The sequence below is a fragment of the Streptomyces sp. NEAU-YJ-81 genome (assembly GCF_017592595.1).
GTDB classification, from domain to species: domain Bacteria; phylum Actinomycetota; class Actinomycetes; order Streptomycetales; family Streptomycetaceae; genus Streptomyces; species Streptomyces hygroscopicus_B.
The window spans coordinates 681,280-909,233 of record NZ_JAGFNO010000001.1; the positions used below are offsets into that span (position 1 = coordinate 681,280).

Genomic DNA, 227,954 nt, shown 5'->3' on the forward strand with positions numbered 1-227,954 from the left:
TCGCGACGCTGCGCCAGCTCGCGGCCCACGGCTCGGTCGCCGACGTACTGGCCGCGGCGGCGGACCGGGATCTGACGCCGGTCCTGGCCCAGGCGCGGGTGGAAAACGGGGAACTGGTGTTGAGCTGGCCGGGTCATGATGAGTTCACCAAGCACATCCCGGGAGCCACGGGGGGACCCTCCGCATGACGTACGCATCCGCTCTGCCCGGCCAGCCGCGTGGCGGCACCATCGGCGGCCCGGCCACCGACCGGGCCTTCTGCGTCCTGGCGCCGAACGCCTCGCCCATGACGCTGGACGGCACCAACACCTGGATCGTCGCCGAGCCCGACTCCGACCTCGCCGTCGTCATCGACCCCGGGCCGCTCGACGACGCGCACCTCAAGGACGTCATCGCGACCGCCGAGCGGGCGGGCAGACGGGTCGCACTGACCCTGCTCACCCATGGCCACCCGGACCACGCGGAGGGCGCGGCGCGCTTCGCCGAGCTGACGCGGACGTCCGTAAGGGCCCTGGATCCGGCGCTGCGGCTGGGGGACGAGGGGCTGGGGCTGGGGGACGTCATAACCACCGGCGGTCTGGAGCTACGGGTGGTGCCCACGCCCGGCCACACCGCCGACTCGCTGTCCTTCCACCTTCCGGCCGATGGCGCGGTCCTTACGGGCGACACGGTGCTCGGGCGGGGCACGACCGTCGTCGCGCATCCGGACGGGCGGCTCGGCGACTATCTGGACTCGCTGCGGCGGCTGCGCTCGCTGACGGTGGACGACGGGGTGGACACCGTCCTGCCGGGCCACGGGCCGGTGCTGAACGACGCCCGGGGCGTCGTGGAGTACTACCTCGCGCATCGCGCCAACCGGCTCGCGCAGGTGGAGACGGCCGTCGAGGACGGCCACCGGACGCCCTCGGAGGTCGTGGCGCATGTGTACGCGGACGTGGACCGGTCCCTGTGGCCGGCGGCGGAGCTGTCGGTACGGGCCCAGCTGGACTATCTGCGCGAGCACGGGCTGATCTGAGGCCGGTCTTCCTGGAGCTTGGGGGGCTGCGTCCGGTGGGTCCGCGGCCGCTGGCTCCACAGCCTGTGGTCCGCCCGCTCAGGAGTCCGCCCGCTCAGGAGCGTCGTAAGGGCCCCGCCGGAATCCCGGCGGGGCCCTTACGTTCCGTTTTCGCGTATCCGTTCCGTCCGGCGGTTCCGTCCGGCGTCAGCGGGAGCGCTTGGCCAGCCGCTCGACGTCCAGCAGGATCACCGCGCGCGCCTCCAGCCGCAGCCAGCCGCGGCCCGCGAAGTCGGCGAGCGCCTTGTTGACGGTCTCGCGGGAGGCGCCGACCAGCTGGGCCAGCTCCTCCTGGGTCAGGTCGTGTACGACGTGGATGCCCTCCTCCGACTGCACGCCGAAGCGGCGCGACAGGTCCAGCAGGGCCCTGGCGACCCGACCGGGGACGTCGGAGAAGACCAGGTCGGACATCTGGTCGTTGGTCTTGCGCAGGCGCCGGGCGACCGCGCGCAGCAGCGCGGAGGCGACCTCGGGCCGGGCGTTCAGCCACGGCTGCAGATCGCCGTGGCCGAGGCCGAGCAGCTTGACCTCGGTAAGGGCGGTGGCGGTGGCGGTACGCGGGCCGGGGTCGAAAAGCGACAGTTCGCCGATCAGCTCGCCGGGACCGAGCACGGCGAGCATGTTCTCGCGGCCGTCGGGAGAGGTGCGGTGGAGCTTCACCTTGCCCTCGGTGACCACGTACAGGCGATCGCCGGGGTCCCCTTCGTGGAAGAGCGCGTCACCCCGCGCGAGGGTGACCTCTCCCATGGAGGCGCGCAGCTCAGCGGCCTGCTCGTCATCGAGCGCCGCGAAGAGCGGGGCGCGCCGCAGAACGTCGTCCACGAGTCTCTCCTTGTCGACATGCACAGGGGACCGACGTCCCCATGATGCCGGACGGTAAAACAGTGCGATCAATCACAAGTTTGACGCACTGGCCTGCCGAGCTGTGCGGCAGGGGTCCGATTGGGGACCTCTTCGCGGTGGCCGGGGCGGATGTCAGTGGGTGGGCTTAGGCTGGCCGGGTGTCCAATACGCCGGTGAGAGCACAGGGCAAGGGGGCCGGACGGGTGACCGCACCTCGTAATTCCGCTGTGGGCGAACAAGAGTCCGCCGAGTCGGCAGAAGCCGCGAAGCCGCATAAATCGGTCAAGGGCTCGAAGGGCGCCCGCCCCGAGTCCCGGCTCGCCCTCGTCCGCCGTGCCCGGCGCATCAATCGCGAGCTCGCCGACGTGTATCCGTACGCCCATCCCGAGCTGGACTTCGAGAGCCCCTTCCAGCTGCTGGTGGCCACGGTCCTGTCCGCCCAGACCACCGATCTGCGGGTCAACCAGACCACCCCCGCGCTCTTCGCCGCCTATCCGGCGCCCGAGGACATGGCGGCGGCCGACCCGGAGGCCCTGGAGCAGCTGATCCGGCCGACCGGCTTCTTCCGCGCCAAGGCCAAATCGCTGCTGGGCCTGTCCGCCGCCCTCCGCGACCGCTTCGGCGGCGAGGTCCCGGGCCGGCTCGAGGATCTGGTCACCCTGCCCGGTGTCGGCCGTAAGACGGCCAATGTGGTGCTCGGCAATGCCTTCGGGGTGCCGGGCCTGACCGTGGACACCCACTTCGGGCGGCTGGTGCGGCGCTGGAAGTGGACCTCCCAGGAGGACCCCGAGAAGGTCGAGGCGGAGATCGCCGCGCTCTTCCCCAAGAGCGAGTGGACGATGCTCTCGCACCGCATCATCTTCCACGGCCGCCGCGTCTGCCACGCCCGCAAGCCCGCGTGCGGCGCCTGTCCGATCGCCCCGCTCTGCCCGGCGTACGGGGAGGGTGAAACCGACCCGGACAAGGCGAAGAAGCTGCTGAAGTACGAGATGGGCGGCCAGCCGGGCCAGCGTCTGCGCCCGCCGTCCGACTACCCCGGCCGTCCCGCCGCCCCCCTGGGAGCCGCCGAGTGACGAGCACGTACGGCGGGGACGTGGAGGTCAGCGCCCATGGGTTGCCCGAGTGGCTGCTGCCGGTGGCGCGGCTGGCCGAGACGATCGAGCCACGTCAGCTGAGCCGCTTCCTGCCGCCCCCGCAGGGCGGCGGTCGCCCCTCCGCCGTGCTGGTGCTCTTCGGCGAGGGCGCCGACGGCCCGGAGCTGCTCCTCATGGAGCGCTCCGGCTCGCTGCGCTCGCACGCCGGCCAGCCCTCCTTCCCCGGCGGCGCCCTCGACCCGGAGGACGGGGATCCGGACGAGGAGGGCCCGCTGCGCGCGGCGCTGCGCGAGGCTGAGGAGGAGACGGGGCTCGACCCCTCGGGGGTGCAGGTCTTCGCGGTGCTGCCGCGGCTCTACATCCCGGTGAGCGGTTTCGTCGTCACGCCGGTGCTCGGCTGGTGGCGCCGGCCCAGCCCGGTCGGGGCCGTGGACCCGGCCGAGACCGCCCGGGTGTTCACGGTTCCCGTGGCGGATCTCACGGACCCGGCGAACCGGGCCACGACCGTCCACCCCAGCGGCCACCGGGGGCCCGCTTTCCTGGTGGGATCCGCTCTGGTCTGGGGCTTCACCGCCGGAGTGATCGATCGCATCCTGCATTTCGCGGGGTGGGAGCGACCGTGGGACCGCGCCAAGCACGTCTCACTCGACTGGCGCGCGTGAGACGGTGTTCCGGTGAATGTGCTGGACATCCTGCTGCTGCTCGCCGCCGTATGGTTCGCGGTCGTCGGTTACCGCCAGGGCTTCGTCGTCGGTGTGCTGTCGGTGACGGGGTTCATCGGGGGTGGGCTGATCGCGGTCTATCTGCTGCCGCTCATATGGGACGGCACGACCGACAAGACATCCCCCGGCACCGTCGGTGCCGTGGTGGCGATCGTCCTGGTGATCGTGTGTGCCTCGGTCGGCCAGGCCGCCACCACTCACCTGGGGAACAAGCTGCGGCGGTACATCACCTGGTCACCGGCGCGCGCCCTGGACGCGACCGGCGGCGCGCTGGTGAACGTCCTGGCCATGCTGCTGGTGGCCTGGCTGATCGGCTCCCTGGTGGCCCAGACCTCGCTCCCCACCCTGGGCAGGGAGGTCCGTGATTCCAAGGTGCTGCTCGGGGTCTCCCGCGTCGTTCCGGACGAGGCGAACACGTGGTTCACCGACTTCTCGTCCGTGCTCGCGCAGAACGGCTTCCCGCAGGTCTTCTCGCCCTTCGCCAACGAGCCGATCACCTCGGTGCCGCAGCCCGATCCTGCGCTCGCCCAGTCCCCGGTGGCCACGCGGGCGCAGGAGAGCATCGTCAAGGTCGTCGGCACCGCCGCCAGCTGCGGCAAGGTCCTCGAGGGCAGCGGCTTCGTCTTCGCACCGAACCGGGTCATGACCAACGCCCATGTCGTCGGCGGCGTCAGCGACCCGACCGTACAGATAGGCGGCGAGGGCCGGCTGTACGACGCCAAGGTCGTGCTCTACGACTGGAAGCGCGATATCGCGGTCCTCGATGTGCCCTCGCTGCAGGCCCCGGCGCTCCAGTTCGCCCAGGACGACGCGCGCTCCGGAGATGGCGCGATCGTCGCCGGCTTCCCGGAGAACGGCGCCTTCGATGTGCGCGCCGCCCGGGTCCGCGGCCGTATCGAGGCCAACGGCCCCGACATCTACCGCCGCTCCACCGTGCAGCGCGATGTGTACTCGCTGTACGCGACGGTGCGGCAGGGCAACTCCGGCGGTCCGCTGCTCACCCCGCAGGGGCGGGTGTACGGCGTGGTCTTCGCCAAGTCCCTCGACGATGCGAACACCGGGTACGCGCTGACGGCGGACGAGGTGAGCCAGGACATCGAGAAGGGGCGTACGGCCGACCAACCGGTGGACAGCCAGGGGTGTGCCCTCTAGCGCGGTGTCCGAGGGATATGCCCTCCGGAGCGGACGCGCCCGGCGGAGTGTGGCCCTCCAGAGCGGAGAGGCCCTCCAAAGCGGATCCGGTGGTGCCGAGCGTGCTACCAGGGGTTTCCGGTGTCGCCGGGGTCCCGGGCCGCGCCGGAGGTACTGCTAGCGGCTGCGTGGATGGCGCAACCGCGCCGAGACCCACCGGGCCCGGCGGCGGATGATGCGGGGAATCCCGAGGTTCGGGTCATGGCCTTGGGTAGGCCCGGAGCCGCCCCGCTCGGAAACACTCAGCGCGGCATTGGCAGTAGCGGCGGCCTGGGGGCCGCGGCTGTTTGGTGCGTCACGGTAGTCGTGAGTCCAGCCCATACCTCGGTGTCTGCCCCTGACCCAAGGTCCGTAATCGCCGGTGGCTGCGGCAATTGGCCTATGCTCCAGGCAATTGGCTGTTCGAGAAACAGATGTTCGCTCGCCCGTCGTGACGCGGTCGGAATGCGCACGGCCGACGCCGCTCAGCGGTCGGGTTCGGGGTCCTTCAGCCAGTTGATCAGCTCGGAGGTGAAGGCCCCGGGGTCCTCCTCGTGCGGGAAGTGGCCGAGCCCGTCGAAGAGCCGCCAGCGGTAGGGGGCCTCGACATACTCCCCGGAGCCCGCCGCGCTGCGGGTCCGCATCACCGGGTCGAGTGACCCGTGCAGATGCAGGGTCGGGACCTGTACCGGCCGCTTCATTCGCCGGTTGAACTGGAAACCGTCCGGCCGTGCCAGCGACCGCACCATCCAGCGGTACGGCTCGATCGAGCAGTGCGCGGTCGAGGGGATGCGCATCGCCCGCCGGTAGACCTCCACGGCCTCGTCCTCGGGCAGTCGCGGCCCGGACCACTCCCGGATCAGCCGCCCCACGGCCGCCGCGTCGTCCGCGACCAGCTGGCGCTCGGGCAGCCAGGGCCGCTGGAAGCCCCACACATGGGCGCTGGCCGCGCTCTGCTTGACGTCCGCCAGCATCGCCGAGCGCCAGCGGCGGGGATGCGGCATCGAGGCCACCGCGAGCCGCCGCACCAGCTTCGGCCGCATCACCGCGGCCGTCCACGCCAGGTATCCGCCCAGGTCATGGCCGACGAGCGCGGCGTCCGGCTCACCCAGCGAGCGGATCACACCGGTGATGTCGAGGGCGAGGTTGGCCGGGTCGTACCCCCGGGGCGTACGGTCGCTGCCGCCCACCCCGCGCAGATCCATCGCGACCGCGCGGTAGCCGGCGTCGGCGAGCGCGGGCAGCTGGTGCCGCCAGGTCCACCAGAACTGCGGAAAGCCGTGCAGCAGCAGCACCAGCGGGCCGTCACCCAGCTCGGCGATGTGGAAGCGCGCGCCGTTGGCCGCGACATCCCGGTGGGTCCAGGGGCCGTCGAGCCGTACGACCGACGCGGAGGTATCAGGGACGGTCATGCCGACGAGCGTGTCATATCCCGCACGGAGCGACCGCCATTGCTCTCGGCACGCGGATGCGGCTTGACGCTCCCCAGCACGGCGGCGCTCTCCTTGGACGAGGCGATCGACCGCTTCGGCGCCTTGACCTTCTTGAACTTCAACAGCGCCAGCAGCCCCAGGATCCCGGCGAACAGCCAGTAGATACCGCCCACGATCAGAAAGCACCAGGCGAGGCCGAGGCCGGTCCAGGCACGCATGCCATAGGCGAGGGCGAAGCTCAGCACCGGCAGCGAGAACAGCAGCAGCACCCCGGCCGCCATCCCCGCGCCGCTGCCGACCGCGGCTTTCTTGGCCCCGACCCGGAGCTCGGCCTTGGCCAGCGCGATCTCGTCGTGCATCAGCGCCGACAGCTCGGTGGTCGCCGTCGCCACCAGCTGGCCGAGGCTGCGGTTGCCGCCGTCGTCGGCTGCGCTCATCGCCATCTCCCTCTGCTCTTGTGCGTCTTCGCTCGTGCTGCGCCGTCCGCGCTTGGTACGTCGTCGCTTGGTACGTCGTCTGTGCTTGCTACGTCTTCTGCGCATTTCTGCGGGCGTCAAGCCTCTCAGATCATGCCGGACCATCGTCGCCGGAGTCGTTCGCGGCGGCCACTTCGGCAAGCCGCCGGTGCTCGGCGGCCTTTGCCTCGTGAATGGCGGCCATCCGCAGGTGGTATTGGGGGGTGTCCAGCTCATAGACGTCCGGAATGCCGTCCATGTCCTCGTCCCGCTCCTCCTCCTGACACAGCCGCTGGTAGGTGGTGTTGCGCAGCTTGAGGAGGATGCCGGCGAACAGGGCGGCGCTCAGCGAGCCGATGAGGACCGCCGCCTTGATTTCCCCGGCGAGCGTGGGGTCGGCGGGGAAGGCGAGTTCGCCGATGAGGAGGGAGACGGTGAAGCCGATTCCGGCGAGGGCGGCCACGGCGAAGACATCGGCCCAGGCCAGATCCTCGTTCAGCTCGGCCCTGGTGAAGCGGGCGGCGCACCAGGAGCCGCCGAAGACGCCGACGGCCTTGCCCACGACGAGGCCGAGGACGACGCCGAGGGTCTCCGGGCGGGTGAAGACATCCGCCACGGCGCCGCCGGAGAGCGGCACCCCGGCCGCGAACAGGGCGAACAGCGGGACCGCCACGCCCGCCGACACAGGGCGCAGCCGGTGCTCGACGCGCTCGGCGGGGGAGCGCTCCTCGCCCTCCCGTACGGTGCAGCGCAGCATCAGGCCCATCGCGACGCCGGCGATGGTGGCATGCACACCGCTGGCATGCATCAGCGCCCAGACCACCACGGCGAGCGGGAGATGGATCCAGGCCGTCCGGACGCCCTTGCGGTGCAGCAGCCAGACGAGGACGAGCGCGGCGACGGACAGGCCCAGGGCGATGAAGTTGATGTGCTGGGTGAAGAAGATCGCGATGATCAGGATGGCGCCGAGGTCGTCGACGACCGCGAGGGTGAGCAGGAAGGCGCGCAGCGCGGCGGGCAGGGCGGTGCCGAGCACGGCGAGGACGGCGAGCGCGAAGGCGATATCGGTGGCGGTCGGCACGGCCCAGCCCTTGAGGCCGCCGTCGCCGCTCGCGCTGACGGCGACATAGACGAGCGCGGGTACAGCCATGCCGCAGACGGCGGCGATCACGGGCAGCGCGGCCGCCTTGGGGTCGCGCAGCTCGCCCGCGACCAGCTCGCGCTTGAGCTCGATACCGGCGACGAAGAAGAAGATCGTGAGCAGGCCGTCGGTGGCCCAGGAGGCGACCGAGAGGTGCAGATGCAGCCCCCGGGGGCCGAAGGAGAAGTCCTTGATGTCGCCGTAGACGCCGCTGAGCGGGGTGTTGGCGAGGATCAGCGCCACGATGGCGGCCACGAGGAGGATCACACCGCCGACGGTCTCGGTGCGCAGCGCGTCGGTGACGAACGTCCGCTCGGGCAGCGACAGGCGTCCGAGGAACTTGCGGTTGGTGGGCGCGGCCACAGGCGGGCCTCCTGGGTGGGTCGGTGGTGCGGATACACGTGTGGCGTATGCCGACCAGACTTCCCGGCGCTCCCGCCCCTCATCTTGTCGTAATTTTTATGCGACAGCCACCTGCGGCAATCACGGCGAGGGGCGCCCCCGCCTGGCGGGAGCGCCCCTCGCTCATGTGGTGCTCATGCTGCGCTTGTGTTGCCGATGTGGTGCCTGTGGTGCCTGTGGCGCTTTTGGTGTGCCGACCTTGGGGCGGGTCGGATCAGTCCTCGCTGGGTGCCGAGGGCAGCTTGCTCTGGATCAGCTCCATGACGGAGGAGTCGGTGAGCGTGGTGACATCGCCCAGCGCGCGGTTCTCGGCGACATCGCGCAGCAGACGGCGCATGATCTTGCCGGAGCGGGTCTTGGGCAGCTCGGCCACCGGCAGGATCCGCTTGGGCTTGGCGATCGGGCCGAGCTGCTTGGCGACATGCGCCCGCAACTCCTCGACCAGGCCATCATCCTCGGCCGCGCCGCCGCGCAGGATGACGAACGCGCAGATGGCCTGGGTGGTCTGCGGGTCGGTGGCGCCGACGACCGCTGCCTCGGCGACCTTGGGGTGCGAGACGAGCGCCGATTCGACCTCGGTCGTCGAGATGTTGTGGCCGGACACCAGCATCACATCGTCGACCCGGCCGAGCAGCCAGATGTCGCCGTCGTCGTCCTTCTTGGCGCCGTCGCCCGCGAAGTAGCGCTTGTCGAAGCGGGACCAGTAGGTGTCCAGGTAGCGCTGGTCATCGCCCCAGATGGTGCGGAGCATGGACGGCCAGGGCTCGGTGAGCACCAGATAGCCGCCATGGCCGTTCGACACCTCATTGGCCTCGTCGTCCACGACGGTGGCGGCGATGCCCGGGAGCGGGACCTGGGCCGAACCGGGCTTGGTCGCGGTGACGCCCGGCAGCGGGCTGATCATGATTCCGCCGGTCTCGGTCTGCCACCAGGTGTCGACGACGGGCGTGGTGTCCGCGCCGATGTGCTTGCGGTACCAGATCCACGCCTCGGGGTTGATGGGCTCGCCGACGGAGCCGAGGATGCGCAGCGAGGAGAGGTCGAACTTGGCCGGGATGTCGTCGCCCCACTTCATGCAGGCGCGGATCGCGGTCGGGGCGGTGTACAGGAGGGTGACCCCGTACTTCTGGACGATCTCCCACCAGCGGCCCTGGTGCGGGGTGTCCGGGGTGCCCTCGTAGAGCACCTCGGTGGCGCCGTTGGAGAGCGGGCCGTAGACGATGTAGGAGTGGCCGGTGACCCAGCCGACGTCCGCGGTGCACCAGAAGACGTCGGTCTCCGGCTTGAGGTCGAAGACGGCGTGGTGGGTGTAGGAGACCTGGGTGAGGTAGCCGCCGGAGGTGTGCAGGATGCCCTTGGGCTTTCCGGTCGTGCCCGAGGTGTAGAGGATGAACAGCGGGTGCTCGGCGTCGAATGCCTCGGGGGTGTGCTGCTCCGGCTGGCGCGCCACGATCTCGTGCCACCAGACGTCGCGGCCCTCGTGCCAGTCCACCTCCTGGCCGGTGCGGCGGACGACCAGCACACTGCGCACGTTCTCGGTGCCGGGCCGGGTGAGCGCCTCGTCGACGGCGGGCTTGAGCGCGGAAGCCTTGCCGCGTCGGTAGCCGCCGTCCGAGGTGATGATGACGCGGGCGTCGGCGTCCTGGATACGGGTGGCGAGAGCGTCGGCCGAGAAGCCGCCGAAGACCACCGAATGCGGAGCGCCGATACGGGCGCAGGCCAGCATCGCGACCACGGTCTCCGGGATCATCGGCAGGTAGATGGCGACCCGGTCGCCCGTCTGGACCCCCAACTCGGTCAGTGCGTGGGCCGCTTGCGAGACCTCCCGCTGCAGCTCGGCATAGGTGAGAGAGCGGGTGTCGCCGGGCTCGCCCTCGAAGTGGAGCGCCACCCGGTCGCCCAGACCGTTCTCGACATGCCGGTCGACGCAGTTGTACGCCACATTGAGCTTGCCGTCGGCGAACCACTTCGCGAACGGCGGGTTCGACCAGTCGAGTGTCTCGGTCGGCGCGGTCGCCCATGACAGCCGACGGGCCTGCTCGGCCCAGAAGCCCAGGCGGTCCGCCTTCGCCCGCTCGTACGCCTCGGCCGTGACATTGGCGTTCGCGGTCAGCTCGGCGGGCGGCGCGAAGCGACGCTCCTCCCGAAGAAGGTTGGCCAGGCTCTCGTTACTCACGACATCTCCCATTCCCAGGGTGTCCGTTGTGTCCCAGGCCATAGCTCATCAGCCAACGGCACACCCTGACAAGGGCTGTCGCCGAAAATTGGTTTAGACCTGTCATGGTCTATGTCACCGCCCCAGCTCCAGGGCCCCCTGGACGGGGTCCCCTCCCCGCTCCGCGACGCCGGAACGACCGCTTCCGGCCTGGGCGGGGGCCGCCGTTGCGAGACAGGCGGGCATCGGTACGCCATGGTCCGGACGGACGGGCAGGAATCTCCCCGAGCCTGTGTCCAGGACATACGCCTGCGCCTCTGCCACGTGGAAATACATTCCATGCAGCGCCAGCCCGCCCTCCGCCACCCGCCGTGCCACACAGGCGTGCTCCATCAGATGGTCGAGCTGCTGCCTCACATTGACCAGCGCCAGCCGCTCCACATCGTCGGCGATCGGCCGGCTCGACAGGGCGACCTCGCCGCGCCCCAGTCGACCGATCCGCTCCATCCGCGCCAGCGCCGGTCTCCCGTGGCGCAGCCAGCGCTCCAGCGGCGTCGTGTCCCCGCCGGCGGACGCCCCGGCCCCGGGCTGGGACGGCGCTCGGGTCGGCGCCGATGAGCCGAGCAGCGCATGCATCGCACCGCATCCGGAGTGCCCGCACACCGTGATGCTCCTGACCTTCAGCACCTCCACCGCATAATCGATCGCCGCGCCCACCGAGTCACAGGAGCCATCGGCGCCCGATGGTGGCACCAGATTGCCGACATTGCGCACGGTGAACAGGTCGCCGGGGCCACTGGAGGTGATCATGCTGGTGACCAGGCGGGAGTCGGCGCAGGTGAGGAACAGCTGGCTGGGCCGCTGGCCCTCCCGCGCCAGCCGGGCCAGCTCGTCGCGGACCAGCGGTGCCGTATGGCGCTGGAACGCGCTCACCCCGCCGAGCAACTGACCGCCTGCGTGCCCGTCGACGCCCGCGGCCGCCGGGGCGGGACGGGTGCAGTGGTGATCACGCCAAGGTGTCCACGGCCGGCAGGCCCGGGCGCCGCCCGCCTCCGCGATCCGCCGAGTCGGCCGTCCATCGGCCGCCGCCCGGCCGGAGCCCGAGGGCCGGCGGAGCACCGTGAGCAGAGCGACCGTGAGGAGGGTGACCGCGAGGACCGCGGCGGCGACCGTGAGCCCGGTTCTGAGCGAGGCGCCGCAGGCCAATGCGATGCCCAGTGAGGCCGGGGCGACGACCAGGGAGAGAGGGGCGGTGAACGGGAAGAGGATGGCCGAGGTGGAGAGATCTCCGCGTCTGTGGCGGGAGACCCGGTGGATCCGGTCCAAGAGCTTCAACATTCCCGTCTCCTCCGGGGCTTCGGTCGCGGATAGGGGCGCGGCCGTGGGTCACGGTGTACTGCAGTATGAATCCCAAGCGTTAGTAAATGAATCGTAATGCTGAGTAAAGTCACTGGGAAGTCTTTTGGGAGGAAGTGGGCTGTTATTCCATCTATAGGGTGAATAGTCATTTAAAACGCCTTGTCATCCTCTGTCTTTTCCTCGGTCCGTGCGAGGTTGGCTCCCATCCGGCCGGATCTCCTGGACACGGCACGACGCGAGGGACGAGGTGGCGGAATGAGGGCCAGAAGAAACGTCACTGCACTGCTGGCCACGGTGGTGGCGCTCTCCATGCCGGTCGGCTGCTCAGGAGACTCCGCCCAGACCCATGGACCGGGCGGCACCGCGGGCCCGCGGCACGACAGGGACGGCCCTCAGAAGGGCCCTGGGGCGCCGAACCACCCTGACAAGGCCCCGAAGGCGGTACGGCTCATCGGCGACGGATCGACCTCCGACACCGGCCCGCAGCCCCATCAGCCGAAGGCCGAGCGGCTTGAACCGGGCGAGAGACCACCGCAGTTCGTCGTCTTCTCCTGGGACGGTGCCGGGCAGGACAAACAGAAGCTGTTCTCCCACTTCCGTGCGGTCGGCAGGAAGTACGGCGCGACGATGACGTACTTCCTCAGCGGTGTGTACCTGCTGCCCGCGGAGAAGCGGTACCTCTACGATCCGCCCAGGCATCGGCGCGGCGCCTCGTCCATCGGCTTCAACGACGTCAAGGGCATCAAGGCCACGGTGGAGCAGCTCCGCGGCGCCTGGCTGGACGGCAATGAGATCGGCACCCACTTCAACGGTCACTTCTGCGGACGCAAGCGCGGAGTCGGCACCTGGTCGGCACGGCAGTGGACCAGCGAGATCCAGCAGGCCGAGTCGTTCGTCGAGAACTGGAAGACCAATTCCGGTCTGGAGCATGAGAAACCGCTCCCCTTCGACTACGGCAAGGAACTCATCGGCGGCCGTGCGCCCTGTCTGGAAGGGCAGAAGAAGCTGATCCGGGCAGCCGCGAAGCTGGGATGGCGCTATGACGCGAGCTCGCCCGGCGGGCTGCAGATCTGGCCCCGCAAGATCCACAGGATCTGGGACTTCCCGCTGCAGCAGATCCCCGTACCGGGCCGTTCGTTCGAGACGCTCTCCATTGACTACAACTTCCTCGCCAACAAGCCGCGTAAGAAGGAGGGCAAGCGACCCAAGCGTTCCACCTGGGGCCGTCCGATGCGCGACGGCCTGCTCGCCGCCTTCGACCGGGCGTACGAGGGCAACCGGGCGCCACTGTTCATCGGCAACCACTTCGAGTCCTGGAACGGCGGAACGTATATGCGCGCCGTGGAGGACGTCATCAAGGAGGTCTGTCCGCGCAAGGGAGTGCGCTGCGTCTCCTTCAAGCAGCTGGCCGACTGGCTGGACGCGCAGAACCCCCGCGTCCTCGAGAAGCTGCGGGTGCTGGACGTCGGGAGGCGGCCGCCGGGCGGCTGGAAGAGCTACCTGGCCGCCGAGCCGGGCGTGCCTGGGAAATACGCCTCGGAGGGGAAGCACGCCTCGGAGGGGAAGCACATGGATCAGCACGCGGGCGAGCGCAGGCGGACGTCCGACCGCGAACCTGCGCATGAACGGACGTCCGAGCGACACACGCATACGGCTAAGCGGGAGCGGGAGTAGCCGCCGAACCCTCCTCCGGCGCGAACTCCCGCAGCGCGAAGGCGGGGTCGACCTGGGCGGCCAGATCGGCACCCGTCTTCGCGTTCCCCCAGCTCTGCGCGTTCTTCAGGTGGAAGTGCACCATCTGACGGGTGTACCGCTGCCAGTCGCGCCGCTCGTACGTGGCGTCCACCGCGTCCCGCAGAGTCCGCAGCGCGTCGCGGTTCGTCTCCTCAAGCTCCTCGAACCGGGACGCACGACCCTTCTCCATCGCCCTGACCCAGTCGGAGTGGCCGAACGCGACCAGGAGGTCATCGCCCACCTCCGCGCGGAGGAAGTCCAGGTCGTCCGGGCCCTGCACCTTGTTGCCGACCACCCGGAGCGCCACATCGAAGTCGCGGGCGTACTCCTTGTACTGGCGGTAGACGGAGACGCCCTTACGCGTGGGCTCGGCCACCAGGAACGTCATGTCGAAGCGGGTGAAGAGGCCCGAGGCGAAGGAGTCGCTGCCCGCCGTCATGTCGACGACGATGAACTCGCCGGGCCCGTCGACGAGATGGTTCAGGCACAGCTCGATCGCGCCGACCTTGGAGTGGTAGCAGGCGACGCCGAGATCGGATTCGGTGAAGGGGCCGGTCGCCATCAGCCGCACCGCCCCGTCGTCGAGCCGCAGGGTGTGGGCGCATGCCTGGTAGACGGGGTTGTCCTCGCCGATCCGCAGCAGCCGTGACCCCTCGCCCGGCGGAGTGGTTTTGATCATGGTCTCGGTGGAGGCGATGCGGGGGTTCGTGCCGCGCAAGTAGTCCTTGATCAGCGGGAGATGGGCGCCCATGGCGGGCAGTGCGGCGGCCTCCGCCTCGTCGAGTCCGAGCGCCACGCCCAGATGCTGGTTGATATCGGCGTCGACGGCGACGACAGGGGCGTGGGCGGCGGCGAGATGGCGGATGAACAGCGACGACAGCGTGGTCTTGCCGCTTCCACCCTTGCCTACGAAAGCGATCTTCATGTTCACCTAGCGTAGGTGAGTGATCGCGGACCATGCGGGATTTACGTGAAGAACACCACTCCAACGAGGGGTGCCCGGTGTGGGGTGCGTAGTGTCGTACTCATGAGTACGTCAGCTGATCCGCTCGCCGCCCTGGCCGCGCTGCCCGGTGTGGTCGAGTCCGTGAACGCCGTACGGAAGGCGGTGGACCGGGTCTACGGACACCGGGTGATGCGCCGCCGCAGCAATGAGGTCACCTCCGAGGCGGCGTTGCGCGGGGCGCGCGGCTCCGCCGCGCTGGCCGGTGCGGACTGGGCGCTGGAAGAGGTGCGTCGGCGCACCGACTTCGGGGCCGAAGGGGAGCCGCGCACGGTGGGGGCGGCGCTGCGGCTGACCGCCGAGGCGGGGCAGTTGCTGAGCATCTGGCGTCAGTCGCCGCTGCGCGTTCTGGCCCGGCTGCATCTGGTCGCGGCGGGCGGGGCGGAGGGCGACGAGGGGGTCGGACGCCCCCGGCAGTCGGGTGAGCCGGTGGACGAGCCGCTGATCGGGTCGGATCTGCCGCTGCCGGACGCGGACGAGGTGGCGGGGCGCCTCGATGGGTTGGCTCGGCTGCTGCTCACGGGCAGCGAGGCTCCGGCGCTGGTGACGGCGGCGGTGGTGCATGGCGAACTGCTCGCCCTGCGGCCTTTTGTCTCCCGCAATGGTCTGGTGGCGCGCGCGGCCGAACGGATCGTGCTGGTCGGCAGCGGCCTCGATCCGAAGTCGATCTGCCCGGCCGAGGTGGGGTACGCGGAGCTGGGCGCGGCGCCGTACATGGCGGCGTTGGAGGGCTATGCGTCCGGGACGCCGGAGGGCATGGCGGTGTGGATCGCACACTGCGGACGGGCGGTTGAGCTCGGGGTGCGGGAGTCCACGGCGGTCTGCGAGGCCCTGCAGCGCGGGGCGGCCTGACGCCGGAAGAGCGGGCCGATGCCGGAAGGGCGGTCTGAGGCCGGAACGGCGGTCTGGGGCTGGACAAGAGTGGAGGCTGGGCGAAAGCGGCCTGACGCCTGACAAGAGTTGCGGCGGTACCCGTGGGCACCGCCGCTGGCACAGCTACCGGGTTACCATGCGTGCAATCTCATTCGCCCATCAGGTCGGGAACTTATGCCCGTCACCTGGTGCGGCTGGCCCGTAATCGACGGGTCGACGTCGCGTGGGTGCTCAGCATCTGTGCTCGGTCCGTGGGGCCTTGGCGTCTGAGGGTTTCCTCTCGGATACCCCTGGTCTCGCGGGCCGTCGATTCCTTTGTACTCCTGCGAGAGGTCAAGCGGAACCCCTCACCGCAGATCTTTGCTATTACTCCTAAACGCGGGCATAAAGGGCGCGGCGCCGATTGGTGTACCACACCAGCCCGGCGGTGGCTGCGGCCGCGCCGATGGCCGCCGCCACGGCGAGCACCGGGCGGGGCGGCATGGAGAGCGAGGGCCTGCGCTGCTTCAGTCGGACCGGGCGGTTGAAGGAGAGCACCGGCCAGCCGCGGGCCGCCGCCTCGCGCCGCAGCGCCCGGTCCGGGTTGACCGCATGAGGGTGGCCGACCGACTCCAGCATCGGGAGATCGGTCGCCGAATCGCTGTAGGCGTAACAGCGTGACAAGTCGTAGCCCTCCGACTCCGCCAACTCGGCGATCGCCTCCGCCTTCGTCGGGCCGTAGGCGTAGTACTCCACCTCTCCGGTGAAGACTCCGTCCTCGACGACCATGCGGGTGGCCACCACACGGTCCGCGCCCAGAAGCTCGCCGATCGGCTCGACCACCTCCGCCCCGGAGGTGCTCACGATCACTACATCGCGGCCGGCGATGTGGTGCTCCTCGATGAGCGAGGCGGCCTCGTCGTAGATGATGGGGTCGATCAGATCGTGCAAGGTCTCGGCGACGATCTCCTTCACCTGCTGGACATTCCATCCGCGGCACAGCGCCGAGAGGTATGCGCGCATCCGTTCCATCTGGTCGTGATCGGCGCCGCCGGCGAGGAAGACGAACTGCGCATAGGCAGTACGCAGTACAGCGCGGCGGTTGATCAGACCACCCTGGTAGAAGGACTTGCTGAAGGTGAACGCGCTTGACTTCGCAATGACCGTCTTGTCCAGGTCAAAGAAGGCGGCTGTCCGGGGCAAGGAGTGGTTTTCCACGACGCCGAGCATAGGGCCCACCATTCGGCGTAAGCTCAGGCGCGTGGGTTTGCCTGAGAAGGCTCTCGGGTACACCATGGAAGTCACGGATCGTTCGCGACCGTGCTAACCCGGCCCGACTCCTCCCCCCCCGAGTCGGCCGTGGGGACGACCCCCGCTCTCCCCCCCGGCGGGGGTCGTCGCATGTCCGGACGCATTTTCGGCGTTCTCACGAGATCTTGATCCCCTCCCTCGGGCCCGTGTGGCCCCGCCTCTCCACAGCTTGAGCGGTAACCGTACGTAATCGCTAGGCTGCTCTCCGGAAGTCACTGCTTTAGGTGACTGGGATATTCACAAGTGATGAGTTGTCCACAGTTTTGGACCAAGATCCCCAAGATTTTCTGGATCGCAGCACGGTGATTCTCCGCGGTGCTCGCACTCGCTGTTCGCGGGAGTGAGAGCGCGTAACGGATATGGGAGGGGATCGTGACTGCATCCATCACACCGGAACGCCCTTCGGCGGCCGAAGGACAACGGGGCAGACCGCTCATCGTCACCGAGGACGAGGGACTTCTCGACGATCTGCTGCGGCTGTGCGCGGCGGCCGGAGCCGAACCGGAAGTGGCACATGGCGCGCTCACTCGCCGGGGCAGTTGGGAGGCCGCACCGCTGATTCTGGTCGGCGACGATTCGGCCGCCCGGCTGTGCGACCGGGCCCGCAGAGAAGGGGTGTTGCTCATCGGGCGCGATCTGGACGACCACGGCATCTGGCGGCGGGCGGTGGCGCTCGGCGCGGACAACGTGGCGTTCCTGCCCGATGCCGAGACCTGGCTGGTGGACCGGATCGCCGATGTCGCCGAGGGCGTGGGCCGGCAGGCCCTGACCATCGGGGTCATCGGCGGCCGCGGCGGTGCGGGCGCCTCCACCCTCGCGTGCGCCCTGGCGGTCACCGCGGCCCGCTCCGGCCGGCGCACCATGCTGATCGACGGCGATCCGCTGGGCGGCGGGCTCGATGTGCTGCTCGGCGGCGAGGGCGCGCAGGGCCTGAGATGGCCTGCCTTCGCCGAGTCGCGGGGGCGGGTCGCCGGAAGCGCTCTGGAGGAGTCGCTGCCCGAGCTGCACTCGCTGCGGGTGCTCAGCTGGGACCGCGGCGATTCGGTCGTCATCCCGCCGTCCGCGATGCGGGCGGTGCTGGCCGCGGCCAGGCGGCGCGGCGGGGTCGTGGTGGTGGATCTGCCGCGCCGCGTCGACGACGCGGCGGCCGAGGCCCTGGCCCAGATCGACCTCGGGCTGCTGGTCGTCCCGGCGGAGCTGCGAGCGGTCGCGGCCGCCCACCGGGTGGCGTCCACGGTGGGCATGGTGCTGCGGGACCTGCGCGCGGTGGTGCGGGGCCCGTGCGGGCCGGAGCTCGGCGACGAGGAGATCGCGGGGCTGCTCGGGCTGCCGCTGGCCGGTCAGCTGCCACCGGAGCCCGGTCTGACGGACGCGTTCGAGGGCGGGGAGCCCCCGGGTGGCAGCCCCCGCGGACCGCTCGGCCGGTTCTGCGCCGAGTTCTGGGCGCGTGCCCTCGCCGACGAGGGAGGTGTCACCGCATGAGCGTCGTATCGCCGGATCTGCTGGACGCGGTGCGGCTGCGGCTCGCCGGGAGCGGCGCGGAGCCCACGCCCGCCCGGGTGGCGGCGGCCCTGCGTGAGGAGGGGCGGCTGCTCGGCGACACCGAGGTGCTCGGTGTGGTGGAGGCGCTGCGCTCGGAGCTGGTCGGCACCGGGCCCCTGGAGCCGTTGCTGGCCGCCCCCGATGTCACGGACGTCCTGGTCACCGCCCCCGATGAGGTGTGGGTGGACCGGGGTTCGGGGCTGGAGCGCACGGCCGTCACCTTCGTGGACGCGGCCGCCGTGCGCAGGCTCGCGCAGCGGCTCGCCGCGGTGGCCGGGCGGCGGCTGGATGACGCCCGGCCGTGGGTGGACGCCCGGCTGCCGGATGGGACCCGGCTGCATGCGGTGCTCCCTCCGGTCGCGGTCGGCGCGACCTGTTTGTCGCTGCGAGTCGTGCGCTCCCGGGCGTTCTCCCTCGCGGAGCTGGAGGCGGCCGGGACGGTGCCGCCGGGCGGCGCGCATCTGCTGCGGGCCATGCTGGACGCCCGGCTGTCCTACCTGATCAGCGGCGGCACCGGATCGGGCAAGACAACGCTGCTGAGCACCCTGCTGGGGCTGGTCGGCCCGCAGGAGCGAATCGTCCTCGCCGAGGACTCGGCTGAGCTCCGGCCCGACCACCCGCATGTGGTCCGGCTGGAGACCCGCCCTGCCAACCAGGAGGGCCGAGGCCAGGTCACCCTGCGGGATCTGGTGCGGCAGGCGCTGCGGATGCGCCCCGACCGGCTGGTGGTCGGGGAGGTGAGAGGCGCCGAGGTCACCGATCTGCTGGGGGCCTTGAACACCGGCCATGAGGGCGGCTGTGGCACCGTCCACGCCAATACGGCGGCCGACGTTCCCGCGCGGCTGGAGGCGCTCGGCTCGACCGCGGGTCTGGACCGGGCCGCGCTGCACAGCCAGTTGGCGGCGGCGCTGTCGGTCCTGGTCCATCTGGTGCGGGACCGCGGCGGGCGGCGCAGGATCGCCGAGCTGCATGTGCTGGACCGGGACCGGGCGGGCTTCGTCACGACCGTCCCAGCGGCCGTCTGGGGCCCGGAGGGCTTCGAACGGGCGGCGGGCTGGCAGCGGCTCCAGCGGCTGTGCGCACGGGGCGGAGGAGCGGCATGACGGGCGCGGGAGCGGACCAGGGTGCGCTGACGCTGTGCGCCGCGATGCTGTGCGCGGGGGCGGCCGTATGGCTGCTCGCCGGGCGGGACCGGGAGCTGCGCCGGGTGAGGCTGTTGTTCGCGGGCGGCGGACCCGTCGAGCCGGCGGGGCCCGATCCGGTGCGGCGGCTGTCCGAGACGGCCGCCTGGCTGCGGGAGCGCTGGCGGGTCGGGTACGGCGGGCGGATGGGGCGTGAGTTGCTGTGTCTGCCGGTCGGATGTGTGATCGCGCTGCTGGGCGCGTCGGTTCTGCCGCTGCTCGGGGCGGTGGTGGCCACGCCGGTCGTCGGCCGGTGGCTGCGGTCCCGGCGGCGCGAGCGGGACCGTGTGCGGCGCGCCGCCGGGGTGATCGACCTCTGTGCCACCGTGGCGGGCGAGCTGCGGGCCGGGCGGCATCCCGGCGAGGCGTTGCTGGCGGTGGACCCGGGGCACCTGAGGGAGCGTTGGGGGCTGGTGACGGCCGCGGCGCGGTTCGGCGGTGAAGTGCCGGACGCGCTGCGGAGGGTGGCCCGGCTGCCGGGTGCCGAGGGGCTGAGTGGGGTCGCGGCCTGCTGGCAGGTGGCGGTCGACGAGGGAGCGGGGCTGGCGGCGGGGCTCGACCGGGTGGCGGCGGCGCTGCGCGCCGAGCGGGACCAGCGGGACAGCCTGGACGCCAAGCTGGCGGGGGCCAAGGCCACCGCCGTCGCACTGGCGGTGCTGCCCGTCGTCGGGCTGGTGCTGGGCGGGCTGCTGGGCTCCAACCCACTGCATGAGCTGCTGCACACCCCGGCCGGGCTGAGCTGCCTGCTGGTGGGCGGCCTGCTGGAGTGGGCGGGCCTGGTGTGGACCGGCCGGATGGTGCGGGCGGCGCGTGAGCCGGGGCGGCCGGTGGCCGATGAGCGCTGAGGTTGTCCACAGCCTGGGGATTTCGCTGTCCGTCTTGGCGGCGGTCCTGTGCACGGTGATGGCGATGGTCGAGGCCCATCGGGAGCGGGGCGCCCGACGACGGCTGGCGGTGCTGCTTCGGGGCACGAGGGTCCGGCGGCGGAGACGGGCCCGGCCGTGGCGGCGCCGGCGCGCCGGGGCCACTGAGGGCGCGTTGCCCCTCTGGGCCGCGCCGTGCGGCGCTGTGACGATCGCCGTCGTCCTCGTCGGGGGGCCGCCGGGGTGGGTGCTGGGGCTCACCGCGGCCTGCGGCCTCTGGTGGTGGCAGCGGTACCGCCGGGCCACCGCTGGGCGCTCCGGTCGTGACCGGCACATCGAGGCCCTCGCCGCGCGCCAAATTCCGCTGGCCGCCGATCTGCTGACCGCCTGCCTGGCGGCCGGAGCGGGCCCGCGGAAGGCGGCGGAGGCGGTGGGAGGTTCGCTGGGCGGCCCGGTCGGCGAGCGGCTTGTCCAGACCGCGGCGGAGCTGCGGCTGGGAGGTGAACCGGCCCACGCCTGGGGGCGCATCGGGGCTCTGCCCGGAGCGCAGGGGCTGGCACGCGCCTTGGAACGCGCCGGTACAACGGGCGCTCCGGCGGTGGAGCCGGTGTCCCGGCTGGCGGCCGAATGCCGGGCCGAGCAGGGGCGGGCGGCGATGAAACGGGCCGACCGCACCGGTGTGCTGGTCAACGCACCGCTCGCGGGCTGCTTCCTCCCCGCGTTCCTGCTGGTCGGCCTGGCCCCGGTGATGATCGGGCTGGCCCGCGGCCTGATGGGCGACGGCCCCTGAACACCGACGAGACCACCAATCACACCAGCACCAATCAGACCAGCGAACGACAGCGGCACGACAACAGCACGACGAACGATGAACCGCGGTCAGTGACACCGCGGACAGGGCAAGGGGGGCCGACATGGTGAAGCAGTGGTGGGCACGGCGGTACGCGGCGGCACGTGCGAAGTCCGAGGCAGGCATGGCCACCGCCGAGTACGCGATGGGAACGATCGCGGCATGCGGTTTCGCCGCGGTGCTCTACAAGGTGGTGACCAGCGGGACCGTCAGCGGTGCGCTGCAGTCGGTCATCGGACGGGCGCTCGATGCGCAGTTCTGAGGCGCCGGGGATGGTCGAGCGGACGCGCCCGCGCGCCAGGAGCGGTGTGCGGGGCGTCCCAAGGGCCCGGGGCTTGGCAAGGCTCCGGGGCGCCCCGAGGGCCCAGGGCGTCCCAAGGACCCCGAGACTCCCAAGGACCCACGGCGTCCCGAGGGCCCGAGGCGTCCTAGGACCCCGGAGTGCCCTAAGGACCCAGCGCACTGGGCGGGACAGCGGCTTCGTCACGGCGGAGACGGCCGTCGCGCTGCCGGTGCTGGCGCTGTTCGCCCTGATGTTGATCTGGGGGCTGATGGCTGCGGCCGCGCAGCTTCAGTGCGTGGACGCGGCGAGGGCCGGGGCGAGGGCGGCGGCGCGTTCGGAGCCGAGGGCGGACGCGATGGCCGCCGCCCGCTCGGCCGCACCCGATGGAGCGCGGGTCGAGCTGTGGCAGGAGGGAGACCTGGTGCGGGTGCGGGTCCGGACCCATGCCGCCGGTCCCGGTCCGCTGGCGGTGAATCTGCGCGGCGAGGCGGCCGCGCTCGCCGAGGACACGGTGGGCGAGGTGGACGCGGGTGGTGCGGCCCGGGAGGCGGTCCCGTGAGCAGGGCGGACGACCGGGGGTCGGCCACCGTCTGGACCGCGCTGGCCGCGGCGGCCCTGTGCGCGGTGTTCGCGGCCGTACTGGCGGCCGGGCAGGCCATGGTGGCGCGCCATCGGGCGGGCGGAGCCGCCGATCTGGCGGCGCTCGCGGCGGCGGACCACGGCCTGGAGGGGGCTCGTACGGCTTGCGGTCTCGCCCGGCGGGTGGCCTCCGCTCAGGGGGCGCGCGTGGTGCGATGCGCCCTGAGCGGTGAGATCGCGGATCTCACGGCGGAGGTGCGCACCGGCCCGTTCACTCTCCGGGCCAGGGCACGGGCGGGGCCCGCGGGCACTCCTGTCACCGCACTGCCGTCGACACCAGGCGGCGGGGAGTGCTCACTCGGCGGCCGGCGGCTGCTCCGGGGCCCCGGCGAGCAGGGTCGTCAGCAGGCGGATGGCGGCCTTCTTGTCCAGCGGGTCGTTGCCGTTGCCGCACTTGGGCGACTGGATGCAGGACGGGCATCCCGCCTCGCACTCGCAGGCGGCGATCGCCTCGCGGGTGGCCGCCAGCCAGCGGGCGGCCGTGTGGAAGGCGCGCTCGGCGAAGCCCGCGCCACCCGGATGCCCGTCGTACACGAAGACGGTCGGCAGCAGCGTGTCGGGGTGCAGCGGGACGGACACCCCGCCGATGTCCCAGCGGTCACAGGTGGCGAAGAGCGGCAGGATGCCGATCGAGGCGTGCTCCGCGGCGTGCAGGGCGCCGCCGAGGGCCTGGGGGTGCACCCGGGCCTCCTCGAGCTGGTCGTCGGTGACCGTCCACCACACGGCCCGGGTGCGCAGGGTGCGCGGCGGAAGGTCGAGCTTGGACTCGCCGAGGACCTCACCGGTGATCAGCTTGCGGCGCAGAAAGGAGACGACCTGGTTGGTGACCTCGACCGAGCCGAAGCACAGCCGCGCGTCCCCCCAGGGGATCTCGGTGGTGGTCTCCAGGATGGAGATCGCCGTGGTGTCGCGGGCCGTGGTCGAGTAGGGCGGAGCGGCCTCCTCCACCAAGGCGACCGAGTCGTCGAGGTCGAGCTGCCTGACGAGATAGCTCCGGCCCTGATGCAGGTGGACGGCGCCCTCGTGGACGGTGGTGTGGGCCGCCGCGGCGTCCACGGTGCCCAGCAGCCGCCCGGTCGCCGCCTCCACGACCTGGACCGGGCTGCCGCCCGCCCCGCGGATGTCGGTGAGGTCGGCGGCGCGCTCACGGCGGGTCCAGTGCCAGGCGGTCGCCCGGCGCCGCAGCAGCTTGCGCTGCTCCAACTGCGGCATCAGCTCCTCGGTGGCGGGGCCGAAGAGCTCCAGGTCCGGCTCGGTGAGCGGAAGCTCCGCCGCGGCCGCGCACAGGTGCGGCGCGAGGACGTAGGGGTTGTCCGGGTCCAGGACGGTGGACTCCACCGGCTGCCGGAAGAGAGCGTCCGGATGGTGGACGAGATAGGTGTCCAGCGGGTCGTCCCTGGCGACCAGGATCGCCAGGGCCCCTTCGCCGGTGCGCCCGGCCCGCCCCGCCTGCTGCCACAGGGAGGCGCGGGTGCCGGGGTAGCCCGCCACGACCACGGCGTCCAGCCCGGCGATGTCCATCCCCAGCTCCAGGGCGGTGGTGGCGGCGAGCCCCAGCAGCTCACCGGAGTGCAGGGCCCTCTCCAGGGCGCGGCGCTCCTCGGGGAGATAGCCGCCGCGATAGGCGGCGATCCGGTCCGGCAGCGAGCGGTCCACCTCGGCGAGCCGCTCCTGGGCGATGAGCGCGATGAGCTCCGCGCCCCGCCGGGAGCGCACGAAGGTGACCGTACGGACGCCCTGGACGGCCAGGTCGGTGAGCAGGTCCGCGGACTCGGCCGTGGCCGTGCGGCGCACCGGGGCGCCCTGCTCGCCGTGGAGCTCGGTCAGCGGCGGCTCCCAGAGGGCGAAGACGACCTCGCCGCGCGGCGAGCCGTCCTCGGTGATCTCCACGACGGGCACGCCGGTCAGCCGGTTAGCAGCGACCGCCGGATCGGAGGCGGTGGCCGACGCGAGCAGGAACACGGGAGAGGAGCCGTAGCGGGCGCAGACGCGGCGCAGCCTGCGCAGCACCTGGGCCACATGGGAGCCGAAGACACCCCGGTAGGTGTGGCATTCGTCGATCACCACATAGCGCAGTGCGCGCAGGAAGGAGGACCATCTGGGGTGGCCGGGCAGGATGCCGCGGTGGAGCATGTCGGGGTTGGTGAGCACATAGTTCGCGTACTGACGCACCCACTCGCGCTCCTCCACGGGCGTGTCGCCGTCGTAGACCGCCGCCCGGACGCCGGTGCCCAGCGGGGCGGTGAAGCCGGCCACCGCGCGGCGCTGGTCGGCGGCCAGCGCCTTGGTGGGGGAGAGGTACAGGGCGGTCGTCCCCCGGCCGTTGGGCTCCTCCGAGCCATCCAGCAGGGTGCTGAGGACGGGGGCCAGATAGGCGAGGGACTTGCCGGAGGCGGTTCCGGTGGCCACGACCACGGATTCCCCGCGCAGCGCGTGTTCGGCCGTACGCGCCTGGTGGGCCCACGGGCGCTCGATGCCGGCCGCGCGAATGGCGTTGATCACCTCCGGCCGGATCGCCGAGGGCCAGTCGGCATGGGTTCCCGGGCGCGGGGGCAAGTGCTCCGTATGAGTGATGCGCGCGCCCCGGCCCGCCCCGGTGCTCAGCCGACCGAGGACGGCCCGGGGTGAGGGGCGTATGCCCGCCTGCCGCGGGATTTGGTCGTGGGCCATCGACACCGAGTGTGTCACTGGTCTGACGGACAATGGTCTCAAGGCGTCGTGCACGCCTGCTGGTAAGTGATTGAATGCCATCGCGGCTGCCGATCCATGGGGGGCGACCGCTCGATGCAAGGTGCTGGAGGATCCGTGGACCTGTCCCTGTCGACTCGGACCGTCGACGACCGCACGGTCGTCGAGGTCGGTGGCGAGATTGATGTATACACCGCGCCCAAGCTGCGCGAGCAGCTGGTTGAGCTTGTCAACGACGGCAACTACCACCTGGTCGTCGACATGGAGGGCGTCGACTTTCTCGACTCCACCGGACTCGGCGTGCTCGTCGGCGGGCTCAAGCGAGTGCGGGCCCACGAGGGCTCGCTGCGCCTGGTTTGCAACCAGGAGCGCATTCTGAAGATCTTCCGCATCACCGGCCTGACCAAGGTGTTCCCGATTCACACCTCGGTCGAGGACGCTGTCGCGGCGACCGACTGACAAGATCGCCGAAGGAAGACACAGAAGGGGGTTCCGGGCGGTGCACGCCCGGCCCTCCCGATAAGCACGCCCATACGCCCGAGGGGGATGGCATGGCCACCGTCGAACTCCGCTTCAGCGCGCTGCCTGAGCACGTCAGGACCGCTCGTCTTGTCGCGGCCGCCGTGGCGCGTCGGGCGGGGGTGGATGAGGCCGTGCTCGACGAGGTGCGGCTCGCGGTCGGCGAGGCTTGCACGCGTGCGGTCGGGCTCCACCTGAGCAATGGGGTGGAGGCACCGGTGCGGGTGACGCTGACCGAGGAGGAGAAGAAGTTCTCCATCGAGGTCGGTGACGAATCCCCGACCTCGGCGGCCCTGGCGTCCGGCTCCCATCCGGAGATGGACGACGAGGCCGAGGGCGAGGACGAGATGGGTCTCGCCGTCATCAGCGGGCTCGTCGACGATGTCGAGGTGACGAGCAGCGAGTCCGGTGGAGTGATCCGGATGAGCTGGCCGACGTCACCCCAGCCTCTGGTGTCCTAGCCCCCACCGCGCCGGGTCCTGCCCCACTGGGGCTGCTGGGTCCTGCTCGCAGTGGGCTGTGTCCCTGCTCCCGTTGGTGGGGTCCTGCTCGCAGTGGGCTGACTCCTGCTCCCGTTGGCTCGGGTCCTGCCCCATGCGGCTGCGTCCTGCTCTCGTCGGTTCGGGCGCTGCTCGCGCCGGGCTGAGTCCTGTTCGCACACAGCAGGCCCTCTCCCGGGGCGGGGAGCGGGCCTTGCTCGTCCTGATCGCCGAAGCTGGGTCCCTCGTGAGGGTCATCTGTCCGTCATCCCTCACCCGACTCGCAGGACCCGCTGGAACCCACCGGACCGGCCGTTTCATGATCGTCGGTCCGGCTGTTGGCATGCCCGCGCCCGGTCGGCCGCATGGTCCCGGCGCACCTCTCGGCGCGCGCTATTTCGATCTCTGGCTTAGGCTCTGAACAGCGCTTTTCTCGGCGATGCGCGACTGCCGCTAGATCATCTATATAGATCATTTGTAGAGATCATTTTACATCCGTCAGTGAATTGTCGACCTTCCTTCTTCCGAAGGAATTCATACCGCCAAACCAATTGATCTTCGCTGGTGCGGGCGAATTCCCATTCCGGCGCCCTGTTTTGATCGTGTGACGCTCCCTACAATCCGTCCACATCTCGAGCTCAGGACGCCTGAGCGCGGCGGCTCTTCTGCAGTCGCAGAACTGCTGCGCGCCCATGTGCCAAACGTCAAGGAGGACGAATGGCGGGGCCTCTCACCCCTCATCAGCTGGACCTCACCCCAACCCTGGCCGCCGCGGAGCTGACCGACGACAACCGTGTGATCGTGCTGGTGATCGCCGCCGTCGCGATCGCGGCGCTCGCGGTCGCGGTGGTGCTGGTACGACAAGTCCTCGCGGCGGGCGAGGGCACGGACAGTATGAAGAAGATCGCCGAGGCCGTTCAGGAAGGCGCCAATGCCTATCTGGCCCGGCAACTGCGCACCCTCGGCGGATTCGCCGTGGTGGTGTTCTTCCTGCTCATGCTGTTGCCGGCGGACGACTGGCGGCAGCGCATCGGGCGTTCGGTGTTCTTTCTGATCGGTGCGGCATTCTCGGCGGCCACCGGCTATATCGGGATGTGGCTCGCGGTGCGCAGCAATGTGCGTGTCGCCGCCGCCGCCCGTGAGGCCACCCCCGAGCCCCCCACCACACCCGTCAATGGCGATTCGGCCGCTTCCGCACCCGGTAAGCCGAGCGTGGATCTCACGGCCGTCTCGCACAAGGCGATGAAGATCGCTTTCCGTACCGGCGGTGTGGTGGGCATGTTCACCGTGGGCCTCGGACTGCTGGGCGCCTCCTGCGTGGTGCTGGTCTACGCGGCCGACGCGCCCAAGGTGCTGGAGGGCTTCGGACTCGGCGCCGCGCTGATCGCGATGTTCATGAGGGTCGGCGGTGGCATCTTCACCAAGGCCGCCGACGTCGGCGCCGACCTAGTCGGCAAGGTCGAGAAGGGCATCCCCGAGGACGACCCGCGCAACGCCGCCACCATCGCGGACAACGTTGGCGACAACGTCGGTGACTGCGCCGGTATGGCCGCCGACCTCTTCGAGTCGTACGCCGTCACCCTGGTCGCCGCGCTGATCCTCGGCAAGGCGGCCTTCGGCGACGCCGGGCTGGCCTTCCCGCTGCTCGTCCCGGCCATCGGCGTGGTCACCGCCATGATCGGGATCTTCGCCGTGGCTCCGCGCCGCGCCGACCGCAGCGGAATGAGCGCCATCAACCGCGGCTTCTTCATCTCGGCCGTGATCTCGATGGCGCTGGTGGCGGTCGCGGTCTTCACCTATCTGCCGTCCAGCTACGCGGATCTCGACGGCGTCACCAGCCGCGAGATCCTCGGCCACAGCGGTGACCCGCGGGTCCTCGCGCTCATCGCCGTCGCCATCGGCATCGTGCTGGCCGCGCTCATCCAGCAGCTCACGGGCTACTTCACCGAGACCACCCGGCGTCCCGTGCGGGACGTCGGCAAGACCTCGCTGACCGGCCCGGCCACGGTGGTGCTCTCCGGTATCTCGCTCGGTCTGGAGTCGGCCGTCTACTCGGCGGTGCTGATCGGGCTGAGCGTCTACGGCGCCTTCCTGCTCGGCGGCACCTCGATCATGCTGGCGCTGTTCGCCGTCGCGCTCGCCGGCACCGGCCTGCTCACCACGGTCGGTGTGATCGTCGCCATGGACACCTTCGGTCCGGTCTCCGACAACGCCCAGGGCATCGCCGAGATGTCCGGCGATGTCGAGGGCGCGGGCGCGCAGGTGCTCACCGACCTCGACGCGGTCGGCAACACCACCAAGGCGATCACCAAGGGCATCGCGATCGCGACGGCGGTGCTCGCCGCGGCCGCGCTCTTCGGCTCGTATCGCGACGCCATCGCGGAGGCCGTGAACGATGTGCACACCTCCGTGGCCGGGGAGATGAATCTGAGCCTGGACATCTCGCAGCCCAACAACCTCGTGGGACTCGTCCTCGGCGCCGCCGTCGTCTTCCTCTTCTCCGGGCTGGCGATCAACGCGGTGTCGCGGTCGGCCGGAGCGGTGGTCTTCGAGGTGCGGCGGCAGTTCCGCGAGAAGCCCGGGATCATGAACTACAGCGAGCAGCCCGAGTACGGCCGGGTCGTCGACATCTGCACCAAGGACGCGCTGCGCGAGCTGGCCACACCGGGTCTGCTCGCCGTCCTGGCGCCGATCGCCGTCGGCTTCACCTTCGGGGTCGGCGCGCTCGGCTCGTTCCTGGCGGGCGCGATCGGCACCGGCACGCTGATGGCCGTGTTCCTCGCCAACTCCGGCGGCGCCTGGGACAACGCCAAGAAGCTGGTCGAGGACGGTCATCACGGCGGTAAGGGGAGCGAGGCGCATGCCGCGACGGTGATCGGCGACACGGTCGGCGATCCCTTCAAGGACACCGCGGGCCCCGCGATCAACCCGCTGCTGAAGGTGATGAACCTGGTGGCGCTGCTGATCGCGCCCGCGGTGGTGAAGTTCTCCTACGGGGACAACGCCAGCCCTGGGCTGCGTGCGGTCGTCGCCGGGCTCGCCGTCGTGATCATCGTGGCGTCGGTCTACATCTCCAAGCGGCGCGGAATCGTCGTAGGTGACGAAGACAACTCCGAGCGCGTGGCGAAGTCGGCCGACGCGGCGGTGGTGTCCTAGCCCCGGGAGGGGCCAGGGGGCCGGGAAAGCCCCTGCGACATGCGGGCGGGCGATGTGCGACAGCACATCGTCCGCCCGTGTCCCTGTCCGGGGTGTCCCGTCCGCTCGATGAGGCCATGTCCACAACGAGCGGGGTGCAAATGGCTGCAAAAGGATCCATACGGGGCGCTCGCCGGGTGGGTCTCGCCGGATGGACGTGTATGTTCCGGGGCCGAGAGCCATGGAAGGGACCAATCCGGTGAACAAGAAGCTTGTGGCTGCACTGTCCGGCGGTGCGGCACTCGTACTGGCGCTGACCGGCTGCGGGGGCGGCGATGACGACAAGAAGGTCAACGACTGGGCCAAGTCGGTCTGTGACGAGGTGCAGCCTCAGCTGAAGAAGATTCAGGGCGCCAACACCGCGATCCAGGGTGCGGCCGACGAGCAGGACTCCAAGAAGCTGCAGCAGACGGACTCCAAGGCGTTCCAGGAGATCTCCGAGTCCTACGGGGCACTCGCCAAGGCCGTGAACAAGGCGGGCCCCCCGCCCGTCGACGGCGGCGACAAGACCCAGCAGCAGGCGGTCAAGGAGCTCAACGCCACCTCAGGGGCGTACACGAAGCTGAAGACGTCCGTCGACAAGCTGGACACCTCGGACAAGTCCAAGTTCGCCCAGGGGCTCAAGGGCGTCGCCGACGAGCTCGACAAGCTCAGCAAGTCGGGAGACCAGGCCCTGCAGAAGCTGCAGGAGGGAAAGGTCGGCTCGGCGATGGCCAAGCAGTCCGGCTGCCAGAAGCCGAAGACGACCGGCGGCGCCACGACGCAGTCCTGACGGGATGCCCAGGGCTGTCCAGGACGGCCCCGGTTCTGCCCCCAGGGGGCAACGCCGTCGCCTCGCGCCCCCTTTGTCGGCTCGTCAGCCTGGCCGACGCGGGCGATGTCGTTCCGATGCCGACCGGCGTCGCCCGCTGTCGGTCATTGCCCCGACAATGGGGGCGTGAGTACGCACCAGCCTCCGTTCCGCCTTCCCGTCGCCGACCCTGAGCGCACCGCCCGCCTTCGTGAGGCGCTGTCGGCCGCCTCATTCACCGCCGATGGTCTGCTGGATCTGCTCGGCTCGTCCGCCTACGCGGCCCTGGCGCGCGGCGAGACCGTCCCGGCGCTGCGCGCCACCCGGGGCGAGAGCAGCCCGCTGGAGACCCTGGTGCGGCTCTTTCTGCTGCAGCGGCCCGTGGCGTACGGGCGGGCGGCCGCGGCCCTGCCGGCCGAGGACTGCCTCGCCGACGGCTGGCTGGTGCGCGAGGGCGACGAGGTGCGCGCGAGTGTGGATGTGCGGCCTTACGGCGGCCCCGAGGGCCAGGACTGGTGGATCGTCTCCGACCTGGGCTGCGCGGTCGGCGGCGCCGGAGGGATCGGTGGCCCGGGCGGCGCGCGCGGCCGTGAGGACCGCTCCCGGCTCGTCCTCGGGGTCGGCGGCGCGTCCACGACGCTCGCCGGTCTCACCGTGCCCGCGCCCGTGGGCCGGGTCCTCGACCTCGGCACCGGCTCCGGTATCCAGGCGCTGCACGCGGGCCGCCACGCCACCCGCGTCACTGCCACGGACCGCAATCCGCGCGCCCTGGCGATCGCCCGGCTGACCCTCGCCCTGTCCGGGGCGCCGGAGCCGGATCTGCGGGAGGGATCGCTGTTCGAGCCGGTCCGGGACGAGACGTACGACCTGATCGTCTCCAACCCGCCCTTTGTGATCTCCCCCCGCTCCCCGGAGGGCAGCGAGCTGGTCTACCGGGAGGGCGGGATGTCCGGGGACGACCTGTGCCGCACCCTCGTCCAGGAGTCCGCCGGGCACCTCGCCGACGGCGGCTGGTGTCAGCTGCTGGCGAACTGGCAGCACGTCGAGGGGGAGGACTGGCGCGAGCGGGTGGCCTCCTGGATCCCGTCCGGCTGTGACGCGTGGATCGTGCAGCGCGAGGTGCAGGACGTCAGCCAGTACACCGAGCTGTGGCTGCGCGACGCCGGTGAGCATCTGGCCGGCCCCGAGGCGTACGCGGCGCGCTACGACGCGTGGCTGGACGAATTCGAGGCGCGGAAGACCAAGGCCGTCGGCTTCGGCTGGATCACCCTGCGCAAGTCCGGAGCCGACCGGCCCTCGGTGACCGTGGAGCAGTGGCCCCATCCGGTCGAGCAGCCGCTGGGGGGCGAGGCCATGGCCCACTTCGACCGGCAGGACTTCCTGCGCACGCATGACGACGCGGCGCTGCTGACCGCCCGCTTCCGGCTGGCGGACGAGGTCGTCCAGGAGCAGGTGGGCCCGCCCGGGGCCGAGGACCCCGAGCATGTGGTGCTCAGGCAGTACCGGGGCATGCGGCGCGCGACGACGGTGGACACGGTCGGGGCGGGCTTCGCGGGTGTGTGCGACGGCACACTGAGCGCGGGCCGGATCCTGGACGCCATCGCCCAGCTGCTCGGGGAGGACCAAGTGGTGCTGCGCGACAGCACCCCGCAGTCCATCCGGCTCCTGATCGAGCAGGGTTTTCTGCGGCCGGTCGATGACGACGGCATAGAGGCGCGATAGAGCGCGCCGGGCGGGTGCTGGGGGCGTACGCCGGTGGTACAGCGCCCTCCCGCGCGCCCCGTATGGCAGAAAGCTGCCGCCGGAGCGCGGAAGAGGCCACTCGGGGCAGGCGCGGACGGACGCAGATAGGCGCAGACGGGCGGTTCGCGGCGGATACGCGGGCATCGGGCCGGGATGGGCGCCGACGGCGTACGGACGGGCCGCACGAGGCGACCCGCGCTGTTCACCCGGGGTTCGCGCTCACGCCTCCCGTGCGTGCCACGCTCCCGTCATGGAGAGCGGACCTGCGATCTTCGCCGGAACGGCATTCGTGTTGTTCGGCGCCGCGCTGCTGCTGTGGACGGCGGCGCGCCTGAGGCTGCGCGCACCGGTGGCACATGGTGTGAGTCCTGTCGCTTCCGCGGCGCTCTCCCTTTTCTTCGGCGTCGCCGCCCTTGGCGGCGGAATCTGGTGCCTCGGTTACGCCTGACAGGGCCTTCCGCGCTGCCTCGTGCCGGTCCGGGCGGCAGACAGGTCGGTTGTCGGGTTACCGTTCGAGTGGCGTTGCGGGCTTTTTCCGTTTGACACGGGGGCGGGATGTACCGTCACACTCCGCAGCGTCACCGTAGAGGGAGGCCGTGTGAGCGTTACCCACACGGCACTGCCCGTTCACCGAGCGTCGACCGGAGAGAAGAGCCAAGTTGTCCCCGACCACCAGCGAGACCGCACAGGGCGGCCGCCGACTCGTCATCGTCGAGTCGCCTGCCAAGGCGAAGACGATTAAGGGCTACCTCGGCCCGGGCTACGTGGTCGAGGCCAGCGTCGGGCACATCCGGGACCTGCCGAACGGTGCGGCCGAGGTCCCCGACAAGTACACCGGCGAGGTCCGGCGGCTCGGCGTGGACGTCGAGCACGACTTCCAGCCCGTCTATGTTGTGAACTCCGACAAGAAGAGCCAGGTCAAGAAGCTCAAGGAGCTGCTCGCCGACTCCGACGAGCTCTTCCTGGCCACCGATGAGGACCGCGAGGGCGAGGCCATCGCCTGGCACCTCCAGGAGGTCCTCAAGCCCAAGGTCCCGGTGCGCCGGATGGTCTTCCACGAGATCACCAAGGACGCCATCCGGGCCGCCGTGGCCAACCCGCGCGAGCTGAACCAGCGCCTGGTCGATGCCCAGGAGACCCGCCGCATCCTCGACCGCCTCTACGGCTACGAGGTCTCGCCGGTCCTGTGGAAGAAGGTCATGCGCGGTCTGTCCGCGGGCCGGGTCCAGTCCGTCGCCACCCGTCTCGTCGTCGAGCGCGAGCGCGAGCGCATCGCCTTCCGCTCCGCCGAGTACTGGGACCTCACCGGCACCTTCGCCACCGGCCGGGCCGGTGACGTCAGCGACCCCGGCACCCTTGGTGCCCGCCTTACGGCCGTCGACGGCCTCCGGGTCGCCCAGGGGCGCGATTTCACCTCGCTCGGGCAGCTCAAGGACGGCGTCAACGTCCTGCAGCTGGACGAGGCCGGCGCCCGCTCCCTGGCCACGGCTCTCGCCGACACCGCCTTCACGGTGCGCTCGGTCGAGTCCAAGCCGTACCGCCGCTCGCCGTACGCGCCGTTCCGTACGACGACCCTGCAGCAGGAGGCCAGCCGCAAGCTGGGCTTCGGGGCCAAGGCCACCATGCAGGTCGCGCAGAAGCTGTATGAGAACGGCTACATCACCTATATGCGTACGGACTCCACCGTCCTGTCGGACACGGCGGTCACGGCGGCCCGGGCGCAGGTCACGCAGCTGTACGGCGCCGACTATCTGCCCGACAAGCCGCGCACCTATGCGGGCAAGGTCAAGAACGCCCAGGAGGCGCACGAGGCCATCCGCCCCTCGGGAGACCGCTTCCGCACCCCGGCGGAGACCGGCCTTACGGGCGACCAGTTCCGGCTCTACGAGCTGATCTGGAAGCGGACCGTCGCCTCCCAGATGAAGGACGCGATCGGCAACTCGGTCACCGTCAAGATCGCCGGGCAGGCGAGCGACGGCCGGGACGCCGAGTTCTCCGCCTCCGGTAAGACGATCACCTTCCACGGCTTCATGAAGGCCTACGTGGAGGGCGCCGACGACCCGAACGCCGAGCTCGACGACCGCGAGCGCCGGCTGCCGCAGGTCACCGAGGGCGACCGGCTCACCGCCGAGGAGATCACCGCCGACGGCCACGCGACCAAGCCCCCGGCCCGCTACACCGAGGCGTCGCTGGTCAAGGAGCTCGAAGAGCGCGAGATCGGCCGCCCCTCGACCTACGCCACGATCCTGGGCACCATCCTCGACCGCGGCTATGTCTTCAAGAAGGGCACCGCGCTCGTGCCCTCCTTCCTGAGCTTCGCCGTGGTCAACCTGCTGGAGAAGCACTTCGGCCGGCTGGTCGACTACGACTTCACCGCCAAGATGGAGGACGATCTCGACCGCATCGCGCGCGGCGAGGCCGAGGCCGTGCCGTGGCTGAAGCGCTTCTACTTCGGCGAGGGCGCGCAGGCCGGCGCAGCCGAGGCCGGGAACGGCGACGGCGACCACCTCGGCGGCCTCAAGGAGCTGGTCACCGACCTGGGCGCGATCGATGCCCGGGAGATCTCGTCCTTCCCCGTGGGCGACGGCATCGTGCTGCGCGTCGGCCGCTACGGGCCGTACGTCGAGCGCCCGACGGAGATCGAGGGCGGCACCGGCCGGCGCGCCGACGTCCCCGACGACATGCCGCCGGACGAGCTGACCGTGGCGTACGCGGAGGAGCTGTTCGCCAAGCCGAGCGGTGAGTTCGAGCTGGGCCCCGACCCCGAGACCGGTCGCCTGATCGTGGCCAAGGACGGCCGCTACGGCCCGTACGTCACCGAGGTGCTCCCCGAGGACACTCCCAAGAGCGGTAAGAACGCCGTCAAGCCGCGCACCGCGTCCCTCCTCAAGTCGATGTCCCTGGACACGGTGACCCTGGAGGACGCGCTCAAGCTGATGTCGCTGCCGCGTGTGGTCGGCGCCGACCCCGAGGGTGTGGAGATCACCGCGCAGAACGGCCGCTACGGCCCGTACCTGAAGAAGGGCACGGACTCGCGGTCGCTGGAGAGCGAGGAGCAGCTCTTCACCATCACGCTCGAGCAGGCGCTGGCGATCTACGCCCAGCCCAAGCAGCGTGGCCGGGCAGCGGCCAAGCCGCCGCTGAAGGAGCTGGGCACCGACCCGGTCAGCGAGCGGCCCGTGGTGGTGAAGGACGGCCGCTTCGGCCCGTACGTCACGGACGGCGAGACCAACGCGACGCTGCGCCGCGACGACGACGTGGAGACCATCACGCCCGAGCGCGGCTTCGAGCTGCTCGCCGAGAAGCGCGCCAAGGGCCCGGCCAAGAAGACCGCCAAGAAGACGGCGGCGAAGAAGACCGCGGCCAAGAAGACGACGGCGACCAAGACGGCCGCCAAGAAGACCGCGGCGAAGAAGACGACTGCCAAGAAGACGACCGCGAAGACCGCCGCCAAGAAGACGGCAGCGGCCAAGAAGTCGTCGGCCAACGCCGAGTAGGAAAGCGGAGCAAGGCGGAGCAATCCCCGCGCCATCCACGGCTCACCGCCCGTTTGTTCGGCCGGGGGGCCGTGGATTCATGTGATCCGGATAGGCTGGCGGGATGACGCGAGAGCAGCCAACGGACGTGACCGCCACTTCCGGTGCCCTTGCCGCGGACTCCCGCGAGCGGGCCGTACGAGCCCTGCTGCGCTATCAGCCGCTGCGACGGCTCTGGAGCGCCCAACTCGTCGGCGGCGCGGGGGACGCGCTCGCCGTGCTGGTGCTGGTGCTGCTGACGCTGCAGGCGTCCGTGGCCGCCGACTCCTTCGGCGGCGGGTATCGCGGCGCGGCCTTCGCGGTCGCGGTGGTGCTGGGCGTACGGCTCCTGGCGACCGTGCTGTTCGGCGCGGTGCTCCTCGGGCCGCTCGCCGCGCTCATCGGCCCCTCCGGTCCGCTGGACCGCCGCTGGACCATGGTCGGCGCGGACGGTCTGCGGCTGGTGCTGCTCCTCATCGCGCCGCTGTGGATCGACTGGGCCCCGGCCGACGCCGTCGCCTGGCTGCTCATCACCACCTTCGTCCTCGGCGTCGCCGAGCGCTTCTGGACCGTCGCCAAGGACGGCGCCGCGCCCTCGCTGCTCCCGGCACCGCCCGCCGAGGGCGCGGCCGTGCGCCCGCTGCCCGACCACCTGGACGCGCTGCGCCGGCTCTCGCTCCGTACGAACTTCCTGACGCTGCCTATCGCCGCCGCCGGGCTGCTCGTCGTCACCCTCATCGGCAGGCTGCTGGGCACCGGCGTGGAGTGGTTCCACACCCACCAGGCCGCCCTCGGCTCGTACGTCGGCGCCGGACTCTTCGCCGCGTCGATCTCGATCCTCACCTTCCTCGAACTGCCCGGCGGGCAGACCAGCCGCACCCGCTCCCCCCTGGAGGGGCTGCGCCGGCCCCGCGCCGCCTCCGGGACCGGCGCCGACAAGGGCCGCACCGGTGCCGTTCCGCTGCTGGTGCTCGCCTGCGCCGGGGTGGCGGGCGCGATCGCCGCGGCCGTGGGCGTCGCCCCGCTGCAGGCCATGGACCTCGGCGGCGGGCCGGTCGCCTTCGCGCTGCTCGCCCTCGTTCTGGCCGGCGGTCCGGCCCTGGGCATCCGCTGGGCCCCGAAGGTTCTCCCCGGTCTGTCGCGGCGCAGGCTGCTGGCGCTGTCGGTCGCGCTGACCGGGCTCGCGCTGCTCACGGTGGGCCTGGTGCACGACACGACCACCGTCGTGTTGATCGCCCTGGTCGCGGGTGTGCTGGCCGGTATCGCCGCCCACACCGGCCACGCCCTCCTGGACCAGGAGTCCGAGGAGGCCCGCCGGTCCCGGATGACCGCGCATCTGCAGGCCGTCGTCCGTGTCAGCGTCGGGTTCGGCGCGGTCGTCGCGCCGCTGCTCGCCGCCGTCATCGGACCGCACCGGCTCGGCAGCGGTGATTTCGTCTTCGCCCACGGCGGCGCGGCGTTCACCCTGATGCTGGTGGGCGCGCTGCTGCTGCCCGTCGCCGCGCTGGTCCTCGGCCGGACCGACGACCGGCAGGGAGTGCCGCTGCGGCGCGATCTGCGCGAGGCGCTGCTCGGCGGCGGGGGCGCGGACGAGGGCCCGACCGCCACCGGTTTCTTCATCGCCATCGAGGGCGGCGACGGCTCGGGCAAGTCCACGCAGGTGGAGGCGCTGGCCGAGTGGATAAGGGCCAAGGGCCACGAGGTCGTGGTGACCCGTGAGCCGGGCGCGACCGCGATCGGCAAGCGGCTCCGCTCGATCCTGCTCGACGTCTCGTCCGCCGGGATCTCGCACCGCGCCGAGGCGCTGCTGTACGCGGCGGACCGCGCCGAGCACGTCGACACAGTGGTCCGCCCGGCGCTGGAGCGCGGCGCGGTCGTCATCTCCGACCGCTACATCGACTCGTCCGTGGCCTACCAGGGCGCGGGGCGCGACCTCGCCGCGACCGAGATCGCCCGTATCTCGCGCTGGGCGACGAACGGCCTGGTGCCGCATCTGACGGTGCTGCTGGACGTCTCGCCGGAGACCGCGCGCGAGCGCTTCACCGAGGCCCCGGACCGGCTCGAGTCCGAGCCCGCCGAGTTCCACCAGCGCGTACGGTCCGGATTCCTGGCCCTCGCCGCAGCCGACCCGGCCCGCTACCTCGTCGTCGACGCCGGGCAGCTCCCGGAGGCGGTCACCTCCGTGGTGCGCCACCGCCTGGACCAGATGCTGCCGCTGTCCGAGGCGGAGGTGAAGGCCCAGGCGGAGGCCCGTAAGGCCGCCGAGGAGGAGGCCCGTCGCCGGGCCGAGGAAGAGGCCGCCCGTAAGGCCGAGGAGGAGCGGCTGGAGCGCGAGCGCCAGGAGGTGCTCGCCAAGGCGCGCGCCGAGGAGGAGGAGCGCAAGCGCCGCGAGCTGGAGGAGGCCCGCCAGCGCGAGGCCGAGCGGCAGGCGGAGGCGGCCCGTCAGCGGGCCGAGGACGCGCGCCGCAGGGCCGAGGAGGACCGCAAACGCATCGAGGCCGAGGACCGCGCCCGCGCCGCCGACGAGGAGCGGCGCCGCCTGGAGGCGGAGGCGGAGGCCCTGCGGCGGGCCGAGGCCGACGCGCGCCGCCAGGAGGAGCAGCGCAAGGCCGAGGAGGCGCTGCTGCGGGCGGAGCAGGCGCGGCTGGCGGCGGACGCGGCGGATGCGGCGGCCTCCTCCGGGGCCGAGGCGCCGACCGTGGAGACCCAGACCCCGGCGCCGCCGCCCCACGACGCGGACGGCTCGCGGGGCGCGGGCGGTTCCCAGGACACCGGCGGCGCCCGGGACGCGGCGGGCCGCGCCTCCGACGACCCGGACTCGACGAAGACGGTCCAGACGCCGCGGTTCGACCCGTGGGCGGAGTACGTCGGAGAGGGCGGCTCCGGCCGTCCCGCCGCCGGGCCGGACGCGGACGAGACCACGGTGCTGCCGCCCGTGCCTCCCCAGAACGGCCCGGACGCCGGGGACACCGCCGTGCTGCCGCCCGTACGGCCCCAGGACGGCCCGGAGCGCCGGGGCGGCCCTGACGCCGAGGAGACGGCCGTCCTGCCCCAGCCGCCCGCCGAGCCGCCCACGAACGCGGCCGACGAGACGGCCGTGCTGCCGCCCGTACGGGACGAGCGATCCGCCGACCCGGCGGACCGGGTCCCGCCGTGGCTGTTCCGGCCGGACGAGGGCCAGGAGCAGGCGCAGGGCCAGGGCGAGGGGAACGAGCGCACGCGCGAGATGCCCCAGTACGGCCAGGGCCAGGGCCAGACCGGTGCGGAGTCGCCGCGTCCGCGCCGCCGCCGTCCCGAGTGGGCGGAGGAGACCCCGCTGGACGACCTCCCGTCGCTGGCCGACGAGCTGCTCGGCCCGCGCGACGACGAGGACGGCCGGCGCCGCTGACGGCAGGGCGGTGCGGTAGGGCGCTGGCGGGTGGTCGCTGACGGCAGGCGCTGAGGAGGCCTGCTGGCGGGTAGCCGCTGACGGCAGGGCACCGACGGTAGGGCGCTGGCGGGTAGCCGCTGACGGCGGGGCACCGACGGAGGCCCGCTGGCGGGGCCCCGCTGACGGTCCGCCCCGCCGGGCGCCCTCGTCGACGGTCGTGCTCGGCTGTCGGTGGGGTGGCCCACAATGGGTTGCCGTAAGCACGAACGGCGGAGGCAGCCATGGCGGTGTGGGACGACCTGGTCGGGCAGGACCGAGTAGCGGCCCAGCTCACGGCTGCCGCGGGGGATGCGGACGCCCTGGTCACGGCGGCGGGCGAGGCGACCCCGGCCCAGGAGCCCATGGCGTCGTCCAAGATGACCCACGCCTGGCTGTTCACCGGCCCGCCCGGCTCCGGCCGGGCCACCGCGGCCCGCGCCTTCGCCGCCGCGCTGCAGTGCGTCAGCCCGGACCGGGCGCTCGGCGGCGCCCCCGGCTGCGGCTTCTGCGACGGCTGTCACACCGCCCTCGTCGGCACCCACGCCGATGTGGAGGTGGTCCGTACGGACATGCTCACCATCGGCGTCAAGGAGACCCGGGAACTCGTGCGCCGTGCTCAGCTCTCGCCCGCCGGCGGCCGGTGGCAGGTGATCGTCATGGAGGACGCCGACCGCCTTACCGAGGGCGCGGGCAATGTTCTCCTCAAGGCCGTCGAGGAGCCCGCGCCGCGCACCGTATGGCTGCTGTGCACGCCCTCGCTGGAGGATGTGCTGCCCACGATCCGCTCCCGCTGCCGTCTCCTCACCCTCCGCACGCCCCCGGTGGAGGCCGTAGCGGACATCCTCGTCCGGCGTGACGGCATCGAGCCCGAGCTCGCCGCCTCCGCCGCCCGCGCCACCCAGGGCCATATCGACCGCGCCCGCCGACTGGCCACCGACGAGCGGGCCCGCGCCCGCCGCGCCGCCGTCCTGAAGCTCCCGCTGCGCGTCGACGACGTGGGCGGCTGCCTCAAGGCGGCCCAGGAGCTGATCGACGCGGCGGCCGAGGACGCCAAGCAGGTGGCGGAGGAGGTCGATGTCAAGGAGACCGAGGAGCTGCGCGCCGCCCTGGGCGCCGCCGCCGGTACGGGCGGGCGGCTGCCGCGCGGCACGGCCGGGGCCATGAAGGATCTCCAGGACCGTCAGAAGCGCCGTGCCACCCGCACCCAGCGCGACACCCTCGACCTCGCGCTCACCGATCTGATCGCCTTCTACCGCGATGTGCTGGCCCTCCAGCTCGGCTCCCAGGTCGCGCTCGCCAACACCGACGTACGGGACGCGCTGGACCGGATCGCCTCGGGCTCGAAGCCCGAGCGGACGCTGCGCCGGATCGAGGCGATCACGGCGTGCCGTCAGGCGCTGGACAGCAATGTGGCGCCGCTGCTGGCGGTCGAGGCGATGACCATGGCGCTGCGGGCCGGCTGAGTCACCCGTACGGGTTCGCTCCCGGGCGCATGAAGCGTGTTCGGGTGGATACCCTCCGTAAGGGGGCAAACCGGCCGCATCTCCAGGACGCGATCTCCAGGGCCCGCTCCAGGGCCCGCTCCAGGGCCCGATCTCCAGGATCCGAGCGATCAGGGCGATCACCCTGGCGACCCTGACCACCCGGATCACCTTGTTCGACGTGATCCGGATGATCCGACCGGTGCGATCCCGCGACTCGACCGCGCGAACCGAGGGATCAGCCCATGAACACCCCGCACAGCAGCCGCCCGCTCCGGACCCTCGGCGCCGCCCTCGCCTCCGCCGCCCTGCTGTCCTCCGGCTGCTCCGCCGACGCCTCCTCGCCGCCCGCCGCGTCGATGTCGAAGAAGGCCGTCCCCGCCGCCCTCAGGCCGTACTACGAGCAGTCGCTGAGCTGGCGCCCCTGCGGCGGCGCGGACTTCGAATGCGCCACACTCAAGGCCCCGCTCGACTACGCGAGACCCGGCACCGGCCCGGACCTGAGACTCGCCGTCTCCCGTAAGAAGGCGACCGGCCCCGGCCGCCCCCTCGGCTCGCTCCTGGTGAACCCCGGTGGCCCCGGCGGCTCCGCGGTCGGCTATCTGCAGAGCTTCGCGGCCGTGGGCTACCCGACCCGGGTGCGCGCCCGCTACGACATGGTGGCGATGGACCCGCGCGGCGTGGCCGACAGCGAGCCCGTCACCTGTCTGAGCAACAAGCAGATGGACGCCTTCACCCAGACCGACCAGACGCCCGACGGCCGTGGCGAGACCACTCGTCTCGTCGCCGCCTACAAGAAGTTCGCCCATGGCTGCTCGGCCCGCTCCGGCCGGATCCTCCGCCATGTCTCGACGGTCGAGGCGGCCCGCGACATGGATGTGCTGCGGGCCGCGCTGGGCGACCGGAAGCTCCATTACGTCGGCGCCTCCTACGGCACCTTCCTCGGCGCGACCTACGCCGACCTCTACCCCCACCGCGTCGGCCGTCTCGTCCTCGACGGCGCCCTCGACCCGACGCTGTCCTCCCGGCGCATCAACCGCGACCAGACCGCCGGTTTCGAAACCGCCTTCACCGCCTTCGCCGAGGACTGCGTACGCCGCACCGGCTGCCCCCTCGGCACCGGCTCCGTGGCCGCCGCCCGCGACCGGCTCAGCGCCTTCTTCACCCGCCTCGACTCCCACCCGGTCCCCACCGGCGAGTCCCGCGCCCTGGGCGAGCCCCTCGCGACCATGGGCGTGATCTCCGCCATGTACGACGAGACCGCCTGGCCCCAGCTGCGCACCGCCCTCCGCTCCGCGATGCGCGGCCACGGCGCCGGTCTGCTCAGCCTGGCCGACCTCTACTACGAGCGCGACACCGACGGCTCGTACGCCAACCTCATGTATGCCAACCCCGCCGTCAACTGCCTCGACCTCCCACCCGCCTTCCGCACCCCCGCCGAGGTCAAGAAGTCCCTCCCCGCCTTCCGGAAGGCATCCCCCGTCTTCGGCGGTGCCCTCGCCTGGGCGGCCCTGAACTGCGCCTACTGGCCCGTCCGCCCGACCGGCACCCCCCACGCCCTGCACGCCAAGGGCGCCGCCCCCATCGTCGTCGTCGGCACCACCCGAGACCCCGCCACCCCCTACCCCTGGGCCCGTGCCCTGGCCGCCCAGCTCTCCTCCGCAACCCTCCTCACCTACGACGGTGACGGCCATACGGCCTACGGCCGCGGCAGCAGCTGCGTCGACGGCGCGATCAACACCTACCTCCTCACCGGCCGCCCACCCGCCCCCCACACCCGCTGCCGCTGACCAGCCCCGGCCCCGCCTGGGCCCCACCCGGCCCCGTACGGAGCACCCCTCGAAACTGTGTAGACTTGGCGACGCTGCTGCTGCCAATCTGGCACCGCAGCATGCCGCCTTAGCTCAGTCGGCCAGAGCGACGCACTCGTAATGCGTAGGTCAAGGGTTCGATTCCCTTAGGCGGCTCCGGCAAAGGCCAGGTCACATAATCCGTGACCTGGCCTTTTGTGTTGCTCAGGGCATGACGCGTCACACGACCGGGCTGCCGTGGGGGGATTGCGTGAGCGGTGCGGTGCGGTGCCCTACTTCTTGGGGCTCTTCCGCTTGCCCTTCCTCTCGGCCCTGGCCTCGGATTTCGCCGTGTCCTTGGCCATTTTGGCGGTTTACGCACCTCCTCCGCCTCGGACTTCCGCTGCAGCGGAACCAGCTTGGCGGTGGCCTCGGCCGCGTTCTTGCTGACCTGCGGCAGGACGCTCTGGTAAATATCCCGCGTGATCCGGGTGCCGCTGTGCCCGAGCGTGTCCAACACGACCTTCACGTCTATGCCGGCGGCGAGCATAAGCGTGGCCGCCCCCGTGCCGGAGGTCGTGCAGCCGGACCGGCGGGAGCCCGGAGGTGCCGACAAGCCAACGCCCTTTCGGTGTAGTCGGCTTGGGCAAGTACGGCTTCCTCGCGTTCGGCCTGGTTGGGCGCCGTCTCGGCTTTCCAGCGCTCGTGCTTCGCGCCCTTCAGGGCGGCCAGGGCGGCGCGCTGGTGGTGGACGTGGGCGCGGAAGTTGGGGAGCTTGTCGTCTTCCATGCCGAAGTCCTCTCTGTCGCCGGTGAACCAGAGCATGGCGTCCCAGGTCGGTTCGGAGTCCTGCGAGGCCCTGACCCATCTCATGGAGGGCATGACCTCCGACCGCACCCGCAAGGCGATCACTTCCCTCCGATCGCGCGGCGGGCTCGCCTTCTGGCTGCGCTGAAGGAGGACGACGCGGTTGGTGGCCGTGTCGTGGACGATGACGGCGGCGACCGGCAGGGTCATGGATTCGATTGCGGCGGGAGGGCTTTGGGCTGGTCATCGGTCTAGCGGAACAGTGTGCCGGTTGTGTTGCCAAAAGGATCCGGGGCATGCAGGACGACGATGCCGGAGGGGCCCTCGTGGCTTCCTTACAGCCGTTCCCGCGCGTTCCCCACCGTGTACCTCAGTGTCGGTAGGTCACATGGATCTTTCGGTGAGAGCAGCGCTAAACCTTCGGTTGCCCCATGCTCACCATCGGTGATCCTGCGTCAGGCTGTGAGGGCGGTCCGTGTCGGCATCAGACAAGAGTGACTCTGCTGTTGGCTCGGTGCCCGTCCCGCAAGAGATTACGATCGCGGTCGATTCAGCCGTTCAAACGGCACTGGCTAATTGGCTCACCGACTCGGGGACGATCCTGCACTTCGACCGGTGGATCACTCCGGGACTGAGGGGTGCCGGCGCGGGTCGCGGACTGGGCGGTACGGAGGGCGGTGCGCCGGTCCGGGTCGGCAGCGAGCTGTTTCTAGAGCGTGCCGAAGAATCTGGTGGCCACGTCGGGGGCGACCAGCCAGAGGCAGCCGACGATGGCGGTGGCACCGGCCGAGAACACATCTCCTGCCCAACACGCCTTGTCTACGCGACTGCCGAGACGGTACTGCCGAGTTGTCTGCTCGACCGCCATCGGACGTCAGCAAGCCTCATGCAAGATCGAGGCTAGACACGGACAGCGACCTCGCCAGATAGACGCCCAAGGTTCTGCGCTACCGGTTCCCGCGCCTACCGGCCGTACTCGCATGAGGCCAGCGCATATGCCGCGTGAAGATCCCCTGCACCTCTGGGCTTGGGCAAACGGAAGCGGCCGCGCCTTCGCTTGAATACTCTCCTTGCCCCACCCGACTGGGCCCACGACGCGCAGTCCCGCCAAGCCCCGAGGGGAGGTGCAGCCCAGCAGTCCACCGGATCTGTGGAACCCGGCGCGACAGTCGGCATGTGAACCTGACCTGCTCACCTCACGGACAGGAATGTACGCGATATCGCCGGCGCACGGTCACCCGTTCAGAGTGTTGAAACAACGAGGCTGGTGGCGTGGATGCATCGAGCAGCCCAAGGTGGGGGCACCGCAAAGGGCAAAAAACTTAATACAAACATTCTTCACACGATTGGGTGACTCGGTTAGGGGCGGGGTCTTTGGATCTTTCTGGATCGCCATAATCGTTCGCGCATGAGCGGTGAAGATTGGAGCGCGAATCATGTCGGATATCTTCGATCACATCGAATGGGAAGTTCGCAAGATTTTCGGGGGAGTGCCGGTTTGCGTGCATGTTGGGGATGTCAAGGAGTGCGAGATCAAGCGGCATCCCCCTTATCCGAAGTTCCGTGCCGAGGCGATCTCGGCGGGAGTCCGGTCAGCTCCGAGCTCCCGTCTGTGGGAGTCCATGATTGCGATGGGTAGGCTGTGTGACATGGATGGTGACGACACGTGGCGGTTGGTTATCCTCGACTGCATCGTTCCATGTTTCCGTTCACTTTCCTCGCGAATCTCCCGTGATTTCCGAGTCGAACGTGAAGAAATTCGGTCGGCCATGGTGGCAACCGCATTGGAGGTATGGGCAGACACTGCCATGGGCGTTCCGCCGCGCCATGTCAGGGATCGAATGGTGAAGGCAGCCTTCGAGGTGGCCTTCCGGCGTGGGAATGCTACCTCGTCGGAGTATTCGATGGACGACATCGAAATATTCGTCCAGTCGGAAATGGCCACCCAGGGCTCCGCGCTGAGGGCATCTTCGATCATCGATTTCAACAGCATCCGTGACACAGATGTCGCAGAACAGATCAGGGGTGAACGACTCGGGGCGCTGCTTCAGAGGCTGGGCTACTTCGACGCCGTGCGGGGCTTTCATGATGAACTTCGCGCTGGTCGTCGTTCGGGATCGGTCGGGCAGACGGTGCGGACCTCAAGGCTGGCCCGATCCCGGATTTCCAACCCGAACCTGTACTACTATGCTTCAGACCTCTACCCCTCGTTCATCGGGCTCCGAAAAGCCGCAGACGTGATGGGGATCGCTGAGTCTGCCGCACATCGACTTATCAGGGCAGGGCAGTTCCCTTTCCCTGTGGCGAGGGCGGGACGGAGCTACAAAGTATCCGTCAAGGCTCTCATGCACTTCAAGGATATTCCGGATGCCATCGTACATGTCGATGACATTGAGAGTGGTGCCCTCCATGCGAGCGGCGGCGTACGGTGAGCCAGACTGTCGTCAGCGACGGCTTTGCCCCTCCTGAGCTGCGGAGAGTCTGGTAATCCAAGTCTCTGTGGTCGGTCGAGGGGCGCGAGGTCATCGGTACTCAAAGGCTGAGTAGAACCACCTGGCGAGTGTTCTGGTTGAACGAGCTCTGTAGGCCGTGTCTTTCGGGGTGAGGCGGGCGCGCCGCCTGTAGCAGCACATTGTTGTGGTCAAGCCGAGAGAGGTCAGGCAGTTGTGGGGTTTCGTTCGAGCTCCTCGGCAGTCAGGCAACTCTCCCAAGAGGGGGGCTCCGGGATAGCGCCAAGTCCGGAGGTGGCGTCCGGGGCGATCGGGTGTTCCTGGAGGCGCTGGGGCAGCCGGGTGTGGTCTCCGCGGAGCTGTGAGGACCACGCTCGGTGTGTCTGCTTGGGGGCCCAGGTCACACAGAGTGTGACCTGGGCCTTCTCTCGTTTGGTACGCATGCCTTGACCTGGCTCGTGCCGGACATCGTCGGGGTTGTCGTGTCGTCGTCGGTGCCGTGCCGGGCCTTGTGGGGCTGTCCCCCGTGCGAGCTACGTGTAGGTGTCCACCGTGTGGTGACGATTCCGGGGGGCCGGATCCGTAGCGTTCCTGATCGCCGCGGCGCTTCGGCTGCGGATGTGGCGGCGTATTGCATTGACCGCCACTAAAAGCAGCCTTTTCGGCGTCAATTCTCTTACTGGGGAGCAAACATGGTCCGCAATGGTCGGCTGTCCGCTGTGCTCGCGCTGTCGTGTGCCGTGGCAGGTGTGGGGCTTGTCGGCTGTGAGGACTCCACGAAGGCGGATGCGGACGCATCCGCGGGTGGGAGGTCCGCTGCTGCTCCGGGGAAGGCGGCTGATGAGGGCTTGCTCACCGGTACCAAGAAGATCGAGGTCGGCGGCCGGTTGGTGAACGTGTCCTGTTCGGGGACTTCGGCGGACGGCAGGCCGGTCATCATGCTGCTGGCCGGGGGTGGCGACGGGCTGGAGAAGGTGGCCGGGATCCAGAAGACCCTGAGCAAGAAGAACCGGGTCTGTTCCTACGACCGGCTCGGCGAAGGCGCCAGCGATCAGCCCGATGGGCCTCAGACGCTCGACAGCACGGGGAAGGTTCTGACCGCGGTGCTCGATCGTGTCGCCGGTGACGGTCCGGTCGTGCTGGCGGGGCATTCGCTGGGCGGGCTGATCGCCGCCCGGTATGCCCCCGGCCATCAGGACAGGGTCAGGGGGCTGGTCTTGATGGACGCCACCTCACCGACCCAGACCGCCGATCTCAACAAGGGAATTCCTGAATCCGCCACTGGCCCGGCGGTCGCATTGCGTGATCAGACCCTCGCGATCCTTCACGGAGGGGAGCCGGAGATGCTCACGGTGCCGGACGGGAAGGTCCGTTCCGCCGGGGACATCCCGGTGGAGGTGATCCACCACGGGAAGCAATACCTCGCGGCGGTGCCCGAATACGGGCCTGGCCTGGAGCGGGCGTGGTCCAACGGTCAGCGCAAGTGGCTCTCGGTCTCCAGCCACAGCAGGCTGAGCACCGCCAAGAACAGCGAGCACTACATCTACGTCGACCAGCCTGACGTTGCCGTCCAGGCGATCGAGCGCGTCACCTCACAGGCCGCGGACCGCGCGTAGGACGCGCGTTGGAGATCTCCCTGCGTAGCGTTCCCTTCGGCCGCGGTGATTTGGCTGTGGAGGGACGGAGGAGCCGATGATGAGACCGGTGCCGGTGCCGGTGATCGCTGTTCGGCGGGTGCCGGAGCTGTGGCGCCGGTTCGATGTCACGGTCCGGGATCTGCCGCTCGGGCTGCTGATCCTCGCCGCGGCGCTCGTACCGGCGTTCCACAACCACGGGACGCAGCTCGGCGGCCTGCCGGGCCGTCCCTTCGACGCACTGGCCGTCGTGGCGGTCGCCCTCCAGTGCCTTCCGCTCGCCGTGCGGCGGCGGTGGCCGGTCGTCTGTCTCGCCCTGGTGTCGGTCGGCTTCGCCGTCGACCAGCTCCGCGGCTACCACTCGTTCGCGGGTACCGCGGTGCCCGTCGCGCTGCTGAGCGTGGCGTCCCATCTGGAACGGCACCGGCGCGCCACCGCGCTGCTCTTCTCCGCGGCGTATGTGCCGCTGGCGGTCGCGCTCTACCGGCTCGGTTCGGGCGCCGAATCGCCGGGTGAGTTCGTGCTGTACTACCTGGCGCTGGCCCTCCCGTGGGGCATGGGGTCGTGGCTGCGCTCCACCCGGGCCGCGGAGGCCGAACGCCGCCGCCTCGTCGCCGAGCACACCCGCACCGCCGAACGTGCCCGCATCGCCCGTGAGCTCCACGACGTCGTGACACATCACGTGACCGCGATGGTCGTGCAGGCCGAGGCGGCACGCTATCTGACCGCCGCGCCCGACCGGCTCGACCAGGCCCTGACCGCCGTCACCGACACCGGCCGACGGGCCATCACCGACCTGCGGCACCTGCTCGATCTGCTCAACCCCGACTACGGCACCGAGGGCAGGACGCCGGCCGTCGGCAGGCTTCTGACGCTCGTGGAGCAGACCCGCCGGGCCGGGCAGCCGGTGGAGTTCACCGAGGAGGGCACGCCGGCGGAGTCGACCGGCAGCGCCGACCTCGTGGCCTACCGGATCGTGCAGGAGGCCCTGACGAACGCCCTCAAGTACGCTCACGGCAGCCGCACCTCGGTCCAGGTGCACCACGGCGCAAGGGAGATCACCGTGGAGGTCAGCACGGACGGTTCCGGCTCACGGGCCGGGTCCCCCGCCGGGTCCCCCGCCGGGTCCCCCGCCGGGTCCCCCGCCGGGTCCCCCGCCGGGTCTCCCGGCGGGAGCGGGCGGGGCCTGGCCGGGCTGCGCGAACGGGTCGACGTCCTGGGCGGCGACTTCAACGCGGGCGTGCGGACGGGCGGCGGCTTCGTCGTACGGGCACGGATACCCGCGGGGAGCCCGTCGTGACCGAGCCGATCCGGGTCCTGGTCTGTGACGACCAGGTGCTGGTCCGCACCGGGCTGGTGACGATCATCGACGCTCAGCCCGACCTCGAAGTGGTGGGTGAGTGCGGGGACGGGCAGGCCGCGGTCGAGCTCGCCGGCCGGCTGCGCCCGGAGGTCGTGGTGATGGACGTACGCATGCCGGTGCTCGACGGCATCGAGGCCACCCGCCTGCTGGCCGGTGCCGGGGTGCCGCATCCCGTCAAGGTGCTCGTGGTGACCACGTTCAACCTGGACGAGTACGTCTACGAGGCGTTGCGCGCGGGAGCGAGCGGGTTTCTGCTCAAGGACGCGCCGCCGTCCCAACTGCTCCACGGCATCCGGACCGTGGCCAGCGGGGCGGCACTGCTGGACCCCGAGGTGACGCGGCAGCTCGTGGGCACGTACGCCGCCCGCATCCGGCCCGCCGAGGGTCCCCCGCGCGACATCCCGCTGACCCCTCGCGAACTGGAAGTCCTCCGCCTCATCGCGAACGGCCTCTCCAACAGCGAAATCGCCGTGACCCTCGTGATAAGCCAGGAGACCGTCAAGACCTTCGTGTCACGCATCCTCGCCAAGCTCGGACTCCGCGACCGCGTCCAGGCGGTCGTCTACGCCTACCGCCAGGGTCTGGTGACCTGAGGCGCCGCGCGGGTGGCCGGGGCGCGCGGAACCCCAGCTCGGACCGGGTCCGAGCTGGGGTTCTTTATGCCGTCAGCCGTGTTGTCAGCTGTTGATGGGGGGCTTGGAGGACCAGGCCGTCAGCGACAGGGTGCCGTTGTCGAGGTCCTCGCCGAAGGCGACGGTGCTGTGGGAGTTGCTGCCCGTCGGGGAGATCTGCAGGTACTTCGCGTGGGCGGTCGAGGCGCCGGTGGTGGTCCACACCAGGTCGGCCCAGGCGCTCTTGCCCGGTCCGAGGGTGATCGGGTGGGAGCCCGGGTCGGTGGCGAAGTAGGTGCTGCCGTGGCGGGCGGTGGTCTCGATGGCGGTGTGTCCGGCGCCCTCCAGGGCCAGCCCGGCATAGCCGCTGATCACGCAGGTCTCGTCGCCGGTGTTCTTCACCCGCAGGAACGTGCCCCGGTGGTTCATCCCCGCCTGGGAGGTACCGGCCGAGTCCAGGGTCGCCCGCAGCGTCCCCGGCTGGCATTCGGCGGTCGCCTGCGCCTTGTCGGACCCCGAGCCCAGGGCCGTTGCCTGCTTGCCGGTCTGGCCCGCCTGGTTGTGGACCGAGGCGTCCGACTGCGACGACTTCGCGGAGGACGACGCGTGGGAGGAGGAGTTCCCCTTGGCGTCGGACGACGAGTCGTTGCTCCCGCAGGCGGTGAGGGCGACGGCCGAGGCGGCGGCGATCAGCGCGGCCACACCGGCCTTGCGGACTCGGCGGTTGAGAATGTGGTGCGACATGACGACCCCCATGGGCTTCCGGTTTGTGCGGTTCCTGCTCACGCACCATCCATGGTGTCGGCCGCCGCTGGCGTTCTCTTAACGACCGCTGCCGATTCGCTAACGTCCGGCTAACGCCCGCCGTCACCCCTCGGCCGGGGTCCAGTCGGCCACGAGGTCCAGGAGACCGGGGAAGCGGGCGTTGAGGTCGGCGATCCGGACGTGGCTGCGGCGCTCCAGGCCGTATTGGCGCTGGCGGGTGATGCCTGCCTCGCGGAGGGCCTTGAAGTGGTGGGTGAGCGAGGACTTGGGGCGGTCCAGACCGAACCAGCCGCAGGTGTGATCGAACCGCTCCGATTCGAGGAGCAGTTTGCGCACGATGCGGAGGCGGAGGGGGTCGCTCAGGGCACCCAGGACCGTCTCCAGGCGGATCTCCTCCACGGCCGGCTCCGGGAGCGGGGGCGGCAGGTCGGGGGGTTCGGGGAGCGCCTTGATGGCGGGGCGGGCGCTTTGGGGCGATGGTGCCGTGTGGGCTGTCCGGGTGGTCATCGGCGGGGTCCTCGTCGCGCGGCTCACTGTACGAGTCCGATCGTACTGCATGCTAAGTTCGACTCAAGTCGTACTGAGGTCGTCGGGAGGAGCTGTCGTGACGGGGAGTCGGACCGTGGCGGTGTCGGGTGCGCGGGAGGCGCATGAGGAGAGGGAGGACGGAGCGGCCCCGACCCGCTGGGTGTGGACGGCCGCATGGCCGGTCACCGCCGTGTTCGTCCTCTCGAACGCGGCGACGCCGCTGTATGTGCGGTGGCAGCGCGAAATCGGGTTCTCCAAGGGCACTCTGACGGTGATCTTCGCCTGCTACATCGTCGGGCTGCTCGGTTCGCTGCTGGTCTCGGGCGTGGTGTCGGACCGGGTGGGACGGAAGCCCGTGCTGCTGCCCGCGCTCGGGCTCGCGATGGCGGCATGCGCGATCTTCGCGAGCGCGTCGGCCGTGGCGGCGCTGATCGTGGCGCGGCTGTTCAGCGGGATCGCGGTGGGCGCCGTCGTCTCCGCCGGGATGGCGGCGGTGACCGATGTGGCCGGGCCGGGGCGACGGCGGCTGGCGGCGCTGCTGGCCTCGTGCGCGATGGTGTTCGGGGCCGGGCTGGGGCCCTTGCTCGCCGGGGTGCTGGGCAAGGGGGTGTTCGTCCTGGAGGCGGTGCTGCTGGCGGCGGCCGTCCTGGTCGTGGCACGGATGCCGGTGCGGCGTCCCGTCACGCCCGCGAAGGGGGCGTGGGTGCGGATACCCGGGGTGCCGCGGGGGAGCGGCGGGCAACTCCTCATGGGCATCGCCGTCTTCGCGCCCGGCATCACCGCCACCTCCTTCGTGCTGTCCCTCGGGCCGTCGCTGCTCTCGGGGTTGCTGGACACCACCAGCCCGGTGGCCGCGGGGGCCATGGCCTTCGTGATGTTCCTCACCGCGACCGGTGCGCAGTTCGCGGTCCAGCGGCTGGACCGGCGGACGATCCTCATCGCCGGTGCCATCAGTACGACGATCGGCATGGGCGCGCTCGTCGCCGCCGTCCGCGCCTCGTCCGTACCGCTGCTCGTCGCCGCCGCGCTGCTGGCCGGGGCGGGGCAGGGGATGGGGCAGCTCGGTGGGTTGTCGCTGCTCAACTCCAGTGTTCCGGCGAGCCGTCTGGCGGAGGCCAACGCGGCGCTCAACGTCGGGGGCTATGTGCCCGCGGGCGTGCTGCCGGTAATGGCGGGTTACCTCAGCGATGCGGCGGGGCTGACGACGGGGGCGACCGTCTTCGGAGCCGTGCTCATGGCGTTGGCCCTCGTCGGGGGGCTGGTGGTCCTCGCCGGTCCGCCATCCGCCCGCAGGAAGTAGGCATGGGGGCATCGAGGGTGGGTAGGCGGGTCCCCAATCAGCCTATGCATGCAGCCGATACAGGGAGTGCGACGGTGAACGACACGGCACCCGTGACAATGTCGACACTGACGGCAGCCGAAGCTGAGCAAGCACATGGTGTTCAGGTACGTGACATTGCACTGGATGGAATGGAGAACGCCGGACTGTCCGATCTGCCCACGGTGGACGATCCGGCAAAGGTGGCGCCCAAGGACGCGCGGGCGCTGACCAAGACGTTCCTGGACCGGCTGACGGAGCTGGAGGAGGGGACGCACGAGTACCAGTACGTGCGGAACACCCTCATCGAGCTCAACCTGTCGCTGGTCCGGTACGCCGCCCGGCGGTTCCACAACCGCTCGGTGGAGATGGAGGACATCGTCCAGGTCGGCACCATCGGGCTGATCAAGGCGATCGACCGGTTCGACCTGAGCCGCGAGGTCGAGTTCACCACCTTCGCCGTTCCGTACATCGTCGGCGAGATCAAGCGGTTCTTCCGCGACACCAGTTGGGCGGTGCATGTTCCCCGCCGTCTGCAGGAGTTGCGGATCGACCTCGCCAAGGCGAACGAGGAGCTGTTCCAGCGGCTGGACCGGTCGCCCACCACGGCCGAGCTCGCGGAGCATCTGCAGCTCAGCGAGGACGAGGTCGTCGACGGACTGGTGGCCAGCAACGGCTATCTCACCACCTCGCTGGACGCGCCCGCCGAGCAGGAGAGCGGGGCCACGCGGGTGACCACGTACGCGGACCGGTTCGGCGACGTCGACCCGGCCATGGAGGCCGTGGAGAATCTGCACGCGCTCAAGCCGCTGGTGGAAGAGCTCGGTGAGCGGGACCGCCGCATCTTGCAGCTACGGTTCGGCGAGGAGCTGACCCAGTCGGAGATCGGCGCCGAACTCGGCGTCTCCCAGATGCATGTCTCCCGGCTGCTCAGCCGCGCGCTGGGCCGGTTGCGGCGCGGAATGCTCGCCGACTAGGCACGCGAGACCCTCGCCGACCAGGCACGCGAGACCGAAGGGGCCCGGCCGGAGATTTCTCCGGCCGGGCCCCTTCGGTCTGCGCTGTGTCGGGTCTATCCGCACGGTCTTCGGGCTACCAGCGGTACCACCGTCCACGTCGCCCGCCGACCGTCGGCCGGGCGACGAAGCCGATCAGCCAGACGGCGAGCACGATGACCGCGATCCACCACAGAGCCTTCAAGGCGAATCCGGCGCCGAAGAGAAGCAGTGCGAGAAGAAGAACGACAAGCAGGGGAACCATGATTACCAACCTCCTCGACGCCGCGAGTACCCCATCGGGAATTTGGCACACCTGATCAATTCATGCTGTTTCGAACACTCCCGTTACCCCTGGTGGATGGATGGCGTGGCGTCTCACGGTCTGTGGAGGCAGGCTGGAGGGGCAGAGGTCAGAGGGTGATACGTCATGATCCAGTCAGCCGATATCCGTGAGTGGCGCGACCAGGATGTCGTCGATGAGCAGGGCCGCAAGATCGGGGTGCTCGAGGCGATCTACGTGGCCACCGCCACCGATGAACCCGCCATGGCCACGGTCCGCACCGGACTGCCCACCCGCCACCGGCTGGTGTTCGTCCCGGTGGACGACGCGGTGGTCGGGCCGGGCTATGTGAAGGTCTCCTACACACGGTCGCTGGTGAAGAAGGCCCCCTGGGTCGGCATCGACGATGTGCTGCCCGCGGAGCAGGAGGGGGCGATCTTCCAGCACTACGGGAAGACGTACCAGTCGGGTCCGGGCGGCGGGCGGCAGCTCGCACGCCGCTGATGGTCGAGGACGCTTGGCGATCGAGGGGAGGTGTCGGCCGTGGCGCTCTTCCTGTTCCTGGTGATCGTGGCCATCGTGCTCGGCCTCATCGGCTGGGTGGTGCACGGGCTGGGCTATCTGCTGGTCATCGGTGTGGTGGTGCTGGTGATCGACATCGTCCTCGGGCTGGTGCGGCTGGCGCGGAGGTCCCGGCGGCACCGGATCCGATGACGGGACGCGAAGCGGCCGGCGTCCCGTTCGGGGCGCACTCCGTCCCGTACGTCCCCGGCACACTCCGGCCCTCCGGCGACCCGGCGGCGGCCGACCGGCAGGTCCTGGAGCACTACCGGCGGTGGAAGGCGTTCTTCCTCCGGTCGGGCGATGAGGTGGGCGGCCGGGGCCGGTGCGCGGTGTTCACCCCCGACGCGGCGCACCCCTTCGTCGCCGAGGCCCAGGGCTACGGACTGGTGATCACCGCGCTGATGGCGGGCGCCGACCCCGACGCCCACGCCCTCTTCGACGGCATCCTCCGGCATGTCCTGGCCCACCCCTCCGTCAACCACCCCGATCTGCACGCCGCCCAGCAGGACGCCGGTGGCCGGGACGTCGGGGGTCGGGACTCCGCGACCGACGGCGACCTCGACATCGCGTACGGACTGCTGCTCGCGGACCGGCAGTGGGGCGGCGGCCACGGCGACTACAAGGCGCTCGCACTGCGGCGGATCGACGCCGTCATGGAGCGCGAGGTGCACCCCGGCACCCGGCTGACCAAGCTCGGCGACTGGTCCTCGGGCCGCTTCGACGAGGTCTCCCGTACGTCGGACTGGATGCCGGACCACTTCCGGGCGTTCCGCGCGGCGACCGGCGATCCGCGGTGGGACGAGGCGCTGGCCGCGCATCTGTCGCTGGCCGGTGCGCTGCGCACCCGCCATGCCCCGGCCACCGGGCTGCTCCCCGACTTCGTCGTGGACACCACATCCGGCGATCCGAGGCCCGCGCCGGGGAAGGTGCTGGAGAGCCCGCATGACGGCGACTACCACTGGAACGCCTGCCGCGTCCCCTGGCGGCTCGGCGCCGACGCGGTGACCAGCGGCGACGCACGGACCCGGGCCGCCGCGCGCGAGCTCAGCCGCTGGGCGAGGACGGCGACGGGCGGTGACCCCGGGGGCATCCGGAGCGGATACCGGCTCGACGGCACGGCCTATGGGGATGCCGGCTCGCCCGCCTTCTTCGCGCCCTTCGCGGTCGCCGCGATGACGGGGGGCGAGAAGGTTGATGACGGGGGCGAAGGGGAGGGCGAGGGGGCGCAGAGTTGGCTGGACGCGCTGTGGGCGCGGATGTGCGGCTCCCCGCCCGATCCGGCCCGCGCCTACGCGGCCGGGGTGCAACTCCAGTCGATGCTGGTGGTCAGCCAGAACTACTGGGTGCCGTAGGGGCGCCCGGCTCGGCCGGCGGAACGGCGTCGGCCCGTCGCACCACCGCCTCGCAGAGCGATTCCAGGGCGGCCCTCGCCGGGCAGTCGGGCAGCGTCGACAGGGCCGCGCGGGCGGCGTCGGCCTGACGGGCGGTCTCCTCGCGGGCCCGGTCCAGGGCGGGGTGGGTGCGCAGCCGCGCCACCGCCTCCGCGTACCCCGGCCGATCGGCGGGCCCGGTGAGCAGCTCGTACAGCTCCCGGTCCGCGAGATCCGCACGATCCATACGCACCCCCGCCCCCGCCTCCACCCGCTCCGCCAGCAGCAGCACAGGCAGGGTGGGGCGGCGGGCGGTCGGGGTCGCCACCTCGTCGGCGAGATGGCTCGCCACGCCCAGCCGTTCGCCGTATCGCGCGAGGGCGTCGACGGCGCTCGGGTCCGCACCCGAGACCAGCGCGCCCAGCCGTCCGGAGACGGCGGTCAGCGAGCCGGTCCGGCTCGCCAGCACCTCCAGATGGTGCTCGACGGGGTCGCGGCCGTCGCGCGGTCCGGCCGTCTCCAGGATCTGGCCGGTGACCTGCCGCCGGAACGCCTCGGCCTGGAGCCGTACGGCGTGTGGCCCCAGGTCGGCGAGGATGTGCGAGGCGCGGGCGAAGAGGAAGTCACCGATGAGCACCGCCACCGTGTTGTCCCAGTTGGCGTCCGGGCGCGGGGCGCCGCGCCGTACGGCCGCCTGGTCCCGTACGCCGTCGTGGTAGTACGTGGCCAGATGGGTCAGTTCGACGACGACGGCGGTGGGCACCACGCCCGGTGCGCCGGGGTCGCCGAACCGCGCCGCCAGCAGTACCAGCAGCGGCCGGAGCCGCCGCCCGGCCGTGCGGGTCAGCTCCCGCGCGGCCTCGTTGATGAACGGCACATCGCTCTTGGTGGCCTTCAACAGGCCCTCGTCGACCGCCGCTTGGCCGGCCCGGAGGCCGTCCGCCAGCGCGCGGTCCCGCACGGTCGACTGCATGGACAGAAATGTCTCATATGTCGTCGGTGACCGGTCTCAGGACGGCGGCTCAGGAATCCGGCGTGGCCGGAACCCTGGCCCGGATGCGGCTTCCCTGTCCGGGACGGCTGTCCACGTTCAGCGTGCCGCCCACCTCACGGGCCCGCTCCCGCATGGAGAGCAGCCCGAGATGGCCGGGGAAGGAGCCCTTGCAGTCGAAGCCCACGCCGTCGTCGGCGACCGTCAAGGTGACGGCGCCCGGTTCGTTGAGCAGATGGAGCCGTACGTTCCGGGCCTGCGAATGCTTGGCGATGTTGTGCAGCGACTCCTGGGCGATCCGGTACAGGGCGTGCTTGGCCTCCGGTGTGGTCTCCGGTTCGGCGTCCAGCTTCGCCTCGGTGGTGATCCCGTACCGGGCCCGGAGCGCCTCGACATGCTGGGTGAGCGCGGCGACCAGGCCCTCGGTCTCCAGGGATTCGGGCCGCAGTCGGCACAGCAGCGTCCGGGTCTCGGCGATCGCGGCGTCCGCGAGCCGCCGTATGTACTCGATGGGCTCGGCGAGTTCGGTCAGCTCGGCGAGGTCCACCACCTCCCCGACGGCCTCGTGGCCGCCCGCCGGATCGACCCATACCGCCCCTTCCACTGGGCTCGGCGTCTCGACCCGTCCCACCGGCTCCGCGCTGTCGATGTCGCGTTCCAGCATCTCGCGGGCGGTACGGGCACCCAGCGCGATGCCGTAGAGCGCCTGCGAGACCGAGTCGTGCAGCTCGCGCGAGATGCGCTGCCGCTCCTCCCGGACGGACCTCTCCTGGGTGGCCCCCTGCTGCCGGTCGTTCTCCACCGCGCAGGACGCATGCCCGGCGATCACCTCCAGGAGGGTGATGTCCGCCTCGCCGGGGTCGCGGCCGGGCGGGAAGTGGCAGCACATCGCGCCGATCGCGGTGGATTCGCGCAGCAGCGGCCAGGCGGCCACCGCGCCCCGCGCCGGGCCCTCGCCGTCCGCGCCGGTACGGCCGCCGCCGTGGATGACGGGCGCGGCCCCGGCGATCGCCTCCAGCGCCGGTTTCCGGGACGGCGGGGTGTGGCCGTGGCCGCCGCCGACCAGGCGCAGGTTCGCCGACGGTCCGGGCTCCAGCAGATAGACCGTGCAGCTCGCGGCGCCGGTACGGGCCACCGCGCCCGCGGCCAGGGAGTCCAGGGTCCGCCGTACGCAGGGGCCGGAGGAAGGGGTGAACCCCGAGGAACCAGACGAACCGGACGAGCCCCAAGGGGAACCCGAAGGTCCCGACGCTCCCGCGAGCCCCGACGCTCCCGCGAGCCCCGAAGCTCCCGCGAATCCCGAAGCTCCCGCGAAGCCGGAAGGCCCCGAAGGCCCCGAGGACCCGGAAGCGAACCCCGAAGGGTCCGGCAGGCCCGATGACCCCGAAGAGCCCGCGGAACCGCCGGAGCCCGGTCCGGCGGCCGCGGACGCCAGCCGCCGCAGATGTTCCCGGTGCCGGATCTGGGCGACCGCATGGGCCGCGGGGGCCGCGAAGCGTCCCACGGTGCTCACATCGGCATGGCTGAGCCGCCGCCCGCCGCCGCGGTTCGCCACCTCGATCACCCCCACGGGGTGGCCGCGCACCAGCAGCGGCGCGTCCAGCACCGAGGCCGGGACCGCGTGCCGGGGGTCCCGGCCGAGCCGGCGCGGCCGCCGGTCGTGGCTGGAGACCGTGGGCCGTCCGGCGCGGATCGCCTGGCGGGCGGGGGAGGAGCCGCCGGGCGTCAGGGGGCCGCTCGGCGCGGTCCATGGGGCGCCGTCGGTGGCTCGTATCGTCAGGACGTCGCCCGGCTCCAGCACCATCACCCGGGCCATATCGGCGCCCAGGAGCTCACGCACCCGGCGGGCGATCAGCCGGAGCGTGTCGTCGGCGGTCTCGCCCACCAGGATGTGTTGGGTGACCTCGGCGAGCGCGGTGGCGCTCCGTCGTCGCCGGATCGGGGTCCATCGTGTATTGATCACGCCGACCACCACTGCTCCCTCGTCGTCGACTCCGGTGCTTCCGGAGGGGTGAGTTCACCCGCCGGTACCAGGCCGGACTGCACCGCGTACACCGCCGCCTGGGTCCGGCTGTGCATCCCCAGCTTGGTCAGGATGTGGCTGACATACGTCTTCACCGTCTGCTGGCCGATCCGCAGATCGTGGGCGATCTCCTTGTTGGCCTTGCCGCGCGCGAGCATGGTGAGGACCTCGGTCTCCCGCTCGGTGAGCTGCTCCGGGCCGCTCGGCTCCCTGACCTGGCCCATCAGTCGGGAGATCGCGGCCGGGGAGACATGGATCTGGCCCACGGCCGCGGCCTTCACCGCGTTACGGAGGTCGTCGGCCTCGGCGTTCTTCAGCAGGAAGCCGATGGCCCCCGCCCGGACCGCGCCCATGACCATGGCGTCGTCGAGGGAGCTGGTCAGCGCCACCACCTCGACCTCGGGGAGGTCCTGGCGGATCTCCGCCGTGGCGGATACGCCGTCCATCACCGGCATCAGCAGATCCATCAGGACGACATCGGGGCACAGCTCCCGGGCCAGCCGTACGGCTTCCCGGCCGTTGGTCGTCTCGCCCACCACCTTGATTTCGTTGTCGAGCCCAAGGATCATGCGTAGGCCCTGCCGGACCACCGCATGGTCGTCTGCGATCAGCACGCGAAGCGCCACTTGGTTCACCTGCCCATGGAGTACATCGCCGCACGAGCGGAGACGGACGCGGAAACGGTCGCGATCAGCGGTTCGAAGAGGGGGAGGACCAGCAGGACGAGGACGCCCGCCACCCACCCGCTCAGGACGTCACTCACCCAGTGGGTGCCCAGATAGACGGTGGTCAGACCGATGCCGAGCGCCATCACACAGGCGACCAGCGCGCCCGTCCGCCGGTGGCGGCCGGCGAGATAGGCGACGGTGCCCCAGACGACGACGGCGTTGGCGGTGTGACCGGAGGGGAAGACCATTCCGCCGTGGAAGAGCTCGGCGGACCCGGGGGTCTGGGCGTAGTGGGGGCCCACCCGCCCGGTGAGGATCTTGACGGCGCCGACGCTCACATTGAGCAGCAGCAGCGCCACGCCCAGGACCAGCGGCGGACGAGGGCTTCTGGTCCGCCCACCGCGCCAGCAGGCCCAGGCCAGGGCGGCCAGGGCGGTGGGGCCGCGCTGGCCCGTGATGACGAAGGCGTCCAGGACCGGCCGGAGCTGCGGCCACTGTTTGTACGGCTTGAACAGGGCCACCTGCCAGTCGAGCCGGACGAGCTGCGAGCTGGTGAGGACGGCCGCGAGGACCGCCGCGTAACAGGCGGCGGCCACCAGGAAGGCGATCGTGTGTCCGCGACTGAGCGGGCGTCGGATCCGTCCATGGACTCGCATGGGGAGGGAACCCGTCTCGGTATGCCCGTGATTCCATCCTAAGGGGGACTTTCTACCCCATTCGGCCTTCGGTGGCCCCGCCCCGGGTGGTCCCGCCCCATTCGTACGGGCCCATACGGGGGAGAGCCCGTAGGACCCCGTAGACCCCGTAGACCCCGTACGGCCAAAGCGAACGGCCCCCGCGCCGGAGGGGGCCATGGTCATACCCGAACCCGAACCCGAAGCCGAGGCCGAACCCGAAGCCGAGGCCGAAGGCGGGCTCCGGGGTCAGCCCGTCACTCCTCCGGCCCCTCCGGCTGCGCGGGCTTGAAGCCGAATTCGGCGGCCCTCGCGACCGCCTCCAGCTGTGAGCGCGCGTCCAGCTTCTCCAGGATCCTGCGCACATGCGTGCGCACGGTGGCGTAGCTGATGCTCAGCCGCTCCGCGACGGCCCGGTTGTCCAGGCCCTGGCTCATCAGCGTGAGGATCTCCTGCTCACGCGGGGTCATGCTGTCCAGGCGCTCGGTCTGCTCGGCGGTCGACCGCGCGTCCTCGCGGTGTCGTGCCAGCACCTCCACCAGGGTGCTGGCCGGGATGAGGGTCTCGCCCTCGGCGGCCGAGCGGATGGCGGACGCGATCTCGTCGCCGCTCGCCGACTTCAGCAGATAGCCGCAGGCGCCCGCCTCCACCGCGGCCAGCAGCGCCGAGTCGCTGGCGTCGGCGCTGAGGATCACGATGGCGACGGAGGGGTCATGGGCCCGCATGCCGGCCGCCGCGTCGGCCCCGGTGCCGTCGGGCAGCCGGAAGTCGACCAGGGCCACATCGGGCTTCAGCTCCTTGGCCATGGGCACGGTCTCGGCGACCGAGTCGGCCCAGCCGACCACCGTCAGATCCGCGTACTCGGCCAGCAGGGCCCACAGCCCCTCGGCCACCACCCGGTGGTCCTCGACGATCAGCACCTTCGTCAGTTCGGGAGGTGCTGTCACGGCTGTGGGTCCCCTTCGGGGGAGTCGGCGGGGTCGAGCGACGCGCCCGGGGGAGCGCCGAGCGGCACCCAGAACTCCACGGTGGTGCCGGAGCCGGGTTCGCTCTCGATGCGGCACCAGCCGCCCGCGATCTGGGCCCGCTCCTGGATCAGGGAGAGCCCGAGATGGCCGGGGCGGGACTCCACCTCGAGCGGGTTGTAGCCCTCGCCGTCGTCGACGATCCGCACCAGGCAGCCGTCGTCGAGCCCGAGGAGCTGCACATGGACCGTCTTGGCGTGGGCGTGCTTGCGCACGTTCACCAGCGCTTCCTGGGCGGTCCGGTAGATCAGCGCCATCGTCTCGGCCGGGGGATGGGCCGTGAGCCGGTCCTCCAGCCGGTAGGTGATATCGGTCTCGGTGCGTATCTGCTCCAGCAGTCCGCGCAGCGCCCCGGCCAGGCAGCCGTGTTCCAGGCTGGACGGCCGCAGGTCGAAGATCAGCTGCCGCAGCCGGCTGAGCGAGAGCTTCAGGGTCTCGTCCAGCTTGTCCATCACCCGCTGCTCGTCCGGGTCCCGCAGCCGCCGGCGCAGCTGCTGGAGGCGGAGGCTGGCCGCGGTGATCACCTGGATGGTGTCGTCGTGGATGTCGGCGGCGATCCGCCCGCGCTCGGCCTCCTGGGCGTGGACCAGATGGCTGAGCAGTGCCTGGCGGTCGCGGTCGGTGACCTCCAGCAGCTCCAGGCTGCGCTCCAGGACGAACTGGGCGCGCTGCACCTCGGTGATGTCCCGGATGGTCAGGACGGTGAGCAGGCCCTCCTCCGTACGCAGCGGGCTGATGCTGACGTCGGCGGGGAACTGCTTGGCGTCGCTGCGCCGGCCGACCAGCTCCACGCTGTGGCCCACCGGCTCCTCCAGACTGTCGTCCCATTCGCGCAGCGAGACGGTGAGCGGCTGGTCGGGCAGGAGGGCCTCCACGGCCCGGCCGATCAGATGATCGCGGTCGTAGCCGAAGAGCGCCTCGGTGCGGTTGTTGGCCGCCTGGATCCGGCCGCTGGTGTCCACGATCAGCATCGCGTCCGGGGAGGACTCGATGAGCTGGCGGAACCGGCTCTCGGCCGCCCGAAGCTGGCTCAGGTCGGCGATGAAGACCACTCCGCGGGGCTGCCGGCCCTGCAGATGGCCGCCGCTGAACTGGGCGGGGAACTCGGTGCCGTCGCGGCGGCGCCCGCTCATCGCCGACGGCGCGGTGAAGACCTGGCCGATCAGCTGCTCGGAGGCGGTGCGGTAGCGCTCGGGGACGAGGTCCCGCAGCCGCTTGTCGCGCAGCTCCGCCGAGCTGTAGCCGAACATGTGCCGGCTGTGGGCGTTGGCGTACTCGATCCGGCCGCGGGGGCCGACGATCAGGACGCCGCACGGTGCGTGGCCGAGCAGCTCCAGGAACGAGTCCTCCAGGCGGTTGCCGACCAGGTCCTCGAACCGCCAGGAGGCGCGCTCGGCGCGGCGCAGCGGCTCGGCGCAGTCCGCGAGGAGCTCCGCGGACATGCTGAACTGATCGCGCGCGGCCCGGATGATCGCCTCGAGGATCTCCTCGGCGGGGGTGCCCTTGACCAGATAGCCGCTGGCCCCGACGGCGAGCATGTTCAGCACGGTCTCGCGTTCGCCGTGGGCGGACAGCGCCACCACCCGGGCGTCGGGAACCTGGTCGCGGATGGCCCGGACGCTGCCGGGGGCGTCGCCCCGGGGCATGTGCACGTCCATGATCACGACCCGGGGGCGGTGGTCGACCGCCGCGCGCACGGCCTGCTCATGGTTGATGGCCAGGCCCACCAGTTCCAGGTCGGGGTGGGAGTCGATGAGGTCGGCGAGCGCCTCCCGGACGGCCGGGTCGTCATCGGCCACCACAACATCGATCCGGTTGTCGCCCATCACTACCCACCTCCCTTGAGGACGGCACCCTGCAGTTCGCGGATGCTGAATTCATCACGCCGGCAGTGCGCCAGCGAGGGCATGACCGCGGCCAGTGGCGCGACCAGCACGTTGTAGTGGCTTCCGATGCGGTCGCATACGGCGACCGCCGTCGCGGCGTCCCACACCGCGGCCCAGAAGGCCCAGTCATGTCTCTGGTGGTTCCGCGCGGCGTCCAGGGCGGCCCGGCGCGCCACCGAGGCGGCGACCAGGATCCGGTACCGCTCTTCGGGCGTGGTGGTGCGATGGACCACTGCCCAGCCCTCGGCGCGGGTCTGGCTGGACGTCTGCTTCCACAGATCGGCCACCCGGTCGATTTCCTCTGGGGTGAGGTCCTCGATATGGGTGAGGAATTGTAGGACTCTTCGTGAGTTAGGGCCGAAAACTACGCTCATAGGACACTCCAGGACGCATGGTACATCTACGGAACTGGTGAGCCGCCCTACGGCCGCCGGTGGCCGGCCGCTCCCTGGAACGTGGGCCTGCCTTTCGGCCGTAGTCGCCGTCCGGCACGGTCCGGCCCACGTTCTTCCTCGGTGCCGTTCTCCGGCCCTAATCTCCGCGTCCCTGGGACATGTTGATGCTCGCCTTCGCGATGCCACCGCTCTTCTGGCCGATGAGCTGGAAGGCCACACCGCTCTCGTCCGCCGTGGTGATCTTGTACGAGCCCACAGCCGACGCCTTGCCCCGGCTGTCCACCTGGAAGGTCCCGATCTTGCGCTGGCCCGTCGAGCCCGACCCGGCGTACGCGGTCACCGTCTCGCCCGGGGCGAACCCCGCGACGTAGAAGCTCAGCGTGGTGCCCGCCCTGCCGCCGAAGGCGCTGGGCTCGGCGGACGGGGAGTACGGCAGCACGGTGAAGCCCGAGCGGACCACGGCCCGGCTCTGGTCGCCGATCGCCATCAGCGTCTGCCGCCCCTTGAGGCCGAACGGCACGTTGAACGCCACGTCGCGGATCTGGCCCATGCCGTTCGCCTGGGCGGTGAAGGCCGGCAGACCGCCGGTGGAGTTGATGTAGACCAGCACCCGCTCGCCGGGCGCGAACTTGTTGGCGGACAGCGTGATCCGCTGGCCGGCCTTGAGCGCGTACGGCTTGGACTTCATCGAGGGGTACATGGCCAGCATCTGGAAGGGCGCGGTGGCCGTGGTCTTGCTGCGCTTGCCCACCAGGACCAGGGTGCTGGAGCCGGTCGGGGCCACGCCCACCTTGATCGCCGCCTGGCCGACGCCGCCGCTGCTGTCGGTGTGCAGCGTGGTGACCGGGATACCGGTGGTCCGGCCCCAGAAGACGTCGATCGTCTCACCCGGGCGGAAGCCGCGGGCGGTGACCGTCACCACGTCGCCGGGGCGGCCGACCAGCTTGTTGATCTTCGCGGTGCCGACGGCGCCACCGGTGATCACCTTGGCCTCCGCCGCCTTGGTGCTGCCGCGCTGCTGGGCGACCAGGGTCGCGGGCCGGTTGCCCGCGCTCTCGGGCATGGTGAACCGGGCGTAAATCGACCCGAACTTGTCCGAGCGCACGCTGCCGATGGCGCGGCCCTTGGTGTCCGACTTCCGGACCTTGAGCAGGATGTCCACCGTGGCCTTCTTGTCGAAGCCACCGCCCTCGACCGCGGCGCTGCCGCCGGGGTTCACCAGACCGGGGTTGATCACGATGATCGGGCCCGATGCCTGGGGGACCCGCTGGTTGCCCAGCTTGATGGTCTTGGGCTGCTTGGGCGGGCGTATCTCCTGCTCCTGCCGGGAGTGCTCCTTCTTCGGAGCGCTCCCGCCCCCGCCGCCGGTGGTGTTCAGGGCGCCTCCGAAGCCGCCGCGCGCGACCACCTGGACGAGCGATCCGACGATCGCGAAGACCACGAGAGCCAGCAGGACGGTCTTCCAGGTGAGCTTTTTCCTCTTGTCACCGTCGGGGGTGTCCTCCTCGCCGAGGGTGTCCTCCTCGTCGGGGATTTCCTCCTCCTCGAGGATGTCCTCCTCGTCGGGGACGTCCTCGTCCTCGAGGATATCCTCCTCGTTCTCGGGATCATCCCTGTCCTCCGGAACATCCCAGTCGTCGTCGTACTCAGGCATGGCCTTCACCTCCTCTTCCCATGGCTACTGCACACGGTAGATTTCCAGCTTGATATTGCCCCGGGTCTCCGACCAGACGCGGGTGGAATTTTGCAGCGCCTTGAGAATCCAGTTCTCTCGGCCGTCGCCATTGTTGAGCATCATGGATCTGCGCATCTTGTTCGACATGATGATGTAGTCCACGTACTGCCATTTCTTCTTGAACAGTTTGTCGCGGACATCCGGGTCGGACGAGGCGTTCCAGTGGGAATGCGCGTACGGGTAGAACGGGCGCACATCGTGCAGTTCACCCCACAGGTCGTCGTCCATGATGATGCGCGAATTCGGTGGTACGTGCTTGCGCACCCAGGCGATCTGGGCATGCTGCATTCCGGTGAGATTGATCTTCGGCTGGTACTGGTCGGCGATCTGCGTATGGCCCTCGGTATTGGTGTGGACGAGATATCCGGAGGCCGGTGACGCCAGCAGCAGAATGGCCGCGAACGACGGCACGGCGACCCGGGTCACAGAATGCGCGCCGCGCATGAACCGATTGGCGAATGTGCCCTTGAGTAGCCGGTCCGTCACCATGCCGAGGTTCAGTGCGAGCATGGGGATCAGCGGGGTGACATAGAAGTCCAGCACCACGCTGCCGCGCACCAGATAGAAGGCGTATCCGAGGGCCAGTGTCCCGGCGATCAGAAAGCCCAGATTGCGCCTGCGGTCCCGCATGCCGATCCACAGGCAGATCGCCATCGCGCACACCCCGGCGATCAGCAGGAACTTGTCCCGGACCAGCCAGCTCGTCTGCAACAGCCCGGAGTGGCTGAAGAGGGTGCCCTGGTTGCGGTTGAGCTGCCACCACAGGGTGTAGAGCAGCGAGACGTGGTCCGCGGGTGGATTGTTGAGGTCGAAGTCGAAACCGCTCGGCAGCAGCTCGTTCTTGAGCAGGGCGTAGGTCACATAGGCGCCGATCGGGGCCGCGGCGGCGAATGGCCACAGGGTGCTGGTGAACCGGCTGCTGGCCGACCCCTTGACCCTCCGGTAGAGCAGGTACATGAAGCTGGGCAAGAAGAAGATCGCGTTCTCCTTGGTGATCAAGGCGATCCCCAGCGCCATCCCGCCGCCGAACACCGATCTGATCGTGACCTCTCGCCTGAGCAGCATGAACAGGCTCAGCAGCAGCCAGAGCATCATCAGGTTGTCCAGCAGGACCTGCCGCTGGAAGTAGACCGCGATCGGCGAGACGTTGAAGAGGAACGCGGTGACGGTGGCGGCCAGCACACTGCCGGACAGCCGCCGGGCGATCTCGAACAGCAGATAGATGCTGACGACGTGCACCAGCAGCATCAGGAACCGTCCGGTGTTGATCGCGTTCCCGAAGGTCTCGAACTGCTTCGGCAGTGGGAGGACCCATCCGGCCAGGGTGATCCACCCCAGCGGGGCGTGGTCGTAGTCGTAGGTGTACGGGGACAGGCTGGTCTCCCGCACCACCGACCACGCCCGCTGCATGTAGATGCCCTCGTCGGTGAGGTAGAGGGGGTAGCGGAACAGGTGGTAGCCGTGGGTGAGCAGCCCGGTCAGCAGGGAGGCGACCAGGGCGATTCTGCCCTTGGTCCCAAGCGGCGGGAACCAGCCGCGCTCCACGGAGAACCGCGGGCGGCGGCGCGGACCTCGCGCGGGGGCCTCGGTGGTCTTGGCTGTTGTGGTGTTCTTCCTCGTCGCGGCGTTTTTGTTCGCTGCGGTCTTCTTGCTTGTGGCGGTGGTCTTGGCTGTCGTGGTGCTCTTCCTTGTCGCGGCGTTCTTGTTCGCCGTGGTCTTCCTGCCCGGCGCGGTGCTCTTCCTCGCCGCGGTCTTCCGGCCTTCCGCGTCGGCCGCCGTCGGCCGCGAGGGCGTGGGGTTATCCGACACGCGACTCCGCCTCCTCGGTGGTGGCCCGGTGGGCGCCTACGTGCTGTGTCTTCTCCCAGTCGTGGCGGCCGAGCATCTCGCGCCGCATGGCCCGCAGCGCGGCGTACGCGAGGACCATCTGGAAGGGGAACCAGGCGATGGCCATGCGCAGGACGGCCTTTGGTGAGGCTTCGAGGCCGTGGGCGTTGGTGAACTCGTACAGACCGACCGCCTGGACCAGAAAGTGCGCGGCCAGCAGCAGGACGGGCAGATAGGAGACGAGCGCGATCAGCACCGGCACCTTGAGGATCAGAATCATGCCGAGCGAGATCGGCAGATAGAGGCCGAGCAGCGCCTGTCCGCGCGGGAACGCCAGGACGTAGACGGCGAGCCAGCGCTGTTTGCGCGTCGGCATCTTCTTCCAGGTGCCCTTCTTCAGGGTCTGCATGAAGCCCTGGCTCCAGCGGGTGCGCTGCCGGATGAAGTGGCCGAGGGTCGGCGGGGTTTCCTCCTTGGTCACATACCGGTCGTCGTAGACGACGCGCACCCGCTCGCCCATGGCGGATATCCGCAGGCCCATATCGGCGTCCTCGGTGAGGTTGCGGTCGTCCCAGCCGCCGAGCCGCAGCAGCAGCTCACGGGCGAAGAAGACGGTGTTGCCGCCGAGCGGGATCGAGCCGTAGTGGGCGTGGTAGTGCAGCCGGCTCTTGAACCAGAAGAAGTACTCCAGGACGTTGAGCGTCGAGTACCAGTTGGACTCGTAGTTCATCAGCTGGACACCGGCCTGGACCACCCTGACCTTCTCCTGCACCATCACGGTGTTCACCAGGCTGAAGATCTCCGGGTGGATGTCGTCTTCCGCGTCGAAGATCGTCACCACCTCGTTGGCGGTGTGCGGAAGGGCCGTGTTGAGGCCGTGCGGCTTGTTGATCGGCTTGTCGTCGAACACCACGACCCGCACGTTGCGCAGCCCTTTCCGCTTCAGCTCGTCGATCTTCTCCTCGGCCTTTTTGATCGTGCCGTCGTCGTCCTGTGAGCAGATCACGAAGACCTCCAGCAGTTCGGCCGGATAGTTGGCCCGCACCACGCGCTCGATGGTGCTCTGGATGACGTCTTCCTCATGCCGGGCGGGCAGTAGGACACTGAAGGAGATCTGGGGCGGCAGGAATTCGTCCGGCGCCCTGGCCTTCCGTTCGGCATCCGCCCGGTCCCAGGTGTAGAGCATGAGGTAGAGGACGTGGGCCGACTGCACGGTGAGCAGAATCGAGACCACGATCAGCACCAGGTAGATGATGGCGACAATCATCGGCTCCGCCTCCCCCAGACCCAGCCGGTACTCGTCGCGAAGTTGACCGCGAAAGCCGCCGCGATGCCGAGGCAATTCGCCAGCAGCAGATGCGTTCCGCCGCGCACCAGTGACCAGACGATGAGCACATTGACCCCGAGTCCGCCCAGGACCGAGACATTGAACTTGATGAATCGCCGCAGGGACGGAGTGTCGACCGCGAAGGTCCACCGGTCGTTCAGCAGATAGTTGTGAACCACGGCGAGTTCCACCGCTATCGCCGACGCCGCCAGGAGCGGAAGTCCGGCCCAGTGATAAAGAACGAAGAGGACCACCGTGTTCACGAGCACACCGCCCCCGCCGACGACCGCGAACCGAAGGGCCAGCCCGGGCATGCCGGCCATCGGGTTCCGGACCGGGAGGGCTCGCCAGAGCATTCCGGTCCGCTTACGGGCGTTGCCGGCGGAGGTATCCGCCTCTTCGTCCGGCTCTCCGGTGCGCTCGCTGAACGTTCGGAAACGCTGCATCGCGACTCCCTCTACAGGAGGCTCTTATCGCCGTTGACCCAAGAGTGCGTCACCCGAAAAGGAGGTAGTACCCGCGACTGGGGGAGCGGGTGGTACACCTTCGGCGGACCCCTCCGCTCCCCCGTATTGGGGAGAGGAGGGGGCGGGGTATCCCGACCGGTCCCCCAAAGAAGGGACGGGTCGCTCACCCTCTCGCGGGTGTCAGTACCTGCGGGGGATGCCCAAGATGAAATGGGCCCGACGGCCTTGCGTCCCGTGCGAAGAGAGTAGGTGACGTAATGTCAGGTCACGTGATGTCACGCCATCCATTCGCCGGCCGGGCCGGAGCGGTCATCGCAGCGATGATGCTCGCACTGGCCACGCCGGCTGCGGCAAGTGATTCCCATTCCGGTGGGCTGCACGATTCCGAATGGGCGCTGACCGCGCTCAAAGCGGAACGCGCCTGGAAAATCAGCAAAGGTGCCGGGGTGACCGTGGCGGTCATCGGCACCGGGGTCGACGCGACCCATCCGGATCTGCGCGGGCGCGTGGTCCGCGGAAAGGATTTCGCGGGCGGCACCGGCGGCTTCGGCACCCGGGACGGCGGCAAGGCGGCCGAGCAGTCCACCCATGCCGCCGGAATCATCGCCGGCACCGGCCGCAATTACCGCGGCGACGGGGTGTACGGCCTCGCGCCCCAGGCCAAGGTGATGCCGCTCGGCGTCTACCGCGACGGAAAGGCCCTCGCCGACCCCACCGCGAAGGCCATACGCCACGCGGTCGGCCAGGGCGCCCGCGTCATCGATCTGGCCGTCTCCTTCAAGCGCCCGACCCCCGCGCTGCGGTCCGCGGTGAAGTACGCCGTCGCCAAGGACGCCGTGATCGTGGCCGGCGCCGGCGACAACGGCAAGGAAGGCAACAAGCCCACCTACCCGGCCGCCCTCCCCGGAGTGGTCGCCGTGGTGGCCACCGACAAGAAGGGCGCCGTCTGGACCTCCTCCCACCACGGTGGGAAGACCCTCCTGGCCGCCCCCGGCGTCTCCATCCTCACCACCTCCGGCAACAACGACTACTGGACCGGCGACGGCACCGGCTTCGCGGCGCCCTGGGTCGCGGCGGGCGCCGCGCTGCTGCGCTCGGAGCACCCCCGCTGGAACGCCAACCAGGTCGTCCAGAAGCTGATCGACACCGCCGACCGCAAGGGCTCCGCGGGCCACGACCCGCGCTATGGATACGGGGTGATCGCCCCGGCCAAGGCGCTGGCGGACCGGGCCGCGCCATCGGCCTCCGCCAAGCTCTCCGCTCCCCGCCGCCATGCGGCCGCCACCCCGGCCGCCTCCGCCGCCAAAACCGACGGGGATGAATCCGCCCTGGTCACGATAGGGGTGGTGGCCGGAGCCCTGGTGGTGCTCGCGGTCGTGGCGGTGGTGCTCATCAGCCGGCGCAGGCCCCCGCCCGACAACTCCCACAACGGCTGAGGCCGGGCTGGACTCGCCATGATCACGAAACTGTGCGGACGCGTCCGCCGCCTCCGCCCGCCGGCCGGCGGACGTAAGCCCAGGTGGGCGGGGCGGGGCATCGCCCAGCTGATCGTGATGGTGCTGGTGGTCGAGGTGGTGATGGCGGCGACCACCGTGCAGGCCCTGTTCGTGGGCCCGGTACGGCAGCCGAACGGCAAGCCGTCACTCCCCGTGTCCAAGCCGTTCTTCCCGGCGACGACCCGCTTCTACACCGACCCCCACAACCCGGCCGCGACCTGGGTGCGGGACCATCCGCACGACCGGCGGGCGGCGGCCATCGGCGAGCGGATCGCCGCCGAGCCCCAGGCCGCCTGGCTCACCGAGACCAATGAGTCCCTGGTCGAGGAGCGGACCCGCTCCCTGGTCCGCACCGCCGCCGCCCAGCGACGGCTGCCGGTGCTGGTCCCGTACACCATCCCGCAGCGCGACTGCCAGCAGCTGAGCTCCGGCGGGGCCGGAGACACGGCCGCCTACGGGCGCTGGAGCGAGGCCCTCACCCGGGGGATAGGGGACGGGCGCGCCATCGTCATCCTCGAACCGGACGCGCTCGCCCATATGAGCTGTCTCAAGCGGCGGCAGCAGGCGGAGCGGTTCGCGGCGCTGTCGTACGCGGCGCGGGCGCTCCAGCGGGGGGCGCCACGGGCCCGGGTCTACTACGACGCCGGGAACTCCGGATGGCAGCCCGCGCGCACCATGGCCGATCGGCTGCGGCGCGCCGGAATAGAGCGGTACGGGGACGGGATAGCGGTCAACGTCTCCAACTTCAACGCCACCGCCGACGAGGTGCGCTACGGACTCTCCGTGATCAGGGAGCTGCGCCGGCCCCGGCTGGGGGTCGTGGTCGACACCAGCCGCAATGGGGCGGGGCCCACGCGGAAGCACAGCTTCTGTGATCCGCCGGGCCGCAAGCTGGGCCGGCCCCCCACCGCCGCCACGGGCATCCCCGGCATCGACGCCTTCCTGTGGGTCAAGCAGCCGGGGCAGGCGGACGGCTGTGCCGCCGGTGCGGGCATGTTCCTGCCCGGCTACGCGTACCGGCTGACGCGCTGAACCCCTGACCCTCTGCCCCCTCTCCCCCTGCCCCTCTGACCTCCTCCAAGGCGCCGGTCACCCCGTGACCGGCGCCTTTCGCATGCCCTGAGCGCCTCGGAGCGGCACCCCATATCGGACATAACCCCCATAAAACGGCCGAATTCTTCTACCTCAATTGAGGTAGGCGGAATTCGGTCGTTTGGCGTGCCCGGAATTCCTGCAATTGAGGTACGCAGATTTCAGCCAGCCGTACGGCGATTCGGGCCGCGGTCAGTCCCTAATGTCGGTGAGCGAAAGGACAAGCCACGAAGGAGCTCCGATCGATGCACAGAGTTCTCGTCGTGGAGCACCACCCACTGGTGTTGAGTGCTCTCGCCGATCTCGTAGTCGAGGAGCCCGGACTGGAGCTATCCGGAATTGCAGGGTCGGCCCGAGAAGCGATTTCTCTGGCCAACCACATGCAGCCGGATGTGGTGCTGATCGACGTGGATGAGCCCAGCTGGCAAACGCAGCGGCTGGTCCGCCTGATCGGCGAACTCCTACCGTCCGCGCGGATTGTCCGGCTGACCGCAGTCTCCGACCCGCAGATGGAATGTCTGGAATCTCCGACGAACAACCCCAGCATCCTCAAGACCGCAGTACCCGAATTCCTCAGGAGTATCACCGAATGAATTCCCCCATGGACCAGAACAACGCCCCGACCACCGAGACCAAGCGCACGCCGCGCTCGCAGCGTCTCCGCTTCGGTATCGCCGCGGCCGTCGTCGCTGCTGCTGCCGTGGGTGGCACTGTCACCGCTTTCGCTGTGAACAACACCGATGGCCAGTCGGCCACCACCACCTCCGCCGCCGGGGCCAAGGCCACGGGTGCGGGCGCCGAGGGCCCCCTGTCCACGAAGAAGAGCGAGATCGTGGACGCCAACGGCAAGAAGGTCGTCCTGACCGGTGTGAACTGGTTCGGTTTCGAGACCGGCACCTACGCGCCGCACGGCCTGTGGACCCGTAACTGGGAGTCCATGCTGGACCAGATGGCCAAGCAGGGCTTCAACACCATGCGCCTGCCGTACGCGAACGACATGTTCAAGTCGTCGGCCAAGCCCAACGGCATCGACTGGCACAAGAACCCCGATCTGAAGGGCCTCACCCCCCAGCAGATCATGGACAAGATCGTGAAGGGTGCCACCGACCGGGGCATCCGCGTGATCCTGGACCAGCACCGTCCTGACCAGTACGGCCAGAGTGAGCTGTGGTACTCCCAGAGCCTCACCGAGAAGCAGTGGCTGGACGACTGGGTCAAGCTGGCCAAGCGCTACAAGAACAACGACCGGGTGATCGGCGCCGACCTCCACAATGAGCCGCGTGGCCAGGCCACGTGGGGCGACGGCAACCCGAAGACCGACTGGCAGCTCGCGGCCACCAAGGCCGGTAACGCCATCCACAAGGTCAACAAGGACTGGCTGATCTTCGTCGAGGGTACGGACCGCCACAAGAACGAGCAGTTCTGGTGGGGCGGTGACCTCCAGGGTGTGAAGAAGCACCCGGTGAAGCTCAAGGAGTCGAACAAGGTCGTCTACTCGGCCCACGACTACGGTCCGGGCGTCTACAACCAGAACTGGTTCATGGCGAAGGACTTCCCGAAGAACATGCCGGCCATCTGGGACAAGCACTGGGCGTACATCAAGAAGCAGAACATCGCCCCGCTGCTGATGGGTGAGTTCGGTGGTAAGAAGACGGCTGGTAAGAGCTCCGAGGCCGTGTGGCAGAACGCCCTCATGGACTACCTCAAGAAGCACCAGATCAGCTACACCTACTGGACCTGGAACCCGGACTCGGGTGACACCGGCGGTGTGCTGAAGAACGACTGGAAGACCATCGACCAGAACAAGATGAAGATGCTGGCCAAGTACCAGACGCCGCTTCTGGAGGCGAAGAAGGGGAAGTAACGTCGGAGTGACCCCTTCGGTACACCGCCGATGACCACCTGGAGGTCATAGGCAGTGGGCAGCAGCGAGGGCCCGCAGGCAGCCGCCTGCGGGCCCTCGTCTTTTTCCCCGGCCGGAAGGGAAGCGGGGCGGACCCCCGGCGGGTTTCCCTCCCGGGCCGCGGACCGCGCCCGCGGACCGGCCCCCCACCCCCCAGGGAGGCCGATGATGAAGCCCCATCCGGCGACCGGCCGGCTCTTCTTCCCCCTGGTCGCGCTCGTCGTGATCGTGGCCGATCAGCTCAGCAAGGCCATGGCGCTGGCCGCCTGGAGCGGCACGGTGGGGCCACAGGCCCGGTTCGGGCCGTTCTGCGCGCTGCTGGTACGCAACACCGGGGTGGCCTTCGGCCTGGGCCACAGCAGGCCCGCGCTGATCGTCGTGATCACGCTCGCGGGCGCGGTGGCCACGCTGGGTGCGGCCGGTGCGGGGCTGCGGGTCCGCGGCCGGGGCGCGGCGCTGGGCCTGGGGCTGATCGCCGGGGGAGCGATGGGGAACGGCGCCGACCGGATGATCCGGTCGCCGGGCCCGCTGCGCGGGGCCGTCATCGACTGGATCACGCTGGACGCCCGCGGGCCGGTGTTCAACCTCGCCGATGTGGCCCTGATCACCGGGACCCTGCTCACCGCGGCCCTGCTGCTGCGCAGAACCTCGCGTGAACGGGCGATCGCGCTGCCCGGCGGGGGCGTGGGGCCCGACCCGATCGTCAGCCTCCGGCCTTGTGCACCGCGCCCTGATCCGCGTCCCGATCCGACCCCGGCACCCTCCCTGGGACCGGCTCCGGCTCCGGCTCCGCCTCCGTCGGCACCGCCCCGGGCACCGTCTCCGTCCCCGGGACCGGCTCGGTCGGCGCCGCCTCCGTCCCCGACGCATGACCCTCCCGATCCGCGAGGACTGCCGCGAAGTCCCTGAGCCGGTCCAGCACGATCTCGTCGGTCGTCCCGCGGGCGGCCAGCGCCTCGCTGATGCGCTGGTAGACGGCGAGCTCCCGGGCGCAGCGGTGGCACTCGGCCACATGGGTCCGCACCCGGGCCGCGGCCGGCGCCTCCAGCTCCCCGTCCAGATACGACTGGAGCATCGGCGCGCCCAGGGGACACCGTGCGCTCCGGAGATCTCCGGTGGTCTGCCTGGTTCGAGTGGTGCGTGTGGTCCGCCACCATGTCCATCTGCTCATGCGCCACCTCGCTCCGATTCCACTCCCGCGGCCAGCAGCTGGTTCCGGATCCGCTTACGCGCCCGGTGCAGCCTGCTCATCACCGTCCCCTTGGGGACGTCCAGCACCTGTGCGGCCTCCGCGTACGACAGCCCGTCCACATGCACCAGCCGCACCACTTGCTGGTCCCGCAGCGGAAGCGCCGTGAACGCGGCGTCCACGGCCTCGTCGAACGTCGTGTCGACCACCAGTTCCTCCGGTGTCGCGTCCCGGGCGGGGACCAGCCGCTCCAGCTCCGTATCCGGATCGTCGAGCAGCCGGGGCCGGCGCTGGCGGCGTCGGCTGACCTCCGCATGCCGCATGATCGTCAGCAGCCAGGCCCGTGGATGTCTCCCGTCAAAACGGCCGACTGCCCGGTACGCCCGTAGTAACGTGTCCTGCACGAGATCCTCGGCGTCGGCCCGCTGGGTGGTCAGTGACATGGCCACGCGCAGCAGCACCTCGACCTCGGGCAGCACATACTCAGCGAACATGCGCTGCTGATGGGCGTCCCGGTCAGCCACGGAGTGCCTCCTCGGATCCGGACCCCCCGGGGACGCGAAGCACGACATATCACACTCTGTGTAACATCTCGCTCACCGCGCCGCACGGGATGATCGGCGATCCGAGTGGCAGATCGGACGTTGAGGCAGACCGGACGTTCAAGCAGGATCAGGCGTCGACGTCGCTCAGACGTTCAGGGAGACCAGGCGCTTTCCCTCGGCCGTACGGATCTCGAAGCGTTCGATGTCGGCACGCTTCATGCCCGCGCCGCCATGCGCCCACAGCGGATCTCTCGCCTCCGCCTTGGGGCTGTCCTCGATCCCGTATCCCCACTCGGGCACGGACCAGGTCATCATCGTCTGCTCGTGGCCGTCCTTGGAGATCGCGATCAGGCTGCAGTCCAGGGGACCCTTGAGGTTCTTCAGCCGCAGGACGGCGTCGGTGCCCCACATCTTGTCCTCCAGCGCGACCGCCGCGTTCACCTTGGTGTCCGGGTCGGTGCCCTGCACCTTGTCGGGCATCCCGGAGAAGAGGGCGCTCTCGTTGGGGGCGGCCGTCACGGAGCTGTCCGAGCCGCCGGAGGTGACCGCGATGGTGCCGACCGGACCACCGACGATCAGCACGGCCGCCGCCGCGACCAGGTACAGCCCGCGCCGCCGCCGCTTGGCGCGGAAGGTGGCGACCTCGCCGACCATGCGCTGGAGCAGCGCCGGACCGGGGCGCGCGGTGAGGGTCTCGATGGCGTTGGGAGTGGCGCTGAAGGCATGCGGCGTGTGGCCCGTGAGCTGGGTCCGCCCGGGGCTGCCGTGGATCCCGGGGATGTCGGTCGCCAGATCGGCCAGCAGGGGTTCCAGTCCGGTCAGCTCGTCGAGCTGCCGTCCGCACTGGTCGCAGCCGGCCAGATGCTCCTCGAAGTAGCTGGCCTCCGCCTCGTCGAGCACGCCGAGCACATACGCGCCAACGGCGTCGTGTCCCGAGTGGTGCGTCTGCGCTGTCATGCCGTTACTCCTCTCTCCTCGAGCGCGAGCTTCATGGAGCGCAGCGCGTAGAAGACCCGGGACCGTACCGTCCCGCTGGGTATGCCGAGGGTCTGGGCCGCCTCGTTGACGGTCCGGCCCTTGAAGTAGGTCTCGACCAGCACCTCGCGATGGGCGTCGCTGAGGTCCTGCATCGCGTCGGTCAGGGTCATGAGCCGCAGTGCACGGTCGATCTCGTCCTCCGCGGGCATGAGTTCCAACGGGGAGGGGTCGACCTCCTGCGGCCGGGCCTGCCGGCTGCGGTGTCCGTCGATCACGATCCGGCGGGCGACCGTGACCAGCCAGGGCCGGATGGAGCCGGTGGCCCGGGAGAGCTGGTCGGCGTTCCGCCAGGCGCGCACCAGGGTTTCCTGGACGACGTCCTCGGCGCGGTGACGGTCGCCCGCGACCAGCCGCAGGACGAACGCGAGCAACGGCCCGGCGTGCTCCTGGTAGAGCGCGCGCATGAGGTGTTCGTCCGGCGTACCACGCTGGGATCTTGACGGACGCTCATCGGCCACGGCGGCGTCGTCGTGCACCTGAACCTCCAGGACCTGACCTGAGTTGGACATCTACGGACGCTCCCGGTCTGAGCCCCGGGGGGGATCGGCGGCCATGTCGGCCTCTTCCCCCTTCACTACGCACGGGGGGAGGCAGCCGCTCAACGCGTCGCGAAGAAATTCCGATCAGGTGTCAGGGGGCCCGGCGGGCCAGGGGGCGGGTCCGGATGCGGTCGGGGCGGTCAGGAGACCATCGCGTCCAGCAGCAGGGGCTGCACCTTGCCGTCGAGCATCGCGCCGAGCCCCTCGACCGCGCAGACGTCGGGGTGGTCGGCGATGTTCAGCGGCATACCGGTGGCCTCCCGCAGCATCGTGTCGAACCCGGGCAGCACCGCGCTTCCGCCGGCCAGCATGATGCCGCGGTCGGCGAGGTCGGCCACCAGATCGGGCGGACAGCGGCGCAGCACCGTGCCGATGGCGTCCAGCACTCCGGTGAGGGGGGTGCGGATGGCGCTCCGGACGCTCCCGACGTCGATCCGTACGGTCCGGGCGAGCCCCGTGGCCACGTCCCGGCCGTGCACCTCGGTGCTGGGCGGCGCCGGTGCGCCGTCCGCGCTGTTCTTGAGCAGCAACTGCAGCGGGCGGACGGCCTGGCTGGGCAGCATCAGAGCGTGCTCATTGCGCAGATACTGGACGACCGCGTGGTCCACGGTCTCCCCGCCCACCGGCACCCGCTCGGCGGCCACGATCGAGCCCAGCGACAGGACCGCGACGTGGGTGGTGGCCGCGCCGCACACCACGATCATCGTCGCCTCGGGCCGTTCCACCGGCAGACCGCAGCCCACGGCGGCGGCGATCAGGGTGTCCACCAGCTCGACCCGCTTGGCTCCGATACCGGTGAGCGTCTCCACGGCGGCGCGCTGGGCGAGCGGGTCGGCGTCGTGCTGCACGCAGACGGCGGCGCTCACCAGCGGGCGGCGCCGCCAGGCGCGCCGCAGCTTGTTGCCCAGCAGCAGCCGCAGCATCCGCTGGGCCATGTCGATGTCGACGACGGTGCCGTTGGAGACCGGCCGTACGACGCGGATGTGCTCGGGCGTCCGCCCGGTCATCCGCTCCGCCAGCGCGCCGACCGCGATGAGCCCGCCGGTGTGGGTGTTCACGGCGGCGACGGTCGGCTCGTCGACGATGAGCCCGGTACGCCTGAGGTAGACACGCGTTCTGGCCGCGCCGAGGTCGACGGCGATGGAGCAGCGGCGCAGTGCCTCGAGGCTGATGGTCATGGCAGGTCTCCCCTGTGGGCGGCGTGGCGGGCCGCCGCCCGGCGGCCCTCCGCTCTCATCGTGTGGGGACGATCAGGGCCGCTGCCTGCGGGGCTGAGCCGGTCGGGGGAGCGACTGCCCCCTGGGCTCTGCGCGGTGGATCTTTGCGGGCCCGCGACGCCTCGCACGGCGCGCACCCCGGTTACGGCTGGACCACTGGGGCTGCACCCTGCATCGGATGCCGGATGCCGGATGCCGGATGCCGGATGCCGGATGCCGCATGCCGGCTGCCGGATGCCCCGGGGCGTCAGCCGCTGATGCCGCAGGCGCGAGGATTCACCGGACAGGACCTGGGCCGCCTACTTCGCGTCCGCGTAGCACTCCACCGCCGCCATCGTGAGGGGGAACCGCACCGGTGTCGGTCCGAAGGCGATCCGCCCGGCCGTCTCGCCCGCCTCGGCGATGGCCTCCCGGACCGTGTCGGCCTCCTCCTTGGGGCAGTGCACGATCACCTCGTCGTGCTGGAAGAAGGCGATCTCCGCGCGCAGCCCCGCCCCGGTCAGCGACCGCCGCAGCGCGGCGAGCATCAGCAGGGCCCAGTCGGCGGCGCTGCCCTGCACCACGAAGTTCCGGGTGAACCGGCCCCGCGCGCGGGCGCTCGCCGTGCTGCCGTACGACGGCTCCTCCTGCTCCCGGGGCAGCCCCGCCTCGTCCGGCTCCCCGGCGGCGCCGCCCACGGGCGGGCAGGTGCGGCCGAGCCAGGTGCGCACCAGCCGGCCCTCCTCGCCCGCGCGGGCCGCCTCGTCCACATACGCCACCGCCGCCGGGAAGCGCCGCCGCAGGGCGGCGAGATGCTTCAGGCCGTCGCCGGAGGTCTGGCCGTACACCGCGCCCAGCAGCGCCAGCTTGGCCAGCTCGCGGCGGCCGGAGAAGGCGCGGTCGGACAGCGTCGCGTACAGATCCCGGCCGCTGCCCGCGACCTCCATCAGCCCGGGGTCGCGGGAGATCGCGGCGAGCACCCGGGGCTCCATCTGGTCGGCGTCGGCCACCACCAGCCGCCACCCCGGATCGGCCACCACCGCGCGCCGCACCACCTTGGGGATCTGCAGCGCCCCGCCGCCATTGGTGGTCCAGCGGCCGGAGACGGTGCCGCCGGGCAGGTACTCCGGGCGGAAGCGGCCGTCGCGCACCCACGACTGGAGCCAGGCCCAGCCGTGGGCGGTATGCAGCCGGTACAGCTTCTTGTAGCGCAGCAGCGGCTCGACGGCGGGGTGGTCGATCCGCTCGAGCTCCCAGGCGCGGGTCGAGCCGAGTACGATGCCCGCGCGGGCGAACGCCTTGACGACCTCGGCGGGCAGATCGGGCCGGACCCGGGTGCCGAAGGCGCGCGAGACCTCGTCGGCCAGCTCGACCAGGCGCTGCGGCTCCAGACCGCCCGGATAGCGCTCGCCGAGCAGCTCGTCCAGCAGCCCCCGGTGGCGGTCGGCGCTCCAGGGCACCCCGGCGCGCCGCATCTCGGCGGCGATCAGCATCCCCGCCGACTCGGCGGTGGTCAGCAGCCGCATCCGGTCCGGGTGCTCGGCCGCCTCCGTACGGACGAGCTGCTCCGCGTACACCGCGAGCAGCGCTTCCAGCGGGTCGGCGCCCGGCGGCAGCGGCGGCGGACCGGGCTCGAACAGCGACGGCTGGCCTCCGGCCGCCCGGGGCGGCGGATCCTCGGGGACGGGCAGCCCGCGCAGCCGCGCCCAGGCGGCGACGAGCGAACGCGGTGCGCCCGAGCGCCCCTCATGGCCGAGGAGCAGCGCCTCGGCCGCCTCGATGTCATAGGCCCGCTCGACCCGGACCCCGGCGGCCAGCAGCCGCGGATAGACCTCGGCGGTGGACCGCCACACCCACCGGTCGGCCTCGGGGCGGGATCGCACGGCCTCCGCGATCCCGCCCTGGGCCGCCGTGACCTCGACTACCGGCCCGGCGGCCTTTCCCTGGGGGTCGAGCGGGCAGAGACGAACACCCCCGTCGTCCGTCTCCGCCGCCGCCCACCTCATGCCCGTGAGTCTCGCAGGGGGGTCTGACAACGCTCCGGCACGAGGCCCGCTCAACCCGGAGGGGGACCCGGACGTCATACATGACGACTGCTCTTCTTCACTCCGGGCAGGAGATGCCGGGTGTCGGGTGATCATGCAGATACGCATGGTGCACGTGCATCTGCCTGTGCATCTACCTGCGCATACGCAGATGCATTTGCCCATGCGTTTGCAAAGGAACGCAGCTATGATCCGAGACAGTTGACAGCTGCACGCATGCACGAACAGTGGAGAAGCCCTGTGCGCGACCACCCCTACAACGGCATGGCGGCCGCGGACCTCCAGGGGGTCGTCTGGCAGAAGAGCAGACACAGCAACTCCCAGGGTTCCTGTGTCGAGTTCGCCAAACTGCCCGGTGGGAACGTGGCTGTCCGCAACTCCCGGTTCCCCGACGGACCGGCGCTGATCTACACCCCGGCCGAGGTCGAGGCGATGCTGCTCGGCGCCAAGGACGGCGAGTTCGACCATCTTGCGCACGATTCGGCCGGTATGGGCTGATCGCCGCGGACGCGCGACACTGGTAGTGGCGAGCGGGGGCACCCGACTGATGTGAGACGGCGATGAGCGGCTCGGTCCGGGTCGGACACGTACTCGGGGTTCCACTGCGGATGCACTGGAGCGTCCCGGTGCTGATCGTCCTGCTCGCTTACGGGCTGGGCCGCGAGACGCTGCCCGCGTGGACCCCCGGCCGCACCGGCACCGTCTACGCCCTCGCGAGCGTCGTCGGCGCCGTGCTGCTGATGGGCAGCCTGCTGCTGCACGAGGCCGCGCACGCGGTCGCCGCCCGCCGTAAGGGCGTCTCGGTGGAGGACGTGACGCTGTGGGCGCTTGGCGGCATGACCAAGATGGGACGGCCCCGCACCGCCGGGGTCGCGTTCTGGGTGGCCGTCATCGGGCCGCTCACCAGCCTGGTCATCGGCGGTGTCACCCTCGGCGCGGGGATCGGGTTGCACACGCTCACCGGATGGGGGGTGCCGACCGCCGTTCTGATCTGGCTGGGCTGGGCCAATCTGCTGCTGGGCGTCTTCAATCTGCTGCCGGCCGCGCCGCTGGACGGCGGCCGGGTGGTGCAGGCGGCGATCTGGTGGCGCACCGGGGACCGGGAGCGTGCCGACCGGGCGGCGGGGCGCAGCGGCCAGATCCTCGGCGTGGCGCTCATCGCCATCGGCTGGATCTCCTTCCTGCGCGGAAACACCGGCGGGCTGTGGCTCTCGCTCATCGGCCTCTTCATGGTGATCATCGCCAACGCGGAGCGGCAGCGGGCCGGAGTCAATACGGCGCTGCGCGGGGTGCGGGTGGCGGACGCGATGTCGGCGCCGGTCGCCGCCGGGGCCGACTGGCTGACCGTGGGACGGTTCATCGACGACGTGGCGGCCCACTCCCGGCATTCGGTGATGCCGCTGCTGGACTTCGAGGGACAGCTCAGCGGGGCCGTCCGGCTGCGCGCGCTCGCGGCGGTGCCGGCCGGGGCCCGGGAGACCCAGCGGGTGCGCGATGTGGCGACGCCGCTGTCGCGGTGCACCGTGGCCGAGCCCGGTGAGCTGCTGAGCGAGGTGCTGGAGCGGGCGCGGCCGGGTGGCGGCGGTATGCCGGTGCTGGTGGTGGACCACGGGCAGCTGGAGGGGATCATCACGATGCACGATGTGAACCGGCTCTTCCAGCTGCACGGCCTGGGCATCACCACGGCCCCGCCGGAGTCCACCCGCCCCTGACCGCCTCTGCGGAGGAGGGGGCGCGTGCGCTAAGGCGTGGGGAGGCTTACGCCGGGGGGAGATGGAAGACGGCCCAGACGATCTTGCCGCGCGGGGTGCCCGGCAGCGGCTGCCAGCCCCAGCCGTCCGTGAAGGACTCCACGAGATGGAGCCCGCGCCCGGATTCCGCGCCGCAGCCCGCCTCGCCGGCCACCGGGCCCACCTCGCTGGGGTCGCGTACGACGCACACCAGCCGTGAGGGGCCGCGCATCAGATGGAGCCGCACCGGCCGCTCCGGCTCACCGGCCGTCGCCGCCGGGCCGGGCAGGGCATGCCGCAGCGCGTTGGTGACCAGTTCGGAGACGACGAGCGCCACTTCGTCGAGGAGTTCGGGGATGTTCCACTGCCGCAAGGTGGAGCCGGTGAACTGCCGGGCCCCCTTGACCGCCTCGAAGCGGGCGGGAAGCGCGCAGGAGACGGATCCGGAGACGGCGGAGGGATCGATCGCGGTAAGCCCTTGCCACAAGGGTTCCAGCAGGGCCGGACCTTCGCTCCCCATGCGAGCACTCCTGCATCCGTGGCCGTGACGAACTCTGGCCAGATTTCGTACCAGCTAGCACGTGCGCACAGCCTATGGTTCCGAATGCGCACGTCAGATGCAAGGGCAAATGCACGTGCACGCACATCAGTTGGTCCGAAACGATCGGTTTTAGTCGGATATCTGACTCCGTACACTGGCGTACAACCTCGGGCTGAGTAACGACACGCCTACGGCGCGGAGCCCGAACAGTGGCAGACTTCACCCTCAGAGGCTGCGGGGGCGCCGTTCGCAAGGATGCTTTCCGTACAGGGAGGATCGCGGAAATGGCCGCAGGCGAGTCGAGTGGATCGGTCGTGCGCCGTATCCTCCTGGGCTCTCAGCTCAGACGGTTGCGCGAGGCTCGCGGCATCACCCGCGAGGCGGCGGGCTATTCGATCCGTGCCTCCGAATCCAAGATCAGCCGCATGGAGTTGGGCCGGGTGAGCTTCAAGGCGCGGGACATCGAGGATCTGCTCACGCTGTACGGAGTCACCGACGACGCGGAGCGCGCGGCACTGCTCGGGCTCGTCCGCGAGGCCAATGTCGCCGGGTGGTGGCACAGTTACGGCGATGTGCTGCCCGGCTGGTTCCAGACCTATGTCGGCCTGGAGGGCGCCGCTTCCCATATCGGCTGCTACGAGGTCCAGTTCGTGCACGGTCTGCTGCAGACCGAGGGCTACGCCCACGCCGTGGTCACCCGCGGCCAGCCCCAGGCGTGCACCGAGGAGGTCGAGCGGCGGGTGGCGCTGCGCCTCGAGCGGCAGAAACTGCTGGTCTCCGAGCGCGCCCCGGCGTTCCATGTGGTGCTGGACGAGGCCGCGCTGCACCGCCCCTACGGCGGGCGCGGCGTGATGTCCGCCCAGCTGCGCCATCTGATCACGGTCTCCGAGTATCGACATGTGACGCTCCAGGTGATGCCGTTCGCCTTCGGCGGGCACGCGGGGGAGAGCGGGGCGTTCACCCGGCTGCGCTTCCCGGAGTCCGACCTCCCCGACATCGTCTATCTGGAACAGCTCACCAGCGCGCTCTATCTGGACAAGCGCGACGAGGTCTCCCAGTACGAGCGGGTGCTGGAGCGGCTCAGCGCGGACGGCCTCTCTCCGGAGAAGAGCCGGGATTTGCTCCGAGGGCTCCTTCACGACGCCTGACTCGTCAGTAGGATGACGTTCTGTCAGGAATACCCCCCACCCGTGCGCGGCTGTCGGAGCGCGGCACCGCGTCCTGCAGATAGGGATGGCATGTCCTACTTCTCCGAGTTGGCCCTTCAGTTCATCGACGGTGAGTGGCGCGGCGGAAGCGGTTCCTGGGACATCGTCGACTTCAACCCCTACAACGGGGAGAAGCTGGCCTCCATCACCGTGGCGACCGTCGAGGAGGTGGACCTGGCCTACCGGGCGGCCGAGCGGGCACAGCCGGAGTGGGGCGGCACCAACCCCTATGCCCGGCGGGCGGTCTTCGAGCGGGCGCTGCGGATCATCGAGGACCGCGAGAAGGAGCTCACCGAGACGATCATCGCGGAGTGCGGCGGCACCCATGTGAAGGCGGGCTTCGAGCTGCATCTCGCCAAGGAGTTCCTGCGGGAGGCGGTCCATTTGGCGCTGCGGCCCGAGGGTCGCATCCTGCCGTCGCCGGTCGACGGCAAGGAGAACCGCCTCTACCGGCTGCCGGTGGGTGTGGTCGGCGTCATCAGCCCGTTCAACTTCCCCTTCCTGCTGTCGCTGAAGTCGGTCGCCCCCGCGCTGGCGCTCGGCAACGCCGTCGTCCTCAAGCCGCACCAGAACACCCCGGTCTGCGGCGGTGGTCTGGTCGCCAAGATCTTCGAGGAGGCCGGGCTGCCCGCCGGGCTGCTCAATGTCGTGGTCACCGACATAGCGGAGATCCGCGACGCCCTGATCGAGCACCCCGTACCGAAGGTGATCTCCTTCACCGGCTCCGACAAGGTCGGCCGGCATGTCGCCACCGTGGCCGCCTCCCACTTCAAGCGCACGGTCCTGGAGCTGGGCGGCAACAGCGCGCTGGTCGTGCTCGACGACGCCGACCTGGACTACGCGGTCGACGCGGCCGTCTTCAGCCGCTTCGTCCACCAGGGGCAGGTCTGCATGGCGGCCAACCGGGTGCTGGTGGACCGGGCGGTGGAGCGGGAGTTCACCGAGAAGTTCGTGGCCAAGGTGGAGACGCTGAAGGTGGGCGACCCGGGCGATCCCACCACCCACATCGGCCCGCTGATCAACGAGGGCCAGGCCGAGGCGATCGCCTCGCTCGTCGAGCAGACGATCGCCGATGGCGCCACCGCGCTGGTGCGGGGGCGCACCGAGGGCACCCTGATGGGGCCGACCGTGCTCAGCGGGGTCCCGGAGGGCGCGGCGATCCTCGGGCAGGAGATCTTCGGCCCGGTGGTGACGCTGATTCCGTTCGACGGCGACGAGGAGGCCGTCCGGATCGCCAACGACACGGACTACGGGCTCAGCGGGGCCGTACACACCGGGGACATCGAGCGCGGGGTGCGGTTCGCCCAGCAGGTCCACACCGGCATGATCCATGTGAACGACAGCACGGTCCACGACGAGCCGATCGTGCCGTTCGGCGGGGAGAAGCACTCCGGTCTCGGACGGCTCAACGGGGAATCGATGATCGAGGACTTCACCACCACCAAGTGGATCTCCATCCAGCACGGCCGGAGCCAGTTCCCGTTCTGAGCCGGGGATGAAGACGCGCGCCGACACGCGGACAGAAGCTGACCGCAAGCCTTCCTAGCGTGGGGTTCATCGAAGGGCGCCGGACCCGGGCGCCCTCCAGATGAGAGGCGGCAGCCATGCCCGTGATCGTGAACCCCGAGGCATGTAACGACGAGCGCGGTGCGCTGCTCGCGTACCTGGACGCGCAGCGCGGCGGCATCCGGCGCTCGGTGCACGGCCTGACCGAGGAGCAGGCCCGCAGCGCTCCCAGCGCGAGCGCGCTCTCGCTGGCCGGGGTGCTCAAGCACGTGGCCACGGGCGAGCGCGGCTGGCTGCGCGTCCTCCAGGGCAAGGTGGGGGACCCCAAGGACATGATGGCCGAGTGGGAGCACACCTTCGAGCCCACCGAGGACGAGACGGTGGAGGCGATGCTCGCCCTGTACGAGGAGGTGGCGCGCGAGACCGACGAGGCGGTGCGGGCCCTGCCGTCGCTGGACGCGACCTTCGAGGCTCTCCGGCTCCCCTGGGACGAGGGGGGCACCCGCACCTGGCGCTGGGCCATCCTCCATCTGATCGAGGAGCTCGCCCGGCACGCCGGTCACGCCGACATCATCCGCGAGACGATCGACGGCAAGGGCGCCTTCGACCTGGTCTTCGAGACCGGGGCGATGCCGGAGCCGGACTGGTCGATCCTGGAGCGGTGATCCGCCGGGCCCGGCGACGGCCTAGCCTGGTCACGGCGGGGCCGGGACCAGGATGGAGAAGAGCGGGCGATGTCAGCGATCCGGTTGCTGGTGCTGGGGGCCGTGCGCCAGCACGGGCGGGCGCACGGCTATCAGGTCCGTAACGACCTGGAGTTCTGGGGTGCGCATGAGTGGTCCAACGCCAAACCCGGCTCGATTTACCACGCCCTCAAACAGATGGCCAAACAGGGCCTGATGCGCGCGCACGACGTCGCGCCGAGCACGGTCGGCGGGCCGCCGCGGACCGAGTACGAGCTGACCGAGGTGGGCGAGGAGGAGTACTTCCGGCTGCTGCGGGATGCGTTGCTGCGCCATGACCAGAAGATCGACGAGCTGACGGCCGGGGTGGGTTTCATCGTCGACCTGCCCCGTGCCGAGGCGATCGCCCTGCTGAAGCAGCGGGTGGCGGCGCTGGAGGAGTGGCGGGCCGAGGTGACCCGGCACTGGACGCCACCGGATGGCACCCCCGAGGAGTGGGGCCATATCGGCGAGATCATGAAGTTCTGGGTGCACTCCGCGGACAGCGGCGCGGAGTGGACCCGTGGGCTGATCGAGCGGCTCGAGGGCGGGGCGTATGTGATGGCGGGCGAGGGGGAGCGCTCGGTGGAGGTGCTGCCGGACGGCGTCCCCAACCCGTTCGCCGTGCCCGACGCGGACTGAGGAAGGCCATGCCGAGGGAGGACGGCTGGCGGTCCTCGCTATTAATCAAGTTTGACTAGCGGCAGTCGCGGGCAGTACGTTCCGGTCCCCGTAGTCAAACTTGACTACGGGACCCGGGGAAGCGCAGAAGGCCCCGGAGAAGCACAGAAGGAGAGGGGAAGGCCTTGGCCGACAGCGATCCCGCGATCGTCGTCGAGGGACTACGGAAGACCTACCGGGACAAACAAGCCCTCGCCGGGCTCGACCTGACCGTCCCGCAGGGCAGCGTGCACGCCGTGCTCGGCCCCAACGGCGCGGGCAAGACCACCTGCGTACGGATCCTGGCCACCCTGCTGCGGCACGACGGCGGCCGGGCCGAGGTCGCCGGGTACGACGTGCTGCGCGACCCCGACCAGGTCCGCTACCGCATCGGCCTGGTCGGGCAGCACGCCGCGGTGGACGAGGAGCTGAGCGGACGGCAGAACCTGGAGATGTTCGGCCGCCTCTACCACCTGGGCGGTCGGCAGGCGGCAGCCCGGGCGGACGAGCTGCTGGAGCGGTTCGGCCTGGCCGGCACCGGCACCAAGGCCGTCAGCCAGTACAGCGGCGGGATGCGGCGCAGGCTGGACCTCGCGGCGAGCCTCGTCATGCGGCCGCGGATCCTCTTCCTGGACGAGCCGACCACCGGGCTCGACCCCCGGGGCCGTACGGAGGTGTGGAACGCGGTCCGTTCGCTGGTGGACGGCGGTACGACCGTGCTGCTCACCACCCAGTACCTGGAGGAGGCGGATCAACTCGCCGACCGCGTCTGCGTGATCGACGGCGGGCGGGCCATCGCCGACGGGACCGCCGACGAGCTCAAGGCCCGGCTCGGCGGGGACCGTATCGAGGTGGTGCTGCGCGACGCGGGCCAACTGCCCGCCGCCGCCTCGGTCGTGGGCAGGGCGACCCGCGCCGGTGAGGTCGAGACCGACCCCGACCGCCGGCGGCTCGGCGCGCGGGTCACCGACCGGGTCGCCGCGCTCACCGAGACCGTACGGGCGCTGGCGGCGGCCGGGATCGAGGCGGAGGACATCGTGCTGCGCCGCCCCACCCTCGACGAGGTCTTTCTGCATCTCACCGGGGAACCGGCCACGGCGGAGAGGTCCAAGGCGGACACGGACAAGAAGGAGGAGACCCCCGTATGACGACCGCGACCCTCATCGACTCCTGGACCATGACCCGCCGCGGACTCGCCCACTGGGCCCGGCAGCCCGTCCAGGTGGTCGTTCAGCTGGTCTTCCCGGTGATGATGCTGCTGATGTTCGCCTACTTCCTCGGCGGCGGGATGACCGTCCCGGGCGGCGGTGACTACAAGGACTTCCTGGTGCCGGGCACGCTCGCGCTCACCATGGTGTTCGGCCTCGAAGGGACGATGCTCGCCATCACCCAGGACCTCAACAAGGGCGTCATCGACCGCTTCCGCTCGATGCCGATGGCCCGCTCGGCGGTCCTGGCCGGGCGCAGCGTGCTGGACATGCTCCAGTCGGCGCTCGGTCTGTTCGTCCTGCTCGGGGTCGGTCTGGCGATGGGCTGGCGCTGGCACGGCGGACTCGGCGACGGGCTTCTCGCCGTCGGGCTGCTGCTGTGGCTGCGCTTCGCGATGCTGTGGCTCGGGATCTTCCTGGGCATGGCCGCCGGACGCCCGGAGATGGTGCAGGCGGTACAGATCCTGGTCTGGCCGGTGGGCTTCCTCTCCAATGTCTTCGCCTCGCCCGAGACCATGCCCGGCTGGCTCGGCGCCCTCGCGGTCTGGAATCCGATGTCGGCGACGGCCACCGCGATCCGCGATCTGTTCGGCGGCCCCGGTGGCGGCGGCGAGGGCTGGGCCGCGGACCATGCCCATCTCCTCGCCGTCTGCTGGCCACTGGGGCTGATCGCGGTCTTCGCGCCGCTGGCCGTGCGGCGTTACGGGCGGCTCAGCCGCTGACGACGGCCCGGGCCCGGACCGCCGGCCCCGGCCGGACCGCTCAGCCGCTGACGACGGCCCGGGCCCGGCTCTCTGACCCCGGCCGGACCCGGAGCCGGCCACACCACTGCCGGGCGCCCGGCGGGTCACACCCCCACCGGTCGTCGCCGGTTGCGGATACGGTGCATATATGGGGAACGACAGGTCGGGCACGGGGGCGGAGACGGTGAGCGGGCCCGGATACGCCCTGCTGCTCGCCGCCGGCCCGGCCGGCAAACAGCGACTGATGGACGCGGCCGCCGCGCTGCCTCAGCTCGCCGCCGTACCGCCGGCGGCGCTGCTGGGCACGCCCGGCGGCGCCAGCATCGTCCAACTCGTGGACCCGGCCGATCCGCAGACCGTGCTGACGCATCTGCGCACCGCCGCCGCGCATCCCGGTCCGGTGCTGGTCCATCTCGCGGGCCAGCTCACCCTCGACGCCAAACAGCGGCTGCCGCACCTGGCGTTGGCCCGTACGACGCCGAGGACCGCCCGCTATACGGCGCTGCCCTGGCACTGGCTGGCGGCCGAGCTCGGCCGGAGGCCGCCGGGCAGCACCGTCGTGGTCGCCGATCTGGTGGCCGACGAGACGGCGTGGCCGCCGCTGAGGGCCGCCGGGCCGTCCGGACTCGCGGCCGGGCTGACGCTGTACGGCACGGTGGCGCCCGCCCCGCCCAAGCGGGGAGCCCCGCCCAAGCGGGGGATGGCGACGCCGGACTACAGCCGGGCGTTCGCCGGGCTGCTGCGGGGCGCCGCAGAGCGCCCGCCGCTCGCGCTGCTGCACCAGCGGGCCGCGATGGAGGCCGGGTTGGGCAGCGGCCCCGAACTGCTGCTGGACGGCGCTGGGCCGGGTGAGGCGTATCCGGCCCCGGACGCCGCTTCTGGCCCGGAGGCCGCCGGATGGGCCGGGCAGACCGGCCCGGCTGGGGCAGCCGGGCCGGTGGCGGTCATGCCGCCGCGCATGCCGCCGGGCCCGCCCGAATCGTTCCTCTCCGCCGATCCCCGACCGGCTCCACCATCACTGCGCCCGCCCCAGCCGACGCACGCCCCCCTGCCCCCGCCGCCCAGGCGGGCGCCCGTGGCCGATCCGCTCGCCGCCACGCACGCGGCGATATTCGAGGCGGCCAACTCGGGGCGGCACAGCGAGGCCGCCTCGATGGCGGCCGCCTGGGAGCAGGAGGCCCTCCGGACCGCCGGTCCCCGGTCCGACGAGGCGATCCACTGGCTGGAGGTCCGGGCCGATCTCTCCCGTATCGCCGGGGACCCGGCCCGCGCCTGTGAGCTGTGGCTCGCGGTGGCGGAGGCGCGGCTGGGCAACGGGGAGCCGGTCGGCCACCCCGAGGTCGAGGGGGCCGTGGACCGGGCGCACCACCAGTGGCAGTTCGTGGCGGACCGGGCCAGGGCCAGCGCCCTCGCCCCGCCGCTGATGGAGCTGCGGAACAGGGTGCCCGGCCGCAAGCCCGGCGCGCTGGAGGCGGTCCGGCGCCGGGCCGAGCTGCTGCGGGCCCCGGCCCGCACGCGCTGACCGCCGTCGTTCCCAGGACCGGAGACACCGGGCTCAGTGGTGGAACGCCTTGGCGGTCTTCCCCATGGGCGCGGGCTGTGACCGCAGCTCCGGCAGCAGCGACCCCAGGTCGTTCAGGAAGAGATCGGCGAGGTCTTCCGAGAAGCCGTTGCGGCACACCACCCGCAGCACGGACAGGTCCTCCCGTTTGGGCGGGAAGGCGTACGCGGGCACCAGCCAGCCGCGTTCGCGCAGCCGCCGCGAGACGTCGTAGACATCGAAGGTGCCGCCCCCCTCCGCCGTGGTGAACGCGAACACCGGGAGCTGGTCACCGCGGCTGAGCAGGGTGAAGTCCCCGAACGCCTCGATCCGCTCGGCGAGCGAGCGCGCCACATCGCGGGTCTGCTGCTGGACGGCGCGGTAGCCCTCCCGGCCCAGCCGCACGAAGGTGTAGTACTGGGCGGCCACCTGGGAGCCGGGGCGGGAGAAGTTGAGCGCGAACGTCGGCATGTCGCCGCCCAGGTAGTCGACGCGGAAGACCAGCTCCTCGGGCAGTGCGTCCGCCGTACGCCACAGCGCCCACCCCACCCCGGGGTAGACCAGGCCGTATTTGTGCCCCGAGGTGTTGATGGAGGCGACCCGCGGCAACTGGAAGTCCCACACCAGGTCCTGGTCGAGAAACGGCGCGACCATCGCGCCCGAGGCGCCGTCCACATGCACCGGGATGTCCAGGCCCGTGCGCTCCTGGAGGCCGTCCAGCGCCCGGCACACCTCGGCGACGGGTTCATACGAGCCGTCGAAGGTGGAGCCGAGGACCGTCACGACCCCGATGGTGTTCTCGTCGCACAGCTCGGCGGCGGCCTGGGGATCGAGATGGAACCGGTTGCCCTCCATGGGCACCTGGCGCGCCTCCACCTCCCAGAAGTCGCAGAACTTCTCCCAGCACACCTGGACATTGGTGCCCATGACCAGGTTGGGGCGGGCGGTCGCCGGATAGCTCACCGGATTCCGCTTGGCCCAGCGCCGCTTCAAGGCCATTCCGGCCAGCATGCACGCCTCGCTCGACCCCGTGGTGGAGCAGCCCACGGCCGTGTTCGGGTCGGGTGCGTGCCACAGATGGGCGAGCATCACCACACACCGCCGTTCCAGTTCGGCGGTGCGCGGGTACTCATCCTTGTCGATCATGTTCTTGGCGAAGCAGTCGGCCATCAGCCTGCCCGCCTGCGGCTCCATCCACGTGGTGACGAAGGTGGCCAGATTCTGGCGGGCGTTGCCGTCCAGCATCAGCTCGTCATGGACGAACTGATACGCGGTCGTGGGCGCCATCGGCTCTTCCGGGAGGCAGTGGTGCGGGGGCCTGCCGGTCAGCCCGCTCACCGGATTGGCCTCGCCGTAGAGCGGATTGACGGAGAACTCGGAGCGATTGCCCCTGTGGGGCGGGGTGGGGGTGCCCTTATGAAGTGCCATCTTCGTTAAATTAGGGGCATATCGGTGATACGCCCCGATACCGCGCCGTGCCCCTCATCCCGCGCCCCGCCCTCGCTGCCCCGCGCCCGCCCTCGCTACCCCGCGCTGCTGAGCGACAGCTTCGCCGCGAAGCCGAGGAACGCCGCGCCCGCGGCCGCCGAGAGCCCCGCCCTCAGCCGCCGGCGCCGCCGGAAGGTGGCCGCCAGATACGTACCGCTGAAGATCAGCACCGACAGATAGGTGATGCTGAACAACTGCGCCCAGGCGCCCAGCGCCAGGAAGGACAGCGCGGGATGGGCGTAGCTCGGATCCACGAACTGCACGAAGAAGGAGATGAAGAAGAGGATCGCCTTCGGGTTCAGCAGGCTGATGACCAGCGCCCTGCGGTACGGGCGCTCGCCCTCCGCGGACCCCTTGGCCGCGTCCGCCGACTCCATGGAGGCATCCGCGGACTCCATGGCCGCGTCCGCGGCCCCGTCCGCGTTCCCCGTCCGGCGGCGCCACAGTGCCCGCGCCCCCCGCAGCATGCCCACCGCCAGCCAGGTCAGATAGCCCGCGCCCGCGAACTTGACCACCGCGAAGAGCACCGGGCTGGCGTTCAGCAGCGAGGCCACCCCGCCCGCCGACAGCGCCATCAGCACGGTGTCCCCGCACAGCACCCCGGCCGCCGCCCGATAGCCGGTACGGGGGCCGCGGCGGGCCGCGACCGACACCACATACAGCGAATTGGGGCCCGGCAGCAGGATGATCAGCGCCAGACCGGCCAGATAGGTCGAAAGATCGGTTATCCCCAGCACAATCGGCAGGATGACAGCCGCCCGCCGCGCCGCCCAGCGGGTTTCGCCATCCGGACTTGCACCTCACGCGACGTAAGGGCGCACCGTGGAACCCGTACCGAACTGAAGGAGAGCGGATCAGGCCATGAGCTACTCCGTGGGACAGGTCGCGGGCTTCGCCGGCGTCACGGTGCGCACGCTGCACCACTACGACGAGATCGGGCTGCTGCGCCCCGGCGCCCGCAGCGCGGCCGGGCACCGGCGTTACGACGACGCCGACCTCGACCGGCTGCAGCGGATCCTGTTCTACCGGGAGCTGGGCTTTCCGCTCGAAGAGGTGGCGGTGCTGCTCGACGACCCGGATATCGATCCGCAGGCCCACCTGCGGCGTCAGCACCGGCTGCTGACCGACCGGATCGAGCGGCTGCGGAAGATGGCCGCCGCCGTCGAACAGGCCATGGAGGCGCGGAAGATGGGCATCAATCTGACCCCCGAGGAGAAGTTCGAGGTCTTCGGGGACTTCGACCCGGACGAGCACCAGGAGGAGGTCGAGCAGCGCTGGGGGAACACCGAGGCGTACAAGGAGTCCCAGCGCAGGGCCGCCTCGTACACCAAGGAGGACTGGAAGCGGATCCAGGAGGAGGCGGACGAACTCAGCAACCGCTTCCTCGCGCTGATGGGCGCGGGCACCCCGCCGACGTCCGAGGCGGCGATGGACCTCGCCGAGGAGCACCGGCAGGGGATCAGCCGGAACCACTACGAATGCGGCCATGAGATGCACGCCTGCCTGGGCCGGATGTACGTCTCGGACCACCGCTTCACGGAGAACATCGACAAGGCCGGGCCGGGGCTGGCCGGCTACCTCCGGGACGCGATCCTCGCCAACGCGGAGCGGCACGCCTAGGGGCATTCCTGGAGGGTGGGGCCGAGGGCGGGCGTCCTGGGCGGTGGGAACCAAGGGCAGGCACACGGCGTTGATAGCTTTGGGCGGCACACTGCGAAGAACGCTTCGGTTCCGCCCCGACCCTGCGGCCGGGCCTCGCACGCGCCTGCTTCCCTCGACCCAGGAGCCTCCCACCCGTGAACACCCTCGCGCTCGGCCCTCAGTGGCTGGACCCGGACTATCTGATCGAAACCTTCGGTCTGCTCGGCGTCCTGGCCATCGTTTTCGCGGAGTCCGGTCTGCTCATCGGCTTCTTCCTGCCGGGCGACTCGCTGCTCTTCACCACCGGCCTGCTGGTGACCACCGATGTGATCAAGCAGGATCTGTGGCTGGTGTGCGTGGCCGTCGCGGTCGCGGCGATCGTCGGTGACCAGGTCGGCTATCTCTTCGGCCGGAAGGTGGGGCCGTCGCTGTTCCGGCGCCCCGACTCCAAGCTCTTCAAACAGGAGAACGTGGAGAAGGCGCATGAGTTCTTCGAGAAGCACGGGCCGAAGTCGCTGATCCTGGCCCGCTTCGTGCCCATCGTGCGGACGTTCACGCCGATCATCGCGGGCGTGAGCCGGATGAACTACCGCTCGTTCATCATCTTCAACATCATCGGCGGCGTGCTGTGGGGCACCGGCGTCACCCTGCTGGGCTCGGCGCTCGGGAAGGTCGCCTTCGTCCATGAGCACATCGAGCTGATGCTGATCGCGATCGTGCTGCTGTCGATCGTCCCGATCGTGATCGAGTTCCTCCGGGCCCGCGGCAAGGCGAAGAAGGAGGCCGCCGCGGAGCCGGATCCGCAGGGCCCGGCCTCGGGTGCCTCCTCCCAGGGGCCGCGCGGGCGCCACGCCAAGCGCTGACGACGAGCGCCGGGGCCGCCCCGGCGTCTCCCGCCGCCGTGGCGCTCCCCGTCACCCCGGCGTCTCCCGTCTCGCCTGCACCTCGTTCACCTGCATTCACGCCTGTCACACACACCCGCCCCCACTCCCCCTCGGCGGTCACCGCCCCGCACAATGGGCTCCGGTGGCCGCCGATGCTGCATCCTTGGCTGCTGGGAACCGTACGGGGAGGGCTGGTGAGGAGCGAGGAGACGTGAGGCCGGACCGTCAGCAGACGCCGCGCGGTGCGAGCGCGGTGGACACGGACACAGGGGAGAACCAGAAGCCCCAGTCCGACGAGGCGCACAGCGCCTTCACCCCTCCCCTCGGCATACCCATGCCGCCTCCGCCCGAGGACGAGCACCCGACATCGGAGTTCGCTGTCCCCGGCGGGCTGACGGCGGAGACCGCCGTCGAACCCGAGGGCTCGGCCTTCGTGCCGCCCCCCGGGGTGAAGACCCCGTCGAACAACCAGACCACGGGCGGTTTCCCCGCCGTCACCCCGCCGAATGGCTTCCCCGTCGTCAGGCTGACCAAGGACGCCCCTTGGCAGGACCGGATGCGCACGATGCTGCGCATGCCGGTCAGCGAGCGTCCGACGCCCGAGCGCGTCGAGCAGCAGGACGAGACCGGGCCGGCCGTGCCGCGTGTGCTCGACCTCACCCTCCGCATCGCCGAGCTGCTGCTCGCGGGCGGCGAGGGGGCCGAGGACGTCGAGGCGGCGATGCTCGGCGTGGCGCACGCGTACGGGCTCGACCGCTGCGAGCCGACCGTCACCTTCACCCTGCTGTCGGTCAGCTACCAGCCCTCGCTGGTGGACGACCCGGTCACCGCCAGCCGGACCGTGCGGCGCCGGGGCACCGACTACACCCGGCTGTCCGCGGTCTTCCGGCTGGTGGACGACATCACCTCGCAGGAGGAGTTCACGCTGGAGGAGGCGTACCGGCGGCTCGCCGAGATACGCCGTAACCGCCACCCCTACCCGGGCTGGGCACTCACCGTGGCGGGCGGCGGGCTGGCCGGCGCGGCGAGCATGCTGGTCGGCGGTGACTGGCCGGTCTTCTTCGCGGCGGCCATCGGCGCGATGTTCGGCGACCGGCTGGCGTGGCTGGCCTCGGGGCGCGGGCTTCCGGAGTTCTACCAGTTCGTGGCCGCGGCGATGCCGCCCGCCGCGATGGGCGTGGCGCTCAGCCTCATGAACTCCGGACTTCAGGCGTCCGCCGTGATCACCGGTGGGCTGTTCGCACTGATCCCGGGGCGGGCGCTGGTCGCGGGCGTCCAGGACGGGCTGACCGGCTACTACATCACCGCGGCGGCCCGCCTGCTGGAAGTCGGCTATCTGATCGTGGGCATCGTGTGCGGGGTGCTCACGGTGCTCTACGGGGGCGTCCAGCTCGACGCCAAGCTGAACCCGGAGGCGGCGCTGCGCCATGTGGAGCGGCCGGTGATCCAGATCCTGGCGGCGATGCTGCTCGCGCTGACCTTCTGCATCCTGCTCCAGCAGGAACGTCACACCGTGTTGTTCGCCACGCTCAACGGCGGGGTCGCCTGGGTGGTCTACGGTGCGCTGGCCGACACCGCCGACATCCCGCCGGTGGCCGCCACGACCGTGGCCGCCGGGCTGGTCGGCCTCTTCGGCCAGTTGCTCTCGCGCTATCGGTACGCCTCGGCGCTGCCGTACGTCACGGCGGCGATAGGGCCGCTGCTGCCCGGTAGCGCGACCTACTTCGGCCTGCTCGCCCTGGCCCAGGGCAACCTGGACCGCGGCATTCCGTTCCTCACCCAGGCGGCGGCGCTGGCCCTGGCGATCGCCATAGGGGTGAACCTGGGAGGCGAGGCCGCGCGCCTCTTCCTGAAGACCCCCGGCGCCACCACCGACCCCTCCGACCGCCGCGCCGCCAAGCGCACGAGGGGCTTCTGACGGGGGCCGCGCGGCCTGGGCCTGCGCCCGCCTGGGCCGCGCCCGTCCTGGCCGCGCTCACCCGGGGCCGCCGCCGCCCCGGGCCCGGAAACGCCGGAGGGCGGGACACCCACAGGGTGTCCCGCCCTCTCGCGTGGTCAGGACTCAGTGGCCGCCGGCGGCCTCGAGGCGCTTGATGGACGCCTCCACCTCGGCCTCGGCCTCGGCGCGGCCCACCCAGTTGGCCCCTTCGACCGACTTGCCCGGCTCAAGGTCCTTGTAGACCTCGAAGAAGTGCTGGATTTCCAGGCGATCGAACTCCGAAACGTGGTGAATATCACGCAGGTGCTCCACCCGGGGGTCCGAGGCCGGTACGCAAAGCAGCTTGTCATCGCCGCCCGCCTCGTCCGTCATCCTGAACATGCCGATGGCACGGCACTTGATCAGGCAGCCGGGGAACGTCGGCTCGTCGAGAATGACCAGTGCGTCCAGCGGATCGCCGTCCTCGCCGAGGGTGTTCTCGACGAAGCCGTAGTCCGCGGGGTAGCTGGTCGACGTGAAGAGTCGCCGGTCAAGACGGATGCGACCCGTCTCGTGGTCCACCTCGTACTTGTTCCGCGAACCCTTCGGGATCTCGATGGTGACGTCGAACTCCACGGGTGGCTCCTCCATGATCAACACATACGTCTGGTGATTAAGTGTCCCCCACGCAGGTGTGTGGTGGCGAAAGGGGCTGGTCGGTCGTGCCTGAAGCCCGATCGTGGCAGGTCAGGGAGTGGCTGAGTCACCGGCTGAGCCGTGGGCGACGCGAGTTCGACCGCGCGCGCGGTCGTGGGCTGCGCGAATGGGACCGCGTGCGCGCCCGTATCCGGCGCGAATGGCGGCGCACGCCCCGGGAGCAGCAGCGGACCTGGCAGTTGGTGACGGTCTCCGCCGCGACCGGTCTGGTGGTCGCCGTGGTGTCGGTGCTCGTGGCCGGGCCCTGGGACGGCGGACGGCGGACGGCCGAACGCGCCCGCGCCGCCGAGGACCGGGCCCCGGGCGACGGGCGTGACGGCGGCCCGGGGCGGCCCGCGCCCAGCGCCTCGCCCGTCCTGGCCGCGCTCGGCGCGCGCCCCGCGCCCCGGTCGCCGGACAGCGGCGGGGACGCCGTGCCGCCGCCCACCGGGGCGGGGCTCGCCGACACGCTCGAACCGCTGCTGGAGGATCCCGCGTTGGGCGATGAGCGCTCGGTGGCGGTGATGGACGTGACCACCGGTCAGCAGGTGTTCGGCAGCAAGGCGGGTACGGCCACGGTCCCCGCCTCGACGATCAAGCTCGCGACCGGTGCCGCGGCCCTCTCCGCGCTCGGCCCGGACCACCGCATCAGGACCAGCGTCGTGGCGGGCGCGGGCAAGGACGACATCGTGCTGGTCGGCGGCGGCGACCCCACGCTCACCGCGCGGGCCGTCAAGGGGGACGACCACCCCGCCGCACTCGGCCAGTTGGCCGACGCCACCGCCCGCGCCCTCAAGAAGCGCGGCGCGGGCCCCTACCGGCTCGGCTACGACACATCGCTCTACTCGGGGTCGAAGCTCCACCCGATTGGCCCCAACGAGAACCTCTCGCCCGTCGTCCCCCTGATGGCCGACGAGGGCCGTAAGGACGACAGCGACCATGGCCCGGCCCCGCGCGCCGAGGACCCGGCCGCCGACGCGGCCGGCACCTTCGCGTCGATGCTGCGCGACCGCGGTGTCGAGGTGAAGGGCGAGCCCGGCTCGCGCAAGGCCGCCAAGGGCGCCCGTACGGTGGCCTCCGTCCGCTCCCAGCCGCTGTCCTCGCTCGTCGAGCGGATGCTGACCAACAGCGACAACGACATCGCGGAGGCCCTGTCCCGGCAGACCGCCCTCGCGGCCGGCAAGCCCGCCAGCTTCGCGGGCGGGGCGAAGGCCGTGACCCAGCGGCTGCGCAAGCTCGGGCTGCCGCTGAGCGGTGCCCGGATCGCGGACGGCAGCGGGCTCGACCGCGCCGACCATGTGTCCGCCGGGCTGCTCGCCCAGGTGCTGGTGCGCGCCGCCGACCGCGACCACCCCCAACTGCGGTCGCTGCTCACCGGGCTGCCGGTGGCCGGTTTCAGCGGCACCCTGCGCACCCGCTACGCCCAGGACGCGGTCGGCCGGGGCGTGGTCCGCGCCAAGACCGGCACCCTCACCGGGGTCAACAGCCTCGCGGGCTCGGTCGTGGACGCGGACGGCCGGCTGCTGGTCTTCGCGTTCATGACCAACGGCACCACCGACGCCGACGGCGCCCAGCGCGCCCTGGACCGGATGGCCTCGGCCCTCGCCAACTGCGGCTGCCGCTGACCGCGAGGGCGACCCGGCCCGGCCGCGGGGGCGGCCGTGCCACGGTGGCCGCCGTAAGGCCACGAGGGTGACCCGGACGCGGGGTGGCCGCCTGTGCGGACCCCGGTGTCCTCCCGGATGGGGCGCGGGCCACGTACCGTGAAGCCATGACGAGCATCGGTGGTGTGGAGATGGTCGACTGGAATCTCGCGGTCGCGACCGCGACCCGGCTGGTACGCCCCGGGCCCGAGGTGAGTCGCGACGAGGCGCGTGCCGTCGTCGCGGAGCTGCGGCGGCACGCCAAGTCCTCGGAGGAGCACGTCCGCGCGTTCACCCGGATGGCCGTCTCCGGCGGCCCGGCCTCGGACACCCCCGTCCTCGTCGTGGACCGCGCGGGCTGGATCAAGGCCAATGTGGCGGGCTTCCGGCAGATCCTCAAACCGCTGCTCGGCAAGATGCAGGACCGGCGCGGCGGACTGCCCGGCGGGGCCGTGCTGGGCGCGGTCGGCGGCAAGGTGACCGGGGTCGAGCTGGGGATGCTGCTGTCCTTCCTCGCCTCCCGGGTGCTCGGCCAGTACGAGACCTTCGCGCCCGCGACCCGCGAGCTGCCCGGCTCCCCGGGCGGCGGCCGGCTGCTGCTGGTGGCGCCCAACATCGTCCACGTGGAGCGCGAACTCGACGTGGCCCCGCACGACTTCCGGCTGTGGGTCTCGCTGCACGAGGAGACCCACCGCACCCAGTTCACCGCCGTGCCGTGGCTGCGCGACCACATCGAGTCCGAGATCCAGGCGTTCCTCGGCGAGACCGACGTGGACCCGGCCACCCTGCTGGAGCGGGTCCGCGAGGCCTTCCAGTCGCTGAGCGGCGGCGGCCGTCCCGGTGACGAGGGGGACGAGGAGGACGGGCGCGGCGCGCCCAGCATCATCGAGCTGGTCCAGACCCCCTCCCAGCGGGAGATCCTGGCCCGGCTGACCGCGGTGATGTCGCTGCTGGAGGGGCACGCCGACTACGTCATGGACGGGGTGGGGCCGGAGGTCGTGCCGTCCGTCGCGGAGATCCGGGAGAAGTTCCAGAGGCGCCGGGCGAGCGGCGCGGGCCGCCTCGACCAGGCGCTGCGCAAGCTGCTGGGGCTCGACGCCAAGCTGCGGCAGTACCGTGACGGTGAGCGATTCGTCCGGGCCGTGGTGAACGAGGTCGGCATGGACGGTTTCAACCGTGTCTGGACCTCGCCCAACACCCTTCCGACCAAGGCGGAGATCAGCAAACCCGCCGAGTGGGTCGCGCGGGTGCACCGTAAGGCGGAGTCCTAGAACCGGCACACTCCCGGCACACGCGGAAACGGACGAACGCCCCCTTTAATCACTCGTCCGAGGGACCGTTGGCGACGGGTAGGCGTGCGATGCTCGGGGAACAGCTCGCTTCTGTCACCATCGACATACGCAGCGTGACGAAAGCTGCGTAACTCCTCGCACCCCCCGAGGCACCCCCTCGAATGACAGATGGGAAACGGACATGGGTCCCCATCCAGCGGTCGCCGCGATACGCCTCGCGGTACGCCGCGTCCTCCACGACGTCCTCGTCGCCCACTCGGCCTCGTCCTCCTGCTCGCCCTCCGCCGCCTCTTCGCCTTCGACGCGTTCGGCCCCCGCCCCCCGCGGCTCCGCCCCGCGCGACGGCGCGCCCCTCGTACTCGCCGCCTGCTCGGGCGGCGCCGACTCCATGGCGCTCGCCTCCGCCCTCGCCTTCGAGGCCCCGCGGGCCGGCCTGCGGGCCGGCGGGGTCACCGTCGACCACGGCCTGCAGCAGGGCTCCGACGCCCGCGCCGCCGAGGTCGCCGACCGGATGCGGGCGCTGGGCCTGGCGCCGGTCGAGGCTGTCGCCGTGTCCGTCGGCCGCGGCGGCGGCCCCGAGGCCGCCGCCCGGGACGCCCGTTACGCCGCGCTGGACGGCGCCGCCGAGCGCCACGGCGCCACCGCCGTGCTGCTCGGTCACACCCGTGACGACCAGGCCGAGACGGTTCTGCTGGGCCTCGCCCGCGGCTCCGGCACCCGCTCGCTGTCCGGTATGGCCTGGGTCTCCGGGGCCGACGGCCGCTACCGCCGTCCCTTCCTCCAACTGGACCGGCATACGGTCCGCGAGGCGTGCCTGGCCCAGTCGCTGCCCGTCTGGGACGACCCGCACAACGTGGACCCGTCCTACACCCGCTCCCGGGTCCGCCACGAGGCACTGCCCATCCTGGAGAAGGCGCTGGGCAAGGGCGTCGTCGAGGCGCTCGCCCGCACCGCCCAGCTCTCCCGTGACGACGCCGACGCCCTCGACGCCTGGGCCGCCCGCGCCGAGGCCGATGTGATGACCACCGCACCGGCGGCGGCCGGTGGTGCGCAGGCCGTGCATCTCGACACCGTCGGCCTGCACGGACTGCCCACCGCCGTCCGCCGCCGGGTGCTGCGCCGCGCCGCCATCGCCGCGGGCGCGCCGGCCGGTTCGCTCTTCGCCCGCCACATCGAAGAGGTGGACCGGCTGATCACCGGCTGGCGGGGGCAGCGGGCCATCAACCTCCCCGGCCGCGTCGAGGTCCGCCGTGAGGGTGGCAGACTGGTCATCCGGCAGGGCTGATCCGCCCGAGCCAGATGAGCCGGTACGTCGAACGAAAGTGGCGCGGGTGGACGACAAGGACATGGGCACCGACCTCAAGTCGGTCCTCATCACCGAGGAAGAGATCAACGCGAAGCTGGCGGAGCTGGCGGCCACCATCGACGAGGAGTACGCGGGCAAGGATCTGCTGATCGTCGGCGTGCTCAAGGGCGCGGTCATGGTGATGGCGGATCTGGCACGTGCCCTGTCCACGCCCGTCACCATGGACTGGATGGCCGTGTCGTCCTACGGCGCGGGCACCCAGTCCTCCGGGGTGGTGCGTATCCTGAAGGACTTGGACACCGACATCAAGGGCAAACACGTCCTGATCGTCGAGGACATCATCGACTCCGGACTGACGCTGTCGTGGCTGCTGTCGAACCTGGGCTCGCGTGAGCCGGCCTCGCTGAACGTCTGCACCCTGCTGCGCAAGCCGGAGGCGGCCAAGGTCGCCATCAAGGTGAAGTGGGTCGGCTTCGACATCCCCAACGAGTTCGTCGTCGGCTACGGGCTGGACTACGCCGAGAAGTACCGGAACCTGCGGTTCGTCGGCACCCTGGCCCCCCACGTCTACGGCGGCTGACGGCGCCGCGGACCCCTGGGAACCTGGCGGGGTTTTCCGCCGTTGGAGCAGGGGAAGGCGGTTTTGTTAACAGTCCACGGCGGCGTCGGGTGACAATGCTGGGGTACCGTCCGAAGGTCAGTCTTTTTTGAGACTGAGGATTACACAGCTCATACACCGCAAATACACCGCAATACACCGCACGCACAGGCGGCCCCTCCAGGGCTGCCGTGCCTCACTGTGGCAGGAGGGACGGGGCGGCTTCGCCCCGTATGGATGGACGTGAAGCGCTACTTCCGTGGGCCGGTCATGTGGATCGTGCTGGCCGTCCTCGCCGTGGTCGTGTTGATGCAGGTCGTCGGCTCGTCCGGCGGCTACAAGTCGGTGGACACCAGTCAGGTCGTCAAGGCGATCAACCAGAACCAGGTCCAGTCCGCCGAACTGACGACCGGCGACGAGCACAAGGTAAAGATCAACCTCAAGGACAACGTCGCCAAGATCTCGGGCAGCGACAAGCTCCAGGCCACCTACATCGGTGACCAGGGCGTCGATCTCGCCAAGACTCTGCAGGCCAATGCCCAGAAGCCCAACGGGATCCCCGACGGGTACAACGTCTCGACGTCGAAGCAGAACCCCTTCGTCGGGATTCTGCTCTCGCTGCTCCCGTTCGTGCTGATCGTCGTGGTCTTCCTGTTCCTGATGAATCAGATGCAGGGCGGCGGCTCCCGAGTGATGAACTTCGGGAAGTCGAAGGCCAAGCTGATCACCAAGGACACGCCGAAGACGACGTTCACCGATGTGGCGGGCGCCGACGAGGCGGTCGAGGAGCTCCAGGAGATCAAGGAGTTCCTCCAGGAGCCGGCGAAGTTCCAGGCCGTGGGCGCCAAGATCCCCAAGGGTGTGCTGCTCTACGGCCCGCCCGGTACGGGTAAGACGCTGCTCGCGCGTGCCGTCGCGGGCGAGGCGGGTGTCCCCTTCTACTCGATCTCCGGCTCCGACTTCGTCGAGATGTTCGTGGGTGTGGGTGCCTCCCGTGTGCGCGACCTGTTCGAGCAGGCCAAGACCAACGCCCCGGCCATCGTCTTCGTCGACGAGATCGACGCCGTCGGCCGGCACCGCGGTGCGGGCATGGGCGGCGGCCATGACGAGCGCGAGCAGACGCTGAACCAGCTGCTCGTCGAGATGGACGGCTTCGATGTGAAGGGCGGGGTCATCCTGATCGCCGCCACCAACCGGCCCGACATCCTCGACCCGGCGCTGCTGCGCCCGGGCCGCTTCGACCGGCAGATCGCCGTCGACCGCCCGGACATGCAGGGCCGGCTGGAGATCCTCAAGGTCCACCAGAAGGGCAAGCCGGTCGCTCCGGACGTCGACCTGTCGGCCGTCGCCCGTCGCACCCCCGGCTTCACCGGTGCCGATCTGTCGAACGTGCTGAACGAGGCCGCCCTGCTGACGGCCCGCAGCGACGGGAAGCTGATCGACAACCACTTCCTGGACGAGGCGATCGACCGAGTCGTGGCCGGCCCGCAGAAGCGGACCCGGATCATGAGCGACAAGGAGAAGAAGATCACCGCGTACCACGAGGGCGGTCACGCCCTGGTCGCGGCGGCTTCTCCGAACAGCGACCCGGTGCACAAGGTCACGATCCTCTCCAGAGGCCGGGCCCTGGGCTACACCATGGTCCTGCCCGACGAGGACAAGTACTCGACCACGCGCAACGAGATGCTGGACCAGCTCGCCTACATGATGGGCGGCCGGGCGGCGGAGGAGCTCGTCTTCCACGACCCGACCACGGGCGCGTCCAACGACATCGAGAAGGCGACCACCACCGCCCGCGCGATGGTCACGCAGTACGGCATGACCGAGCGGCTCGGCGCGATCAAGTTCGGCTCCGACAACTCCGAGCCGTTCCTCGGCCGTGAGATGGCTCACCAGCGCGACTACTCGGAAGAGGTCGCCGCGCTGGTGGACGAGGAGGTCAAGAAGCTCATCGAGGCCGCGCACAACGAGGCCTGGGAGATTCTCGTCGAGAACCGGGACGTCCTGGACAACCTGGTGCTGGCGCTGCTGGAGAAGGAGACGCTGAACAAGGAGCAGATCGCCGAGATCTTCGCCCCGATCGTCAAGCGCCCGGCCCGCCCGGCGTGGACCGGCTCCTCGCGGCGTACGCCCTCGACCCGTCCGCCGGTGCTCTCCCCCAAGGAGCTGGCCCCGGCCAACGGTGCCCAGCCCACCTCGGCGGCTTCGCTGACCAAGAGCACCACTCCGGAGGACGTCGCCGAGCGTCCTGAGGGCTCGGGCTCCGGTTCGGAGAGCTGATCCCCACCACCGGGGGCGGTTTCCGTCCCCGGTGGCCCCGGAATGAATGCCGCGTCCACCAGGTTCTAGCCTGGTGAACGCGGCATTTACGCGTTCGTTGTGTTTATGTGAGGAACGAGGCAGCTCCATGACCGACCCGGTGACGCTGGACGGCGAGAGCCCCATTGGCGTGTTCGACGAGAAGCGCGCCGAGAACGCGATCCGCGAGCTGCTGATCGCCGTTGGCGAGGACCCCGACCGGGAGGGGCTGCGCGAGACGCCGGGCCGGGTGGCCCGTGCCTACAAGGAGATCTTCGCGGGGCTGCGCCAGGAGCCCGAGGACGTCCTGACCACCACCTTCGACCTGGGCCATGACGAGATGGTGCTGGTCAAGGACATCGAGGTGATGTCCTCCTGCGAGCACCACCTGGTGCCGTTCGTGGGCGTCGCCCATGTGGGCTATATCCCGTCCCACGACGGCAAGATCACCGGGCTGTCCAAGCTGGCCCGGCTGGTCGATGTCTTCGCCCGCCGCCCCCAGGTCCAGGAGCGGCTGACCACTCAGATCGCCGAGTCCCTGATGCGGATACTGGAGCCGCGCGGGGTGATCGTGGTCGTCGAGTGCGAGCACATGTGCATGACCATGCGCGGGGTGCGCAAGCCCGGCGCCAAGACGCTCACCTCGGCCGTCCGCGGCCAGCTGCGCGATCCGGCCACCCGGGCCGAGGCCATGAGCCTCATCATGGCCCGCTGAGCGGCTCCGGGCGCTCAGGCCGGGCAATGGGCCTCGGCCCCGCTTGACGGGCCCGTACGGGTCGGCTCGTGGCCTTTGGGCCTCCGCCGCGCCTCAGGCGCGGGCCGTGGCGCTCGGGCCGTTGCCGTCGTTGTCGTCGTCCTCCGGGAGCTTGAGGACCCGCTCCAGGAAGAACGCGGCCGCCACCACCCCCGCGGCCGCCAGCACCGAGGCCCCGGCGTAGATGGCCTGATCCCGCCGGGCGGGCACATCGAGCTGCTCCATGGCCAGGAAGACGCCCGCCCCGCCGTACATCCCCGCGATCAGCGCCGCCACCAGCGCGCTGGCCTGCCCGAAGACCACCGCACGGGCGGCCACCATCGGGTCCACGCCCTTGGCGCCTGGCTGCCGCTCCCGCTGGGCGCGCAGCCGGGACCGCAGCGACAGCGCGGTGGCGGCCAGCACGACCGCGATCAGGGCCAGCACGATCGGCGCGGCCACCGGGACGCTCGGCAGCGACCCGAACGTGTCCCACAGCCGGGCGCCTGCCCACGACACCACACCGGCCACGGCGAACAGCCCGACCAGCACCCCGATCCGAAGTTGCTTCACCGAGCGGTCGCCCCTCAATTCAGTACGTGCCAACGTGTCCGGAATCTATCCGGATCAACGTCTACTCGGGCAGTCGCAGTTCCAGATCGGTGCGGACCCGGACACCTTCGTGGCCCATCGCGGCCAGCAGCCCCGCGACCGCCCCGCGCCCGGGGACCTCGGCCTGCGGATCCACGTCGTTCCACGGCACCAGCACGAAGGCGCGCTCATGGGCGCGCGGATGCGGCAGGGTCAGCTGGGGGTCGTCGGACATCACGTCCTGATACGCCACGATGTCCACGTCGATGGTGCGCGGGCCCCAGCGCTCGTCCCGCACCCGCTCGAACGCCTCCTCGATCGCGTGGCCGCGCTCCAGCAGCGAGGACGGCGGCAGCGTCGTCTTGATCAGCACCACGGCGTTGAAGTACGTGGCCTGGGTGCCGGGCTCCACGCCCCACGGGTCCGTCTCGTACACCGGCGACACGGCCTTGACGCGCAGGCCCGGGGTGTCCTCCAGCGCGTCGATGGCGCCCTGGAGGGTCTCCAGGCGGTTGCCCAGATTGCTGCCGAGCGAGATCACCGCTCGTTTGGGGTTGCTCAACGTCACATCGGCGGCGTCCACCTGCTCCACCACGGAGATGGGAACGGGCTGCACGGTCGGGTCGCTGCTGCTCATACTCGGCTCCGGGTGATGGTGATGGTCACGTCGTCGAAGGGCACGGTGATCGGGGCCTGGGGCTTGTGCACCACGACCTCGACCTCCCGCACCACGTCGTACTTGAGGCACCGGTCGGCGATCCGTTCGGCCAGCGTCTCGATCAGATCGACCGGCTCACCCCGCACCACGGCCACGACCTCTTCCGCCACCACGCCGTAGTGGACGGTCTTGCCGAGGTCGTCGTCGGCCGCGGCGGGCCGAGTGTCCAGGCCGAGCACGAGGTCCACGACGAAGTCCTGGCCCTCCTCGCGCTCATGGGGTAGCACGCCGTGGTGCCCGCGAGCCTTCAGGCCGCGCAGCGCGACACGATCCACCTGAATCACTCCTGCTGGTCGTCGGTACGCGGGCACGCCCTCCTGGCCGGAGCGCACCACCCGTCCCCTGCCGTCTGTGGGGGTACCTGCCTCGCAATCTACCTGCGGGCCCCGGCGGCATTCGCCCATGGGGTGGGCGGTGCCCGCTGCCGACGCTCCGCGCCACAGCCTTCTACCCCCACCTCGCGGGGCTCGAACGGGGTCGGGTCAGCCCGGCAACAACCCGTCGTCGGCGGGGCCTTCGGGACCACCCGGCTCCTCGTCGTCACTCTCCGCGAGCACCGGGGAGCCGTGGTGCGACCAGACCTTCCAGCCGTCCTCCGTGCGGCGGAACACATTCGTGGCCACGACCAGCTGGCCCACCAGCGGGCCGAGCTGGCCCTCCTCCTCCGCGGGGGCGCCGCTGAGGATGTTCTCGGTGCAGGTCACCAGGGCGGTGTCGGCCATTACCGACACCTCGACATCCGTCAGGAAGAACTGGATGTAGTCCGTGTTGGCCATGATCAGCGCATAGGAGCGGAGCACCTCGCCCCGGCCGCGCAGCACCGGCCAGCCCGGGTGGACACAGGACACCTCGGTGTCGGGGGAGTCCAGCCACAGCCGCTGCAGCGTGGTGTGGTCGCCCTGCTCCATGGCGTCGTACAGCGCGGTGTTCACCTGCGCCACACGTTCGTTGTCCGTAAGGGAAGTCACAGCGCTCCCGCCGCGTTTTCGGCCCGCTCGATGGCCCGCGCCACGCGCACCGCGTCCGCGCTGGCCCGTACCTCGTGTACCCGGACGGCCCAGGCGCCCTCGCGCGCCGCGAGCGCGGTGACCGCCGCCGTGGCGGCGTCCCGCTCCCTGGCCGGCGGCGGGCTGCCCCCGTCGCCCGCCAGGACGCGCCCCAGGAACCGCTTGCGGGAGGCCGCCACCAGCAGCGGGCGGCCCAGTTCCCGCAGCGCGGACAGATGGGCGACCAGGGTCAGGTCGTGCCCGGCGTCCTTGGCGAAGCCCAGGCCCGGGTCGATCACGATCCGCTCCGGGTCGATACCGCCCGCGACGGCCTGCTCCAGGCCGGTGCGCAGCTCGGCGACGACCTCGCCGACCACGTCCGCGTACACCGCTCGGTTGTTCATGTCGATCGACTGGCCGCGCCAGTGCATCACCACGAACGGCACCCCCGCCGCGGCCACCGTGGGCACCATCGCGGGGTCGGCGCCGCCGCCGCTGACGTCGTTGACCAGCCGGGCCCCGGCCGCCACGGCCCGCTCGGCCACCGTGGCCCGCATGGTGTCCACGCTGATCACGGCACCGGTCGCGGCCAGCTCCCGGACGACGGGGATCACCCGGCGCAGCTCCTCGGCCTCGTCGACGCGCGCCGCGCCGGGCCGGGTCGACTCACCGCCGACGTCCACCAGGTCGGCCCCGGCGGCGACCAGATCGAGACCGTGCTTGACGGCCAGTTCGGTGTCGAACCACCGGCCGCCGTCGGAGAAGGAGTCCGGCGTGACGTTCACCACGCCCATCACCGCGCACCGGTCCCACTCCGGCAGTCCGGCCACCCGTCCCCGCCCATGCAACGTGCTCATGTGCCCAGCCTAGGCGTAGGGGGTGCCTTCTGGATCAGGCTGCCTGCTGCAGCCCCCGCCCGTCGGCCAGCTGCCGATGGGCGCAGGGCCGGGGCTCGGGGCGCGGTCCGCGGCGCAGCAGCCGGGGCAGGGCGAGCGAGACGAAGCCCTCGGCCTGCATCGCGGCCAGGCCGATCCGGGGCAGGTCGCGGGTGTTGCGGAAGACCACGAAGCGCGGCTCCCAGCGCGGCTGGAACTTGGCGTTGAACTTGTACAGCGACTCGATCTGGAACCAGCGGGAGAGGAACACCAGCAGCGCCCGCCAGCCGCGCAGCACCGGGCCCGCGCCGAGCTTCTCGCCGCGCGCCAGCGCCGAGCGGAACATCGCGAAGTTCAGCGACACCCGCTCCACGCCCAGCTCGGGGGCGGCCTGCAGGGCGGCCACGATCAGCAGCTCGTTCATGCCCGGGTCGGCGCTCCGGTCGCGCCGCATCAGCTCCAGGGACATTCCGTCCGGGCCCCACGGTACGAAGTGCAGTACGGCCTTGAGGTCCCCGTACGGGCCCTCCTCACCGCCCTCGCCCGCGGCCTTGTGGGCGGTGGCGATGACCGTGTCCCCGTCCGCCGGGTCGCCGATCCGGCCCAGCGCCATCGAGAAGCCGCGCTCGGTGTCGGTGCCCCGCCAGTCGGCGGCGGCGCGCCGGATGGCCTCCAGCTCCTCGGGGCCCAGGTCGGCGGCGCGCCGCACCCGGGTCTGGTAGCCGGCCCGCTCGATCCGCTTGACCATCTGGCGTACGTTGCGCATGGCCCGCCCGGACAGGGTGAAGTCGGCCACATCGACGATGGCCTCGTCGCCGAGTTCGAGCGCGTCCAGGCCGGTCTCCCGGGTCCACACCTCGCCGCCGGTCTCGCTGCAGCCCATCACCGCCGGGGTCCAGGAGTGGGCCCGGGCCTCCTCCATGAAGCAGGCGATCGCGCCGGGCCACGCCTCCACGTCGCCGACCGGGTCGCCGCTGGCGAGCATCACCCCGGAGACCACGCGGTAGCAGACCGCGGCCTTGCCGCTGGGGGAGAAGACCACGGCCTTGTCGCGGCGGAGCGCGAAGTGGCCGAGCGAGTCGCGGCGCCCGTGGGCGTCGAGCAGCTCCCGCAGCCGCTCCTCGTCCCCGGGGGTGAGGCGGGCGGCGGGGTGCTCGGGGCGGAAGGCGAGATAGGCGGTGGTGGCGACGGTCAGCAGGCCCAGCGCGCCGAGCGAGTAGCCGACGGTGTAGTCCGCGCCGTGGCGGTAGTCGACCGGCCCCTCGAAGCCGAACAGGCCCCACAGGACGTGCTGAAGCTGCGCGCCGAGCGAGGGACGGCCTTGGATGGCGTCCGGATGCGAACGGACGATGAGCAGTCCCACGGTGACGCTGACCGCGCCCATGACCACGAAGTTGGCCAGCGCCATCCAGCGGCTGCGCGGATCGGGCAGCGCCGCGAACTCGGCGCGGTAGCGGATCAGCACCCCCATCAGGACGAGGGAGAGAACCATGCCGATGACCGAGTGCCGGTAGAGGAGCTGGGCGGCCGCGCCGACGGGCAGCAGCGCCACGGCCGCGACCCAGGCCCGCCGCTTACGCCGTTTGAGGCCGTGGGCCAGCATCAGCAGCAGCAGACCGACCACGATCGAGGCGGCGGCGGCCAGGGAGCTCACGGCGCCCGGCAGCAGCTCGGCCAGCGCGTGCACCCTGCTGTGGCGCAGCCGGGGGAAGACGATGTCCATCAGCCCGATGAGCGTGCAGGCGGTGCCGACGACCGTGGGCATCGCCTCCGGCCTGGGGCCGCGCAGCAGGCGCCGTATCCGGTTGGGAACCTCTCCGGACGTTTCGGCATCTTGACTGTCAGGCATCTGCATTCCCGTCGCTTCGGTCAAGAGGATCTTTGGTTCTGTTGCGTGGCATCCGCACGATTTGCGCCCTGGTAGACGCCATTTGAGGCAGCGGGGTTCCAACCGCGGCACGGGGGAGCCGGCCGCCCGGCAGAAAGATAGTGATGGGTCTCACGAGCAACAACCTCGTGATCGCGGCGGTCGTAGCGGCGTTGCTGCTGTTCGCGGCCACGATATGGCTGTGGCCCCGGTTGTCCGGGCGCGGAGTGGCTCCCGTGCTCGGCCGGGTCGGCATGCTACTGGGGACGCAGCTCACCGTGTTCGCGGCGTTCGGATTGTTCGCCAATCAGTCGTTCGGCTTCTACGGTTCCTGGTCCGACCTCTTCGGTACGCAGGACGAGCCGGGTGTCGTGGTGGACCACGACACCCCCGGTACCCGGGTGCGGGTCACCGAGACCCGCCATCTGGCCGTGGACGGCGGCTCGTCGCCCAAGGTCGCCGGGCGTGTCGAGAAGGTGAACATCCAGGGACCGGTCTCCGGGATCGCGAGCCCCGCGTACATCTATCTGCCCCCGGAGTACTTCCGGCCCGAGTACGCCCGGCGGACCTTCCCCGCCGCGCTGGTGCTGACCGGATACCCGGGCACCACCGAAGCCCTCATCAATGGCCTGAAATACCCCCAGAACTCGCATAAGCTGGTGAAAGCGGGGAGGATGCAGCCCCTCGTCCTGGTGATGATGCGGCCGACGGTCGCGCCGCCGCGCGACACCGAGTGCGTGGACGTGCCGGATGGGCCGCGGACCGAGACGTTCTTCACCAAGGACCTGCCGAAGGCCGTGGCCGACCACTATCGCGTGGGTCAGCGGGCCCGTAACTGGGGCGTCATCGGAAGTTCCACCGGCGGCTACTGCGCCCTGAAGATGGCGATGCGCCACCCCGACGCGTTCTCCGCGGCGGCCGGGCTCTCCCCGTCGTACAAGGCCCCGATCGACGCGACCACGGGCGATCTCTTCGGTGGCAGCAAGCGGCTGGAGCGGGAGAACGACCTGATGTGGCGGCTGTCCCACAAGCCGGCGCCGCCGGTGTCGCTGCTGGTCTCCAGCAGTGAGCATGGTGAGCGGAACTACCGGGACACCGTGCGCTTCGTGAACAAGGTGAAGCGGCTGAACCGGCGCGGGGAGCCGACCCGCATCTCGTCGATCATCCTGAACACCGGCGGCCACAACTTCAACACCTGGAAGCGGGAGGTCCCCGCCGCGCTGGAGTGGCTCGGCGGCCGCCTCAGCGACCGCTGAGCCCCCGGGGCTCCCCCGAACCCCCGAAAGCCTCTGGAAGGCGTCGGGGGAGTCCGGGGGAGGTCCGGAGGGCCCGGGGGCGTCCTACACGTCGGCGACGGTCTGCAACTCGACGTCCCCGCGGGCAATGCCGCCCGCGTCGGCGTCGATCGAGCGGCGGAGGGCCTCATGGAGCCGGGCCGGGGTGAGAACGCCGAGGAAGCGGTCCTCGTCCAGCACCGCGATCCAGCCCGCGTCATGCTGCAGCATCGTGCTGAACGCCTGCTTGAGCGGCGCCCCGACCGGCAACCACGCCTCCATCCGGCGCGCCTGGTCCCGTACGGTCCCCTTCGGGCCGTCGACCGCGTCCGCCGGGATCCAGCCGTGCAGCCGCTCCGCGTCGTCCAGGACGACGGCCCAGCGCGCCCCGTCCGAGGCCAGCCGGGCGGCCGCCTTGGGTAGCGGGTCGTCCAGGTGGACGACGGGCGGCTGCTCCAGGTCGCCCGGCTCGATGGGGGTGACCGACAGCCGCTTCAGCCCGCGGTCCGCGCCGACGAAGTCGGCCACATACGGGGTGGCGGGCGCGCCCAGCACCGTGGCCGGGGTGTCGAACTGCTCGATCCGCCCCGAGCCGTAGACCGCGATGCGGTCTCCGAGCCGGACCGCCTCCTCTATGTCATGCGTGACGAAGAGCACGGTCTTGCGCACCTGTGACTGAAGTCGCAGGAATTCGTTCTGCAGATGCTCGCGTACGACCGGATCGACCGCGCCGAACGGCTCGTCCATCAGCAGCACCGGCGGATCCGCGGCCAGCGCGCGGGCCACGCCGACGCGTTGCCGCTGGCCACCGGAGAGCTGGTCGGGGTAGCGGTCGCCGTAGACGGACGGGTCGAGGCCGACCAGGTCGAGCAGCTCGGCGGCGCGCTCCCGCCCCTTCTTCCGCTGCCAGCCCAGGAGATGCGGCACGGTGGAGGTGTTCTCGAGCACGGTCTTGTGCGGGAACAGCCCGACCTGCTGGATGACATAGCCGATACGGCGGCGCAGGGCGACCGGATCAGCCTCGGCGATGTCCTCGCCGTCCACCAGAATCCGCCCCGAGGTCGGCTCGATGAGCCGGTTCACCATCTTCATCGTCGTCGTCTTGCCGCAGCCCGAGGGGCCGACCAGGGTGACCAGTTCACCCTCCGCCACCTCGAAGGAGAGGTCGTCCACGGCCGTCGTGCCATCGGGGTAGCGCTTGGTGACATGCTCGAAACGGATCATGGCTCCTCATTGTTGCCGCATTCGTGGCAGACATTGTTGCTGTTGTGTGGCGATCGGACGAGATTGTCATCTCTCGGGGTTAGGGTCACCAGGAATTGTGAAGAGCAACGGGCCGTGACCCGACGGGGGAGGTGAGCGTATGGCCGACGGAAACTGTCTGATCAGTAACGAGTGGATATGCGGTGAGTATGTACGCACACGTGGTCAGGAGCTGACGGACGCGACGCTCGAGCATGTGTGGATCACGCTCGCCTCGGTCGCGATCGGTCTGTTGGTCGCCTTTCCGCTGGCGCTGCTGGCCCGCCGCTGGCGGGTGGTCGCGGGGCCGGTGCTGGGGCTGACCACGATCCTCTACACGGTGCCGTCGCTGGCGATGTTCTCGCTCCTGCTGCCGGTGTTCGGGGTCTCGGCCGCGGTGGTGATCACCGGTCTGGTGCTCTATTCGCTCACGATCCTGGTGCGCAACATCATGGCCGGTCTCGCCTCGGTGCCCGAAGAGGCGCGGGAGGCGGCCCGGGGCATGGGGTACGGCCCGCTGCGGCTGCTGTTCGGCGTGGAACTGCCGCTCGCGCTGCCCGCGCTGATGGCCGGGCTGCGGATCACCACCGTCTCCACGGTCTCGCTCACCACGGTGGGCGCGATCATCGGATACGGCGGCCTCGGCAACCTCATCTACGAAGGCATGCGCAGCTTCTTCAAGGCCGAGGTGCTCACCGCCTCCGTGCTGTGCGTGGCGCTGGCGGTCGTGGCGGATCTGCTGCTGCTCGCCCTCCAGCGGCTGCTCACGCCGTGGGCGCGCAAGAGTCGGAAGGGCACCACCTGATGGACGTCGTCGCCAAGGCGTGGACCTGGCTGGCCACCGGGTCGCACTGGGCGGGCCCCGACGGGGTGTGGCACCGGCTGGGCCAGCATCTGTTCCTGACCTTCGCCTGCCTGGCGATCGCCTGCGCGGTGGCGCTGCCGATCGCCGTGGCCCTCGGCCATATCGGCAAGGGCGGCGCGCTCGCGGTCAACATCTCCAACGCGGGGCGCGCCGTACCCACCTTCGCGGTGCTGGTGCTGTTGCTGCTCAGCCCGCTGGGGACGCACGGCCAGTGGCCCACGATCATCGCGCTGGTGCTGTTCGCCATCCCGCCACTGCTCACCAACGCCTATGTCGGGGTGCACGAGGCGGACCAGGAAGTCGTGGAGGCGGCCCGCGGGATGGGGATGACGGGCGGCCAGCTCATCCGCAGGGTCGAGCTGCCGCTGGCGTTCCCGCTCATCATGACGGGCGTACGCACGGCCGCGGTGCAGGTCGTGGCCACCGCGACGCTGGCCGCGCTGCCCGGCGGCGGCGGTCTCGGCCGGATCATCACGGCGGGCTTCCGGCTCACCGACACCCCGCAGGTGGTGGCCGGGGCGGTGCTGGTCGCGGGCCTCGCGCTGGTGGTCGAGGGCGTCTTCGTGGTGCTGGGGCTGGTGCTCGACCCGATGCGGCTCAGGACGGGGCGGCGGCCGGCCGCCGCCCGCCGCCCGCCCGCCGACCAGGCCCCCGCCTCGCCGGTGCTGAAGACGTAGAACCCGCGGGCCGAGCCCTCCCGCGACCGGACGCACGCGGGTGCGGACAACCCAGGGCGGACAGCCCGGGTGACGGGGATGGCGCGGCTGACGCAGAGAGCGCGGACAACCCACAGAGCGCCGACGACGCAGAAAAACGCGGAACGCGGAGAACGCAGAAAACGCGGCCGACGCGGAAGACGCGACGACGCGGACAACTACGGATGGGGAACCATGAGCAAGATCTATCGGGCGGCGGCGGCCGTGGCGGGGGTCGCCGCGCTGACAGCCGGACTGACCGCATGTGGCGGGGACAGCCTGGAGAAGTCGAGCGGCGGTGACAGCTCCGGGAAACCGGGCAAGGGCTCGCTGGTGATCGGATCCGCCTCCTTCTCCGAGTCGAAGATCCTCGCGGAGCTGTACGCGGGGGTTCTGAAGGACGCCGGCTATTCCACTTCGATCAAGACCGTGGACGCCCGCGAGCTGTATGAACCGGCCCTGGAGAAGGGCCAGATGGATGTCGTACCGGAGTACGCGGCGACGCTGGCCGAATTCCTCAACCAGAAGAAGAACGGGTCGAATGCCGCCCCGGTGGCCTCCTCGGACGTCGACGAGACGGTCACGGCGCTGAAGAAGCTCGCCGAACCGCGCGGGCTGAAGGTGCTGGACCCCGGCAAGGCCGTGGACCAGAACGCCTTCGCGGTCAGCGGTGACTTCGCGAAGGAACATGATCTCAAGACGCTCTCCGACCTCGGGAAGTCGAAGCAGAAGGTCACCCTGGCGGCGGGCGACGAATGCCCCAAGCGCCCCTTCTGCCAGCCGGGTCTGGAGAAGAAGTACGGCATCGACATCGCCGGGATCGACCCGCTGGACATCGGCAGCGTCCAGGCCAAGCAGGCCGTCAAGGACGGTAAGGACCAGATGGTCCTGACCACGACCACGGACAGCACGCTGGATCAGTTCGGGCTCGTCCTGCTCGACGACGACAAAAATCTGCAGAATGCCGACAACGTACTTCCCGTGGTGAATGCGAAGTCCGCCGGCTCGCAGAAGATCGCGGACTCGCTGAACAAGCTCACCAAGGTACTGACGACCGCCGATCTGCGGGAACTCAACAAGAAAGTTGACGCCGAGCGGCTCAAGCCGACGGATGTCGCCGCCGACTACCTGCGGGACAAGGGGCTGGTGAAGTAGGATCAAAACCCCGCTCGGGAGGGCTTGGCAAGGGATCACGGCCGCGCGACCGCCGCTATTTGCCAACGGATTGACAACAGATCTGGCCCGGCGGGCACCCAAGCGACCCCTTTGCACGGTAAGTTTCGGGCCATGCCACGTGGACGCCACCGCCAATCCCCACCCCTGCACAGGCTTCTTCCCTCCGCTTCGGTCGCAGTCGCGTCAATAACCTGCGCCGCCGGAGCCTGGCTGGTCGGCGATACGGTCGTGATCCGCGGGCTTGCCGCGACCGCGGCCGCCGCCGCGGTCGTCGGCGCCTTCCTGATGCGCCGTTGGGACCGCTCGGCCGGCCGCCGGGTCGCGGAGGCCGCGAGCGAGGCCGCGCGCCAGGAGATGAAGTACGAGGAGCGGATCGCGGAGCTCGAGGCGGACGCCGAGAAGGCGAGCGAGCTCCGCACCGCGCTCAACACCCGGCTGCGCGCCAAGCGCGCCGAGCTCGCCCGGCTGCGCAACGAGCACGCCGAGCTGCTGCGCCGCTACGCCACGGCCGAGACCGAGCGAGCCACCGCCCTGGAGGGCCGCCGCCGGCTCGCGCTGGAGGCCGCGTCCCCGGCGAAGGCGCTGGAGGCGGCGGCCCGGCCCGCCGAATCCGCCGGGTCGAGCGTCGAGCCGAACGAGCCGGACGGCGCCGCCTCCGGGCGCGCCATGCCGTCGGCCACCGCGTACGCCAAGGCCGACGAGGCGCTGAGCCGGCTCAGGGAGAGCGCGCGACGGCAGAAGGAGCGCCGGGAGCAGGCCGCCGCCGCGGGCGCCCGGGTCGACGCCACGACCCCCGCGATGGACGCCGAGAAGGACGCGCAGCGCGACGGGCGCGAGGGCCGTCGCGAGAGCCGCGACAAGGGCGGTGCCGCCACGCTGGGGAAGCCCCCGGCGGCCGGCGGGCAGGACGACGACGGCCCCCAGGAGCCGCCCGTCCACGCCCGTACGGCCGCCTCGGCGGTGGTGCCGTATGCCGCGGCACGCCGGGCCGCCTCCCGTTCGGAGCGCGGCTTCGACTACTTCGGCACCCAGAAGAAGCACCCGAAGAAGCAGCAGCGGGAGCCCGAACCCGCCGAGGAGGACCTCGCCGATGTGATCGGCGACGAGACCCTCGCGGAGACCAGGAAGGGCGCGGTGGGCGAGGTCATCGACCTGACCGCGCACGACGAGACGGAACAGATCGACCTCGGGGAGCTGCGCAGCGCGATCTCGTAACGGGATCGCCCGCGCGGCGGGTCCGGGATCGCGCCCGCGCGGCGTCTTGGCGTCGCCGCCTACTCGTCGATGTCGCCTACTTGTCGATGTCGCCGACGACGAAGAAGAGCGACCCCAGGATCGCCACCATGTCGGCGACGAGGGTGCCCGGCAGCAGTTCGGTGAGCGCCTGGATGTTGTTGAACGAGGCCGAGCGGAGCTTCAGCCGGTACGGCGTCTTCTCGCCCTTGGAGACGAGGTAGTAGCCGTTGAGGCCGAGCGGGTTCTCGGTCCAGGCGTAGGTGTGGCCCTCGGGCGCCTTGAGTACCTTCGGCAGCCGCTGGTTGATCGGCCCCGCCGGGAGCTCGTCGAGCCGGTCCAGGCAGGCGTCCGCCAGCGCCAGGGAGTTGTGCGCCTGCTCCAGCAGGCATTCGAACCGGGCGAGGCAGTCGCCCTCCTGGCGGACGACGACCTTAAGGACGTCCTGGAGCTCCGGGTAGGCCAGATACGGCTCGTCGCGCCGCAGATCGAAGTCGACCCCCGAGGCCCGGGCGATGGGGCCGCTGACCCCGTACCCGTGCACCGTCTCGCGGGTCAGGACGCCGACGTCGCGGGTGCGGCCCCGGAAGATCTCGTTGCCGAGCACCAGGTCGTCGTACACGTTCATCCGCGAGCGCACCTCGGCCACGGCCTGCCGGGCCCGGCCCAGCCAGCCCGCTGGGAGGTCCTCCTTGAGGCCGCCCACCCGGTTGAACATGTAGTGCATCCGGCCGCCGGAGATCTCCTCCATGACGTGCTGGAGGTCCTCGCGCTCCCGGAACGCGTAGAAGATCGGCGTGATGCCGCCCAGCTCCAGGGGGTAGGAGCCGAGGAACATCAGGTGGTTCAGGATCCGGTTGAGCTCGGCGAGCAGCGTACGGGTCCACACCGCCCGCTCCGGGACCTCCATGCCCAGCATCCGCTCGACGGCGAGCACGACGCCGAGTTCGTTGGAGAAGGCGGAGAGCCAGTCGTGGCGGTTGGCCAGCATGATGATCTGGCGGTAGTCGCGCGCCTCGAAGAGCTTCTCCGCGCCCCGGTGCATATAGCCGATGACCGGTTCGGCGCTCTGGATCCGCTCTCCGTCGAGGACCAGCCGCAGCCGTAGCACTCCGTGAGTGGAGGGGTGCTGTGGGCCGATGTTGAGCACCATGTCGGTGCTCTCCGCGGCGCCGCCGATGCCGACTGTCGTCTCCGTCATGCCCCCAGTCTCTCAGCTCCCCCGAAGGTCCCCGCGGGGGCTCGTAACACCGCCGGGGACGCGATGCGGTGGCCTCTACGGCCGGAGCGGGTTGTGCGGCAGATCCACCGGGTGGTGGAGCCAGGTGAAGGCGCCGAGACCGGCGGGGTCGGTCAGCTCCGCGGCCTCGCCCGCCGCGCCGAGGGCGCGGACGTAGGCGGTGGGGTCGGTGGAGGCCAGGGCGAGCGGGGGGCGGCGGGCGTCGAGGCCGAGCGCGCGCAGCGCCTCGCGCTGGGTCATCAGCCCGGCGCCGGGCCCGGCCGCGGCGGCGCACGCGTCCATCGCGACATGCGCCGTCAGATCGCAGGAGCCGTCCGGTACGGGCCGGACCTCGCGCCCCTCGCGGAAGCCGGTCAGCGTGCCGAAGAGGGGCCGGGCGGCGCGTTCGTGGCCGTAGTCGACGGCGACCGCGAGGCCCGCCCGCAGGGAGCGCACGGCCCCCTCCCAGGCCGCCTCGCGCGGATGGCCGATCTCGGCGCGCAGCCCCGGTTCGGCGTCCGCCAGGGGCCACCAGCGGGCCAGCCACGCGGCGTCCTCGCCGTTCACCGGGTCGCCCAGCCGCTCGGTGCCGTCCCCGGCCACGAGATCCACCTCGACCCGGCGCGGCACGCCGTCCGCGTCGGTCTCGGCGACGTCCACGGGCACGTTGTCGAGCCACTCATTGGCGAACAGCAGCCCCGTGCACCCCTCGGGCGGGGTGTCGAGCCAGGCGATCCGCTCGTCCAGGCCCGCCGGCCGCTCCGCCCGCTCCACCGCGTAGGGTCGCAGCCGCCGGTCCAGGTCGTGCGGCAGGCCGGGGGCCAGGGCGAGCACCCGTGTGAGCAGCTCGCCGCGGCCGGCGCCCAGGTCCACCAGCGCCAGTTCGGCGGGGTGCCCCAGCGCCTCGTCCACCCGGCCCAGCAGCTCCGCGACCGCCCGGGCGAAAAGCGGTGAGGCATGCACCGACGTGCGGAAATGCCCGGCCGGGCCCTCCGGGCGGCGGAAGAATCCGCCCCTTCCGTACAGCGCCTGTTCGGCCGCCGTACGCCATCCGCTCCACTCATGCTTCTCGGTCGCCACACCGCCACGCTATGTGGAATCGTCTCCACCTTGGGGAGTAGGGCCGGGCGATACGGATCGCCCCTCGGGTTGACCCGAGAGGGTTCGGCGGTGCCTACGCTGGGTGACGTGCAGCGCCTCTACGAATTTCTCCGCAGGCATCCGACAGGGGTGGACACCTTCTGGGCCGTCCTCCTCGTCGGCTTTGGCTTCCTGTGGGTCGTGGAGGCGGAGATGAGCCGGGGTTCCCGCTTCGCGGCCGTGCCGATCGTCCTGGCGCTGGGGACGACGGTCGCGCTGCGCCGCCGCGCCCCCGAGAAAATGCTGGTGCTGGCCATCCTGTGCGGTGTCGCCCAGCTGGCCACCAGCGTCAAGCCCAATCTCGCCGACTTCGCCATGCTGGTGATCGTCTACACGGTGGCGGTCGCCTCCTCGCGCCGGGCCTCCCGCTTCGCGCTGGGCGTGGCGATCAGCGCGGCCCCCCTCTCCACCCTCCGCTGGCCGCATTCCCAGCAGGGCTGGTGGGAGGACGTCGTCTCGGCGGTCTTCGTCTCCATCCCGTTCGTACTGGCCTGGGTGCTCGGCGACTCGATCCGCACCCGCCGCGCCTACTACGCCCAGTTGGAGGAGCGGGCCGCCCGGCTGGAGAAGGAGCGCGAGGCGCAGTCGAAGGTCGCGGTGGCCGCCGAGCGCGCCCGGATCGCGCGGGAGCTGCACGACGTGGTGGCACACAACGTGTCGGTGATGGTGGTGCAGGCGGACGGCGCCGCGTACGTCATGGATGCCTCGCCCGAACAGGCCCGGCAGGCGCTGGAGACGATCTCCGGCACCGGCCGCCAGGCGCTCGCCGAGATGCGGCGGCTGCTGGGCGTGCTGCGCACCGGGGAGCCGGGCGAGGAGAACGACTACGTCCCCCAGCCGGATGTCGAGCAGATCGACGAGCTCGTGGAGCAGGTGCGCGGGTCCGGGCTCCCGGTGGACTTCAAGGTGGTGGGCAGCCCGCGCCAGCTCCCCAGCGGGGTCGAGCTGACCGCGTACCGCATCGTGCAGGAGGCGCTCACCAACACCCGTAAGCACGGCGGCCCGGACGTGGGCGCGAGCGTCCGCCTCACCTACTTCGACGACGGGCTCGGGCTGCTGGTCGAGGACGACGGGCGGGGCGCGCAGCGCGAGATGTACCAGGACGGCGGTGCCGACGGCAGCGGCCACGGGCTGATCGGGATGCGCGAGCGCGTCGGCATGGTGGGCGGCACGCTCGACGCGGGGCCGCGGCCGGGCGGCGGCTTCCGGATCAGCGCACTGCTGCCGCTGAAGCCGGCCCGTTGAGCGGTGGGCGCATCATGAGCCGTATGCGCACTCGTAACGTCGCGCCATGGCCGCTGTAAGCCGGCTGTCGGCCAGAGGCGCTGTCAGCCAGAGGAAGGGAACCGTCCGGAATGTCGATTCGCGTCATGCTCGTCGATGACCAAGTGCTGCTGCGTACCGGCTTCCGGATGGTGCTCGCGGCCCAGCCCGATATGGAGATCGTCGCCGAGGCGGGCGATGGGGTGGAGGCGCTGCAGGCGGTGCGCTCCACGGAGGTGGACGTCGTCCTCATGGACGTCCGGATGCCGAAGCTGGACGGGGTGGAGGCGACCCGGCTGATATGCGAGCGGGAAGGGGCGCCGAAGGTCATCATCCTGACCACGTTCGATCTGGACGAGTACGCCTTCTCCGCGCTCAAGGCCGGGGCGGGCGGCTTCATGCTCAAGGATGTGCCGCCCGCGGAACTGCTCGCGGCGATCCGCGCGGTGCACAGCGGTGACGCGGTGGTCGCGCCCAGCACGACGCGTCGGCTGCTGGACCGGTTCGCGCCGATGCTGCCGGGCGGTGGGGGAAGCGGCGGACGGGTCCGTCCGGAGCTGGAGCGGCTCACCGACCGGGAGCGCGAGGTGGTGCTGCTGGTCGCGCAGGGGCTGTCGAACGGCGAGATCGCGGCGCGGCTGGTGCTGTCCGAGGCGACCGTGAAGACCCATGTGGGGCGCATCCTCACCAAGTTGGAGCTGCGGGACCGGGTGCAGGTGGTGGTGATGGCCTACGAGACCGGGCTGGTGCGGGCCGGAGGCTCGGCGGGCCCGGCTCGCTGAGGCGCGGCGGCGCTCTGACGACGGCGCTCTGACGACGGCGCTCTGACGGCGGCGTTCTTACGGCGGCGTTCTGGGGACGGCCGTCTACCGTTCGTTCTCGCCGTTCTCCCGCCGGTCGCGCAGGACCAGGTCGAGCAGTCCGGGGAAGCGCTGGTCGAACTCCGGGCGGCGCAGCCGGTTGACGCGCTTGGGGCCCATGTCGCGCTGTTCGATCAGCCCTGCCGCGCGCAGCACCGAGAAGTGGTGGCTGAGCGCCGCCTTGCCCACGGGCACGTCGAAGGTGCCGCAGGTGTGCTCCCAGTCGGCCGTGGTGGCCAGTTCACGGACGAGCTGAAGCCGCACGGGGTCGGCGAGCGCCGCGAGGGCGGTCTGCACCGGGACGTCGTCGGGGTGGGTGTGCTCGGGTGCGGCCCGGTGGCTTCGGTTGCTCATCGCTGCTCTGCTCCTCTGCCGCTTATGGCCCGGTCTGTGTTCACTCTGGGGTGAACATTTTAGGCGGAGCCCCTGGGGCCGCACGCTACAGACAGGGCCTTACCGCAGCACGCTCTCCAGGAAGTCGCTGCCCAGGCGGGCCACCGACGTCAGGTCGAGCTGGTGCAGCACATAGCGGCCGCGGCGGCGGGTGGTGAGGAGACCGGCCTTCTTCAGCACGGCGATGTGGCGGGAGACCTCCGGGGGCGTGATGCCGTACGACTCGGAGAGCTCACCGGTGGTGTGCGGGCCGCGGGCCAGGGTGCGGCACAGCCGCATCCGCATTGGGTGGGCCAGGGCCTTGAGGCGGCGCTGGACGAGCTCCAGGGCGGCGGGCGGGGGGAGTTCGGGGGCGGCGACCGGGTACTGGATCACCGGGCGCCAGCCGGGGGCGTACAGGACGATGAGATGCGGCCAGCCGAAGGCGGTCGGGATGAAGGTGATGCCCTCTCCGTACGCCGTCGTCCGGCCGCCCGCCAGCTTGTCGACCAGGATGCTGTCCCCGGCCTCCGACAGCGACAGCGCGGCGGAGGCCGCCGTCAGGGCCTCCCCGAGCCCCTTGCGCTGCAGCAGTTCCGCCTTATGGCGGGCGTCGGCGGCAAGCTGGATCCGCGTCCGCCGCCAGGTGTCGGCGAAGAACGCCTGGTCGCAGTCCTCCAGCAGCCGCCGCAACCAGACCCGCAGCCCGTCCGGGTCCTCCAGCATGCGGTGGGTGAAGGCCGCCTGGCGTGGCCCCCGCGCGGCCGCCATCTCGCGGACCCGGGCCCGCTCGTCCGCGTCGACCAGCGGCGAGGGGGTGTGCCGGGAGTACGAGGGGGAGCAGGCGATCTCGAAGGCCGCTGCCACGAACATCTCGTCGTCGATCCGGTCCAGCGCGTCCAGCTCCTCCGCGAGCGTCGCCCCGGGGACGGCCGGGAGCAGCAGATCGGAGCGGGAGGTGCGCCACAGGAAGTCCGCCTCGCAGAGCCGGTCGGCGAGGTCCGGCTTGAGCGCGGAGGACGTGGCGGTGGCCCAGCCGTGCAGCCCGGGGTGGTGGCCGGGCTCGGACAGCACATGGAGCGCGGCGCCCAGCTCGGCGAGCGGGGACGGGCTGAAGACGATGCGCTCGGGCGGCAGCCCGGCGATGTCGATGACATTGGCCATGAGCCCATGGTGCGGGAGCCCGCCCCCGGCGCCGCCCTCGTTTGACGGCCGCCGTCAATCGGCGTGACGGGCGCCCGGGGCCCGGCAGACCGTCGAGCCATGTCCCTCACCGAGCAGTACGCACTCGACCTGTACCGGGCCGCCCGGCGCGGCGAGCCCGCCCCGCCCGCACCGGGCCGCCACGACTGGCGCACCATCCGGGAGCTGCGGGAGTACCGCGACGTCCAGGCCGTGATGGCGGGCCGCCCGGCCCGCCGCCGCGGCCGCCATGACCGCCTTACGGACGCGCCGGGCGCCGTAAGGGCGATGCCGCATGCCGTCAGGGCGATGCCGCGCGCCGTAAGGGCGATCAGGGAGGCGCTGGCCGCCCTGCGGCGCCGGTCAGCCCTCCCCCTCCATGAGCTCCCGGACCCGGGCGAGAAAGGCACCGGCCGCGGCCGTGACGTCGTCGGCCGTCCAGTCGAGTGCGGGTGAGGCGACCGTCAGCTCCGTCATGGCCAGACCGGGCGGCCCCGGCTCCCGCCAGCGACGGAACAGCGTCGTCCGGGTCTCCTCCGCCAGCCGCACCCCCGCCTCGTCCAGCACCGCTGCCGGATACGGCAGCCACACCTGGAACTGGTGGGTGTGCGGCACCTCGGGATGCACCCGGGACCACCCCACCCCCTCGGCCGTGAACGCCGTCCGCAGCGCCTGTGCCACCACCCGCGCGTGCGCCACGTACGACGGCAGCCTCGGCAGCTCACGGTCCAGGCCGTCCAGCGCGGCCAGCGCCGCCGGCCACTGCTGGAAGAGCTGGCCGCCGTACCGGTGCCGCCACGCCCTGGCCTCCGCCACCAGGGTCTCGGGCCCGGCCAGCGCCGCTCCCGAGATGCCGTCCACCGACTTGTAGAAGGACACATAGACGGAGTCCGCCAGGGCGGCGATCTCCGGCAGCTCCCGGCCGAAGTGGGCCGTGCACTCCCACAGCCGCGCCCCGTCGAAGTGCACCACCGCGTCCCGCTCCCGGGCCGCCTCCACGACCGCGACCAGCTCGTCCCACTCGGGCAGCACGAATCCGGCGTCGCGCAGCGGGAGTTCGAGGGCGAGCGTGCCGAACGGCTCGTCGAGGTCGAGGACGTCCTCGGCGGTGGGCGGCCGCGGCTCGCTCGTGGGACGCACCGCGCGCAGCCCGCTCACCGTCAGATACGCGTCCCGCTCATGCACCTCCAGATGCGCCAGCGGATGCACCGCCACCACCGGATTGCCGGTGCGCCCCGCCCAGCAGCGCAGCGCGACCTGCTGCGCCATGGTGCCGGTGGGGAAGAACGCCGCGGCCTCCATGCCGAGCAGCGCAGCGACCCGCCGCTCCAGCTCCTCGACGATGCCGTCCCCGTACATGTCCACCCAGCCGTCCCCGCCGTACGGCGAGGGGTCGGCCGTAAGGGCGGCCGTGAGGCCGGCCAGCCGCTCGGTGATCCGCCCCTCCGCGGGCCCGCGGGTGAGCGTCCGCTCGGAGCCGTGCCAGGCCGCGCGGCGGCGCACTCGCGCGGCCCGGTCCGTGTCGCCGGTGGCGTCGTCCGCCCCGGCTGGAGTCTCGTCCGCCGTCCCGTCCGCGGCGATGCGCGTGCCGTCCGACTCGTCTGCCTCGCCCGTCCTGTCCTTCATGGGCCGATCATGTCGCACGGGTGTCCATCGGACCACAGAGTTGTCCACAGGCCCGGGCTACGGCCAAACTCCCCCGGAAACACTCGCGTAGCATGGCGGGGAATCGTCCGGTACCCCCTGAGGACTGGAACGGAAGGCCGCTGTCGCGTGAACGCACAACCACTTCCCGAGCCGCAGGACCGGCCGGCCCGGCTCACCGTCGGGGTCGTCGGCGCGGGCCGCGTCGGCCCGGCCCTCGCCGCCTCGCTGCGGCTGGCCGGACACCGCCCGGTCGCCGCCTCCGGTGTCTCCGACGCCTCCGTGCGCCGGGCCGCCGCCCTGCTCCCCGAGGTCCCGATCGTCCCGCCCTCCGAGGTGCTGGCGCGGGCCGAGCTGGTGCTGCTCACCGTCCCCGACGACGCGCTCCCCGAGCTGATCGAGGGCCTCACCGAAACCGGTGCGGTGCGCCCCGGCCAGCTTCTGGTGCACACCTCCGGCCGCTATGGCGTCAGCGTGCTGGAGCCCGCGCTGCGGGCCGGTGCGCTGCCGCTCGCGCTGCACCCCGTCATGACCTTCACCGGCACCTCGGTGGACGTCCAGCGGCTGGCCGGCTGCTCCTTCGGGGTCACCGCCCCCGAGGAGCTGCGGCTGGCGGCCCAGGCGCTGGTCATCGAGATGGGCGGGGAGCCCGAGTGGATCGCGGAGGAGTCCCGCCCGCTCTATCACGCCGCCCTCGCCATCGGCGCCAACCACCTCACCACGCTGGTCGCCCAGTCCCTGGAGCTGCTGCGCGCGTCCGGGGTCGAGGCCCCCGACCGGATGCTCGGCCCGCTCCTCGGCGCCGCGCTGGACAACGCGCTGCGCAGCGGTGACGCCGCGCTGACCGGCCCGGTCGCGCGCGGCGACGCGGGCACGGTCGCCGCCCATGTCGCCGAGCTGCGGCGGCACGCCCCGCACGCCGTGGCCGGCTATCTGGCCATGGCCCGTACGACCGCGGACCGGGCGCTCGCGCACGGCCTGCTCAAGCCGGAGCTCGCGGAGGACCTGCTGGGCGTGCTCTCGGATGTGACCGACGTACGGGGCCGGGGAGGCAGTGAGACATGAGCCCGAAGCTGTGGACCAAGGCGCTTCCTGGGGAGCCGGATGTGGAGCTGTTCCGCCATCGCTCGGATCTGGACGCGGCGCTCGCCCACTTCGCCGTGCCGGGGCGCACAGCCGTCGTGATGACCATGGGCGCGCTGCACGACGGGCACGCCTCGCTCATCCGCGCCGCCCGTGCCCGGGTGGGCGCCAAGGGCCTGGTGACCGTCACCGTCTTCGTCAATCCGCTGCAGTTCGGCGCGGGCGAGGACCTCGACCGCTATCCGCGCACCCTCGACGCCGACCTCAAGGTCGCGGCCGAGGCGGGCGCGGACATCGTCTTCGCCCCCGCCGCCGAGGAGATGTATCCGGGCGGCGAGCCGCACATCCGGATCACCGCGGGCGCCATGGGCGAGCGCTATGAGGGCGCCTCGCGGCCCGGCCACTTCGACGGGATGCTCACCGTCGTCGCCAAGCTGCTCCATCTCACCCGCCCCGATGCCGCCTTCTTCGGCGAGAAGGACGCCCAGCAGCTTGCGCTGGTCCGCCGGATGGCGCGCGACCTGGACTTCCCGGTCGAGATCGTCGGCGTCCCCACCGTCCGGGAGGGCGACGGGCTCGCCCTCTCCAGCCGTAACCGCTATCTGTCGGCCCAGGAGCGGGACACCGCGCTGGCGCTGTCCCGGGCGCTGTTCGCGGGGCGTGAGGCGGGGCTGCTGGCGGCCGGGGAGGGCCCGGCCGGCGCCGAGGAGCACGAGCTCATACGGGTCGCGTCCCCCGCCGCGGTGCGGTCCGCGGCGCGGGTGGTGCTCGACGAGGCGGCGCGGCTCGAACCGCCGCTCGTCCTCGACTATCTGGGCCTGGCCGATCCCGCCGACTTCACCGAGGTCTCCGACGGATACACCGGCGAGGCCGTGCTGGCCGTCGCGGCCAAGGTCGGCGCCACCCGCCTGATAGACAACATCCGCCTGTGGATCGGAGCCGCCCGATGACCCATCCGACCGGGCGGCCCGACGTCGTGGCCCCCGCCACCGCCCTGCGCGCTTCTGCCCCGGGCTGGGCCACCGACGCGGATGTCGTGGTCGTCGGTTCCGGGGTCGCCGGGCTGACCGCTGCGCTGCGCTGTGCCGCGGCCGGGGCCAGGGTCACCGTGGTCACCAAGGCCCGCCTGGACGACGGCTCCACGCGCTGGGCCCAGGGCGGCATAGCCGCCGCCCTCGGCGAGGGCGACACCCCCGAGCAGCATCTGGACGACACCCTGGTGGCCGGCGCCGGGCTCTGCGACGAGCGGGCGGTACGGACGCTGGTCACCGAGGGGCCCGACGCGGTGCGGCGGCTCATCGCCACCGGCGCCCGCTTCGACGCCGACGACACCGGCGAGATCCTGCTGGCCCGCGAGGGCGGCCACCACCGCCGCCGGATCGCCCACGCGGGCGGCGACGCGACCGGCGCAGAGATCTCCCGGGCCCTGGTCGAGGCGGTGCGCGAGGCCGGTATCGACACCGTGGAGAACGCCCTGGTGCTCGACCTGCTCAAGGACGGCTCCGGCCGGGCTGCCGGGGTCACCCTGCACGTCATGGGCGAGGGCCAGCGGGACGGCGTGGGCGCGGTGCGGGCGGACGCGGTGGTCCTCGCCACGGGCGGCATGGGCCAGATCTTCTCCGCGACCACCAACCCCGCCGTCTCCACCGGCGACGGGGTCGCGCTCGCGCTGCGCGCCGGGGCCGAGGTCAGCGATCTGGAGTTCGTGCAGTTCCACCCCACGGTGCTGTGGCTGGGCCCGGAGGCGGAGGGCCAGCAGCCGCTGGTCTCGGAGGCGGTGCGCGGCGAGGGCGCCCATCTCGTCGACGCCGACGGGGTGCGCTTCATGCAGGGGCAGCACGAACTGGCCGAGCTGGCGCCCCGCGACATCGTCGCCAAGGGCATCATGCGGCGGATGCAGGAGCGCGGCGCCGAGCATATGTACCTGGACGCCCGCCACTTCGGGGCCCGGATGTGGGAGCGGCGCTTCCCGACCATCCTGGCCGCCTGCCGCGCGCACGGCATCGACCCGGTGACCGAGCCCATCCCGGTCGCCCCGGCCGCGCACTACGCGAGCGGCGGGGTCCGCACCGATCTGCACGGCCGCACCACCGTCCCCGGGCTCTACGCCTGCGGGGAGGTCGCCTGCACCGGTGTCCACGGCGCCAACCGGCTGGCCTCCAACTCCCTTCTGGAGGGCCTGGTCTTCGCGGAGCGCATCGCGGAGGACATCACCGCCGGAGCCGCCGGAGCCGCCGGAGCCGAGGGCCCCGCGCGGCCCGCCACGGCCGCCGTCCGGCCCGGGCCGGACGAGCGGACCGGGCCGGACGAGGGTGCCCCCGGTGGAGCGCCCCTACTGGCCTCCGAGGCCCGCTACGAGATCCAGCACATCATGACCCACGGCGCCGGAGTCCTGCGCTCCGCCGAGAGCCTGGCCCGCGCCGCCGACCGGCTGGAGCGCGTCCACGACGAAGCCGCGGCCCAGCTACGCCGGGACGGCAAGACGGCCGAGCCGGGGGTCGAGACCTGGGAGGCCACCAACCTCCATCTGGTCGCCCGGGTCCTGGTCGCCGCCGCGCTCCGCCGAGAGGAGACCCGCGGCTGCCACTGGCGCGAGGACCGCCCCGCGCGGGACGACGCCGCCTGGCGCCGCCACCTCCTGGTCACCCTCGGCCCGGACGGCGCCCTCGAGGTGCGTTCCACGGACTCCGAAGCGTTTCCCCCACCGACCACCCCCCGAACCGAGACGGAGTCCCGCCCGTGAGCAGCACCTCCGAAGCACGCCAGCCATCCGTGTCCCTGCCGCTGCTGCAGATCGGCCGCCCCGGCGAGGCGGCGGGCTGTGGCGACGCCTGCGGCTGCGGCGACGACGCCGACGGCGCCGGGCTCGACCCGATGGAGTGCGGTCTGGACCCCGACCTGGCCGAGCTGCTGATCAGTGCCGGACTCGACCCCATCCAGGTCGAGGACATCGCGCACATGGCCATCGAGGAGGACCTCGACCAGGGCGTGGACGTCACCACCGTGGCCACCGTCTCCGAGGACGCCTTCGCCACCGGTGACTTCACGGCCCGTGAGGCGGGCACCGTCGCGGGGCTGCGGATCGCCGAGGCGATCCTGTCCGTCGTCTGTACGGACGAGTTCGAGGTCGAGCGGCATGTCGAGGACGGCGACCGGGTGGCGGCGGGCCAGAAGCTGCTCAGCGTCCGCACCCGCACCCGCGACCTGCTCACCGGTGAGCGCAGCGCGCTCAACCTCCTGTGCCGGCTCTCCGGTATCGCGACGGCGACGCGTGCGTGGGCCGATGCCCTCGACGGGACGAAGACCAAGGTCCGTGACACCCGTAAGACCACCCCGGGGCTGCGCGCCCTGGAGAAGTACGCGGTGCGCTGCGGCGGCGGGGTCAACCACCGGATGTCGCTCTCGGACGCCGCGCTGGTCAAGGACAACCACGTGATCGCGGCGGGCGGCGTGGCGGAGGCGTTCGGCGCCGTGCGGGCCGAGTTCCCGGACGTGCCGATCGAGGTGGAGGTCGACACCCTCGACCAGATTCCGCCGGTCCTGGAGGCGGGCGCGGACCTCATCCTGCTGGACAACTTCACCCCGGAGCGGACCCGCGAGGCCGTCGAGCTGGTCGCCGGGCGCGCCGCGCTGGAGTCCTCGGGACGGCTGACGCTCGCAAACGCCCGTACGTACGCCGAGACGGGCGTCGACTATCTGGCGGTCGGCGCGCTCACCCACTCCTCCCCGATCCTGGACATCGGCCTGGACCTGCGCGAGTCCGAGGGGAAGTAAGCGATGCCGCTGACCATCGACGCCGGAAACACCCGCCCGCCCGTCGCCCCACCCACCACCCCAGGGCTCGTCCTCGGCCGTCAGCCCGCCCGGAAGCGGTGCCGCCCATGCTGCTGACCATCGACGTCGGAAACACCCACACCGTGCTGGGGCTGTTCGACGGCGAGGAGATCGTCGAGCACTGGCGGATCTCCACCGACGCCCGCCGCACCGCCGATGAACTCGCCGTCCTGCTGCAGGGTCTGATGGGCATGCACCCGCTGCTCGGCGAGGAGCTGGGCGACGGCATCGCGGGCATCTCCATCTGCTCCACCGTCCCCTCGGTGCTCCACGAGCTGCGCGAGGTGACCCGCCGCTACTACGGCGATGTGCCGTCCGTCCTGGTCGAGCCGGGCGTGAAGACCGGTGTGCCGATCCTGATGGACAACCCCAAGGAGGTCGGCGCCGACCGGATCATCAACGCGCTGGCCGCCGTCGAGCTGTACGAGGGTCCGTGCGTGGTCGTCGACTTCGGCACCGCGACGACCTTCGACGCGGTCAGCGCGCGCGGCGAGTACGTGGGCGGGGTGATCGCGCCGGGCATCGAGATCTCGGTCGAGGCGCTGGGCGTACGCGGGGCGCAATTGCGCAAGATCGAGCTGGCCCGCCCGCGCAGCGTGATCGGGAAGAACACGGTGGAGGCCATGCAGTCCGGCATCCTCTACGGCTTCGCGGGCCAGGTGGACGGGATCGTCCGGCGAATGGCGCGGGAGCTGGCCCAGGACCCGGAGGACGTCACCGTGATCGCCACCGGCGGGCTGGCGCCCATGGTGCTAGGAGAATCCTCAGTGATCGATGAGCATGAACCCTGGTTGACCCTGATCGGCCTCAGACTGGTCTACGAGCGGAACGTCTCGCGCGGCTGAGCACCGGCGATCAGCTCTTCACCTGCGTGCTCGACCGTATTGACGGCATTCCGAAACGAATTCCCGCCGCCCTGGATTCGCCGGGGCGTCCGATCGCTCTTCGCCATTGGTCACGGAGCGGTCAAGGGAAAGACGGCACTTCGAATTCCGTATTGACAAGCGGAAGGGCCGTCGACCATGTACACCGGCACCCGGATGCGACGGTCCGCCCCGGGTGCCGGGTCCGGACGGGGCCGCCTCGACGCGGCCCCGTCCGGCGCTTCCCCCGTATGGCGGCTCGGCGTCTATGGCGGCTCGGTGTCCGCAACGCGCCGCACCGTCCGGCGCTCAGCGAAATTTGTCCGCTTAGCACTTAAAGTCGCCCCATGCCCACGCCATATGGATCCCGCGGCGGAATGGCGTTCAGTGCGGATGAGCTGCGTGTGCTCCGACGCGCCCTCGCCATCGCCCTCCGACCCGACCCCGTCACTCCCTCTGCCGGCCCCCTCGGCCCGGACCGGGCGGAGGAGGTCCAGGACTGTCTCCGGCTCGCCGAGGCCGTGGACGAAGCGGCCCGCGAGGGCGGGCGGCTGCGAGCGTTCCTGCTCGACGAGCTCGCCCGCTACCGCGCCGCCCTGCCCGGCGCCGCCGTCGGCTATCTCGAGCAGCTCCAGGGCGCCCTCGCGGCCGGTTACGAGCCGCTGGCCGAGGATCTGGCCGCGCTCCGCGCGCTGTGCGGGTCGGCCGCCGGGGGTGGTGAGGCGACGCGCCGACGCGCGCTGCTGAGCCACTGCGAGCGCCTTGCCGAGCGGGGCGTGCGCGCCCGGCTCGCGGAGCGCGCCGGCGCCGTCGTACAGCCGCGCACGAGCCCCGTGGGGCCCCGGCTGCGCGCCCTGCCCGGCGGGGTCTCGGCGGCGCCCAGGACGGCCGCGCAGGGGACGGTGCGGAAGGAGTCGGAGGCCGTGCTCGAAGCGCTCCAGAAGGCCGACGAGCCCAAGCGGGAACCGCAGCCGCGCAAGAAGCCCGCGGCGCCGGAGCATGGCGACCGCGAGGAGCCGAAGCGACGGGAGCCGGGCCGCCGGGCGCCGCGCCCGGGGCGTCCGGTGCCTACGCCGGCGGAGGTCTTCCCGCCCAAGCGCCGCCCCTCGCCGCCGCCGGAGCAGGAGTCGCGGCTCGGCGCCGGGGCCCGTTCCGCCTGACCCCGGGCCTGGGCCCCGCCCCTGCCCCCGCCCGGCCCCCGGGCCGCCGCGCCCGGGCCGGTGCCCGGCTCCGGGAGGCCGCGGCGCGCCGCGTAATCTGGTGGTCTCGAGCAAAAGGAGGCCGAGAGCCATGGATTATGTCTCCGCGCTGATTCCGCCCGTCGTGATGGCCGTGGCCTTCACCGCGCTCATCGTGACGATGGTGAAGAGCCAGGGCGGCGCCAACAAGTCCAAGGAGGACGCCGCGGTGGACGCGGCGCTGGCGGCCCGCACCGAGGCCGAGGGCCCGGCCCCGGAGCGCGAGACGGCCTGATCGGATCGATCGGGCCCATCGGGCGCCGCCACCCCCGCACACCACGCCGGACCACGCCCCGGGACGCATCGCGTTCCGGGGCGTGTGGCTTTTCCCGCGCAGACCTCCCGACATTCGGGACATCTCCCACTATTATTCTCGGTGTGCCTAGGCCATTGGGAGATCTCGAAGACGCGGTCATGACGCGGGTGTGGAAGTGGAACCGCCCGGTCACGGTCCGCGAAGTGCTGGAAGACCTTCAGCGGGAACGCTCGATCGCCTACACCACCGTCATGACCGTAATGGACAACCTCCATCACAAGGGCTGGCTGCGCCGGGAGGTTGAAGGCCGCGCCTATCGATATGCCGCGGTCTCCACGCGCGCCGCCTACTCGGCCGCACTGATGAACGAAGCGTGGTCGACCAGTGACAACCCCGCGGCCGCTCTCGTCGCGTTCTTCGGGATGATGTCCGAAGAGCAGCGGGACGCACTACGGGATGCCATGCGCGTCGCACAACTGGGGGAGACCGGGGAGAGCCCCGGTGAGTCGGGGCGATGACCCAGGGCGATAGCGTCCGGTCATGTCCTCCCCACTATCAAAAGTAGTCACCGTCCGCCGTGCCCGGACCGGCGATGTACGGGCGGTGCGCCGCCTCATCGACTCGTACGTGGACGATCGCATCCTGCTCGACAAAGCCACCGTGACGCTTTACGAGGACATCCAGGAGTTCTGGGTCGCCGAGCGCGACGAGGACGCTGAGGTCATTGGCTGTGGAGCGCTGCACGTCATGTGGGAAGACCTCGCGGAGGTCCGCACTCTCGCCGTCGATCGGACTCTCAAGGGCACCGGCGTAGGCCACCTGGTGCTCGACAAGCTGTTGCAGACGGCGCGCTGGCTGGGGGTGCGGCGCATTTTCTGCCTCACCTTCGAAGTCGACTTCTTCACCAGGCACGGCTTCGTGGAGATCGGCGAGACGCCGGTCGACGGCGATGTGTACAGCGAGCTCCTGCGTTCCTATGACGAGGGCGTCGCCGAGTTCCTTGGTCTCGAACGGGTGAAGCCGAACACCCTTGGCAACAGCCGGATGCTTCTGCAACTGTGATCGCGGGCCCTATGTCCGAATCGCTCCCCTATCACATAGCTCCGGAACATGACCTTCCATGAGGCTTCCCGCTTGGCGGATCCGTCGAACCTTCCCGGGGGGTTTGTGTTTTTCCGGGAAAGGCGGTTTCCTATTCTCTCGTAGTGTAATTACCTGGGGGGTGAGTCATCAGCGGCTAACGCCGCACCCCTGAGCCCCCCGTTTTCCCTGAAAGGAACCCCATGGCACAGAAGGTTCAGGTCCTTCTTGTCGACGACCTCGACGGTGGCGAGGCGGACGAGACCGTGACGTTCTCGCTTGACGGCAAGAGCTACGAGATCGACCTCACCACCAACAACGCGGACAAGCTCCGTGACGCCCTGGAGCCCTACACCAAGGGCGGGCGGCGTACCGGTGGCCGGGCCTCCGGCGGCCGGGGCAAGGCGCGCGCGGCGTCGGGCGGAAGCCAGGACACCGCGAAGATCCGCGCCTGGGCGAAGGAGAACGGCTACGAGGTCAACGACCGCGGCCGTGTTCCGGCGACCGTTCGTGAGGCGTACGAGAAGGCCAACGGCTGAGCGCGTCAGCCTTTCCCGGCTCGCCGCTGCCTTGGCAGTGGCCGGGCGCGCACCAATCGGGTGCGGAGGCATTCGGTAGCCGCCGTGCTCACGAGCCGTACGAGATCGGGGGCGCCCCCATCGCCCCCGAAGCCTGTCCTCGGCAGCGTTGGCTCCACCTCGCCCCTCGGGTCGGGAGGTCGCAGCCATACGGCGGCCTCCTGCGGGCATCGCTCTCCGGGCGCCCCGGCGGCCAGGGGCGGCGGCCAGGAGCGGGAGGGGCATGGCGCGGTGATCCGGCCTCCGGCGCCGATCGCGCCAAGGTCCAGGGCCACAGCGCCCCACTCCAGCCAGTCGAGCAGCCCCGGAAGCTCGTCGGCGCTGCCAAGGGCCACCAGGAGCCGCATCCAGGCGCCCTCCACCGCGACCGGACCGGTCCGCGGTACGCGCCGCAGCATCGCCAATCCGGCCACGGCCGGCAGTTCGATGACGTCGAAGGCCACCCCCGTGAGCAATTCGACGGGATCGCTGCCGGCCGTCGGCCAGCCCAGCTCCCGCTCGTACCAGCGTGAAAAGGGAGCCGGTGTCGTCGGTGCGGACGGCCTCGCGCCGTGGACCCTGTGGATCATGCCCAGCAGAACTCTCCGCCGTCCCGCTTGGTTACGCCCCGGATGACCTACCGTGCGGGCCCGTGCGCGCACCGTGCCCGTAAGGGGTCCTGCAGGGCCGGTGAACGGACGCAAGGTTGTTCGCCCGTAGCGGATGGAACCGGCCTCTACGGCATGGACTATCTGTGCTTGCGGGTAAGACATCCCTAGTGGGGAGGGGCGGTCCGCGTGTCGGGAGGAAGCGGCGTTCGCCATCGGCGTACTGGCGGTGGGCGTAGATGCCTGGCCTGCGGGAACATCGTCTCGCACCATCGGGTTAAGGCAGTTGTCGGCTGTTCGGGCAGGAAGCCAGTGGCTGTTTGCCCCGCGCGAGCGGGGGTGATCCGGACGGTTGTCGGCAGTTGGAATGAGCTGTCCCGGGTTGCGGGACTAGCATGCGGAAGGACAGGGAGGGGATCGTCCCCGATCTTTCTGACCGCTCTGAGGAGCGATTAACGATGTTCGAGAGGTTCACCGACCGCGCGCGGCGGGTTGTCGTCCTGGCTCAGGAAGAAGCCCGGATGCTCAACCACAACTACATCGGCACCGAACACATCCTCCTGGGCCTGATCCACGAGGGTGAGGGTGTCGCCGCTAAGGCCCTGGAGAGCCTCGGGATTTCGCTCGAGGCGGTCCGCCAGCAGGTGGAGGAGATCATCGGGCAGGGCCAGCAGGCCCCGTCCGGGCACATCCCCTTCACCCCCCGTGCCAAGAAGGTCCTGGAGCTGTCGCTCCGCGAGGCCCTCCAGCTCGGCCACAACTACATCGGTACGGAGCACATCCTGCTCGGCCTGATCCGCGAGGGCGAGGGCGTCGCCGCCCAGGTCCTCGTGAAGCTGGGTGCCGATCTGAACCGGGTGCGGCAGCAGGTCATCCAGCTGCTCTCCGGCTACCAGGGCAAGGAGGCCGCCACCGCCGGCGGCCCGGCGGAGGGCACTCCCTCCACCTCGCTCGTCCTGGACCAGTTCGGCCGCAATCTCACGCAGGCCGCCCGCGAATCCAAGCTCGACCCGGTCATCGGGCGCGAGAAGGAGATCGAGCGGGTCATGCAGGTGCTTTCGCGCCGTACCAAGAACAACCCGGTCCTCATCGGCGAGCCCGGCGTCGGCAAGACGGCGGTCGTCGAGGGACTGGCCCAGGCGATCGTCAAGGGCGAGGTGCCCGAGACCCTCAAGGACAAGCACCTCTACACCCTGGACCTGGGCGCCCTGGTCGCCGGCTCCCGCTACCGCGGTGATTTCGAGGAGCGCCTGAAGAAGGTGCTCAAGGAGATCCGCACCCGCGGCGACATCATCCTGTTCATCGACGAGCTCCACACCCTGGTGGGTGCGGGTGCCGCCGAGGGCGCGATCGATGCCGCCAGCATCCTCAAGCCGATGCTGGCGCGGGGCGAGCTGCAGACCATCGGCGCGACCACGCTCGACGAGTACCGCAAGTACCTGGAGAAGGACGCGGCCCTGGAGCGCCGTTTCCAGCCCATCCAGGTCGCCGAGCCGTCGCTGCCCCACACCATCGAGATCCTCAAGGGCCTGCGGGACCGCTACGAGGCGCACCACCGCGTCTCGATCACGGACTCGGCCCTGGTCGCGGCCGCCACCCTGGCCGACCGCTACATCTCGGACCGCTTCCTGCCGGACAAGGCGATCGACCTGATCGACGAGGCCGGTTCCCGGATGCGGATCCGCCGGATGACCGCACCGCCGGACCTGCGCGAATTCGACGAGAAGATCGCCGATGTGCGCCGGGAGAAGGAGTCCGCGATCGACTCGCAGGACTTCGAGATGGCCGCGGGCCTGCGCGACAAGGAGAAGCAGCTCCTGGCCGCCAAGGCGAAGCGGGAGAAGGAGTGGAAGGCCGGCGACATGGACGTCGTCGCCGAGGTCGACGAGGAGCTGATCGCCGAGGTCCTGGCCACGGCCACGGGCATCCCGGTCTTCAAGCTGACCGAGGAGGAGTCCTCCCGGCTGCTGCGCATGGAGGACGAGCTGCACAAGCGCGTCATCGGCCAGAAGGACGCCATCAAGGCGCTCTCCCAGGCCATCCGGCGTACGCGTGCGGGCCTCAAGGACCCCAAGCGCCCCGGTGGCTCGTTCATCTTCGCGGGCCCGTCCGGTGTCGGTAAGACCGAGCTCAGCAAGACTCTCGCCGAATTCCTCTTCGGCGACGAGGACGCGATGATCTCGCTCGACATGTCGGAGTTCAGCGAGAAGCACACCGTCTCGCGGCTCTTCGGCTCCCCGCCCGGATACGTGGGCTACGAGGAGGGCGGCCAGCTCACCGAGAAGGTGCGCCGCAAGCCGTTCTCCGTGGTCCTCTTCGACGAGGTCGAGAAGGCCCACCCGGACATCTTCAACTCGCTGCTGCAGATCCTGGAGGACGGTCGGCTGACCGACTCCCAGGGCCGGGTCGTGGACTTCAAGAACACGGTGATCATCATGACCACCAACCTCGGCACCCGGGACATCTCCAAGGGCTTCAACCTGGGCTTCGCCGCCCAGGGCGATGTGAAGACCGGCTACGAGCGGATGAAGAACAAGGTCAACGAGGAGCTGAAGCAGCACTTCCGGCCCGAGTTCCTCAACCGTGTCGATGACACCGTGGTCTTCCACCAGCTCACCGAGGAAGACATCATCCAGATCGTCGACCTCATGACCACCAAGGTGGACGAGCGGCTCAAGGACCGCGACATGGGCATCGAGCTCAGCGGTGACGCCAAGAAGCTGCTCGCCAAGCGGGGCTACGACCCCGTGCTGGGCGCCCGGCCGCTGCGCCGGACGATCCAGCGCGAGATCGAGGACGTGCTCTCGGAGAAGATCCTCTTCGGCGAGCTGCGTCCGGGCCACATCGTGGTCGTGGACACCGAGGGCGAGGGTGAGGAGAAGAAGTTCACCTTCCGCGGCGAGGAGAAGGCGGCGCTGCCGGACACCCCGCCGGTCGAGTCCGCCGCCGGTGGCGCGGGCCCGAACCTCAGCAAGGAGGCGTGACGCGGCGACGCGGTAACGCGGCGTCGTCCATCGCCACGGGGCCGCCCCGGACCGTTCCGGTCCGGGGCGGCCCTTTTGCGTGGCCACGCCCCTGACGGGCCCTGACACGCCCCTGACACGCCCTGACGCGCACTGGGGCGGTCTGACACGCACTGGGGGCGCGCCCGGCCGTGGGAGGGCCCGGAGAGCCAGTGGACCAGGGCTCTGGGGGCTTCGGGGGCTTCTGTGGGCCTGTTGCGGGGCACGGCCCGCCGGTTCTTCCTTACGCGCCCGCCACGATGACCTGGACGCCCTCCGGGACCCCGGTCACCCCCGTGTTGCGGTGGCTCAGCCGCAGAGTGTGCAGCCGGGGGAAGGCGGCCAGCCAGCTCAGGTCCAGGTCCGCGCCCAGGTCGTAGGCGAGCCACAGCTCGGTCAGCCGCTCCGCCACCAGGCCCTCGGCGAGCTGGTCCGGGGTGAGCGCACCGGCTATCTGGACGCAGGGGCGGCCGCCGAGCCGGCGCAGGGCCCGCAGTTCCTCCAGGTCCGACACCGGAAAGTCGAGTTCCCGCTCATCGAGATGGCCGATGATTTCCTCGGCGTAACGATCGGTGTCATATCGCCGCCAGGCGCCCGCGAGCTGCGCCCGTACCGCCCAGGAGGCGCGGTTCCGCAGCCGGACCAGATAGTCGATGGCGCGGTCGTCGGCTATCGAGGTGGCGGTGACGGCCAGCCGATGGGCTTCCTCATCGGATACGCCGCTGGGATCGGGCAGCATTTCCAGCACGATAGGCCCGATCCAGCCCAGCGCGCGGGCCGCTTCCAGCGAGGTCGGGCGTACCAGATCGCGGGTATAGCGATGCACCCGGGAACGCACCTCGGGGTCCAGCTCCGTCGCGTGTTCCAGACATGCGGCCGCCAGGAGTTTGCGATGGCGGGCATGGACCGGCCGGGCGTCTTTACGGGCCGCCAGCAGCCCCTCCAGGAGGTAGCCGCATTCATCGGGGCGGGCGAGAGCGACCGACATTCTGATCACTTCTTCCCAGTCGTCCAGGTGTGCGTGGTCGATCAGGAAGTCGAAATCGTGCCGTTCGACGACCGCTCTCGCGCTGAGATAGTCCTGGAACGTTCGGTGCACGAAATCGACCGAACCGGGTGTGGGCTCGCGCAATAGACCGGTCCGGTTGAGCAGATGTCGGTAGATCTCCTCCGGCCCGCCCTGCCGCGCCGCGTGCGGAATGGCCGGGAGGTGCCGGCCGAGCGTCTCGACGGCGGTGGTCCGGTCCATTTCGGACCGGCCGTTGACGAGCATCCAGTGCGCCAGCTTCTGCAGCAGCTGGATCTTCGGTTCCTGGGGGAGGTCGATTCCCTCCGGCGGCAGCATGGCGCGCTCGCGGTCGCGCCGTTCCAGCAGCATGGAAAGGGCCGCGTCATAGAGGGCTTTCCGGCCGCGCGGCAGATAGCCGCGGCGGTCCCGGTGCAGCGCGCACAGCAGACCGCACATCAGTGGATTGGTGGCCAGCCGGCCGAGGTCCCGGGTAATCCTTACGGCGTCCAGCAGCGTTTCCTCGTAACCACTCAGCCGGTCCAGATCGGCACGGTCGGTGATGTCCTGGCGGGCGGCCGCATGCCAGCGCCGGATGAACGCGGTGACCCCCTCGCGGCTGAGCGGGGAGAGTTTCAGCTCGGTGAAGCGCTCCGAGGCCAGCCAGTTCTCCCGTACGGCCGAGGGGCGCGAGGTGACCAGCCAGATATTTCCCGGATAGCGCGCCGGAAGCTCGCGCAGCGCCTCCCGCAGCCGCTCACGCTCCCCCTCCGGGGCCTCGTCCACCCCGTCCACGAGCAGCAGCCCGCGCCCGTGGGACAGCACCCGCTCGGCCCATCCCGGCGGCTGGGCGGCGGCGTGCGGATAGCGGACGGCGGACAGGAAGGCGTCCGGCTCCGGGAAGCCGTCGCGGCGGAACCGGCGCACGGGGAGCACGAAGGGGACCCGCCCGCGCAGCCCCGCCAGCGGGGCCGGGAGGTCACCGCGCGCCACGGACACCGCGAGCCGCTGCACCAGCGTGGTCTTGCCCGACCCCGCCACGCCCCACAGCAGCACCCTTTCGCGTCCGGCGAGGGCCTGTTCGGCGGGGGCGCTCGGGCCTCCGCCGTCGGCCTCGGTCTCCAGGCTCAGATAGGCGGCGTCCAGCGGCCAGCTGTCGGGGGAGTGGGCCAGATCGATGCCGTAGATGGTGAGGTGGTCGTGGGCGGCGATGATGTCCTGGGCGTAGCGCCGCTCGAACGCGGCGTCCTCGGCGGCCGTGACGAAGGGGGAGCGGCGGACGAGGAAGCGGAGGATGTGGGCGCAGGCGGTCTCGCGCAGTGCGGCGTGGGTATGGGCGTCCGCCGGGTCCAGCTCTTCGTCCGCGTCGGGGGCGGCGATGGCGAGGTGGCGGGCGAAGGCTTCGGGGCCGAGGCGGACGGCCCGCAGGTCGTCCAGGTCGACGGTGCCGAGGGCGTGGAGGGTGCGGGCGAGCGCGTCGGTGAGGGCGGAGCGCGCCTGGTCGGCGACCTCTTCGGCGACCTCTTCGGAGATCTCTTCGGAGACGCCTTCGACGAGCGCGGAGGCGATCCGGGGCAGGTCCCGTTCGGTGAGCGTGCGGTGGTCGCCCTGGAAGGCGACGAGAGAGGCGATGCGAACGGGCCGGTCCACCGGCCCGTTGGCGACGAAGAGTTCGTGGACCAGTGTGTCTATGGCTGCGGGATCCATGAGGCCCCGTCCCCCCGGTGACTGTTGTTCGCCGTATCGAAGAAGCCACCAGGGTAGGCGGGGACGGTCCGGGGGTGGTGGGGGTTCGGCGTGGGTGCCGGGGGCGGGTGGGGGCACGGGGTGGGTGCGCGGTGCGGTGGGTGGTGGTCGCTGGGGTGCGCGGTCGGTTGGGTGGTGGGTGCCGGGGCGGGGCCCACGGTGCGGCTCGTGCGGGGTGCGCCTGCTGTTCGTGGTGGGTGCCGGGGGCGGGGCCTCCGGTGCGGCGCCCTGGACCGCATATTTACGGCGCCGGTGCCCGGAGGCGTGGAGTGGGCCGGGGATTGGCGCCACAAATATGCGAAAGCGTCCAGGACACCACCCCTGCGACCCCACCCCCTCCCGCCGCGTCGGCGACCGCACTCCGGTGGCACGGCTCCCGGGGTGGTCCGGGCCCGCTCGGTGACTACCGGTCCGACTCCTCCACCGCGAAGAGCTCGTCCAATAGCTCGTCTGCCTGGGAGACGGTGAAAGCACGGTCGAGCCAGTGGCTGAGGGTGCTGCGGTAGGGGCACTCGCGGATGCGGTGGCGTGTCTCGGGCCGGACGGTGATCCCCCGGTGCGCGAGGATGCGCAGGACACCTTCGGCGAGCCCCGCCGCCTCTCCATGGGCCTGGCCATCGCGGAAGGTCAGCTCGATGAGGGTCCCCCGACCGGGGAAGTAGCTACCTACTACGGCCATGGTTGTCAGTCATCCTCGGTGAAGAGCTCGTCGGCGGTGGAGACGGCGAAGGCGCGGTCGAGCCAGCGGTCCAGGGTGTCGAGGTCGGTGCAGTTGGTGATGCGGTCTCGGGTCTCTGCCAGGGTCGGGATCCCTCGCTTTTCCAAGACGCGCAGTACGCCCTGGGCTCGGCCCCGGGCTTCGCCCTCTGCCGCCCCCTCTGCCTTCCCCTTCAGGAAGGTCTCCTCGATGAGGGTGCCACGGCCGGGGAAGTAGGTACCCACGCTCATCTCGTTCCTCCAGGTGATTCCCGCTGGGGTAGTACTCCCCAGGCCGATTTCCAGCAATTCCGAGTAGTAGCTGACGGACTCAGGATCGGCGGTTCCCATGGCCCGAGCCAGGGCCTTCAGTATGGCCGGGGCATCCTGGTGGCTGCCATGTGTCAAGGCCGAGAAGGTCGCCAGGGTCAGGTCCTGGGCGGCCTCGTCCGGGTCGAGGATCACCGGGACGTTCCCAGGGCCCAGGACCAGTGGATGTACGGACAGCGCCGTCCAGTCGTCCACGCCAACCCGGAAGGGGCCGGTCGCCCACTCGGCGGTTGCCTTGTCCTGGCAGACCACGAGCAGCAGAGCCGGTTGCTTGTATTTCGCCGCCGGATACGACATGTAGTACGCCCAGTTGACTGCCTTGTCGGGGTCGCAGCGCCCTTGGGCCTCGATCGCCAGGAGGAAGTCGTCGCCGTCGAACGGCTTGACGCGCAGCACGCTGTCCACGCGGCGTTCCAGCGGCCGTATCTCGGTGGCATCCGGGGTGAGCACTTCAACCGCCGCTTTCTCGGGCGGCGACAGATCCAGGATGCGGAACACCGGAGCGAGTAACTCCGGTCGTTCTTGAAAGATGCGATGTGCGGCCTCATGCCGCGAACTGACCATGTGTGTGAACGTAGGGTCATCAGTGCATGTGCACGGGGCAAATGACCGGTGATCACTCGATTGGGGGAAAGCCCTGGGTAGGGTCAGGCCGCGATCTCGTAGGTGCTCTGCTGCGGGGTGAGCTCGAACCAGAGCAGCTTGCCGCTGATGCCGAAGAGGTCGTCGGCGAGGGGGTAGCCACCCCAGTTGTCGGCGCACAGCCGGACGATGAGCAGGCCACGGCCGGAGGTCGCGTCCAGGCTGGCGGCGGCCTCGGTGAGGGCCGTGAAGCGGTCGAGGGGGCTGGGCGGGGCGTCGAAGGGCGCGGGGATGGTGGGGTTGGTGTCCCAGATGCTGACGCGGAGGCGGCTTTCGCAGAGGTGGCGGATGCGGAGCTGGGCGGGGCCGTCGGAGTGGCGGACGGCGTTGGTGACCAGCTCGCAGGTCAGGAGTTCGGCCGTGTCGGTCAGCTCGGCCATGCCGTAGGAGGAGAGGACGGCCCGCAGGGTCACGCGCGAGATCCTGGCCGCCCGTGGGTCGTTGGGGAGGCGCAGGGAGTACGTCCAGGGGTCGGAGGACGGCGGTACGTTGGCCATGGAGTCTCCCTCGGTCGGGCGAAGTTGGGTGGCTTGGGCCACACCGTATGGCAGTCGGTGGTAGACCTGCTACGAAAACGGCAGCAAGGCTGCTAAATGACTTCGTGTGGGTGACATAGGGAGATCCGGATGCCGCCGAGCAACACCCCAACCCTGACCCAGCGACGCCTGGGGACGGAGCTGCGCAAGCTCCGGGAACGCGCGGGCTTGTCATCGACCGCTGCCGCCGCTCGGCACGGGATCAACCAGGCTCGCCTGAGCAGCATCGAGGCCGGGCGGTACCCGGTGAGCGCGGATCGCGTACGCGTCTTCGCCCGTAACTACGCCTGTGGGGAGGGCGATCTACTGGACGCACTGGCCGACATGACGGGCGGCCGCACCCGGGGTTGGTGGGACGAGTACCGGGAACACCTCCCGGCGAGCTTCGCGGATTTGGCGGAGCTGGAACACCAGGCTCATGGGTTGCGCGTCGCAGTCGTCATCCACATTCCGGGTCTGCTGCAAACCGTGGACCACGCCCGTGCGGTGATCCGAGAGGCAGCTCCGCCGCTCCGGGCGTACGAGATCGAGTATCGACTGTCGCACCGAATGAAGCGCCAGGCGATCCTCCACGGCGGCAGGTCGGTGCCGTACACCGCGATCATCCACGAGGCCGCTCTGAGGATGGAGTTCGGTGGCGTAGACACGGTTCGAGGGCAGTTGAAACACCTGTTGGCGATGAGCGAGATGGATAACGTCACCATCCAGGTGATTCCGTTCGGCGGCGGTGGGACCTTCCCTGGTGCAGGGCAGTCGCTCGACTATGTCATCGGTCCCGTGTCACAACTGGATACGGTGCAACTCGATCTGGCGTGGGGGTGCCAGTTCATCGATGCTGAGGCTGAGTTGGCCAGATACAGGGCTGTCGTCCATCGCATGGAGACGACTGCCCTCAAGCCGCGAGAGTCGCGGGACTTCATCTGCGGCGTCTTGCGTGCGATGTGAAGGGAGAAGTGTGTCCGGGTATCAGTGGCGGAAGTCGTCTTACAGCGCTAACTCGTCCAACTGCATCAACGTCGCTGCTGAGTGGCGGAAGTCTTCCGAGAGTGGGGACGCGAGCAACTGCGTGAACGTCGCCGCGAGCGACCGCGCCGTGCTGCTCAGGGAGAGCGACGACCCCGGCGTCATCCTGAGCACCACGCGTGCCTCACTGCGCGCCTTCATACGTGGCGCCAAGGACGGCGCCTTCGACCGCATTCAGGACGGCAGGGCGTAGGGGGCGACGGCCCGTCGGAGAGGGAGGGAGAACAGACGGCCCGTCGCCTGGGCGACCCTACGATCGGGCACTGAGCGGGCACTTACCGCTCGCTGAGGCCGGAAAAAGGGGAGGCGGGCCGGGCGTCGGCCGGGGTACCGTCATCCGCATGGACTCGTTTATTCAGATCTACGGCTGACACGCCGCTCTCTCCGGCGCACCGGTGACCACGCCCGTGCGCTGGGCCGTCGTGTCCATTTCGCCGTAGATCTGAAACGAGTGATCTCTCATGTCACGTCCGTCCCGTCGCCGTGCCCATATCGCGATGGTCGGCATTCCCGCCATCAGCCATGTACTGCCCAGCCTCGAGGTCATCCGCGAGCTCGTGGCGCGCGGTCACCGGGTGACCTACGCCAACGATCCCTTCGTCGCGCACGTCATTGAGCCCACCGGTGCCGCGTTGGTGCCGTACCGGTCCACGCTGCCCGTCGTGGACAACAGCTGGCCCGAGGACCCCATCGCCGCCGGCACCGTCTTCCTGGACGACGCGATCCAGGCGCTGCCGCAGTTGCGCGCCGCGTATGACGACGATCCGGCCGACCTCTACCTCTACGACATCGGCGGCTACGCCGGGCGTGCCCTGGCCGAGGCGCAGGGGCGGCCGGCGCTACAGCTCTCGCCGTCCTTCGTGGCCTGGGAGGGCTACGCGGAGGAGGTCGGGGCGGCGCTCAAGGCGCTGCCGGGGGCCGATGCGTATCAGGAGAAGTTCGCGTCGTGGCTGGCCGGTTGCGGGGCGACCACGCTCGACCCCGACGTCTTCAGCGGGCGGCCCGAGCGGGCCGTCGCGGTGATCCCCCGGGCCATGCAGCCGAACGCGGACCGAGTGGACGAGGAGGTGGTGACGTTCGTCGGGCCATGCCTCGGGGACCGGGCCGGGCAGGGCCGATGGGAACGGCCCGCCGGGGTGGAGAAGGTGCTGCTGGTCTCGCTGGGCTCGGCTTTCACCCGGCAGCCGGGCTTCTACCGGGAGTGCGTCGCGGCCTTCGGAGAGCTGCCCGGATGGCATGTGGTGTTGCAGATCGGGAAGTACGTCGACCCGGCCGAGCTGGGGGAGATCCCGGGCAACATCGAGGTGCATCGCTGGGTGCCGCAGTTGGCGATCCTGGAGCAGGCCGACGCCTTCGTCACCCATGCCGGGATGGGCAGCAGCGGCGAAGGGCTGTACTGCGGGCTGCCGATGATCGCCGTACCGCAGAGTGCCGAGCAGCCGATGAACGCCGACCGGCTCGTGGAGTTGGGCGTGGCCCGCCGTATCGACACTTCGGATGCCACGGCCGAGGTGCTGCGTGCCGCTCTGACCGAGCTCACCACGGATCCGGAGGTCGCGCGCGTGTCGGCGCGGCTGCGGGACGAGGTGCGGGCCGAGGGCGGCACCGCGCGGGCCGCCGAGCTGATCGAGGACGCGCTGCGGTGACATGACGATGGCCCGGCCGCTTGTGGCGGCCGGGCCATCGGCAGGCGTCGGGCGGTTACTTCACGATCGTGATGCGGTCCGCCTTCGGCGGGTCCAGGGGCGAGGACTGCGACGAGTGCGCGCCCAGGTAGGCCGTGAATGCGTCCAGGTCGGAGGCGCCGACGAGCTTGTTCTTGCCGTCCTTGAAGGCCGGGAAGCCGTCGCCGCCGCCCGCGAGGAACTCGTTCATCGCGACGCGATAGGTCTTGGCGGGGTCGATCGGCTCACCGTTCAGCTTCACCGTGTCCGTGACGATCCGGTCCTTGCCGGACTTGGTCAGATCCAGGGTGTAGGTGAGGCTCTTGGAGACCTGGAGGATCTTCGGGGATGCCTCGTTGGAGCCGCTGACCTGCTGCTGGAGCGCGGTGATGAGCTGGGAGCCGGTCAGGTCGATCACGTTCATCATGTTGGTGAACGGCTGGACGGTGAACGCCTCGCCGTAGGTCACCACCCCGTCGCCCTCACTGCCCGACGCCTTGTGGGCGAGGTCGGAGCGGATGCCGCCGGGGTTCATGAAGGTGAGTTGGGCGCCGCCCTTGTCGGCCGGGGCGAGCGCTTCGAGCTGGCCGTCGGCGATGACGTCGCCCAGGGGCGTCTCGTACGCGGTGGAGCCGCGGCCGTTGACGTCGGCGGAGATGTAGCCGATGGGCTTGTTGGCGATCGGGGCGGCCAGCTTGTTCCAGCGCCCGATGAGCGAGGTCATGTCGGGGGCCTTGGGCTGGTCGCGGTCGACGACGTGGTTCGCCGCGTTGGCGCCCTTCACGTTCGTCCGCACGATGTCGCCGGTGCGGCGGTCGTAGGTGAGCGTGGTGTCCGTGTAGAGGCGGCCGAAGGAGGCCGAGGAGGTCACGGTGCGCGGGGTGCCGGACGGGTCCGGGATGGTGCAGGTGTACGCCTGGTGGGTGTGGCCGGTGACCAGGGCGTCGACCTTGGGCGAGATGTTCTTGGCGATGTCGACGATGGGGCCGGAGATGCCCTTGCCCGCACCGCCGTTGTCGCAGTCGTCGTTGTACGAGGAGGAGGCGGGCAGCCCGCCCTCGTGGATGAGCGCGACGATCGACTTCACGCCCTTGCGCTGCAGCTCCTTGGCGTACTTGTTGACCGTCTCGACCTCGTCGTGGAACTTCAGGCCCTTGACGCCCTCGGCGGTGACGATGTCCGGGGTGCCCTCGAGGGTGACCCCGATGAAGCCGATCTTCACGCCCTTGTGCTTCCACACGGTGTACGGCTTGAGGATGGGCTTGCCGGTCTTCTCGTCGGTGACGTTCGCGGCGAGGTAGGGGAAGTCGGCGCCCGGGAAGGTCTTGCCCTTCGCGTAGCAGCCCTCCTTGGGGTGGCAGCCGCCGTTCTGTATCCGGCTCAGCTCGGCGCGGCCCTCGTCGAATTCATGGTTGCCGACCGCGGTGACGTCGAGGTCCAGCTTGTTGAGCGCCCCGATGGTCGGCTCGTCGTGGAAGAGACCGGACAGCAGCGGGCTGGCGCCGATCATGTCGCCGCCGGCGGCGGTGACGGAGTAGTCGTGGCCCTTACGGGCGTTACGGAGGGAGGTGGCGAGGTATTCGGCGCCACCCGCCGGGATGGTCTTGGTGGTGCCGTCCGGCTGGGTCTCGGTGACGGTGCCCGAGGAGCCCTGCGGGGGCTCCAGGTTTCCGTGCAGATCGTTGAAGGACAGCAGCTGCACGTCGACGGTGCGCCCGGGCCGGTGCTTGTCCGAGGCGGCGGCGGTGTCCGCGCCCGCCGGGCCCACGGCGGTCAGCACCCCGGCCGCGGCGGCCAGCACCGCGACTCCCGTGGCCAACCGGCGTGCTGCCCCGCGCCGTTGAGGTCTCGCTGGCATGTCGTCCCCTTGTGTGCCCCGTGGTGGATGGTGGGGCGCAGCTTACGGTCAACGCGCGTAGCGGGGCAGGGGCAGGAGGTTAAGAGCTGGCAGCCGATGGTCAACGGTGTGGGGCGACTTCGCCCGCGGCTGTGGCCTGAGCCAATTGGGCAACAGCCTGTTGCCCAATTGCCCTGGGGCACATCCAGCTGCTGATGGACAAGACACCGCTACGTCGTCATCGAGCTGAAGACCGACAAGGCCCGCCCCGCCCACCTAGGCCGGCTCGGGATCTCTCGCGTGTCGCCGACGACATCCTCGACGGGGATGGGTCAGCCGGGTGACCCGCCGGTAATAAATTGTGCAGCAGCTTGCTGCACAATTGGGCCGCCGTAGGCTCGGCTCCATGAATGACGTGGTGAACGAGACGTCCGGTGCCCGGCGGCTCGATGTGCTGGAGGAGCTGGCGCCCACCGAGGCGCAGGATGTGCTGCGGCTGGTCGCGGAGTCCGCGCGCGCCGATGGTCAGCAGGCCGTGTCCGAGCAGGGGCGGCTGCAGCTACGGGGGCGGCGGGAGGGGGTGCGGCATCTGGTGCTGCGGGAGCCGAGCGGGGAGCTGGTGGGATACGCGCAGCTCGAGGACACCGACCCGGTGGAGGCCCCGGCCGCCGAGCTGGTCGTGCATCCGGCGCACCGCGGGCAGGGGCATGGCCGGGCGCTGGGAGTGACCCTGCTGAGGGAATCGGGGAAGCGGCTGCGGGTGTGGGCGCACGGGGGGCATGCCTCGGCGCGCCATCTGGCGCAGGTGCTGGGGCTGACGCTGTTCCGGGAGCTGCGGCAGATGCGCCGGCCCCTGGGGTCGCTCGCGGAGCTGGGCCTTGCGGAGCCCACGTGGCCGCAGGGCGTGACCGTAAGGACCTTCCGGCCGGGTGAGGACGACGCCGCCTGGCTGGCGGCGAACGCGGCGGCCTTCGCCCACCACCCCGAGCAGGGCTCACTCGCCCAGCGTGACCTGGACGACCGTAAGGGCGAGCCGTGGTTCGATCCGGCGGGGTTCTTCCTGGCCGAGCGCGATGGGCAGATCGTCGGCTTCCACTGGACCAAGGAGCATGCCGAGGAGCGGCTGGGGGAGGTGTACGTCGTGGGCGTGCGGCCGGACGCGCAGGGTGGCGGTCTCGGTAAGGCGCTCACGTCGGTCGGGCTGCGGCATCTGGCGGCCCAGGGGCTGCCGACCGCGATGCTCTACGTGGACGCCGACAACTTCGCCGCGGTCGCGGTCTACGAACGGCTCGGCTTTGTCACCCATGAGACGGACCTGATGTACCGGACCGAGACCTGAGCCGGGCTCGCGCCCGGAGGGCTTAAGAGGGCGGAACCCCAGGGGGTCGGACCCCTGGGGGATGGGTCCCGATTTCCTACGCGCCATGTGTCCGTTACCGGCGATTCAACCTTGGTTGCGAGCATCACTGAATGCAGCCCGCTGTGCCGAATTCGTCGAACCGGAGGCTCCGTGCCGTTTCCGCACCCGCTTCCGCCACGCCGTCTTCGCCTCTGGCGCGGAACAATGAATTCATGAGCGACATCAGCGGTCAGGCATCGGTTTCCCCCCAGCCCCAGCGCCAGCCCTCGGTCGGGTCCATCGCGGCCCACCGGCCGCGTGCTGTCGCCGCGCCACCGGTGCGGTCGCTCGACCCCGACCTCGACGCCGATCTGGACTCGTACGAGGAGGGGGCCGGGCCCGATGTGGCGGGCGGGGAGCTGCCGCAGGGGCGGTTCCTGGATCGGGAGCGCAGCTGGCTGGCGTTCAACGAGCGGGTGCTGGAGCTGGCCGAGGATCCCTCCACCCCGCTGCTGGAGCGGGCCAACTTCCTGGCGATCTTCGCGGGCAACCTGGACGAGTTCTTCATGGTGCGGGTCGCCGGCCTCAAGCGGCGCATCGCGACCGGGGTCGCCACCCGCTCGGCCTCCGGGCTGCAGCCGCGCGAGGTGCTGGATCTGATCTGGAACCGGTCCCGTGAGCTCATGGCCCGGCACGCCGCCTGCTATCAGCAGGACGTCGCCCCGGCGCTCGCGGAGGAGGGCATCCATCTGGTCCGCTGGCCGGATCTCACCGAGAAGGAGAAGTCCCGCCTCTTCACCCTCTTCCGGCAGCAGATCTTCCCCGTGCTGACCCCGCTCGCGGTGGACCCGGTACACCCCTTCCCCTATATCTCGGGGCTTTCGCTCAATCTCGCGGTCGTGGTGCGCAACCCCGTGAGCGGGCATGATCACTTCGCACGTGTGAAGGTCCCGCCGTCGCTCTCCCGGATCCTGGAGGCGTCGTCGCAGCGGTATGTGCCGCTGGAGGACGTGATCGCGGCGCATCTGGAGGCGCTCTTCCCGGGGATGGAGGTGCTCGCGCACCACATGTTCCGGGTGACCCGCAACGAGGACCTCGAGGTCGAGGAGGACGACGCCGAGAACCTCCTGCAGGCCCTGGAGAAGGAGCTGCTGCGCCGCCGCTTCGGGCCCCCGGTGCGGCTGGAGGTCGAGGAGTCCATCGACCCGTATGTGCTGGACCTGCTGGTGCGCGAGCTGAAGATCTCGGACGCCGAGGTCTATCCGCTGCCGGGGCCGCTCGACCTCACCGGGCTGTTCGGGATAGCCGCGCTGGACCGGCCGGAGCTGAAGTACCCCAAGTTCGTGGCGGGCACCCACCGGGACCTCGCCGAGGTGGAGTCCGCCTCCCCGCCCGACATCTTCGCGGCGCTGCGCGAGCGGGACGTTCTCCTCCACCACCCGTACGACTCCTTCTCCACCTCCGTGCAGGCGTTCCTGGAGCAGGCTGCCGCCGACCCGGACGTGCTGGCGATCAAGCAGACGCTCTACCGCACCTCCGGCAAGTCGCCGATCGTCGACGCGCTGATAGACGCCGCCGAGTCCGGCAAGCAGGTGCTGGTGCTCGTGGAGATCAAGGCGCGTTTCGACGAGCACGCCAACATCAAGTGGGCGCGCAAGCTGGAAGAGGCCGGCTGCCACGTCGTCTACGGCCTCCTCGGTCTGAAGACCCACTGCAAGCTGTCGCTGGTGGTCCGCCAGGAGGGCGACACCCTGACCCGCTACTCGCATGTGGGCACCGGCAACTACCACCCCAAGACCGCCCGGCTGTACGAGGACCTGGGGCTGCTGACGGCGAACTCCCAGGTCGGCGCGGACCTCTCCGACCTCTTCAACCGGCTGAGCGGCTACTCCCGGCGGGAGAACTACCGGCGGCTGCTGGTCGCCCCCAAGTCGCTGCGCGACGGGCTGATCACCCGGATCAACAAGGAGATCACCCACCATCGGGCGGGGCGCCCGTCCTACGTCAAGATCAAGGTCAACTCGATGGTCGACGAGGCCATCGTCGACGCCCTCTACCGGGCCTCGCAGGCCGGAGTGCCGGTCGATGTGTGGGTGCGCGGCATCTGCGCGCTGCGGCCGGGCGTCCCCGGGCTCTCGGAGAACATCCGGGTCCGCTCGGTCCTCGGACGCTTCCTGGAGCATTCGCGCGTATTCGCGTTCGGGAACGGTGGCGAGCCGGAGGTGTGGATCGGCAGCGCCGACATGATGCACCGCAACCTCGACCGCCGGATCGAGGCGCTGGTGCGGGTCACCGACCCCGGCCACCGCGCCGCCCTCAGCCGCCTGCTGGAGACCGGGATGTCCGACTCCACCTCCTCCTGGCATCTGGGCCCGGACGGGGAGTGGACACGGCATGCGACGGACGCCGAAGGCCAGCCGCTGCGGAACGTTCAGGAGATGCTCATCGACGCCCGGAGGCGACGGCGTGGTTCAACGACATGACCTGTCACCGGCCGGGATGACGGGCGCCGCGGATCCGGCCGCCGCCCCGCCCTGCCCAGGGGCGGACGGCATGACGGACCGGGGTGCGACGGACCGGGGTGCGACGGATCGCGGTGTGACGGATCGCGGTGTGACGGCGGACCGGGGCACGGCCGACCGGGGTGGGCAGGACCGGGCGACGGAGGCCGCGGCGGCACCTTCGTGGGAGTCGGCGACGGCCGGTGAGGTGCTGTCGGCGTATCTGCACGCCCAGGCCGGGGACTTCCTCCGCAGCCTGCGGCTGCACCGCGAGAGCGGCTCCGATGTGCAGGACGCGGCCGAGGCCGCCCGACTGCTGCGCCGCGCCGCGCGGCGGATCAGCGGCGCACTCTACGTCTACCGCCCGCTCACCGACACGGCCTGGTCCGATCAGCTGCGGACCGAGCTGGCCTGGCTGTCGGGCACGCTGGCGCGGGAGCACGCCTACGCGGAGCGGCTGGACCGGCTGCGCGGCGCCCTGCACCGGCTCTCGGGCGCGGGCGGCCCCTCCGACCGGTCGTCGCAGGCCGAGGGGACGGCCGCCGAGGTCGCGAGCCCCGGTGAGTGGCCCGCCGAGGGCGCCACGAACGCCGCGCATGCCACGAGCGCGGTGCGCTCCGCGCGCGGCGGGGTCACGATCGCGGTCGACGGCGCGGGCGGCCCCTCCGGCACCGCGGGCGCCGGCGGTACGGGCGGTGCTGCCGGTACTGCCGCCTCCGTCCCGCCCCGTTCCACCCGTGCCGCACGCCGCAGTGTCTCCCTGGCCGCCGGTGCGGCGGGAAGCGGAGCCGCGGGCCCTGTCGGGGGGCAGGGTGCGCGGCCCGGTCCGGCTGATACGGGCGGCGGCGCCGAGGGCGCGGCCGGGACGTCCAGGGACGAGGGCCGGGCGGCCGGACGGCGGCGCGGTGAGCGCGGCGAGCGCGGTGACAAGAACGGCCGGGGCGCCAAGGGCGAGAAGGCCGACCGGCCCGGCCAGCCGGGCGCTGCCCATCAGCGCGCCGGTGCCGAGGAGGAGGCCCGCGGCGGTGCGCTGACCGTGGGCGCGGCCCGCGCCGGAGCGCTGCTGGAGCGCCAGCTCACCCTGGCCCGGACCAGGGCCCACACCGCGGCCCTGGAGGCGCTCGGCTCCTCCCGCTTCCACGCGGTCGCCGACACCGTCGCGCTGCTCGCCTCCGACGCCCCGCTCGACGAGGCCAACGCCGCCCGCCCCGCCGGGCAGGTGCTGCCGCCGCTCGCCGAACTGGCGAACCGGCGGCTGGCCGAGGCGGTGGAGGCACTGCCGCTGATCCGCGCCGGACATCCGTACAACGCGGAGGCGCTGGTCCACGGCCTGGCCGCGACCTCGGCGGCGGACGCCCCGCCCGCCAGCGAGCGCCAGGACGCACCCTGGCACCAGGTGCGCCATCTGCTGCGGCTGCGGCGGTACGCCCTGGAGGTGCTCGACCAGGTGTGGCAGCAGCCGGACTGGGCAGGCAGGCCTGGTGGGTCCGGGCCGGGTGGGTCCGGCCCCGTGGATGCCGAGCCGCCGCTGTCCGTACGGCTGCTGGCCGCCGGACAGGCGCTGGAGCGCCACCGCGACGCGGCCGAGGCCGCCGCCGCCGCGGCGGCAGCCGCCCGTACGCCCCGGATCGCCCCGGCGACGGCGTACGCCCTGGGCGTGCTCCACGCCGATCAGCGGCATGAGGTCGAGGCGGCCCGCTTCGCGTTCGGCCGGATCTGGCGGCGCGTGGCCACCAGAGCCTCCTGACGGCGTACGCCCGGGGCGAGCGGCGCCGACGCGAGCGGCCCGGCGACAACAACACAGGCACGACGCATACGCACGAAGAATGCGGCGGACATCGGACATCGGAGACCGGGGAGGGAGACGGCGGATGAACCGGTCAGATTCCCGTGGTGACGGGGGAGCGGACACCGGGACGGTCCTGGCGGCGGGCTGTGTGCTGTGGCGACGGTCCCCGCACGGCGGCGGGCTGGAGATCGCCCTCGTCCACCGCCCCCGCTACGACGACTGGTCCCACCCCAAGGGCAAGCTGAAGCCCGGCGAGGACGCGCTGCACGGCGCGGTGCGCGAGGTCGTCGAGGAGACCGGTATGGGCTGCGCCCCGGGGGCGGTGCTGCCCACCGTCCACTACATGGCCAAGGGCCGCCCCAAGGAGGTCCGCTACTGGGCGGCGGAGGCCGTCGACGACGAGATCTTCGTGCCCAACCGCGAGGTCGACCGCCTGCTCTGGCTGCCCCTGGACGCGGCCCGCCGCCGCCTCTCCTACGACCACGACCGCACCCTCATCGACGCGCTGCTGCACGCCCTGCGGCCGTCCTGAACCGCGCCCGGCTCCCTGACCGGCGGGGGCGGCTCCCCGCCGGTGTCCCGGCTCTCCTACAGGAAGCGTGCGAGGAACGCCCGGGTGCGGGGGTTGGCCGGATTGTCCAGCACCTCCTGCGGGCTGCCGCTTTCCAGGACCTGGCCGCCGTCCATGAACACCACACGGTCCGCCACCTCCTTCGCGAACCCGATCTCGTGCGTCACCACGAGCATGGTGAGCCCGTCCCGGGCCAGATCGCGCATGGTGGCCAGGACCTCGCCGACGAGTTCGGGGTCCAGGGCGCTGGTCGGCTCGTCGAAGAGCATCAGTTTGGGCCGCATGGCCAGGGCGCGGGCGATGGCCACGCGCTGTTGCTGACCGCCGGAGAGCTGGCGCGGATAGGAGGCCGCCTTGTCGGCGAGGCCCACCCGGGACAGCAGCTCCATCGCCGTCCGGCGCGCCTCGGCCTTGGAGATGCGGAGCACACCCACCGGGGCCTCGATGACGTTCTCCAGGACCGTCTGGTGCGGGAAGAGGTTGAAGTGCTGGAACACCATGCCGATGTCACGGCGCTGCCTGGTCACCTCGCGGGGGCGTAGATGGTGGACGCGCCCGGCGGACTGCCGGAAGCCGATCAGCTTGCCCTCGACATGGATGGCGCCCGCGTCGATCTGCTCCAGGTGGTTGATGCAGCGCAGAAAGGTCGACTTACCGGAACCGGACGGTCCAAGGAGCACCACGACCTCGCCCCTGCGTATCTCCAGGTCGATGCCGCGGAGCACCTCAAGCTGCCCGAACCGCTTGCGGACCCCATGGGCCACGACCATCGGCGGCTCCGCCGCCGCGCCCTCGGGAGCGGTGGCCCCCCGGGTGTCCTGGATCGTCATGTGTCCTCCTTGGGGAGAGGGCCGTCCTTGGTGGGGGAGCCGTCCTCGGCGGGGGAGCCGTCCTTGGTGAGGGGGCCGTCCTCCGGCGCCGGGGACGTGACGTCCGGGCGTCGGCGGAAGAGCGCGAAGTCCCAGAACCTCTGGGGGGCCTGGCGGCTCGCCCCACGGGCGTAGTACCGCTCGATGAACGACTGGCCGACATACAGCACCGACGTCATGACCAGGTACCACAGGCAGGCCACGATCAGCAGGGGGATGGTCTCGAAGGTGCGGTTGTAGATCGACTGGACCGTGTAGAGCAGATCGGCCAGGGCGAGCACGCTCACCAGCGAAGTCGCCTTGAGCATGTTGATGACCTGGCTGCCGGTGGGCGGCACGATGAACCGCATGGCCTGCGGGAGGACGACCCGCCGCAGAACCCTCGCCCGGCCCATGCCGAGCGCGGCGGCGGCCTCGGTCTGACCGTGGTCGACGCCCAGCAGACCACCGCGCACGATCTCGGCCATGTACGCGGCCTCGTTGAGGCCGAGCCCGAGGATGGCGGCGAGCCAGGGGGTGATCAGCGAGTTGGTCTGCCCGCTGATGAACTCGGGGCCGAACGGCACGCCGAAGGAGATCCTGGGCAGCAGCGCCGAGAGGTTGTACCAGAAGACCAGTTGCACCAGCACCGGGATGCCGCGGAAGAACCAGACGTAGGCACCGCAGACCGTGCTGAGCACGCGGTTCTCCGACATCCGGCCCACCGCGACGAGCACGCCGCCGACGATGCCGATGAGCATGGCGACGGCGGTCAGCTCGACCGTGGTGGCGATGCCCTGCCCGATGATCTGGGCGCCGAAGTAGGCGCCGACGGTGCCCCATTCGAAGTGGGGGTTGGTGACCAGGAAGTGCACGAGCTGGGCGCCGAGCACCGCGAGGACCAGCACCGCGAGCCAGCGCAGCGGATGGCGGACGGGAGAGGCCCCGGCCACGTCGACGACGGGGACCGCTCCGGGCCGCGGATCGGCCTTCCCCGGGTCGCCCCGGGTCGCCGACGGTTGCGTGGTGGCCATAGTCGGGCTCACCTCCTCACAGGAACAGGGGGACGGGGGTCAGGACGGGCCGCCGAGGTTGACGCCCGGCTTGTCGAGGGTGTTGGCGGACAGGCCCCACTTCTTCATGATCTTTCCGTAGGCGCCGTCGTCGATGAGCTTCCGAAGTGCCTTGAGGAGCACGTCGCGCAGCGGGGAGTCCTTGGCGACGACAGCGCCCTGGTAGAGGTCGTCGAAGCCGTTGCCCTTGCCGGTGCCGGTCAGTTCGAGCTGGTCCTTGGCCTGCGCCACGAAGTAGGTGAGCGGCGCCTGGGAGGAGAAGAAGGCGTCCGCGCGGCCGGAGCGGACGGCCAGGATGGAGCCCGGCTGGTCCTTGTACGACTGGACCTTCACGGCCCTCTCGCCGTCCTTCTCACAGGTGAGCGACTGCTTCTTGATGACTCCCTCGGCGGAGCCGCCCGCCATCACCGCGATCCGCTGTCCGCAGGTGTCGGCCAGGGAGCTGATGTGGTGCGGATTGCCCTTGGGCACGGCGAAGACGACGAACTCGCGCACCCAGTCGACGAAGTCGTTGGCGCCCTGCCGGTCCTTGAAGTCGCCGACGGGGCCGAGGGCGAAGTCGTAGCGGCCCGCCTTGATGCCGGTGAGCTGGCTGGGCAGCCCGTCGGTGGTCACATGCCGGATCTTCACGCCGAGGACCTGGCCGAGCGCGTCGGCGAGGTCGGCGGAGGCACCGGTGAGGCTGTGGCCGTCCGAGCCGGCGATCTCGTACGGCGGGAAGGAGCCGTTGTTGACCGACACCAGCGTGCCGGAGGTGCGGTTCTTCGCGGGCAGCGCGGCGTGCAGCGCCTTGTCCTCGGCCAGCTTGGCCGGGGCCGCCTTGGAGTCGCCGGAGGAGTCCGCGGCGCCTTCCGCCTGGGGCGGGTTGGCTCCGCAGGCGGCCAGGGCGAGACAACAGGACAGGGCGGTCGCCGCGGTGGCCAGGGGACGTCTCATGGGGATGTTCACTGGGGCGCTCCGAGGGGGATGACGGTCGGGTCGACGGCGAACCGGCGGTTGGCCAGCACCGGGAGGGTGCGACGGGCCGCGGCGGTGGTGTCGGGGTCGGCGTCGGCCCAGGCCAGTCCGGGGGCCGCGGCGAGGCGGGAGCGGACGGTGCCCAGGGGGTCGACGATGAGGCTGTTGCCGATGTTGCGCGGGCCGCATTCGCCGCTCGCCGCCACCCAGCAGGTGTTCTCCAGGGCCCGTGCGGTGATCATGACCTCCCAGTGCCGTTCCTTGGCCGGGCCGCGCACCCACGCCGCGGGCAGGGCCAGCACCTCGGCACCGGCATCCACCAGCAGCCGGGCCAGCTCCGGGAAGCGCACGTCGTAGCAGGTCATCAGGCCGACCTTGGTGCCCGCGACATCGATGACGACGGGGGGCTCCGCCGCGGGGCGGACGTTGGCCGACTCCAGATCGCCGAAGGCGTCATAGAGATGGATCTTGCGATAGCGGGCGATCAGCTCACCGTCGCGCAGCGCCACCAGGGTGTTGAACACCCGTCCGTCCTCGGACGGCTCATGGATGCCGACCACGACCGTGGTCCTGCCGCCGGCGGTGGCGGCGCGCATCTCGGTGACGAACGGGCCGTCGAGGGGCTGGGCCACCTCACGGATGCGGTGCCGGTCCTCGGTGAAGCGGGCGAGTACGCCCTCGGGGAGGACGAGCAGATCCGCGCCGCCCCGCTCCGCCTCGGCGGTGAGTTCCTGGCAGGCGGCCAGGTTCTCCTTCCAGTCGGGGGTGGCGGTGAACTGTCCTACGGCGATGCGCATATGAAGTGCTCCGGGGTGGTCAGAGGGCGGGAACGGTGGCGAGGGCGGGGTCGGGGAAGACCACCTCGGGGTCGATGGGCTCGGGCCAGACGCCCTGGGCGTGCAGCTCCGCGCAGAAGGCCCGGGTCATCTCCGCGTTGCTCTTCGTCCCGTACGGCATCCAGTCGTCGCCGAACAGCCGGGCCGACTCGGTCAGTTCGTGCAGCAGCCATGGAGTGGTGTCGGCGAGCAGCCGGCGCCTGCCGAGCCAGCGGCGCTTGGACTCCTCGAGGCCCGCGAGCAGGGCGGCGGGCAGCTCGGGATGGGCCTCGACGACCTCCCGCTTGAGCGTCACCAGATGGATACCGGGGACGAAGCCGGTGGCCTGCCAGTAGGCGCGCTCCGCGGAGCGGTGGTCGTCGAACAGATGCCGGAAGCGGCTGGTCGTGGTGAACAGCTCCTTCGGCATGAAGGGCGAGAGCACCGCGTCCAGACGGCCCGCCGCCAGCTCCTCCACCAGGGACTCGCCCGCCGCCATGACGGAGACGTTGGCGGGCAGCGGACGGCTGCCGACGCGGTCCTTACCGGTCTCGCCGGCCGTCAGCGGTCCGATCCGCCACTGGATGCCGGTGAGATCCACTCCCGCGCCGCGCAGCAGCGCGCGGGTCCAGGTGTTGCCGGAGTCCGGCCAGCCGGTGAGCCCGACGCGGGCCCCCGCGAGTTCTTCGAGGGAGCGCAGGGGGCTGTTCTCGCGCACCAGGACGCAGCGGTGGCGGAAGCCGCGCATCACGAACGCGGGAAGGCCGACGAGGCGGTCGTCCCCCGCGGCGCGGGCCTGGACATAGCGGCTGAACGAGGTCTCACCGCCGTCGAGACCGGGTTCGGCGAGGACGTCGGGGGTGACGTCCCGCGAATCGATCCGGACGGTGAAGTCCGGGACCTCGACGAGCCCGGAGGCGAGCGGCACCAGATGGTCCCAGTCGCGAAGTCCCAGGCGTATGACGGGGGATGACACAGTACGCACTCCTTGCACATGGCGCATATCGCGCAAAGTTCACATTCGGTTGCGCGATGCCAGGCAGGTTATTGTTCAGAGAATCCGGTAGACAAGATCTAATTTGTTACCGAACATAGTTTTTCCCTGCCGTAATCTGCTGACTGTGTGCCAGGTGCCGGGCGTCAGGACCGACGAAGGGTGGGCGATGCAGGAGAAGACCGCGCAAGTGGCGCCGGCCGGCGGGGCGGATCCCGGCTCCGTGGCCGGGCTGGCCGCCCGCGTCCAGGACCGCAGCGCGCGCGGTATCGCGGCCGCCATGACCGACCTCATCCGGGCCGGGGAGCTGGCACCGGGCAGCGCCCTGCCCACCGTGCGCGCGCTCGCCGCCGAGCTGGGGGTCAGCCCCGGCACGGTGGCGGAGGCATGGGCGGTACTGCGCAAACACCGGATGATCGCCACGCTCGGCCGCCGCGGAAGCGTCGTCAGCGGGCCGCCGGCCGTTCCGCATCCCACCCGCTTCGAACGCGTCGGGGACTTCGGCGACCATCTCGCGCTGGACCTCGCCGTCGCGGCCCCCGACCCGGCCCTGCTGCCGCCACTGGAGCAGGCCCTGCTCGCGGGGGCACGGACACCGCGGCTCAACGACTACTCGCGCACCGCGATCACCGACGCCCTGCTGGCGGCGGTGCGGGACACCTGGCCGTACCGGCCTGATAGCTGGATGGCGGTCGGCGGAGGCTACGAAGGGGTGCAGCTGCTCTGCCAGGCCCTGCTGGTGCCGGGGGACCGGGTGGCGGTGGAGGATCCGACGGCGGCCCGGCTGCTGGACATCCTCGAGGCGCTGGACGTCCAGACCGTGCCCGTGGCCTGCGACGACCAGGGGCCCCTTCCCGACTCACTGGCCCAGGCGCTCAAGGCGCGCCCCGCGCTGTTCCTGCACCAGTCCAGAGCGCAGGTGCCCTGCGGCTGGTCGCTCGGTCCCGAGCGGTCGGCCGCGCTGGCCGGGGTGCTGGAGGGCGCGCCGAACGTCATCATCGTGGAGGACGACGGCCTGGGCCCCCTCACCACCACACCCGTCGCCGTACTCGGCGCCCATCTGCCGCACCGGACCGCTCTCGTCCGCTCCTACTCCAAGGCGTACGGCCCGGATCTGCGGATCGCGGTGGTCGGCGGACCCCAGGAGATCATCGAACGGGCGCGGGTGCTGCGCACCTTCGGTACCGGGTGGACCAGCCGCATCCTGCAGGACGCCCTGGCCCATCTGCTCACCGACGAGGACGCGAGCCGGTGCGTGCGCGATGCCGCCCGGCGCTATGACGAGCGGCGGTCCGCACTGGCCGAGCGGCTGGCCCGGCGGGGTGTGCGGACCGGCAACCGGGACGGGCTGATGCTGTGGGTACCGGTGGTGGACGAGACCTCCGCGCTGGTCACCCTGGCTGCCCGGGGCATCACCGTCTCGCCGGGCAGCCGGTTCTGCGTCTCCTACGCGCGTCCCCATGTGCGGGTCGCCACCAGCAGGCTGACCCGGGACGGGACACTGCTCGACGAGACCGCCGAGCTGATCGCGCTCGCCGCCGCCTCCTCCTCTGTCGGCCGGCTGGAGTGACGGGAGCGACGAGTGACGCGCCTTGCCAGGGCTACCGGCGGCGCAGGCTCTTGTCCGCGAGCGCCGGCGGCAGGTAGTAGCTGTCGTCCCGGTTGAGGTCCGTGCCCGGCGGGACGATCTCGTCGATCCGGTCCAGGACGTCCTCGCTCAGCTCCACCTCGGACCCGGCGAGCAGATCCTCCAGTTGCTCCATGGTGCGCGGGCCGATGATCACCGAGGTGATGGCCGGATGGGCCCGTACGAAGGCGATGGCCAGATGCGGCAGCGAGAGCCCGGCGTCGGACGCCAGCTCGGACAGCGCGCCGACCGCCTCCAGCTTGCGCGCGTTGCCGGGCAGCGTCGGGTCGAACTTGTGCTTCTCCACGGCCGCCCGGCCGCCCGACAGATCGACGTCGGACGCCTTGGTGTAGCGGCCCGTGAGCCAGCCCGCGGAGAGCGGGCCCCAGCTCAGCACGCCCATCCCGTACTTCCGCGCGGTCGGCAGCACCGCCGCCTCCACGCCCCGCGCCAGGATCGAGTACGGCGGCTGCTCGCTGCGGAACCGTACGTGCCCGCGCCGGTCGGAGACCCACTGGGCCTCCACGATCTGCTCGGCCGGGAAGGTGGAGGATCCGACGGCGCGCACCTTGCCCGCCCGGACCAGGTCGGACAGGACCGACAGCGTCTCGTCGATGTCCGTCGTGGGGTCCGGCCGGTGGATCTGGTAGAGGTCGATGTAGTCCGTGCCCAGGCGGCGCAGGCTGTTCTCGATCTCCTGGGTGATCCAGCGCCGCGAGTTGCCGCCTTCGTTGGGGTCGTCGCCCATCGGGAAATGGGCCTTGGTGGCCAGGACGATGTCGTCGCGACGGCCCTTGAGGGCCTTGCCGACGATCTCCTCGGACTCGCCCTCGGAGTAGGCGTCGGCGGTGTCGACGAAGTTGATGCCCGCGTCGAGGGCGCGGTGGATGATCCGTACCGAGTCGTCGTGGTCGGGGTTGCCCAGGGCGCCGAACATCATCGCGCCCAGGGCGTACTCGCTCACCGAGATGCCCGTCCCACCGAGGATCCTGCGCTTCATGGCTGGTGCCTTCCTCTGCTTCCATGGCGTCCGCCGTCCATGGCGTCTGCTGTCCACGGCCTTATGCGCCTTCAGCCTCGGGTCCGGGCGGACACCTCACCAGGCCCGGCTCAACCTGGGTCTGCCAGAACCACCTGTCCGGCCCAGAAACGGGCGGCGCGCGGATAATGGACGGATGGGCCATGCCGAACCGGAGATCAAGTCGTTTCTCAATGCGCGCCGCGCCGCGCTCGACCCGGCCGAGCTGGGGCTGCCGGAGGGGGTCGTGCGGCGCCGGGTGCGGGGTCTGCGCCGTGAGGAGGTCGCCCAGCTTGCCGGGATCAGCGTCGACTACTACACCCGTATCGAGCAGGGCCGGGCCCCGGCCATCTCGGACTCGGTGGTCGACGGACTGGCGCGGGGGCTGCGGCTGACCCCGTCCGAGCACACCTATCTGCGCAACATCACCCTGCCGCGGCGGCGCGGCGGAGCGGCCGACCCCGATCCGCGGCCGCGCGTACGGCCGGAGATCCAGCAGCTGCTGAACGCGATGGACGGCAATGTCCCGGCCTATGTCTACGGCCCGGCGATGGATGTCCTGGCCTGGAACCGGCTCGGCACGCGGCTCGGCATCGACTACCCCGCGATCCCCGAGGAGCGGCGCAACGGCCCGCTGCTGGTCTTCCTCGACCCCCGGCTCAAGGAGATCCATCCGAACTGGGCCGAGGTCGCCGACGACACGGTGGCCGGGCTGCGCGCGGAGGTCGGGCGCCACCCCGGCAGCTCGCGGGTGTGCCGGGTGACCCACGAGCTGCTGGAGCGGAGCGAGGAGTTCCGGCGGCGGTGGGAGGCGCAGGAGGTGCAGGAGCGGACGCGGGGCGTCAAGCGGTTCCGCCATCCGGAGATGGGGGAGCTGGTGCTGCGGTTCGAGGCGTTCGTCCTGCCCGCCGACCCGGGGCAGATGCTGTGCACGTACACGGCCGACGAGGGGTCGGCGACGGCGGAGGCGCTGAAGGTGCTGGCGGGCGCCGCGGCGGTGGCCTGACGGCCCGAGCCGCCGCCCCGCGCCCCGTGCTCTGCCCCAACCCTGTTTCGTCCACCTCCTTGACGCGACTGGAAAGTTTCCTTACTTTCAACTCCTCCCACGGTGGCGCGCTAGGGCAATGGAGGTCCGGATGTCCGGCACCGAGGGCGGATTCGTCCGCCGTATCGGCCTGTTCCAGGCGACTGCCATCAACATGAGCCAGATGTGCGGCATCGGGCCGTTCGTCACCATCCCCCTCATGGTCGCCGCCTTCGGCGGACCGCAGGCCGTCATCGGCTTTGTCGCGGGCGCGGTGCTCGCGCTCGCCGACGGGCTGATCTGGGCCGAGTTGGGCGCCTCGCTGCCGGGGGCCGGGGGCAGCTATGTGTATCTGCGCCAGGCGTTCCAGTACCGCAGCGGCAAGCTGATGCCGTTCCTGTTCGTCTGGACGGCGATGCTGTTCATTCCGCTGATCATGTCCACGGGCGTGGTCGGGCTGGTGCAGTATCTGGGCTATCTGTGGCCGGATATGACGCAGACCCAGGGCGATCTGGTCGGACTCGGCGTCATCGTCCTGGTCATCGGGCTGCTGTGGCGGGGGGTCGAGCACATCGCCCGGATCACGGCCGTCATGTGGTGCGTGATGATCGCCTCCGTGGTCCTGGTCATCGTCGCCGCCTTCAGCCACTTCGACGCGGGGCAGGCGTTCACCTATCCGGCCCACGCCTTCGAGCTGACCAGCGGTCACTTCTGGACCGGCTTCGCCGCGGGCCTGACCATCGGGATCTACGACTACCTCGGCTACAACACCGCCGCGTACATGGGCGCCGAGATCAAGGACCCCGGCCGCACCCTGCCGCGGGCGATCGTCACCTCGATCGCCGGAATCATGGGGATCTATCTGCTGCTGCAGATCGGCACCCTCGGCGTCGTCGACTGGCACGAGATGACCGAACCCGGCTCGGTGGCCTCCCAGTCCGTCGCCTCGGCGGTGCTGGAGGAGACCTGGGGGAAGGGCGCGGCCGACGTCGTCACCGTGCTCATCCTGATCACGGCCTTCGCGTCGGTCTTCGCCGGGCTGCTGGGCGGCTCCCGGGTGCCGTACGACGCCGCCCGCGAACGGGTCTTCTTCCGTCCGTACGGCACGCTCCACCCGCGCCATCGCTTCCCCGTGCTGGGCCTGGCCACGATGGGTGTCGTCACCGCGATCGGCTTCCTGATCGGCCGCCACACCGATCTGGCCACGCTGATCCAGTTGCTGACCACGGTCATGGTGATCGTGCAGGCCCTGGCACAGATCGTCGCCCTTACGGTGCTGCGCCGCCGCCAGCCGGGGCTGCGGCGGCCGTACCGGATGTGGCTCTATCCGCTGCCGAGCGTGGTGGCTCTGGTGGGCTGGGTGGTGATCTACGGCTACGCGGACAAGAACTCCCCCGGACGGCACCCCATCGAATGGTCGCTGGCCTGGGTCGCGGCGGGGTGTGTGGCGTTCGTGCTGTGGGCGCGGGCGGAGAAGGTGTGGCCGTTCGGGCCGAAGGAGATCAGCGAGGGGTACGCGGCGGGCGCTGACCCCGACGCGGAAGGGGGCACCCCGGGCACGCTGGGCGTGGCGAAGGCCCAGGGCAGTACGGGGGACGCCTAAGCGCTCCGCTGGAAGTGCACTGAGGTGCCGTCGATCGTCTGCGGCGCCGTCGCGGCTGGCCGTGCCCACGCGGCGGAGCCGCGACAGCCCCCGCGCCCCTTCAGGGCGCCACGGCGAACGCCCAGGGGGCACGTCCAGACCACCACCGGCCTCGGCCGGCCCCGGAGCCGTCAGCCCCGGGGCGCCAGTGCCTCCCACCGCACCGTGACCTCGCCCTGGCGCCAGCGCCGTGGGCCGTCGGCGAGCGGCCAGCCCTGCGCGCGCAGCGTCTGGGCGCTGCGTATCCAGCGCTGACGGGCGCTGAGCGGCGCGTACGGGGCGGCGGCCGCCCAGGCGCGGTCGAAGTCGCGCAGGAAGGTGTGCACCGCCTCGCCCGGCACATTGCGGTGGATCAGCGCCTTGGGGAGCCGTTCGGCCAGGTCGGAGGGGCGTTCCAGGGAGCCGAGGCGGGCCGCGAAGGTCACGGTGCGCGGGCCCGCCGCGTCGAGCGCGACCCACACGTGCCGCCGCCCGATCTCGTCGCAGGTGCCCTCCACCAGCAGCCCGCCGGGCGCCAGCCGGGCGCACAGCCGCCGCCACACGGCGGCGACCTCGCCCTCCTCGTACTGCCGCAGCACATTGGCCGCCCGGATGAGCGCCGGGCGGGCCCCGCCGGGCAGCGGCACCTCGAAGCCACCGTGCGCGAAGGTGAGCCCCTCGCGCTCGTACGGCCGCGCGGCGGCCACCCGCCCGGGGTCGATCTCGACTCCCACGACGCGCGCCCCGGCCCGTACGGTCCGTAGCCGGTCCAGCAGCTCGACGGCGGTCCACGGGGCCGCCCCGTACCCCAGATCCACCGCCACCGGCGCCTCCCCGGCCCGCCGCAGCGCGGCCCCGTGCGCCGCCGCGATCCACCGGTCCATCCGGCGCAGCCGATTGGGATTGGTCGTCCCGCGGGTCGCCGAACCGATCGGACGGGACGGCGGGGGAACGCGGGCGGGCATGGCGCAGAGCCTATGCGGGGGCGGACGGGGCGTGGCCGACGGGTATCGGAACGTCACGCTTTGGCAAAGCGGAAATGGGAACCATGGGTTCCGGTGTTAACGCCCGAGGAGGGAGCCCGCCCCGTCAAGGAGGTAACGCTCGGTGAGCCAGCACGCGTCCCGGCTCGGCGGTCTGCGAGGCCGGTCCCATATACCGTTCGGCGCCCCGCCCCACCAGCGGCTTCGCCGCATTCCACGGCGGCCGCGGCGGATCGCGATGCTCAGTGTGCACACCTCGCCGCTGCATCAGCCCGGCACCGGCGACGCCGGGGGGATGAACGTCTACATCGTCGAGCTGGCCAAGCGCCTGGCCGCCATCGACATCGAGGTGGAGATCTTCACCCGGGCCACCACCGCCGCGCTGCCGCCATCCGTCGAGCTCGCCCCCGGTGTGCTCGTACGGCATGTGGACGCGGGGCCCTACGAGGGGCTGGCGAAGGAGGAGCTGCCGGCACAGCTGTGCGCGTTCACCCACGGGGTCATGCGGGCGTGGGCCGGGCACCGGCCGGGCCATTACGATCTCGTCCACTCCCACTACTGGCTCTCCGGCCACGTCGGCTGGCTGGCCGCCGAGCGCTGGGGAGTGCCGCTGGTGCACGCCATGCACACCATGGCCAAGGTCAAGAACGCCGCGCTGGCGGCGGGCGACACCCCCGAGCCCGCGGCCCGCGTGATCGGCGAGCAGCAGATCGTCCGCGCCGCCGACCGGCTGATCGCCAACACCGGCGGGGAGGCCGACGAGCTGGTGCACCACTACGAGGCGGCGCGCGAGCTGGTCGCGGTCGTCCACCCCGGGGTGAACCTCGACCGCTTCCGCCCCGCCGACGGCCGGGCCGCCGCCCGGGCCCGGCTGGGGCTCCCGGCCGACGCGCTCATACCCCTCTTCGCCGGGCGCATACAGCCGCTCAAGGCCCCCGACATCCTGCTGCACGCGGTCGCCCACCTCCTGGAGGAGGACCCCTCGCTGCGTGAGCGCATGGTCGTGCCCGTCGTGGGCGGCCCCAGCGGCAGCGGCCTGGCCAAGCCCGAGGGGCTGCACAAGCTGGCGGCGCGGCTGGGGATCTGCGATGTGGTCCGGTTCCGCCCGCCGTGTGCGCAGGACGAGCTCGCGGACTGGTACCGGGCGGCGTCCGTGCTGGTCATGCCGTCGTACAGCGAGTCGTTCGGGCTGGTGGCCATCGAGGCCCAGGCATGCGGCACCCCGGTCGTCGCGGCCTCGGTGGGCGGCCTGCCGGTGGCCGTACGGGACGGGGTCAGCGGCACGCTGATCCAGGGCCACGACCCCGCCGACTACGCCCGCGCCCTGCGCCCCTTCGCGAGCGAGCCGGGAAGGGTGGAACGGATGGGCGCGGCGGCGGCCCGGCACGCGGAGTCCTTCGGGTGGGACACGGCCGCGGCGGCCACGGCGGACGTCTACGCGGAGGCGATGCGTGAGCGGCGTCGCCTACCATCGGCCCATGGCTGACCCCAAGGCTGATCCCAACGCTGACCCCAAGGCCGGCACCGCCGCCGAGGCCGACCCCCGGGCCGTCATCGAGCGGACGCTGAACGACGCCGAACTGGAGTGGGAGAGCCCGGAGGACGGCACCTACGTCGTCACACTGCCGGGCACCCGCAAGCTGTCGACCACCTGCTCGCTGCGGGTCGGCCGGCACTCCCTCTCGGTCAACGCCTTCGTCGTCCGCCATCCCGACGAGAACCACGAGGCCGTCCACCGCTGGCTGCTGGAGCGCAACACCCGGCTCTACGGGGTGAGTTACGCGATCGACCAGCTCGGCGACATCTATCTGGTGGGCAAGCTGCCGCTCGCCGCGGTCATCCCGGAGGAAGTGGACCGGCTGCTCGGCACGGTGCTGGAGAACGCGGACGGCAGCTTCAACACCCTGCTGGAGATGGGGTTCGCGACCGCCATCCGCAAGGAGTACGCCTGGCGCACGGCGCGCGGCGAATCCACGCGCAATCTTGAGGCGTTCAGCAACCTGACCCGGGATGCGGCGAAGTGAACGTCGGCGGGGCGCGTTCCGCTCGCGCTTGAGGTACGGCCCGGACGCGCCTCCTTGCCATGCCTGACGTACGTCCATCCCTCGCCCGACGTACGTCCATCCTGACGCGACCCCTTCCGCGCACCCCTGCCCCATGGCATCCTCACGCCGTCTCTCACCTGAACTGCGTTCACATCCATGGAAGGCGGGGCTGGTTCATGGGCACGGAGATCAACAGAAGGCGGCTGCTCGGCGGCGCGATGGGCGTGGCGGCGGGCGCCACGTTCCTGGGGACGGGCACCCCGTTCCTGACCGCCACGGACGCGGCGGCCGCATCGCGTACCGCCGCCGGACCGCGCACCTCGGGCGGGGCGGGCACCTCCGGCGGGGCGGGCATCTCGGGCGGGGCGCGTACGTCCCCCCTCTGGCGTGAGTTCCGCGCCCGGCCATACACCCACCCGCAGATCCCGTACGTCGGCCGCGCCGGATTCCTCGGCGGGCGTAAGCACTTCCCCCGCCTGCCCGTCGTCGCCAACGTCCGCGACTACGGCGCCCGGCCCGACGGCTCCACGGACGCCGCGCCCGCGATCAACCGCGCCATCGTCGCGGTCGGTCGGCGCGGCGGTGGCACGGTCCTGGTGCCGCCCGGGACGTACCGCGTGGACGACGTCATCCGCCTCGGCTACGACAACGTCGTGCTGCGCGGCGCGGGCAGTGGCCGTACCACCCTCCACGCGACCCGCAGCCTCACCGAGCTGATCGGTCCGTACGGCAGCCGCTACGGCGGGAACAAGTCGTCCTGGTCCTGGGCCGGCGGGCTCATCTGGATCTGCCCGGACGCCCGCTGGCGCTCCCTGACCGACGCGATCCGGGCCCAGGCGTGGCCGTTCGAGGGCTGGACGGGCAACAAGCGCGACGAGTGGCACTCCCTTACCGATCTCGCCGCCCCCGCCCGCCGCGGGGACTGGACGGTGACCGTCGAGGACCCGTCCGCCCTGCGCCGCGGCGACCGCGTGCTGTTCCAGCTCGCCGACGACGACACGCACTCCCTCCTGCGCCATATGGCCGGTGACGTCGAGGGCGCCGCGGACTACGCCTGGGCCGACAAGACCAAGCTCACCTCGTACGTTCCTTACGAATGGCCGTGCCGCGTCGTCTCCGTCGACCGGTGGCGCCGCCGGGTGACCCTCGACCGTCCGCTGCCGCTGGATGCCCGGCCCGCCTGGAAGCCCCGGTTCACCACGCTCGTACGCCCGGTCACCGGCTCCGGGGTCGAGGGCATCACGCTCGACGTCGTCGAGACCCCGCAGTCGCAGCATCTGCTGGACAAGGGGTACAACGGCGTCGCGCTGCAGTGCGCGTGGGACTGCTGGGTGGACGACGTGACCGTCAACAACGTCGACAACGGCTTCCTGCTCGTCGCCGCCAAGGCGTGCACCCTGCGCCGCACCCGGGTGACGGGGCGCGGCAGCCATCATCCTTACTGCTGCCGCGAGGGCTCGCACGACAACCTCGTGGAGGACTTCGTCCTGGCCCAGCGCACCGTCCCGGCCCCGGCGGGGACGTCACTGCACGGCATCAACGTGGAGGGGCTGTCCAGCTACAACGTCTGGTCGCGCGGCCGGATGGAGATGGGCACCTTCGACACCCACCGCGGGATGCCCTTCGCCAACGTCCGTACGGAGATCACCGTGGACAACACGGGGGCGCACGGCGGCGACGCGAGCGCGGGCCCGCTCTACGGTGCGCGGTTCACCCACTGGAACGTCACGGTCAGCAATCAGCGGGCCGGGTGCGTCAAGGTCGACGACATCGCGCCGTACAGCGCGACGGTCGGGATCAGCGAGGTCCGGCAGTTCGGCCAGATCGACGTCCCGGACTTCACCGGTCCGCTGCACTCCCGTATCGAGTCCTATGGCCACCCTGAGGCCGTCCACCCCCGCAATCTGTACGAGGCGCAGCGCGCGATGGGCTGACATCTCCCGGAAAACACGGTGCGAAACGCGGTGAAGAAATACGGTCCATGACGCCTCTTCATGGTGAACCGGCTCTGGCCGGGAACCATGAAGAGGAGACACAACGGTGCTCATGGACAATCCGTGGCTCACGGTGGCAACGGTCGTGACGGTGGGGGTGCTACGGCTGATGGGGGACGTCATCCGCTGGCTGGCGGCGCGCTCGGGCGAACGGCTCCGGGCGCGCACGCTGGCCGAGTTGGTGAGCAGAACGGCACCGGGCACGGTGCTCACCGACCGCCGCCCCGACGGCGCGGCGCTGACCATAAGGCGGCGGGTGGAGGAGCGGGACGGGGGCGATCGGGGTGCGTGACACCGTCGAGGAGATCGCGCCCGGCGGCGAGTTCGAGGAGGAGTTCGACGCCTTCTACGCCCGCACCTACCCCTGGCTGGCCGCCCGCGCGGTGATGCTCAGCGGCAACCGGCAGAACGCCGAGGACGCCGTGCAGGAGGCGTACATCGAGGCGATGCGCCGCTGGCCCAAGGTCAGGGCGTACGCCTCGCCCGAGGCATGGGTGACCACCACCATGCGGCGCAAGCTCTCGAAGGACGGGCGGCGCTGGTGGTTCCGCTGGAAGCCGGTCGAGATGGCCGAGACGACCGTCCCGGCCGCCACGACCGCCACCGTGGAGGAGACCGCCGAGGCACTGGCCGCGCTGCGCGCCCTCGGCACGCTGCCGCCGCGCCAGCGTCAGGTGGTCGTCATGCATTCGCTCGAGGGCATGAGCTATCGGGCGATCTCCGCCGAGCTGGGGATCTCGGTCGGCAGCGTCGGCAGCAACCTCAACAAGGCCCGCGCCCGGCTGAGCCTGCTGCTGGACGTCTCCCCGGAGCTCGGCCGCCCGACCGAGCGCCTGCTGACCCGCACACCGGAGGACCCGCTGACGGTGGCGCTGTTCGGGGCCGCGGAGTGGCTGTCGGACGGCTTCCGGTCCGACGCCCGGAACGGCTTCCGGTCCGACGCCCGGAACGGCTTCCGGTCCGACGCCCGGAACGGCTTCCGGTCCGACGCCCGGAAGGGCGTCCGGCCTGACGCCCCGCACGGCGCCCACGACGGCATCCGGGAGGGCCGATGATCGCCGCCGCCCGTGCCCTCCTCGCCCTCGCCCTGCTCGCCGTCTTCTACGCGCTGGTCGCGGCCATGGTGCTGCTCTGGGGCGCCTTCCTCGCGGCGGCCTTATGGACCGCCGGAGAGCCGGGGGTCCAGACACCGCCCATGAGCGTCGTCACCGCCTGCGCGGCGTTCGCCCCGATCGTCTTCGGCATGGTGTGGGCGGTGATCCGCACCGCCCGCCCCGCCGTATCGCACGAGGATGCGGTGCCGGTGACCCGGCGCGGGGCGCCGGAGTTATGGCGCACGGTCGAGGAGCTGGCCCTCGCCGTCGGCACCCGGCCACCCTCCCGTATCCGGCTGACCGCCGAGGTCAACGCCTCCGTCACCGAGGACGCACCGCTCCTCGGGCTCGCCCCCGGCCAACGCGTCCTCTACCTCGGAATGCCCCTGCTGGCCTGTCTGTCGCCCGCCGAACTGCGTGCCGTCCTCGCCCATGAGCTGGGCCACTTCTCCCGCCGCCACAGCCGTTTCGGCGCGGTCGCCCACCGGGGCGCGGCGGGGCTGGTCGCCGCCCGGCAGGCGATCCAGGACGCGTCGGCCGCCAATGACCTGGTGCGGCTGTACGCGGGCTGGCCCCTGCTGCTGCTCGGCCTCTACACCCACGTCTTCCGCTGGCTCACCCGCCCGGTCCGGCGGCGGCAGGAGCTGGAGGCCGATCGTGAGGCCGCCCGGGTGGCCGGTCCGGGCGCCATGGCCGACGCGCTGTGCTCGACGGCGGCGCTGGAGGCGGCGTGGCAGGAGTTCCTCGCGGACTTCCTCGCCCCGATGCGCCGGGCGACGGGCCGGATCCCCGACGATCCGTTCCGAGCCTTCGCCCATATGGTCGAGGCCCCCGAAGTGCGGGAGCCGCTGGCCGCGTTACGCGCCCGCGCCGTAGAGCGGCCCGCCGACCCCGACGACGCGCATCCGGCCCTGGCCACCCGCTTGGAACGGCTGGCGCGCCTGCCCGCCCCGGAGCCCGGCGCCGAACCCCTGTTCCGGGGCTCCCTGTCCCCGGACCCCCTCTCGCTACAGCCGCGGTACGCGGTCGCGCTGGGCCGCGTCATGCTGTCCGGCCCGGACGCGGGGAAGCGGGTGCCGTGGCGGGACTGGCTCACCGAACTGGCCGAGCACCGCGCGACGCGCATCCTGAGCCCGCTGGCCGAGGCGGTGCGCGGGGTCGAGGAAGCCGAGGGGGCGGGACGCCAGAAGGCGGGGCCGGTAACGGTGCCGGAATCGGGGCCGACCTGGGAGCCGGAAGAGGGGCCGAACGCGGAGTCCGTCGCGGAGCCGGACGCGAGGTGGGCCGGGGAGCCGGACGTGAGGTGGGCCGGGGAGCCGGACGCGAGACCGGTCGCAGGACCAGCCGCCCAGCCAGACGCGCTGACGGTCCAGCGGGTGCTGCGACTGCTGGAGAGCGGCCGCCGTATGCCGCTGGCCCGCGCCCTCAACTCCCGTCTGTCGCACGGTGAGCGGACGCCCGAGCGGACGCCCCACCCCGGGCAGACCGAACGCGACGATCCGCTCAGCTCCCTGGCCGACGCCCTGGCCGTGCTGATCGGAGCGCAACTGGTCGCGCGGGGGACCGCGTACTGGGCCATGAACTGGACCGGCCCCAGCATCCTCGTACCGCCCGACGGCATCGCCCCCGAAACCATCCGCACCTGGGCCGACACCGCAGTGCGGCTGCCCGGCCAGACCCAGCGGTTAGGGCTGCACCTGGCCGCCCTGGGCGTGGACGAACGCGCACCCCTGCCCGGCCCGGCCGGGGGCACGGCGGACGGGCCGATGCCAGGGGAGAAGGCGCGGCGGATCAGCATCGCGCCCGAGGTCACCGGCCCCGCGCGCCGGCGCATCATCGGCGTAGGGGCGCTGGCGCTCACCGTGCTGGTGGGGATGACGGGGCTGATGTTCGCGCTGTGGGCGAACAAGGACGAGCCGAGCTACCCCCGGATCCCGGTGACCCGGTGGAACGACCGCTACCAGCCGGACGGCGGCACCGGTACGGAGCCCGCTCCGTACCCGACCTACGGACAGCCCACCTTCCCGGACCGGCCGACGATCCCGACGTACCGGCTGCCACCGCCCTCGATGCCGAGCATCCACATCGAGCCCGTGATCCCCAGGCCCGCGCCGTAATCGCACCAGACCGCGCCCCTAGCCGCCGGCGCCCTTGCCCACCCCAGCCCGGACGCCGCCCCCGGCACCCACCACACCCTCGGCACCCACCTCAGCACCCACCACATCCTCGGCACCCACCTCAGCATCCACGTCGCCCTCAGACGTCCCGCCCCCAGGCTGGTTCCGCATCGCACGCCCCAGCGCCGCGTACCCCCCGGCCGCCACGAGCCCCACCACGGCGCTGCTCGCCCACAGGGCGTCCGCCCCGAAGCGGTCCATGACCGCGCCACCCACCAGCGGCGCGGTGAGCGAGGCGAGGGACCACGACAGGCTGTACATCCCCTGGTAGCGGCCGCGCGCATGGGTCGGGGAGAGCCGGGCCACGAGCCCCATCTGCGTGGGGGAGTTGATGATCTCGCCGAGCGTCCAGACGGTCACGGCCACCGCGTACATCCCGACCGACCCGGCGAAGGCGGTCAGCCCGAAGCCCCCTCCGGTCAGCAGCGCGGAGGCGATCAGCAGCGGCGCCGGGTCGCGATGTTCGAGGAACCGCGTCACCGGGATCTGTACGGCCACGATCAGCGCGCCGTTCGTCGCGATCGCGATGCCGTAGTCCGTGCTGGACAGCCCCTCCGCCCCCATCGCCACGGGCAGCGCCACGAACGCCTGCTGGATGAGGGTCGCGACCAGATACGAGAGCCCGACCACGGCCATGAACCGCCGGTCCCGCAGCACAGAGCCCAGCCCGGCCTCCGGCTCGTCCACTGCCACATCCCCACCGCCACCTCCGGCGGCGCCGCCCCGCTCCGGACGAGACTCCGGCACCTTGGCGAAGACGATGAACGCGCACAGCAGCGTCATCCCGGCGTCGCCCAGGAAGAGCGTGAGATAGCCGTGGCTCGCGATCAGCCCGGCCGCCGCCGCGGAGACGGCGAAGCCGAGGTTGATGGCCCAGTAGTTGAGCGCGAAGGCCCGCACCCGGTCCTCGGGACGGACGATGTCGGCGATCATCGCCTGCACCGCGGGCCGTGACGCGTTGCTGGTCATCCCCACCAGACAGGTCACGACGGCGATGGCGACCGGGTTCTGGACGAAGCCCAGCACGGCGACCGTGACCGCCGTCGACACCTGCGAGACCAGCAGCGTGGGCCGCCGCCCCAGCCGGTCGGTCAGCACCCCGGCGACCACCGCCGACACCGCCCCGCCCAGCCCGTGCAGCGCCCCGACCAGCCCGGCGAACATCGGCGAATAGCCCCGGTCCACGGTCAGGTACATGGCGAGGAACGTGGCCACGAACCCGCCCAGCCGATTGACCAGCGTCGAGGTCCACAGCCACCAGAACTCCCGGGGCAACCCCGAGACGCTCTCCTTCGCGGCCTGTTTCAGTCGAGCGACGGACACCGGACGACTCCCCCCTGTGCGCGACACAAGCCGCATCTGTAAGTGGCACAAATGGCAGCCGCAACTTACCGATGCCGCCCCCCGCACCGCCAGCGAATTGACGGGGTCCGTCAACCGACCCCCTCAGACCGGTCCAGTAGGCTCGGCAGCATGGCCGACGCACCGTACAAGCTGATCCTCCTCCGCCATGGCGAGAGCGAGTGGAACGCGAAGAACCTGTTCACCGGCTGGGTGGACGTCAATCTGAACGAGAAGGGCGAGAAGGAGGCTGTCCGCGGCGGTGAGCTGCTGACGGACGCCGGCCTGCTCCCCGACGTGGTCCACACGTCCCTCCAGAAGCGCGCCATCCGCACCGCCCAGCTCGCCCTCGATGCCGCCGACCGCCTCTGGATCCCGGTCCGCCGCTCCTGGCGCCTCAACGAGCGCCACTACGGCGCGCTGCAGGGCAAGGACAAGGCCCAGACCCTCGCCGAGTTCGGCGAGGAGCAGTTCATGCTGTGGCGCCGCTCGTACGACACCCCGCCGCCTCCGCTCGAGGACGGCGCCGAGTGGTCCCAGAGCGACGACCCGCGCTACGCGACCATCCCGCCGGAGCTGCGCCCCCGCACCGAGTGCCTCAAGGACGTCGTCGAGCGCATGCTGCCGTACTGGTACGACAGCATCGTCCCGGACCTCCTCACCGGCCGCACCGTCCTGGTCGCCGCCCACGGCAACTCCCTCCGCGCCCTGGTCAAGCACCTCGACGGCATCTCCGACGCCGACATCGCGGGCCTGAACATCCCCACCGGCATCCCGCTCTCCTACGACCTGGACACCGACTTCCGCCCCGTCAACCCGGGCGGCACCTACCTCGACCCGGAGGCCGCGAAGGCCGCCATCGAGGCGGTCAAGAACCAGGGCAAGAAGAAGTAAGCCCACCCGAACAAGCCCCCTACCTGCGGCCGCGGGCCGCGAGTAGGGGGCTTTTCGCTATCAGGAGGGAGTGAACTCGTACTGCAGCTCGTAGAGGTGACCGGCCTTGGCCATCACCGTGGCCTCGATGGGGCGCTGGTCGTCGCTGTAGACGACGCGCAGCGTCCGCAGGACCGGAAGGTTTCCCGGCAGGTCGAGCACCGCGTACTGCTCCTGGGTCGGTACGCGCGCGGAGACCTTGTCGACGCTGAGGCGGGGCGGGTAGCCCAGCTCCGCGAGGAGGGCCGGGGTGCCGCCCTTGATCTTGCGGCGGTCCATCATCGCCGTCCCGTGAGCCAGCTCCAGCGGGTAGTACGACTTCACCAGCTCCACCGGCTCATCGTCCATGAGCAGCACCTGCGCCCGCAGCAGCGCCGTGCCGTCCTCCGGGAGGCGCAGGGCCTCGGCGACGTCGGCGGGCGGGCGGATCTCGGTGACATCGAGGAGCCGGCTGCTTCCGCGAGCCTGGTGGCCCGCGGCCTCGCTGATCCATCGGTACGGTTCTCCGGGCGCGGCCGGGGCCATGTACGAGGCGGGTCGCATGGTGCGCTGCCGGTGTTCGCGTACGGTGACGGCCGCTCCGGCGCGGCCGACCGCCAGCCCTTCGTCCTTCAGGAGCTGCAGGGCTTTCTGCACGGTGGCGTTCGAGGCGGTGAATCGCTCCTTGAGCTGGGCGGTCGAGGGAAGCTTGGCGCCCGGAGGAAGGTCGCCGGACATGATCTCGTCGCGTAGGTCGGCGGCGATCCGCTCATGCAGCGACCGCTGGTCGACTGCGTCCTGTTCGGCCTTCGGCACGGTCATCCCATCCTGAGTTCGTAGCGCAGGCGCTGGCGTTGGGCGGGCATGGTGATCAGGTCGGCCTGAATGGCCCGGTCGGCCCCGTCGAGCACAACCCGCTCCAGGCACAGCACCGGCTCCTCCGCGCCGGTCCGCAGCAGCTCCCGCTCCTGTGCGTCCGGCATGCGCGCCGTCACGTCCTCACGCACCCGCTGCCCCACATGCCCCAGCTCGGCGAGCAGCGCCACCGCGCCCCCACGGATCTTCGCGGTGCCCGCGAGGCCGGTGCCTGCCGCGATCTGCGCCGGGTAGTAGGAGTCGGTCAGCTCGCACGGCTCCTCGTCGAGGTACATGATCCGGCGCCGTACGACGACCGTATCCCCGTCCTCGAGCCCCAGAAGGCGTGCCACGGCAGGTGGGGCGGAAACCTCCCCGGCATGCAGGATGCGTTGCGTCCCACGCCTTCCGCGCGCTGCCGCTTCCTCACCCCATGCGTCGCCCTGACCGCCCTCAACGGGCCGCAGATAGGGCATCGAGGAACTGATCCACGCATCGCTGGCCACTGAGCCCCTCCTCAAGCGTGATCGACACTCGCCGACCTTGCCCCTTTACACAGTAAGCGACCCCTTGGCCACCACCCCTGGAGCCTACCTCGCCACCTTTCATGAATAGCGGTAAGGTAGTCTCGCTCATGCACCCAGCTCCGAGGCGGTGACTCGCCATGCCCCTGACGCGGCAGCAGTTCTTCACGCGACGCGAGCCATCCATCCGCGCAACGCGACAATTCGTCACCCGCACGCTCTCCGAATGGGGTTACGTCGACCGCTTGGAGGAGATCCAGTTATGCGTATCGGAGATCGCCACCAATGCCCTGCTGCACGGCGTCCCACCAGGACGGCTGTTCCGGGTACGGATCGAAGCGGCCGAGGAAGAGGTACGCATCGAAGTACGCGACTCCGGCCCCGGGCGACCGACCGCCCAATCCCCACACACGGACCGCGAGAACGGCCGTGGCCTGCTTCTCGTCGGCGAACTCGCGGACGCCTGGGGCGACATCGAGCACACGGTCGGCAAGGCGGTCTGGTTCACGGTCAAGGCAACGCAAGTCCAGGGACGTGCCCAGTGACGGCCCAGCGCGACCACCATCACGGCTGCTGCAACCTCGACCAGCTCCATCGCGACGAGATCACCGTGGCGATGAACTGGGTGATCCGCACCTGCCAGGTCATCATCCGCGACCACAGTCACAAGACCTTCTGGGTCCCCACCGGAACCCCGACCGGCACTGCCCCGACCGTGGATCACCTGATCGAGTCGGCCCGCGCTGACGTGCTCGGGAAGCTCAGGCGCCAAATCGACGGCGCCGACGCCATCATCAGCAACGCCGAACACGAACGCACGAAGCGCCAGCGATGAGTTGCACCCGTCCCCACGCGTTCAAGGAGCCGCATCATCGGCGCGGCGCTACAACTGCTACACGTCAACGGCGGCGGGCGGTCAGCAAGAAGGTGACATCTATCGAAGCGATCGCGCCCCAGATCCAACACACCACCGTGACGTCCGCCGGGGCCAAGGCTGTCGCCAGTACGCCCAGCCCGATCGTGCCCAGCACCACCTTGGCGTTGCGCTTCGTTGCGAGGGCGGCGCGTAGCGGCCCCGGTTCGGCGATCCGGTCCGCCAGATAGGCATCGAACACTTCTGCGACTTGGTCGCCGATCTCAACCTGATCGCCGAGATCGAAGAGAAGTCCACCGGCCGTGAACGCTGGTGGAAGTCGCTTATGGCGGACATCTTCACGCCTCCAGGGCTCGTCATGACGGCCGACGAACGGGAAGCGGCGGTGAAGATCGGTGCGCTCAAGATGACGCAAGATCTGAGTCTCGTCGTGAGTGCGTACACCGGGTACGACAGCGCGGCAGGTTGGAACCAGATCCAGCGCTCTGGCCTGTGGATGACCAAGGATCAGGTGGCAGCGTTTGTCGAGGAGTACCAGACACTGCTGCGCAAGTACGCGACCGACCCGGAGGACCCTCCTCCCGACGCGCGCCGCATGGCCGTCCGTCTTGTTGTGTTGCCCGACGAAGGGCGTCCCCAGCTCGCGCTGCCTACCGAAGCGGACAGCGACTAGCGCCGTATGTGCTGAGAGCCGCTAGCCTTCATCGTTTCCCATCCGTGCCCGATCGGGCCGTCTCTGGGCCGTGAGCTGCTCGATCGGGCTGTCAGGCGGCAGGGCCGGGGAGTCGTCGGCGTAGGCCCAGTGGGTGAGGGCGGGCGTGGTCTCGACCAGGTGGTCTTGCTGGCGGACGCGGGCAAGTTCCCCGGCACCGGCACGGCACGGGTGTGCGGGTCGCGGGACCTCGACGTCGTGGTGACCTAACGCACCGGTGGACGAGACGACCGTGCCTCGCTGTGGGCGGCGGGGGCGGGGGTGGAAGTGGTCGAGATGTGAGACGCGTGGACGGCGCGAGGCGGGTCGTACTGCCCTTGCCCCTGTCCGGCCCGATGCGCTCAGCCCACCGTTCGGGTGATTGCTCGGGCGACGGGTATCACCGGATATCCGGCCCGTCGGACAAACCGACATACTGTGCAAATGATGGCACAGAAGACAATTCCCCCCTTGATTCACCAGACATGGAAAGACGCCGACCTCCCTCCGGCATGGCAGAAGTGGGCCGAGTCCTGGCGGCTGAACCACCCCGGCTGGGGTTACCGGTTGTGGACGGACGCGGACAATCGCGCCTTTCTCCAGGAGCACTATCCGTGGTTCCTGCCGGTCTACGACGGCTATCCCGAACCGATCATGCGGGCCGACGCGATCCGCTATTTCCTGCTCGACCATTTCGGCGGCCTCTACGTGGATCTGGATTTCGAGTGCCTGAAGCCGGTCTCCGACCTCCTCGACGGGCGCGAACTCGTCCTCGGCTGCGAACCCGAGGCGCACACCCGCTTGTTGCTGGCCCGGCAGCGCGGATTCACCCGCATCGTCGGCAACGCGTTCATCGCGTCACGGCCGGGCCACCCCTTCTGGGCCCATGTGCACCGTCGACTGGTCGGCGCCCACAAGCTGCCGCACACGCTCGATGCGACCGGGCCGTTCTTCCTCACCAGAGCGGTCGACAGTGCCCCGGAGCCGGACTCGATCACGGTGGTCGGCCCGGAGGTTCTGTACCCGGAGGTGAGCCCGTACGCGACAGAGCTGTTCGGCCCGCAGGAGGCCGATTACGACCGTGCCCACGCCGTGCACCACTGGTCGGGCAGCTGGGCCTGCGACACCGCGACCGCGCCGAGGGTCTCGGCGGGCAGACGGTTCCCGTTCTGGGCGAGCCAGGAGCGGCAACCGGTCGCCGACGGCCTGCTCAACCTGGAGGCGCAGCGCCGCCGTTGGGCCTTGGGCGCGCCGGCGCCGACCGTGTCCTGCCTGATGGTGACCAAGGACCGCTCGGCGACGGCACGCCGCGCGATCCGGTGCTTCACCGCTCAGACCTACCCGAACCTGGAGCTGGTGGTGCTGGAGGACGGGACCGATGACGCGCTCGAGCAGCACATCCGTGACCTGGACGACCCGCGGATCCGCCATCACCGGCTCCCCCCGGAGCGAAGGACCTTGGGGGAACTGCGCAATGAGGCGGTGGACCGGGCCACCGGGCCGTACGTATGCCAGTGGGACGACGACGACCTGTACGACCCGGAGCGGGTGGAGGCCCAGATGGCGGCGATTCTCGCGCTCGGTGCCGACGCGTGCTTCCTCGCCCGTGAGCGGCTGTGGTGGCCCGCCCGGCGCAAGCTCGCCATCTCCTGCGCGCGGGTCTGGGAAGGGTCGATGGTGTGCGCGAAGGACCGGCTCCCGCGCTATCCGGCCGAGCGCCGAGGCGAGGACACCCCGGTGGCCGAGGAGATCGTCCGAAGCTGCCGGGTCGTCTCGGTGGACGCGTCCGACCTGTACACCTACGTATGCCACGGGAACAACACCTTCGACGAGTCGCATTTCGCGGAGCACTTCGAGGTGGCGACCCACGTGTGGGCCGAACCCGGTGCCTACGCCGAGCAGTTGCTCGCCATGGCGGCCCGGCTGCCCCTCGAGCCGGGGGGCATCGCGCACGCCGAGACCGCCGCGGGCGCCGCGAGCACGTACGAGCGGAAGCCGCAGCCGGTCCCCGAGCCGGCCCCGGCACCGGCGAGCGAGCGGCCCCCGGTGCTGGTGCTCACGCCCCTCAAGGACGCGGCCGCGTTCCTGCCCGGCTATCTGGACCGCCTGCGCACGCTGGACTACCCGCGTGAGGCGATCTCGCTGGGCCTGCTGGAGGGCGACAGCAGGGACTCGACCCCGGAACTGCTCCGGCAGGTCCTGCCCGGCATCGAGGCGGAGTTCCGGCGGGTGACCCTCGTCCACCATGACGTCGGCCTCCAGCTGGCCGGAGCCCGCTGGGAGCCGGGCATCCAGCGCCGGCGCCGGTCGGTTCTGGCCAAGGTGCGCAACCATCTCCTCGCCCGGGCCCTGGCGGACGAGGAGTGGGTGCTGTGGCTCGACGTCGATGTCACCGGCTACCCGGCGGACCTCGTCCAGCGCCTGCTCGGCGCGCGCAAGAACATCGTCGTCCCGCACTGCGCCACGGCACCCGGCGGGCCGACGTACGACCTCAACACCTTCGTCCGCAAGCCCGGAGCCGGCACGCTCAACTGGGCCCAGTGGGTGCGCGACGGCATCCTTCAGCCTCCCAGGGGTTTCGGCCGGACGTATCTCGACGAGTTGCGTGGACGCGGACTCGTCCGCGTCGACTCGGTCGGCGGAACCGCGTTGCTGGTCCGTGCGGAGTTGCACCGCGACGGCCTCAATTTCCCCTCCTTCCCCTACCGGCAGTTCATCGAGACCGAGGGGCTGGCCGCGATGGCCCTGGACATGGGAACCGCCTGCTGGGCGCTGCCCGATCTGGAAGTGGTGCATCCGCACCACGGCGCACCGCAGCCGGAGCCCGCCATCCTGACCGTTACGCACAGTAGGTAGTCATTTTGACACATTGAGTGACAAAACTTACGGTGGCTTTACTGCCCATGCCGGGACGTACACCGGCATTCCGGGGCAGATCCCCCGCACCCGAAGGAAAGGCGCCACCGTGAAATCCCGTGTCATGACCTCACTGGCCCTGCCTGCCGCGCTGGCCACGGCCGGACTGCTCAGCACCGCGGAGGCGGCCTACGCCGCCGTCGCTCAGGACACGCAGACGGGGACGGCGACGTACGGGTACTCAGGGCAGCCGATGAGCGGCGACATCACCCTTACGCCCGGGACCAGTCACCCCTGCGACCCGATAGGCAACGTCACGATCACCGACTACGGGCACTGCTGCCCGCCTGTGAACAACATGACCATCACCGACTACGGGCACTGCTGCCCGCCCGTGAACAACATGACGATCACCGACTACGGGCACTGCTGCAACGTCGGCAACGTCACCATCCCCGACTACGGGTGGTTCTGCAGGGTCGACGACGACCTCGAACCCGAGCGCGGGTTCGGCCGGCAGAACGAGTCAGCAGCCGACGCCTACGCCCCCCAGCGTGCGGAGCGCGAGCGCAGCTAACGCAGGATCCGTCGCCGTGCCCGGCCGTGGGCCCGCAGACGTGGCCCGGGGGGACGGCCGGCGCTCGGAACACCGGCTTCCGGTCCGCCCGATTCCCGCTCCCGATCCCGTTCCCGTCCCGAACCGAAAGACCGCGCATGCCCCACAATCCCGACCCCGTGGTCTCGGTGGTCATCCCCTGCCATGACTACGCCCGCTATCTTCCCCAGGCCGTGTCCAGCATCCTTGCCCAGACCTTCCAGGACTGGGAGCTCCTCATCGTCGACGACGGCAGCACCGACAACACCGCCGAGGTGGCCCGGTCCCTGATCGCCCGCCACCCCGACCGGCGCATCAGGCTCGTCCAGCGGGCGAACGGCGGCGTCTCGGCCGCCCGCAACACCGGGATCGAGGCGGCCACCGGCCGCTACGTCCTTCCGCTGGACGCCGACGACGTGATCGCTCCCACGATGCTCGAGAAGACCGTCGCGGTCCTGGACGGCAGCCCCGGCATCGCGATCGCCTCCACTGATGTGTTCACCTTCACCGACGACGATCTGCCCCCGCAGACGATGTCCCTCCCCGCCTACAGCCGGGAACTGATGCTCCAGCGGCTGATCATGTTCTACTGCTCGCTGTACCGCCGAGAGGTGTGGCAGACCGTGGGCGGCTACGACGAGAGCATGCGGGCCGGAGAGGACTGGGACTTCTGGGTCGGCTGCGTCGAGCACGGCTTGGATGCCCACCACATCCATGAGCCGCTGTTCGGGGCGCGCAACAAGGACACCGGACTCCACGTGGAGGCCGCCGAGAACGACCTGGCCATCCGGGCGCGGATCGTGGCCAACCACCCGAGCCTGTTCAAGCCGATCACCCGTGGCTGGGCGCAGGCCGTGCTCGGCCAGGACGCGGAAGTCTGCCTCCGGGACGACCACGTGCCCGACGACATCCTCACCCGGGCCGCCGAGATGGATCACTTCCTCACCGCGGTGATGGCCCTGCAGCGCACGGCGCGGGTTCAGCACTACCACATCCAGCGGCTGGAGAAGGAACTGGCGGCTCACCGCCACGCGGCCGGCTCTCCCACCCAGGAAAAGGACCGGACCACGTCGGCTGTTTCCACCGTCTAGCGTTGTGATCAGGCCCTCGACCTGCGCTTATGGCGCGGATCAGAGGGCCTTTCACGACCTGGGCCCGCTGTGGGTCCTCAGCGTCAAGGATCTTGCGGCATCAGGCGGTCGGCGGGTCGTCGGCGAGGCCGACGTGGGAGCCGACGTCGTCGCGGTGGGCGGCGTCGAGAACGGCGTTCAGCAGCCCTGGGAAGCGGGCGTTGAGGTCGTCGCTGCGTAGCGTGACGAAGCAGCGGGTGCCTTCCTGCCGGGTGCGGGTGACGCCTGCGTCTCGGAGCACGCGCAGGTGATGGCTGAGGGTGGACTTGGCCACGGGCACACGCAGTTCGCCCCATCCGTGTTCGCGGTCGTCGGCGAGTACACGTATCAGGCCGACCCGGATGGGGTCGTTGAGCGCCCCCATCACGTCGATGAGGGTGATCTCGTCCGGAATGGGATGTCGCGCGTGTTTCACGGAGCCCATGTTACGTTATTCGATGTTCTATGAACGACGAACATTGAGGTGTCATGAACGTCAAGCCCCCCGCAGACCTCGCCGAACGCGTTGTCATCGTCACCGGCGCCGGATCCGGCATCGGCCGGGCCGCGGCGCGCGCCTTCGCCCAAGCCGGTGCCCGGGTACTGGGAGTCGGTCGCCGAATCGACGCTCTTGAGGAGACCGTCGCCGGGCATCCCGCGATCGTCGCCCATTCGGCCGACCTGAGCGGCCCAGGAGCACCGGAGGAAGTGGTCAACGCCGCAGTTGATCGCTGGGGGCAGGTGGACGTGCTGGTCAACAACGCCGGAGCCACCAAGATCATGCCGCTGGCCGACACCACCGACAGGGGCATCACCGACCTGTTCGGCCTCAACGTCGTCGCCCCCAGCCTGTTGGCACGTGAGGCGCTGCCGCACCTGCGCCGGAGCCGGGGCTCGATAGTCAACATCTCCAGCACCTATGGCCACCGGCCGTTGCCGGGCGGCGCCCACTACGCGGCGTCCAAGGCCGCCCTCGAACAGCTCACCCGCAGTTGGGCAGTGGAACTCGCCGCCGACGGCATCCGCGTCAATGCCCTCGCCCCCGGCCCGACGGAAAGCCAGGCCCTGGCCGCTGCCGGACTCCCCGAGGAGACCATCGAACAAATCAAGCACGAAGAAGCCTCGCGCATCCCCCTCGGCCGCCGCGGCGACCCCGACGAGGTCGCCGCCTGGATCCTGCGCCTGGCCGATCCAGCCACTACCTGGCTCACCGGGCAGATCCTCACCATCGACGGGGGCCTGGAACTGACCTGACGGCCCCGGGCTTCGTGGAGACACCATCGAGCTCGAAGACCGCCAGGCCCGACTCACCGGCATCGACTGGATCGACGATGCCGAGTTCGGCACTTACGGCCTCGACGAGGAGGCAACCTCCGAGCTACGCAAGTGGGCGCAAAGGTGGGCCGACGACATCACAGAGCGACTTCAAGAGCTGGAAGTCGATGACGACATCTGATCCGCCCACCACCCCAAGGCATTTCAGCGGCGAAGGGTGAGTACCCGCCGTTGCGGAACCTTGCTTGTCATCGTCCTCCACGGAGAGCAAGTCGTACCCACCGTGTCTGTGGTCTTGCCTCTGTGCCGGCCTTCGGAGCCCCGAGTCGTCCTCCGGCCGTCAGCCGGCCGGGGAACATGAACCCGATTCTGCATGTTGTTGCTGATCATGAAGGCAATTGCCCTACAGCACTACGGCGGCGCAGACGATCTGGAGCTCATGGAGCGGCCGACGCCGGCGGTCGCGCCGGGTGAGTTCCTGGTCCGGGTCAAGGCGGCGGGCGTGAACCCGGCGGACTGGAAGGTCAGTGCGGGCGATCTCGACGGGGTCATGGAGGCTCGCTTTCCCCTCATCCCGGGCTGGGAGGTGGCCGGGGTCATCGAGGCCCGCGGCTTCGATGCCACCGAGTTCGAGGTCGGCGACGAGGTCGTCGGCTACATCAACAAGGACTGGGCGCAGAACGGCGGTTACGCCGAACTTGTCTCCGCCCCGGCTCGCACCCTGGCGCGCAAGCCGGTGTCCTGGGACTGGGCGCATGCGGCGTGCCTGCCGCTGCCCGGGCTGACGGCCTACCAGGCCATCAAACGAATCAACGTCGGCGAGGGCGACACCCTCCTGGTCCACGGGGCCGCCGGGGGAGTCGGCTCGCTCGGTGTACAGATCGCCCTCGCCCGCGGCGCCCGGGTCATCGGCACCGCCGGCGAGCGCAATCACGACTTCCTGCGCGACCTCGGCGTCACACCAGTCACCTACGGCGAGGGCCTGGCCGAGCGGGTGCGCCGGCTGGCGCCCGGGGGTATCGACGCGGCGTTCGACTGCTACGGCGGCGACGCGGTGGCCGTCTCGCAGAAGGTCTTGAAGGACCCGGCGCGGGTCGTCTCCGTGGCCGACCTCACCGTCGCCGACCAGGGCGGCCATCTGGTGTGGGCACGCCCGAACGCCGACGAGCTGACCGAGCTGGTTGATCTCGCCGAGTCCGGGAAGTTGTCCGTCACCGTGCACCGCTCCTTCCCGCTGGAGCAGGCGGCCGACGCCTGGCGGACTCTCCAGGAGGAGGGCCGCACCCGCGGCCGGATCGTGCTGGACATCGACGCCAACTGACCGAAGCCCCGAGGGCTCATGCCCGGCGCGTCAGCGCAACGCCGCCTGGCCCGAGTAGACCGCACGCAAGGCGCGCTCGACCGTCTCCTCGTTTTCGCCGACCGGGGCCACGTAGTCCAGGATGCCGCGCGCCGCGGCCTCCCCGACGGTTCGGGTGATGACCCATGTGGCGAGGTACTGGGACGACAGGCAGCCGCCCGCCGTCGCGATGTTTCCCTCGGCGTGGAAGGGGACGTCCAGCACACGCACGCCGCTGGCTTCGACGAAGGGGCGGCTCTTTTGGTCCGTGCAGGCGGGCATGGAGTCCAGCAGCCCGAGCCGGGAGAGCACCAGCGCGCCGGAGCACTGGGCGCCGATCAGCTGGCGCGCGGGGTCGAGGGGCAGGCGGGAGATCAGTTGGTCGTCGGCGACGACCTCGCGGGCCTTTACTCCGCTGCCGATCAGGACGACGTCGGCTTCGGTCACGAACTCCATCGGGCGCTGGCCGGTGACCTCGACGCCGTTCATGGAGGTGACCACCGGCGTCGGTGTCGTGATGAACGCCTCCAGGCCGTCCTCGCGGCATCGGTTGATCAGCGCGGAGGCGATGAAGCTGTCGAGCTCGTTGAATCCGTCAAAGGTGACCACGGCTACCTGCGGCATGGCATCTCCTCGCGTGCGGTACGGCGGCTCAGTCTCTCCCGAGCGCCGTGCCCGGGTCGCGGGCCAATTTGGGAACGGTGGCTCATCCGGCCATAAGACCTCTTAAGGACTTACGCTGAAATCGTCCGCAGCGGCCGCACAACCGGGGACGGGACGGTGAGCTACCCATGGCCAAGTACGAGCAGATCGCCGATGCCCTGCGGCAGAGCATCCGCGCAGGTCAGTTGCTCCCCGGGGAGCGGTTTCCGGCCGAGGACAAGCTTGCGGCGCGGTATCGGACCAGTGTGCCGACGCTTCAGCGGGCGCTGTCGGAGCTGGTGGCCGAGGGGCTGATCGACAGGCGGCACGGGGTGGGGACCTTCGTGCGCACCCCGCGTCGGCGGGTCATGCGGAGCAACGATCGGCACCAGTGGGAGAAGGACCGGGCGCGCCGGTCCACGGCGGAGCGCCTGCGGACCGGGTCCACCGAGCACGACACCGGGCTGGAGGTGACCGACCTCGCCTTTCACGCCGAGTACCGCGATGCGAAGGCCGACGACGATCTGGCGTCCGTCTTCCGCATCCCCGTGGGCACGCGGCTGCTGGAGCGGATCTACTGCACCAACTGCCGCGCGGAGGACGCGCCGTTCGCCCTGGTGCACTCGTATCTGGTCCATGACGTGGTGGCCGCCAATCCGGATCTGCTCGACGCCGCCAACGAGCCCTGGCCCGGCGGCACCCAGAATCAGCTCTACACGATCGGTATCGAGCTGGACCGCATAGAGGAACGGATCACGGCCCGGCCGCCGACGGTGGAAGAGGCGGAAGCGCTCGGGCTGAAGAAAGGTGTGTCGGTGATCGTCCTGCGCAAGATCTGTACGGATATCGGCGACCGGGTCGTGGAGGTCTCCGACGTGACGCTGTGCGGAGACCGTACGGAGCTCGTCTTCACCACGCCCCTGACGAGGTGGTGATCATGCCCAACATCATTACCGTCATCACCGCCGTCCACGCCCCGGGCGCCGAGCATCTGCCGGACGCCTACAAGTCGTTGCGCGAGCAGGAGCTGCCGGACGGCTGGGACTGGCAGTGGGTCATCCAGGAAGACGGCGAGACCGACGCCGTACGTCCCTATGTCCCCGATGACGCCCGCGTCAGCTTCGGCCAGGGCCGGGCCGGCCGGGCCGCGATGGCCCGCACCATGGGGCTCTCCCGCGCCGAGGGCGAGTACGTCAAGGTGCTGGACGCCGACGACATGCTCACCCCCGGCGCCCTCGCCCGCGACCTCCGCGCGCTCACGGACCACCCCGATCTCGGCTGGGCCACCTGCCGCGCCCTGGACCTGCTGCCCGACGGCTCCACCGTCGGCTTCGAGGGCGATCCGCCGCAGGGGCCCATCGCGCGCGGCGCCCTCCTCGAATTCTGGCGGGCGAACGACCACCGAGCCCAGGTCCACCCCGTCACCCTCTTCGTACGCCGGGACCTGCTCCTCGCCCTCGGCGGCTGGATGGCCCTCCCCGCATCCGAGGACACCGGCCTCCTCATGGCCCTCAACGCGGTCAGCCGCGGCTGGTTCACCGCCGAGACCGGCCTGCTCTACCGCAAGTGGCCCGGCCAGGTCACCAGCCAGTCCGCCCACACCGACGAGGCCGAGCGCGCGGCCCGCTTCGCGGTGGTCGAGGCGCGGGCCCGGGTCCTGGCCGCCATGGACGGCTGGCGCTACGAAGCGGGCTGAAAACGCCTGCTCGGGCGGCCACCGATGAGTTTGTGCGGCCTCCCCGGTCTGAGAGGAGGAAGAGCTCACCGACCCAGGAAGAGCTCACCGACCGCTTCCCACGGAGGGGCATCATGAGGAAGATCAGCGCCAGCCTGTTCATCTCGCTCGACGGGGTCGTGGAAGCGCCCGATCAGTGGCACTTCCCCTATTTCAACGACGAGATGGGCGCCGCCGTCGACGCGGCCTTCGCCACGGCCGACACCCTCCTCCTGGGCCGTAAGACCTACGACAGCTTCGCCGGAGCGTGGCCGGACCGTGAGGCGGAGGGCGGCGAGGACGCCGGTTTCGCCAAGAAGCTCGGCGACGCTCGCAAGATCGTCGCCTCGCGCCAGGACCTCACCTTCACCTGGCGGAACTCCGAACTGCTCAAGGGCGAGCTGGCGGACGCCGTCACCGCGCTCAAGAGGGAACCGGGCGGGGACATCGCCCTGAGCGGCTCGGTCTCCGTCGTCCGGCAGCTCATGGCGCACGGCCTGCTGGACGAATTGCACCTGCTGGTCCACCCGATCGCCGTCCGCAAGGGCATGCGGTTGTTCGACGAGGCCGACACCACGATCCCGCTGAAGCTGCTCTCCTCCGAGACCTTCGGCACCGGTGTGCTGCACCTGGTCTACGTCCTGGCCGAACCGACCGGCGACGCGACCTACGACGACGCCAAGGCCCACCTGCCCCAGAACGATCACTAGCACCGTCCGCCTTGTGTCAGGGCAAGGTTTCCGCGTCCACCCGCGAGAAGACCAGGTCGCTTTCCTCGGCGACCGGGCCCCGCCAGCGCATCGGTACCTCCGGGGCGCGCCGGAGTGCGTCCGGGTAGGTGGCTGCCGCGTAGTCGTTGGTCAGGCGGTAGACGTGGAAGCCGTGGCTCTTCAGAGCTGTCAGCAGTTCGTCGACGGAGTCGCCGAGGTCGGACATGCGCTGCGGGGTGACCTCTACGGTCAGTTCCGCGTCCGGGCGCAGTTTGTCCAGCAGGGGGAGGAGACCGCGGACGACGCCGCCTTCCGCGCCCTCCACGTCGATCTTGATCACCCTGGCCCGGGTGATCTCCTCCTCGGTGAGGAGGCGGGGCAGGGGCTGGGCCGCGATGTCGAAGGTGGACTCGGCCGGGCCGTCGTAGGGGACGACGCTGTTCGCGCCCATGTTGCGGGAGCTGGCGAGGATGAACGTCAGCAGCTCGTCGCGGTCGGAGACGGCCGCGTTGATCGCGCGGATGTTGGCGCAGCCGTTGCGCCGCGCGTGCCGCAGGAGGATGCGGTGGAAGGTCGGCGAGGCTTCGATCGCCACCACCTTGCCGCGTGCACCGACGAGGCGTGAGGCCAGGATGCTGTAGTAGCCGATGTTGGCCCCGACGTCGACGAAAACGTCCCCGGGCTTGAGGCGGCGCTGGAGCCACCGCGTCATATGCGGTTCCCAGACGCCGAAGAGGTACAGGTAGCGCTGGATGAGGTCCTGTGTGTCGACGGCGAAGGTGGCGCCGAAGCGGGTACGGGCCAGGCGGTGCAGGGGGCGGTCCCGTAGTGCGGCGTTGAGGTGGTTCTCGACCAGGGCCCGCTTTCCGGCGCTCCAGGGCGCATGGCGGACGTACTCGCGGCCGAGGTCCAGAGCGGCCTGGTCGAGCCTGCGGCTGCTGCGGCTCACGGGGCCTCCAGGGGGTGAAGGGTCGTTCTGGTGCGGCGTCTCCCCCTGACCTGCTTCCCCCTGACATGGAAGCGCCCGACCGCTGGCGACGGGGGATGCACCAGCGGTCGGGCTGTACCTAAGCGTAACGCGGCTCCTCGCGTGTGGGAGCCGACTCCTCCCTCCGATGAGGAGTTGTGACCGCGATCACGCAACGTTCTCGCAACGTCGTTACCGACCGCAGGGAGGCTCGTACGACAGCCGCGGCAGGTACTCGTCCCATTTCTCCGGTGTCAGCACGCCCCGGGTCATCGAGCAGATACGACGATCCGCCACGCCCACGTCCAGGCTCCACAGCCGGACCGTGTCGGCGCCGCTGGACACTCCGAGCATCCGGTTCTGGCGACTGAACGACAGGAAATTGCCGGTCTTGGCGTTGGGGCTCAGCGACTGGCCGATGGACGCGGCCTTGGACGGGACGGTGACGTCCCAGAGGCGGGCCGTGTTGTCGTTGCCGCCGCTCGCCAGGGTGCTGCCGTCCCGGCTGAACGACAGCGACACGATCGCGTCGGTGTGGCCGGTGAGAGGGGAGCGCAGCCGGGTCGCCCTGCTGGGATCGGTGACGTTCCAGAGCCGGACGGTGTTGTCGTCGCTGCCGCTGGCCAGTGTGCGGCCGTCCGGGCTGTAGGCGAGCCGGTTGATGGGGCCGAGGTGTCCCGTGAGCGGCGCGCCTCGTGGGGCGGCGTGGCGCGGGTCGGTCACCTTCCACAGGCGGATGGTGTTGTCCGCGCTGCCGCTGACGAGCGTACGGCCGTCGGGGCTGAAGACGAGGTCGTTGACGTAGCCCTTGTGGCCGGTGAGCGGCGTGCCGAGCCGACGGACGTGGGACAGGTCGCTGACGTCCCACAGTTGGATGGTGCGGTCCTCGTACGCGGTTGCCATGACGCGCCCGTCCGGGCTGAAGGCCAGGGCGCTCGCGAACCGGGTCCGCAGGGGGAGGGGCGACTTGTAGGCGACGGGGTGGGCCGGGTCGGTGACGTTCCACAGCCGCAGCTCGCGGTTGCCGGTCATCACCGCGAGGGTGTGGCCGTCGGGGGAGAAGGTCAGTTCACGTACCGCGCCCTCCCCGGGGATGAACGGCTTGCCCAGCGGCGCCGGCCGGCTGGGCTTCTCCACGTTCCACAGCCGGACCTTCTCGTCGCGCCCGGCCGTGGCGAGCACCCGCCCGTCCGGGCGGAACACCCCCATCCGGCCGACCATGTCCGAGGTCGGCAACGACCACAGGCGGACCGTGTTGTCGCCGGACCCGGTGGCGAGGGTGCGGCCGTCGGGGCTGAAGCCCAGGGCGTACATCTCGCCGCTGCTGCCCGCGAGCGGCTCGCCGACCTGCGACGGGTATTCCGGATCGCTGACGTTCCACAGGCTCGCGGTGCTGTCCTGGCTGGCGGCGGCGAGCATGGATCCGTCCGGGCTGAAGGACACGGACCAGATGGGGCCGGTGTGGCCGGTGAGCGGCGAGCCCAGCGGCTCCGCGCGACGCGGATCGCCGACGTTCCACAGCCGGACGGTGTTGTCCGCGCTGCCGCTGGCGAGAGTGCGGCCGTCGGGGCTGAAGGCCACGGAGTGCACCAGGTCCTTATGGCCGGTCAGCACCGTCTCGATCCGCTTCGGACGGCGCGGATCGGCCATGTTCCACAGCCTGATCGTGCCATTGTCGTCACCGGCCGCCAGGGTCTTGCCGTCGGGGCTGAACGCCACGGAACGTACGGCGGCGGTGGGGCCGGTCAGCGCGCCGAGCGGCCTCGGCCGGCCCGGGCGGCTCAGGTCCCAGAGGCGAACGACGCGATCTTCCGTGGCCGTGGCCAGCGTGCGCCCGCCCGGGCTGAAGGCGAGCAGATAGATCGTGCCGTCGTGGCGGGACAGGGGCGCGCCGATCGGGCGCGGGTGGCGGGGGTCCCGCACGTCCCACAACCGGACCGTGCCGTCGTCGCCGGCGCTGGCGAGGGTGCGGCCGTCCGGGCTGAAGACCGCGCTGCTCACCCAGCTCGTATGGCCGGTGAGGGGTTTGCCGAGCGGTTTGGGGCGGGTCCGGTCGCTCACGTCCCACAGCCGTACGGTCCGGTCGTAGCTGGCGGTGGCCAGCAGCCGCCCGTTCGGGCTGAACGTGGTGAGGTAGACGGCGCCGGTGTGGCCATGGAGCGGGGTGGCCAGCGGCGCGTTCACCACCGAGAGCAACCGGTTCTTCGTGGCCTCGTCGTCGGGCCGCAAGCGGTGTGCCACCAGGGCGAGTTGGGCGGACAGTGACGGATCCGTGTACTGGAAGCGATCGGCTTCGGTGACCACCTGCTCGAACACCGCGTCGTCCCGCTGCTGCCAGGCGACCACCGCCGTACCGGCGGCCAGGACCGCCAGGACGACCAGGGCCGACACCGCACCACGGCTGAGCCACACCGTGCGCCTGCGCAGCCGGACGGACGCGGCCAGGAATTCCACCGCGCTGCGGGTCAGATAGGTGCCGCCGGCGGTCTTCGCCCAGGTGTGGGCCTGCTCCAGGCGGGAGCCCCGGTAGAGCAGGGACGCGTCGCGGTTCGAGCCCTCCCAGGCCCTGCCGTCCTCCTCCAGCCGCTGGCGCACCAGATGGTCGTTCCGGTCCTCGTCGATCCAGTCGCGCAGCCGTGGCCAGGCGTGGAGCAGCGCCTCGTGGGTGATCTCCACGGTCTCCGCGTCGAGCGTCACCAGGCGGGCGCGGACCAGCGCTTCGAGCGATTCCTCCGTCTTGCCCGGGTCTGTCGACTCCTTGGCCAACTGGTGCCGCGTCCCCCGCCTGCGGGTGGCCTGGGTGTCCTCGCCCAGCCGGACCAGCCGCAGGAGCAGCAGCCGCGCGGCCGTGCGCGCCTCGGTGTCGAGGTCGGACCAGGCGCGTTCGGCGGTGGCCGCCACCGCGCCCTGGATGCCGCCCGCCGCGCGGTAGCCGGCCAGCGTCAGCCGTCCCGCCTTGCGCCGCTGCCAGGTGGCGAGCAGGGCGTGGGAGAGGAGCGGCAGCACGCCCGCGTCATGCGTGCCACGAGGGCTGTCGGCGCTCACTTCACGCACGATCAGCTCCGCCAGCCCCGGTTCGAGTTCCAGCCCCACGGCCTTGGCCGGGCCGGTGACCGCTTCGCGCAACTCCGCGGTGGTCAGCGGCCCGAGCACCATGTGCCGGTGCTGCAGCGCGTCGGCCAGTTCGGGATAGGCCAGGCACAGCTCGTAGAAGTCGGCACGTATGCCGAGGACGACGAGCACGGGGGGCGGCTCGCCCGGGCCGTCGGGCGTGCAGACGGCGTGGAGGAGCTGGATGAACGCGCGCCGGTCCGCCTCGTCGGCGCCGAGGGTGAACGCCTCCTCGAACTGATCCACGATCACCACCGGACGGGCGGTGGCGGACGTCTCGCGTTCCGCCCAAGCCATGACGGCCTCGCGCACCGCGCGCGCGAACCCGGGAGTGCCGGGCCCCCGCGCCTCGGCGCCGGGCTCCCGCGCCTCCGGTTCCGCCGACGCGGGGACGACGTCCGCGAGTTCGGGGATCCGGCGGGCCAGCTCGGCGAGCGGATCGGCGCCCGGTACGAGCTGCAGCACCCGCCTCTCGCGCAACGCGGGCACCCGCCTCTCGCGCAACGCGGGCACCAGCCCGGCGTTCAGCAGGGAGGACTTCCCCGCCCCGGAGGCGCCCACGAGCACGACCAGGCCGCCCGTCTCCTCCGCCGCGCAGAGCTGAGTGACGAGGGCCTCCGTGCTCCGCTCCCGGCCGAAAAACCACCGGGCGTCCTGCTGACGGTACGAGGCCAGCCCCCGGTACGGGCATACGCCACCGGAGACGGCCGGGGTTTCGGCCGGGGGCCGTTCCTCTTCTTCCGCTGACGGGTCGGGGCGTTCGCCGACCGGGTCGGCCACCGCCCGCTCCCACAGCCGTTGCCAGTGGGCCATGTCGTACAGGCCCTTGGACACCGGCACGGGCCGCGCGCGGCGGGCGTCGGGTATCAGGACGAGCAGTACGGCCGCGAGGGCGATGAACTGGGCGGGTACGTTCTTGGCCCGTCGCCAGTCGCTGATCCGCTGGGCGGAGACCCGTACGGGACGCCCTCGCTCGTCGGCTCGCTGGAGTCGGACGACCGCCTCGGACACGCTCTTGAGGGGAGGGTTGCCGGCCTCCCGGTACAGCAGCGCGAGGCGTTCCGCGAAGGCTGTGCGTGCCCCCGAGTCGGAACTCAAGGTCTCCACTCCTTACTTCCCCCGCGCTCTGAACTTCCGGACCGGAAAACTCACTTTATACGGCTGACCAGCGGTGAAGCCGGTATCGCGATGCCGGAACCTCCTCGGCGGGAGGCACAACTGGCAGGATCATGGCGCAGTAGCGCACCCCACCACGAGCCGCCCAGCAAGGCCATCAGCTCAGCGCACGGAGAGACAACCCATGACACCGCATGTTCTCGGTCAGCTTTCGGCGAAGTCACGTGTTGCGCCGGAGCCACGAGACGGCGGTCGCGGGGCTCGTCGTATGAGCTCGAGAGATCCGTGGAGCCGGTCCTGTCCGGACGGCTGTCGCATCGACCACGGGTCCGGCCTTCGCACCTGATCCGCACCGGCACGGCGCGGATCGCCACCGCCCCACGGTTCGGCACCGGTCCCCACGAGGGGAGGGACCGGCGCCGAACGTGGGAGCGGGTCAGGTCATCTGGGCGTGGCGGGCCAGTCGCCGGGGCCGCCGCCGTTCCATTCGATCAGCTCGGGGTTGTCGAGGGTCGCGTTCTCTTCCAGCACACCCGCGCGCTGCAGGAGCCGCCGGAGCTCGTCCGCGCTCACCACCACGCCGACGTCCTGGCCGTCGATCAGCACACGACGGCGGCCGTCCAGCGGTTCGTCCACCACCACGCGAGCCGGGGCCGGGGTCTTGTCCTCCATAGCACCAGGCTCGCCGCATACGGCGCCGACCGCACCTCGGGCGGGACGCGCCGACGAGGCCGAACGGCAGAGGGACGTGCCGACGGCAGAGGGCCTGGCCCACGCGGCCGAACGGCAGAGGGCCGGGAACCGGTCATCCGGTCCCAGGCCCTCCGTCATGCCGGTCGTGCGGTCGCGCCGATCCTGCCGGTCGTACGGTCGTGCCCGTCAGCCGCAGCAGCCGCCGCACTGGCACGGGCCGCCGGACTGGCAGCCGCAGCCGCAGCCCGATCCGCAGCCACATGCGCCGACAGGGTGGCCGACGGGTTGGGTCGGAGGGGGTTCGGGCTTGGAGAGGTCCGCCATGCGTCGCCTCCTCGGGAGGGGTCACGTCACCTGCCCCTCATGGTGCCGACGACCCGGCGGCCGCGCGCAGGGGCGCGTCGACGGCGCTTCGATGCACGCCGTCGCGGACGTTCACGCCCCTTGGACGTCTCCCTGCGGGGACATCTCGTCGGCGTGCTCACCGGTGACCAGGTAGACCACGCGCTTGGCGACGGAGACCGCGTGGTCGGCGAACCGCTCGTAGTAACGGCCCAGCAGCGTGACGTCCACGGCGGTCTCTATGCCGTGCTGCCAGCGGTCGTCCATCAGGTGCTGGAAGAGGGCGCGGTGCAGCAGGTCCATCGCGTCGTCGTCCTGCTCGAGCTGGAGCGCGAGGTCGACGTCCTTGGTGATGATGACCTCGGCGGCCTTCGCCATCAGCCGCTGCGCGAGCTGGCCCATCTCCAGGATCGTGGCGTGCAGATCGTGCGGCACGGCCGACTCCGGGAAACGGAGCCGGGCCAGCTTGGCGACATGCTGCGCGAGGTCGCCGGAGCGCTCCAGATCGGCGCTCATCCGCAGGCTGGTCACCACGATCCGCAGATCGGTGGCGACCGGCTGCTGCCGGGCCAGCAGGGTTATCGCCCGTCCCTCCAGATCCCGCTGCAGAGTATCGACCTTCTCATCGGCGGCGATGACGCTCTCGGCGAGCTTGAGGTCCGCGTCGAGAATGGCAGTGGTGGCACGGCCGATGGCCGAACCGACGAGCCGGGCCATGTCGACCAGGCCGTCCCCGATCGAATCAAGCTCCTCGTGGTACGCGTCCCGCATCACTGACCTCTTTCACTGACTCTCGGTGACGATCTCTGACAGGTTTCTGGCAGATCTCCGTGGCTATTGCCCTCAAGGGCCCCACACTTCCACGCTCCGGCCGGAACGCGTCCGCTTCCGGCATCGGGCGTTAATCACACCTAACTCCCAGGTGAACTCTCGGCAACGTGGCCCCGGCCGCCCCGTGTGACACCCGCCCGGCGAAACGTCCGGAGTGAACCGATACCGACGCCCCGGTGAACTCTCGGCAACGTCTGACCAAGGGGATCGTCACGGGGCTGTGGAGTGGTCTCGCCGCCCGCATAACCTGGACGCATGAACGTGAACGCGGCGATCGCCGCAGTGGCGGCGCTCGCCGGGTTGTGCACCGGCGTCATCGCCATGCTGGCGTTCCGCTGGAGCGAGCGTGAACAGGCGAAGCCTACGCGCTCCTCACTGCATACCGACGCCGTGCTGCCGCCCGGCGTCGACACTGTCCTGTCGGTGCTGCGCTCCTCGGCCGTCGTCCTCGACGAAGCGGACGCCGTCGTCAAGGCAAGCTCGGCCGCGTACGCGCTGGGCCTGGTGCGCGGCGGCAAGCTGGCCGTGGAGCCGATGCTGGCGATGGCCCGCGACACCCGGCGGGACGGCGAGATCCGCCAGATCGAGCTGGATCTGCCGCGCCGCGGCACCGGCCGGGGCGGGGACGCGCTCGCGGTGTCCGCCAGAGTGGCCCCGCTGGGCTCCCGGCTGGTCCTGCTGCTCGTGGAGGACCTCACCGAGGCCCGCCGGATCGAGGCCGTGAGACGTGACTTCGTCGCGAACGTCAGCCATGAGCTCAAGACCCCGGTCGGCGCGCTGTCCCTGCTGTCCGAGGCCGTGATGGACGCGTCCGACGACCCGGAGGCGGTCAACCGCTTCGCCGGGCGGATGCAGGTCGAGGCCACCCGGCTGACCAGCCTCGTCCAGGAGCTCATCGACCTCTCCCGGGTGCAGAACGACGACCCGCTGGAGGACGCCGAGCCGGTCCGGGTGGACGAGCTCGTCGCCGAGGCCATCGACCGGTGCCGTCACCAGGCGGGCACCAAACAGATCACGATGGCCACGGGCGGCACCGCCGACCTGCACGTATGGGGCAACCGCGGCCAGCTCGCCGCCGCGCTCGGCAATCTCGTCGAGAACGCGGTCAACTACAGTCCGGCCCGTACCCGCGTCGGCATCGCCGCCCGCCGCATCCCCGCCACCGGCGGGGACCTGATCGAGGTCGCCGTGACCGACCAGGGCATAGGCATCTCCGAGAAGGACCGCGAGCGGATCTTCGAGCGCTTCTACCGGGTCGATCCGGCCCGCTCGCGGCAGACCGGCGGGACCGGGCTCGGTCTCGCCATCGTCAAACATGTGGCCGCCTCGCACGGCGGGGAGGTCACCGTGTGGAGCGCCGAAGGACAGGGCTCCACCTTCACCCTGAGACTCCCGGAAGCCGGTGCGGCACGGGACCGGGACCGCTCGCGGAGCCAGCCGAGCGATTCGAGCGAGTCGTACGACACCGGAGCAGACCTCGATGGCGAGGACCACGGCCGGCCGTACGAGACCTTCACCAATGAACCACTCTCTGCCCCGGAGGTCCTTCCGTGACCCGAGTTCTGGTCGTCGAGGACGAGGAATCGTTCAGCGACGCGCTGTCGTACATGCTTCGCAAGGAGGGATTCGAGGTCGCGATCGCGACGACGGGGCCCGAGGGCCTCGACGAGTTCGAGCGCAACGGCGCCGACCTGGTGCTGCTCGACCTGATGCTGCCGGGCCTGCCCGGTACGGAGGTCTGCCGCCAGCTGCGTGGCCGGTCCAATGTCCCGGTGATCATGGTGACCGCCAAGGACAGCGAGATCGACAAGGTGGTCGGGCTGGAGATAGGCGCCGACGACTATGTGACCAAGCCCTTCTCCTCACGTGAGCTGGTCGCCCGGATCAGAGCCGTGCTGCGCCGCCGCGGTGAGCCGGAGGAGATCACCCCCGCCGCCCTGGAGGCCGGGCCGGTCCGGATGGACGTGGACCGGCATGTGGTCACGGTCGGCGGCGGCAAGGTGGACCTCCCGCTGAAGGAGTTCGACCTGCTGGAGATGTTGCTGCGCAACGCGGGCCGGGTGCTGACCCGGATGCAGCTGATCGACCGCGTCTGGGGCGCGGACTATGTGGGCGACACCAAGACGCTCGACGTCCACGTCAAGCGACTCCGGGCCAAGATCGAGCCCGACCCGGGTGCGCCTCGGTACCTGGTGACGGTGCGGGGTCTGGGCTACAAGTTCGAGCCGTAAGCCATATGCCGTAGAGCCGGACCCGGGCCCCCAAGCCGCCGGACGGAGTCCGGCACAGCGTCCCGAAGCCCGTGAGGCCCGCCAGGGCCGAGCGGTGCGAGGGGCGCACGAGGGAGGGGGCTCGAGCCGGCCCCATGCGCGAGGGCGGCCCTGGAAAGCTCCAGGGCCGCCCTCGCGCATGTCCGGGGCCGGTCTCAGTGACCGCCGCCGTTCGGGTTCGGCTCGCCCGTCGCGATGCCGTTCGGGGCGCCGCTGCTCTGGTCGGAGCCCGGCTGGCCGCTCGCCGAGCCGGACGGGGTGCCGCTGGGCTTGCCACTGGGCGTACCGCTCGGCGTGCCACTGGGCGTCGCCGAGCCCGACGGCTTCGCGGTCGGCAGCTCGGACGGGCCCCAGCCCTTGAAGTAGCTCGTCGCCGGGACCACGAACGCGGTGACCGGGATATCGCCGGTCGAGCTGAGGTCGAAGACGACCCGCTCCGCGTTGCCGTCCTGGGCGGCCTCGCGCCCGTCGCTGATGACGGCGGAGGCATTGCCCGCGCCGCCGAAGGCCACCGAGCCACCGGCCGGGACGACGACCGGGCCGGTCTTGCCCTTGGCCGGGGTGAGCTTCACCCGCGCATCGGTGCCGGGGAGGGTGATGGCCTTGACGGTCTGGTCCCCCTTGCCGTTGTTGAAGAGCCGGCCGGTGACGACGGCCGGGCCCTTCGCCTTGCGGTCCGGCTGGGTCACCAACGTGGCGTTCTGGATCTTGATATCGCCGACAGCGGTCGCGGCGTTGTCGGGCTTGACCTCCAGCGTCTGTGCGTCGTTCCCGGCTCCGCAGGCGGAGAGCGGGGCGACCGAGACCACGATGGCGGCTGCGGCGAGGGCGCCGCGTCGAAGGCTGCTGCTCACGGCGGCGGCATCTCCTAGGACGAGGTAGACGAGGTAAAGATTGGATCAGCGCGCTTAGATTACCGATCCGCCCTCTTCGGCCCGCACCCGACCCGCCCCAAGGCGCTCCGCCCCGGGCGGCACACCCGTGCGCTGCCGGTTCCGGCGTGCGTTACGGGGTCCGTACGGCGCCGTCCTGAAGTCCCGAATATCGGCTTGGCCGTTCGCGCCGGAGATTATCGGTAAGGAATCCATGCATGTCCGAGAATTGATCACAGGCTTGATGCGCTCTGCGTGATCAAGTCTGTGATCAATTCTCGAATCGGGGCGGGATCGCTCGCTCCTGATCCGAACGGAGTAGCGGAAGTCCATCGACTGGACTCCGGCAAAACGGGACGTACGGCCACTCGTCCGGGCTTCTTCGGGTGCGTAACGGGCAGGTTTCCGCGTGCCCGGACAGCGGCTCCCACCTGCGAATACCCGGTTCCGCACGCCTCGTGCAGCACGTTCCGGTCGCACTTGTCAAGCCCCGAGATATGCCCTGACCTGCGAAAACGCCATTCAGAAGAAGGCGTTCCCGTGTTACCCTGGATAGCCACGGAAGGGGTACCTGTCACATGACGTTCAAGGTTGGCGACACCGTGGTCTATCCCCATCACGGGGCCGCGCTGATCGAGGCCATCGAAACTCGCCAGATCAAAGGCGTGGACAAGACCTACTTGGTGCTGAAGGTCGCTCAGGGTGACCTGACGGTTCGTGTGCCGGCGGACAATGCGGAGTTCGTCGGTGTGCGTGATGTGGTCGGCCAGGACGGGCTGGATCGGGTCTTCGAGGTGCTGCGTGCACCGTATGCGGAAGAACCGACGAACTGGTCCCGTCGTTACAAGGCAAATCTCGAGAAGCTCGCCTCCGGCGATGTGATCAAGGTGGCCGAGGTCGTGCGTGATCTGTGGCGCCGAGAGCGTGAGCGCGGACTCTCCGCCGGTGAGAAGCGCATGCTCGCCAAGGCCCGCCAGATCCTGGTGAGCGAGCTCGCTCTCGCCGAGAGCACCAATGAGGACAAGGCCGAGGCTCTGCTCGACGAGGTTCTCGCGTCCTGAATATCAATGCCGTGGTGCCCGAGTGACTCAGACCTCTGATTCCCGCTAAGTCGTCTGTCGCCGGGCGCTGCGGCATGCGTACGCACCGGACGCTGTGATCCCCTGAGCGTGATTTCCACGCGGTGATCTCTTGCGAGCCCCCGGTCGTCGCACCTCTGTGCCGGTGCGCTCAGCCGCGCCACGGTGCGCGGTGGAAGGTGTGCCGGGCCCGGGCAGCTGACTCGACCGGTCGTCACGGAAGGGGCCGGTCGGGCCATCGCGCCCGGCACGCTGTGGCCATACCCATTTCGGCTGAGGAAGCAAACCTGAACGCCAACTCAATGTCCGCAACCCCGGATCACGGCGGCTCCGGCGCGTCCGGCCGACCCGCCCGCACCGCCGCCGTGATCCCCGCAGCGGGCCGCGGAGTGCGGCTGGGCCCGGGCGCCCCCAAGGCGCTGCGCCCGCTGAGCGGCACGCCCATGCTCGTCCACGCCGTACGGGCGATGGCCGGATCCCGCTCCGTCTCCCTCGTCGTCGTGGTCGCCCCGCCGGACGGCGCCGACGAGGTACGGCGGCTGCTGGACGCGTATCCGCTGAGCGGCAGCCTCGCCGACACCACCGAGGTGGTGGTCGTGCCCGGCGGCGAGACCCGCCAGGAGTCGGTGCGCAAGGGGCTGGCCGCCGTCCCCGAGACCGTCACCACCGTGCTGGTGCACGACGCGGCGCGGCCGCTGGTGCCCGTGGACACGGTGGACGCGGTCGCCGCCGCCGTACGGGACGGGTCGCCCGCCGTCGTCCCCGCGCTGCCGCTGGCCGACACCGTCAAGCAGGTCGAGCCGCGCACCGGGGAGCGGGCCGGCGAGCCCGAGCCGGTCGTCGGCACCCCGGAGCGCGCCCTGCTGCGCGCCGTCCAGACCCCGCAGGGCTTCGACCGCGCCACGCTCGTGGCCGCCCACGAGAAGATCGCCCTGGAGGGCGAGGGCGCGACGGACGACGCGGGCATGGTGGAGCGGCTCGGCGTCGAGGTCGTGGTCGTCCCCGGCCATGAGGAGGCGTTCAAGGTGACCCGGCCACTGGATCTGGTGCTGGCCGAGGCGGTTCTGGCCCGCAGGAGGGCGAACGATGGCTTCTGACGCGGTGGTGCTCCCCCTGGTGGGCATCGGCACGGATGTGCACGCCTTCGAGAAGGGCCGTGAGCTGTGGTGCGCGGGTCTGCTGTGGGAAGGCGACGAGTACGGAGAGTACGGACTGGCCGGCCACTCCGACGGCGATGTGGCCGCGCACGCCGCCTGTGACGCGCTGTTCTCCGCCGCCGGGCTCGGCGATCTCGGCGCCCACTTCGGCACCGACCGCCCCGAGTGGTCCGGCGCCGCGGGCACCACGCTGCTCGCGGAGGCGGCCCGGATCGTGCGGGACGCGGGCTTCGGGATCGGCAATGTGGCGATCCAGGTGATCGGCGTGCGCCCCAAGATCGGCAAACGGCGCGCAGAGGCGACGAAGGTGCTGACGGCGGCGGTGGGCGCCCCCGTCTCGGTGTCCGGTACGACCACGGACGGCCTGGGCCTGACCGGTCGGGCCGAGGGCCTCGCGGCGATCGCCACGGCGCTGGTGGTCCGGCGGTAAGGCTGGTGGTCCGGCGGTAAGGGGGCAGGGGCGTCGTCGGCCGCTGCCCGCGCGTCCCACGCCCCGGTTTCGTCCCGAGTGTCACGCTTCTGTGTCCCCGCCGGGGAAGACGCACAGGGCACCGTTCACTTCCCACTACCCTTGATGCGTGACTATTCGCCTGTACGACACCAGCGCCCGGCAGATCCGTGACTTCACCCCGCTCACGCCGGGCTGTGTCTCGATCTACCTGTGCGGCGCGACCGTGCAGGCGGCCCCGCACATCGGGCACATCAGGTCGGGGCTGAACTTCGACATCATGCGCCGCTGGTTCGCCCACCGCGGCTATGACGTGACGTTCATCCGCAATGTCACCGACATCGACGACAAGATCATCGCGAAGTCGGCGGAGCAGAAGCGGCCGTGGTGGGCGATCGGCTACGAGAACGAGCGCGCCTTCAACCAGGCGTACGACATCCTCGGCTGCCTGCCCGTGACCTATGAGCCGCGGGCGACCGGTCATGTCCCCGAGATGATCGAGATGATGCGGGAGCTGATCGACCGGGGTCATGCCTATGCCGCCGAGGGCAATGTCTACTTCGATGTGCGCTCGTTCCCCGAGTATCTGAAGCTCTCCAACCAGGATCTGGACGGACTGCGCCAGCCCTCCGGCGAGGGCGAGATCGGCAAGCGCGACCCGCGTGATTTCGCCATGTGGAAGGCGGCGAAGCCGGGGGAGCCGAGCTGGGAGACCCCGTGGGGGCGCGGCCGTCCCGGCTGGCATCTGGAGTGCTCGGCGATGGCGCACAAGTACCTCGGGCGCGCCTTCGACATCCACGGCGGCGGCGTCGACCTGATCTTCCCGCACCATGAGAACGAGATCGCGCAGGCCAAGGCGTTCGGCGACGACTTCGCCGCCTACTGGGCGCACAACGCCTGGGTGACCATGAGCGGCGAGAAGATGAGCAAGTCGCTCGGCAACTCGGTGCTCGTCTCCGAGATGGTCAAGCGCTGGCGTCCGATCGTGCTCCGCTACTACCTGGGCACCCCGCACTACCGGTCGATGATCGAGTACAGCGAGGAGGCCCTGCGCGAGGCGGAGTCGGCGTTCGCGCGGATCGAGGGCTTCGTCCAGCGAGTGGTGGAGAAGGCCGGGACCGTCGAGCCCGCGGCCGAGGTGCCGCCCGCCTTCGCGGAGGCGATGGACGACGACCTCGGGGTGCCGCAGGCGCTCGCTGTCGTCCACACCACCGTCCGCCAGGGGAACTCCGCCCTGACCGCCGACGACAAGGAGGCGGCGGTCGCCCGGCTCGCCGAGGTGCGGGCCATGCTGGGCGTGCTGGGCCTCGACCCGCTCGATGAGCACTGGGCGGGCGGCTCGGACCGCGGTGAGGATCTGCACGGCGTGGTCGACTCGCTCGTCCGGCTGGTCCTGGAGCAGCGGCAGGCCGCGCGAACCCGTAAGGACTACGCGACGGCGGACGCGATCCGCGATCAGCTACAGCAGTCGGGTCTGGTGATCGAGGACACCCCGTCCGGACCGCGCTGGGAGCTGGGTCAGCGCTGAGGCTCTGGCCCTGACCTCCTGTGTTGTGCCGCCCGGCGCCCCGGGCGGCACACTTGTGACCGTACAAATGACCGCACAGACGCCTTTGACCTCACAGACGGGTGACGTTCGGCGTCCGAGCCGCTTGCTGAGCAGCGCTGAGCAGTGAAGAGACAGGTGACCATTCATGGCCGGCAACAGCCAGCGCAGGAACCGCCGTACCAGCAACAAGAAGGGTGCGACGGTCGGCAGCGGAGGCAAGCGGCGCCGCTCCCTCGAGGGCAAGGGGCCGACTCCGCCCGCCGAGATGCGTAAGGGACATGCCAAGCAGCGGGTCGCCAACGCCCGCACCCGCCAGGCAGCCAAGCGCCCCGTCGCGCGCCGCGGCGGCAAGGGGTCGAGCGAGCTGGTGGTGGGCCGTAACCCGGTGGTCGAGGCGCTGCGCGAGGGCGTTCCGGCGAACACCCTGTATGTGCAGCAGTTCATCGACAGCGACGACCGGGTGCGCGAGGCGCTGAAGCTGGCCGCCGACCGCGGCGGCATCCACCTCATGGAGGCGCCCAAGCCCGAGCTCGACCGGATGACGAACGGCCTGAACCACCAGGGCGTGGTGCTCCAGGTCCCGCCGTACGAGTACGCCCACCCCGAGGACCTGAGCGCGGCCGCCTTCGACGAGGGCGAGGACCCGCTGATCGTCGCCCTCGACGGGGTCACCGACCCGCGCAACCTGGGCGCGGTGGTCCGTTCGGTGTCCGCCTTCGGCGGCCATGGCGTGGTCGTACCGGAGCGGCGCGCGGCCGGGATGACCGCTGGCGCCTGGAAGACCTCCGCGGGCACCGCCGCCCGCACCCCGGTCGCCCGCGCGACCAACCTCACCCGGACGCTGGAGGCTTACCAGAAGGCGGGCCTGACGGTCGTCGGGCTGGCCGCGGACGGCGAGGTCGAACTGCAGGACGTCGAGGCGCTGGACGGCCCGCTCGTGATCGTCGTCGGCAGCGAGGGGAAGGGGCTCTCGCGGCTGGTGGGCGAGACCTGCGATCTGCGGGTGCGGATTCCGATGCCGGGCGGCGCGGAGTCGCTCAACGCGGGCGTGGCGGCGGGCGTCGTCCTCTACGAGGCGGCTCGGCGCCGGGCGTAGGCGGGCCTTTGGCGCGGGGGCCCCTGGGCAGGGGGTGCTCCCCGGCGGGCCCCCTGGCACGGGGTGCTGGCTGCTTGATCCGGCGGCTCCCTGGCAGGGGGCGCTGTCGGCCTGATCCGGCCGTAAGGCGGGCTCGGTGTGGTCGTGGTGCGGGTCCGGTGTGGCCGAGGCGGGTTCGGTGTGGTCGTGGTGCGGGTCCGGTGCGGCCGTAGAGCAGGTCCGCCGCGGCCGTAAGGCGCGCCCGGTTCCGCCGTGGGCCGGGGCGTGGGTGCCCTGGCCCGGGCGGGTCTGCGGCCGATGATCTTGACGGGCCTCGGACAGATCGGGACGTCCCCGGCAGTGTCTTTCCCGTCCGTCGCTCGGTTAGTTGGGCGTGGAGACCAGAAAAGCCCGCATGCCTTCGCCCATGGCGGGAAGCGCGCGGGGATTCGACGACGAGCCACAGCTGACCATGGCCAAGGTGCCATGCGATCCCGCGCAGGTCGCCGTCAACGCCCCGAGCTTCCGGGTGCAGCTCAGCGCCCCGGTCGTCAGCAGCGCGCTGGCGAACACGGCCCGGCTCACCCGCGTCCCGGCCCCGGGCCGGCGTCGGCCGCCCGTGGTGTGGAGCGGCCGCACCCGCCCCGGCGGGGACACCGCGGCGACCCGGCTGCTGCAGGCCGTGCGGTACTCCGCCGAGGGGTTGACCGACAGTCTGTCCGACGGCCTCTCGGACCGTCTGTCCGACGGCCTGTCCGATGCTCTGGGCCGTTCCCGGGCCGGGGAGAGCGCCGAGGACGTGGGCGCCACGCAGGTGCTGCCGCGGATCGCCTTCGACGACGACACCCCCACGGTCATCGGCCCGCGCAGCCCCCGTACGGAGAACGCGCCCCGGTCGTCCGGCGGGCGGCGCCGTCCGGGCGCGGACGGCCCGGCCGAGGCGGGCGGGGCGAGCGCGGTGGCGCGGGCGGCCGGGGCGGAGCGGCGCGGCGCGCCCTCCGGACGGCCGGGCGCCATCGACGGCGACGGGCCCGAGCCGCGGAGCGCCACGGTGCCGCGTCCGCGCCGCCACTCCGAGTCCGTACGCCACGCCTACTACCCCGGGCGCCGGATGAACCTCGGCGTCGTCCTGCTCCCCCTGCGCATCTTCCTCGGCTTCATCTCCGTCTACGCGGGGATGGGCAAGCTCTCCGACCCCGTCTACTTCGACGGCGGCGAGCGCGGTTCGATGGTCACCTGGCTGCGCGCGCTGCACCCCTGGCCGTTCGCGGAGCCGCTGCGGGACCTGGCGCTGGAGCATCCGGTGGGCGCCGGGCTGACCGTGGCGTTCCTGCAGATCGTGGTCGGGGTGCTCACCGTGCTCGGGCTGTGGCAGCGGCTGGCCGCCTCGTTCGGCGCGCTGCTGTCCGCCGCGCTGATCCTCACCGTGAGCTGGCGTACGGTGCCGGTCTACGACGCGCCCGACATCATCTACCTCGCCGCCTGGAGCCCGCTGGTCATCGCGGGCGCGCCGGTCTACTCGGCGGACGCCCGGCTCGCCGGCGAGGCATGGCGGCGCCTCGGCCCCCGGGCCGAGCTGTGGGAGCTGCGGCGCCGGGTGCTGCGCCGCGGCGGTGTGATGGCGATGGTGGTCGCCGGGCTGACGCTGCTGGTGGGCTCGATGCTGGGCACCGCCGTACGGTCCTCGGAGGTCGTGAAGGCGCCGGAGCCGAGCGATATGCCGACGAACAACCTGCCCGGCTCGCCACTGCCCAGCAAGTCCGTGGAGAGCCCGCGCGGCGGGCAGCGCGGGCCGATGGGTACGGGCGGCGGATCGGCCGGTGCGCCGTCGCCGCGTGAGCGGCTGCCGCACCGCCCCAAGCCGTCCGCCTCGGCGTCGACGTCCTCCTCCGGGGTGCCGAGCGCGACGGGGTCCGCGTCCGGCACGTCCGACCGCCCCAGCGACGGATCGCGGTCGCGCCCGGGCCTGGGCACCACCCCCCGCTCTCCGCGCCACCCCCTCGCCCCGACGGCGGGCCCGTCGTCGCTGGGCGGCGCCGGGGGAGGGATGTCCGCGGGCGGCCCGGAGGGCGGCCCGCCGGAGGACAACACGTCCAACTACAGCGACCCGGCCGCCGACGAGGCCGCCTTGGGCGGCCTCCTCGGCTGACCGGAGCCAACGGGGCACCGTCCCGGCCGGACGAGGAGTCCGAGGCGGACGAGAGACCAGCGGGCTGGTGGCGGCCTGTGCCCGGGCTCAGCAACCGCCTCGCCTGCGAGCGGACAGCGAGTCGGCAGGCGGACGAGGGATCAACGGGCGGACGACGCCTGTGCCCGGGCTTAGCACCGTGTTGCCCGCGGGTGGATGACGGACGCGCGGGCGGGTGACGAGCCCGTGGGGCAAGCCCGTGGGGCGAGTCCGCGGGCGGGTGGCGGCCGGTGCCTGGGCTCAGCAGTCGCCGCGCCCGCGAGCGGACAGCGAGTCGGCAGGCGGACGAGGGATCAACGGGTGGGCGGTGGCCCGTGCCCGGGCTCAGCACCGCGTTGCCCGCGGGTGGACGACGAGCCGCGCCCAGCACCGCCTGAGCCCCGGAGCAGCGGGCACCGGAGCCCCCGAGCAGCGGGGCACCCAAGCGCCTGAGCACCGGATCCCGGAGCGCCCAAGCACCGTAGCCCCCGAGCAGCGGGCACCGTAGCCCCCGAGCAGCGGGGCACCCAAGCGCCTGAGCACCGGATCCCGGAGCGCCCAAGCACCGTAGCCCCCGAGCAGCGGGCACCGTAGCCCCCGAGCAGCAGGGCGCCCAAGCACCTGAGCACGGGACCGCCGGAGCACCCGAGCGCCCGAGCACTCAAGCCCCCGAGCCCCCAGCACCGGGAGCCACCCAGCCCCCCGCTCAGCCGTGGGGCACCGGGGCTGTGTCGAAGGGGCCGTGGCCGTGGGGTGGGGGGCCCGAGGCGAGTTCTTTGGCGGCCTCGGTCAGGTCCTTGGCGGTGTCGATGGCCCGCCAGTACGCGCCCTGGGGCAGCGGGAAGCCGGCCAGCCGCCGTTCCCGCGCCAGGCGCGGGAACGTGGTGCGCTCGTGGTCGCCCCGGTCGGGCAGCAACGCGGTGAAGGCGGCGGAGAAGACGTAGACGCCCGCGTTGATGAGATACGGCGAGGGCGGCGACTCGATGAAGTCCAGGACATGCCCGAACTCATTGGTCTCCACGGCCCCCCACGGAATGCGCGGCCGGGCGAGGGCAAGCGTGGCGGTGGCCCCGCGTTCGTCGTGGAAGTCCGCCATGTCGCGGAGCGAGAAGCGGGTCCAGATGTCGCCGTTGGTGGCGTACCAGGGCTGGTCGGGCTCGGGGAGCCTGGCGGCGGCGAACTTCAGGCCGCCGCCGCGCCCCAGCGGCTCCTTCTCGACGACGGTCCGCACCCGCAGCGGCAGGTCCGCCGTCTCGAGCCAGTCCTGGAGGACGGCGGCGAGGTGGCCGCAGGAGACCACGGCGTCGGTGACGCCCTCGGCGGCCAGCCAGGCCAGCTGGTGGCCGATGATCGGGGTCCCAGTGCCCGGGATCTCGACCATCGGCTTGGGGCGGTCGTCGGTGTACGGACGCAGCCGTGAGCCCTGGCCTCCGGCCAGGACGACGGCTTGTGTGGGGCGCGCGCTCTGGTGGGGATGCCCGGGTCTGCGCTCGTCGTCATCGCTCATGAACCGCACCATATGCGGTGGGAGGACCGCCGCAGGCGGAGCCGGAGCGGGAACGGTGGCAAGAGCGGGAAGAGCACGGGCGGTACGGGCCACGGCGGGAGCCGCGCGGCCTCGGCGGGACGGGTGACGCGGTCAGCGGTACGCCTGGGTGATACCGGACGCGAACGAGGTGTCGCAGACGGGCCGGGCGTACGCCTGGGCGCGGCTCACGCCGCCGTACTTGGCGACCGCGGCGCGGCCGAGCGCACGGGCGATGGAGGCGCAGTGCTGGGCGAGCGAGGGCCGTTCGGCGGTCGCGGCCTGGAGGTGGGTGAGCGCCACGGAGGGGTTCTTCTCCTGGAGCTCGGCGAGCAGCCGGTCGCGCAGCAGCTCATGCGGGGCCCGGTGGGTGGCGTGGCTGGACGCCCGGTCGGAGGAGGCGGTGAGGATCTGCGAGTCGGCGCTCGGCGAGGCCCAGGGGACGCGGGTGACCGCGAGGGTGCCGGAGAGGACGAGCACGACGGGGAGGACGAGAGCGAGCGTTCTGCCGATGCGGCGGGCTGCGTTGTTCACGGGGTAGTTCCTCGCGGGTGGGTGGTACGGGACTGCGGTACGCGGTGATCGTAGCGAGGAGCGACGATTTGGCGACATTCCGTCACCAGGCTGGGTGATGGGAAACCACCCTTGGCGGTCGGAGGGTTGACGCTCTAGATCGAAATGGTCGAAATGTCGGGGAATTTATCGACAACACAACAACGCAACAACCGCCCCCGCACAACGCGACAACCGCCCCGCACAACGCGACGGCGCCGCCCGTCCGCGTGGAGCGGACGAACGGCGCCGTCGGAACGACTGACGGGCCGGCGGCCTCAGTCGCTGAGCCGCTCCCCGGTGGAGGTCGAGAAGACGTGCATCTCACCCGGCCGCGGCACGACGTGCAACTGCGCGCCCTTCTCCGGCACCTGGCGCCCGTTCACGCGGACGACCAGGTCCTTGTCCTCGCCGCCGACCTCGGCGGCGCCGTAGACATAGCCGTCGGCGCCGAGCTCCTCGACGACGTTGACGGTGACGGCGAGACCGGCTGGGGCGTCGTCGGACGCCTTGGTGAGGGCCTTGGCTGCGCCGCCGTTCTGCTCGACCAGGTCGAAGTGCTCGGGCCGGACGCCCACGGTGACCGTGCGGTCGCCCTTGTCGGCCGCGGCGCTCAGCGCCTCACGCGAGACCGGGACGACGCTGTTGCCGAACTTCACACCACCGTCGGTGATCGGCACCTCGACGAGGTTCATCGCCGGCGAGCCGATGAAGCCCGCGACGAAGAGGTTGTTGGGGCGGTCGTACATGTTGCGCGGCGAGTCGACCTGCTGCAGCAGCCCGTCCTTCAGCACCGCCACCCGGTCGCCCATGGTCATGGCCTCGACCTGGTCGTGCGTGACGTACACCGTGGTGATCCCGAGCCGCCGCTGCAGGCTCGCGATCTGCGTACGGGTCTGCACACGGAGCTTGGCGTCCAGGTTGGACAGCGGCTCGTCCATGAGGAACACCTGCGGCTCCCGGACGATCGCCCGCCCCATCGCCACACGCTGCCGCTGACCACCGGACAGCGCCTTCGGCTTGCGCTCCAGGTACTCGGTGAGGTCGAGGATCTTCGCCGCGTCCTCGACCTTCTGCCGGATCTCGGTCTTGTTGACGCCGGCGATCTTGAGCGCGAAGCCCATGTTCTGGGCGACGGACATGTGCGGGTACAGCGCGTAGTTCTGGAACACCATGGCGATGTCCCGGTCCTTCGGCGGCAGGTGGGTGACATCCCGGTCACCGATCCGGATGGTCCCGCCGTTGACGTCCTCCAGCCCCGCGAGCATCCGCAGGGAGGTCGACTTGCCGCAGCCGGAGGGGCCGACGAGGACGAGGAACTCGCCGTCCTCGATGGCGATCTCGAGCTGATCGACAGCGGGCTTCTCAGTGCCCGGGTACACCCGGGTTGCCTTGTCGTACGTGACCGTGGCCATGGTGATCTGTCCCTTCACCGGCAGGAACGTGCCGGACGATCCGAGTAAAGGAGGGGGTCTAGTCCACCGGAGGTGGATTGGCGTGACGTTATACCGGACAGGGCGGCCATGTCTCTAGGCAGGCCCCGGGAATTTTCGAACGGATCACGCCCCGGGGGCGGGTACACTGCAGGGGATGCCGACTTAGCTCAGCTGGTAGAGCACCGCTCTTGTAAAGCGAAGGTCGTCGGTTCGAACCCGACAGTCGGCTCTGCGTCCCAGCAGGGAAGAAGCTCCGGATGGCCTGCCCTCCGGGGCGTTTGACATCCACGGCTGAATGACGAAAGCCCGCCATCGTCGATGGCGGGCTTTCGTGACGGTGAAGCGCGTCAGCCGTGACCCATGACCCATGACCCGTGACCGAGCCGCTGCGGCCACCGCCACCGCGGCCCGCTCGGACGGCCGGTGCGCGCCCGGATGGCGTCGGTCGGCGACTCGGGCGCCTCGTGGGGCAGGCCGGCGGAGTCCGGCTGGTGGAGGACGCGGCCGAACTGGCCGGTGTCGCGGTGGCCGCCCGCGGCCCGGCGGGCGGCGCCACGTCCCGGAGGGTTCCGTAAGGCGTTCAGGCACTCGCGCTGTGTGCGGTGAACGCGGGGTGAACTTTCCTCGGGCCGGGTTCTTCACCTCCGGCGTTGCAGCATGTTCCGCTCTTGTGAAGTCTTCGCGGCCCGTCGTATTGCAGCTTCCTGCACCGGATGTTGCCTTCCGAGATTGAGTACGTTGATATGGTCTCGACGGATCGGATAACCCGTGCGTTCTTGGCGACGGGTTCTCGACGGCCACCGGTTGGTGGCCGCCGGACAGGGGGCAAAATGCATGAGCGGGAGTTCCGCGCTTTCGTATCCATCGCTGAGATAGGGCGTATGGATCAAGCGGCCAAGGCGCTCGGCTATTCACAACCGGCCATCAGCTACCAAATCAAGTGCCTGGAGCAGATGCTGGGCACCAAGCTTTTCACTCGCGACTCCACCGGTGCGCAGCTCACCAGGGAAGGTCGCATGATTCTTCCGTCCGCACGTGCGGTGCTCGCGCTGATCGACAGCATGAAGGGCGTCTGCGCCGCGGCCTGACGCGTGCTGCAATCGCCACTCGGTCCGGATTGTGGCGGCCGTCACCCAGGAATGAGGAACTCCTCATGTGGATGATCGCCACATGGGTTTGGAGTGGTATGACCCGCTGGTTCGCGGCTTGTCGGAGTCATTCTCCGATTCCCTATGTCGGCTGGCAGTAACAGGACAGAAACAACCCGGGACGCTCGCTGAAAGCCTCCGGACCGATGCGTACAGTGATGATCGCGACGGTGGAGGCGACGGAGCCCGGGGGTTGTACTACAGCTAGCTGACAACTTCGGGGGTTCGCGCGGCGGGGCCAAGGGGGGCGTTAAGGGGGTGGCCCACCTGCTCTTTCCGGGCCAACTCGGATGCATTGACTGGCGTAGGAGTGGGAACTACTGTCGGCCGCGCATCGATGATTGAAGTGTTCCGCCTTTCAACCTTTATCGACGGGACATACCTGGCCATTCAGGGGGATGGTCACTCACTTCAACCTCCCAGTTGCATCCCGGACCTACCGGTCCGAGGTCCGCTGGTGATCGTTGTGTCATAACGGGGGTAATAAGCGTGGCAGGTTTGGCGATGGCGCCTGTTTCCGCGAGAGCGGGGGAACAGGCGGCGATAAGCGCGGCTTCGGGAGCCGGCGGCCCCGAACCGGGGCGTGACGGCGTGGTGCAGGCACTGCTCCAGGCCCGTAAATTGATCGAATCGACGGTGAATCTGCACCGTCGCACCGTGGCCCGGCATGCCGTGGTGACGATGAAGGGGAATGACGCGGCCGTCGCGAACGCCGTGGAGGCGCTCGTCGACCGGGCCCGGCACGGCATCAGCATCGCGCTCCCCGCCGGCGGCGACCGGGCCGAGGTCATGGTGTCGGCGCTGCGCCGGCTGAACGGGCCGGACCATGAGCGCATTCCGGTGCGGCTGCTGTGCACGCCCGGTTCGCTTGCCGACCCCGCGATCCGGGCCGCCATGGAAAGCGGTGTGAATACGCAGGTCAAGGTCGTCGACGCGGTCATGGAGATGCTGATCGTGGACGGTGGCGTGGCGATGGTCCGGTCCTCCGCGGAGCGCGGGGGAGGGGATGTGGTGTCGGTCATCGAGGACACGGCGTCCGTCCGGGCCCTGGATCTGCTGTTCGCCGGTGCGTGGTCGGGCGCGGTGCGCCCCGCGGAGCACCGCTGGATCAGCGAGCGGCTGCGTACCGAGTCCGCCCGGCGCATCCTGGAGCGGCTCTGCAAGGGCTATACCGACGATGTCGCGGCCCGTGAGGTCGACGTCTCGTTGCGCACCTACCGGCGCCATGTCGCGGAGATCATGCGGGCGTTGGGGGCCAATTCCCGGTTCCAGGCGGGGGTGCGGGCGGTCGAACTGGGTCTGCTGTCGACGGCCGAGTAACCCGTTGAGCGGTGCGGCGCGGTGCGGCGCGGCGCGGTCGGGCCGCGCCGCTGGGCGGACACGAGTGGGTGTTCCGCGGTTGATACGCGATGAAGAACTCACACGGGGGTGAGTGGTGTGCCATCCGGGATGTCCGAGAGCGCTTCGGGCAGCAGCCGTCGAGAGGTCGACCTCGTTCCGGTCGAGGCCGCCGATGAATTCGAACGGGAGCTGCTGGAAGTCAGCGCGCTCCTGGCGTCCACGGTGGACAGACGCCGCAACCAACTGCACCGCGACTCCTTGGTGGACGTCATCGACGCCCATGAGGACGCCGTCGAGACGGCGGCGCGGCTGGTCACCAATGCCACTACGCGCGTCGATGTGGTGCTCGCCGCGGAGTCCGCGTACTCCGAGGCGGTCCACGAGGCCCTGACCGCGCTGCTGTCGGGTGCGGCGCGGAAGACCTCCCGGGTGCGGCTGCTGTGCACGCCCTCGACGCTCGACTGGCGGTTCGTCTCGGCGCATGCCGCCGAACCGCGGGTACGGACCCGGGTGGCCCGGATCCCCGCGCTGGTGGCCGTGATCGCCGACAACGAGCACGCGCTGGTGTGCGCGGCGTCGGTGGCCGGTCGCCGGGCCTCGGTGGTCCGCGCCCCCGGTGTCATCCAGCCGCTGGTCGCGCTGTTCGACGGGGTGTGGCGCAACGCGGTCGAGGTCTCCGACCGCATCGAATTCGGCGACAAGACGCGGGCGGATATCGCACAGCAGATACTCGAGCGGCTGCGGGCCGGGGTGACCGACGAGGTCGCGGCCCGGGAACTCGCGATGTCCGTACGCACCTACCGAAGATATGTCGCGGAGATAATGGCGTTACTCGGGGCGAATTCACGATTTCAGGCCGGGGTGCGCGCCGCGGAACTCGGTCTGCTCATCTCGCAATCCCCCGGCGAGCGACGGTGATACGCCATCGCATTTTTTTCAGCCGCCCACGGCAGCTTCATGACGGGCCGTTGCCCGGTGCGTCGGGGCGCGGCTAGAACTGGCCGCAAGGAATGCGGGCGGGTCACCAGGGCGACGGGGGATCGGCCGACGATGACGAGGAGGTGCGTGGAGAAGATGGCCGTCGGCATCGACAGCAAGTGGTTCCGCAGATACGGGACCGAGGCGGCGCCGCGCAGGCGGCTGGTCTGCCTGCCGCACGCGGGGGGATCCGCCGGGTTCTTCCACGGCTGGGGGACCGCCTTCGACTACGGCGTGGAAGTGCTCGCCACGCGCTATCCGGGCCGGCAGGAGCGGCTCGTCGAACCGGGCATCGACCGCATCGAGGACCTCGCGGACGAGGTCACCGCGGCCCTGCTGCCCTTCGCGGACGTGCCGTTGACCCTCTTCGGCCACAGCATGGGCGCGTCCGTGGGGTACGAGGTCGCGCTGCGGCTGGAGAGCCGGTACGGCATCCGCCTCCAGGCGCTCTTCGTCTCCAGCCGGAAGGCCCCGCACAAGCTGACGCCCCAGACCACCTACCTGGACGGCGACGAGGCGCTGCTGGAGGAGGTGCGGGGGCTCGGCGGCACCGACGGCGCGCTGCTGGACGACCCGGATCTGCGCGAGCTGGTGCTGCCCGCGCTCCGGGCGGACTTCAAGGCGGTCGGGACGTACGGCCCCCGTACCGCGACGCCGGTCAGTTGCCCGGTGGTGGCCCATGTCGGGGACGGCGACCCGCACATCACCGCGGAGGACATGGCCGCCTGGGGCGAGGTGGCACCGGCGGGCTTCGACCTGCGGGTGCTGCCGGGGCACCACTTCTACCTGGTGGAGCAGCGCGACGCCGTCGTCCGCGCGCTCGCCGAGCATCTGGGCTGAGCTCATGGCCTACTCGACGATGACCTCACCGCCGCTGATGAGCGGAGTGGGCGTGCTCGACAAGGCGTCGCTACTGCTGGGCGTGTTGGAGGGCGGCCCGGCCACACTGGCCCGGCTGGTCTCCGACACCGGTCTGAAACGGCCCACCGCGCACCGGCTGGTGCTGGCCCTGGAGCGGCTGGGACTGGTCGCCCGCGACGGGCACGGGCACTTCGCCCTCGGCCCCCGGCTGGGCGACATGGTCGTCGAGGCCCGCCAGGACCGGCTGAAGGCCCAGGCGGGCCCGGTGCTGGCGCAGGTGAGCGCCCGGACCGGGGCGAGCGCCCGGCTCCACCGGCGCCGCGGCCGGATGCGGATCTGTGTGGCCTCCTCCGAGGTGCTGGGCGGTGAGCCGATGCCGGTGGGCACCGCGTTTCCCATGAAGTCCGGGGCGGTGGCCCAGGTGCTGCTCGCCTGGGAGGAGCCCGAGGTGCTGTACGAGGCGCTGCGCGGGGCCCGGTTCACCGCGGCCATGCTCTCCGGCGTACGGCGGCGGGGCTGGGCGCAGAGCGTCGGGGGCTGGGAGCCGGACACGGCGACCGTCGCGGCGCCGGTGCGCTCCCCGGACGGGCGGGTGATCGCGGCGCTGTCGCTCTCCGGGCCGATCAGCCGGGTGGGCCGCAATCCGGGGCATCAGCTCGGCTGTGAGGCGATCGACGCGGCGGTGCGGATCGCCGAGTTGTCAGGTTGCTGACGCCTCGCGGACGGCGGGGCTGGGTGGGACGAGGGCGGGGGTGGTCGGGCCGAACGACACCGAGGCCGTGGGGAGGCAGCAGTGCGGCAGGTGGAGTTCGGGATCCTCGGACCGGTGGAGGTGCGCGTGGACGGGCGGCTGCTGCCCGTCGACGGCGCCAAACAGCGGACCGTGCTGGCCGCCCTGCTGCTCTCCGGCGGCCGGGTGGTCTCGGACGACCGGCTCAGCGAGCTGCTGTGGGGACGCAATCCGCCGGTCACGATGACCGCGCAGCTCTACACCCATATCTCGCGGCTGCGCAAACGCTGCGCCCCCTGGCTCCATCTGGCCCGCCGGGGCCCGGGATACACCATGGACCACAGCGGGGCCCGGTTCGACTGGGAGGAGTTCCAGCGCCTGGCCGAGCAGGGGCGCGGGGAACTCGCCGACGGCCGGTACGCGGACGCCGCCGAGCGGCTGCACACCGCCCTGACGCTGTGGCGGGGACCCGCCCTGTCGGATGTGACCGGCTTCCTGGAGGAGACGGAGCTGCCGCGTCTGGAGGAGGCCCGGATCAGCGCGGTGGAGCACCGTATCGAGGCGGAGCTGGCGCTGGGCCGGCACGCCCGGTCCGTACCCGAACTGACCCGGCTGGTGGCCGAGCATCCGCTGCGGGAGGCGCTGCGCGGCCAGTTGATGACCGCCCTGTACCGGTGTGACCGGCGGGCGGACGCGCTGGCGGTCTACGAGCGCGGACGGCGGGTGCTGCGCGACGAGCTCGGGATGGACCCCGGCGCGGGACTGCGCCATGTCCACCACGGCGTGCTGCGCGGCGATCTGCCCGGTCCGGCCGCCCCGGAGCCGGTCCGGGTGCGGCTGCACAAGGCGGGGCGGGCGGGCGTACCCGGACCCGAGTCGATGGCCGGGGACATCTGGGCCGGTCTGGTGCCCGCCATGCTGCCGACCGACATCGGCGATCTGAGCGGACGCGCCGAGCAGCTCGCGGTCGTGTCGGACGCGCTGCGGGCCCCCGGGCGCGGCGGGGCGACGGTGCTGACCGGCGCTCCGGGAACGGGCACCTCGGCGCTGGCGGTGCACGCCGCGCACCGGTGCCGTGAGGACTTCCCGCACGGGCAGCTCTATGCCGACCTGCGGGAGGAGGACGGCGGGCCCAAGGATCCGCTGGATGTGCTCGGCTGGTTCCTGCGGGCGCTCGGCGCGGGCCATCACGATCTGCCCGCCGCCCTGGACGAGCGGGCGCAGCTCTACCGCAGCCGGCTGGACGGCCGCCGGGCGCTGGTGGTGCTGGACAACGCGGTCGAGGACCGGCAGGTGCGCCCGCTGCTGGTGAACGGCGACGGCTGCCGCACCCTGATCACCGGCCACTCCTCGCTCACCTCGGTGGAGGGGGTGCGCCTGGTGCGGCTGGATCCGCTGGATGCCGCGGAGGGGCGGCTGCTGCTGGCGGCGCTCGCGGAGCCCGGGAGGGTGGCGGCGGAGCCGGAGGCGGCCGACCGGATCGTGGCGCGGTGCGACGGGCTTCCGCTGGCGCTGCGGATCTGCGCGGCGCGGCTGGCGGCGTATCCGCAGTGGCGGCTGGCGCATCTGGCGGACCGGCTGGCGCCCGCGGACCGGCGGCTGGGCGAGCTGTCCCTGGGCAGCCTCGATGTGCGGGCGACCCTGAGCCGCTGTCATGCCCGGCTGGCGCCGACGGCCCGGTACGCGTTCCGGGTGCTGGCGCACCGGGAGGAGGGCTCCGCGTTCACGGCACGTCAGGCGGCCGTGGAGCTGCGGTGGCCGGAGGGGCGGACCGAGGACGTGCTGGAGTCGATCTCGGAGGTCCGCCTGCTGGACATCATCGCCGACGGGGATCAACTGCGGTACCGGTACCGTCCGTTGGTGCGGCTGTTCGCCCGTGAGCAGCGGGGCCGGGGCCCGGGGCCGCAGCCACCGGCGGACGGCACGGGCTGATCCGGCCGGGCCTTCGGGGCTTCACCGGGCCGGGCCCCGGACGGTCGCCGGGCCCCCGGCGGTCGCCAGGGCCCCGGCGGTCCTGGCGGTCGCCGGGGGCCCGGCCGATATGCGTGGCCGATATGCGTGGCCGATCCGGCGCGGACGCCTCAGGGCGTGTCCGCCATGGTGCTGTGGACGGCGTTGATGAGCATGGCCACCAGGCTGGCCCAGCGGGCGCCGGCGTCGCTCATCAGCGACTGCCGGGCCCCGATGTACTCGGCGTACTCCGTGCGGTGCGGGTCGAGCGCCAGCTCCCTGACGACCGCGGCGAACTCCGCCGGATCGCTCAGGTCCCGGCGTTCCAGGTGCCGCAGCCAGGCCGTGAAATCGAGTTCCACTCCGGCCGGAATCTCAGTGGTCGATACGTTTTCCACTGCACCTCCCTGGTTCGTGCGGACCGGCATCCAAGTCCGCGGGACCAGGATGGAATGCCCGCCTATGGTCGGCCTATTCCAGTGGAGGTCCGTGGCTATAGGCCGGTGATAGACGGTTCGGCGGGCCGTACGGCGTTCGGCTAGACGCGCGGGAAACGGGCCTGCAGATTCCAGATGGCGGGGTTGTCCCCGAGCCCGTCGTGCAGATCCACCAGATCCGCGATCAGATCGTGCAGGAAGTCCCGGGCCTCGCGGCGCAGCGCGGTATGGGAGAAATTCAGCGGTGGCTCCGTGGCCGGTGCCCAGTCGGCGGTGATGTCCACCCATCCGAAGCGCCGCTCGAAGCGCAACCGGTCGGTGGATTCGGTGAAGTCGAGTTCCGCGTGGACGGGGGTGGCCGAGCGGCTGCCGCGCGGATCCCGGTCGAGCAGTTCGACGATGTCGCACAGCGCCCAGGCGAAGTCCAGCACCGGCAACCATCCCCAGGCGGTGGACAGTTCACGGCCGGTCGCGGTGTCCGCCAGGTGGACATCGCCGCAGAACAGGTCGTGGCGCAGGGCCTGGACCGGTGCGCTCCGGTAGTCCGTCTGCGGCGGGTCCGGGAAGCGGTGGGAGAGGGAGTAGCCGAGCTCGATCACCGACCGATGGTGTCATGGTGTTCCGCCGGCCCGCGGCCGGGGCGGGCCTTGTGCTGGCACCTTCCTGTTAGCGCCATTGTGGAAGATCAACGGACTCGGATAGAAATCCAGTCAGTTGGCGGAACACCCCGTGTCCAGTACGTGGACGGCGGGAGATCCGACTCCGGCGGTGGTCATCCCCCGAACGACCGCCGGTGTCTCCCTTCGGCGCGCCCGTGGTGCTCTGCGCACCGCCGCGGCATGCCGGGGGAGGAGATCAGGGGCCCGGACACACCGTGCGAACCGACCACGGAACCGAGCCCCTGATCAGGGGATGGCGGTGGACGAGAACGCTTCGCTGGCAGCTTCCTGTACCGGCTGTTGCGCGGTTCCGGCCGCGCGGATAGTTCTGGTGGAAGCGCCGATAAATAACCGCCGTTGAGCGGGAATCCGGGTAGCGAGCAGGTCTGCCGACCGGGTTGTGGCAGCTTTATGCAGTGGGCATTGCGCGGTATGGCGGGGTGCCATAGAAAGATCCGAGTCCGAAATGGAAACGGCCTGCGGGTCGGCCTTGTTCGAAAGTGGGGGATCCAACATGAGTTCGGTGCACGAGGAGCGGGTGCAGAAGATCAAGGAGATCGTCTGCGACGTTCTGGAGATCGAAGAGGACGAGGTTACGGAGACCAGCCTCTTCAAGGAGGACCACTCGGCTGACTCGCTGCGTTCCATCGAAATTCTCGCGAATCTCGAGAAGGAATTCCACGTCACCATCGACCAGTCGGAACTTCCCCGGATGGTGCACCTCAAGGGCGTCTACGAGGTAGTCGCCGAGTCCGCCGGCTGGTAAAGCGGCGTTTTCGTAATCGCGGACACGGCCGGAACAGCGGACGAGGGGGACGGGATGGCGGAGTCGGGGCATGCGAGCCCGCGAAGAGTGGTGATCACCGGTCTCGGTGTGGTCTCCAGTATCGGTATGGGCGTCGAGGAGTTCCGGCGGGGACTGCGCGCCGGAAGCAGCGGGGCCAAGCCGATCACGGTGTTCGACGTCGAGGGGTTCGACCACGCGAACGGCTGTGAGGTGGAGGATTTCGACCCCGAGCGGTGGATACGCCACCTCGCGGTCGAGCAGCTCGGCCGGGCGACGCAGTACTCGGTCGCCGCGGCCCGGATGGCGATCGAGGACGCGGGGGTCTCCATCGCGGACTGGCGGTCGCTGCCGGGTCTGATCTCCATCGGGACCACCGACGGTGAATCGAGGGACCTGGACCACCTGGTCGAGGCCGAGATCACCCACGGTCCCGAGCACATGCCGCCCGAACTCGCCCGCCGCGTTCCGGCCGGCCGTCTGTCGGCGGCCATCGCGCAGGAGCTGCAGCTTTCCGATGTGGAGGCGGTGACGATTCCGACCGCCTGCGCGGCCGGCAACTACGCCCTGGGCTACGGCTATGACGCCGTCCGCTCCGGGGACGCGGAGTACGCGCTGTGCGGCGGCGCGGATGCGATGTGCCGCAAGACGTTCTCCGGTTTCTACCGGCTGGGCACCATCGCGCCGGACCGGTGCCGGCCGTTCGACGTCGACCGCAAGGGCATCCTCACCGGTGAGGGCGCCGGGGTGCTGGTCCTGGAGAGCCTGGAGTCCGCGCTGGCCCGGGGCGCCCGGATCTACGCCGAGGTGCTCGGGTACGGCCTGAATTGCGACGCCTACCACCAGGTGGCGCCGAACCAGGACAGCGTCGGCCGGTGTATGCAACTCGCCCTGGAGAACGCCGGGGTCAAGGCCGACCAGGTGGACCTCATCTCCGCCCACGGCACCGGCACCAAGGCCAACGACGTCACCGAGGCCCGCGCCATCCGCGAGGTCTTCGGCAGCCGTCCGCCCAGGACCATCTCGATGAAGTCGATGATCGGCCACACCATGGGCGCCGCCAGTGCGCTGTCGGCCATCGGCTGCGCCCTGGCGATCACCGAGAAGTTCATTCCGCCGACCATCAACCACACGACCACCGATCCCGAGTGCGATGTGGACTGCGTGCCCAATGTGGCGATCGAGGCGGAGCTGAAGGTCGTGCAGAACAACGGCCTGGCCTTCGGCGGCAACAACGCGGTGGTCCTGCTCGGCCGGTACGACGGGGTGCCGGCATGAGCTGGGCGGTGACCGGCATGGGGGCCGTGGCCGGGGTGGGCGGCGATGTCGACGAACTTTTCCACAACCTGTGCGCGGGCCGCTCCGGAGTGGCGGAGCTGCGCGGCTTCGACCACGCCCGGCATACGGCCCACCACGCGTACGAGGTGGACAACCGCCCCGCACCCGGGGTGGACGTCACCCGCCGGGCGACCGGGCTGCTGCTGGACGCGGTCGGCCAGGCGGTCCGCGACGCGGGCCTGGACGAGAGCGATCTGAGCGGGGTGCCGGTCCTGGTCGGCACCGGACTGCGCGAGCTGCGCTCGGTGGAGCTGTGGCGCACCCAGAGCGCCGAATTCCCCGCCGCGGAGCTGCACTTCGGCACCGCGCTGCGCGAGGCGTTCCAGGCGGATGACACCCACACCCTGTCCAACGCGTGCTCGGCCGGGCTGTACGCCCTGGCGCTGGGCGTGGACCTGCTGGCGCAGGGGGCGGACACGGTGGTCGTGGCCGGGGTCGATGTGCTCACCGAGACCATGTACGGCCTGCTGGAGCGGGTGCAGCCGGTGCCCCCGACCCGGGTGCGGCCGTTCGACCGCGACCGGGACGGCGTCCTGATGGGCGAGGGCGCGGCGGCGGTCGTGCTCAGCCGGGTCCCCGGCGGCCGTCCGGTGCACGGCCTGGTCCGGGACGTCGCGGTCAACTGCGACGCCTTCCATGTGACGGCGCCTGACCCGGCCGGAATCGCCGAGGCGATCAGGGAGGCGCACTCCCGTGGCGGGGTGAAGCCCGCGGACATCGACCTGTTGATGGTCCACGGCACCGGGACGCTGCTCAACGACGAGGCGGAGGCGACCGCGCTCGCGGACGTCTTCGGCCCGGACCGGGACAAGCCCCTGGTGACCGCCACCAAGTCGATGACCGGGCACACTTCGGGCGCCTCCGGGCTGCTCAACCTGGTGGTCACTCTGCGCTGCCTCGCCGAGGGGCGGGTGCCGCCGACCGTGGGCCTGGACAACCCGGTGGACGAGGCGGACGGATTCCGCTTCGTCACCGGAGAGGCGGCCCACCGGCCGCTGACCGTGGCCCAGTTGAACGCATTCGGCTTCGGCGGGATCAACGCCGTCGCGATCCTGGAGGCGGCTCGATGACCGTGGTGGTGAGCGGGGTCGGCGTGGTGCTGCCCCGCGCGAGGACGGCACCGGAGCTGATGGCACCGGTGGCCGAGGCCCCGCCGGTCGAGCCGAAGGACCTGGTCGGCCGGAAGGGCCTGCGGTACAAGGACCGGGCCACTCAGCTCGCCTACTGCGCGGCCGACGCGGCCCTGCGCCACGCCGGTCTGCTGGACGACGGGGGCCTGCGGGTCCCCGGCGGAAGCGTCGCGGTGGTCGCGAGCTCCAACTACGGCAATCTCGACACCATCTGCCGGGCGATCGACACCATCGCCGAACAGACGGCGGCGGCGGGCAGCGCCATGGATCTGCCGAACGCCTCGAGCAATGTCATCGCCTCCTCCGTCGCCATCCGCTTCGGACTGCGCGGCCCCAATCTGATGCTGTGCAACGGCGCCACCTCCGGGCTGGACGCCGTCCACTGGGCGGCCACGCTGATCCGTGGCGGCCGGGCCTCCCGGGCGCTGGTCCTCGGCGTCGAACCCGACAACGAGTCCGTGCGCGCCTTCACCGGCGGAGCACGGACCATCGACGGGGCGGCGGCGCTGGTGGTGGAGAGCGAGGAATCGGCCGCCGAACGGGGCGCGAGCGCGACCGCCGTGCTCGGCACTTACGTCCGGGGCGCCGGACTGGGCCGTACTCTGGAACGGCTGGCCAGGACGACCGGCGACCGGCCGGCCCTGTGGCACCTGCCCGAACAGCGGGCTGCCGCCGTACCGGACACCCTGCTGGAGGGCGTGGACCGGCACGATCTGGCCGAGGTCTTCGGCCTGGGCTCGGGTGCGCTGGGAGTGCTCCAGTGCGCCGCGGCCGTCGGCTGGTTCGCCCAGGGCGGCGCCGGTCCGGTGTACGCCACCGCGGGCACCGACGCCGACGACGCCAGCGCGGGTATCGCGCTGCACGGGCGGGCAGCGGCCTGATGTCGACCGGTGACCGCCTCGTGCGGGGGCTCGCCCAGGAGGACGGCGGGCCCGCTGTGGAGTCCGCGCGGGGCGACAAGGACAGCCCCGTGGTCGTGACCCGGCGCGCCGCGGGCGAACCGGGGCGGGGCCGGGCGCTCTTCCTGCACGGACTGTCCAACAGCAGCTCGGTGTGGGACGCCTGCGTCGAGCACGGCCGGCGGACCGGCGGGCCCGAGATGTGGGCCGCCGACCTGCCCTGGCGGGGCCGGAGCGTCGCCGGGTGGAGCGCCCGCGGCGATCTCGTGCCGTATATGGGCGACGCCCTGCGCGCGGTGCCGGGCGGCGCCGGTGTGGTGGTCGCCCACTCGATGGGCGCGAACGTCCTGATGGAGTTCCTGGGCCGCCGGATCGAGGAGGGCCTGGACCCGTTCACCGAGTTCGGCATCCACGGCCTGGTGCTGGTGGCCCCGTTCTACCGGCGCACCGCCGAGGAGTTCGACTGGGCGAGCCTGGCGTACTCCGTGGACACCATGGCCCCGCTGATCGCCGAGGGCATCCGGGTGCACGCCGGGGACCGGGTCCCCGGGGCGACCCGCCACCACCTCGCCGAGCGCATCCGGGACTGGGTCGGCCCCTACGGCTGGATGCGGTTCTTCGAGATCTATCTGCGCACCCCCGCCCTGCGCCTGGGACGGTTCACCGTGCCGTGCCTCGTGCTCTCCGGCGCCGACGACTTCGCCGCGCCCCCGGCCGAGGGCCGCGCGCTCGCGGACGGCCTTCCCGACGCCGAGTTCCGCCTGCTGCCCGACTGCGGGCACTTCCTGATGATCGAGCGAGCGCGGCAGTTCGCCGCCCTGCTCGATCGCTTCGTCAGCACGACCTGTTCGGCCGTCCGTCCGCACGGCGGTCCCGGCCTCGGATTCCCATGGGAGCACGATCGATGACCACAGTGGCCGAAAGCGCCGTCAAGAGGCTGCTCACCAGCGAGACGACCGCGTCGCTGCGCACCCGATACGAGGGCTCCAACATCTGCACCTGGATCGGGTTCAAGCACATCAACTACCTGGTGGAGGAGGCCATCCTCTGCCACTTCGCCGAGGCGGACCTCCCGGCGCGGGCGCTGTACGCCGAGCACGGCCTCGGTGTGGACATCGTCGACCTCGACACCCGGATCCTGCACGCCCTCTACATGGACGAGACGGTCCAGGCGCGGGTGGTGCCGAAGGCCGGGGACGACGACTCCTTCCTCTCCTTCACGGTGGCCCTGCACGCCGACCGGGACGGCGAGGACACCAAGGTGGTGGCCGCCAACGCCAAGGTGGTGCTGCGCTCGGACAGCTATGTCGAGGCGGCCGGTGAACCGCCCGCCGAGCTCGCCCGGTTCGTCACCGGCCGGCTGAGCGCCCCCGGCGCCGTCGCTCCCGAGCCGCCGGAGCTGACCGGCGCCGACCTCACGGCCGTCACCACCTCGCTGTCGGCCGGCCGCGGCACCTCCGGCCCCGACCCGGTGCTCGACCTGCTGACCTCGGGGAAGAACGCGTTCGGCTGGAAGTGGCGGATCCCCTACCCGTACTGCCACTTCTCGGAGCGGCTCCAGATGTCGAGCTATCTGCGGCAGATGGAGGAGGTCGTGGACCTCTTCCTCGCCGACCGGGGCATCTCGGTGAAGACCCTGCTGGACGAGCGCCGGTGGATCCCCGCCTGCCCGCACTCCCGGATCCAGATCCTGGACGAGGCGCTGATGGAGGAGGACCTCTACACGGTCTACACCGTCGAGAACGTCTTCAAGGACTTCACCTACACCTCCCGCATGGACTGCTATGTGGTGCGCGACGGCCGGCTGGTGCCGACGGCGACCGGCAAGGTCACCCATGGCTACGCCCTGATCGAGAACCGGCGGGACTGGAACCTGATCACCTTCGACGAGCGCGTCTCCAAGGCGCTGCGCGGCGAGTCCTGACCGACGACGGCGACGAGCGACGGAGCAGACATGAGTGGCGGCACAGCTCTTGTGAATCGACCGGTCATCACGGCCTGGTCCGCGGTATCGCCCTTCGGGATCGGCCGCGCGGCCTTCACCGAGGGGATCAGGGAGCGCCGGCCGGCGGCGGCCCCGCTCGATGACGAGCGGTGGCAGGCGGCCGGGGACCGCGCCTGTCTGGTGCCCGACTTCGACCTGCGCACGGTGCTCGGGAAGAAGGGGGTCCGCTCGATGGACCGGGTGACCGGCCTCGCGGTCACCACGGTCGCCCGGCTGCTCGACGACGCGCCGCGCAACCGGTGGGTGGCCACCGGCGAGGACGCCGCCCTCGTCCTGGGCACCACCACCGGCAGTGTGCAGAGCCAGATGGACTTCACCCGGGACTCGCTCACCGGGGAGAAGCCGTATCTGGTGGACCCGGCGCGCTTTCCCAACGCCGTCATGAACTGCGCCGCGGGGCAGAGCGCGATCTGGCACCAGCTCAAGGGGCCGAACACCACGATCGCCGGTGGCCACGCGGCGGGGCTGTACGCCCTCAACTACGCGCGCCGGCTGCTCACCTTCGGCCGGGCCAGGACCGTCCTGTGCGGTGCGGTCGAGGAGTTCTCGCACTCCCGCTCCTGGCTGGAGCGCCACGCCCACCAGCCGGACACCGAGGGGCCCGCGCAACTGCCCGGTGAGGGCTGCGGACTGCTGCTGGTGGAGCAGCGCGGCCCCGACGCGCGGGGCGACGCCGAGCAGCCGGTGCTGGCGGAGATCCTCGCCGTGGAGATGGGTATCGCCCTGGACGGCGGGGTCCGTCCCGCGCTGGCGGCCTGTCTGCGCCGGGCGCTGGACCGTGCGGAGGTGCGCCCGGAGGAGATCTGGGCGGTCTCCACCAGTGAGGCGCCCGGCCCGTCCGGGGAGCAGGAGCGGGCCGCCGTGGCGGAGGCCGCCGAGGGGACGGACCTGGTCCACCTCACCCAGGCCGCGCTCATCGGGGACACCGGCGCCGCGGCGGCGGCGTTCCAGATCGCCGGGGTGCTGGTGCACGCCGAAACCACCCCGGAGGCCGCCGGCCGGGTGGCGCTGGTGACCTCCGTCGACCGTGACGGCGCGGTCGGCTGCGCCCTGCTGCGTCTGGCCGGGCCGCGATGACCGTAACCACCGGAACCACCAGGACCGCCGGAACGCCGGACACCCGGCCGTGCAGTCCGGTCGCCGCGCGGGTGGAGGTCGTCCGTCCGGCCGCCGCCGACGACCGCGGCAAGGTGCGTGCGGCGACGGCTGTCACGGTGGGCGAGGACGAGGCGGTCTTCCCCGGGCACTACCCGGGCTTCCCCATCTTCCCCGGGGTCTGCGTGATCGAGTGCGTGCACCTCAGCGGTCTGCGCACCCCTCCGCCGGGCTCGGCCGGTCTGGAACTGGTGGCGGTGGAGAGCACACGGTTCCTCAGCCCGGTCTTCCCGGGCGACCGGCTGGCGGTGGACCTGGTGTGGACCGGCGGGTCCGGGGCGTGGAAGTGCGCCGCCAAGGTGGCCACCGAACGCGGGCCCGCCGCCCAGGTCAGACTGCGTTTCGCCGCCGAGGAGGCGTGATGATCGGCCAGTTGGAGATCAGAAAGGTGCTGCCGCACCGGTTCCCGATGCTGCTGCTGGACCGGGTGACCGAAGTGGTCCCGGGGGAGCGGGTGACCGCCGTGAAGGCCGTGACCTGCAATGAGCCCTGGTACCAGGGGCTCGGACCGGACGCGCCGGCGGAGGCGTACGCCTATCCGCGGGTGCTGCTGCTGGAGTCCTGGTGCCAGTCGGCCGGGCTGCTGGCCACCTGGGAGTCGCCGGATCCCGATGTGCTCGAGGGCCAGGTCATGCTCTTCGGCAGCGTGTCCGGGGTCGAGTACCACCGGCCGGTGTTGCCGGGGGACGTACTGGAACACCGGGCGTCCATCACCCGGGTGGTGGACGACACCGTGATCATCGAGGGCGGTTCCACGGTGGCCGGTGAGCCCGCTTTGACGGTCGGCCTCGCGGTGCTGGCCTTCCGGCCGGCGGCGGAGCTGCGGCCCGGGGACCCGGCCCCCGCTCCCGCCCTCGCCTGACCCCTGGCAACAGACATCCGGCCCCATGCGGCCGGCCGAATCGCTTTGGAGAACCAATGGCAGAGAACGCATCCCGGGTGGCGCTGGTCACCGGCGGTTCACGGGGAATCGGCCGGGCCACGGTGGTGCGTCTGGCGCGGGACGGCTTCGATGTCGCCTTCTGCTACCAGTCGAACGAGGCGGCCGCCCTGGAGCTGGAGAAGGAGGTCTCGGAGGCCGGGGCCCGGGTGCTCAGCCGCAAGCTCGACGTCCGTGACGCCGAGGCGGTGCGCGCGCTGGTCGCCGAGACCGAGCAGACCCTCGGTCCGATCGACGCGGCCGTGACCGCCGCCGGGATCACCCGTGACAATCCCCTGCTGTTGATGAAGGACGACGAATGGCATGACGTGCTGGACGTCAACCTCGACGGGGTCTACCACGTCTGCCGCTCCGTGGTGTTCGGCATGATGAAGCGCAAGAGCGGGGTGATCGTCAACATCTCCTCGGTCGCCGGTGTGCACGGCAACGCCACCCAGTCCAACTACTCGGCCTCCAAGGCCGGGATCATCGGCTTCTCCCGGGCCCTGGCCAAGGAGGTCGGGCGGTACGGAATCCGCGCCAACGTCGTCGCCCCGGGGTTCATCGACACCGATATGACGTCCGTGCTCACCGGCCAGGTGAAGGACAAGGCGCTGGAGTCGGTGCCGCTCGGGCGGCTGGGGCGGGCCGATGAGGTCGCCGACCTCGTCTCGTACCTCGTCTCGGACCGTGCGGCCTATGTCACGGGCTCCGTCGTCCAGATCGACGGCGGCATCACCATCTAGCATCGCCCCGAACCCAGGAGGTTCCGTTGGCCGTCAAGCCACCGCGCTGGTATTTCTCACTCCGCAGCCCCTATTCCTGGCTCGCCTACCGTGAACTCACCGAGAACGCCCCCGATGTGGCGGACGCGATCGAATGGCGCCCGTACTGGGAGCCGGACGAGGTGAGCGAGGGCCTGCTGGCCGACGCCGGGATCCACCTTCCCTATGTCGCGATGTCCAAGGAGAAGCACTTCTACATCCTGCAGGACGTCAAGCGGGCGGCCATCGAGCGTGGTCTGCGGATGGTCTGGCCCATCGACACCGCTCCCAACTGGGACGTCTCCCATCTCGCCTATCTGGTCGCCGAGGACGCCGGCCGCGGGCGGGACTTCATCGACGCCGTGTACCGGGCCCGCTGGGAGAACGGCATCGACATCTCCGAACGCGCCACCATGGCCGCGATCGGCCATGAACTGGGCCTGGACCCCGACGCGTTGGCCGGTGCGGCCGACGATCCGCAGATCCGCCGGCGGGGCATCGACGCGCTGCGGGCGGTGGACCGCGACGGAGTGTTCGGAGTGCCGTTCTTCATCCACCGGCACGACAAGTTCTGGGGGCTGGACCGGCTCTCGGGGTTTGTCGCGAGCGTCCGTGCCAAGACCCGGACCGTCGTCATCGAACAGCGGGAGAACGACCGCGGGATCGAGCCCGCCCAGCTCGTCCCGGCCGGTGACGCCGGGCACGCCGGCGGCTGCGGCTGACCGGACGTACGCGAAACGAACCGACAGACCTCATAGACCCTCGTCGACCCGATAGACCTGTCAGAAAGGCGATCACGCCATGAGCAACCCCTTCGAGGACGAGAACGGCAGCTACTACGTACTGGTCAACGACGAGCGGCAGCACTCGCTGTGGCCGGCCTTCGCGGAGGTACCCGCGGGCTGGACCGTCGTCCACGGCCAGGACAACCGCCAGGCGTGCCTGGACTACATCAACGAGAACTGGACCGACATGCGGCCCAAGAGCCTGATCGAGGCGATGGGCTGACGCACGCCACCTCCTCCCGTGCCACGGGGCCCGACAACCTGACGTCGGGCCCCGTGGTGTGTGTCCGGCAGGTTGCCGCATGACATTCGGGCAGCCACGGTCCGAGAAGGGCGATCCGGACTACTGTTGACACCCTCTTCATCGCACACGGGGGAACGTGCCATGACCTGGCTGGCTGCCACCAGCATCGACGACCTGTCCTTCGGACTGCTGATCGTGCTGATCGCGGTGTCGTCGCTGGGCGTCTTCGTCTTCGGCGTCTCGGCGATCTCCGGCCGGCTGCTCGGCATCCGGGTGGGCCCGCTGCGCGCCCTCGGTGCCGGTCTGGCCGGCCTGGGCGCGATGCTCGCCTTCAAGCCGACCATGCACGACCAGCAGAGCATGGGCGTGCTGTACGGGGTCCAGGTCGGGGTGTCCGTCCTCACCGCGATGGCCGCCCTGGTGCTGGCCGAGGTCTTTCTGCCGCGCGGCAGTTGGGCGCTGCCCATGCGGCTGTGGCGCGCGCTGCGCAGCCGACTGCGGCGCACCCGCCGCTATTCGCAGATCAGCCGGATCTTCATGCGCCACGGCCTGAGCCGTCCGCTGCGCAGCCGGCACAGTCTGGAACGGGCCCTGCGGCCCGGCGAGTTCGGCGAGCGGATGGCCAGGGGGCTGCGGCTGGCGCTGGAGGAGTGCGGCGGGGCCTTCATCAAACTGGGCCAGCTGCTGTCCACCCGGCGCGATCTGCTGCCCCCGCACTTCATCGACGAACTCAGCCGGCTGCAGAGCGATGTGCCGCCCGCGCCGTGGGGGGACGTGGCGGCGCTGCTGCGCGAGGAGCTGGGCAGGCCGGTGGACGACGCCTTCGAGTGGATCGAGCAGATCCCGCTCGCCGCCGCCTCCATCGCCCAGGTCCACCGCGCCAAGCTGACCGGTGGCCCGGTGGTCGTGGTCAAGGTCCAGCGCCCGGGGATCCGCGAGCGGGTCGAGCGCGACCTGGACATCGTCGTCGCGATCACCCGCAGCCTCCAACAGCGGTCCCGGTCCTCCCACGCCATGGGGCTGCGGGATCTGGGCGACGGCTTCTCCAAGTCGGTGCGGGAGGAGCTGGACTTCCGGATCGAGGCCAACAACGCCGCGGTGGTGGCGGCGTCCTGCGACGGGTACGAGGCGGACGCCCAGGTGCGGGTGCCCCGGGTGTACGAGGAGTTCACCACGGCCAGGGTGCTGGTCCAGGAGTGGCTGGAGGGGGTCACCTTCGACCGGGCGGCGGCCGTCGCGGACCGCAAGGGGCTGGACCGCCGCCAGATAGCCCGGACCGCCTTCGCCGCCATGCTCCACCAGATTCTGCGGGCGGGGGTGTTCCACGCCGATCCGCATCCGGGCAATGTGCTGCTGCTCGACGACGGGCGGATCGGCCTGCTCGACTTCGGCTCGGTGGGCCGTATCGACCCGACCGTACGCCACGCCCTGCAGGAGATGCTGGTGGCCGTCGACCGCGGCGACCGGGCCGGTCTGCACGACGCGCTGATGGCCCTGCTCGGCACGCGGGCCACCAGGAGCGAGGACCTCATGCTCAACTCGCTGCTGCTGGAGCGCGAGCTGGGGCAGTTCATGGCCCAGCACCTGGGGGTGGGGGCGCGGCCGGACACCGAGATGTTCACCGCGCTGTTCCAGCTGCTCGCCCGGTTCGGACTCGCCGTGCCGCCGGAGGTGGCCGCCGTCTTCCGGGCCCTGGCGACCATCGAGGGCACCCTGGGCCGGGTCAGCCCCGACTTCAACATGATCGACGAGGCCCGGGCGATCGCCGTGGACCTCCTCACCGCCCGGCTGCGGTTCCGCGCCACGGGCACGGGGAGCGAGGAGGAGGACGGGATATCGTCCGGGTTCTCGTCCCTGGCGCGGGGCGCTGTCCATGAGTTCCTGTCCGCGCTGCCGATGCTGCGGCGGCTGCCCCGGAGGGCGGAGCGGATCGGCGCGTCGCTGGAGGAGGGGCGGTTCACGGTCCGGGTGCGGGTGCTCGCCGACGAGCGGGAGCGGCGCTTCGTCTCCGGGCTGATCCACCAGTTGACGGTCACGCTGCTGGCGGCCTGCACGGGGCTGATGGGGGTGGTCCTGGTGGTGTTCGGCACCGGGCGCGGGCCCCGGGTCACCGCGGAGGTGGAGCTGTTCCCGCTGCTCGGCTATCAGGTGCTCGCGGTCAGCGCGATCCTCATGCTGCGCGCCCTCTACACGGCGATACGCCGGCCCAACAGCCACGACACGTTCTAGCGCCCGGGGCGCGCCCGGGGCCGGGGCGAACCCCGGCCGGGGCGGTACAAGACACCCGTTGCGCACACCCGTGGACCGGCTCCTGGGCGGAGCCGGTCCGGATTCCTCAGGCGTCGCCGACCAGCAGTGGCTTTTCCCGCATGGTCCAGCCGTTGGCGTCCAGCACCCGCCGTACGCCCGCGACGGAGGTCGACTCCACGAGCAGTTCGACCAGGCCGCTCGGCTGGTCGAGGGAGTGCTCGATGCGCACGTCCTCGATGTTGACCCCGGCCTCGCCGACGGTGGAGAACAGCCGGGCCAGCGCTCCTGGCTGGTCCGGGACGGCCACCGGGATCGCCACGTACTCGGCGGGCTGCGAACGCTGTTTGTGCGGTACCCGGGCGTGGCCCCGGTTGCCGCGCCGCAGCAGCTCCTGGAGATCGGCGGCGGCCTGCCGGCGCGCCTCGGACTCCGTGCCGGGCAGCGCCCGCAGGACGGCGATCAGTCGCTCCAGGTCCTTGGCGAAGCCGTCGAGGACGTCGGCGACCGCGTCGGCGTTCGCGGTCAGGATGTCGCTCCACAGGGCGGGTTCGCCCGCCGCGATGCGGGTGACGTCCCGCAGCCCCTGTCCCGACACCCGGATGTGCTCGGCCTCGGCGTGCTCCAGCCGGGCCGCCATCATCGAGGCGACCAGATGCGGGGCGTGCGAGGTCAGGGCGACGGCCCGGTCGTGGGCGTCGGTGTCCATCAGGACGGGGACGCCACCGCACAACGAGACCAGCTCCAGCCCCCGGTTGAGCGCCGAGCGATCGGTGAAGGGCGAGGGGGTCAGCACCCAGGGGCGGCCCTCGAAGAGGTCGGCGCGGGCCGCGAGCGGACCGGAGCGCTCGGCGCCGGCCAGCGGATGTCCGCCGATGTAGCGGGACGGATCGCCGCCGGCCGCGCGGACCTCCTCGTGCGGCCGCACCTTCACGCTGGCCACATCGGTGTAGGTGTGCGCCAGCCCGTCCCGCTGACAGCGGGCGAGCACGGTGCCGATGCTCGCGGGCGGCACCGCCAGGACGGCGAGGTCCACCTGCCCGGCGGGCATCTCCAGCGAACCGGCCCCCAGGGCCTCGGCGGTCCTGGCGGCCGTGGTGTCGGCGTCGTCCAGGTACACCAGGACGCCCCGGCGGCTCAGGGCGAGGGCGATGGACGTCCCGATCAGCCCGGTTCCGACGACGACGGCGGTTCTCATGTGTCACGTCCCGGTGTGGGTCCGGTGGCGCCGGAGCGCTCGATCTCCGCCCGGAGGAAGGCGGCGAACCGCCCGATGCCCTCCTCGATCTCCGCGGGGCTCAGATAGCTGAAGGAGAGCCGGATCGACCGCTCGCCGCCGGGGCCCGGGTAGAAGTAGGCCATCGGCGTCCAGATGACGCCGTGGTCCCCGGCCGAGCGCAGCAGCGCGGCGTTGTCGGCGGGGAACGGCACCCGGACGGTGAGGAAGAAGCCGCCGCTGGGCCGGTTCCAGGCGATGCCGAGCCGGTCGCGGACGTCTTCGGGGAAGTGGCGGTCCAGTTGCTCCAGGGTGACGCGGAGCGCCTCGCCGTAGTGCTTGGCGGGCACCGCGTTGCGTTCGGTGAGCCGGCCGCCGCAGGCCAGCAGGGCACCGGCGACGGCCGCCTGGCTCAGCGCCGGGGTGTTCACCGTCACCATGCTCTTGATCTTGGCGAGTTCGTCGGCGAGCAGTGTTTCGGCCCCCGACGGGTCCCGCACGGGCTGGTCCGCGACGACGAATCCGACACGGGCGCTGGGGAAGACCGACTTCGAGTACGACCCGAGGTGGATCACCCGCCGCGCCTGGTCCATCGACTTCAGGGTGGGGAGCTGGACGCCGGGGCTGACCAGCCGGTACGGGCTGTCCTCGAGGATGAGCAGATCGTGCCGGGCGGCCAGTTCCAGCAGCTCCTCGCGGGCGCGCCGGGACATGGTGTTGCCCGAGGGGTTCGAATGGTCCGGCACCACGTAGAAGGCGCGCGGGCGGCGGCCCCGGGCCCGCTCGGCGAGGACGGCGGCCTCGACATCGGCCACGTCCAGCCCGTCGGCCCGCTCCTCGACGGGGTGCACGGGCACCTGCAGCAGACTGGCGGCTCCGGTGATGCCCACGTAGCAGGGGCTGGCGACCAGCAGCACGTCCGAGGGGTCCGCGAAGAGCGCGCGCAGGGTCAGCAGCATCCCCTCCTGGGCGCCCACCGTCACCACGATCGCCTCCGGCGAGGCGTCGATGCCCTCGTCGGCGCGGAGCGAGTCGCAGATCAGTCCGCGGATCTGGCCCGCGGTCGGGCCGTACTGGTACAGCGCGGTGCGGATGGCGTGGTCCGAGGCGCCGCCCGCGGCCAGGTGGTCCAGGTAGCGGCGGATGTGATCGAGGATCTCGTCCTTGTCGAAGAACTCCTCGTACGGCCTTCCGGGGGCGAAGGAGACCACGTCCGGGAAGCGGCCGGTGATCTCGTTCAGGAAGTTCATGGTGTCCAGCACCGG

General features: G+C 71.0%; 203 protein-coding genes, 2 tRNA genes and 6 pseudogenes (2 of these 211 only partly in view). 133 read left to right on the plus strand and 78 right to left on the minus strand.

Going from position 1 to position 227,954, the window contains the following annotated elements; all coding sequences use genetic code 11:
• Both J5X86_RS03075 and J5X86_RS03080 read left to right on the plus strand, forming a co-directional pair.
• Positions 1–188 carry the 3' portion of an NUDIX hydrolase gene (locus tag J5X86_RS03075; RefSeq protein WP_208515241.1) on the plus strand. The gene continues 880 nt to the left of window position 1, outside the view, so 188 of the gene's 1,068 nt are visible here — the last part of the coding sequence; its start codon lies off the left edge, out of view; it ends in the stop codon at positions 186–188.
• Entirely contained in the window at positions 185–1,015 is an 831-nt protein-coding gene (locus J5X86_RS03080) for an MBL fold metallo-hydrolase (protein WP_208515242.1), read from the plus strand. The genes J5X86_RS03075 and J5X86_RS03080 overlap by 4 nt, the downstream gene beginning before the upstream one ends.
• A gap of 186 nt (positions 1,016–1,201) precedes the next feature.
• On the opposite strand, the gene J5X86_RS03085 is transcribed toward J5X86_RS03080, so the two are convergent.
• Entirely contained in the window at positions 1,202–1,876 is a 675-nt protein-coding gene (locus J5X86_RS03085; RefSeq protein ID WP_014061749.1) for a Crp/Fnr family transcriptional regulator, read from the minus strand.
• Positions 1,877–2,124: 248 nt separating this feature from the next.
• Between J5X86_RS03085 and nth the strand changes: the two genes are divergently transcribed.
• The 3 genes from nth to J5X86_RS03100 are packed head-to-tail and all read left to right on the plus strand — an operon-like array spanning position 2,125 to position 4,865.
• Positions 2,125–2,970, plus strand: a complete 846-nt coding sequence (nth, locus tag J5X86_RS03090) for an endonuclease III (protein ID WP_374229215.1) — start codon at positions 2,125–2,127, stop codon at positions 2,968–2,970.
• Positions 2,967–3,653 (plus strand): CoA pyrophosphatase, encoded by a 687-nt coding sequence (locus J5X86_RS03095; RefSeq protein ID WP_014061747.1) that lies wholly within the window; start codon positions 2,967–2,969, stop codon positions 3,651–3,653. Before nth ends, J5X86_RS03095 begins: the two co-directional genes overlap by 4 nt.
• A gap of 12 nt (positions 3,654–3,665) precedes the next feature.
• Positions 3,666–4,865 (plus strand): MarP family serine protease, encoded by a 1,200-nt coding sequence (locus tag J5X86_RS03100; RefSeq protein ID WP_208515244.1) that lies wholly within the window; start codon positions 3,666–3,668, stop codon positions 4,863–4,865.
• 156 nt (positions 4,866–5,021) lie between these two features.
• Here J5X86_RS03100 and J5X86_RS50370 read toward each other — a convergent pair whose 3' ends face one another.
• From J5X86_RS50370 to J5X86_RS03125, 6 genes and pseudogenes are all read right to left on the minus strand, one after another.
• On the minus strand, positions 5,022–5,225 hold the full coding sequence (locus tag J5X86_RS50370) for a hypothetical protein (protein ID WP_078642266.1): 204 nt from the start codon (positions 5,223–5,225) through the stop codon (positions 5,022–5,024).
• A 143-nt stretch (positions 5,226–5,368) separates the two neighbouring features.
• The gene (locus J5X86_RS03105; protein ID WP_208515245.1) at positions 5,369–6,295 is read right to left on the minus strand and encodes an alpha/beta fold hydrolase; all 927 of its coding nucleotides are present in this window, start codon (positions 6,293–6,295) and stop codon (positions 5,369–5,371) included.
• Positions 6,292–6,753 carry a phage holin family protein gene (locus J5X86_RS03110; protein WP_059142389.1) on the minus strand — a complete coding sequence of 154 codons (462 nt, stop codon included), beginning with the start codon at positions 6,751–6,753 and terminating at the stop codon, positions 6,292–6,294. The genes J5X86_RS03105 and J5X86_RS03110 overlap by 4 nt, the downstream gene beginning before the upstream one ends.
• A 130-nt stretch (positions 6,754–6,883) precedes the next feature.
• Positions 6,884–8,275: a Na+/H+ antiporter NhaA gene (gene nhaA, locus J5X86_RS03115; protein ID WP_208515246.1), complete on the minus strand. Its 1,392-nt coding sequence runs from the start codon at positions 8,273–8,275 to the stop codon at positions 6,884–6,886.
• Positions 8,276–8,528: 253 nt separating this feature from the next.
• Complete coding sequence (gene acs, locus J5X86_RS03120) at positions 8,529–10,490, minus strand: acetate--CoA ligase (RefSeq protein ID WP_208515247.1); 1,962 nt, start codon at positions 10,488–10,490, stop codon at positions 8,529–8,531.
• Positions 10,491–10,604: 114 nt separating this feature from the next.
• Positions 10,605–11,564 (minus strand): annotated as a pseudogene (locus J5X86_RS03125) (carbonic anhydrase); the annotation flags it as partial.
• A gap of 519 nt (positions 11,565–12,083) precedes the next feature.
• Between J5X86_RS03125 and J5X86_RS03130 the strand changes: the two are divergent.
• A complete protein-coding gene (locus J5X86_RS03130; protein WP_208515249.1) occupies positions 12,084–13,502 on the plus strand; it encodes a hypothetical protein in 1,419 nt (472 codons plus the stop codon).
• On the opposite strand, the gene J5X86_RS03135 is transcribed toward J5X86_RS03130, so the two are convergent.
• The gene (locus J5X86_RS03135; RefSeq protein ID WP_208515250.1) at positions 13,483–14,487 is read right to left on the minus strand and encodes an ATP-binding protein; all 1,005 of its coding nucleotides are present in this window, start codon (positions 14,485–14,487) and stop codon (positions 13,483–13,485) included. The two genes, J5X86_RS03130 and J5X86_RS03135, sit on opposite strands and share 20 nt — an antisense overlap.
• 102 nt (positions 14,488–14,589) lie before the next feature.
• Between J5X86_RS03135 and J5X86_RS03140 the strand changes: the two genes are divergently transcribed.
• Entirely contained in the window at positions 14,590–15,417 is an 828-nt protein-coding gene (locus J5X86_RS03140; protein WP_208515251.1) for an oxidoreductase, read from the plus strand.
• 393 nt (positions 15,418–15,810) lie between these two features.
• Here the strand turns inward: J5X86_RS03140 and J5X86_RS03145 are convergent, their stop codons facing one another.
• Positions 15,811–16,647: an HAD family phosphatase gene (locus tag J5X86_RS03145; RefSeq protein WP_208515252.1), complete on the minus strand. Its 837-nt coding sequence runs from the start codon at positions 16,645–16,647 to the stop codon at positions 15,811–15,813.
• A 453-nt stretch (positions 16,648–17,100) separates the two neighbouring features.
• Between J5X86_RS03145 and ssd the strand changes: the two genes are divergently transcribed.
• From ssd to J5X86_RS03185, 7 genes and pseudogenes are all read left to right on the plus strand, one after another.
• Positions 17,101–18,210 carry a septum site-determining protein Ssd gene (gene ssd, locus J5X86_RS03150; RefSeq protein WP_208515253.1) on the plus strand — a complete coding sequence of 370 codons (1,110 nt, stop codon included), beginning with the start codon at positions 17,101–17,103 and terminating at the stop codon, positions 18,208–18,210.
• On the plus strand, positions 18,207–19,373 hold the full coding sequence (locus J5X86_RS03155) for a TadA family conjugal transfer-associated ATPase (RefSeq protein WP_208515254.1): 1,167 nt from the start codon (positions 18,207–18,209) through the stop codon (positions 19,371–19,373). Before ssd ends, J5X86_RS03155 begins: the two co-directional genes overlap by 4 nt.
• Positions 19,370–20,296, plus strand: a complete 927-nt coding sequence (locus J5X86_RS03160) for a type II secretion system F family protein (protein WP_208515255.1) — start codon at positions 19,370–19,372, stop codon at positions 20,294–20,296. Before J5X86_RS03155 ends, J5X86_RS03160 begins: the two co-directional genes overlap by 4 nt.
• Entirely contained in the window at positions 20,286–21,104 is an 819-nt protein-coding gene (locus J5X86_RS03165) for a type II secretion system F family protein (protein ID WP_208515256.1), read from the plus strand. Before J5X86_RS03160 ends, J5X86_RS03165 begins: the two co-directional genes overlap by 11 nt.
• A gap of 124 nt (positions 21,105–21,228) precedes the next feature.
• Positions 21,229–21,426 (plus strand): DUF4244 domain-containing protein, encoded by a 198-nt coding sequence (locus J5X86_RS03170; protein WP_078642255.1) that lies wholly within the window; start codon positions 21,229–21,231, stop codon positions 21,424–21,426.
• A 175-nt stretch (positions 21,427–21,601) separates the two neighbouring features.
• Positions 21,602–22,006: pseudogene (locus tag J5X86_RS03180) on the plus strand (TadE family type IV pilus minor pilin); the annotation flags it as partial.
• Positions 22,003–22,317 (plus strand): annotated as a pseudogene (locus J5X86_RS03185) (Rv3654c family TadE-like protein); the annotation flags it as partial. The pseudogenes J5X86_RS03180 and J5X86_RS03185, both read left to right, overlap by 4 nt.
• Before the next feature lie 63 nt (positions 22,318–22,380).
• Here J5X86_RS03185 and J5X86_RS03190 read toward each other — a convergent pair.
• A complete protein-coding gene (locus J5X86_RS03190) occupies positions 22,381–24,837 on the minus strand; it encodes a DEAD/DEAH box helicase (protein WP_208515257.1) in 2,457 nt (818 codons plus the stop codon).
• A 54-nt stretch (positions 24,838–24,891) separates the two neighbouring features.
• On the opposite strand from J5X86_RS03190, the gene bldG reads away from it, so the two are divergent.
• The 11 genes from bldG to J5X86_RS03245 all read left to right on the plus strand — a co-directional run bounded on the left by bldG (position 24,892) and on the right by J5X86_RS03245 (position 41,872).
• Positions 24,892–25,233, plus strand: coding sequence for an anti-sigma factor antagonist BldG (bldG, locus tag J5X86_RS03195; RefSeq protein WP_014061729.1), 342 nt, complete (start codon positions 24,892–24,894; stop codon positions 25,231–25,233).
• 92 nt (positions 25,234–25,325) lie between these two features.
• Positions 25,326–25,754, plus strand: a complete 429-nt coding sequence (locus tag J5X86_RS03200) for an ATP-binding protein (RefSeq protein WP_078642254.1) — start codon at positions 25,326–25,328, stop codon at positions 25,752–25,754.
• 735 nt (positions 25,755–26,489) lie between these two features.
• Entirely contained in the window at positions 26,490–28,928 is a 2,439-nt protein-coding gene (locus J5X86_RS03205; RefSeq protein ID WP_208515258.1) for a sodium-translocating pyrophosphatase, read from the plus strand.
• Positions 28,929–29,166: 238 nt separating this feature from the next.
• On the plus strand, positions 29,167–29,739 hold the full coding sequence (locus J5X86_RS03210) for a small secreted protein (protein ID WP_308124432.1): 573 nt from the start codon (positions 29,167–29,169) through the stop codon (positions 29,737–29,739).
• Positions 29,740–29,904: 165 nt separating this feature from the next.
• Positions 29,905–31,479 (plus strand): class I SAM-dependent methyltransferase, encoded by a 1,575-nt coding sequence (locus tag J5X86_RS03215; protein ID WP_208515260.1) that lies wholly within the window; start codon positions 29,905–29,907, stop codon positions 31,477–31,479.
• A 271-nt stretch (positions 31,480–31,750) separates the two neighbouring features.
• Positions 31,751–31,948, plus strand: coding sequence for a hypothetical protein (locus tag J5X86_RS03220; RefSeq protein ID WP_078642250.1), 198 nt, complete (start codon positions 31,751–31,753; stop codon positions 31,946–31,948).
• 211 nt (positions 31,949–32,159) lie between these two features.
• The gene (gene topA / locus J5X86_RS03225; protein ID WP_208515261.1) at positions 32,160–34,997 is read left to right on the plus strand and encodes a type I DNA topoisomerase; all 2,838 of its coding nucleotides are present in this window, start codon (positions 32,160–32,162) and stop codon (positions 34,995–34,997) included.
• A gap of 103 nt (positions 34,998–35,100) precedes the next feature.
• The gene (gene tmk, locus J5X86_RS03230) at positions 35,101–38,403 is read left to right on the plus strand and encodes a dTMP kinase (protein ID WP_208515262.1); all 3,303 of its coding nucleotides are present in this window, start codon (positions 35,101–35,103) and stop codon (positions 38,401–38,403) included.
• Between the two features lie 263 nt (positions 38,404–38,666).
• Positions 38,667–39,887, plus strand: coding sequence for a DNA polymerase III subunit delta' (locus tag J5X86_RS03235; protein ID WP_208515263.1), 1,221 nt, complete (start codon positions 38,667–38,669; stop codon positions 39,885–39,887).
• A gap of 263 nt (positions 39,888–40,150) precedes the next feature.
• On the plus strand, positions 40,151–41,695 hold the full coding sequence (locus J5X86_RS03240) for an alpha/beta hydrolase (RefSeq protein WP_208515264.1): 1,545 nt from the start codon (positions 40,151–40,153) through the stop codon (positions 41,693–41,695).
• A 103-nt stretch (positions 41,696–41,798) separates the two neighbouring features.
• A tRNA-Thr gene (locus J5X86_RS03245) sits at positions 41,799–41,872 on the plus strand.
• Positions 41,873–42,631: 759 nt separating this feature from the next.
• On the opposite strand, the pseudogene J5X86_RS03255 reads toward J5X86_RS03245, so the two are convergent.
• A pseudogene (locus J5X86_RS03255) lies at positions 42,632–42,753 on the minus strand (DNA mismatch repair protein MutT); the annotation flags it as partial.
• 1,185 nt (positions 42,754–43,938) lie between these two features.
• Here J5X86_RS03255 and J5X86_RS03260 point away from each other — a divergent pair.
• The 4 genes from J5X86_RS03260 to J5X86_RS03275 all read left to right on the plus strand — a co-directional run bounded on the left by J5X86_RS03260 (position 43,939) and on the right by J5X86_RS03275 (position 48,542).
• The gene (locus J5X86_RS03260) at positions 43,939–44,934 is read left to right on the plus strand and encodes a hypothetical protein (protein ID WP_208515265.1); all 996 of its coding nucleotides are present in this window, start codon (positions 43,939–43,941) and stop codon (positions 44,932–44,934) included.
• Between the two features lie 710 nt (positions 44,935–45,644).
• Positions 45,645–46,568, plus strand: coding sequence for an alpha/beta fold hydrolase (locus tag J5X86_RS03265; RefSeq protein ID WP_208515266.1), 924 nt, complete (start codon positions 45,645–45,647; stop codon positions 46,566–46,568).
• Positions 46,569–46,644: 76 nt separating this feature from the next.
• Entirely contained in the window at positions 46,645–47,886 is a 1,242-nt protein-coding gene (locus J5X86_RS03270) for a sensor histidine kinase (RefSeq protein ID WP_374229216.1), read from the plus strand.
• On the plus strand, positions 47,883–48,542 hold the full coding sequence (locus J5X86_RS03275; protein WP_208515267.1) for a response regulator transcription factor: 660 nt from the start codon (positions 47,883–47,885) through the stop codon (positions 48,540–48,542). The genes J5X86_RS03270 and J5X86_RS03275 overlap by 4 nt, the downstream gene beginning before the upstream one ends.
• Before the next feature lie 84 nt (positions 48,543–48,626).
• Here the strand turns inward: J5X86_RS03275 and J5X86_RS03280 are convergent, their stop codons facing one another.
• Together J5X86_RS03280 and J5X86_RS03285 are read right to left on the minus strand one after the other, a co-directional pair.
• Positions 48,627–49,304 carry a DUF4232 domain-containing protein gene (locus J5X86_RS03280; RefSeq protein WP_208515268.1) on the minus strand — a complete coding sequence of 226 codons (678 nt, stop codon included), beginning with the start codon at positions 49,302–49,304 and terminating at the stop codon, positions 48,627–48,629.
• A 123-nt stretch (positions 49,305–49,427) separates the two neighbouring features.
• Positions 49,428–49,832 carry a helix-turn-helix transcriptional regulator gene (locus J5X86_RS03285; RefSeq protein WP_208515269.1) on the minus strand — a complete coding sequence of 135 codons (405 nt, stop codon included), beginning with the start codon at positions 49,830–49,832 and terminating at the stop codon, positions 49,428–49,430.
• Between the two features lie 121 nt (positions 49,833–49,953).
• On the opposite strand from J5X86_RS03285, the gene J5X86_RS03290 reads away from it, so the two are divergent.
• Positions 49,954–51,153 carry an MFS transporter gene (locus J5X86_RS03290; RefSeq protein WP_308124449.1) on the plus strand — a complete coding sequence of 400 codons (1,200 nt, stop codon included), beginning with the start codon at positions 49,954–49,956 and terminating at the stop codon, positions 51,151–51,153.
• 170 nt (positions 51,154–51,323) lie between these two features.
• Positions 51,324–52,148, plus strand: a complete 825-nt coding sequence (locus tag J5X86_RS03295) for an RNA polymerase sigma factor SigF (protein ID WP_243979228.1) — start codon at positions 51,324–51,326, stop codon at positions 52,146–52,148.
• A 115-nt stretch (positions 52,149–52,263) separates the two neighbouring features.
• On the opposite strand, the gene J5X86_RS03300 is transcribed toward J5X86_RS03295, so the two are convergent.
• Positions 52,264–52,431: a hydrophobic protein gene (locus J5X86_RS03300; protein ID WP_078642219.1), complete on the minus strand. Its 168-nt coding sequence runs from the start codon at positions 52,429–52,431 to the stop codon at positions 52,264–52,266.
• Between the two features lie 165 nt (positions 52,432–52,596).
• Here J5X86_RS03300 and J5X86_RS03305 point away from each other — a divergent pair, with 165 nt between their 5' ends.
• The 3 genes from J5X86_RS03305 to J5X86_RS03315 are packed head-to-tail and all read left to right on the plus strand — an operon-like array spanning position 52,597 to position 54,365.
• Complete coding sequence (locus J5X86_RS03305) at positions 52,597–52,953, plus strand: PRC-barrel domain-containing protein (RefSeq protein ID WP_078642218.1); 357 nt, start codon at positions 52,597–52,599, stop codon at positions 52,951–52,953.
• A gap of 39 nt (positions 52,954–52,992) precedes the next feature.
• Positions 52,993–53,163: a hypothetical protein gene (locus tag J5X86_RS03310; protein ID WP_014061701.1), complete on the plus strand. Its 171-nt coding sequence runs from the start codon at positions 52,993–52,995 to the stop codon at positions 53,161–53,163.
• On the plus strand, positions 53,160–54,365 hold the full coding sequence (locus J5X86_RS03315) for a glycosyl hydrolase family 8 (RefSeq protein WP_208515270.1): 1,206 nt from the start codon (positions 53,160–53,162) through the stop codon (positions 54,363–54,365). Before J5X86_RS03310 ends, J5X86_RS03315 begins: the two co-directional genes overlap by 4 nt.
• On the opposite strand, the gene J5X86_RS03320 is transcribed toward J5X86_RS03315, so the two are convergent.
• The 11 genes from J5X86_RS03320 to J5X86_RS03370 form a co-directional block, all read right to left on the minus strand.
• Positions 54,340–55,356: a polyprenyl synthetase family protein gene (locus tag J5X86_RS03320; protein ID WP_208515271.1), complete on the minus strand. Its 1,017-nt coding sequence runs from the start codon at positions 55,354–55,356 to the stop codon at positions 54,340–54,342. The two genes, J5X86_RS03315 and J5X86_RS03320, sit on opposite strands and share 26 nt — an antisense overlap.
• A 49-nt stretch (positions 55,357–55,405) precedes the next feature.
• Positions 55,406–57,337, minus strand: a complete 1,932-nt coding sequence (locus tag J5X86_RS03325) for a GAF domain-containing sensor histidine kinase (protein WP_208515272.1) — start codon at positions 57,335–57,337, stop codon at positions 55,406–55,408.
• Positions 57,334–58,023 carry a response regulator transcription factor gene (locus J5X86_RS03330; RefSeq protein ID WP_208515273.1) on the minus strand — a complete coding sequence of 230 codons (690 nt, stop codon included), beginning with the start codon at positions 58,021–58,023 and terminating at the stop codon, positions 57,334–57,336. Before J5X86_RS03330 ends, J5X86_RS03325 begins: the two co-directional genes overlap by 4 nt.
• A 5-nt stretch (positions 58,024–58,028) precedes the next feature.
• Complete coding sequence (locus J5X86_RS03335; RefSeq protein WP_208515274.1) at positions 58,029–58,721, minus strand: phosphatase PAP2 family protein; 693 nt, start codon at positions 58,719–58,721, stop codon at positions 58,029–58,031.
• A 275-nt stretch (positions 58,722–58,996) separates the two neighbouring features.
• Entirely contained in the window at positions 58,997–59,686 is a 690-nt protein-coding gene (locus J5X86_RS03340; RefSeq protein WP_078642212.1) for a response regulator transcription factor, read from the minus strand.
• Entirely contained in the window at positions 59,683–61,590 is a 1,908-nt protein-coding gene (locus J5X86_RS03345) for a PAS domain S-box protein (protein WP_208515275.1), read from the minus strand. Before J5X86_RS03345 ends, J5X86_RS03340 begins: the two co-directional genes overlap by 4 nt.
• A 2-nt stretch (positions 61,591–61,592) precedes the next feature.
• Entirely contained in the window at positions 61,593–62,024 is a 432-nt protein-coding gene (locus J5X86_RS03350) for a hypothetical protein (protein ID WP_208515276.1), read from the minus strand.
• A 157-nt stretch (positions 62,025–62,181) separates the two neighbouring features.
• Positions 62,182–63,699 carry a hypothetical protein gene (locus J5X86_RS03355; protein WP_208515277.1) on the minus strand — a complete coding sequence of 506 codons (1,518 nt, stop codon included), beginning with the start codon at positions 63,697–63,699 and terminating at the stop codon, positions 62,182–62,184.
• Positions 63,700–63,723: 24 nt separating this feature from the next.
• Positions 63,724–65,589: a glycosyltransferase family 39 protein gene (locus J5X86_RS03360; RefSeq protein ID WP_308124433.1), complete on the minus strand. Its 1,866-nt coding sequence runs from the start codon at positions 65,587–65,589 to the stop codon at positions 63,724–63,726.
• Complete coding sequence (locus J5X86_RS03365) at positions 65,579–66,874, minus strand: glycosyltransferase (RefSeq protein ID WP_208515278.1); 1,296 nt, start codon at positions 66,872–66,874, stop codon at positions 65,579–65,581. The genes J5X86_RS03360 and J5X86_RS03365 overlap by 11 nt, the downstream gene beginning before the upstream one ends.
• Entirely contained in the window at positions 66,871–67,380 is a 510-nt protein-coding gene (locus J5X86_RS03370) for a GtrA family protein (protein ID WP_208515279.1), read from the minus strand. Before J5X86_RS03370 ends, J5X86_RS03365 begins: the two co-directional genes overlap by 4 nt.
• Before the next feature lie 467 nt (positions 67,381–67,847).
• On the opposite strand from J5X86_RS03370, the gene J5X86_RS03375 reads away from it, so the two are divergent.
• The 5 genes from J5X86_RS03375 to J5X86_RS03395 all read left to right on the plus strand — a co-directional run bounded on the left by J5X86_RS03375 (position 67,848) and on the right by J5X86_RS03395 (position 72,801).
• On the plus strand, positions 67,848–68,837 hold the full coding sequence (locus J5X86_RS03375) for a S8 family serine peptidase (protein ID WP_308124434.1): 990 nt from the start codon (positions 67,848–67,850) through the stop codon (positions 68,835–68,837).
• Between the two features lie 18 nt (positions 68,838–68,855).
• On the plus strand, positions 68,856–69,929 hold the full coding sequence (locus J5X86_RS03380) for a glycoside hydrolase family 6 protein (RefSeq protein WP_208515281.1): 1,074 nt from the start codon (positions 68,856–68,858) through the stop codon (positions 69,927–69,929).
• Between the two features lie 305 nt (positions 69,930–70,234).
• Positions 70,235–70,582: a response regulator gene (locus tag J5X86_RS03385; RefSeq protein ID WP_059142433.1), complete on the plus strand. Its 348-nt coding sequence runs from the start codon at positions 70,235–70,237 to the stop codon at positions 70,580–70,582.
• A complete protein-coding gene (locus tag J5X86_RS03390) occupies positions 70,579–71,853 on the plus strand; it encodes a glycoside hydrolase family 5 protein (RefSeq protein ID WP_208515282.1) in 1,275 nt (424 codons plus the stop codon). The genes J5X86_RS03385 and J5X86_RS03390 overlap by 4 nt, the downstream gene beginning before the upstream one ends.
• A 204-nt stretch (positions 71,854–72,057) precedes the next feature.
• The gene (locus tag J5X86_RS03395; protein WP_208515283.1) at positions 72,058–72,801 is read left to right on the plus strand and encodes a signal peptidase II; all 744 of its coding nucleotides are present in this window, start codon (positions 72,058–72,060) and stop codon (positions 72,799–72,801) included.
• A 91-nt stretch (positions 72,802–72,892) separates the two neighbouring features.
• On the opposite strand, the pseudogene J5X86_RS52780 reads toward J5X86_RS03395, so the two are convergent.
• The 6 genes and pseudogenes from J5X86_RS52780 to J5X86_RS03420 all read right to left on the minus strand — a co-directional run.
• Positions 72,893–73,063: pseudogene (locus J5X86_RS52780) on the minus strand (zf-HC2 domain-containing protein); the annotation flags it as partial.
• On the minus strand, positions 73,060–73,605 hold the full coding sequence (locus tag J5X86_RS03400) for an RNA polymerase sigma factor (RefSeq protein WP_014061682.1): 546 nt from the start codon (positions 73,603–73,605) through the stop codon (positions 73,060–73,062). The pseudogene J5X86_RS52780 and the gene J5X86_RS03400, both read right to left, overlap by 4 nt.
• A gap of 165 nt (positions 73,606–73,770) precedes the next feature.
• Positions 73,771–74,583 (minus strand): zf-HC2 domain-containing protein, encoded by an 813-nt coding sequence (locus J5X86_RS03405; protein WP_208515284.1) that lies wholly within the window; start codon positions 74,581–74,583, stop codon positions 73,771–73,773.
• Positions 74,580–75,173, minus strand: a complete 594-nt coding sequence (locus J5X86_RS03410) for a sigma-70 family RNA polymerase sigma factor (protein WP_078642199.1) — start codon at positions 75,171–75,173, stop codon at positions 74,580–74,582. Before J5X86_RS03410 ends, J5X86_RS03405 begins: the two co-directional genes overlap by 4 nt.
• A 170-nt stretch (positions 75,174–75,343) precedes the next feature.
• Positions 75,344–76,381 carry a rod shape-determining protein gene (locus J5X86_RS03415; protein WP_208515285.1) on the minus strand — a complete coding sequence of 346 codons (1,038 nt, stop codon included), beginning with the start codon at positions 76,379–76,381 and terminating at the stop codon, positions 75,344–75,346.
• Positions 76,382–76,719: 338 nt separating this feature from the next.
• Complete coding sequence (locus tag J5X86_RS03420) at positions 76,720–78,405, minus strand: bifunctional 3'-5' exonuclease/DNA polymerase (protein ID WP_208515286.1); 1,686 nt, start codon at positions 78,403–78,405, stop codon at positions 76,720–76,722.
• 255 nt (positions 78,406–78,660) lie between these two features.
• Here J5X86_RS03420 and J5X86_RS03425 point away from each other — a divergent pair, with 255 nt between their 5' ends.
• Positions 78,661–78,942 carry a DUF397 domain-containing protein gene (locus J5X86_RS03425; RefSeq protein ID WP_161560816.1) on the plus strand — a complete coding sequence of 94 codons (282 nt, stop codon included), beginning with the start codon at positions 78,661–78,663 and terminating at the stop codon, positions 78,940–78,942.
• A gap of 62 nt (positions 78,943–79,004) precedes the next feature.
• A complete protein-coding gene (locus tag J5X86_RS03430) occupies positions 79,005–80,156 on the plus strand; it encodes a site-2 protease family protein (RefSeq protein WP_208515287.1) in 1,152 nt (383 codons plus the stop codon).
• Between the two features lie 46 nt (positions 80,157–80,202).
• Here J5X86_RS03430 and J5X86_RS03435 read toward each other — a convergent pair whose 3' ends face one another.
• Entirely contained in the window at positions 80,203–80,694 is a 492-nt protein-coding gene (locus J5X86_RS03435; RefSeq protein ID WP_208515288.1) for an ATP-binding protein, read from the minus strand.
• Positions 80,695–80,999: 305 nt separating this feature from the next.
• On the opposite strand from J5X86_RS03435, the gene J5X86_RS03440 reads away from it, so the two are divergent.
• From J5X86_RS03440 to J5X86_RS03470, 7 genes are all read left to right on the plus strand, one after another.
• Complete coding sequence (locus J5X86_RS03440) at positions 81,000–81,863, plus strand: helix-turn-helix transcriptional regulator (RefSeq protein WP_208515289.1); 864 nt, start codon at positions 81,000–81,002, stop codon at positions 81,861–81,863.
• Positions 81,864–81,953: 90 nt separating this feature from the next.
• A complete protein-coding gene (locus tag J5X86_RS03445) occupies positions 81,954–83,411 on the plus strand; it encodes an aldehyde dehydrogenase family protein (RefSeq protein WP_208515290.1) in 1,458 nt (485 codons plus the stop codon).
• Between the two features lie 116 nt (positions 83,412–83,527).
• Positions 83,528–84,094 (plus strand): DinB family protein, encoded by a 567-nt coding sequence (locus tag J5X86_RS03450; protein ID WP_208515291.1) that lies wholly within the window; start codon positions 83,528–83,530, stop codon positions 84,092–84,094.
• A 69-nt stretch (positions 84,095–84,163) separates the two neighbouring features.
• Complete coding sequence (locus J5X86_RS03455) at positions 84,164–84,793, plus strand: PadR family transcriptional regulator (protein WP_208515292.1); 630 nt, start codon at positions 84,164–84,166, stop codon at positions 84,791–84,793.
• A 164-nt stretch (positions 84,794–84,957) separates the two neighbouring features.
• The gene (locus J5X86_RS03460; RefSeq protein ID WP_208515293.1) at positions 84,958–85,959 is read left to right on the plus strand and encodes an ATP-binding cassette domain-containing protein; all 1,002 of its coding nucleotides are present in this window, start codon (positions 84,958–84,960) and stop codon (positions 85,957–85,959) included.
• Positions 85,956–86,741 (plus strand): ABC transporter permease, encoded by a 786-nt coding sequence (locus J5X86_RS03465; protein ID WP_208515294.1) that lies wholly within the window; start codon positions 85,956–85,958, stop codon positions 86,739–86,741. Before J5X86_RS03460 ends, J5X86_RS03465 begins: the two co-directional genes overlap by 4 nt.
• 169 nt (positions 86,742–86,910) lie before the next feature.
• The gene (locus tag J5X86_RS03470) at positions 86,911–88,284 is read left to right on the plus strand and encodes a hypothetical protein (RefSeq protein WP_208515295.1); all 1,374 of its coding nucleotides are present in this window, start codon (positions 86,911–86,913) and stop codon (positions 88,282–88,284) included.
• 33 nt (positions 88,285–88,317) lie between these two features.
• Here J5X86_RS03470 and J5X86_RS03475 read toward each other — a convergent pair whose 3' ends face one another.
• Together J5X86_RS03475 and leuE are read right to left on the minus strand one after the other, a co-directional pair.
• Positions 88,318–89,730, minus strand: a complete 1,413-nt coding sequence (locus J5X86_RS03475) for a glutamate decarboxylase (RefSeq protein WP_208515296.1) — start codon at positions 89,728–89,730, stop codon at positions 88,318–88,320.
• 95 nt (positions 89,731–89,825) lie between these two features.
• Positions 89,826–90,527: a leucine efflux protein LeuE gene (leuE, locus tag J5X86_RS03480; RefSeq protein WP_208515297.1), complete on the minus strand. Its 702-nt coding sequence runs from the start codon at positions 90,525–90,527 to the stop codon at positions 89,826–89,828.
• 124 nt (positions 90,528–90,651) lie between these two features.
• On the opposite strand from leuE, the gene J5X86_RS03485 reads away from it, so the two are divergent.
• From J5X86_RS03485 to J5X86_RS03495, 3 genes are all read left to right on the plus strand, one after another.
• Complete coding sequence (locus tag J5X86_RS03485) at positions 90,652–91,410, plus strand: MerR family transcriptional regulator (protein WP_208515298.1); 759 nt, start codon at positions 90,652–90,654, stop codon at positions 91,408–91,410.
• 176 nt (positions 91,411–91,586) lie between these two features.
• Complete coding sequence (locus tag J5X86_RS03490) at positions 91,587–92,294, plus strand: DedA family protein (protein WP_208515299.1); 708 nt, start codon at positions 91,587–91,589, stop codon at positions 92,292–92,294.
• A gap of 232 nt (positions 92,295–92,526) precedes the next feature.
• Positions 92,527–94,233, plus strand: coding sequence for a threonine/serine exporter ThrE family protein (locus J5X86_RS03495; RefSeq protein ID WP_208515300.1), 1,707 nt, complete (start codon positions 92,527–92,529; stop codon positions 94,231–94,233).
• Positions 94,234–94,377: 144 nt separating this feature from the next.
• On the opposite strand, the gene J5X86_RS03500 is transcribed toward J5X86_RS03495, so the two are convergent.
• Positions 94,378–94,869 carry an inorganic diphosphatase gene (locus tag J5X86_RS03500; protein WP_014061662.1) on the minus strand — a complete coding sequence of 164 codons (492 nt, stop codon included), beginning with the start codon at positions 94,867–94,869 and terminating at the stop codon, positions 94,378–94,380.
• 86 nt (positions 94,870–94,955) lie between these two features.
• Between J5X86_RS03500 and dacB the strand changes: the two genes are divergently transcribed.
• The 6 genes from dacB (at position 94,956) to folE (ending at position 102,781) form a co-directional block, all read left to right on the plus strand.
• Positions 94,956–96,554 (plus strand): D-alanyl-D-alanine carboxypeptidase/D-alanyl-D-alanine-endopeptidase, encoded by a 1,599-nt coding sequence (gene dacB, locus J5X86_RS03505; protein ID WP_208515301.1) that lies wholly within the window; start codon positions 94,956–94,958, stop codon positions 96,552–96,554.
• A 146-nt stretch (positions 96,555–96,700) separates the two neighbouring features.
• Positions 96,701–97,843, plus strand: coding sequence for a zinc-dependent metalloprotease (locus J5X86_RS03510; RefSeq protein WP_208515302.1), 1,143 nt, complete (start codon positions 96,701–96,703; stop codon positions 97,841–97,843).
• A gap of 202 nt (positions 97,844–98,045) precedes the next feature.
• Positions 98,046–99,149 carry a tRNA lysidine(34) synthetase TilS gene (gene tilS / locus J5X86_RS03515; RefSeq protein ID WP_208515303.1) on the plus strand — a complete coding sequence of 368 codons (1,104 nt, stop codon included), beginning with the start codon at positions 98,046–98,048 and terminating at the stop codon, positions 99,147–99,149.
• 61 nt (positions 99,150–99,210) lie between these two features.
• Positions 99,211–99,750, plus strand: a complete 540-nt coding sequence (gene hpt / locus J5X86_RS03520; protein WP_043241584.1) for a hypoxanthine phosphoribosyltransferase — start codon at positions 99,211–99,213, stop codon at positions 99,748–99,750.
• 255 nt (positions 99,751–100,005) lie between these two features.
• Positions 100,006–102,048, plus strand: coding sequence for an ATP-dependent zinc metalloprotease FtsH (ftsH, locus tag J5X86_RS03525; RefSeq protein WP_208515304.1), 2,043 nt, complete (start codon positions 100,006–100,008; stop codon positions 102,046–102,048).
• 127 nt (positions 102,049–102,175) lie between these two features.
• Positions 102,176–102,781 (plus strand): GTP cyclohydrolase I FolE, encoded by a 606-nt coding sequence (gene folE / locus J5X86_RS03530; RefSeq protein WP_059142458.1) that lies wholly within the window; start codon positions 102,176–102,178, stop codon positions 102,779–102,781.
• A 93-nt stretch (positions 102,782–102,874) separates the two neighbouring features.
• On the opposite strand, the gene J5X86_RS03535 is transcribed toward folE, so the two are convergent.
• The 6 genes from J5X86_RS03535 to J5X86_RS03560 all read right to left on the minus strand — a co-directional run bounded on the left by J5X86_RS03535 (position 102,875) and on the right by J5X86_RS03560 (position 107,818).
• On the minus strand, positions 102,875–103,372 hold the full coding sequence (locus J5X86_RS03535; protein ID WP_208515305.1) for a DUF3180 domain-containing protein: 498 nt from the start codon (positions 103,370–103,372) through the stop codon (positions 102,875–102,877).
• A gap of 61 nt (positions 103,373–103,433) precedes the next feature.
• The gene (gene folK / locus J5X86_RS03540) at positions 103,434–104,027 is read right to left on the minus strand and encodes a 2-amino-4-hydroxy-6-hydroxymethyldihydropteridine diphosphokinase (protein ID WP_208515306.1); all 594 of its coding nucleotides are present in this window, start codon (positions 104,025–104,027) and stop codon (positions 103,434–103,436) included.
• Entirely contained in the window at positions 104,024–104,383 is a 360-nt protein-coding gene (folB, locus tag J5X86_RS03545; protein WP_078647503.1) for a dihydroneopterin aldolase, read from the minus strand. The genes folK and folB overlap by 4 nt, the downstream gene beginning before the upstream one ends.
• Before the next feature lie 207 nt (positions 104,384–104,590).
• Positions 104,591–105,076: a nuclear transport factor 2 family protein gene (locus J5X86_RS03550; RefSeq protein WP_014061652.1), complete on the minus strand. Its 486-nt coding sequence runs from the start codon at positions 105,074–105,076 to the stop codon at positions 104,591–104,593.
• A complete protein-coding gene (folP, locus tag J5X86_RS03555) occupies positions 105,073–105,951 on the minus strand; it encodes a dihydropteroate synthase (RefSeq protein ID WP_208515307.1) in 879 nt (292 codons plus the stop codon). The genes J5X86_RS03550 and folP overlap by 4 nt, the downstream gene beginning before the upstream one ends.
• A gap of 34 nt (positions 105,952–105,985) precedes the next feature.
• Entirely contained in the window at positions 105,986–107,818 is a 1,833-nt protein-coding gene (locus tag J5X86_RS03560) for a phosphatidylglycerol lysyltransferase domain-containing protein (RefSeq protein WP_208515308.1), read from the minus strand.
• A 143-nt stretch (positions 107,819–107,961) separates the two neighbouring features.
• Between J5X86_RS03560 and J5X86_RS03565 the strand changes: the two genes are divergently transcribed.
• Entirely contained in the window at positions 107,962–109,092 is a 1,131-nt protein-coding gene (locus J5X86_RS03565) for an esterase family protein (RefSeq protein ID WP_208515309.1), read from the plus strand.
• Positions 109,093–109,176: 84 nt separating this feature from the next.
• Here the strand turns inward: J5X86_RS03565 and J5X86_RS03570 are convergent, their stop codons facing one another.
• Positions 109,177–110,334 carry a betaine/proline/choline family ABC transporter ATP-binding protein gene (locus tag J5X86_RS03570; protein ID WP_208515310.1) on the minus strand — a complete coding sequence of 386 codons (1,158 nt, stop codon included), beginning with the start codon at positions 110,332–110,334 and terminating at the stop codon, positions 109,177–109,179.
• A 139-nt stretch (positions 110,335–110,473) separates the two neighbouring features.
• On the opposite strand from J5X86_RS03570, the gene J5X86_RS03575 reads away from it, so the two are divergent.
• From J5X86_RS03575 to J5X86_RS03590, 4 genes are all read left to right on the plus strand, one after another.
• Complete coding sequence (locus tag J5X86_RS03575; protein WP_208515311.1) at positions 110,474–111,157, plus strand: ABC transporter permease; 684 nt, start codon at positions 110,474–110,476, stop codon at positions 111,155–111,157.
• The gene (locus J5X86_RS03580; protein WP_208515312.1) at positions 111,157–111,894 is read left to right on the plus strand and encodes an ABC transporter permease; all 738 of its coding nucleotides are present in this window, start codon (positions 111,157–111,159) and stop codon (positions 111,892–111,894) included. Before J5X86_RS03575 ends, J5X86_RS03580 begins: the two co-directional genes overlap by 1 nt.
• 213 nt (positions 111,895–112,107) lie before the next feature.
• Complete coding sequence (locus J5X86_RS03585) at positions 112,108–113,067, plus strand: ABC transporter substrate-binding protein (RefSeq protein WP_208515313.1); 960 nt, start codon at positions 112,108–112,110, stop codon at positions 113,065–113,067.
• 249 nt (positions 113,068–113,316) lie between these two features.
• Positions 113,317–114,303, plus strand: a complete 987-nt coding sequence (locus tag J5X86_RS03590) for a hypothetical protein (protein WP_308124435.1) — start codon at positions 113,317–113,319, stop codon at positions 114,301–114,303.
• A 76-nt stretch (positions 114,304–114,379) separates the two neighbouring features.
• On the opposite strand, the gene J5X86_RS03595 is transcribed toward J5X86_RS03590, so the two are convergent.
• A complete protein-coding gene (locus J5X86_RS03595; RefSeq protein WP_208515315.1) occupies positions 114,380–115,522 on the minus strand; it encodes an NADH-quinone oxidoreductase subunit D in 1,143 nt (380 codons plus the stop codon).
• Between the two features lie 75 nt (positions 115,523–115,597).
• Positions 115,598–116,620, minus strand: a complete 1,023-nt coding sequence (locus J5X86_RS03600) for an SAM-dependent methyltransferase (protein WP_208515316.1) — start codon at positions 116,618–116,620, stop codon at positions 115,598–115,600.
• A 108-nt stretch (positions 116,621–116,728) separates the two neighbouring features.
• Between J5X86_RS03600 and J5X86_RS03605 the strand changes: the two genes are divergently transcribed.
• Both J5X86_RS03605 and J5X86_RS03610 read left to right on the plus strand, forming a co-directional pair.
• Positions 116,729–117,925 (plus strand): sensor histidine kinase, encoded by a 1,197-nt coding sequence (locus tag J5X86_RS03605; RefSeq protein WP_208515317.1) that lies wholly within the window; start codon positions 116,729–116,731, stop codon positions 117,923–117,925.
• Positions 117,926–118,035: 110 nt separating this feature from the next.
• Positions 118,036–118,725, plus strand: coding sequence for a response regulator transcription factor (locus tag J5X86_RS03610; protein ID WP_078642168.1), 690 nt, complete (start codon positions 118,036–118,038; stop codon positions 118,723–118,725).
• 84 nt (positions 118,726–118,809) lie between these two features.
• On the opposite strand, the gene J5X86_RS03615 is transcribed toward J5X86_RS03610, so the two are convergent.
• Positions 118,810–119,157 (minus strand): helix-turn-helix transcriptional regulator, encoded by a 348-nt coding sequence (locus J5X86_RS03615; RefSeq protein ID WP_208515318.1) that lies wholly within the window; start codon positions 119,155–119,157, stop codon positions 118,810–118,812.
• A gap of 99 nt (positions 119,158–119,256) precedes the next feature.
• Positions 119,257–120,339: a DUF5937 family protein gene (locus tag J5X86_RS03620; RefSeq protein ID WP_208515319.1), complete on the minus strand. Its 1,083-nt coding sequence runs from the start codon at positions 120,337–120,339 to the stop codon at positions 119,257–119,259.
• A gap of 99 nt (positions 120,340–120,438) precedes the next feature.
• Between J5X86_RS03620 and J5X86_RS03625 the strand changes: the two genes are divergently transcribed.
• Positions 120,439–120,813 carry a hypothetical protein gene (locus tag J5X86_RS03625; protein WP_208515690.1) on the plus strand — a complete coding sequence of 125 codons (375 nt, stop codon included), beginning with the start codon at positions 120,439–120,441 and terminating at the stop codon, positions 120,811–120,813.
• Here J5X86_RS03625 and J5X86_RS03630 read toward each other — a convergent pair.
• On the minus strand, positions 120,721–121,983 hold the full coding sequence (locus tag J5X86_RS03630; protein ID WP_208515320.1) for a low specificity L-threonine aldolase: 1,263 nt from the start codon (positions 121,981–121,983) through the stop codon (positions 120,721–120,723). The two genes, J5X86_RS03625 and J5X86_RS03630, sit on opposite strands and share 93 nt — an antisense overlap.
• Positions 121,984–122,130: 147 nt before the next feature.
• Between J5X86_RS03630 and J5X86_RS03635 the strand changes: the two genes are divergently transcribed.
• The 10 genes from J5X86_RS03635 to J5X86_RS03680 all read left to right on the plus strand — a co-directional run bounded on the left by J5X86_RS03635 (position 122,131) and on the right by J5X86_RS03680 (position 130,894).
• The gene (locus tag J5X86_RS03635; RefSeq protein WP_208515321.1) at positions 122,131–123,066 is read left to right on the plus strand and encodes a Rossmann-like and DUF2520 domain-containing protein; all 936 of its coding nucleotides are present in this window, start codon (positions 122,131–122,133) and stop codon (positions 123,064–123,066) included.
• Entirely contained in the window at positions 123,063–124,034 is a 972-nt protein-coding gene (gene panC, locus J5X86_RS03640) for a pantoate--beta-alanine ligase (RefSeq protein WP_208515322.1), read from the plus strand. The genes J5X86_RS03635 and panC overlap by 4 nt, the downstream gene beginning before the upstream one ends.
• The gene (locus J5X86_RS03645; RefSeq protein ID WP_208515323.1) at positions 124,031–125,827 is read left to right on the plus strand and encodes an L-aspartate oxidase; all 1,797 of its coding nucleotides are present in this window, start codon (positions 124,031–124,033) and stop codon (positions 125,825–125,827) included. The genes panC and J5X86_RS03645 overlap by 4 nt, the downstream gene beginning before the upstream one ends.
• Positions 125,824–126,858, plus strand: a complete 1,035-nt coding sequence (gene nadC, locus J5X86_RS03650; protein WP_208515324.1) for a carboxylating nicotinate-nucleotide diphosphorylase — start codon at positions 125,824–125,826, stop codon at positions 126,856–126,858. The genes J5X86_RS03645 and nadC overlap by 4 nt, the downstream gene beginning before the upstream one ends.
• A gap of 107 nt (positions 126,859–126,965) precedes the next feature.
• Positions 126,966–127,763, plus strand: coding sequence for a type III pantothenate kinase (locus J5X86_RS03655; RefSeq protein ID WP_059142477.1), 798 nt, complete (start codon positions 126,966–126,968; stop codon positions 127,761–127,763).
• A gap of 365 nt (positions 127,764–128,128) precedes the next feature.
• Positions 128,129–128,941 (plus strand): hypothetical protein, encoded by an 813-nt coding sequence (locus J5X86_RS03660; protein WP_243979230.1) that lies wholly within the window; start codon positions 128,129–128,131, stop codon positions 128,939–128,941.
• A gap of 130 nt (positions 128,942–129,071) precedes the next feature.
• Positions 129,072–129,254 (plus strand): hypothetical protein, encoded by a 183-nt coding sequence (locus J5X86_RS03665; protein ID WP_014061629.1) that lies wholly within the window; start codon positions 129,072–129,074, stop codon positions 129,252–129,254.
• Between the two features lie 143 nt (positions 129,255–129,397).
• Entirely contained in the window at positions 129,398–129,793 is a 396-nt protein-coding gene (locus J5X86_RS03670; protein WP_078642159.1) for a BlaI/MecI/CopY family transcriptional regulator, read from the plus strand.
• 22 nt (positions 129,794–129,815) lie between these two features.
• Positions 129,816–130,337, plus strand: a complete 522-nt coding sequence (locus J5X86_RS03675) for an amino-acid N-acetyltransferase (protein ID WP_014061627.1) — start codon at positions 129,816–129,818, stop codon at positions 130,335–130,337.
• 221 nt (positions 130,338–130,558) lie between these two features.
• On the plus strand, positions 130,559–130,894 hold the full coding sequence (locus tag J5X86_RS03680; protein ID WP_208515325.1) for an Lsr2 family protein: 336 nt from the start codon (positions 130,559–130,561) through the stop codon (positions 130,892–130,894).
• 5 nt (positions 130,895–130,899) lie between these two features.
• Here J5X86_RS03680 and J5X86_RS03685 read toward each other — a convergent pair whose 3' ends face one another.
• A complete protein-coding gene (locus tag J5X86_RS03685) occupies positions 130,900–131,502 on the minus strand; it encodes an SCO3374 family protein (protein WP_208515326.1) in 603 nt (200 codons plus the stop codon).
• Between the two features lie 476 nt (positions 131,503–131,978).
• Here J5X86_RS03685 and J5X86_RS03690 point away from each other — a divergent pair, with 476 nt between their 5' ends.
• Positions 131,979–134,504, plus strand: a complete 2,526-nt coding sequence (locus J5X86_RS03690) for an ATP-dependent Clp protease ATP-binding subunit (RefSeq protein WP_208515327.1) — start codon at positions 131,979–131,981, stop codon at positions 134,502–134,504.
• Between the two features lie 262 nt (positions 134,505–134,766).
• Here J5X86_RS03690 and J5X86_RS03695 read toward each other — a convergent pair whose 3' ends face one another.
• The 4 genes from J5X86_RS03695 to J5X86_RS03710 all read right to left on the minus strand — a co-directional run bounded on the left by J5X86_RS03695 (position 134,767) and on the right by J5X86_RS03710 (position 139,439).
• Positions 134,767–137,235 (minus strand): NACHT domain-containing NTPase, encoded by a 2,469-nt coding sequence (locus tag J5X86_RS03695; protein ID WP_208515328.1) that lies wholly within the window; start codon positions 137,233–137,235, stop codon positions 134,767–134,769.
• A 442-nt stretch (positions 137,236–137,677) separates the two neighbouring features.
• Positions 137,678–137,953, minus strand: coding sequence for a hypothetical protein (locus J5X86_RS03700; protein ID WP_208515329.1), 276 nt, complete (start codon positions 137,951–137,953; stop codon positions 137,678–137,680).
• A 5-nt stretch (positions 137,954–137,958) separates the two neighbouring features.
• The gene (locus tag J5X86_RS03705) at positions 137,959–138,864 is read right to left on the minus strand and encodes a hypothetical protein (RefSeq protein ID WP_208515330.1); all 906 of its coding nucleotides are present in this window, start codon (positions 138,862–138,864) and stop codon (positions 137,959–137,961) included.
• Positions 138,865–138,947: 83 nt separating this feature from the next.
• Complete coding sequence (locus J5X86_RS03710; RefSeq protein WP_208515331.1) at positions 138,948–139,439, minus strand: ATP-binding protein; 492 nt, start codon at positions 139,437–139,439, stop codon at positions 138,948–138,950.
• Positions 139,440–139,568: 129 nt separating this feature from the next.
• On the opposite strand from J5X86_RS03710, the gene J5X86_RS03715 reads away from it, so the two are divergent.
• The 3 genes from J5X86_RS03715 (at position 139,569) to J5X86_RS03725 (ending at position 142,147) form a co-directional block, all read left to right on the plus strand.
• Positions 139,569–140,423, plus strand: a complete 855-nt coding sequence (locus J5X86_RS03715; protein ID WP_208515332.1) for a helix-turn-helix transcriptional regulator — start codon at positions 139,569–139,571, stop codon at positions 140,421–140,423.
• Positions 140,311–140,694: a DUF397 domain-containing protein gene (locus J5X86_RS51890; RefSeq protein ID WP_279595139.1), complete on the plus strand. Its 384-nt coding sequence runs from the start codon at positions 140,311–140,313 to the stop codon at positions 140,692–140,694. The genes J5X86_RS03715 and J5X86_RS51890 overlap by 113 nt, the downstream gene beginning before the upstream one ends.
• Positions 140,695–140,962: 268 nt before the next feature.
• Positions 140,963–142,147 carry a macrolide family glycosyltransferase gene (locus tag J5X86_RS03725; protein WP_208515334.1) on the plus strand — a complete coding sequence of 395 codons (1,185 nt, stop codon included), beginning with the start codon at positions 140,963–140,965 and terminating at the stop codon, positions 142,145–142,147.
• A 55-nt stretch (positions 142,148–142,202) separates the two neighbouring features.
• Here the strand turns inward: J5X86_RS03725 and J5X86_RS03730 are convergent, their stop codons facing one another.
• Entirely contained in the window at positions 142,203–144,023 is a 1,821-nt protein-coding gene (locus tag J5X86_RS03730; RefSeq protein WP_208515335.1) for a bifunctional UDP-sugar hydrolase/5'-nucleotidase, read from the minus strand.
• 385 nt (positions 144,024–144,408) lie between these two features.
• Here J5X86_RS03730 and mshD point away from each other — a divergent pair, with 385 nt between their 5' ends.
• From mshD to J5X86_RS03750, 4 genes are all read left to right on the plus strand, one after another.
• Positions 144,409–145,341, plus strand: coding sequence for a mycothiol synthase (gene mshD, locus J5X86_RS03735; protein WP_208515336.1), 933 nt, complete (start codon positions 144,409–144,411; stop codon positions 145,339–145,341).
• Between the two features lie 233 nt (positions 145,342–145,574).
• The gene (locus J5X86_RS03740; protein WP_208515337.1) at positions 145,575–147,824 is read left to right on the plus strand and encodes an RNA degradosome polyphosphate kinase; all 2,250 of its coding nucleotides are present in this window, start codon (positions 145,575–145,577) and stop codon (positions 147,822–147,824) included.
• A 70-nt stretch (positions 147,825–147,894) separates the two neighbouring features.
• Entirely contained in the window at positions 147,895–149,589 is a 1,695-nt protein-coding gene (locus J5X86_RS03745; protein ID WP_374229224.1) for a CHAD domain-containing protein, read from the plus strand.
• A 124-nt stretch (positions 149,590–149,713) separates the two neighbouring features.
• Complete coding sequence (locus J5X86_RS03750; protein WP_208515338.1) at positions 149,714–150,163, plus strand: NUDIX hydrolase; 450 nt, start codon at positions 149,714–149,716, stop codon at positions 150,161–150,163.
• Between the two features lie 56 nt (positions 150,164–150,219).
• On the opposite strand, the gene J5X86_RS03755 is transcribed toward J5X86_RS03750, so the two are convergent.
• Genes J5X86_RS03755 through J5X86_RS03775 form a run of 5 tightly spaced genes read right to left on the minus strand, consistent with a single transcriptional unit; the run spans position 150,220 to position 154,871 of the window.
• A complete protein-coding gene (locus tag J5X86_RS03755) occupies positions 150,220–151,032 on the minus strand; it encodes an amino acid ABC transporter ATP-binding protein (protein WP_279595140.1) in 813 nt (270 codons plus the stop codon).
• Positions 151,029–152,084 (minus strand): amino acid ABC transporter permease, encoded by a 1,056-nt coding sequence (locus tag J5X86_RS03760; protein ID WP_208515339.1) that lies wholly within the window; start codon positions 152,082–152,084, stop codon positions 151,029–151,031. The genes J5X86_RS03755 and J5X86_RS03760 overlap by 4 nt, the downstream gene beginning before the upstream one ends.
• Positions 152,085–152,123: 39 nt before the next feature.
• Positions 152,124–153,059, minus strand: coding sequence for an ABC transporter substrate-binding protein (locus tag J5X86_RS03765; RefSeq protein ID WP_208515340.1), 936 nt, complete (start codon positions 153,057–153,059; stop codon positions 152,124–152,126).
• Positions 153,060–153,067: 8 nt separating this feature from the next.
• A complete protein-coding gene (locus J5X86_RS03770; protein ID WP_208515341.1) occupies positions 153,068–153,877 on the minus strand; it encodes a deaminated glutathione amidase in 810 nt (269 codons plus the stop codon).
• A 19-nt stretch (positions 153,878–153,896) separates the two neighbouring features.
• Positions 153,897–154,871, minus strand: coding sequence for a hypothetical protein (locus J5X86_RS03775; protein ID WP_208515342.1), 975 nt, complete (start codon positions 154,869–154,871; stop codon positions 153,897–153,899).
• A 187-nt stretch (positions 154,872–155,058) separates the two neighbouring features.
• Here J5X86_RS03775 and J5X86_RS03780 point away from each other — a divergent pair, with 187 nt between their 5' ends.
• On the plus strand, positions 155,059–156,459 hold the full coding sequence (locus J5X86_RS03780; RefSeq protein WP_208515343.1) for an aminotransferase class I/II-fold pyridoxal phosphate-dependent enzyme: 1,401 nt from the start codon (positions 155,059–155,061) through the stop codon (positions 156,457–156,459).
• Positions 156,460–156,490: 31 nt separating this feature from the next.
• On the opposite strand, the gene J5X86_RS03785 is transcribed toward J5X86_RS03780, so the two are convergent.
• Entirely contained in the window at positions 156,491–157,516 is a 1,026-nt protein-coding gene (locus J5X86_RS03785) for an aldo/keto reductase (protein ID WP_208515344.1), read from the minus strand.
• 175 nt (positions 157,517–157,691) lie between these two features.
• Between J5X86_RS03785 and J5X86_RS03790 the strand changes: the two genes are divergently transcribed.
• Together J5X86_RS03790 and J5X86_RS03795 are read left to right on the plus strand one after the other, a co-directional pair.
• Positions 157,692–158,540, plus strand: a complete 849-nt coding sequence (locus J5X86_RS03790; RefSeq protein ID WP_208515345.1) for a helix-turn-helix transcriptional regulator — start codon at positions 157,692–157,694, stop codon at positions 158,538–158,540.
• Positions 158,541–158,670: 130 nt separating this feature from the next.
• Positions 158,671–160,161 carry an APC family permease gene (locus J5X86_RS03795; protein WP_208515346.1) on the plus strand — a complete coding sequence of 497 codons (1,491 nt, stop codon included), beginning with the start codon at positions 158,671–158,673 and terminating at the stop codon, positions 160,159–160,161.
• Between the two features lie 170 nt (positions 160,162–160,331).
• Here the strand turns inward: J5X86_RS03795 and J5X86_RS03800 are convergent, their stop codons facing one another.
• Positions 160,332–161,144 carry a class I SAM-dependent methyltransferase gene (locus tag J5X86_RS03800; protein WP_137966342.1) on the minus strand — a complete coding sequence of 271 codons (813 nt, stop codon included), beginning with the start codon at positions 161,142–161,144 and terminating at the stop codon, positions 160,332–160,334.
• 142 nt (positions 161,145–161,286) lie between these two features.
• Here J5X86_RS03800 and mshA point away from each other — a divergent pair, with 142 nt between their 5' ends.
• The 6 genes from mshA to J5X86_RS03830 all read left to right on the plus strand — a co-directional run bounded on the left by mshA (position 161,287) and on the right by J5X86_RS03830 (position 168,412).
• Positions 161,287–162,648, plus strand: coding sequence for a D-inositol-3-phosphate glycosyltransferase (mshA, locus tag J5X86_RS03805; RefSeq protein ID WP_208515347.1), 1,362 nt, complete (start codon positions 161,287–161,289; stop codon positions 162,646–162,648).
• On the plus strand, positions 162,641–163,186 hold the full coding sequence (locus J5X86_RS03810; protein ID WP_208515348.1) for a YbjN domain-containing protein: 546 nt from the start codon (positions 162,641–162,643) through the stop codon (positions 163,184–163,186). Before mshA ends, J5X86_RS03810 begins: the two co-directional genes overlap by 8 nt.
• 197 nt (positions 163,187–163,383) lie before the next feature.
• The gene (locus J5X86_RS03815; protein ID WP_208515349.1) at positions 163,384–165,141 is read left to right on the plus strand and encodes a glycoside hydrolase family 55 protein; all 1,758 of its coding nucleotides are present in this window, start codon (positions 163,384–163,386) and stop codon (positions 165,139–165,141) included.
• A gap of 112 nt (positions 165,142–165,253) precedes the next feature.
• Complete coding sequence (locus J5X86_RS03820) at positions 165,254–165,493, plus strand: hypothetical protein (protein WP_208515350.1); 240 nt, start codon at positions 165,254–165,256, stop codon at positions 165,491–165,493.
• On the plus strand, positions 165,486–166,256 hold the full coding sequence (locus J5X86_RS03825) for a sigma-70 family RNA polymerase sigma factor (protein ID WP_308124437.1): 771 nt from the start codon (positions 165,486–165,488) through the stop codon (positions 166,254–166,256). The genes J5X86_RS03820 and J5X86_RS03825 overlap by 8 nt, the downstream gene beginning before the upstream one ends.
• Entirely contained in the window at positions 166,253–168,412 is a 2,160-nt protein-coding gene (locus tag J5X86_RS03830) for a M48 family metallopeptidase (RefSeq protein ID WP_208515351.1), read from the plus strand. The genes J5X86_RS03825 and J5X86_RS03830 overlap by 4 nt, the downstream gene beginning before the upstream one ends.
• 18 nt (positions 168,413–168,430) lie before the next feature.
• Here the strand turns inward: J5X86_RS03830 and J5X86_RS03835 are convergent, their stop codons facing one another.
• Positions 168,431–169,795 carry an MFS transporter gene (locus J5X86_RS03835; RefSeq protein WP_208515352.1) on the minus strand — a complete coding sequence of 455 codons (1,365 nt, stop codon included), beginning with the start codon at positions 169,793–169,795 and terminating at the stop codon, positions 168,431–168,433.
• Positions 169,796–169,945: 150 nt separating this feature from the next.
• Between J5X86_RS03835 and J5X86_RS03840 the strand changes: the two genes are divergently transcribed.
• Positions 169,946–170,707 carry a phosphoglyceromutase gene (locus J5X86_RS03840; protein ID WP_208515353.1) on the plus strand — a complete coding sequence of 254 codons (762 nt, stop codon included), beginning with the start codon at positions 169,946–169,948 and terminating at the stop codon, positions 170,705–170,707.
• Positions 170,708–170,767: 60 nt separating this feature from the next.
• On the opposite strand, the gene J5X86_RS03845 is transcribed toward J5X86_RS03840, so the two are convergent.
• Both J5X86_RS03845 and J5X86_RS03850 read right to left on the minus strand, forming a co-directional pair.
• Entirely contained in the window at positions 170,768–171,547 is a 780-nt protein-coding gene (locus tag J5X86_RS03845; RefSeq protein WP_208515354.1) for a GntR family transcriptional regulator, read from the minus strand.
• A complete protein-coding gene (locus J5X86_RS03850) occupies positions 171,544–172,056 on the minus strand; it encodes a UTRA domain-containing protein (RefSeq protein WP_243979492.1) in 513 nt (170 codons plus the stop codon). Before J5X86_RS03850 ends, J5X86_RS03845 begins: the two co-directional genes overlap by 4 nt.
• Before the next feature lie 188 nt (positions 172,057–172,244).
• Between J5X86_RS03850 and J5X86_RS03855 the strand changes: the two genes are divergently transcribed.
• Both J5X86_RS03855 and J5X86_RS03860 read left to right on the plus strand, forming a co-directional pair.
• Positions 172,245–172,649 (plus strand): ATP-binding protein, encoded by a 405-nt coding sequence (locus J5X86_RS03855; protein WP_208515356.1) that lies wholly within the window; start codon positions 172,245–172,247, stop codon positions 172,647–172,649.
• Positions 172,646–172,939 carry a hypothetical protein gene (locus J5X86_RS03860; protein ID WP_208515357.1) on the plus strand — a complete coding sequence of 98 codons (294 nt, stop codon included), beginning with the start codon at positions 172,646–172,648 and terminating at the stop codon, positions 172,937–172,939. The genes J5X86_RS03855 and J5X86_RS03860 overlap by 4 nt, the downstream gene beginning before the upstream one ends.
• A 64-nt stretch (positions 172,940–173,003) precedes the next feature.
• Here J5X86_RS03860 and J5X86_RS03865 read toward each other — a convergent pair whose 3' ends face one another.
• Positions 173,004–173,219, minus strand: coding sequence for a hypothetical protein (locus J5X86_RS03865; protein ID WP_308124438.1), 216 nt, complete (start codon positions 173,217–173,219; stop codon positions 173,004–173,006).
• 9 nt (positions 173,220–173,228) lie between these two features.
• On the opposite strand from J5X86_RS03865, the gene J5X86_RS03870 reads away from it, so the two are divergent.
• From J5X86_RS03870 to J5X86_RS03890, 5 genes and pseudogenes are all read left to right on the plus strand, one after another.
• Positions 173,229–173,651 carry an ArsR family transcriptional regulator gene (locus J5X86_RS03870; RefSeq protein WP_243979231.1) on the plus strand — a complete coding sequence of 141 codons (423 nt, stop codon included), beginning with the start codon at positions 173,229–173,231 and terminating at the stop codon, positions 173,649–173,651.
• Between the two features lie 144 nt (positions 173,652–173,795).
• Positions 173,796–173,922, plus strand: a pseudogene (locus tag J5X86_RS03875) (ArsR family transcriptional regulator); the annotation flags it as partial.
• Between the two features lie 218 nt (positions 173,923–174,140).
• Positions 174,141–176,525, plus strand: coding sequence for a glycosyltransferase (locus J5X86_RS03880; protein ID WP_243979232.1), 2,385 nt, complete (start codon positions 174,141–174,143; stop codon positions 176,523–176,525).
• Between the two features lie 109 nt (positions 176,526–176,634).
• Positions 176,635–177,102, plus strand: coding sequence for a hypothetical protein (locus J5X86_RS03885; protein ID WP_208515359.1), 468 nt, complete (start codon positions 176,635–176,637; stop codon positions 177,100–177,102).
• Between the two features lie 137 nt (positions 177,103–177,239).
• Complete coding sequence (locus tag J5X86_RS03890) at positions 177,240–178,211, plus strand: glycosyltransferase family A protein (RefSeq protein ID WP_208515360.1); 972 nt, start codon at positions 177,240–177,242, stop codon at positions 178,209–178,211.
• A 100-nt stretch (positions 178,212–178,311) separates the two neighbouring features.
• Here the strand turns inward: J5X86_RS03890 and J5X86_RS03895 are convergent, their stop codons facing one another.
• Complete coding sequence (locus tag J5X86_RS03895) at positions 178,312–178,674, minus strand: helix-turn-helix transcriptional regulator (RefSeq protein ID WP_208515361.1); 363 nt, start codon at positions 178,672–178,674, stop codon at positions 178,312–178,314.
• A gap of 44 nt (positions 178,675–178,718) precedes the next feature.
• Here J5X86_RS03895 and J5X86_RS03900 point away from each other — a divergent pair, with 44 nt between their 5' ends.
• Positions 178,719–179,483 (plus strand): SDR family NAD(P)-dependent oxidoreductase, encoded by a 765-nt coding sequence (locus J5X86_RS03900; protein ID WP_208515362.1) that lies wholly within the window; start codon positions 178,719–178,721, stop codon positions 179,481–179,483.
• 409 nt (positions 179,484–179,892) lie between these two features.
• Positions 179,893–180,825 carry an NADP-dependent oxidoreductase gene (locus J5X86_RS03905; RefSeq protein WP_208515363.1) on the plus strand — a complete coding sequence of 311 codons (933 nt, stop codon included), beginning with the start codon at positions 179,893–179,895 and terminating at the stop codon, positions 180,823–180,825.
• A 30-nt stretch (positions 180,826–180,855) separates the two neighbouring features.
• On the opposite strand, the gene J5X86_RS03910 is transcribed toward J5X86_RS03905, so the two are convergent.
• Positions 180,856–181,467 carry a DJ-1/PfpI family protein gene (locus J5X86_RS03910; RefSeq protein ID WP_208515364.1) on the minus strand — a complete coding sequence of 204 codons (612 nt, stop codon included), beginning with the start codon at positions 181,465–181,467 and terminating at the stop codon, positions 180,856–180,858.
• Between the two features lie 167 nt (positions 181,468–181,634).
• Here J5X86_RS03910 and J5X86_RS03915 point away from each other — a divergent pair, with 167 nt between their 5' ends.
• The 3 genes from J5X86_RS03915 to J5X86_RS03925 all read left to right on the plus strand — a co-directional run bounded on the left by J5X86_RS03915 (position 181,635) and on the right by J5X86_RS03925 (position 183,909).
• The gene (locus J5X86_RS03915) at positions 181,635–182,420 is read left to right on the plus strand and encodes a GntR family transcriptional regulator (protein ID WP_208515365.1); all 786 of its coding nucleotides are present in this window, start codon (positions 181,635–181,637) and stop codon (positions 182,418–182,420) included.
• A 2-nt stretch (positions 182,421–182,422) separates the two neighbouring features.
• Positions 182,423–183,181: a glycosyltransferase gene (locus J5X86_RS03920; protein ID WP_208515366.1), complete on the plus strand. Its 759-nt coding sequence runs from the start codon at positions 182,423–182,425 to the stop codon at positions 183,179–183,181.
• Between the two features lie 113 nt (positions 183,182–183,294).
• Positions 183,295–183,909, plus strand: coding sequence for a dihydrofolate reductase family protein (locus J5X86_RS03925; protein WP_208515367.1), 615 nt, complete (start codon positions 183,295–183,297; stop codon positions 183,907–183,909).
• Between the two features lie 16 nt (positions 183,910–183,925).
• Here the strand turns inward: J5X86_RS03925 and J5X86_RS03930 are convergent, their stop codons facing one another.
• The 4 genes from J5X86_RS03930 to phoU all read right to left on the minus strand — a co-directional run bounded on the left by J5X86_RS03930 (position 183,926) and on the right by phoU (position 190,909).
• Positions 183,926–184,858, minus strand: coding sequence for an FkbM family methyltransferase (locus J5X86_RS03930; RefSeq protein WP_208515368.1), 933 nt, complete (start codon positions 184,856–184,858; stop codon positions 183,926–183,928).
• Positions 184,859–185,068: 210 nt separating this feature from the next.
• Positions 185,069–189,094: a WD40 repeat domain-containing protein gene (locus J5X86_RS03935; RefSeq protein ID WP_208515369.1), complete on the minus strand. Its 4,026-nt coding sequence runs from the start codon at positions 189,092–189,094 to the stop codon at positions 185,069–185,071.
• A gap of 450 nt (positions 189,095–189,544) precedes the next feature.
• A complete protein-coding gene (locus J5X86_RS03940; RefSeq protein WP_208515370.1) occupies positions 189,545–189,775 on the minus strand; it encodes a hypothetical protein in 231 nt (76 codons plus the stop codon).
• A gap of 456 nt (positions 189,776–190,231) precedes the next feature.
• The gene (gene phoU / locus J5X86_RS03945) at positions 190,232–190,909 is read right to left on the minus strand and encodes a phosphate signaling complex protein PhoU (protein ID WP_208515371.1); all 678 of its coding nucleotides are present in this window, start codon (positions 190,907–190,909) and stop codon (positions 190,232–190,234) included.
• 315 nt (positions 190,910–191,224) lie between these two features.
• On the opposite strand from phoU, the gene J5X86_RS03950 reads away from it, so the two are divergent.
• Both J5X86_RS03950 and J5X86_RS03955 read left to right on the plus strand, forming a co-directional pair.
• Positions 191,225–192,523, plus strand: coding sequence for a cell wall metabolism sensor histidine kinase WalK (locus J5X86_RS03950; RefSeq protein ID WP_208515372.1), 1,299 nt, complete (start codon positions 191,225–191,227; stop codon positions 192,521–192,523).
• Positions 192,520–193,200, plus strand: coding sequence for a response regulator transcription factor (locus tag J5X86_RS03955; protein WP_014061580.1), 681 nt, complete (start codon positions 192,520–192,522; stop codon positions 193,198–193,200). The genes J5X86_RS03950 and J5X86_RS03955 overlap by 4 nt, the downstream gene beginning before the upstream one ends.
• A gap of 194 nt (positions 193,201–193,394) precedes the next feature.
• On the opposite strand, the gene J5X86_RS03960 is transcribed toward J5X86_RS03955, so the two are convergent.
• Entirely contained in the window at positions 193,395–194,093 is a 699-nt protein-coding gene (locus tag J5X86_RS03960; RefSeq protein ID WP_208515373.1) for a DUF461 domain-containing protein, read from the minus strand.
• A 596-nt stretch (positions 194,094–194,689) separates the two neighbouring features.
• Here J5X86_RS03960 and J5X86_RS03965 point away from each other — a divergent pair.
• The 6 genes from J5X86_RS03965 (at position 194,690) to J5X86_RS03990 (ending at position 201,568) form a co-directional block, all read left to right on the plus strand.
• Complete coding sequence (locus tag J5X86_RS03965; RefSeq protein WP_009716930.1) at positions 194,690–195,172, plus strand: CarD family transcriptional regulator; 483 nt, start codon at positions 194,690–194,692, stop codon at positions 195,170–195,172.
• Between the two features lie 320 nt (positions 195,173–195,492).
• On the plus strand, positions 195,493–196,287 hold the full coding sequence (ispD, locus tag J5X86_RS03970) for a 2-C-methyl-D-erythritol 4-phosphate cytidylyltransferase (RefSeq protein WP_119989573.1): 795 nt from the start codon (positions 195,493–195,495) through the stop codon (positions 196,285–196,287).
• Positions 196,277–196,777 (plus strand): 2-C-methyl-D-erythritol 2,4-cyclodiphosphate synthase, encoded by a 501-nt coding sequence (gene ispF / locus J5X86_RS03975; RefSeq protein WP_208515374.1) that lies wholly within the window; start codon positions 196,277–196,279, stop codon positions 196,775–196,777. Before ispD ends, ispF begins: the two co-directional genes overlap by 11 nt.
• Positions 196,778–196,925: 148 nt before the next feature.
• Entirely contained in the window at positions 196,926–198,323 is a 1,398-nt protein-coding gene (gene cysS, locus J5X86_RS03980; protein ID WP_208515375.1) for a cysteine--tRNA ligase, read from the plus strand.
• A gap of 166 nt (positions 198,324–198,489) precedes the next feature.
• A complete protein-coding gene (rlmB, locus tag J5X86_RS03985) occupies positions 198,490–199,440 on the plus strand; it encodes a 23S rRNA (guanosine(2251)-2'-O)-methyltransferase RlmB (RefSeq protein WP_208515376.1) in 951 nt (316 codons plus the stop codon).
• 394 nt (positions 199,441–199,834) lie between these two features.
• Positions 199,835–201,568, plus strand: coding sequence for a DoxX family protein (locus J5X86_RS03990; protein ID WP_208515377.1), 1,734 nt, complete (start codon positions 199,835–199,837; stop codon positions 201,566–201,568).
• A gap of 724 nt (positions 201,569–202,292) precedes the next feature.
• Here J5X86_RS03990 and J5X86_RS03995 read toward each other — a convergent pair.
• The 3 genes from J5X86_RS03995 to J5X86_RS04005 form a co-directional block, all read right to left on the minus strand.
• On the minus strand, positions 202,293–203,093 hold the full coding sequence (locus J5X86_RS03995; protein ID WP_078647490.1) for a nucleotidyltransferase family protein: 801 nt from the start codon (positions 203,091–203,093) through the stop codon (positions 202,293–202,295).
• A 132-nt stretch (positions 203,094–203,225) separates the two neighbouring features.
• Positions 203,226–203,645, minus strand: coding sequence for a hypothetical protein (locus tag J5X86_RS04000; RefSeq protein ID WP_208515378.1), 420 nt, complete (start codon positions 203,643–203,645; stop codon positions 203,226–203,228).
• Positions 203,646–203,941: 296 nt separating this feature from the next.
• Positions 203,942–205,078, minus strand: coding sequence for an ABC transporter ATP-binding protein (locus J5X86_RS04005; RefSeq protein ID WP_208515660.1), 1,137 nt, complete (start codon positions 205,076–205,078; stop codon positions 203,942–203,944).
• 177 nt (positions 205,079–205,255) lie between these two features.
• Between J5X86_RS04005 and J5X86_RS04010 the strand changes: the two genes are divergently transcribed.
• The 7 genes from J5X86_RS04010 to J5X86_RS04040 all read left to right on the plus strand — a co-directional run bounded on the left by J5X86_RS04010 (position 205,256) and on the right by J5X86_RS04040 (position 212,089).
• Positions 205,256–205,328, plus strand: a tRNA-Thr gene (locus J5X86_RS04010).
• A 601-nt stretch (positions 205,329–205,929) separates the two neighbouring features.
• Entirely contained in the window at positions 205,930–206,187 is a 258-nt protein-coding gene (locus tag J5X86_RS04015; RefSeq protein ID WP_014061570.1) for a LysR family transcriptional regulator, read from the plus strand.
• 651 nt (positions 206,188–206,838) lie between these two features.
• Positions 206,839–207,567 carry a response regulator transcription factor gene (locus tag J5X86_RS04020; RefSeq protein WP_208515379.1) on the plus strand — a complete coding sequence of 243 codons (729 nt, stop codon included), beginning with the start codon at positions 206,839–206,841 and terminating at the stop codon, positions 207,565–207,567.
• 129 nt (positions 207,568–207,696) lie between these two features.
• Entirely contained in the window at positions 207,697–208,506 is an 810-nt protein-coding gene (locus J5X86_RS04025) for a LuxR family transcriptional regulator (protein WP_208515380.1), read from the plus strand.
• Positions 208,507–208,662: 156 nt separating this feature from the next.
• The gene (locus tag J5X86_RS04030) at positions 208,663–209,406 is read left to right on the plus strand and encodes a thioesterase II family protein (protein WP_208515661.1); all 744 of its coding nucleotides are present in this window, start codon (positions 208,663–208,665) and stop codon (positions 209,404–209,406) included.
• A gap of 4 nt (positions 209,407–209,410) precedes the next feature.
• Positions 209,411–210,139: an IclR family transcriptional regulator gene (locus J5X86_RS04035; RefSeq protein WP_243979234.1), complete on the plus strand. Its 729-nt coding sequence runs from the start codon at positions 209,411–209,413 to the stop codon at positions 210,137–210,139.
• An 81-nt stretch (positions 210,140–210,220) separates the two neighbouring features.
• Positions 210,221–212,089: a BTAD domain-containing putative transcriptional regulator gene (locus J5X86_RS04040; protein WP_308124439.1), complete on the plus strand. Its 1,869-nt coding sequence runs from the start codon at positions 210,221–210,223 to the stop codon at positions 212,087–212,089.
• Between the two features lie 149 nt (positions 212,090–212,238).
• Here the strand turns inward: J5X86_RS04040 and J5X86_RS04045 are convergent, their stop codons facing one another.
• A complete protein-coding gene (locus J5X86_RS04045) occupies positions 212,239–212,505 on the minus strand; it encodes a hypothetical protein (protein ID WP_208515381.1) in 267 nt (88 codons plus the stop codon).
• A 140-nt stretch (positions 212,506–212,645) separates the two neighbouring features.
• Positions 212,646–213,143 carry a hypothetical protein gene (locus J5X86_RS04050; RefSeq protein ID WP_208515382.1) on the minus strand — a complete coding sequence of 166 codons (498 nt, stop codon included), beginning with the start codon at positions 213,141–213,143 and terminating at the stop codon, positions 212,646–212,648.
• A gap of 574 nt (positions 213,144–213,717) precedes the next feature.
• On the opposite strand from J5X86_RS04050, the gene J5X86_RS04055 reads away from it, so the two are divergent.
• The 13 genes from J5X86_RS04055 (at position 213,718) to J5X86_RS04115 (ending at position 225,455) form a co-directional block, all read left to right on the plus strand.
• Positions 213,718–213,969 (plus strand): acyl carrier protein, encoded by a 252-nt coding sequence (locus J5X86_RS04055; protein WP_014061562.1) that lies wholly within the window; start codon positions 213,718–213,720, stop codon positions 213,967–213,969.
• A gap of 54 nt (positions 213,970–214,023) precedes the next feature.
• On the plus strand, positions 214,024–215,265 hold the full coding sequence (locus tag J5X86_RS04060; protein ID WP_014061561.1) for a beta-ketoacyl synthase: 1,242 nt from the start codon (positions 214,024–214,026) through the stop codon (positions 215,263–215,265).
• A complete protein-coding gene (locus tag J5X86_RS04065; protein ID WP_208515383.1) occupies positions 215,262–216,395 on the plus strand; it encodes a beta-ketoacyl synthase N-terminal-like domain-containing protein in 1,134 nt (377 codons plus the stop codon). The genes J5X86_RS04060 and J5X86_RS04065 overlap by 4 nt, the downstream gene beginning before the upstream one ends.
• Positions 216,392–217,336 carry a beta-ketoacyl synthase N-terminal-like domain-containing protein gene (locus J5X86_RS04070; protein ID WP_208515384.1) on the plus strand — a complete coding sequence of 315 codons (945 nt, stop codon included), beginning with the start codon at positions 216,392–216,394 and terminating at the stop codon, positions 217,334–217,336. Before J5X86_RS04065 ends, J5X86_RS04070 begins: the two co-directional genes overlap by 4 nt.
• On the plus strand, positions 217,336–218,262 hold the full coding sequence (locus tag J5X86_RS04075; RefSeq protein ID WP_208515385.1) for an alpha/beta fold hydrolase: 927 nt from the start codon (positions 217,336–217,338) through the stop codon (positions 218,260–218,262). Before J5X86_RS04070 ends, J5X86_RS04075 begins: the two co-directional genes overlap by 1 nt.
• Entirely contained in the window at positions 218,259–219,278 is a 1,020-nt protein-coding gene (locus J5X86_RS04080; RefSeq protein WP_208515386.1) for a hypothetical protein, read from the plus strand. Before J5X86_RS04075 ends, J5X86_RS04080 begins: the two co-directional genes overlap by 4 nt.
• Positions 219,279–219,308: 30 nt before the next feature.
• A complete protein-coding gene (locus J5X86_RS04085; RefSeq protein ID WP_208515387.1) occupies positions 219,309–220,436 on the plus strand; it encodes a beta-ketoacyl synthase N-terminal-like domain-containing protein in 1,128 nt (375 codons plus the stop codon).
• Positions 220,433–220,876, plus strand: a complete 444-nt coding sequence (locus tag J5X86_RS04090; RefSeq protein ID WP_243979235.1) for a 3-hydroxyacyl-ACP dehydratase FabZ family protein — start codon at positions 220,433–220,435, stop codon at positions 220,874–220,876. The genes J5X86_RS04085 and J5X86_RS04090 overlap by 4 nt, the downstream gene beginning before the upstream one ends.
• Positions 220,876–221,376, plus strand: a complete 501-nt coding sequence (locus J5X86_RS04095; RefSeq protein ID WP_208515388.1) for a 3-hydroxyacyl-ACP dehydratase FabZ family protein — start codon at positions 220,876–220,878, stop codon at positions 221,374–221,376. The genes J5X86_RS04090 and J5X86_RS04095 overlap by 1 nt, the downstream gene beginning before the upstream one ends.
• A gap of 56 nt (positions 221,377–221,432) precedes the next feature.
• Positions 221,433–222,179, plus strand: coding sequence for a 3-oxoacyl-[acyl-carrier-protein] reductase (fabG, locus tag J5X86_RS04100; protein ID WP_208515389.1), 747 nt, complete (start codon positions 221,433–221,435; stop codon positions 222,177–222,179).
• A 26-nt stretch (positions 222,180–222,205) separates the two neighbouring features.
• The gene (locus J5X86_RS04105; protein ID WP_208515390.1) at positions 222,206–222,919 is read left to right on the plus strand and encodes a 2-hydroxychromene-2-carboxylate isomerase; all 714 of its coding nucleotides are present in this window, start codon (positions 222,206–222,208) and stop codon (positions 222,917–222,919) included.
• 79 nt (positions 222,920–222,998) lie between these two features.
• On the plus strand, positions 222,999–223,205 hold the full coding sequence (locus tag J5X86_RS04110) for an MbtH family protein (RefSeq protein ID WP_014061551.1): 207 nt from the start codon (positions 222,999–223,001) through the stop codon (positions 223,203–223,205).
• 162 nt (positions 223,206–223,367) lie between these two features.
• On the plus strand, positions 223,368–225,455 hold the full coding sequence (locus tag J5X86_RS04115) for an AarF/ABC1/UbiB kinase family protein (protein ID WP_208515391.1): 2,088 nt from the start codon (positions 223,368–223,370) through the stop codon (positions 225,453–225,455).
• 106 nt (positions 225,456–225,561) lie between these two features.
• Here J5X86_RS04115 and J5X86_RS04120 read toward each other — a convergent pair whose 3' ends face one another.
• Positions 225,562–226,671 (minus strand): prephenate dehydrogenase, encoded by a 1,110-nt coding sequence (locus J5X86_RS04120; protein ID WP_208515392.1) that lies wholly within the window; start codon positions 226,669–226,671, stop codon positions 225,562–225,564.
• On the minus strand, positions 226,668–227,954 hold the 3' portion of the coding sequence (locus J5X86_RS04125) for an aminotransferase class I/II-fold pyridoxal phosphate-dependent enzyme (RefSeq protein WP_208515393.1). 1,206 nt of this gene lie beyond the right edge of the window; 1,287 of the gene's 2,493 nt are visible here — the last part of the coding sequence; the start codon falls outside the window, past its right edge — the gene reads right to left on this strand; it ends in the stop codon at positions 226,668–226,670. Before J5X86_RS04125 ends, J5X86_RS04120 begins: the two co-directional genes overlap by 4 nt.

Bases quoted from the DNA above. Each gene is read 5' to 3' on its own strand.
- J5X86_RS03080 (WP_208515242.1), top strand. From the start codon at position 185: ATGACGTACGCATCCGCTCTGCCCGGCCAGCCGCGTGGCGGCACCATC.
- J5X86_RS50370 (WP_078642266.1), bottom strand. From the start codon at position 5,225: ATGGGCTGGACTCACGACTACCGTGACGCACCAAACAGCCGCGGCCCC.
- J5X86_RS03105 (WP_208515245.1), bottom strand. From the start codon at position 6,295: ATGACCGTCCCTGATACCTCCGCGTCGGTCGTACGGCTCGACGGCCCC.
- J5X86_RS03110 (WP_059142389.1), bottom strand. From the start codon at position 6,753: ATGAGCGCAGCCGACGACGGCGGCAACCGCAGCCTCGGCCAGCTGGTG.
- J5X86_RS03130 (WP_208515249.1), top strand. From the start codon at position 12,084: ATGAGGGCCAGAAGAAACGTCACTGCACTGCTGGCCACGGTGGTGGCG.
- J5X86_RS03135 (WP_208515250.1), bottom strand. From the start codon at position 14,487: ATGAAGATCGCTTTCGTAGGCAAGGGTGGAAGCGGCAAGACCACGCTG.
- J5X86_RS03140 (WP_208515251.1), top strand. From the start codon at position 14,590: ATGAGTACGTCAGCTGATCCGCTCGCCGCCCTGGCCGCGCTGCCCGGT.
- J5X86_RS03145 (WP_208515252.1), bottom strand. From the start codon at position 16,647: ATGCTCGGCGTCGTGGAAAACCACTCCTTGCCCCGGACAGCCGCCTTC.
- J5X86_RS03155 (WP_208515254.1), top strand. From the start codon at position 18,207: ATGAGCGTCGTATCGCCGGATCTGCTGGACGCGGTGCGGCTGCGGCTC.
- J5X86_RS03160 (WP_208515255.1), top strand. From the start codon at position 19,370: ATGACGGGCGCGGGAGCGGACCAGGGTGCGCTGACGCTGTGCGCCGCG.
- J5X86_RS03165 (WP_208515256.1), top strand. From the start codon at position 20,286: ATGAGCGCTGAGGTTGTCCACAGCCTGGGGATTTCGCTGTCCGTCTTG.
- J5X86_RS03170 (WP_078642255.1), top strand. From the start codon at position 21,229: ATGGTGAAGCAGTGGTGGGCACGGCGGTACGCGGCGGCACGTGCGAAG.
- J5X86_RS03190 (WP_208515257.1), bottom strand. From the start codon at position 24,837: ATGGCATTCAATCACTTACCAGCAGGCGTGCACGACGCCTTGAGACCA.
- J5X86_RS03200 (WP_078642254.1), top strand. From the start codon at position 25,326: ATGGCCACCGTCGAACTCCGCTTCAGCGCGCTGCCTGAGCACGTCAGG.
- J5X86_RS03205 (WP_208515258.1), top strand. From the start codon at position 26,490: ATGGCGGGGCCTCTCACCCCTCATCAGCTGGACCTCACCCCAACCCTG.
- J5X86_RS03220 (WP_078642250.1), top strand. From the start codon at position 31,751: ATGGAGAGCGGACCTGCGATCTTCGCCGGAACGGCATTCGTGTTGTTC.
- tmk (WP_208515262.1), top strand. From the start codon at position 35,101: ATGACGCGAGAGCAGCCAACGGACGTGACCGCCACTTCCGGTGCCCTT.
- J5X86_RS03235 (WP_208515263.1), top strand. From the start codon at position 38,667: ATGGCGGTGTGGGACGACCTGGTCGGGCAGGACCGAGTAGCGGCCCAG.
- J5X86_RS03240 (WP_208515264.1), top strand. From the start codon at position 40,151: ATGAACACCCCGCACAGCAGCCGCCCGCTCCGGACCCTCGGCGCCGCC.
- J5X86_RS03260 (WP_208515265.1), top strand. From the start codon at position 43,939: ATGTCGGATATCTTCGATCACATCGAATGGGAAGTTCGCAAGATTTTC.
- J5X86_RS03265 (WP_208515266.1), top strand. From the start codon at position 45,645: ATGGTCCGCAATGGTCGGCTGTCCGCTGTGCTCGCGCTGTCGTGTGCC.
- J5X86_RS03270 (WP_374229216.1), top strand. From the start codon at position 46,645: ATGATGAGACCGGTGCCGGTGCCGGTGATCGCTGTTCGGCGGGTGCCG.
- J5X86_RS03280 (WP_208515268.1), bottom strand. From the start codon at position 49,304: ATGTCGCACCACATTCTCAACCGCCGAGTCCGCAAGGCCGGTGTGGCC.
- J5X86_RS03285 (WP_208515269.1), bottom strand. From the start codon at position 49,832: ATGACCACCCGGACAGCCCACACGGCACCATCGCCCCAAAGCGCCCGC.
- J5X86_RS03295 (WP_243979228.1), top strand. From the start codon at position 51,324: ATGGAGAACGCCGGACTGTCCGATCTGCCCACGGTGGACGATCCGGCA.
- J5X86_RS03300 (WP_078642219.1), bottom strand. From the start codon at position 52,431: ATGGTTCCCCTGCTTGTCGTTCTTCTTCTCGCACTGCTTCTCTTCGGC.
- J5X86_RS03305 (WP_078642218.1), top strand. From the start codon at position 52,597: ATGATCCAGTCAGCCGATATCCGTGAGTGGCGCGACCAGGATGTCGTC.
- J5X86_RS03315 (WP_208515270.1), top strand. From the start codon at position 53,160: ATGACGGGACGCGAAGCGGCCGGCGTCCCGTTCGGGGCGCACTCCGTC.
- J5X86_RS03320 (WP_208515271.1), bottom strand. From the start codon at position 55,356: ATGCAGTCGACCGTGCGGGACCGCGCGCTGGCGGACGGCCTCCGGGCC.
- J5X86_RS03335 (WP_208515274.1), bottom strand. From the start codon at position 58,721: ATGCGAGTCCATGGACGGATCCGACGCCCGCTCAGTCGCGGACACACG.
- J5X86_RS03345 (WP_208515275.1), bottom strand. From the start codon at position 61,590: ATGGGCGACAACCGGATCGATGTTGTGGTGGCCGATGACGACCCGGCC.
- J5X86_RS03350 (WP_208515276.1), bottom strand. From the start codon at position 62,024: ATGAGCGTAGTTTTCGGCCCTAACTCACGAAGAGTCCTACAATTCCTC.
- J5X86_RS03355 (WP_208515277.1), bottom strand. From the start codon at position 63,699: ATGCCTGAGTACGACGACGACTGGGATGTTCCGGAGGACAGGGATGAT.
- J5X86_RS03365 (WP_208515278.1), bottom strand. From the start codon at position 66,874: ATGATTGTCGCCATCATCTACCTGGTGCTGATCGTGGTCTCGATTCTG.
- J5X86_RS03370 (WP_208515279.1), bottom strand. From the start codon at position 67,380: ATGCAGCGTTTCCGAACGTTCAGCGAGCGCACCGGAGAGCCGGACGAA.
- J5X86_RS03380 (WP_208515281.1), top strand. From the start codon at position 68,856: ATGATCACGAAACTGTGCGGACGCGTCCGCCGCCTCCGCCCGCCGGCC.
- J5X86_RS03385 (WP_059142433.1), top strand. From the start codon at position 70,235: ATGCACAGAGTTCTCGTCGTGGAGCACCACCCACTGGTGTTGAGTGCT.
- J5X86_RS03390 (WP_208515282.1), top strand. From the start codon at position 70,579: ATGAATTCCCCCATGGACCAGAACAACGCCCCGACCACCGAGACCAAG.
- J5X86_RS03395 (WP_208515283.1), top strand. From the start codon at position 72,058: ATGATGAAGCCCCATCCGGCGACCGGCCGGCTCTTCTTCCCCCTGGTC.
- J5X86_RS03405 (WP_208515284.1), bottom strand. From the start codon at position 74,583: ATGACAGCGCAGACGCACCACTCGGGACACGACGCCGTTGGCGCGTAT.
- J5X86_RS03410 (WP_078642199.1), bottom strand. From the start codon at position 75,173: ATGTCCAACTCAGGTCAGGTCCTGGAGGTTCAGGTGCACGACGACGCC.
- J5X86_RS03415 (WP_208515285.1), bottom strand. From the start codon at position 76,381: ATGACCATCAGCCTCGAGGCACTGCGCCGCTGCTCCATCGCCGTCGAC.
- J5X86_RS03420 (WP_208515286.1), bottom strand. From the start codon at position 78,405: ATGAGGTGGGCGGCGGCGGAGACGGACGACGGGGGTGTTCGTCTCTGC.
- J5X86_RS03425 (WP_161560816.1), top strand. From the start codon at position 78,661: ATGCACGAACAGTGGAGAAGCCCTGTGCGCGACCACCCCTACAACGGC.
- J5X86_RS03430 (WP_208515287.1), top strand. From the start codon at position 79,005: ATGAGCGGCTCGGTCCGGGTCGGACACGTACTCGGGGTTCCACTGCGG.
- J5X86_RS03435 (WP_208515288.1), bottom strand. From the start codon at position 80,694: ATGGGGAGCGAAGGTCCGGCCCTGCTGGAACCCTTGTGGCAAGGGCTT.
- J5X86_RS03440 (WP_208515289.1), top strand. From the start codon at position 81,000: ATGGCCGCAGGCGAGTCGAGTGGATCGGTCGTGCGCCGTATCCTCCTG.
- J5X86_RS03445 (WP_208515290.1), top strand. From the start codon at position 81,954: ATGTCCTACTTCTCCGAGTTGGCCCTTCAGTTCATCGACGGTGAGTGG.
- J5X86_RS03450 (WP_208515291.1), top strand. From the start codon at position 83,528: ATGCCCGTGATCGTGAACCCCGAGGCATGTAACGACGAGCGCGGTGCG.
- J5X86_RS03455 (WP_208515292.1), top strand. From the start codon at position 84,164: ATGTCAGCGATCCGGTTGCTGGTGCTGGGGGCCGTGCGCCAGCACGGG.
- J5X86_RS03465 (WP_208515294.1), top strand. From the start codon at position 85,956: ATGACGACCGCGACCCTCATCGACTCCTGGACCATGACCCGCCGCGGA.
- J5X86_RS03470 (WP_208515295.1), top strand. From the start codon at position 86,911: ATGGGGAACGACAGGTCGGGCACGGGGGCGGAGACGGTGAGCGGGCCC.
- J5X86_RS03475 (WP_208515296.1), bottom strand. From the start codon at position 89,730: ATGGCACTTCATAAGGGCACCCCCACCCCGCCCCACAGGGGCAATCGC.
- J5X86_RS03485 (WP_208515298.1), top strand. From the start codon at position 90,652: ATGAGCTACTCCGTGGGACAGGTCGCGGGCTTCGCCGGCGTCACGGTG.
- J5X86_RS03510 (WP_208515302.1), top strand. From the start codon at position 96,701: ATGACGAGCATCGGTGGTGTGGAGATGGTCGACTGGAATCTCGCGGTC.
- tilS (WP_208515303.1), top strand. From the start codon at position 98,046: ATGGGTCCCCATCCAGCGGTCGCCGCGATACGCCTCGCGGTACGCCGC.
- hpt (WP_043241584.1), top strand. From the start codon at position 99,211: ATGGGCACCGACCTCAAGTCGGTCCTCATCACCGAGGAAGAGATCAAC.
- ftsH (WP_208515304.1), top strand. From the start codon at position 100,006: ATGGACGTGAAGCGCTACTTCCGTGGGCCGGTCATGTGGATCGTGCTG.
- folE (WP_059142458.1), top strand. From the start codon at position 102,176: ATGACCGACCCGGTGACGCTGGACGGCGAGAGCCCCATTGGCGTGTTC.
- folK (WP_208515306.1), bottom strand. From the start codon at position 104,027: ATGAGCAGCAGCGACCCGACCGTGCAGCCCGTTCCCATCTCCGTGGTG.
- folP (WP_208515307.1), bottom strand. From the start codon at position 105,951: ATGAGCACGTTGCATGGGCGGGGACGGGTGGCCGGACTGCCGGAGTGG.
- J5X86_RS03560 (WP_208515308.1), bottom strand. From the start codon at position 107,818: ATGCCTGACAGTCAAGATGCCGAAACGTCCGGAGAGGTTCCCAACCGG.
- J5X86_RS03565 (WP_208515309.1), top strand. From the start codon at position 107,962: ATGGGTCTCACGAGCAACAACCTCGTGATCGCGGCGGTCGTAGCGGCG.
- J5X86_RS03570 (WP_208515310.1), bottom strand. From the start codon at position 110,334: ATGATCCGTTTCGAGCATGTCACCAAGCGCTACCCCGATGGCACGACG.
- J5X86_RS03575 (WP_208515311.1), top strand. From the start codon at position 110,474: ATGGCCGACGGAAACTGTCTGATCAGTAACGAGTGGATATGCGGTGAG.
- J5X86_RS03580 (WP_208515312.1), top strand. From the start codon at position 111,157: ATGGACGTCGTCGCCAAGGCGTGGACCTGGCTGGCCACCGGGTCGCAC.
- J5X86_RS03585 (WP_208515313.1), top strand. From the start codon at position 112,108: ATGAGCAAGATCTATCGGGCGGCGGCGGCCGTGGCGGGGGTCGCCGCG.
- J5X86_RS03595 (WP_208515315.1), bottom strand. From the start codon at position 115,522: ATGACGGAGACGACAGTCGGCATCGGCGGCGCCGCGGAGAGCACCGAC.
- J5X86_RS03610 (WP_078642168.1), top strand. From the start codon at position 118,036: ATGTCGATTCGCGTCATGCTCGTCGATGACCAAGTGCTGCTGCGTACC.
- J5X86_RS03615 (WP_208515318.1), bottom strand. From the start codon at position 119,157: ATGAGCAACCGAAGCCACCGGGCCGCACCCGAGCACACCCACCCCGAC.
- J5X86_RS03620 (WP_208515319.1), bottom strand. From the start codon at position 120,339: ATGGCCAATGTCATCGACATCGCCGGGCTGCCGCCCGAGCGCATCGTC.
- J5X86_RS03625 (WP_208515690.1), top strand. From the start codon at position 120,439: ATGTCCCTCACCGAGCAGTACGCACTCGACCTGTACCGGGCCGCCCGG.
- J5X86_RS03630 (WP_208515320.1), bottom strand. From the start codon at position 121,983: ATGAAGGACAGGACGGGCGAGGCAGACGAGTCGGACGGCACGCGCATC.
- panC (WP_208515322.1), top strand. From the start codon at position 123,063: ATGAGCCCGAAGCTGTGGACCAAGGCGCTTCCTGGGGAGCCGGATGTG.
- J5X86_RS03645 (WP_208515323.1), top strand. From the start codon at position 124,031: ATGACCCATCCGACCGGGCGGCCCGACGTCGTGGCCCCCGCCACCGCC.
- J5X86_RS03655 (WP_059142477.1), top strand. From the start codon at position 126,966: ATGCTGCTGACCATCGACGTCGGAAACACCCACACCGTGCTGGGGCTG.
- J5X86_RS03660 (WP_243979230.1), top strand. From the start codon at position 128,129: ATGCCCACGCCATATGGATCCCGCGGCGGAATGGCGTTCAGTGCGGAT.
- J5X86_RS03665 (WP_014061629.1), top strand. From the start codon at position 129,072: ATGGATTATGTCTCCGCGCTGATTCCGCCCGTCGTGATGGCCGTGGCC.
- J5X86_RS03675 (WP_014061627.1), top strand. From the start codon at position 129,816: ATGTCCTCCCCACTATCAAAAGTAGTCACCGTCCGCCGTGCCCGGACC.
- J5X86_RS03680 (WP_208515325.1), top strand. From the start codon at position 130,559: ATGGCACAGAAGGTTCAGGTCCTTCTTGTCGACGACCTCGACGGTGGC.
- J5X86_RS03685 (WP_208515326.1), bottom strand. From the start codon at position 131,502: ATGATCCACAGGGTCCACGGCGCGAGGCCGTCCGCACCGACGACACCG.
- J5X86_RS03690 (WP_208515327.1), top strand. From the start codon at position 131,979: ATGTTCGAGAGGTTCACCGACCGCGCGCGGCGGGTTGTCGTCCTGGCT.
- J5X86_RS03695 (WP_208515328.1), bottom strand. From the start codon at position 137,235: ATGGATCCCGCAGCCATAGACACACTGGTCCACGAACTCTTCGTCGCC.
- J5X86_RS03700 (WP_208515329.1), bottom strand. From the start codon at position 137,953: ATGGCCGTAGTAGGTAGCTACTTCCCCGGTCGGGGGACCCTCATCGAG.
- J5X86_RS03705 (WP_208515330.1), bottom strand. From the start codon at position 138,864: ATGGTCAGTTCGCGGCATGAGGCCGCACATCGCATCTTTCAAGAACGA.
- J5X86_RS03710 (WP_208515331.1), bottom strand. From the start codon at position 139,439: ATGGCCAACGTACCGCCGTCCTCCGACCCCTGGACGTACTCCCTGCGC.
- J5X86_RS03715 (WP_208515332.1), top strand. From the start codon at position 139,569: ATGCCGCCGAGCAACACCCCAACCCTGACCCAGCGACGCCTGGGGACG.
- J5X86_RS51890 (WP_279595139.1), top strand. From the start codon at position 140,311: ATGCTGAGGCTGAGTTGGCCAGATACAGGGCTGTCGTCCATCGCATGG.
- J5X86_RS03725 (WP_208515334.1), top strand. From the start codon at position 140,963: ATGTCACGTCCGTCCCGTCGCCGTGCCCATATCGCGATGGTCGGCATT.
- J5X86_RS03730 (WP_208515335.1), bottom strand. From the start codon at position 144,023: ATGCCAGCGAGACCTCAACGGCGCGGGGCAGCACGCCGGTTGGCCACG.
- mshD (WP_208515336.1), top strand. From the start codon at position 144,409: ATGAATGACGTGGTGAACGAGACGTCCGGTGCCCGGCGGCTCGATGTG.
- J5X86_RS03740 (WP_208515337.1), top strand. From the start codon at position 145,575: ATGAGCGACATCAGCGGTCAGGCATCGGTTTCCCCCCAGCCCCAGCGC.
- J5X86_RS03745 (WP_374229224.1), top strand. From the start codon at position 147,895: ATGACGGACCGGGGTGCGACGGACCGGGGTGCGACGGATCGCGGTGTG.
- J5X86_RS03750 (WP_208515338.1), top strand. From the start codon at position 149,714: ATGAACCGGTCAGATTCCCGTGGTGACGGGGGAGCGGACACCGGGACG.
- J5X86_RS03755 (WP_279595140.1), bottom strand. From the start codon at position 151,032: ATGACGATCCAGGACACCCGGGGGGCCACCGCTCCCGAGGGCGCGGCG.
- J5X86_RS03760 (WP_208515339.1), bottom strand. From the start codon at position 152,084: ATGGCCACCACGCAACCGTCGGCGACCCGGGGCGACCCGGGGAAGGCC.
- J5X86_RS03765 (WP_208515340.1), bottom strand. From the start codon at position 153,059: ATGAGACGTCCCCTGGCCACCGCGGCGACCGCCCTGTCCTGTTGTCTC.
- J5X86_RS03770 (WP_208515341.1), bottom strand. From the start codon at position 153,877: ATGCGCATCGCCGTAGGACAGTTCACCGCCACCCCCGACTGGAAGGAG.
- J5X86_RS03780 (WP_208515343.1), top strand. From the start codon at position 155,059: ATGCAGGAGAAGACCGCGCAAGTGGCGCCGGCCGGCGGGGCGGATCCC.
- J5X86_RS03785 (WP_208515344.1), bottom strand. From the start codon at position 157,516: ATGAAGCGCAGGATCCTCGGTGGGACGGGCATCTCGGTGAGCGAGTAC.
- J5X86_RS03790 (WP_208515345.1), top strand. From the start codon at position 157,692: ATGGGCCATGCCGAACCGGAGATCAAGTCGTTTCTCAATGCGCGCCGC.
- J5X86_RS03795 (WP_208515346.1), top strand. From the start codon at position 158,671: ATGTCCGGCACCGAGGGCGGATTCGTCCGCCGTATCGGCCTGTTCCAG.
- J5X86_RS03800 (WP_137966342.1), bottom strand. From the start codon at position 161,144: ATGCCCGCCCGCGTTCCCCCGCCGTCCCGTCCGATCGGTTCGGCGACC.
- J5X86_RS03810 (WP_208515348.1), top strand. From the start codon at position 162,641: ATGGCTGACCCCAAGGCTGATCCCAACGCTGACCCCAAGGCCGGCACC.
- J5X86_RS03815 (WP_208515349.1), top strand. From the start codon at position 163,384: ATGGGCACGGAGATCAACAGAAGGCGGCTGCTCGGCGGCGCGATGGGC.
- J5X86_RS03820 (WP_208515350.1), top strand. From the start codon at position 165,254: ATGGACAATCCGTGGCTCACGGTGGCAACGGTCGTGACGGTGGGGGTG.
- J5X86_RS03830 (WP_208515351.1), top strand. From the start codon at position 166,253: ATGATCGCCGCCGCCCGTGCCCTCCTCGCCCTCGCCCTGCTCGCCGTC.
- J5X86_RS03840 (WP_208515353.1), top strand. From the start codon at position 169,946: ATGGCCGACGCACCGTACAAGCTGATCCTCCTCCGCCATGGCGAGAGC.
- J5X86_RS03845 (WP_208515354.1), bottom strand. From the start codon at position 171,547: ATGACCGTGCCGAAGGCCGAACAGGACGCAGTCGACCAGCGGTCGCTG.
- J5X86_RS03850 (WP_243979492.1), bottom strand. From the start codon at position 172,056: ATGCCCTATCTGCGGCCCGTTGAGGGCGGTCAGGGCGACGCATGGGGT.
- J5X86_RS03855 (WP_208515356.1), top strand. From the start codon at position 172,245: ATGCCCCTGACGCGGCAGCAGTTCTTCACGCGACGCGAGCCATCCATC.
- J5X86_RS03890 (WP_208515360.1), top strand. From the start codon at position 177,240: ATGCCCCACAATCCCGACCCCGTGGTCTCGGTGGTCATCCCCTGCCAT.
- J5X86_RS03895 (WP_208515361.1), bottom strand. From the start codon at position 178,674: ATGGGCTCCGTGAAACACGCGCGACATCCCATTCCGGACGAGATCACC.
- J5X86_RS03900 (WP_208515362.1), top strand. From the start codon at position 178,719: ATGAACGTCAAGCCCCCCGCAGACCTCGCCGAACGCGTTGTCATCGTC.
- J5X86_RS03905 (WP_208515363.1), top strand. From the start codon at position 179,893: ATGAAGGCAATTGCCCTACAGCACTACGGCGGCGCAGACGATCTGGAG.
- J5X86_RS03910 (WP_208515364.1), bottom strand. From the start codon at position 181,467: ATGCCGCAGGTAGCCGTGGTCACCTTTGACGGATTCAACGAGCTCGAC.
- J5X86_RS03915 (WP_208515365.1), top strand. From the start codon at position 181,635: ATGGCCAAGTACGAGCAGATCGCCGATGCCCTGCGGCAGAGCATCCGC.
- J5X86_RS03920 (WP_208515366.1), top strand. From the start codon at position 182,423: ATGCCCAACATCATTACCGTCATCACCGCCGTCCACGCCCCGGGCGCC.
- J5X86_RS03925 (WP_208515367.1), top strand. From the start codon at position 183,295: ATGAGGAAGATCAGCGCCAGCCTGTTCATCTCGCTCGACGGGGTCGTG.
- J5X86_RS03940 (WP_208515370.1), bottom strand. From the start codon at position 189,775: ATGGAGGACAAGACCCCGGCCCCGGCTCGCGTGGTGGTGGACGAACCG.
- phoU (WP_208515371.1), bottom strand. From the start codon at position 190,909: ATGCGGGACGCGTACCACGAGGAGCTTGATTCGATCGGGGACGGCCTG.
- J5X86_RS03950 (WP_208515372.1), top strand. From the start codon at position 191,225: ATGAACGTGAACGCGGCGATCGCCGCAGTGGCGGCGCTCGCCGGGTTG.
- J5X86_RS03965 (WP_009716930.1), top strand. From the start codon at position 194,690: ATGACGTTCAAGGTTGGCGACACCGTGGTCTATCCCCATCACGGGGCC.
- ispD (WP_119989573.1), top strand. From the start codon at position 195,493: ATGTCCGCAACCCCGGATCACGGCGGCTCCGGCGCGTCCGGCCGACCC.
- ispF (WP_208515374.1), top strand. From the start codon at position 196,277: ATGGCTTCTGACGCGGTGGTGCTCCCCCTGGTGGGCATCGGCACGGAT.
- rlmB (WP_208515376.1), top strand. From the start codon at position 198,490: ATGGCCGGCAACAGCCAGCGCAGGAACCGCCGTACCAGCAACAAGAAG.
- J5X86_RS03990 (WP_208515377.1), top strand. From the start codon at position 199,835: ATGCCTTCGCCCATGGCGGGAAGCGCGCGGGGATTCGACGACGAGCCA.
- J5X86_RS03995 (WP_078647490.1), bottom strand. From the start codon at position 203,093: ATGAGCGATGACGACGAGCGCAGACCCGGGCATCCCCACCAGAGCGCG.
- J5X86_RS04005 (WP_208515660.1), bottom strand. From the start codon at position 205,078: ATGGCCACGGTCACGTACGACAAGGCAACCCGGGTGTACCCGGGCACT.
- J5X86_RS04015 (WP_014061570.1), top strand. From the start codon at position 205,930: ATGCATGAGCGGGAGTTCCGCGCTTTCGTATCCATCGCTGAGATAGGG.
- J5X86_RS04025 (WP_208515380.1), top strand. From the start codon at position 207,697: ATGTCCGAGAGCGCTTCGGGCAGCAGCCGTCGAGAGGTCGACCTCGTT.
- J5X86_RS04030 (WP_208515661.1), top strand. From the start codon at position 208,663: ATGGCCGTCGGCATCGACAGCAAGTGGTTCCGCAGATACGGGACCGAG.
- J5X86_RS04035 (WP_243979234.1), top strand. From the start codon at position 209,411: ATGGCCTACTCGACGATGACCTCACCGCCGCTGATGAGCGGAGTGGGC.
- J5X86_RS04055 (WP_014061562.1), top strand. From the start codon at position 213,718: ATGAGTTCGGTGCACGAGGAGCGGGTGCAGAAGATCAAGGAGATCGTC.
- J5X86_RS04060 (WP_014061561.1), top strand. From the start codon at position 214,024: ATGGCGGAGTCGGGGCATGCGAGCCCGCGAAGAGTGGTGATCACCGGT.
- J5X86_RS04065 (WP_208515383.1), top strand. From the start codon at position 215,262: ATGAGCTGGGCGGTGACCGGCATGGGGGCCGTGGCCGGGGTGGGCGGC.
- J5X86_RS04070 (WP_208515384.1), top strand. From the start codon at position 216,392: ATGACCGTGGTGGTGAGCGGGGTCGGCGTGGTGCTGCCCCGCGCGAGG.
- J5X86_RS04075 (WP_208515385.1), top strand. From the start codon at position 217,336: ATGTCGACCGGTGACCGCCTCGTGCGGGGGCTCGCCCAGGAGGACGGC.
- J5X86_RS04080 (WP_208515386.1), top strand. From the start codon at position 218,259: ATGACCACAGTGGCCGAAAGCGCCGTCAAGAGGCTGCTCACCAGCGAG.
- J5X86_RS04085 (WP_208515387.1), top strand. From the start codon at position 219,309: ATGAGTGGCGGCACAGCTCTTGTGAATCGACCGGTCATCACGGCCTGG.
- J5X86_RS04090 (WP_243979235.1), top strand. From the start codon at position 220,433: ATGACCGTAACCACCGGAACCACCAGGACCGCCGGAACGCCGGACACC.
- J5X86_RS04095 (WP_208515388.1), top strand. From the start codon at position 220,876: ATGATCGGCCAGTTGGAGATCAGAAAGGTGCTGCCGCACCGGTTCCCG.
- fabG (WP_208515389.1), top strand. From the start codon at position 221,433: ATGGCAGAGAACGCATCCCGGGTGGCGCTGGTCACCGGCGGTTCACGG.
- J5X86_RS04110 (WP_014061551.1), top strand. From the start codon at position 222,999: ATGAGCAACCCCTTCGAGGACGAGAACGGCAGCTACTACGTACTGGTC.
- J5X86_RS04115 (WP_208515391.1), top strand. From the start codon at position 223,368: ATGACCTGGCTGGCTGCCACCAGCATCGACGACCTGTCCTTCGGACTG.
- J5X86_RS04120 (WP_208515392.1), bottom strand. From the start codon at position 226,671: ATGAGAACCGCCGTCGTCGTCGGAACCGGGCTGATCGGGACGTCCATC.